The sequence below is a fragment of the Streptomyces sp. DH10 genome, from assembly GCF_029813805.1.
Lineage (GTDB): Bacteria > Actinomycetota > Actinomycetes > Streptomycetales > Streptomycetaceae > Streptomyces > Streptomyces coeruleofuscus.
Genome location: NZ_JARVKU010000002.1, coordinates 218772 through 449457 on the forward strand (window position 1 = coordinate 218772; position 230686 = coordinate 449457).

Genomic DNA, 230686 nt, shown 5'->3' on the forward strand with positions numbered 1-230686 from the left:
GGAGGACCGTTTCCAGCGGTACCTCCGTGGTGATCTTTCGGGCCAGTTGGGAGGGCGTCATGTCCAGGCGCAGAAACTCGATGACCGGTTCGGTCACGCGGGGGCTGGTGACCACTTCCGCGTAGGAGCGGACGCGAGCCTGGGCGAAGGTGTTGCCCTGATTGAGCTTGACCGTGTCGTCCCAGTCCTGAAGAGACACGAAGAGCGTCGAGGTGGCCTGGTACTGCGGTGTGGTGGTGTGGGTGACGAACGCGCCGACCGCTGTTCCCAGCAGGCCCAGTGCCACGATGGCGCGCCAGCGCCTGACCAGGAATCGAAGGTAGTCGGACAGATCCAAGGTACCCATCCCAAAGTGTGCAGGGAGCGACAATAACGACATTCGTTAGCTGAGTGATCGTATCCGTGATATGCGGTGAAAACCTGCATGAGTGACCGTCTTCCGCCGAGTCGGCCGGACCGGATCAGCCCCCGCACGGACCGTTCGGGAGCACCCTGGCGTGCAGGGGATGCACCAGCGGCTGACGCAGCACGAAGGGAGAACGGTCCTTCGGGGGCTCCAGCAAGTGGAGTACGAGGGTGCGTGTGGCGCCAGCGGGCAGCTCGACGCCGAGGGTGAAGACCGGGTGGCCCCGCTCGGCGCCGTGACTCAGCTGAGCGGGGCGGCCGTCCAGGGTGGCACCGGACAGGGTGGCCTCCGCACTGGCGTAGTAGGACACCAGCAGGCGGTTGTCACCAGGCCGGGTGTCGTAGGGCGGGTCGTCCACCCGCTGGACGACGTACGGCGGGAGTCCCGACACAGGGGCCCGGTTGGTCAGGCGCACGGTCACGGTGACCTCGCGCCGGCCATCGACGCACCGGCCCGGTGCCCACACGAGTCGGCGGTCGAGGTAGTAGTCGAGCTTCGTACCCGCCGCGTTGTTGACGACGAGTCCGGCCAGTGGAGCGGATCTTCCGGGCAGTGCTCCGCCGAACGACCGCGCCAGGAGCTCGCGCTGCTCCGCCGAGTGCCCACTCCACACCTTGATCCGTCCCTCTTCCAACTGCCGGTGCAGTGCCGAGAAGAGGGCGGTCCGGCGTGCGGGTTCGGCCGCGGCGCCGAGCAGCCGGATGGCCACCGCACGCGCCACGTCGAGGAAGTACGCCTTGCGCTGCCTGAAGTTCGGGTGGCGCGCGTAGCTGGCGCGCTCGCTGACATCCACGACGTTGTGGGCGGTGATGGCGCTCCCGTCGCGCATCCGGGCAGGGCCGGAGGCGGCGAGCAGCCCGGAGACCGCACCTGGGTCCAGGCCGAAGGCGCCGTCCACACGCTGGCCGCTGTGCCGCTGCCACGCCGCGGCCCAGATCCGCGCCGCGTACGGGAAGTGCGGGCTCATGTTGGAGTTCACCCAGGTCCGGGTCGGGGCGCTGGGGCCGTAGAGCCCGTGGAACTCCGCTCCCAGGTCCACGTCCGCGTACGCCTCGCTCAGTTCGGTGTCGTTCCCGAAGTGCTCGAAGTCGAGCCGGCCCCGGTCCGCTCTGAGCACCGCGAAGGCTCCGGGCAGCCCGCCCGTGCCACGAGCCTCGGCGGTGTTCTCGAACACCGCCAGATACCGCCGCGGTCCGTCCGCTCCGAGCATCGAGGGCATCAACCGGGCCGCCGCGGCGGCATCGTGGGTGAGAGGGGCGATCCGATCGAGCTGTCGGGCGAGTCGGGTGCGCGCCCGGTCGGTGGCCGGCAGCCAGGTGCCGTGCGGGAGGGCGTCGACCTCGGTGCGCACCCCCGATGCGCTGCGCGAGGCCTGTCCGAGAAGGGGAGCCACACGGCGCAGCGCGGAGAGGTTCAGGTGCCGGCCGTCGTCCGTCCCGGTGGATTCCAGCTCCGCGACGGCGCGCGCCAGGGGAGAGAGCACGTCGTGGGTCAGCCGGTCGGAAGCCTCCGCGATACCGCGTACGGTACGGACAGGGCCGCCGAGAAGGGGCAGATGGGCCGCCGGGAACCAGGCGGGGCCGGTCGTGAGCCGATGCGCCCGGGCGGTGTGGCCGGCGGCGTCGCGTACCGCGTCCCGCGCTGTCGCGGTCAGCGTCGCCGACGGGGCGGCCGCGGTGGCCGGGCCCGCTGCCGGCTGCGCGAGGTGCTGTCGGCGCAGTGTCTCCAGACTTCGCTGTGCTGCCAGCAGCTCATCGCGGGCGAGCACTCCGGTGACCGCGATCCAGACGGCACCGGCCAGGAGCAGTCCGGCCGCGGTGTACAGCGGCATCCTGACGCGACGGTCGCGCAGTCGGCGGACGATGACGGCGGGCAGGGTCCACTCCTTGCACCGGCGTGGAATCCACCGGGCCCGCTCCGTACCGAGCGGGGGTTCCTGTCCCCGCGACGCACCCCGGCGAGTCTTGGACATCTGATGTCACTCCCTGGCTGATCTCGTTCGCTGGGGCCCATGGCCCCCCGCAACGTCCTGCGGGGACGCCGGGTGTGGAGGTGAGTCCCTCCGCGTGACGCGTGGGCGCCGGCTCAGTAGGCGCCGTCACCGCGCAGCACGGCGGGGAGGGTCCGGCAGAGGATCGCCAGGTCCAGCCTGATCGACCAGGTGTCGACGTACTCGAGATCCAGACGCAGGGCGTCCTCCCAGGAGAGGTCGGACCGTCCGCTCACCTGCCAGAGTCCGGTGATCCCGGGCCGGACCAGCAGACGGCGGCGGGCCTCCCCGGTGAACGCCGAGTCCACGACCGGGAGCGGACGCGGCCCCACCAGCGACATCTGCCCCCGCAGCACATTGACCAGCTGCGGCAGCTCGTCCAAGGAGTAACGGCGCAACCAGCGCCCGGCCGCGGTCACCCGCGGGTCCTCACGGATCTTGAAGAGGTGCCCGTCCGCCTCGTTGCGTCCCTCCATGGCGGCGCGCAACCGCTCCGAACCGACGTGCATCGTCCTCAGCTTGAGGACATCGAACTGCTTGCCCCGCCAGCCGGTGCGGCGCTGGCGGAACAGCAGCGGGCCCGGACTGTCGAGCTTCACCGCGACGGCGGCGGCGAGCAGCACCGGCGCCACGCACAGGAGCAGGACGGCGGCCCCCACGCAGTCGATGAACCGCTTGGCCGCCCGGACTGCTCCGTGCGCCCGCCCACGCGCAACAGGCCGGTGGTGAGCCGTCTTCGCAGCCGATACCGGCATCGCGCATCCCTTCGTCTTCTGCGGCAGAACGGGTGAAACGCGCCCTGGCTGGGGGCATTACGACTCGCCTGACGTATCAAACGGTCTATTTCTGACTAATGAATAGAAACACGACATCGATCTGAGCTTCGGCAATGACACCGGAGCTCGCCCTCGTCCACCTGCTTGGACGGGGCGGCCGAGAGGACCTGCATGCGTGCAGTAGTGACGGGTGGGGCTGGGTTCCTCGGTTCCCATCTGTGTGAGCGGCTGCTTCAGGAGGACCACGAAGTCGTCTGCGTGGACAACTTCCTGACGTCCAGCCCCGAGAACATCGAACACCTCATGGGCGACCGGCACTTTCAGTTCCGCCACCGCGACATCACCCAGGGCGTGGACGAGCCCGGGCCGGTGGACGCCGTCTTCCACATGGCGTCACCAGCCTCGCCCGCCGACTACCTGAGACTGCCCCTGGAGACTCTCCGGGTGGGCTCGGCCGGCACCTGGCACGCCCTGGACCTGGCCGCGGCCAAGGGCGCCCGCTTCCTGCTGGCCTCCACCTCCGAGTCGTACGGCGACCCCCTGGTTCATCCCCAACCGGAGAGCTACTGGGGACATGTGAACCCCGTGGGCCCGCGTTCGGTGTACGACGAGGCGAAGCGCTTCGGTGAGGCACTGACGATGGCGTACCGCAGGAGCCACGGCGTGGACGCCAAGATCGTGCGCATCTTCAACACCTTCGGGCCGAGGATGCGCCCGGACGACGGACGGGCGATCCCCACCTTCATGCGCCAGGCGCTGAGCGGGGAGCCGATCACGGTCACCGGTGACGGCAGCCAGACCAGGTCCCTGTGCTACGTGGACGACGTGGTCGAAGGCCTGTTGCTCATGATGGCCGGCGACCACGGCGGACCGGTCAACCTGGGCAATCCCCACGAAGTCACCATGCTGGAGCTGGCGCAGTGGATCGGCAAGCTCACCCGGTCCCGCTCCGAGATCACCCTCATCCCCCGTCCTCAGGACGACCCCGAGCGACGGCGTCCGGACATCACCCTGGCCCGCGAGCTGCTGAACTGGGAGCCCACGACTCCCCTGGAGCGTGGCCTGGGCGACACCGTCACGTACTTCCGCCGACGTCTGTCCCTCGGGGAGTGCGCCGGGAGCGGCCCGCGGCCCGCCGGATCCACGCCGAGCCCCGCCGCCTCATGACCGCCCCTCCGAGCAGTCGAACGATGCCGGTGACCGCTCCCGTGGTCGAGTGCCTCGGTGTGCCCATCACCGCGCACACCCGCGACAGTGCGGCCCGCCATGTCGTGCACCTGGCCGGCCGGATGCGCGAGGCACGGCAGGGACTCACCGACGGACCCGGCGCCTCCGGCAGCCGGCCTGGCAGTGACGTTCACCTGTCCAACGCCTACACGCTCGCCCTCGCCGACCGGGACCCCGAACTGCGCGGCATCCTCCGATCAGCCTCCCTCAACCTCCCCGACGGGCAGCCGGTCGTGTGGGCCAACCGGCTGCTCTATCCCAGCACCGCCCTGCCGGGCACACGGGTCTACGGCCCCGACCTCCTCACGGACGTCTTCGCCCTGACCGAGCACACGGACCTGAACCACTACCTCCTCGGCTCCACGCCCCAGGTGCTCGACGCACTGGAGCGGGAGCTGCGGCGGCGCTACCCCGGGGCGCGGATCGTCGGCACCTGCTCCCCGCCCTTCCGGCCCCTGACCGTCCACGAACGGCGGCAGCAGGTGGAGCAGATCCGCTCCGCCGCGGCCGACATCGTCTGGGTCGGACTCGGCACGCCCAAGCAGGACCGCTGGGCCGCCGAACTGTGCGACGCACTGCCCGTGGTGGCCGTGGCCGTGGGCGCGGCCTTCGACTTCGTCGCCGGCAACAAGCCGCAGGCACCGCACTGGATGCGGCACAACGGCCTGGAATGGCTGTTCCGGCTCGGCTGCGAACCCCGCCGCCTGTGGCGCCGGTACCTGTTCGGCAACGCGCGCTTCGTCCACGGGGTGGTGCGCCAGGCGACACAGCCGGTGCGAGCGGACAGCGGTGCGGTGATCGGGGCACCCGATCGCCTGAATTCGGGCCGCCTCGCCCGCCGCGGCCGCAAGACTCCCGCCAGGGTTCCCGAGGTGCGGTCATGACGATCACTGCGGTGAGCCCTCGAGACACCCGGCGGCGCGTCGTCGTGGTGCAGCCCTACGTCCCCGGTTATCGGACATCGTTCTTCAATCACCTGCAGGAACGGCTGGACTCCGAGGGTGTTGCCCTGGAAGTGCTGTACGGGCTCGTACCGCCGCAGCAGGCGGCCCGGCGCGACGCCGCTCCCTGCGCCTGCGCGGTACAGGTACCTTCGCGACGGCTGCCCGCTCCCGGCGGACGGTCCCTTCTCTGGCGTCAGGTGACGGACCGGGCCGCTTCCGCCGATGTGGTGGTACTGGAGCAGGCGCTGCGGAATCTGGAGGCCTACCCGCTGCTGTTGCGCCAGATGGTCCGACGGGCCGGGGGGCACCCTCCGAGGATCGCGTTCTGGGGCCACGGCCGCACCTACACCAAGAAGACGAGCCGGCTCCAGGAGGTTGCCAAGGACACCCTCACGAGGCAGGCCGCCTGGTTCTTCGCCTACACGGAAGGGGGAGCCTCGTACGTCAGCTCGCGGGGCTTTCCCCGCGAAAGGATCACCGTCCTGCGCAACTCCGTGGACACCACGGAGCTGACCGTCACGCGTGACCGGGCGGACATCCAGGGCACGCCCGAACATGCCGCAGTCGCCGCGCTGCGCGAGCGCCACCGTCTCGAACCGGGACGAACCGCACTGTACGTAGGGGGACTTGACGCCCCCAAGCGAATCCCCTTCCTGCTCCAGTGCGCGCGGCGGGTCGCGGCCGGGCTGCCGGGCTTCAAGCTGCTGGTGGCGGGAGACGGTGTCGACCGGCCCCTGGTGGAAGCCGTCGCCTGCGCACCGGACAGCCCGGTGGTGGCTCTGGGTCACCGTGCCGGCCAGGACGTCGCACTGCTCGGAGCGGTATCGGACGTCATGCTGATGCCCGGGCGGGTGGGACTGTGCGCGGTGGACTCGTTTGCCCTCCGGACACCCATCGTCACCACCGACTGGCCATGGCACGCGCCCGAGTTCGAATACCTGGAGCACGGACGGAACGCCGTGGTCAGCCGAGACGATCCGCAGGCCTACGCGGTGGCAGTGCAGCGGGTGCTGAACGACCGTTCCCACCTGGAATCCCTGCGTGAAGCGTGCCGCAAGGACGCCGCCGACTACACGGCAGACGGCATGGCGGAGCGCTTCTGTGGCGGGTTGCTGCATATTCTCGGGAGAACTGTGTGAGCCGACCCGACGAATTTCACAGGCCGGCGAGCGAATCCATGAAGGGTGTCAGTGAAATGACGGTTCCGAGGTCGCCGGACAGACGGACGAATCCGCGCGCATACGGTGTCCTGCCCGTTCGGCTCCGGCGCTCGATCACCAAGCCCGTCCGCACCATGCGGCCATGGCTCTACGGGCCATGGCCCGCCGCCCTCAACGGGCAGCGATTCCGCCAGAACCTGTTCCGCTCCCTGGTACGCGAACTCCAGCCCCGGGCGGTCTTCGAATCCGGCACCTACTGCGGAGGGTCGACGCAGTTCCTGTGGCACCTGTCCGGTGCTCCCGTGTTCACCGTCGAAAAGAATCGCGGATTCGCGCGCTGCGCCGCGATGCGTTTCCGTGGAAATCCAGAGGTCCGGGTGCTCAACGAGGATTCCCGGGATGCTCTGCGCACGCTGCGTGACTCCGCCCGGTTTCCCCGGTCGCGCGTCCTGTTCTACCTGGACGCCCACTGGGAAAAGGATCTCCCCCTCCGGGAGGAAGTCGACATCATCACCAAGACGTGGACGGACTCGGTCATCGTCATCGACGACTTCAAGGTCCCCGACGACGACGGGTACGAATTCGACACCTACGGCGACCTGCAGCTGTCGATGGAGTATCTCGGGGACACCGTCGCGCCCTACGACACGTTCTGGCCGAACTGCCCGTCCGGCATGGAGAGCGGGCGTCGGCGCGGCTGTGTGGTGCTGGCCGCCCCGGGCGTCGCGCAGCAGGTGTCCGAACTCCCTGAAGTGCGTCGCGCCGATGCTCTCGCAGTACCCGAGCGGTGAGGCGTGGACCAGGAGGGAAGGCCATGGGGTGGACGGCGGCACCCGTGACGCGGGTGGTCGTGCTGATCGCCTGTCACAACCGTCGCGAGACCACGGTCCGGTGCCTGCGGTCGCTGATCGGGCAGGGCGGACCCGAGGTCTCGGTGCGTGTCGTGCTCACCGACGACGGCAGCACCGACGGCACCGCACGCGCTGCCCGCGAGGTATGGCCCGGCATCCATGTGCTCCAGGGCAGCGGCAGGCTGTACTGGGCAAAGGCGATGGCACTCGCGGCGTCGGCCGCGGGCGACTACGACTTCCTCCTCTGGCTCAACGACGACGTGACCTTGGACCCCGGAGCGCTGTCCGGCTTGCTCCGGACCCACGAGTCGCTTTCCGGTGCGGGCAAGGGCGACGTGATCGTCGTGGGGGCCCTGCGTGATCCGCACACCGGCGCGGTGACGTATTCGGGTGCCCACCGGCTCAGCCGGCTGCGCCCGGTGCACTTCACCACGGTCGCTCCGGCCGAAAGGCCGGTTCGAGCTGAGACCATGAACGGGAACCTGGTACTGATCCCCCGCTCCGTGGCCGAACGTGTCGGGCAGATCGACGCGGGCTTCAGCCATGGGCTGGCCGACTTCGACTACGGCCTGCGCGCCGGGCGCCTCGGATGTGCCGTCTGGGTCGCCCCCGGAACGCTGGGCACCTGTGCGCGCAACCCCACAGCGGGGAGCTGGACCGACCCCGCTCTGACCGTCCGGCAGCGGATGCGTCTGGCCTGCGCCCCGAAGGGCCTTCCACCGGGCAGCTGGTTGCGGTTCACGCGGCGGCACGCCGGCCCCGTATGGCCGCTGTACTGGCTCTCACCGTACGCGCGGCTCCTCGCCGGTGCGGCTCTCCTCCGAATGCGCGGTGGAGCGCGGGTCCTTGGCAGGTAGTTCCGATACAGCCCGGGAAAAACCGATCGCCATAAGGCCGGAAATCCCGACTTCATGTCCATGCGGCTCTGCGGCGCGTGCGACGGGTTCGTTCCATTGGCAAACTGATCCGGCGTGGGCTGCCACGCGCGGCGGAGGAGGAACCGTGACAAGCGGAGTGGATATGCAGCGCGCCGCGACTGCGGAGATCTGCAGCAACCGGGATGACTGGTCCTTCCATGTCACCAGCGATCCGCTGACTCGTTTCCTGCGCGATCGGCGCTTGCGGGTCGCTCTGCGCATGCTGCGCGTGCGGGGACTGCTCGATCCAGCAGGGCAGAGTGTTCTTGTCGTCTGCGGCGGTGTGGGCGGAGAAGGCGTCTTCCTCAGCCGTTGCGGCTTCACCGACGTCACTGTCAGCGATCTGTCCGAAGAGGCACTTGGAGTCTGCCGCACCCTGGATCCGAAGATCCGGACCATGCCTCTGAACGCGGAGAACATGGCCGAGATTCCCGACTCCAGTTACGACCTGGTATTGGTCCAGGACGGTCTGCACCATTTGCCGCGGCCGGTCCTGGGTTTCACGGAGATGCTACGGGTGGCACGGAAGGCCGTCATCGTGATCGAGCCGCACGACGGTCTGGTGGGAAGGCTCATCGGCACCGAGTGGGAGCGGCAAGGGGAATTCGTCAACTACGTCTTCCGGTGGAATCGCTCGCTGTTGAACCAGGCCACCCGAAGCTATCTGCTCTGCCCGCAGGCCGTCGTGCTGCTCCGCAGGCTGTGGGACCACAACCTCGCCGTCGGCAAGGTGGCCGGCCGCTTCCCGGAGCGTTGGCGCCTGACGGCGGCCAAGGCCGTCTACCAGGCGCTGCGGCCGGTGAACCGGCTCGGCAACATGATGGTCGCGGTGGTCGTGAAGTCGGACGGCGACCCGGCACACCGGAGCGGACGGTGAACCTCGCACACGAACCTCGCCCGGAACTGATTGCGATGTACGAGCCGGCCTGCCGGTCAGTTGTACCGCGATGATCCGAGGTGCGCCGCCCGAGAGGCCCACATCGAGAGCGACCAAAGGGCTGCGATGGACGCTTTTCGGGACGTTCGCAACGTTCGTAGCCCAGTTGGCGTACACCGCGGTGATGAGCCGGCTGCTCACACCGGGAGACTTCGGGTTGCTCGCGCTCGCCCTGTTCGTGCTCCGCTTCGTGAGCCACTTCGCGCAGGGAGGTCTGAGCTCGGCCATCGTGCAGCGTCCCGTACTGGAAGCACGTGACCTCCGGGCGACTTTCACCCTCAGTATCACAACCGGACTCGTCGCCTATGCGGTGCTCTGGCTGCTGGCGCCGTACGCCGTCGCGATCCTGGGCGCTCCCCCGGGGCTGACATCCGTGTGCCGAGCACTGGGGCTCACCTTGGTGATCTCCGCCGTGGGCTCGACCGCCACCGGGCTCCTCCGCAGATCCATGCGCTACCGGACCATCGCCCTGATCGAGCTCGGCTCCTATGTGGCCGGGTACTGCGGTATCGGCCTCCTGTCCGCGCTGACGGGGAGTGGGATCTGGAGCCTGGTGTACGCGGTCATCGGCCAGTCCGCACTGATGACGCTCGGGAGTTACACGTTCGCGAGGCACGACCTTCGACTGCTGGTCGCCGGCGTTCCGATGAGGAAGATGTCATCGTTCGGCGCGAAAGTGTCACTCGTGGGATTTCTTGAGTTCCTGACGATCGGCATCGACAACCTCCTTGTCGGCAGGTATGCGGGCATTGAGGCGCTGGGGCAGTACAACCGGGCCATGCTGATCGCAGTGCTGCCGCTGCAACAAATCGGCACGGCGGTCGGGAAGGTGCTCTTCCCGATCTACAGCCGTATGCAACTCGACCATGAGCGGCTCAGGAACGCGTACCTCGACAGTATGGCGATGTCCACTCTTCTCTTTCTGCCGATGGCGGCCGCCATCGGTGCCGGCGCCAGCAATTTCGTGCTCGTTCTGCTGGGTGGAGGCTGGCAGTTGGCCGCCCAGCTCGTTCCCGTTCTGGCGGCGGCGGCGGCGCTGCATGTCGTCGTGTATTTCCCGGCATCGATGGCGGAGGCGATCGGAAAAGTACCGATGAAGGCGTTGATCGAATGTCTGCATCTGGCAACCCTGTTGCTGGGTGCCGGTCTGGTGGTGGTTTGCGATGGCGGACTCCTCGGCTTGGTCACCGCCGTGCTGGCGGGCCGCCTTCTCCAACACACCCTGTACCTGTTGTGGATGGACCGGGTGATTCCGAGATCTCTGCGGCAGGTACTGAAGGTCTATGCGCAGTCCGTCGCTGTCGCGGTGGCCGTCGGGCTGGCCGTTGCCGGTGTCGGCCGTGCGATCGGGGAGTTCGCGCCCGCGCCGGTGACGCTGATCGCCCAGGCCGCCACGATGGGACTCGCGGGCGTCTCGGTTGTCCTCTGGGGCGGTTGTCTCGACGGTATCCGGGTCGCACGAGAGCGTGCACTGATCCCGACATCACTCGTGACAAGGACCAGGAAGGCTGCCGCATGCGAGTAGCGATCGCCGCACCCATCGACCTCCGGCACTTGTCGCGGATGCTCGACCCAGCCCTCGAAAGCACCGTTCCCGAGGGGATGGTGGCGCCGGTGGCCACTTCATTGGCTGTGGAGCTGTGCCGCAGCGACCACGAGATCACGGTCGTCACACTCAGCCCTGACGTGACGGTCCCGGTGCAGCGGCGTATCGGGGCCGCGCGTGTTCTGGTCGGTCCTTATCGTGCGCGGCACCGCGCCAGGGACGCGTTCCGGCACGAGCGGAACACGGTGCGGGAGCTGCTGGATTCAGTGGACACCGATGTGGTCCACGCCCACTGGACGTACGAGTTCGGACTGGGTGCGCTCGCGAGCAGGCACCCCTGCCTCATCAGCGTGCACGACTGGGCCCCGGCGATTCTGCGTCATCAGCCCGACCCCTATCGGTTGGTCAGGCTACTGATGCAGGTTCGTTGCTTGGGAAAGACACGGGAACTCGCCGCGGTCTCGCCCTATATTCAGGACCGGCTCCGGGGCATCGGCCGACGTTCTGCATATCTCCTGCCCAACGGGCTTCCCGCCACGTTCTTCGCGAACAGTCCGCCGATGCGCGACGTACCGGTACGTCGAATCCTCTCGGTGAACTCATACTTTTCTCCGCTGAAGAACGTGGGCGTCTTGCTTCGATCCTTTCAGACGGTTCGCGAACAGCTTGGTGATGTCGAACTGATTCTGGTGGGCCCGGATTTTCAGGCAGGCGGCCCGGCAGAGACCTGGGCACGCGCGCGTGGTCTTGCCGTCGGAACCGTATTCGCTGGGCCCTTGCGGACCGAGGACGTCCGCAGGGCCATGGACCGTGCTGACATCTTCGTGGCTCCCACGCTGGAGGAATCATTCGGCATGGCGGTCCTCGAAGCCATGGCGCGAGGGCTGCCGATCGTGGCGGGCCGCACCTCAGGCGCGGTCCCGTGGCTGCTCGGCTTCGGCACCGCGGGAGATCTGGTCGACGTCCGAAAACCGCATCAGGTCGCTGCCGCCATTGTCCGCATGGCTCGCGACCCCGAGCGCAGAATGCTGCTGAGCGGCCAAGCGCTGCGTCGTGCCCGACGGTTCGCGTGGCCCAGCCTGGTGCGCTCCTACGAAGCCCGGTACCGCCGTGTCGCCACGGCCGGCGGCGGGCACCGCTGATTCATGGACGCGGCCAGGTACCGGCCCTCACCGCTGGACAAGCCGATCGACGCCCTGGACCGCCTCGGCAGACACCACGTTCGGCCTACCGTCGTACCAGGGCGCAGAAGTGGCCCGCGCTCTCAGGGCCGACAACCAATTCGTAGCGATCGTCCTCGGCGAGAAAGTCTCGGACGGCCTGTTCCGGGCCGGAGGAGAAGTATCGGTAGTCGTCGACCATCAGGACGGAACCAGGCCGCGTCTTCGGCCCGAGCAGCCGCAGGCCCGTCAGGATGGGCTTGTACAGGTCGAAGTCGAGATATCCGAACGCCACGACGTCCGGCAGTTCTTGAACGTCTGGGGTGATGAAGCCGGCGACGATGTGGGTGCGCTCGGTGGGGAAACCCACCGAGGCGAGATGCTGCCGGACAAGCTGCTGTGGGAACGACATCGCGGACTCGTAGCTGTCCATCGATCCCCGGTTTTCGATGTCGTCGATGAGTCTGTCTTCTGCGGTGGGACGCGACAGGCCCTGAAACGAGTCATACAGCCACAAGTGCCTCACGTCATCCAGGATTTCGTTTGCCAGCAGCGCCGAGGTGGCGCCCTGAGCGACGCCCATCTCGACGACATCGCCTTCACCACTGTCCCGCGCCGACTGCAGCCAGTGCAGAAGGAACATCGCCTCACCGATCTCCGTCCCGACAAGCTTCGTGAGCAGTGGGAGCCGGCCTTCCCGGTCCCGCAGGTCAGGAAAGACGCGCTCGACGTAGACGTCATACAGGCTCTGCACCGCGCGGGCGTATCGCCTTCGGCCGGCCTCTTCCTCCCCCATCGTGATCACGCGAGCCCCGGCAACGCCGAGGAAGCGGTCGAGAGTGGATCGTGTCACTGTCCTTACATTGGGCATGGTAACGACTCTATACATCAAGAATCGGGTGACCCAGTCCCCTGCTTGGCGAGTTGTGGGCCGAATTCGACCCCTCCGCTGCATCCGCGCGACCTGATTCCGACTGAAGAGAATCATGAATCCTGTCGCGGAAGAGCATGACATCGCATTGGAGCATCTGACCTGTTCTTCGATCTGCAAAGCCAGGCACCACACCCATCAGTGTCAGGCCATATCGGCGTTGGGCAAGGTCAAGTGCCTCGGCCAACTGCAGGCCACCTTCGTACAGAGGAACACAGGAGACCTCCATCTGGAGTCCGACGCAATCGTGGATACGGTCTCCGGCCCCGCGCAGGACTGCCTCCTCGTATCCCTGCACATCGAGCTTGAGGAAGACACGGTCTCCCGGGCGCGTCACCTCGGGCCACAGTGCCTCCAGACGACGCTGCGTGATCTCCTGCCGGTCCACATAGCCAGATTCCGGACAGGCATCGAGGTGTTTCGGGAGCATCGGCAGGATGGAACTGCTCGCCGCGTCATTTCCGGACACGTTGATGACGACAGTTGCATCCTCGTGGCCCAGCGCGTAGGGGAACACTGTCCACAGCGCATCCGTGGCCGCACGGCGGTGCAGGGTCTCCAGCGGTCTGCTCAGTGGTTCGAAAGAGACGATGCGCCCCCGGTACCCGAATCGACGGAGCATGGCCCCGTACTGTCCGCGGTTGGCCCCCACATCGATGACCACATCGATGTCGAAGTGGGACAGCAATTGCACAAGGCGGTTCTCAAGAGAACCCGCGGGGAACCGACTCACATCGATACCGAAGTGCTGAGCAATCGTACGGGCTCGTCGAAGCAGGGTCACCCCGACATTGTGGCTCTTATCTCCGTAAGTCCGTGGAACGCGGGCTCGCGCGTCGCCATGGCAGCCGGAGGCACGGTGGAACGTGAACACTCCGTTGTGGCCGGCCCTCTCAGGCGGGCGCGTGACTGACGGGAGCACGACACGCAGCTGCGCTCATTCGCCGGGCAGAGCCGTCGGTCCCGGAGGTGGCCGGTGCGGACGACAAGGATGCCTCATCACCTGGCGGTCGATGTTCCTGGGCCGAGAGCAGGAGGGCCCAGTTGAGAGCCAGGAGCATCAAGTTGCACGAGAGGCCGCCCAATCTCTCCATCGGAGACTCGGTAAGGCAGCGGATCAGAATCATCACCTGGAGAGCGAGCAGCAACCCCCCAGTTTCTCGGGAGAGTCGCTTACTGTGCACCAGCATGACCGAAAGAAATGAAATGAGTCCGATGAAGCCAATGATTCCATAGGCTCCCAGTGTCTGGAGCGCTTGATTGTGCGCTTGCCCTACCCAGAAGAGAGACGGGTCGCGCATGACCTCCATGCGGTAATCAATGGAGAAGAGAGTTGGGCCGTACCCGGTCAGCGGATTCTGCCGAAGCTCCGCCATGGCGTAGTTCCAAGCCAGCGTGCGCCCGTTCAGCGTGCCGATCTCACCGTCAATCATCGGGCCGGCGAGGAGCATCTGCGTCTTGTTGTCCATGAGAAGCGCCGCAGCGAGCAAGGAAACGCAGCTCATGAACAACGCGAACTTGGGAATGCCGTGTCGTTGACGTGCATGAACTCGCTGGAAGTACAGCAACGCAATGAGGCAGATCCAGGCTGTGCGCGACTGGGTCAGGAGAAGAACGGCACCAGCAGCAAGTGCGTGAAAAACCCACCCGCGCAGCCGGAACAGGGGGTGCACCTCCAGGGCCAGGGAAATTGCAGCCACCGGCCCCAGGAGGTTCGGGTGCGTCGTAAATCCAATAAGCCTCCCGACGCCGAGTCCCAGATAATCTCTGTAGATCCCCAAGTGCGCCGCGCTGGTGAGTTGCTCAAAAGCCCAATCGGGGGCAACGATGATCGACAGTAGACTTCCCCATGCGTAGATTCGGGCGATTCGCCGGACGTCGGAAATTGTGCGCTTTAGTGGCAGCGGCCGCCCCAGGCAGAATGCCGCGAGCACGAGGGGAGCTGTCAGGAGTTCTTGCCAGGAGCTGCTGAATGCATCAAGAGCTGCCGAGATGATCGGCCCTGCGAAAAACAGAAGCCCGCCGACCAGCAGAACTCCGCGATTTCGATTCAGGAAACCGTTCCGCCATGATGTGAGAATCGTGATGATCGAAAGTGCGACGAGTGTTGCTGTGAGCGATTGCGCCGCAGTCAATCGCCATCCGATATACGGATTCATCTCTGCGGTGATGTCCCGTGAGGCGTCACGCCGCACAAGGAGGGAATTTACCGCCGGTCCAATTCCTGCCAGATACAGCAGCATACGCTTGGAAATCCCGCCGACGCCGTCCAAAATTCCCTCCGCATGGTAGGAGCAGGTCAATGATGTGCGGCGCGGAATAATGAAACGCATAACCCCGCATGCTGCTGGAACCGGACCGATGAGTGATCCGCAGAGTGTCCTACTGCTTGGCCAGCTCTCGGAACGAATGGCTCCGGCCCGACGCGTTTGGCAGCGGAAGGGCACTCAGCTCGGCGTCGACCATGACGCGGGCCAGTTCCGGGGCTCGCACCGTCGGGCGCCACCCCAGCACCCGCTCGGCCTTCGATGCGTCTCCGACAAGGTCGTCCACCTCGGTCGGCCGCAGGTATCGCTCGTCGAACCGCACATGGTCGCGCCAGTCGAGGCCGACATGGGAGAAGCACTGCTCGACGAAGTCGCGCACGCTGTAGCTGACGCCGGTGGCGACCACGTAGTCGTCCGGTTCGTCCTGTTGCAGCATCCGCCACATGGCCTCGACGTATTCCGCCGCGTACCCCCAGTCCCGCCGGGCGTCGAGGTTGCCCAGGTAGACGACGTCCTCCAGGCCGGCCTTGATGCGTGCGGCGGCCGTGGCCACCTTGCGGGTGACGAAGGTCGGGCCGCGGCGAGGGGACTCGTGGTTGAACAGGATGCCGTTGACCGCGTACATCCCGTACGCCTCCCGGTAGTTGCGCGTCGCCCAGTACGCGTACACCTTGGCGACACCGTACGGGGAGCGGGGGTGGAAGGGGGTGCCCTCGTGCTGGGGCGGCGGGGATGCACCGAACATCTCGGAGCTGGACGCCTGGTAGAACCGGCAGGGCAGGCCCGTCGTCCTGATCGCCTCCAGCAACCGCGTGGTGCCCAGCCCGGTGGCGTCCCCGGTGAACTCGGGCTCGTCGAACGAGACCCGCACATGGGACTGGGCGGCCAGATGGTAGACCTCGTCGGGGCGCAGCCGCTCCAACAGCCCCGCGATCCGGGTTCCGTCGGTCAGGTCGCCGTAGTGCAGGAAGAGACGCGCCCCCGGGTCGTGCGGATCCCGGTAGAGATGGTCGATGCGCTGGGTGTTGAAGGTCGAGGCGCGGCGGACGATTCCGTGCACCACGTACCCCTTCTCCAGCAGCAGTTCTGCGAGGTAGGAGCCGTCCTGGCCGGTGATGCCGGTGATGAGCGCGGTCTTGTCCGTCACGCGGATTCCTTTGCTGGGCTGTGGGGGCGGGGCAACGCACCTGAGCGAGGGAGGGAGGCGGCGGGCACGGATCACTTTCTGGCGACCAGTGACTTGGGAAGTCCGGCGAAGCGTTCGAACCAGATGGTGGAAGCGGGGAAGTAGGACCGCATCTCGGCCGCGGACAGCAGCTCGACCTCCTGGACGTCCCGGGTGGCCTGCGCACGCCCCGCGCGGGGGACGTGTCCGTGCCCCCAGCGCCGGGAGACGGCGACGCGGGCTGGGAACGGGAGCCATTGCAGCCCTGGGAACAGCCAGTGGGGTTCGACCGGGAAGTAGCGGTAGGGGGTCTGGACCCAGTGGTGGTCCGCGTGGCTGTGCACCGTGTCGGCGAACTGCTTCCGCCGGTGGTGCCCTCCCACGTGCTCCAGGACGGAGTTCGAGTACACCAGGTCGAATCGCCGGGTGACCATGTGCACCGGCAGCGAGAGGCCGCACGCGTCCGCGACGACCGGCGTGATTCCGGACTCGGCATGCCGGGCCGTGCGCGGGTCGAGATTGACGGTCACCACGTGGGCCGGCCGAACGGGTGCCACACGCCAGGCGGCCGGGGTGCCGCCGAGGTCCAGAACGTGCATCTCGGCCAGGTCGGGAAAGCACCGCAGCAGTTCGTCCCAGCGCTTGGCCCGAGCCGAGTGGGCAAGGGTCCCGGGCCTCGTGGGGTCGGCGATCTTCGTCTTCAGCATGCTGCTCCCTCTCGGCCCGAACTCCGGCACCGGCAAGAATACGGAAATCGGCGCTATCATCCGCCTCATCACGTTGTGTCGTGTTTTCAGGGGTTGTGGACAGTTTCCATTTGGCTCATAGGCGTTCCGTCCCCAGGGCTGCGCGGAGTCGGCGGCTCCTGACACACCGCCCGCGAAGGAGGGCATCGAGGCCCATGACCGCCTGTACTGATACCGGTGCCACGGTTCCGGCCGCCTCCGGGGCGAACGCCCCTGCCCCGGTGCCGGACGACAGGGTGCACCGCCCCCTCGACCGCTCGGCGCGCGTGTTCGTGGCCGGGGGCTCCGGGCTGGTCGGTTCGGCGGTGCGAAGGGAACTGCGCCATGAGGGGTTCACCGATGTGGTCGCACCCGGCTCGGCGGAACTGGACCTGAGGGAGCGGAGGGCGGTGTTCGACTGGTTCGCGGCCAGGCGCCCGGACGTGGTGGTACTGGCCGCGGCTCGGGTGGGCGGGATCAAGGCGAACGCCACCCGGCCCGCCGAGTTCCTCTCCGACAACCTGCGCATCCAGGTGAACACGCTGGACGCGGCTTTGGAGCACGGCGTGGAGCGGCTGCTGTTCCTGGGGTCCAGTTGCATCTACCCGAAGTTCGCCGAGCAGCCGATCCGCGAGGAAGCGCTGCTGACGGGACCTCTGGAGCCGACCAACGACGCCTACGCCATCGCCAAGATCGCCGGCATCCTGCACGTGCGGGCGGTACGACGCCAGTACGGGCTGCCCTGGATCTCCGCCATGCCGACCAACCTGTACGGGCCGGGGGACAACTTCCACCCCGAGCATTCCCACGTGCTGCCGTCCCTGATCCGGCGCTTCCACGAGGCGAAGAAGTCGGGTGCGCGACGGGTGGTGAACTGGGGCAGCGGCACGCCTCGTCGGGAGTTCCTCCATGTGGACGATCTGGCACGGGCGTGTCTGCACCTGATCGAGCACTACGACGCGGACAGTCCGGTCAACGTCGGCACCGGCACGGACCTGACCATCCGGGAGCTGGCGGAGCTCGTCGCGGACATCGCAGGGTATCGGGGGAGCGTCGAGTGGGACTCGAAGCAGCCGGACGGCACTCCCCGCAAACTCCTTGACGTGTCCCGTCTCACCGGGCTCGGCTGGGCTCCTCGCGTCGGCCTGCGGGAAGGCATTGCCCGGACCTACGCCTGGTACGTGGAAAACCTCCAGTCCGGCACGCTGCGGAACTGACGGTCTGCGGCGGCCGGACCCGGAGCCGAGGGCGAATCGCCGGCGGCGCCGGTCCTCCTGCGGCGCACGGGTCGTCCTGGCCGGCGTGTGGTGAGGGGCAGCGGCCCCGTCCAGCCTCGGGAGGGTGAGAACGAGCGCCTTCCCGCAGAGCCCTGCTTCGGGCGGTCAAAGACCGCGGCGGCCGACAGCGGGACTCCGACGGCGACCTGAGTGGCAGCGCCGGAAGACCCGCTGTCGGCCGCCGGTGTCGCACGGGCTTCGCAACGGTCGGATCGAGAGGGGTGGTCAGTTGTGCTGGCGTCTCCGCACGGCCACCATCGTGCCGGCCCCGAGCGTCAGCAGCGCCGCCGTTCCGCCCAGCATGACGAGCGAGCGGTCCTCACCGGTGTCGGCAAGGTGAGGCTTGTGCGGGCGTACGAAGATCTTTGCCTTCAAGGACAGTTTCGACTCCACGCCCTTGAGGCGGAAGATGTGCTTGCCCGGGTCCGTCCACTTGGGGATGGTGACGGTGCCCTCCACCGTGCCGTTCGCGTCGGCGGTGAAGCGGCCCAGCTTGACCGGCTTCGAGAACAGGACTGCGGTTACACCCTCGTTCGGATCGAACCCGGTCCCTGTGAAGCCGAGGTCGTCTCCTGCGACGACGGTGGTGGCGGTGAGGGTCAGGCCCGGAGGGTCGGGCGGATAGGGCTGGGCGTGGGCAGGTTGGGCCCCGATGACTGGAACTGCGGCCAGGACAGCGGAGGCTGCCGCGGTCGCGAAAGCGGCACGACACTTCGATGACGCCGTCATCGCAATCACGCTCCTCAAGTGGATATAGGCGACGGCATGGTCCGACCCCGAGTACGGTATGTGCATAATTAGCCCTGAACATGGCTTGTTAAGCGGCTTGGGGGGAGGTGGCGCCTTTTGGCGTATGCGGATCACCGGATTGGCCGCCGGTCACCCGGATTCGAGGACTCTAGTTGCCCGATATGTGCTATTCGGTTGGTCGGCCCCTGGCGGCCGCCCCGACCGGCGAGGCCGTGATCCGACACGTGTCGCTCTCTCGGGGGCGCTGATGTCGCGCGGCGGAGACGTCGAGGACGGACCCGCGCCACACGTTCTGATCTCCTCTTCCTCTCTTCCTGGAGGGTGCGTGCCCCCGTTTCGCGTACTTGTGGTGTGCACCGGCAACGTCTTCCGCTCTCCGCTTGCCGAGTCCCTGCTCAGGCACCGGCTGCTCGAACATCGGCAAGTGATCCGAGTGAGCAGTGCCGGCACCCGGGCCGTGGTGGGTATGCCGATGGCGGCCGCTGTCGCCTCCTTCCTCGCCGCACGCGGCGTGGAGCCCTGTGAGGTGGGCGCCCGCCGGCTGACCCAGGACATGGTCGAGAACGCGGACTTGGTGCTGGGTGCTGCGCGGGAGCATCGTGAGGCCGCTGTGCGGCTCTCTCCTGTGCGTGCGCTGTCCCGTGCGTTCACCTTCCTCGAGTTCGCCCGGCTGGTGCGGTCGGAGGACGCCGCAGGCGCTGCGGATCCCGCCGCACGGTTTGCTGCCCTCGTACAGGGCGCGGCCGCTCGCCGTGGTGCCGTATCGGCGCGTAGAGGTGGCGTGGACGTGAAAGACCCTCTTGGGGCGCCCCCGCCGCAAGTGCACGAGTGTCTGGTTCAGATCGAGGAGACCGTGGAGCGGATCGCCGCACCCATGCGGACCGGATGGCATTCGTATTCGTCGGCTGCGGGCCGGGCCGAGTCCGAGATGTGAACGCCCACCTCCTTGACGTGCTCATGGCCTATCAGTTTGCTAGGGGGTGCGCGGCGTGCATGGGAGCGCTCCCAGCCGTTCCGGGGCCGCGCCTCCCCGAGAGGAAGCAGCCATGTTCCGCACTCTGCGAAGAGCGCTGTGCGTCGCCGCGGCGCTCCTGTTACCCCTGGCCGGTACGCAGTCCTCCGCACACGCCGACGTCGGCGCGCAGGCCGGCGCCGGCTACTGGCACACCAGCGGCCGGCAGATCCTGGACGCGGCCGGGCAGCCGGTCCGTATCGCCGGCGTCAACTGGTTCGGCTTCGAGACCGACATCCACGTCGTCCACGGCCTGTGGGCCCGCGACTACAAGAGCATGATCGACCAGATGAAGTCGCTGGGCTACAACACGATCCGGATGCCCTACAGCGACGACATCCTCAAGCCCGGCACCATGCCCGGCAGCATCAACCACGACGGCAAGAACACCGACCTGCGCGGGCTGACGTCCTTGCAGGTCCTGGACCGGATCGTGGCGTACGCCGGGCAGGCCGGCCTCAAGATCGTCCTCGACCGGCACCGCCCGGACGCGGCGGGCCAGTCGGCGCTCTGGTACACGGCGGCGGTCCCCGAGTCGACCTGGATCGCCAACCTCAAGTCCCTGGCGGCCCGTTACAAGGGCAACTCCACCGTGATCGGCATCGACCTGCACAACGAGCCCCGTGACCCCGCCTGCTGGGGCTGCGGTGACACGGCCCGGGACTGGCGCCTGGCCGCCCAGCGCGCGGGCAACGCGGTGCTGTCGGTCAACCCCGAGCTGCTGATCATGGTCGAGGGCGTGCAGTCGTACAACGGCGCCAACGGCTGGTGGGGCGGCAACCTCATGGGCGTCGCCCAGCACCCGGTCCAGCTGGACGTCGCGAACCGGCTGGTCTACTCGGCCCACGACTACGCCACGTCCGTGGCCCAGCAGCCGTGGTTCAGCGATCCGTCGTTCCCGGCCAACATGCCCGAGGTCTGGGACCGGTACTGGGGTTACGTCTTCAAGCAGAACATCGCGCCGGTGTGGCTCGGCGAGTTCGGCACGACGCTCCAGTCGGCGGTGGACCAGAAGTGGCTGTCCGAGCTGGTGAAGTACCTGCGGTCGACGTCGGCCCACGGCGCCGACGGCTTCCACTGGACGTTCTGGTCCTGGAACCCCAACTCCGGTGACACGGGAGGGATCCTGAAGGACGACTGGCAGACCGTGGACACGGTGAAGGACGGATACCTGGCGGCCGTCAAGGCGCCGGGCTTCGAGGGCGGCGGGCCCGGGCCCGACCCCGGCGGCCCGGGCGAGCCGGGCGGTGGCACGGCCACCTGCTCCGCCGCCTACACCGTCAGCAGCGACTGGGGCGGCGGTTTCAACGCCGAGGTGAAGGTGACCAACACGGGCGGTGTGCCGCTCAAGTCCTGGAAGGTGAGCTGGACATGGACCGGCTCCCAGAAGATCACCAGCATGTGGAACGCGTCGCACACCCAGAGCGGCGCGACCGTCACGGCGGTGAACGCCACGCACAACGGGAGCGTGCCGGCGGGAGGTTCGGCGAGCTTCGGCCTGGGTGGTGCGCCAGGGGGCGGGGGTGTGCCGGGCGTGAGCTGTACGGCGACCTGACCGCGGAGTGAGGTGAGGGGGAGACGTGCCGGAAATTGCCCGAACACCCCTGTTTCTGAAGGAACATCAGCCCGTGCGATGACTCGATTCGGTCAAGTCTTGGTCGAAAACGTACGTGCGGGGCGTGCTCTTCCGAAACGATGCGGCACGGACCGTGTGACACGCGGTCCTGACCCCCCTCACCGTTCTGAGAGAACTCCATGAGAAGAAGCGCAGCCGTCCTGTGCGGCGCGACTGTCGTCCTGGCCGGGACACTCACCGCCGTCCCCGCCAACGCCAGCGCGTCGCACTCCGCGAACACCGCAGCCGCGAAGGTCACTTGGAAGAAGTGCGGCACGGAGGACTACCCGACGCTCCAGTGCGCGTCGGTGAAGGTGCCGCTCGACTACGCGAAGCCGCAGGGGAAGAAGATCACGCTGGCGCTGTCCCGCGTGCCGCACACCGCGAAGAAGTACCAGGGTCCGCTGCTGGTCAACCCCGGCGGCCCCGGCGGCAGCGGCCTGACGCTGGCCGGTTTCGTCGCGTCCTCCCTGCCCAAGGAGGTCGCCGCCCAGTACGACGTCATCGGTTTTGACCCGCGTGGCGTGGGCAAGAGCCAGCCCGCGCTGGACTGCAAGCCGGGCCACTTCAACCCGGTGCGCCCCGACTCCGTGCCCAGCACCCCGGCGATCGAGAAGGCCAACCTCGACCGCGCCAAGGCCTTCGCCCAGGCCTGCGGCAAGAAGTACGCCGACGTCCTGCCGTACATCAACACGGTCAGCGCCGTGAAGGACATGGACTCGATCCGCAAGGCCCTCGGCGCCAAGAAGATCAACTACTTCGGCTACTCGTACGGCACCTACCTCGGCGCCGTCTACGGCAAGCTGTTCCCCGAGCGGGTGCGGCGCCTGGTGCTGGACTCGATCGTCGACCCGACCGGGGTCTGGTACGACGCCAACATCACGCAGGACTACGCCTTCGACAAGCGCCACAAGGCGCTGATGGCGTGGATCGCGAAGTACAACTCCACGTACAAGCTCGGCACCGACCCGGCGAAGATCGAGGCCAAGTGGTACGCCATGCGGGCGGCCCTGGCCAAGAAGCCGGCGGGCGGCAAGGTGGGCGCCTCCGAGTTGGAGGACATCTTCATACCCGGCGGCTACAACAACGCCTACTGGCCCACCCTCGCCCAGACGTTCGCGGCGTACGTCAACAAGAACGACACCGCCGCGCTGGTCACGGCGTACGACAACATCGCCGCCATCGACGCCTCCGGCGACAACGGCTACAGCGTCTACGCCTCGGTGCAGTGCCGTGACGCCTCCTGGCCGCGCGACTGGAAGCAGTGGCGCAAGGACAACTGGGCGGTGTACGAGAAGGCGCCGTTCATGGCCTGGAACAACGCCTGGTACAACGCCCCGTGCGCGTTCTGGCCGACGAAGTCGCTGAAGCCGGTGAACGTCTCCAACGCCAAGCTCCCGCCGGTGCTGCTGTTCCAGGCGACGGACGACGCGGCCACCCCGTACCAGGGCGGTGTCACCATGCACCGGCTGCTGAAGGGCTCCAGCCTGGTGGTGGAGCAGGGCGGCGGCAACCACGGCATCTCGCTGAGCGGCAACGCCTGCCTGGACAAGCACCTGGCGACGTACCTCACCAGCGGCAAGGTGCCGCAGGCCGGCGGCGTGGCGGACGCGGTCTGCAAGAAGCTGCCCGACCCGAAGCCGCAGGCCTCGGCGCAGAAGTCGCCGAGCACGCCCCAGTCGGCCGTCGCGACGGTCGGCGACACCCTGCGCGGGATCCTGGGGTCCGCGGTCTGAGCGTGTCTGCTTGAGCACCGCCTGACGTGACATGAGGGGCGCCCGGTACCTGCCGGGCGCCCCTTGCGTGTCACGTGCGGACGCTGCCTCCGTACGTCGCGATCAAACGCGCCAGCTGCCGTCCCGCCGCCTCCAGCGGGGTCTCGCTGCGGGCGACCTGGGACGCCAGTTCGGCCCCCTCCAGCGTGGCGATCACCGTGTGGGCCAGATCCTCCGCATCCGCTTCGGCGAACCCCGCGGCGACCAGCTTCCCGGCGACCACGGCCCGCCAGCGGGCGAACGCCTCGGCCGCCGCCTGCTGGATGCCGGGCGCGCCGACCGCCGTGCCGACGACGGTCGAGGTGACCGGGCAGCCGTCGAGCCAGTCGGACTCGCGCAGGCCCTGGGCGAGGGAGGCGGTGAGCGTGATGAGGGCCTTCGCCGGGTCCGGCTCCGCGTCGAGCGACTCGCGCAGGAACTCGGTGAACTCCTCGTCGCCGAGCCGCACCGCGGCCGTGCCGAGCTCCTGCTTGCCGCCGGGGAAGAAGTGGTAGACCGAACCGAGCGTCGCCCCGGCCTCGCGGGAGATCTGCTTGATGCCGGTGCCCTCGTAGCCCTGGCGCTGCATCAGCCGTGAGGCCGTACGGACGATCCGCTCGCGGGTGCCGGCGGTCTCGAGGTCGTGCGGGGCCTTGGTCTTCACGCCGCCACTCTACCGAACTAGAGCGTTCGTTCTAGTCGTCGTGCTAGGTTCCCCTCTGGGTAGAGCGTTCGTTCTAGTCGTCGTTCCAGTGATCCCCGGGGAGATTTCTGTGAGTTCATCCGCTGTGAGCCCGTCCGCTGTGAGTCCCTCTGCCGTGCAGCCCTCGTCCGGCGTCTCGTCCGTCACCGTCATCGGTCTCGGCCCCATGGGCCGCGCGATGGCCGGTGCCTATCTGGACGCCGGCTACGACGTCACCGTCTGGAACCGCACCGCGAGCCGCGCCGACGAACTGGTGGCCAGGGGCGCCGTGCGCGCCGCCACCGCCCAGGAGGCGCTGGCGGCGGGCGAGGTGGTGGTGCTCAGCCTCACCGACTACGCCGCGATGTACGCGATCCTGGAGCCCGCCACCGCGGCACTGGCGGGCCGCGTCCTGGTCAACCTCAGCTCGGACACCCCGGAGAGGGCCCGCGAGGGGGCGGCCTGGGCGGTCGGGCACGGGGCGCGTCACCTCACCGGCGGAGTCCAGACACCGCCCTCCGGCATCGGCTCGCCGGAGTTCGACACCTTCTACAGCGGCCCCCGGGACCTCTTCGAGCGGTACGAGGACGTTCTGAAGGTCATCACGGGCACCGACTACCGCGGGGAGGACCCGGGCCTGGCCGCGCTCTACTACCAGCTCCAGATGGACCTCTTCTGGACCACCCTGACCGCCTGGCTGCACACGCTGGCGCTGGCGGACGCGAACGGCATCAGCGCCTCGCAGATCACGCCGTACGCGGCGCAGACGCTGGGCGGGATGGGCCAGTTCCTCGACTTCTACACGCCGCGGATCGAGGCGGGGCGGCACTCCGGCGACGTCGAGCGGATCTCGATGGCCGTGGCGAGCTTGGAGCACGTCGTGCACACGGCGCGGGACGCGGGCGTGGACCCGGCGCTGCCCGCCGCGGTGCTGGAGGCGTTCCGGCGGGCGTCGGCGGAAGGCTGCGCGGAGGACAGCCTGACCCGGCTGGTCGAGGTGTTCGGGAGGGGCGTGGCCGCCTGAGGACGAGCGAGGGCGCCCCGCACCGGCGGGGCGCCCTCGGTCTCTTACGCGAGAGGGATCAGAGCTTCTCGATCACGTAGTCGACGCACTTCGTCAGGGCCTCGACGTCCGCCGGGTCGATCGCCGGGAACATCGCGACGCGCAGCTGGTTGCGGCCGAGCTTGCGGTAGGGCTCGGTGTCGACGATGCCGTTGGCGCGCAGGACCTTGGCGACGGCGGCGGCGTCGACCTCGTCCGTGAAGTCGATCGTGCCGATGACCTGGGAGCGCTTGGCCGGGTCGGTGACGAACGGGTTCGCGAACTTGACGTCCTCGGCCCAGCCGTACAGCGTCCGCGCGGACGTGGCCGTGCGGCGGACCGACCAGTCCAGGCCGCCCTGGCCGTTGATCCACTCCAGCTGCTCGTTGAGGAGGAACAGCGTGGCGAGGGCCGGGGTGTTGTACGTCTGGTTCTTGCGGGAGTTGTCGATCGCCGTCGGGAGTGAGAAGAACTCGGGGACGTGGCGGCCGCTCGCGTGGATCCGCTCGGCGCGCTCGATCGCGGCCGGGGAGAAGACACCGATCCACAGGCCGCCGTCGGAGGCGAAGGACTTCTGCGGGGCGAAGTAGTAGACGTCCGTCTCGGCGATGTCGACGGGGAGGCCGCCGGCGCCCGAGGTTGCGTCCACGAGGACCAGGGCGCCCTCGTCGGCGCCGGCCACGCGCTTGATCGGCATGGCGACACCGGTCGAGGTCTCGTTGTGGGTGAAGGCGTAGACGTCGACGCCCGCCTCGGCGACCGGCTCGGGGTGCGTGCCGGGGTCGGAGGAGATGACGTCCGGCTCGGCCAGCCAGGGGGCGAGCTTCGCGGCCTTGGCGAACTTGGAGGAGAACTCGCCGAAGCTGAGGTGCTGCGACCTGTTCTCGATCAGCCCGTGCGTCGCGACGTCCCAGAACGCGGTGGAGCCGCCGTTGCCGAGGATCACCTCGTAACCGTCGGGGAGCTGGAACAGCTCGCGGATGCCCTCACGCACCTTGCCGACCAGGTTCTTGACGGGAGCCTGGCGGTGGGAGGTGCCCATGAGGGAGGTGCCACTGGCGGCGAGGGCGTCCAGCGCCTCCGTCCGCACCTTGGAGGGACCCGCGCCGAAACGACCGTCCGCGGGCTTGATGTCAGAGGGAATCCGGATCTCAGCCACGAAGGGGAGCGTAGCCGTTCACAGAAACACGGGCGAAACGTCGTCCGTCGGGTGAGACGGTGTTGAGTAGGGGCCATGGCGAATCTTGAGGCGGAGCTTCGCGGGGCCGTCCGGGGCGAGGTCGGGTTCGACGTCACCTCCCGGGCGCTGGTCACCATGGACGCGTCCAACTACCGGAGGGTCCCGCACGGGGTCGTCGCCCCCGTGGACGCCGACGACGTGGCCGCCGTGCTGGCCGTCTGCCGGGAGCACGGCGTGCCCGTCGTCGCCCGCGGCGGGGGTACGTCCATCGCGGGGCAGGCCACCGGCACGGGTGTCGTCCTGGACTTCACCCGGCACATGAACCGGCTGGTCACCCTGGATCCCGAGGCGCGCACGGCCGTCGTGCAGCCGGGGCTGGTGCTCGACCGGCTCCAGGAGGCGGCGGCTCCGTACGGGCTGCGGTTCGGGCCGGATCCGTCCACGCACAGCCGGTGCACGCTCGGCGGCATGATCGGCAACAACTCCTGCGGCTCGCACTCCGTGGCGTGGGGGACGACCGCGGACAGCGTGCGCGAGCTGGACGTGGTCACCGCGCGCGGGCGGCGGCTGCGGCTCGGGCAGGACTGGGCCGGCGCCCCGGACGGTCTGCGGGAGCTGGTGGACGGCGAACTGGCCCGGCTGCGCACGGGCTTCCCGGAGCTGCCCCGCCGCATCTCCGGGTACGCGCTGGACGCCCTGCTGCCCGAGCGGGGCGCCGACGTGGCCCGCTCCTTCTGCGGTTCGGAGGGCACCCTGGGCGTGCTCACGGAGGCGGTCGTACGACTGGTCGAGGCACCACGCGCGCGTGCGCTGGCCGTGCTGGGCTACGCGGACGAGAGCGGGGCGGCGGAGGCGGCCGCCGGGCTGCTGCCGTTCGGCCCGCTGACGGTGGAGGGCATGGCGGCGGACCTGGTGCCGTCCGCGGCCGCGCTGCCGCGGGGCAGGGCCTGGCTGTTCGTGGAGACCGGCGGGGAGTCGGATGAGGAGGCACGCGCGCGTGCGGAGGCGATCGTGCGGGCGGCCGATGTCGTGGACGCCCTGGTGGTCACCGACCCGGCGGGGCAGCGCGCGCTGTGGCGGATCCGGGAGGACGCGAGCGGTACGGCGACCCGGATGCCCGACGGGAGTGAAGCCTGGCCGGGATGGGAGGACTGCGCGGTGCCGCCCGCCCGGCTCGGGGCGTATCTGCGGGACTTCCGCGCGCTGCTCGGCGCGCACGGGCTGCGCGGCACGCCGTACGGGCACTTCGGGGACGGCTGTATCCACGTCCGCATCGACTTCGACCTGCTGACGCAGCCCGGCATCGCCCGTTTCCGGCGCTTCTCGGAGGAGCTCGCGGAACTGGTGGTGGCGCACGGCGGGTCGCTGTCCGGGGAGCACGGGGACGGGCAGGCGCGGGCGGAGCTGCTGCCGAAGATGTACGGGCGGGAGATGGTGGGCCTGTTCGAGCGGGTGAAAGGGGTGTGGGACCCCGACGACCTCCTCAACCCCGGCATGCTGGTCCGCCCCGCGCCCCTGGACGCCGACCTGCGTTTCTCGGTCCTCCCCCGCGAGCCCGTCGACGTCGCCTTCGGCTATCCCTCCGATGGCGGTGACTTCTCGGCGGCGGTACGACGCTGCGTGGGCGTCGCCAAGTGCCGTACGACGTCGGTGTCCGGCTCCGCCGTCATGTGCCCGTCCTTCCGGGCGACCGGCGCGGAGGAGCACTCCACGCGCGGGCGGGCCCGGCTGCTGCACGAGATGCTCGCGGGTGAGGTGGTGACCGACGGCTGGCGCTCCACGGAGGTGCGGGACGCGCTGGACCTGTGCCTGTCCTGCAAGGGCTGCCGGTCGGACTGCCCGGTGGAGGTCGACATGGCCACGTACAAGGCGGAGTTCCTCCACCACCACTACGAGGGACGGCGCCGCCCGGCCGCGCACCACAGCATGGGCCGGCTCCCCGAGTGGCTGCGCGTGGTGGCACGCACGCGTACGGCGGCGCTGGTCAACGCCCTGACCGCCCTACGGCCGCTCGCCCGGGCGGCGAAACGGCTCGGCGGGATCGCACCGGAGCGGGAGATCCCGCGGCTGGCGACACGGACGTTCAGCTGGTGGTGGGAGCGGCGGCGGGGGGAGAGGGCCCCCACCGGGCGCGGGGATCTGGTCGTGCTGTGGCCCGACACCTTCACCGAGCACCTCTCACCGGCCGTCGGGCAGGCCGCCGTCCGCGTGCTGGAGGCGGCCGGGCTGCGGGTGGCGCTGCCGCCGACCGTGCGTCTGGCGAAGCCGCCGGTGGGCGACGGCAGGACGGTCGCGCTCGACCCGCTGTCCCTGCTGCGGGGCCGGGGCCGTGTCTGCTGCGGGCTGACGTACGTGTCGACGGGGCAACTGGACCGCGCCCGAGCGGTCATGCGCCGCACGCTCGACCTGATGGAGCCGGTGCTGGAGACCGACGCCCCGGTCGTGGTCCTGGAGCCGAGCTGCGCCGCGGCGCTGCGCGCGGACGTCCCCGAGGTGCTGCACGACGACCCGCGCGCGGCCCGCCTCGCCTCCAAGGTCCTCACCTTCGCGGAGACACTGGAACGCCACGCCCCCGACTGGACACCGCCGCGCGTGGACCGCCCGGTGGCCGGCCAGACCCACTGCCACCAGCACGCGGTACTGGGCGACGCCGCCGACCGCCGGCTGCGCCAAGCCGCTCTGCTCTCCGGCGAACTGAGCGGCGGCTGCTGCGGTCTGGCGGGAAACTTCGGTTTCGAGAAGGGCCACTACGAGGTGTCCACCGCGTGCGCGGAGGAACACCTCCTGCCGTCGGTACGGGACGCCCCCGACGGCACGGTGATCCTGGCGGACGGCTTCTCCTGCCGCACACAGCTCGAGCAGCTGGCGGGCGTGCGGGGAAGGCACCTGGCGGAGGTGCTGGCGGCGGCGCTGGAGGAGGACGGCTGATCCTGATGGCCGGACGGCTGATACTGACTGCCGCGTTCACGCCCGCACGACCGGCAGGGACGCGCTTGAGGCGTTCGGGCCACGGGACGGGCGGACCCGAGTGTCTGAGCCGGGGGAGGGGCGGGGCCGCTCCTAGGCTCTCGGCACCAGCCACTCGAAGGAGCCCGCGCATGAGCGTCCGCGTCCAGCCGATCACCCGTGACGAGCATCTCGCGTTCGTCGCGGCCCGGCCCTCCGCCAGTCACACGCAGATCCCGTCCTGGGGCGAGGTGAAGCCCGACTGGCGGGCGGAGAGCCTCGGCTGGTTCGACGGGGCCGGGCAGCTCGTCGGCGCCGGACTGGTGCTGCTGCGCCCGCTGCCCGGGCCGAAGCTGCCCGGGCTGCCCCGGTACCTGGCGTACCTGCCCGAGGGGCCGCTCATCGACTGGCACGCGCCCGGCCTCGAACGTCTGCTGGAGCCGATGGTCGCCCACCTGGGGAGACGGGGCGCCTTCGCGGTGCGGATGGGCCCGCCGGTCGTGGTGCGCCGCTGGAGCGCCGAGGCGGTCAAGGCGGCGATCGCGGACCCGGCCGCCCGGCGGCTGCGCGACGTGCGGGCGACGTCGTTCGAACCGCGGGCCGGCCAGGTCGCGGACACCCTGCGCCGCATGGGCTGGCGGCAGACCGAACCCGGCGGCGAGGACGGCTTCGCCGCGGGACAGCCCCGGTACGTCTTCCAGGTGCCCTTCGCCGGACGGTCGCTGGACGACATCCGCGGCGGCCTGAACCAGCAGTGGCGGCGCAACATCGCCAAGGCGGAGAAGGCCGGCGTGAAGGTCGTACGCGGCGGCTACGAGGATCTGCCGGCCTTCCACGAGCTGTACTCCGAGACCGCCGAGCGGGACCGCTTCCTCCCGCGCCCGCTGCCATACTTCCAGCGCATGTGGAGCGCGCTCACGGCCGAGCACCCGGACCGGATGCGGCTCTACCTCGCCTACCACGACGGAGAGGTGCTGGCCGCCGCGACGATGCTGACCGTCGGCGACCACGTCTGGTACTCGTACGGCGCCTCCACCAGCCGACGGCGCGAGGTCCAGCCGAGCAGCGCCGTGCAGTGGCGCATGATGACGGACGCCCATGAACTCGGCGCCGCCGTCTACGACCTGCGCGGCATCACCGACACCCTGGAGGAATCCAGCCACCTGCTGGGCCTGCTCCGGTTCAAGGTGGGCACCGGCGGCGAGGCCGTCGAGTACCTCGGCGAGTGGGACTTCCCGCTCAACCGGCTGCTGTACAAGGCGCTGAACCTGTACCTCGCCCGCCGCTGAGAGCCCGCATTCCGAGACAGTGGCATAAGCGGTTTACGCGCCTGACCGAGTCCATTACTCTGGACTGGACAGTACAGCGTGTTGCATATGAGTGTGCAAGACGGCGTACGTAAGCAGCCCGAGTACGCAGCCGAGCCGAGCACAGGACCGCCCGTGACCACCCCCGACAGCGTCACCACACCCCAGCCCGCGACAACCGCCGCCGCTGCCGCACCGGCCACCGGGCCGGGCCGGCTGGGCTCCCTCGGGCCGGTGGGCCTGGTGCTCGCGGGCGGGATCTCCGTGCAGTTCGGCGGCGCGCTGGCCGTGATGCTGATGCCGAGGGCGGGGGCCCTCGGGGTGGTGGCGCTGCGGCTGCTGGTGGCGGCGGTCGTCCTGCTGCTGGTCTGCCGCCCGCGGCTGCGCGGACACTCGCGCACCGACTGGGGCACGGTCGTCGTCTTCGGCATCACCATGGCCGCCATGAACGGCCTCTTCTACCAGGCCGTCGCCCGCATCCCGCTGGGCCCCGCGGTCACCCTGGAGGTCCTCGGCCCGCTTGCCCTCTCGGTCCTGGCGTCCCGCCGCGCGATCAACGTCGTCTGGGCGGCACTCGCCCTCGCCGGCGTCTTCCTCCTCGGCGGGGGAGGCTTCAGCGGCCTCGACCCCACAGGAGTGGCCTTCGCCCTGGGTGCCGGCGCCATGTGGGCGTCCTACATCATCTTCAGCGCCCGTACGGGCCGCCGCTTCCCGCAGGCGGACGGCCTGGCCCTGGCGATGGCCGTGGGGGCGGTGCTGTTCCTGCCGCTGGGCATCGCCGAGTCGGGCACGAAGCTGCTCGACCCGGTGACGCTGGGCCTGGGCGCGGCGGTGGCCCTGCTCTCCTCGGTCCTGCCCTACACCCTCGAACTGCTCGCCCTGCGCCGCCTGCCCGCCTCCTCCTTCGCGATCCTCATGAGCCTGGAACCGGCCATCGCCGCGACGGCCGGCTTCCTCCTCCTCGACCAGGCCCTCACCGCCATGCAGGCCGCCGCGATCGCCCTCGTCATCGCGGCGAGCATGGGGGCCGTACGGACCCAGGTCGGCCGGGGCCGCGGCCGCCGGAAGACGGCGGCGCTGGAGGGTACGGGGCTGGAGGGCTAGAGCGACCGGGACGCGTTCACCGCGGCTGGTTCCCCCGCGCCACGCGGAACCCCACGTCGTCGATCCGGAACGTCGGATGACTGCGGCGCCGGACCGAAGCACGGCAACTCCAGTGCTCGTCCGCCCAGCCGCCGCCCCGCAGCACCCGGTAGGTGCCGTAGACCTCGGCGTCGTAGACGTCCCAGCACCACTCCCAGACATTGCCCAGCATGTCGTAGAGACCCCACGCGTTGGGCTGTCTGCCGCCCACGGGGCGGATCCGCTCCTGCGAGTTGCCGCGGTACCAGGCGATCTCGTCGAGCCGCCCGTACCGCGGCCCGCCGCTCCCGGCCCGGCAGGCGTGCTCCCACTCGGCCTCGCTCGGCAGCCGGTACCCGTCGCCGGAGGCGTCCCGGTCGACGACCGTCTCGGACTCACCGCCCAGGCGATACACGGGCGTCAGCCCCTCCGCCCGGGACAGCGCGTTGCAGAACCGGACCGCGTCCCACCACGACACGCCCTCGACGGGCAGCCGCTCACCGCGGGTGGTACTCGGCCGCTCACCGGTGACCTGGGCGTACCAGGCCTGAGTGACCGGGAACGCCGACACCTGGAAGGGCGCGACCTCGACGGCCCAACTCCGCTGCGTCCGCCGGTCGGACAACGTCACCCGCCCTGGCGGGACGGCCACCATCCCGTTGCTCATGTCCCCGCCAGGCCCCATGCCGAGCCACACTAACGCCGGTGCGCTCGGCGTCGTGAAATTTCCACGCGGGTACCGGAGTTGACCTGGTCATGACTCAAAGCCCCGCACCCCGCCCGCTGTCCGACGAAGCCCTCTCCGACCTGCTCGGCAAGCAGCAGTTCGGCACGCTCGCCACCGTCAAGCGCAACGGCCGGCCCCATCTGACCACCATGGTCTACGGCTGGGACCCCCAGGCCCGGATCGTGCGGTTCTCGACGACGGCCGACCGCGTCAAGGTCAGACAGCTGCGGCACAATCCGCGCGCCGCGCTGCATGTGCAGGGCGGTGACGTGTGGTCGTTCGCCGTCGCGGAGGGCGAGGCGGAGGTTTCCGACGTCACGACGGTTCCCGGCGACGAGGTCGGGCGTGAGCTGCTCGGGATCATCCCGGAGGAGGCCAGGCCGCAGGACGAAGACGCGTTCCTGGAGCAGTTGGTGGCCGAGCGGCGCGTGGTCGTCCGGTTGCACGTGGACCGGTTGTACGGGACGGCGCTCGACGTCGAAGGCTGAGGTCCGCTCCGGCCCCCCGACTTCCGCTCAGCCCTGCGCCGCATGGCCGAGTACCAGGCAGCCGAGCGCGCCCAGGGCGACCTCACCGGCCTGCACCACGACCTCACCGAGACCGTCCGCGACAGCGTCGGGCGCGCACTCGATGCCGGCATCGCCCCGGCCTCGGCCGCGGCCGCACCCGTCGTCGACGCCCTCACCGCCCGTTACGCGCACACCTTCAGCCGCCCCGACGACGCCGACTCGCGCCACTGGCTGCTGACCCGCCTGGAGATCGCCGGCGACCCCCGCGCGGAGCGCTACCGGCACCTGCCGGCCGTCATCAACGGATGGCCCGTCCCGCCCAGCCTGGCACCGGTGTTCACGTGGCTCACGGAAGCCCTGCGCGCTCACACTCAGCGGCAGTCCCGCGTGCGGTAGTCAGGCAGGCGGCCAGCCCCGCAGGGCCATGTCGGCCACCCGCTGGAGGTCCTCGCGGGTGGCGCCGCCGGCGGCTTGGACGGCGATGCCGTTGGCCACGGTCATGAGGTAGCGGGCGAGCAGTTCGGGGTCGGTGCCGGCGGGCAGGTCGCCCTCGTCGACGGCTCGCCGGAACCGGTCGCCCAGGAGGGAGGTGTGCTCTTCGCGCCAGGCGGCGAGGGCGTCGCGGGCGTGACTTCCCTGGGCACCGGCGGCGAGGGAGCCCTGTACGCCGAGGCATCCGGTGGGGCAGCCGGGGCGGGTGGTCGCCCGGACGGAGCCGTTGAGGAAGGCGACGGCCACTTGCCGGGCGGTCGGTTCCCGCATGGCCCGGGCCCCGTACGAGGCGGGGCCTTCGGTGTAGCGCTCCAGGGCCTTGCGGAACAGCTCCTCCTTGTTGCCGAAGGCCGCGTACATGCTGGTGCGGGTGATGCCCATGGCGTCGGTCAGGTCGGTGAGGCTGGCGCCTTCGTAGCCCTGTTCCCAGAAGACCCGCATGGCCTGTTCGAGGGCCTCGCCGGCGTCGAAACCCCTCGGCCGGCCGATCGATGCCTTCCGCCGCGTCTCCATGCGGTCGATCATACCTCTTCCGTACTGATCGGTGCAGATGTGTTACGGTCCCCTTCGGTATCGATCGGTACCGAAATTTGAGGAGGTCAACGGCATGGGGCAGCTCGAAGGAAAGACCGCCGTCGTCACCGGCGGCGGCACCGGGATCGGCCTGGCCGCCGCTGCCCGGCTGGCGGCCGAGGGCGCGCACGTGTTCATCACCGGCCGGCGCGAGGACGTGCTGGACACGGCCGTCGAGGCCATCGGCCCGGCGAGCGCCACCGCGGTGGTGGGTGATGTCTCCGACCCGGCCGATCTGGACCGGCTCTACGGCACGGTCCGCGCCCGGGGCCGGGGCCTGGACGTGCTGTTCGCCAACGCCGGCACCGCGTCGTTCGCGACGCTGGAGCAGGTCACCGAGGAGCACGTCGAGGAGACGTTCGGCGTCAACGTCCGCGGCACCCTGTTCACCGTGCAGAAGGCGCTGCCGCTGCTCAACGACGGCGCGTCGGTGATCCTGAACTCCTCGGTGCGCGCCGATGACGGTGTCGCGGCGTTCGGCACGTACGCGGCCTCCAAGGCGGCGATCCGGTCCTTCGCCCGGACCTGGGCCAACGAGCTGAAGGACCGCGGCATCCGGGTCAACGCGGTCTCCCCGGGCACCATCGACACGCCCGGACTCGACGCCCTGGCCGCGGGGGACGTGCCCGTCACCAAGGCGCAGTTCGCCGCAGGCGTCCCGCTGGGCCGGATCGGACACCCGGACGACGTCGCCGACGTGGTGGCGTTCCTCGCTTCCGGGCAGAGCGGCTTCATGACCGGAGCGAACCTGTACGTCGACGGCGGCGAGAACCAGATCTGAGCCCGAACAGGCCTGAGGGGTGCTCGCCCTGGTGCACCGGCACCCCCGGGCACATTTTCATGCAAGCACGCTTGATTGTTTCTTGCCCCGCTGCCATGCTCCTCACCACGCCACACCACCCGGCATCACCCCGCACACCGCCGTGCCCCGAGGGGAGCGCCCGTGTCCGACCCGACGGCGTCCGTGATCGACGACCTGCGCGAGGAGAGCGAGGAACTCGACCGCCTCGTCGCCGGGTTGAGTGCACCGAGCTGGGCGCTGCCCACTCCCGCGCCCGGCTGGACCGTCGCCCACCAGATCGCCCACCTCGCCTGGACGGACCGTTCGGCCCTGCTCGCCGTCACGGACGCCGACGGCTTCCGCGCCCTGGTCGAGAAAGCCCTCGCCGCACCGGACTCCTTCGTCGACGAGGGCGCCGAGGAGGACGCCGGGCTCCCGCCCGCCGACCTGCTCGCGCGGTGGCGCGACGGCCGTACGGCGCTGGACGAGGCGCTGCGGGCCGCCCCGCCCAAGGCGCGCTTCCCCTGGTACGGACCGCCCATGTCGGCCGCCTCCATGGCGACGGCCCGCCTCATGGAGACCTGGGCCCACGGACAGGATGTGGCCGACGCCCTCGGTGTGGTGCGCCCACCCACCGACCGGCTGCGGCACGTGGCCTGGCTCGGGGTGCGGACCCGGGACTTCGCCTACGGCGTGCACGGACTGACTCCGCCCGCCGATCCCTTCCGCGTCGAACTCCGGGCCCCCTCCGGCGACTCCTGGACGTACGGCCCCGAGGACGCCCCGCAACGCGTCACCGGGCCCGCCCTCGACTTCTGCCTCCTGGTCACCCAGCGCGCTCACCGCGCCGACCTCGCCCTGCGCGCCGACGGCCCCGACGCCGACCGCTGGCTGGACATCGCCCAGGCCTTCGCGGGCCCGCCCGGCACCGGCCGCCCCCAGAAAGGGGAGGCGCGGTGACCCTCCGCATCGGCAACGCCTCCGGTTTCTACGGCGACCGTTTCGACGCGATGCGGGAGATGCTCACCGGCGGTGACCTGGACGTCCTCACCGGCGACTACCTCGCCGAGCTGACGATGCTCATCCTGGGGCGCGACCGGCTGAAGGACCCGGCCGCCGGGTACGCCCGTACCTTTCTGCGGCAGTTGGAGGACTGCCTCGGGCTCGCCCACGAGCGGGGCGTGAAGATCGTCACCAATGCGGGCGGGCTCAACCCGGCCGGACTCGCCGACGCCGTACGGGCGTTGGCCGACCGGCTCGGCATCCCCGTGCGGGTCGCACATGTGGAGGGCGACGACCTCACCGCCGCCCACCCCCACAGCCTCGCCGCCCACGCCTACCTCGGCGGCTTCGGGATCGCGGCCTGTCTGCGGGCGGGCGCCGACGTCGTCGTCACCGGGCGGGTGACGGACGCGGCACTCGTGACCGGCCCGGCCGCCGCCCACTTCGGGTGGAAGGAAACGGAGTACGACCGGCTCGCGGGGGCCGTCGTCGCCGGGCACGTGCTGGAGTGCGGTGCGCAGGCCACCGGCGGCAACTACGCCTTCTTCCGCGACGGCGACGTCCGCCGGCCCGGCTTCCCGCTCGCCGAGCTCCACGACGACGGCAGCTGCGTCATCACCAAGCACCCCGGCACCGGCGGCTTCGTCGACGTCGGCACGGTCACCGCCCAGCTGCTGTACGAGACGGCCGGCGCCCGGTATGTGGGGCCGGACGTCACCGCCCGGCTGGACACCGTGCGGCTCGCCCAGGACGGGCCCGACCGCGTGCGGATCGAGGGCGTGCGAGGGGAGGCGCCGCCGCCCACCCTCAAGGTCGGGCTCAACAAGCTGGGCGGCTTCCGCAACGAGGTCGTCTTCGTGCTCACCGGACTCGACATCGAGGCGAAGGCCACGTTGGTGCGGGAGCAGCTGGAACCGGCCCTCGGCAAGGCCGCCGACGTGCGCTGGGAGCTGGTCCGCACCGACCGGCCCGACGCCCCGAGCGAGGAGACGGCGAGCGCGCTGCTGCGGCTCGTCGTACGGGACCCCGACCAGGAGGTCGTCGGGCGGGCCCTGAGCGGGGCGGCCGTGGAGCTGGCGCTCGCCAGTTACCCCGGCTTCCATGTGCTGGCACCACCCGAAAAGGGCTCGCCCTATGGGGCCTTCGAGAATGTGTACGTGCCCCATGGTGCCGTCGACCATGTGGCCGTCCTCCATGACGGGCGCCGGGTCTCCGTGCCGCCTGCCCACGACACCGCCGTACTCGACGAGGTCCCACAGCCTCACCTGCCCGAGCCGCTGCCGCCCGGGTCCGCCCGGCGCGCCCCGCTCGGCCTCGTCGCGGGCGCACGCAGCGGCGACAAGGGCGGCAACGCCAACGTCGGTGTGTGGGCCCGCACGGACGACGCCTGGCGGTGGCTCGCGCACGAGCTGACAACCGACCGGTTCCGGGAGCTGATCCCCGAGAGCCGGCCGCTGAAGGTCACCCGGCACGTCCTGCCCGACCTCCGAGCCCTCAACTTCGTCGTCGAAGGGATCCTCGGCGCGGGCGTCGCCGACCGGCACCGCTTCGACCCGCAGGCCAAGGCCCTCGGCGAATGGCTGCGCTCCCGCCACCTGGACATACCGGAGGCCCTCCTGTGACCGTCCTGACCTCCGCGCTCGACCCGAGCGGCCCCGAGTACCGGGCCAACCGCGAGACCATGCTCGCCAAGCTCGCCGAACTCGACGCCGAGCACGCCAAGGCCCTCGCGGGCGGCGGCGAGAAGTACGTCGAGCGGCACCGGCGGCGCGGCAAACTCCTCGCCCGCGAACGCATCGAGCTGCTCCTCGACCCCGACACGCCCTTCCTGGAGCTGTCCCCGCTGGCCGCCTGGGGCAGCGACCACACCGTCGGCGCCTCCCTCGTCACCGGCATCGGTGTCGTCGAGGGAGTGGAGTGCCTGATCACGGCCAACGACCCGACCGTGCGCGGGGGCGCGAGCAACCCGTGGTCGCTGAAGAAGGCCCTGCGCGCGAACGACATCGTGCTCACCAACCGGCTGCCCTGCATCAGCCTGGTGGAGTCCGGCGGCGCCGATTTGCCCTCCCAGAAGGAGATCTTCATCCCCGGGGGTGCCATCTTCCGGGACCTGACCCGGCTGTCCGCCGCCGGCATCCCCACCGTCGCGGTCGTCTTCGGCAACTCCACCGCCGGAGGCGCCTACATCCCCGGCATGTCCGACCACGTGATCATGGTCAAGGAGCGGGCCAAGGTGTTCCTCGGCGGTCCGCCGCTGGTGAAGATGGCCACGGGTGAGGAGAGCGACGACGAGTCCCTGGGCGGCGCCGAGATGCACGCGCGCGTGTCGGGCCTCGCCGACCACTTCGCCGTCGACGAGCACGACGCGCTCCGGCAGGCCCGCCGCGTCGTCGCCCGCCTCAACCACCGCAAGGCCTACGGTGATCCGGGCCCGGCCGAGCCCCCCAAGTACGACGCCGACGAACTCCTCGGCATCGTCCCCGGCGACCTGAAGAGCCCCTTCGACCCGCGCGAGGTCATCGCCCGCATCGTCGACGCCTCCGACTTCGACGAGTTCAAGCCGCTGTACGGGACGAGCCTGACCACCGGCTGGGCCGCGCTCCACGGCTATCCCGTCGGCATCCTGGCCAACGCCCGAGGGGTCCTCTTCAGCGAGGAGTCCCAGAAGGCCGCCCAGTTCATCCAGCTCGCCAACCAGCGCGACATCCCGCTGCTCTTCCTGCACAACACCACCGGCTACATGGTGGGCAGGGAGTACGAGCAGGGCGGCATCATCAAACACGGCGCCATGATGATCAACGCGGTCAGCAACAGCCGCGTCCCGCACCTCTCCGTCCTCATGGGCGCCTCCTACGGCGCCGGCCACTACGGCATGTGCGGCCGGGCCTACGACCCGCGCTTCCTCTTCGCCTGGCCCAGCGCCAAGTCGGCCGTGATGGGCCCGCAGCAGCTCGCGGGCGTGCTGTCGATCGTCGCCCGCCAGTCGGCCGCCGCGAAGGGACAGCCGTACGACGAGGAGGCGGACGCCGCCCTGCGCGCCATGGTGGAGCAGCAGATCGAGTCCGAGTCGCTGCCGATGTTCCTGTCCGGGCGGCTGTACGACGACGGCGTCATCGACCCGCGCGACACCCGCACCGTCCTCGGCCTGTGCCTCTCCGCCATCCACACCGCCCCCTACGAGGGCGCGCGCGGCGGCTTCGGCGTCTTCCGGATGTGAGGAACCTTCAGTGATCACTTCTGTGCTCGTCGCCAACCGGGGCGAAATAGCGTGCCGTGTCTTCCGCACCTGCCGCGAGCTCGGCATCCGCACGGTCGCCGTGCACTCGGAAGCCGACGAGAACGCCCTCCACGCGCGCGTGGCCGACACGGCCGTACGACTGCCGGGGGCCGCGCCCGCCGACACCTACCTGCGCGGCGACCTGATCGTGAAGGCGGCCCTCGCGGCCGGAGCGGACGCCGTGCACCCCGGCTACGGCTTCCTCTCCGAGAACGCCGGCTTCGCCCGGGCCGTCCTGGACGCGGGCCTGGTCTGGATCGGCCCGCCCCCGGACGCCATCGAGGCGATGGCGTCCAAGACCCGAGCCAAGCGGCTCATGGGACTGAAGCCCCTCACCGACGTCACCGAGGCCGACCTCCCGGTCCTGGTGAAGGCGGCGGCGGGCGGCGGCGGCCGCGGCATGCGCGTCGTACGGCACCTGGCGGACCTGGACGCCGAGTTGGCCGCCGCACGCGCCGAGGCGGCGAGCGCCTTCGGCGACGGCGAGGTCTTCGTCGAGCCGTACGTGGAGAACGGCCGGCATGTCGAGGTGCAGATCCTCGCCGACACCCACGGCACCGTCTGGCCGCTCGGCACCCGCGACTGCTCCCTCCAGCGCCGCCACCAGAAGGTCGTCGAGGAGGCCCCGGCACCCGGACTCTCCGAGGAGCTCCAGGAGGAGGTGAGCGCCCTCGCCGTACGGGCCGCCCGAGCCGTCGCCTACGCGGGCGCAGGCACGGTCGAGTTCCTCGTCGCCGACGGCAGGGCCCACTTCCTGGAGATGAACACCCGCCTCCAGGTCGAACACCCCGTGACGGAAGCCGTGTTCGGCCTCGACCTGGTCGCCGAACAGATCCGCATCGCCGAGGGCCACCCCCTCGACACCACCCCGCCACGCGCGCGTGGCCACGCCGTGGAGGCCCGCCTCTACGCCGAGGACCCGTCCCGCGACTGGTCCCCCCAAACCGGCCGCCTGCACCTCCTCGCCCTGCCCGAGGGCATCCGCCTCGACACCGGCTACTCCGACGGCGACGACATCGGCGTCCACTACGACCCCATGATCGCCAAGGTCGTGGCCCACGCCCCCACGCGCACGGAGGCCGTCCGCAAGCTCGCCTCCGCCCTGGAACGGGCCGTGATCCACGGCCCCGTCACCAACCGCGACCTCCTGGTCCGCTCCCTTCGCCACCCGGAGTTCACCGATGCCCGCATGGACACCGGCTTCTACGACCGCCACCTGCCGCACCTGACCGAGCCGTCCCCCGACCCGCACGCCCCCCTGGCCGCCGCCCTCGCCGACGCCCACGGCCGCTCCCGCTTCGGCGGCTGGCGCAACGTCCCCTCACAGCCGCAGACCAAGCGCTACGCCATGGCCGGGCAGGAACACGAGGCCCACTACCGGCATACGCGCACGGGCCTGGAGGCGGACGGCGTACGGGTGGTGCACGCCGACGCGCACCTCGTCGTCCTCGAAGTGGACGGAGTCCGGCGCAAGTTCGAGGTGACGCGCTACGGCGACCACGTCTACGTCAACTCCACCGCGCTGACGATCCTGCCCCGCTTCCCCGACCCGACGACCCAGCACGCCCCCGGCTCCCTCCTGGCCCCCATGCCGGGCACGGTCGTCCGAGTGGCCGACGGCCTCACCGCGGGGAGCGCCGTAAAGGCCGGAGATCCCCTCCTCTGGCTGGAGGCGATGAAGATGCAACACAAGATCACAGCGCCGGTCACAGGAACGCTGAGTGAGCTGTGCGTCGTACCCGGACAACAGGTGGAGCCGGGGGAGCTGCTGGCGGTGGTGACAGAAACCTCTTAGGGGCGCGGGGAACTGCGCGACCAGCCACATACGGCTCGCACCTGAAAGGACTCCCCATGGACACCGAAGACCACAAAGCCCTACGCCAAGCAGTCTCCGCACTCGGCAACCGCCACGGCCGCCCCCACGACCCCGCACAACTCTGGTCCGAAGCAGGAAAACTCGGCTACCTAGGCGTCAACCTCCCCGAGGAATACGGAGGAGGCGGCGGCGGCATCTCCGAACTCTCCATCGTCCTCGAAGAACTCGGCGCCGCAGGCTGCCCCCTCCTGATGCTGGTCGTCTCACCAGCCATCTGCGGCACGGTAATAGCCCGCTTCGGCACAGACGCCCAGAAACAACACTGGCTCCCCGCCCTGGCGGACGGCACCCGCCTCATGGCCTTCGGCATCACCGAACCCGACGCCGGCTCCAACTCACACCGCATCACGACCACAGCTCACTGCGATGGAGACAACTGGATCCTCAACGGCCGCAAGGTCTTCATCTCCGGCGTCGACATCGCGGACGCGACCCTCATCGTCGGCCGCACGGAGGACGCCCGCACCGGCCGCCTCAAGCCCTGCCTCTTCATCGTCCCGCGCGACGCACCGGGCTTCACCCGCCGCCCCATCGACATGGAACTCAACGCCGCCGAGAAGCAGTTCGAGCTGACGCTGGACGACGTACGGCTGCCCGCCGACGCACTCGTCGGCGACGAGGACGCGGGGCTCCTCCAGCTCTTCGCCGGTCTCAACCCCGAACGCATCATGACGGCCGCCTTCGCGATCGGCATGGGCCGCTACGCCCTCGCGAAAGCCGTCGAGTACGCCCGCGACCGGCAGGTCTGGGACACCCCCATCGGCGCCCACCAGGCCATCGCCCACCCCCTGGCCCAGGCGCACATCGACCTCGAACTCGCGCGCCTGATGATGCAGAAGGCGGCCCGGCTGTACGACGCCGGCGACGACACGGGCGCGGGCGAGGCCGCCAACATGGCGAAGTACGCGGCGGGGGAGGCCTGCGTGAGGGCCGTGGACCAGGCCGTGCACACCCTCGGCGGCAACGGACTCACCCGGGAGTTCGGTCTCGCCTCGCTGATAACGGCCGCACGCGTGGCTCGTATTGCCCCGGTGAGCCGGGAGATGATTCTCAACTACGTCTCCCACCAGACCCTGGGCCTGCCCAAGTCGTACTGAGACGGCCCGCGCGCGAGGAGGAACCATGTTCCGCAGCGAGTACGCAGACGTCCCGCCCGTCGAACTGCCCATCCACGAAGCCGTCCTTGCCCGGGCCGCGGAGTTCGGCGACATCCCTGCGCTGATCGACGGCACCGACGGCACCACCCTCTCGTACGAGCAGCTGGACCGCTTCCACCGGCGCGTCGCCGCCGCCCTCGCCGAGGCCGGAGTGCGCAAGGGCGACGTCCTCGCCCTGCACAGCCCCAACACCATCGCCTTCCCGACCGCCTTCTACGCCGCCACGCGCGCGGGCGCCACCGTCACGACCGTGCACCCGCTCGCCACCGCCCAGGAGTTCGCCAAGCAGCTGACGGACTGCGCGGCCCGCTGGATCATCACCGTCTCGCCCCTGCTGGACATCGCGCGCCGGGCCGCCGAACTCGCGGGCGGCGTACACGAGATCTTCGTCTGCGACAGCGCGACCGGACACCGCTCCCTGATCGACATGCTGGCGTCCGCCGCCCCCGAGCCGCAGGTCCCCATCGACCCCGTGGAGGACGTGGCGGCCCTGCCGTACTCCTCCGGGACCACCGGCACGCCCAAGGGCGTGATGCTCACCCACCGGCAGATCGCCACCAACCTCGCCCAGCTCCATCCGGCGATACCCGCCGGCCCCGGAGACCGTGTTCTGGCGGTACTGCCCTTCTTCCACATCTACGGCCTCACGGCCCTGATGAACGCGCCCCTCAGGCAGGGCGCCACCGTCGTCGTCCTGCCCCGCTTCGACCTGGAACAGTTCCTCGCCGCCATCCAGAACCACAGCATCACCGCCCTGTACGTGGCCCCGCCGATCGTGCTCGCCCTCGCCAAACACCCGGCCGTCGCGCAGTACGACCTGTCGTCCCTGAAATACATCGTCAGCGCCGCCGCACCCCTGGACGCGCGCCTGGCCGTCGCCTGCTCCCAGCGGCTCGGGCTGCCGCCCGTCGGCCAGGCCTACGGCATGACGGAACTGTCGCCCGGCACGCACGTCGTCCCGCTGGACGCGATGAGCGACGCGCCGCCCGGAACCGTCGGCAGGCTCATCGCCGGCACCGAGATGCGCATCGTCTCCCTCGACGACCCCGGCAAGGACCTCCCCGCCGGCGAGTCCGGCGAGATCCTCATCCGCGGCCCCCAGGTCATGAAGGGCTACCTCGGCCGCCCCGACGCCACCACCGCGATGATCGACACCGACGGCTGGCTGCACACCGGCGACGTGGGGCACGTGGACGAGGACGGCTGGCTGTTCGTCGTCGACCGCGTCAAGGAACTCATCAAGTACAAGGGCTTCCAGGTGGCCCCCGCCGAGCTGGAGGCGTTGCTGCTCACCCACCCGGGCATCGCCGACGCCGCCGTCATCGGCACGTACGACGACGACGGCAACGAGATCCCGCACGCGTACGTGGTCCGCCAGCCCGCCCGCACCGACCTCTCCGAGGCGGAGATCATGATGTACGTCGCCGAACGCGTGGCCCCCTACAAACGGATCCGGCACGTCACCTTCATCGACGGCGTCCCCCGCGCGGCCTCCGGCAAGATCCTGCGCCGCCAGCTCAGGGAGCGCGCATGACCCTGATCGGCCGGGCACGCGCGCGTGCCGTCGAGACCCTCACCCTCGACTCACCCCACAACCGCAACGCCCTGTCGGCGGCCCTCGTCGGCGAACTGGCCGAGGCGCTCGCCGACGCCGGCCAGGACACCGGCGTCCGCGCGGTCGTCCTCACCCACACCGGCACCACCTTCAGCGCGGGCGCCGACCTCCGCGACCCCCCGCCCCCGGAAGCCCTGGTCGGCCTGCTGCGGCAGATCGTCGAACTGCCCAAGCCGGTCGTCGCCCGGGTCACCGGCCACGTCCGCGCGGGCGGCCTCGGCCTGCTGGCCGCCTGCGACATCGCGGCCGCCTCCACCGAGGCCACCTTCGCCTTCACCGAGGTCCGCATCGGCGTCGCCCCCGCGGTCATCTCCCTGCCGCTGCTCCCGCGCACGGACCCGCGCGTGCTGGCCCGCTACTACCTCACCGGCGAACGGTTCGACGCGGCGGAGGCAGCCCGCACGGGCCTGCTCACCACCCACGCCGACGACGTCGACACCGCACTGGCCCCCATCCTCGACGGCCTGCGCAAATCAGCCCCCGACGCCCTGACCGAGACGAAACGGCTGCTCACGACTAGGGTGCTGGAAGCCTTCGACCGGGACGCGGACGGCCTGACCGCGCTCTCGGCCCGGCTGTTCTCCTCCCCGCAGGCCCGCGAGGGGATGACGGCCTTCCTCGAACGAAGGGATCCGGCATGGGTGGTGTGAGGACATGGGCGGTGTGAGCACGGTCGACCGCGCGGAGAGAGACCGCGCGGAGCGAGTCCCCAAGCAGGACCGCAGCCGGGCCACCCGGCAGCGGCTCCTGGAAGCCGCAGTGGCCTGCCTCGCCGAACACGGCTGGGCCGGTTCCACGGTCTCCGTCGTCGCCGAACGCGCCGGCGTCTCCCGAGGCGCCGCCCAGCACCACTTCCCGACCCGCGAGGACCTCTTCACCGCGGCCGTCGAGTACGTCGCCGAGGAACGCTCCACGGCCCTGCGCGCCCTCTTCCCGGAGGGCGCGGCCGGAGACCGCCACGCTGTCGTCGCGGCCCTGGTCGACCTCTACACCGGACCGCTGTTCCGCGCGGCCCTCCACCTGTGGGTGGCCGCCTCCAACGAGGACCAGCTCCGCCCCCGCGTCACCGAACTCGAATCCCGCGTGGGCCGCGAGACCCACCGCATAGCCGTCGACCTCCTGGCCGCCGACGAATCCGTCCCCGGCGTCCGCGAAACCGTCCAGGGCCTCCTCGACATGGCCCGGGGCCTGGGTCTGGCCAACCTCCTCACCGACGACGCGGTACGCCGGGAACGGGTGGTCGAGCAGTGGGCGGGGCTGCTGGAGCAGACGCTGGGCGGCGTCAGGGACTGAGCCGCTCCACGCGCCAGCTCCCGTCGGCCCGCTCCACGTACCGCAACCGGTCGTGCAGCCGGTTCTCGCGGCCCTGCCAGAACTCCACCGTCTGCGGAGCCACCCGGAAACCGCCCCAGTTCGGCGGCACGGGCACCTGCTCGCCCTCGGGATAGCGGGCGGCCAGCTCGGCGTACGCCCCGTCGACGTCCGCGCGGGTGGCGATCACCGAGGACTGCGCACTGGCCCAGGCACCCAGCTGAGAACCGTGCGGCCGGGTGCGGAAGTACGCCGCCGTCTCGTCCCGCCCGGTCCGCCGCGCGACCCCGGTCACGATGACTTGCCGGGCCATCGGGTGCCAGGGGAACAGCAGCGAGACGTACGGGTTCTCCGCCAGGTCGCGCGCCTTGCGGGAGTCGTAGTTCGTGTAGAAGACGAAGCCCTGCTCGTCGAAGTGCTTCAGCAGCACCGTGCGGGCGCTGGGCCGCCCCTCGGCGTCGGCCGTCGAGACGACCATGGCGTTCGGCTCGAACAGCCCGCCGTCCGTCGCGGCCTGCTTGAACCAGCGCGCGAACTGCTCGACGGGGGTGGCGGCCAGCTCGTTCTCGGAGAGGCCCTCGGCCCGGTACTGCTTGCGCATCGAGGCCAGGTCGAAGGGGACGTCGTCGCGGTCGGTCACCCGGTCATCTTGCCGTACGGACGGTGTCCTTCGTCACTGACTGGCACTGAGTGCCGTGAACCCTCCCCAACGGTGGCACTCGGGGATATCGTTTCCGTGCCGTTCCGGTTGGGTGACCGCCAGCCGCACGGGGCATCACAGGGGGGACCGTCCGGGACCGCGAGTCGCCGCACACGACCGTGGATCCACCGGGCGGCCACCCGCTTCGCAAGCTGACTGACACATGGTTCGTTCGTCCCACCCCACATCACACCATCTGTCGCTTACATCACGAGGAGCCGCCTGATGTCCGACTTCGTACCCGGGCTCGAGGGAGTCGTCGCGTTCGAGACGGAGATCGCCGAACCGGACAAGGAGGGCGGCGCCCTGCGTTATCGGGGCGTCGACATCGAGGACCTGGTCGGGCACGTCTCCTTCGGCAACGTCTGGGGCCTGCTCGTCGACGGCGCCTTCAACCCGGGCCTGCCGCCCGCCGAGCCGTTCCCCATCCCCGTCCACTCCGGCGACATCCGCGTCGACGTCCAGTCGGCCCTGGCCATGCTCGCGCCCGTCTGGGGCCTGAAACCCCTCCTGGACATCGACGCCGAAGAGGCCCGCGAGGACCTGGCCCGGGCGGCCGTCATGGCCCTGTCCTACGTCGCCCAGTCGGCCCGCGGCCAGGGCCTGCCGATGGTCCCGCAGCGCGAGATCGACAAGGCCCACTCCGTCGTCGAACGCTTCATGATCCGCTGGCGCGGCGAGCCGGACCCCAAGCACGTGGCGGCGGTGGACGCGTACTGGACGAGCGCCGCGGAGCACGGCATGAACGCGTCCACGTTCACGGCGAGGGTCATCGCGTCGACCGGCGCGGACGTCGCGGCCGCGCTCTCCGGCGCGGTGGGCGCGATGTCCGGCCCGCTCCACGGTGGCGCCCCCTCCCGCGTCCTGCACATGATCGAGGAGATCGAGCGCACGGGCGACGCCGAGGCCTACGTCAAGCAGACCCTCGACAAGGGCGAACGCCTCATGGGCTTCGGCCACCGCGTCTACCGCGCCGAGGACCCCAGGGCCAGGGTGCTGCGCCGCACGGCCCGCGAACTGGGCGCCCCCCGCTTCGAGGTCGCCGAGGCTCTGGAAAAGGCGGCCCTCGCGGAACTCCACGCCCGCCGCCCCGACCGGGTCCTGGCCACCAACGTCGAGTTCTGGGCGGCCATCGTCCTGGACTTCGCCGAGGTCCCGGCCCACATGTTCACATCCATGTTCACCTGCGCCCGCACGGCCGGCTGGTCCGCCCACATCCTCGAACAGAAGCGCACGGGCCGCCTGGTCCGCCCCTCGGCGCGCTACACCGGCCCCGGCTCCCGCAACCCACGCGAGATCGAGGGCTACGAGGACATCGCCCACTGACCCGTCTCACACACGGCCTCACCCCGCTCCGGGTGAGGCCGTCCGCACGTCTGCCCCCGTGAGCCGGTCCAGCTCCTCACCGATCGCCTCCCGTATCGGTGCGTGCCGGGCCCCGAGCGCGTACCGCTCCTCGCCCCACATCTCCCGCGGATACAGCCAAACGGGCAGCCGCACGAGATCCTCGGGCTCCCAGTCGTACCGCGGCCACACATGCGCGTGCAGGAACGCGTCGGCGTTCCCGAGAATCTCCAGATTGACCCGCCGGAACCCCGGCTCCACCCGCCGGCAGGCCCGCTCGACGGCTTCCCCCAGCCGCTCCATGTCCCCCAGGAACGCCAGCCGCCTGCTCCGCGGCAGTTCCGACAGCCGCTCCACCGAGGGATCATCGGTCAGCAGCACCGAGTAGCCGGGCAGGAACTGCACATCGCCGATCACCGCGAACCCGGCGTCCAGCCTCCGCAGCACGGCCGGATTCTCGCCCCGCAGAGCGCTGCCGATCCGGTCGTCGCGCCACTCACCCACCACCGCCGCCCCCCCCCCCCCGAAACGCAGACGACCCGCGAGCCTGGTCCTCCACAGGAGGGCCGGCCGGACGTACCGGCGGCTCGCGGGTCGGGTGACTGCTGGAGATTGGGCCGGCTGCACGCTTCACTCACGCGCTGGTCCGGCACCGCACTGTGTGTGGTGACGGGCCGCTAGCCCGCAGCCACCTCACGCGTCCGGTATTCATACATCTGCCGAACCACCTCCTCTCTCGTGTACCTGGAACCCTAGGAAACGGTCCGGCCTCGGATCAACCTATTTTCTGAGACCTTGACCCCATGAAGCAGCGACGGGCGATTCTCAGCGGTTCGGTGTTCGAGGAGCGGATCGGGTACGCCCGGGCCGTGGTGGACGGGGACTGGGTGCATGTGTCGGGCACGACCGGGTTCGACTACTCGGACATGACGATCTCCGACGACGTCGTGGAGCAGGCCGAGCAGTGTCTGCAGAACATAGGGGACGCACTGGAGAAGGCGGGGTGCTCGTTCGCGGACGTCGTGCGGGTGCGGTACCTGCTGCCGGAGCGGGAGGACTTCGAACCGTGCTGGCCGGTGCTGCGCGAGTGCTTCGGTGAGGTGCGGCCGGCCGCGACGATGCTCGTGTGCGGTCTCGCGGATCCCCGGATGAAGATCGAGATCGAGGTGTACGCGCGGCGCGGGAGTGGTACTGGGGCCTTGTCGTTGATCGACTGAGTCCGCGGCGGGCCGTTCTCCGGGCGTTGACGTGGAGATCGCCGCCGTACAACGATTCCTTCAATGTTGTGGGAACTCGGTGTGCGCTGGGTCACGTTCCAGTTGAATGATTGCAAGGAGCGAACCGGCGTGCCGTACGTGCGGACGCAGCCTGCAGGGGGTCCAGGTGAGTGCTTCCCGGCGTAGTGGGACCACCGACGAGCTGGGGCCGGACGAGCCCGAGCGGGAGAATTCGGATGGTTCGGATCTGCTTGCCGCGCTGCTGGACGGCATGGACGCGGCGCTGTGCGCCTTCGACGCCGACGGGGTCGTGACGCACTGGAACCGCGAGGCCGAGCGGATCCTGGGTTGGAGCGCGGACGAGGCCGTGGGGCGGCGGGGCTTCGCCGGGTGGGCCGTGCGCAGCGCGGACGCCGAGGAGGTCGAGGGGCGGCTGCTGTCCGCCATGCACGCGCCGGGCCGCCAGGTCCACGAGTTCGCGCTGCTGACGAAGGACGGCGGGCGGGTGCTCGTGCGGACGCAGTCGGCGGCCGTGCGGGGTCCGGACGGAAAGCCCGCGGGTGTGTACTGCGCCTTCAGCGAGGTGCACGCGCAGATCGATCTGGAGCGGTCGATCGCGTTGAGCGAGGCGCTGTTCGAGGACGCCAGCTGGGGTGTCGTGCTGGTGGATGTCGACCTGCGGCCCGCCGTGGTGAACGCGCACGCGGCCAAGGCGCTGGGCACGGGCCGTACGTCCGTGCTCGGGCGGCCCCTCGGGGAGCTGCTCGCGCAGGGCGTGGAGGAGCTGGAGAGCGCGCTTCAGCATGTGCTGGCCGAGGGTGCGCCGCCCGCGCCCGCCGAGGTGTGGGTGACGGTGCGTACGTCCGGGGGGGAGCGGCGGCGCTGCTGGCGCAGCGGTTTCCTGCGGCTGGCCTCGCCGCTGGCCGAGGAGCCGGTTCCGCTGGGTGTGGGCTGGCTGTTCCAGGACGTGACGGAGGCCAAGCAGGCCGAGCAGGAGGCGTCGCTGCTGCGGTTCCGTACGCAGCAGCTGCACCGGGCGTCGCGGGCCGCCGCCGAGTGCGAGGACCCGGCGGAGGCCGCGACCGTCCACCTGGACTTCGCCCTGGCCGGTTTCGCCGACCACGCGCTGATCGACCGGGTGGCCGGCGGCACGTTCACCGACGCGGACACCGAGGGGCCGGTGCGGCTGGTGCGGGTCGCCGCGACACCCTCCGGCGCGCCGGGGCCGAGCAAGCTCGCCGACCGCGCGGGCCTGCCCGTGCGGTACGCCGAGGGGCATCCGGCCGTGCAGTGCGTGGAGCGGGTCGGCGCGCTGCGGACGAGCGCGGGCGCCGCCTCGCCCGAGCAGGCCCGGGAGTGGGCCCTGGCCCGCCAGTGGCCGCCGGACGCCGTGCACGCCCTGTGCGCGGTGCTGCGCAGCCGGGGGCGGACGCTGGGTGTCGTGACGTTCCTGCGGGGCGCGGGGCGCAGTGCCTTCGAGCGGTCCGACGCGATGTACGCGGAGGACGTGGCGGTGCGGATCGCCGCGTCGCTGGATCTCGCGGGGCTGTCGGACGAGGAGTGAGCGACAGGGCGACCGAGCCGCGTCGCCGCAGTGCCGACAGCAAGTGTCAGTGCCGGTAGAAGATGCGGTCCCGGTACCGCTCCATCACCCGTCCGTTCCAGTCATGGCCCCCGTCGACGTTCCCGGAGCGCAGGAGCGGGGGCTCGACGCCGCGGTCGGCGAGCGTGGCGGCCGTCGTCGCCATGACGGCCTGGAGGAGGGCCGAGGTGACGACCGTGGAGGCGGGGGCGAAGGGGGCGGGCACGTTGTGGAGGGTGAGTTCCGCGTCGCCGACCGCGATCTTCGAGTCGAGGACGAGGTCGCAGTGGTCCTTGAGGTACGTCCCCGAGGCGTGCCGGGACTTCGTCTCCGAGGCGTACGCCACCGATGTCACGCCGATGACCTTGACGCCCAGGGCGCGCGCGCTCATGGCCATCTCCACGGGGAGGGCGTTGCGCCCCGACAGGGAGATGATCAGCAGGGCGTCTCCCTCGCGCAGCGGGGAGCTGTCCAGGACGGCGCTCGCGAGGCCGTCGACGCGTTCCAGGGCGGAGCCGAGCGGTGCGGGCATGACGTCGACGCCGACGACACCCGGCACGGCGAGCAGGTTCATCAGGGCCAGACCGCCGGCGCGGTAGACGAGGTCCTGCGCGGCGAGGGAGGAGTGCCCGGCGCCGAAGGCGAAGAGGCGGCCGCCGTTCTCGACGGTGTCGGCGAGGAGCGTCCCGGCCGCCGTGATGCTGTCGGCCTCCTCGTCGCGGACCCGCCGCAGCAGGCCGATCGCGGCGTCGAGGAACTGGCCGGCCGGCGCGCGGTCGCTCATACGGGGTCCCTTCGGGCTCAGGGCCGAGTGTCGCGCATCACGGTGCGGTCTGGACCAGTGCGGTGTCAATACGGCCGTGAAAAGCTCGGCAGGGCCGTGGGAGCGCTCCATACGGCTGTGAAAGGCTCCGTGGTACCCCCCGCGGGCCCCGGGTAACCCCCGCTTTTCCTCCCGCGGCACGGTTGTCGGTGGTATCCGGCAGAATTGGGTGCAGGGCCAGCGCACACGCCGGTGAGCCGTCCAGCCTCCGGCAGATCTCATTCGAGGGGCACGTATGTCCGGACTGATCGACACCACGGAGATGTATCTCCGCACCATCCTCGAGCTGGAGGAAGAGGGTGTGGTCCCCATGCGCGCCCGTATCGCCGAGCGGCTGGACCAGAGCGGGCCGACGGTGAGCCAGACGGTGGCGCGGATGGAGCGCGACGGCCTGGTGTCCGTCGCCAGCGACCGGCACCTGGAGCTCACCGACGAGGGCCGCCGGCTCGCCACGCGCGTGATGCGCAAGCACCGCCTCGCCGAGTGTCTGCTCGTCGACGTGATCGGCCTGGAGTGGGAGCAGGTCCACGCCGAGGCGTGCCGCTGGGAGCACGTGATGAGCGAGGCCGTGGAGCGCCGCGTCCTGGAGCTGCTGCGGCACCCGACGGAGTCGCCGTACGGCAACCCCATCCCTGGTCTGGAGGAGCTCGGCGAGAAGGACGGCGCCGACCCGTTCCTGGACGAGGGCATGGTGTCGCTGGCCAGCCTCGACCCGGGCGCGGAGGGCAAGACGGTCGTGGTGCGCCGTATCGGCGAGCCGATCCAGACGGACGCGCAGCTGATGTACACGCTGCGGCGGGCGGGCGTGCAGCCCGGCTCGGTGGTGAGCGTGACGGAGTCGGCGGGCGGTGTGCTGGTCGGCAGCGGTGGCGAGGCGGCCGAGCTGGAGTCGGACGTCGCTTCCCACGTGTTCGTCGCCAAGCCCTGAGCCCGGCGGGCCGGCCGCGGGCCCGGTCCCGGGATGGTCGCCAACTTGCGTTGTGCATGGGGCCGTTGTGGTGTTGGCGTGATCCCGTCGAATCCTATATTCAGTCCGCCGAATGGCAGCGCTCGCCCGTTTCCCGTGCGACGCTGTCGCGTGAGGCATATGACCTGAGGGCTCTTGGCCGTGGCCTGACAGCGATGTCGCCCGGCCGGGGAGGGGGCGGAAGGATGTGCCGTGCGGACGCAGAGGGCCCCGGCGCCGTGTGGCGCCGGGGCCTGTCCTCCCCTGTGCTGACCCGGAGCCCCGAGCTCTCAGGGTCATCCCCCGCGGACCGGTTTCCCCGAGCGGTCCGCCTCCCGTTGAAGATCTCCCCTCGGTCGAGGCGATCAATCCTTGAGGGTGGTCACTCGAACGAGGGGTGTTGGCCGCGAGAACGGCATCCTCGAATGCTTATTCGATAACCTGCGGGTGACGAACGAACCGGAACGTGCGCTACAGGGATGTGCACTCCGGCAGGAACCACGAGGAACGGCGACAGGCACGGCAGGCAGAACACGGCTCACAGGACCGACCGGCCCATGACGGCCACGGTCCGCGCGAAGCTTGGGGGGTGCCAGGGCATGGCGCGACGCATCGACGTGACCGGGACGGGCGGCGTACGCCTCGCGGCCTGGGAGTTCGGCGACCCGCCCAAGACCGATCCGGCAGGATCCGATCCGGCGCGGGACGTGCCGGACGGCTCCCCGGGCGTGCTGTTACTCCACGGCCTGATGGGCCGCGCCTCGCACTGGGCGTCCACCGCCCGCTGGCTCTCCGGCCGGTACCGGGCTGTCGCCCTCGACCAGCGCGGCCACGGCCGCAGCGACAAGCCCCCGCAGGCCTCCTTCACGCGTGACGCCTACGTCGACGACGCCGAGGCCGCCCTCGAACAGCTCGGCCTCGCCCCGGTCGTCCTGATCGGCCACGCCATGGGCGCGCTGACCGCCTGGCAGCTCGCCGCCAAGCGCCCCGATCTGGTCCGGGGCCTGATCATCTGCGACATGCGGGCCTCCGCGCTCGGCGCCGCCTCGCAGCGCGAGTGGGACCAGTGGTTCCAGTCCTGGCCGCTGCCGTTCGCCACGCTCGCAGACGTCCGCAAGTGGTTCGGCGAGGACGACCCCTGGGTGGAGCGGCCCAACCCGGCCCGCGGCGAGTTCTACGCCGAGGTCATGGCCGAGTCCCCCGACGGCTGGCGCCCGGTCTTCGACCCGGCGCAGATGCTCCGCTCCCGCGAGACGTGGGTGTTCGACGCGCACTGGGAGGAGCTGGCCCAGGTCCGGTGCCCGGCCCTGGTCGTGCGCGGCCTCGACGGCGAGCTGGGCCGGGCCGAGGCCCAGGAGATGGTCCGCGTCCTGCCCCGCGGCCAGTACGCGGAGGTCGCCGACGCCGGCCACCTGGTCCACTACGACCAGCCGGAGGCCTGGTGCGCGGCGATCGAGCCGTTCCTGGACGCCCTCGGCGGCGACTGACACCCCCTGGTCACCCCTTGCTGACCGCCGTGAGGATCTCCGGCAACCGCCGGGCCGTCTGCGGAGCGGCGAGCCGCAGCCCCACCGCCGTGAGCGCCGCCGCGTACGCCGTGCCCACCGGAAGCAGCAGCCACGTCCAGGCGTCGCCGTCGGCGGTCACGTTCAGCCAGATCGCGAGCGCGATGACGGGCGCGCACAGCAGGGCGGCGGCGATCATCCCGCCGAAGATGGAGATCCAGGCGAGCCCGGTCTGCCCGGGGGCGACGTTCTTGTAGCCCTCCTGCGGGATGGAGTAGGGGAAGCGGGCGGACGTCCACGCCCCGGTCGCGAGCATCGCGCCGAGCAGCGCGAAGGACAGCCCCAGCGCCTCGGGCAGCCGCCGCCAGTCGCCGAGCATGGCGGTCGTCACCACGGTGACGAGCGTGGCGTACGGCAGGGTGATCAGCAGCAGGGCCAGCGCGCGGGCGCGCAGTTCGACGTAGGCGTCACGGGTCGACGAGATCGTCATCGCGACCATCCAGAACGCCGAGGTGTCCTGCCCGAACTGGTTGTACATCTGGATGCCGAGCATCCCGGCGGCGAAGCAGGCGAAGTACACGGACCCGGTGCCCTGCCAGGCGTTGAACACCGGCACGATCAGCCCGATGGCCAGCGAGGTCACCCAGGCCGCCTTGGTCTTGGGGTCGCGCCACACGTACCGCAGGCTGCGCTCCATGACCGTTCCCGTGCGGCCCGCGGGCAGCAGCCGCCCGAGTCCGGTCGACGTCCGCTCGCGGGCGGCCGACTCGGCGGCCGGCAGCGTCGATCCGTCGGGCGAGGTCATGAGCCGGGTCAGATGCCGCGACCACACCGCGAGCAGCGCGGCCAGCGCGCCCGCGGTCAGCGCCAGTTGCACGGCGGCGAGACCGTACGACCCCTCGCCCACCGCGTGTACGGCCGCGATCGCCGACGCGGGCGGCACCCACTGGAGCACGTCCGCGGCCGGATCGAGCTCGCCCAGCCCGGACGCCCCGAGCCGCTGCGCGCCGAAGTTGACGACCTGCGCCCCGATCGCGATGACCAGTCCGCTCAGCACCGCGAGGTCCCGCCCCTTGCGGCTGGTCAGCAGCCGGACGTTGGCGGCGGCCACGGCCCGCGCGAGGGCCACGCACACCAGCAGCGCCAGGGCGACGGCGACGACACCGACGGCGACCGCCGCCCCGCCGTCGGCCACCGCCACCACGGACCCGATCAGCAGGCACAGCGTGAACAGCGGCCCGATGCCGACCAGCGACGCCGTGAGCAGGGCCCGCACCAGCGGCCGGGGCCGCAGCGGCAGCATCACCAAGCGGGTGGGATCCAGGGTCTCGTCACCGCTGGGGAAGAACAGCGGCATCACCGCCCAGCCGAGTCCCAGCACCGCCGCCGCCAGCACGACCAGCGACTCGACGTGCGCGTGCCCGCGCAGCGCGATCAGGCCGATCAGTTGTAGCGCGGCGAACAGCAGGGCGAAGACGGCCGACGCGATGTAGGCGGCCTTCCGCCCGCCGGACTGCCGCAGCCCGTTGCGCAGCAGCGACAGCTTCAGCCGTACGAAGACCGGTGTGATCGTGGAGTCGCTCACCGGGACCCGCCGCCCAGCCAGTCGAGATCGGACCCGGCGTCCCGGCTCTGCGCCCCGACGAGCTCCAGGAACGCCCGTTGCAACGAGGGCGCGTCACCCCGCACCTGAGCCAGCGTCCCGTGCGCGCGGATCCGCCCGGCGGCCATGACGGCCACCCAGTCGCACAGCGACTCGACGAGCTCCATGACGTGGGAAGAGAACACGACCGTGGCGCCCGAGGCGGTGTACCGCTCCAGGACGCCCCGGATGGTCTGGGCGGAGACGGGATCGACGCCCTCGAACGGCTCGTCCAGGAACAGCACTTCGGGATTGTGGAGGAGGGCCGTGGCGAGCCCGATCTTCTTGCGCATACCGGTCGAGTAGTCGACGACGAGCTTGTGCTGGGCGCCCGCCAGATCGAGGACGTCGAGGAGCTGCGTGGCCCGCTTGTCGACCTCGGCACCGGGCAGCCCGCGCAACCGCCCGCTGTACGCCAGCAGTTCCCGCCCCGACAGCCGCTCGAACAGCCGCAGCCCCTCCGGCAGCACCCCGATCCGCGCCTTCACCTCGACGGGGTCCCGCCACACGTCGTGCCCCACCACCTCGACGGTCCCCTGATCGGGCCTGAGCAGCCCGGTCACCATCGACAACGTGGTGGTCTTCCCGGCCCCGTTCGGCCCGACGAGCCCGATGAACTTGCCCGCGGGCAACTCCAGATCGACCCCGGCAACAGCGACCTGCTGCCCGAACCGCTTCCAGAGCCCCTGCACACGCACAGCGCTGGATCCCACCGCATCTCCCTCCGTCAAGCTGAACCCTACGGTGGGGCAGCGTGCCCAAAGGGGCGCGGGGAACTGCGCGATCAACCACGAACGACCCGCACCCGCCGACGAACACGGACCAGGCAGACGAACAGGCGCTTACCGATCCCTGCCGCACGCATAGGCCAAGGGCGAGATCAACTCCTCCGCGTCCGGCAGCCACCGGTTCGCAGGCGTAGGCCGGCAGGCCCACTGCACAGCCCCCCGAGACCCGAACCGCGTGGGCGGCGCAGCCACATACGCGCCCTCGCCCAGCACCGTCAGATCCAGCGACGACAACGACCACCCCAGCTTCCGCACCAGATCAGGCACCTTCACAGCCGCCCCCGGCAGCACGAAGAACTCCATCCGCCGATCCGGCGTGAGCGTCACCGGCCCGAGCGTCAGCTCCATCCGCTCCATCCGCGCCAGCGCGAGGAACCCGGCGGTCTCCGGCACGGAGATCGCATCGAAGGTACGCCCCGTCGGCAGCAGGATCGACGCCGTCGGCTGCTTCTGCCACATCCGCCGCGCGACGGTCGCGCTGCCCGTCGCCTGCGACTCCCAGTCCGGACGCGCCGGGTGCGACCCGGGCGCCGGGCACGCGGCGTCACCGCAGGAGCAGCGCTGAGCGCCGTCGGCGGCTTCCAGCCAGGTGCCGGGGAACACGTCCCAGTGGCGCTCCTCGGCGTAGCGAACAGCGGTCTCCAGCAGCGATTCCCCGCGCTGCTTCGGGATCTGAGCGGCTTCGGTGCCGGCGATCGTCTCTTCCACGATGAACACAACTCTGGTCGTCACCAGGGGTTACGCCCACCCGCGTGCGCGGGGAGGAGCACCGTCCCTGTGGTCGGGGCGCATGGGTGCATGTGCGGGGGCGCGCAGGAGGAACCGCGGCCGGAGCTGGGTAGCCACGAGGGGGGCCGGCAACAGCCGTTACCCCGGCAATCCTCACATGCCTCGCATTTTCGCCTGGTCGGCGGGGCATTGATCTTCACGGCCGGATCTCTTCGCCGGGACGTGAAAGGGCTCGGCCGCGGAAGGCACGTCAACTCGGTGCGTGGGCAGGCACCGTAGCCACAGGGGGTACGCCATGGCCGCAAGGCCGCTCGTCGCCCGGCAGCCGAACGAACGGCTCCAGGCGCTCATCCAGGAGGCCGGATGTTCCAACGCCGGCCTCGCCCGCCGGGTCAACATGTGCGGGGCCGAGCACGGCCTCGACCTGCGCTACGACAAGACGTCGGTGGCGCGCTGGCTGCGCGGGCAGCAGCCACGGGGCCGGGCACCGGCGATCATCGCCGAGGCGCTGGGCCGCAAGCTCGGCCGTACGGTCACGATCGACGAGATCGGCATGGCCAACGGCAAGAACCTCGCCTCGGGCGTCGGTCTCCAGTTCTCGCCGACGGTGCTGGGGGCCATCGAGCAGGTCTGCGAGTTGTGGCGCAGTGACGTGGGGCGGCGGGACTTCCTTTCCGGCTCCTCCGTCGCCGCGTCCGCGCTGGTCGAGCCCAGCCGTGACTGGCTGATCTCCGTGCCGGACGCGCAGGTGTCGCGCTCGGCCGGGCCGCGGGTGGGGCAGTCCGACGTGGAGGCCGTGCGGGCCATGACACAGGCGCTGGTGGATCTCGACCACCAGTACGGCAGCGGGCATGTGCGGCCGGTCGTCGTGCACTACCTCAACAGCGTCGTCTCGGGGCTGCTGGCGGGGTCGTACCGGGAGGCGGTGGGGCGGGAGCTGTTCGCCGCCGTGGCCCGGCTGACGGAGCTCGCCGGGTACATGGCCGTGGACACGGGGCAGCCCGGTCTGGCCCAGCGCTACTACATCCAGGCGCTGCGGCTCGCCCAGGCGGCCGGGGACCGGGGTTACGGCGGGTACGTGCTCGCCGCCTCCATGAGCCACCTCGCCGCGCAGCTCGGAAACCCGCGGGAGATCGCGCAGTTGGCGCGGGCGGCGCAGGAGGGGGCGCGGGGGCGCGTGACACCGCGTGCGGAGTCGATGTTCCACGCGGCGGAGGCGCGCGGCCACGCCCTGATGGGCGACGCGCGCGCCGCCCAGACCGCCGCCGGGCGCGCGGTGAGCGCCCTGGAGGCGGCCGACCCGGCCGCCGGGGACGACCCGGCGTGGATCGCGCACTTCGACGAGGCCTATCTCGCCGACGAGTTGGCCCACTGCCACCGGGATCTGGGACAGGCCGAGGCGGCGGCGCGGTGTGCGCAGGAGTCGCTGGCCGGGCACCCCGAGACGCGGGCGCGCCGCCGGGCCATCGGTTATGTGCTGTTGGCCACTGCGCAGGTGCAGCAGCGTGAGATCGAAGAGGCGTGCACCACGGGCATGAAGGCCGTCGAACTGCTGGAGGGGCTGCGCTCCAACCGGGGCGCCGAGTATCTGGAGGACTTCCAGCAGCGGCTGGAGCCGTACCGGGACGAGGCGGTGGTCAGGGAGTTCGGGGCGCGGCTGGACCTCCAGGCGGCGGCGTGAACACAAGGTCAGCGAAAGCGTGAACGTGGGGAAACGGCCGCTTGACGCGCGGGAGGTGACATGAGCGGCGTGCCGTGACCCGGTTTTGTTACCGCGCTCACAGGGCAGGAGGTCTCGCCCTGTGCTGCGTGGCACCGGGCTCCGGGGACCCGGTAGCGTGACCCGACGATTCACAAGGTCCCCCATTAGTAGGAGTCCCGGTGACGCAGAGTGGACAGGGCGAGGAGCCCTCGGCGCGCCCCGCGCGCGAAGGCATCGTGCTGCCCTCCGACGGTGGCGAGCCCCTGCTGCCGGGCATGACGGGCGGACCCGGTGACGCGCCCTCCGGCCGCCGGTCCGGCCCGCCCCCGACCGGCCAGGCCCCGGCCTCCGCCCCCGCCGAGGGCCAGACCTGGGGCCAGCCGTGGGGCCCCGACCAGCAGGCCCCGTCCGTGCAGCCGGGCGAGGGCTGGCAGTCCCCGCCGCCCCAGGCACCGTCATGGGACGCCCAGCACTCCACTCCCGGCACACCGGGCCAGGGCGCCCTGCCCCCGGAGGGCACCCAGCCCCCGAACCCGTACGCCGGCCCGTACGGGCCGCCCACGGGTGGCGCCCCGCTGCCTCCGGAGGGCGGGCAGCCGCCGCAGCAGACCGGCCCGTACGGCTCTCCCGCCGGAGGCGTCCTGCCTCCGGCCTCCGGGGGCGCCTATGGGCCCGCCGGCGGGGGTGGTTCGCTGCCGCAGGGCGCTGACGCGTACAACTCCTCCGCCGGGGCGCCGGGCCCTCAGGGAGCCGGTGGGTACGGGGCCGGTCCGGCAGGTGGACAGCCGCCCCAGCAGGCCGACGCGTACAACTCCTCTGCCGGGGCGCCGGGCCCTCAGGGAGTCGGTGGGTACGGGGCCGGGCCTGCCGGCGGGCAGTCGCCGCAGCAGCCTGACGCGTACAACTCCTCCGCCGGGGCGCCGGGCCCTCAGGGCAGCGGCGGGTACGGGACCGGCCCGGCAGGCGGACAGCCGCCCCAGCAGCCTGACGCGTACAACCCCGCCGCCGGGGCAGTGGGCTCCCAGGGAGCCGGCGGGTACGGGACCGGTCCTGCCGGCGGGCAGTCGCCTCAGCAGGCCGACGCGTACGGGGCCCGTCCTGCGGGCGGGCAGTCGCCGCAGCAAGCTGACGCGTACGGGCCCGGCCCCGCCGGCGGGCAGACGCCCCGGCAATCCGACGCGTACGGATCCCTCGACGGGGGCGGTCAGCCTCCGGCCTCCGGTGCGTACGGGTCCGCCGGCGGCCAGCCGCCCCGGCAGAGCGATGCGTACGGGTCCGCTGCCGCGGGCGGTCCGCAGCCGCCGGTCTCCGACGGGCCCGGGTCCGCCGCCGGACGTGTGCCGCTGCCCCCGGCCGCCGACGAGGGGGCGACCCAGTATCTGCCGCCCGTCGCCGCCACCCCCGCCGACGAGGGGGCGACGCAGTACATACCCCCGGTGGGCCCTGGCGCGCTGCCGCCCGAGATGCCCGCCGAGCAGGACTCCGAGGCGACGCGGTTCCTGGGGACCGGGCCGTTGCCGCCCGCCTCGAACCCGGACGCCGAGGCGACGCAGTACATCGCGCCGGTGGCCGCCGGGGACCAGCAGCCGCCCGCCGGGTTCGAGAACCTCTTCCGCAGCGAGCCCGGCGCCGAGAGCCCGGCCGCGGCCACCCAGCAGATGCCCCGCTTCGAGCAGCCCCAGCCGCAGTCCCAGCCCTCCTACGCCCCGCCCGGCGGCGGCCACTCCGGCGGCGACCACTCCGGCGGCGGCCGGTCCGGTCGGGCTGGCCGTTCCGGCTCTCGCGTGCCGGTCATCGCGGCCGTCGGCATCGGCATCGCCGTCCTCGGCGTCGGTGCGGGCGCGCTGCTCGCGGGCGGCGGAGGCGGTGACGACGAAGGCGGCGACAACAAGACCGTGGCCGCCTCGGCTCCCGCGACGGAGGGTTCCGCCTCTCCGTCCGCCGACCCGGCCCGCGCGCAGGCGGTCGAGCTGGACAAGCTGCTCGCCGACAGCGGCGACAGCCGCAGCACCGTGATCAACGCGGTGGCCGACGTGAAGGGCTGCGACAACCTCGCCCAGGCCGCCAAGGACCTGCGCGACGCTGCCAAGCAGCGCAACCAGCTGGTCACCCGGCTCTCCGGCGTCACGGTCGACAAGCTGCCCGACCACGCCGCGCTGACCACCGCCCTCACCAAGGCGTGGCAGGCCTCGGCCTCGGCCGACAACCACTACGCGGCCTGGGCCGACCAGACCGCGGGCAAGAAGGGCTGCAAGAAGGGCCAGGCCCGCGTCACCGGCCAGACGCAGGCCGGCAACCGGGCCAGCGGTGTCGCGAGTGCCGAGAAGGCCAAGGCGGCCCGGCTGTGGAACGGCATCGCCAAGACCTACGGCCTGACCGAGCGGCAGCCGACGCAGCTGTGAGGAGATCCGGTGCGGGCGTGAACCGCCGAGCCGGGGCTCAGTAGTTCACGTCGGCGTTCTCCAGCGTCCGCGTCGTGTCGACGAAGCCCCTCCGCGCCGACACCAGCCGTCCCTCCCGCACCACCTGAAGGGTCACGTCGGCGTTGACCAGGCGCGGGAAGCCGACGGAGGCGAGCTTGCCCTGGAACTGCCACCGAAGCGTCGGCGTGAGCCCGCCCGTGCTGATCCCGAGGCCGTCGTCGAGGGCCTCCGTGACCGTGTCGGCGGTCACCTCCCCGTCGCCGAGCGACTCCACGACCTTGTGGAACACGCTGTAGGCGATCCACGTCGTCTGCACTCCGGCGTCCGCGGGGTCGATGCGGTTGTCGCCGAAGGCCTCCTCCTTGATCACCCGCTTCATCGCGTCCCAGCGGGGATCGCTCGCCACCGGGTACCAGCCGGTGATGTACGAGCCCTCGTAGGGACCCGACGCCCCGCCGGTCGCGTCGATCACCGTCTGGTCGACGCTGCCGAGCACGGTGGCCGTCCGTACGTCGGGGTACTCCTCGCGGGCCCGCCGGAAGGAGTCCATGAAGGTGCTGTTGCGGTCCCCGAGCGCCGGCACCACGCACCCCTCGTTCTCCGAGCCCGTGGTCGTCGTCCGCAGCGCCAGGTCGGCGTGGCCGTCGTACTCGGTGGCGTCCTCCGCCGCCCGCTGGTCCCTGGCGGGCGGGTGCCCGCCCGTCTTCAGGCCGGAGTCGAGCAGCGGGGGCAGCTGGTCGCCCGCGATGGTGTCGGGCCGGATCAGCGAGACCGGCCCGCAGTCGGCGAGGGCGCTGCCGAGACCGGCGAGCAGCGCGGGCTGGCCACCGTTGACGGGGTAGGACAGGGGGCTGGTGAACTCGGCGTTGGTGATGCCGTAGCCGCCGATGTACGGGATGCCCGCGCCCTCCAGGGACGGGAAGAAGGAGTCGGCGTACTGGCTGTAGGATCCTACGACCGCGACGACGTTCTCCTTGGCCGCCCGTCGGGCGCACTTGGCGGCGGCCACGCTGTCGTTGTGGTCGTTGCAGGTCAGCACGTTGAGCTTGCGGCCGTTGATCCCGCCCTTGGAGTTGACCCAGCGGGCGTAGGCGCGGGCGAAGGCGGGCATTCCGGGCTTGTTGGTGGCCTTGGTGTCCTGTGGCGCCCAGGTCATGACGGTGATCGGGGCGGCCCCGGCATCCCCCGTGGTGCCGGGGACGACCCCACAGCCGGCGACGAGAGCCGCGCACGCGACCGCCGTGCCCGCGGAGAGGACGCCGTTTCTGGCGTGATGGGTGAGGAGGCCGGGGAGGAATGTGCTGCGGTTGCGTCGCCTGCCGGTCATGGCTACGCACGATTCCGCCACATGACTAACCGGTGAGTGATGTCTGGTCAACAATTGGTGACGCACAGGTGAATTGCAGGGGTCTGTGTGACCGATGTGGAGGGGAACGTACGATCGATGACCGTGCAAGCTTCGGAGAACTCTTCCCGTCGTGGCCGTCGCTCATCCACCATGGGCGGCATGCCCGTCAATGACATGCCGTGGTGGCGCTGGCGCAGCAACGTGCGCTCGGCGCTGCACATGCTCTCCGACCCCGTGTTCCAGCGGGATGTCTGGCTGGCCGGCGTGGACGGCTACGGCGACGTGACCGACGCGGTGTACCGGCTGGTCGAGGACACCTGGCTGGACCACTGGTCCGCCGAGAAGTACGTCGGCACGATCTTCCGCGACTCTCAGGAGGCGGCCCTCGTCGACACGGCCGTGCTGCGGGTGCTGCGGATCATGCACCAGGTCGGGCCGGACGCTCCGGTCGCCACGTACCTCGAGCACCAGTCGTGGCCCGAGGCGGTCCGGGCGGCCCGCGACGCGCATGTGCGGCTGGCCGCGAGCGACGGCGAGGACCCGGACACGCCACCGCGCAGCCTCGACGTACTGCGGATCATGACGAGGTCCGCCTAGGGCCTGTCGTTTGGATCAGGTCGCAGACGCGGGGCCTGGCACGCGCGTCTGCGGCGTTGTCGTCAGTCGCCAACTCCCCCACGCTCGGCTTCGCTCGCGCGGGCGGTGCCCCCATCGCGTTGACTCCCTCCTCCGCCTTGCAGCTGCACGCACCAGGCCCCGCTCACCGGCGCTGACGAGATGCCGTCGATTCCCCGCGACCTGATCCAAACGACAGGCCCTAGCGGGACGATTGCCGGTCGTGTCGGTGCTTGTGGGAACCTGTCCTGCATGAACGAGCAGTCCACCCGCGCCGAGACCCCGGCCGACCAGTACGTCCTCACCCTCTCCTGTCCGGACAGGAAGGGCATCGTGCACGCCGTGTCGAGCTATCTGTTCATGACCGGCTGCAACATCGAGGACAGCCAGCAGTTCGGCGACCACGACACGGGACTGTTCTTCATGCGCGTCCACTTCTCGGCGGACGCGCCGGTGACCCTGGACAAGCTGCGGGCCAGCTTCGCGGCGATCGGTGACTCCTTCCAGATGGACTGGCAGATCAACCGGGCCGACGAGAAGATGCGCATCCTGCTGATGGTCAGCAAGTTCGGGCACTGCCTGAACGATCTGCTGTTCCGGGCGCGGACCGGGGCGCTGCCGGTGGAGATCGCGGGCGTGGTGTCCAACCACACGGACTTCGCGGAGCTGGTGGACTCTTACAACATCCCCTTCCACCACATTCCGGTGACGAAGGACACGAAGTCCGAGGGTGAGGCCCGGCTGCTCGACATCGTGCGTGAGGAGGGTGTCGAGCTGGTCGTCCTCGCCCGGTACATGCAGGTGCTGTCGGACGACCTGTGCAAGGCGCTGGCCGGGCGGATCATCAACATCCACCACTCGTTCCTGCCGAGCTTCAAGGGGGCGAAGCCGTATCACCAGGCTCACGCCCGGGGCGTGAAGCTGATCGGGGCGACCGCTCACTACGTGACGGCCGATCTCGACGAGGGGCCGATCATCGAGCAGGAGGTCGAGCGCGTGGGGCACGACGTGACGCCGGAGGGGCTGGTCGCGATCGGGCGCGATGTGGAGTGCCAGGCGCTGGCCCGGGCCGTGAAGTGGCACGCCGAGCGGAGGATTCTGCTCAACGGGCGACGCACGGTGATCTTCGCCTAGGGCGTGTCGGCCTGGGGACCCGGTTCCTACATCCTGCTCAGTGACGCGGCTGCGAACAGGACGTCCCTGATCGCGTCCTTGTCTCCCATCTGGCCCGCTGCCGCCTCCTGCGGCGGCACGTGGCCCGCTGCGAGGCGGCAGAACTCGACGCCGTCCAGCGCCACGTGGGCCACCTCGTGGTCGGCGGAGCCTTTGGCCGCGGGGGAGTCGAGGGGGATCAGCCACTCGCCGCCGCCCGAGCCCTCGATCTCCAGGCGGAGGCTGCGGCCCGGTTCGCCCGCCGTCACGAGGTGACGGTGGTGGGCGGGTGCCGCCAGGCCGTTGCGGCGGCGGTGGGCCAGGACGTCCGGCAGCATGCGGGCGGCCAGGTCGATCATGCGGTGCAGATGGCGCGGCGAGGGCGGGTCGTACGGGTAGTCGACCGCGTCCGCGATGTCCTCCGCGTGCACCCAGCACTCGAAGGCCCGGTCGAGCATCGCGTCGTGCAGGGGCAGCTCGAAGTCGCCGTACGGCACCGGCAGGCCGCCGACGCCGCTGCCCGTGAAGGACGCCGTGCGGACGATGCCGTGGCTCTGCTCCCGCCAGGGCGCCCGCACGGCACGGGTGGGCGGGAAGTGGGAGGCGCTCCAGTACGCCTCGGTGCGGGCCGCCGGCGTCGGGCGCCGGGACGTGACGTCGCCGAGCGGGTCGTCGAGGCCCAGCGCGACCGCCACCAGCCCGTCCACGCTGAGCAGATGCGCGATGACACCGGCGACGGTGGTACGGCGGCTCGTGGCCTCGTCGGCCCGGAACCAGCGCAGCCGTACCGGCGCGTGCCACTCGGCGTCGCCGAAGTCCTGGAGCAGGGCGTCCAGGCGCGCGGTCTCGGCGTCGTACGCGGCGGCCCAGTCCGGCACCGGGATACGCGGCGGGCGGCGCTCCAGGCAGGCCCCCAGGACCCGCGTGCGCAGGCCCGGGTCCAGGTCGAGGCTGTCGGGGCGTTGCAGCAGCCCGACCGCCTCGCGCAGCCGCCGCGCCTCGTCGGCACACGCGCCGCACTCGCCGAGGTGCTCCTCGACGGCCGTGGCCTCCTCCGCCGAGCACGCGGCCAGCGCCCAGGCGCCGAGCAGGGCCTTCAGCACGGGGTGCTCGAACACGGGCCGCAGGGGCGGCGCCGGCGCGTCGCCGGACTCCTCCAGCACGGGCAACGGCAGCCCGCTGTCCTCGACGGAGGTCCGCGGGGTGGGGATCCGAGGCGGACGCCCGGGCTCCTGCCCGTCACCCTCCCCGTGCCCGTCACCGCCCGCTCCGTCGCAGGCCTCGAACCGGTCCGGCCCGTTCACACCGCACCCCCGTGTCCGGGCGGTGCGCCGGGTGCCCCGGAGTCGTGGGCGGTGGACAGGAGTTGCAGGCCCAGGCGGAGACGGCGGCGGGCCTCGTCTTCGGTGATGCCGAGGTCGGTGGCGGTCTGGCGGTAGTCGCGGCGCTGGAAGTAGGCCCGCTCCAGGGCCGAGCGCAGCGGGACCGGCATGGACTGGACGATGTAGTCGGCGCGGGCGGCGACCGAGGCCCGGCGCACCTTGTGCTCCAGTTCCTCAAGGGTGCCCGAGCCCTCGAGGGCGAGGGCGGCGGTCTCGGTGGTGCGCAGGCGCTGGACCGCCAGGCGGTGGGTCAGCGTGGCCACCCAGGTGCGCAAAGGGCCTTGTTTGGGGTCGTAGGCGTCCGGATGCTCCCAGACGTGGATGAAGACCTCGCGTGTGATGCCGTCGGCGGCGCGCTCGTCGCCGAGGACGCGGTGGGCGAGGCCGTGCACGAGGGAGGCGAACCGGTCGTAGAGCTCACCGAGGGCGGCGGCCTCCCCGCGGGCGAGCCGCTGTTGCATCTTGCGGTCCCAGCGAGGCGGTACGTCCTTTTTCGCCATGCGGCTCCCTCACCCCCTGCTCATGTGCCGCGCCCGTGCCCTGTCCAGCCTGTGGCCGACGTCTCCCCGAATGTAGTCCGCACGTCCGGTAACGCACGCCCCTTTGTGGCAATGTGCGCCCCCTGACCGGCCGCAGGTGGTAGGGGGACCACCGGCGCTCGTGCCGGGTGCCGTCAGGCCGCGACTACCCATCCGTCCTCCGATCAGACCTGACTGAAGACGATCGAACAGGAACGAAGTCGACTAAAACAAGCCTCTTCTGCGGGGGATCCGTTTTTCGGGTTGTGTTTCAGGGAACGGCCGCTGGGCAGCCGCGCTCAAGGAAGCGTAGGGACTGCTTCCGTTTTGGCGATCGAAGGGCGTGGTGGTGACCTTCAAAGTGACCGGCGGCGAGCAGGGCGAATGGGCCGTGCTCCAGGTGTCGGGCGAGCTGGATCTGGTGACGTCGCCGGTGCTGCGGCAGCGCGTGCACGACGCGGTGGCCGAGGGGCACCACTGTCTCGTCCTCGACCTGTCCGAGGTGTTCTTCTGCGATTCCAGCGGCGTCGGCGTCCTCATCGCCGCCCGCCGTCTGATCCGCTCCTGCCAGGGCCGGCTGCGGCTGGTGCTGCCCGCCCGGGGCGCGGCCGACGGGTCGCATGTCAACCGGGTCCTCGGCGCGCTGGGCGTCCGCAGGCTGTTCGACGTGTACGGCGATGTGGACGCGGCCCTGGCCGACGAGGGCGAACCCCTGTCCGCGTGAGGGGCCGGTGACGCACGGTAGGACGAGGGTTGCCGTTCCGACACGCCGTTGTCCCGGAATTCCCCCGGTCTTGGCACAAGTGACGTTTTCCCGAGCCCGAACGGCCCCCTCCGTCGTACGCTCCCAGCGAGACGCACCCCACCTGACGTAAGGCGGCCCGAAAGAGACATGGTCAGCAGCGAGTACGAGCGCAGGATCGCCGCCCGGTTCGCCACCTTCGACCAGGACGGCAACGGCTACATCGACCGCGAGGACTTCTACGGCGCGGCCAAGGCCCTGCTCACGGAGTTCGCCGTGGCGGCCCGGTCCGACAAGGGGCAGGCGCTCTACGGCGGCGCCGAGGGCTTCTGGCAGGGCATGGCCGGGATAGCGGACCGCGACGGCGACCAGCGCATCACGCGCGAGGAGTTCGTCAACGGCGCGGTCAAGCGACTGCGCGACAACCCCGACCGCTTCGCCGAGATCGCCCGCCCCTTCCTGCACGCGTCCCTGGACGTCGCCGACACCGACGGTGACGGCGCGGCGACGGTCGAGGAGGCCGCCCGCGTCCTGAAGTGCCTCGGCGTCCCCGAGGACGTCGCCGGCCCGGCCGCCGCCACGCTCGACGCGGACGGTGACGGGAAGGTCGGCGAGGCCGAGGTCGTGTCCGCCTTCGCCCGCTACTTCACCGTGCCCGAATAGGGTCACCCGCGCGGATACGGCCACGTGCGCGAAGAGCGTCACGTGCCCGAATAGCGCTCGCGCAGCTTGTACTTCAGCACCTTCCGCAGGGTCTCGCCCCGCGGAAGGGCGTCCACCACCTCCAGCCGCTCCGGCAGCTTGTGCACGGACAGTCCCTCCGCGCGCAGGAAGGCGGTCACGTCCGCGAGCGTCAGGGTCCCGGCTCCCGGGGGCCGTTCCACCACCGCGCACACCAGCTCCCCGCGCGCCGCGTCCGGCAGCCCGACCACCGCCACGTCCCCGACCGCCGGATGCCGGTGCAGCAGGTCCTCGATCTCCTGGGCCGAGATGTTCTCGCCCTTGCGGATGATCACGTCCTTCAGCCGGCCGGTGAGGACCAGGTGCCCGGTCTCCGTGAGACGCCCGAGGTCGCCGGTGCGCAGGAACCCGTCCTCGTCGAAGGCCTCCGCCGTCTGCCCCGGATCCAGATATCCCCGGCACACGGCCTCCCCGCGCAGCCGCACCTCCCCGTCCACGATCCGTATCTCCATCCCCTCCGGTGGGCGCCCCTCGGTCGTCGCCAGCAGCTCGGGGGTGTCGTCCGGCGCGCCCATGGTGATCATCGGCACCTCGGTCATGCCGTAGCCGTGGGTGAGCTGCACGCCCATCTCGCGTACGACGGCGTGGTAGAGCTCCGGCGGCTTGGGCGCCCCGCCCCCCGCCAGCAGCCGCAGTGAGGGTACGACCGGAACGCCCGGCTGCTTCCGCTGCTCCGCCAGGAACATCGAGTAGAACGCCGTCGAGCCGCCCGCCACCGTCACCCCGTGCCGCCGGTAGCCCTCCAGCGCGTCGGGCAGCGCGAACTGCTCGAACAGCACCGCCGGGAAGCCGTACAGCAGCAGCATCACCGTGTAGTCGGGCCCGCCTATGTGGGCGTAGGGGAAGGCGATCGACCCCACGTCGTCCGCCGAGGGCCGCAGGGCGTGGGCGAGGCAGGAGCCGCCCGCGAGCAGCGAACGGTCCGTGTGCAGCACGCCCTTGGGGGCGGAGGTCGTGCCGGACGTCCAGTAGATCCAGCGGACGGCGGTGCCGTCGGAGGGCGGGGGAGGCAGTACGGACGGATCGCCGTCGGGCAGGTCGTCGTAGGCCTCGAAGACGCCCTTCGCGCCCAGCCGACGGGCCATCGCCGTGTGGTCGAAGCCCCGCCACTCGCCCGGCACCGCGAGGAACTCCGCCTTCGACTCGCGCAGCGCGAAGCCGGCCTCGCGGTCCCGGTAGAAGGGGATCACCGGGGTCTGCACGGCGCCGAGGCGGGCCAGCGCGAAGGAGAGCAGGGCCGTCTCGATGCGGGTGGGCAGCTGCCAGGCGACCACCGTGCCGGGGCGTACGCCCATGCCGTACAGGCCGGCCGCGACCCGCTCGGCACGCGCGCGCAGGCCGCCGAAGGTGAGCGTGCGCCCTTCGGGCCGGTCGTCCTGGAAGAAGAGCGGACGGTCGGGGGTGAGGGCGGCGCGCCGGGTGACCAGCTCCCACAGGGTGCGGGACGAACTCAGGGCGTGCGGGGTGTCGTTCACGTCTGCCCCCTGGCTCCTTGGCTGACGGGTCGTCAGGTGGGATGCTATCTGACGCTGCATCAGATAAGTACCGTCCGGCGGAGGGGACCCATGGCGACCGAACTGCCCCGCATCATCAGCGTCGACGACCACGTGATCGAGCCGGCCCACCTCTTCGAGACGTGGCTGCCGGCCAAGTACCGCGACCGCGGCCCCAAGGCGCTGACCGCCGGGATCGGTGAACTCGCCTACATCGGCGGCAAGTACCGGATCACGATGGATCCGGACGGCCAGCCCACCGACTGGTGGATCTACGAGGACCTGAAGTTCCCGTACAAGCGCAACATCGCCGCCGTCGGCTTCGACCGGGACCAGATGACCCTGGAGGGCATCACCCGGGACGAGATGCGGCGCGGCTGCTGGGACCCCAAGGCACGGCTGGAGGACATGGACCTCAACCATGTCGAGGCCAGTCTCTGCTTCCCCTCCTTCCCCCGTTTCTGCGGCCAGACCTTCGCCGAGGCGCACGACAAGGAGGTCGCCCTGGCCTGCGTGCGCGCCTACAACGACTGGATGGTTCAGGAGTGGTGCGGGGACAGCGGCGGGCGGCTCATCCCGCTGTGCCTGATCCCGCTGTGGGACGTCGGACTGGCGGTCGCCGAGATCCGGCGCAACGCCGCGCGCGGGGTGAAGGCGGTGACCTTCTCCGAGATCCCCACGCACCTCGGGCTGCCGTCCATCCACTCCGGCTACTGGGACCCGTTCTTCGCGGTCTGCCAGGAGACCGGGACGGTCGTCAACATGCACATCGGGTCCTCGTCCCAGATGCCGGCCGCATCCCCGGACGCCCCGCCCGCCGTCCAGGCCTCGCTCAGCTTCAACAACGCGATGGCCTCGATGATGGACTTCCTCTTCAGCGGGGTCCTGGTGAAGTTCCCGCGCCTCAAACTCGCCTACAGCGAGGGGCAGATGGGGTGGGTCCCCTACGCCTTGGAGCGCGCCGACGACGTCTGGGAGGAGCACCGCGCCTGGGGCGGCGTCCGCGACACGATCCCCGAGCCGCCGTCCACGTACTACTACCGGCAGATCTTCTGCTGCTTCTTCCGCGACAAGCACGGAGTGGCGTCGATCGATGCCGTCGGCCGCGACAACGCCACCTTCGAGACCGACTACCCGCACGTCGACTCGACCTTCCCGCACACCAAGGAGGTCGCCCTCGACCACGTCAAGGGCCTCGACGACGAGACGGTCTACAAGCTGATGCGGGGCAACGCCATCCGGATGCTGGACCTGGACCTCGACCGCTGATGGACCTGTCGGACACCCCAGAAGAGGAGGAGTTCCGGGCCCGGCTGCGGGAGTGGCTCGCGAAGACGCTCCCCGGCCTCCCGGCCGAGCCGTCCCCCGACGACTGGCCCGGGCGGCGGGCCTACGATCTCGGCTGGCAGCGCAGGCTCCACGACGCCGGGTACGCCGACGTCCACTGGGACGCCTCCCCGGCCATCCGGCTGATCTTCCTGGAGGAGACGGAGAAGGCGGGCGCGCCCTACGTGGGAGCCAACTTCGTGGGGCTGCTGCACGCCGGGCCGACGATCGCCGCCGAGGGCACGGACGGACAACGGGCACGCTGGCTGCCGCCGATCCTGCGCGGCGACGAGGTCTGGTGCCAGGGCTTCAGCGAGCCGGACGCCGGCTCCGACCTCGCGGCCCTGCGCACGCGCGCGTGGCGCGACGGCGACGACTACGTGGTGACCGGCTCCAAGATCTGGACGTCCCACGCGGAAGTCGCCGACTGGTGCGAACTGCTGGTCCGCACCGAACCGGAGGCCCCCAGGCACCGGGGCATCACCTGGCTGGCCATGCCCATGGACGCGCCCGGCATCACCGTACGGCCGCTGCGCACGCTCGCCGGGTCGGCCGAGTTCGCCGAGGTCTTCCTCGACGAGGTGCGGGTGCCGGCGGAGAACCGGGTCGGGGACGAGAACGACGGCTGGCGCGTGACCATGGTGACGCTGTCCTTCGAACGCGGCACGGCCTTCGCCGGCGAGGTCGTCGCCTGCCGCCGCGTCCTGGGCGAACTGGCTGCCGAGGCCCGCGGGAACGGCCGCTGGGACGACCCGGCGCTCCGGCGCCGCCTGGGCAGGCTCAACGCCGAGTTCCGGGCGCTGTGGCGGCTGACCCAGTGGAACGTGAGCGCGGCTCAGGCTTCGGGCGGGGTGCCGGGCGTCGGAGGCTCGGTCTTCAAGCTGCGGTACTCGCACGCCCGCCAGCAGCTCTACGACGCCGCCGCCGAGGTGCTGGGCGCCGACTGCCTCGACCTGGACCGCCCCTGGACGCTCGACCGCCTCTCCTCCCTGTCGTACACCATCGCGGCCGGCACCTCGCAGATCCAGCACAGCATCATCGCCGAGCGGATCCTCGGCCTGCCGAAGGGACGGTGACCGTGCGCTTCCGGTTGACGGACGAGCAGCGGGCGCTGCGGGACGGGACGCGGCAGCTGCTCGCGCGGCGCTTCGACGGGGAGGCGCTGCGGAGGGCTGTGGAGGGCCCCGAGCGCCTCGACCGGGGGGTGTGGCGGGCGCTGGGGGAGGCCGGGTTCTTCGCGTTGCGGTTGCCTGAGTCGGAGGGCGGGGTGGGACTCGGGCTGCCGGAGGCGGTGTTGGTGTTCGAGGAGGCGGGGCGGGCCCTGCTGCCCGGGCCGTTGGTCGCCACCCATCTCGCGGCCGGTGCGGTGCCGGGAGCCGCCACCGGGGAGACGGTCGTCTCGGCCGTGTACGGCGGGCTCGTGGAGTGGCCGGCGCAGGCCGACGTCGTACGCGGCGACGCCGCCGGAGCCGTGCCGATGCGCTCCCTCGACCCCCTGACGCCGCTGCGCCGCGTGCCCGGCGGTGCGGCGGCGGACCCGGATCCCGACGCCGTCCTCCTCACCGCCGCCGAGCAGCTCGGCACGGCCGCCCGCGTCTGCGAACTGGCGGTGCAACACGCCCGGGCGCGCGAGCAGTTCGGCCGGCCCGTCGGGGCCTTCCAGGCGGTGGCACATCTGTGCGCCGGGATGCTGGTCCGGTCGGAGACGGCCCGCGCGGCGGTGTACGCGGCGGCCGTCACCGCCGACCCGGTCGACATCGCAGCCGCCCGCCTGCTCGCCGACGAGGCCGCCGTGCACGGCGCCCGCGACTGTCTCCAGGTGCACGGCGGCATGGGCTTCACCTGGGAGTCCGAGGTCCATCTGCATCTGAAACGCGCATGGGTTCGAACCCAACGTGCGGGCGGAATCACGGAGAGTGAGGAGACTCTGGCGGCCGCCCTGGTGGCCGGAACGGCCTGACGGGCCGCCTGGCTGCGGTGTCGCCGAATATGCCCGTGGGGATGTCGCGGATCGTGGCATCCCGTGATCACGGAGCGTTGATATCCGCTCGTGTCCTCCGTGTGGCCCGTTACGGCCCGGAGTCGACGGCCCGCTCCGGTACCTTGTGTGAGATGCGAGTGGCTCAGAGCGCAGTGCGACCCGGTGGCGCCGCCTGTTCGACTCCCCGAAGCGAGCGTCGCACAGTATGCCGCACGGGTACTCCTTCGCGCTGGAATATGCCCGAAGCGCTTGTTGGGGTGACTGTACGTCAACCATGCTGTCCCACAAGGGATTCACGTTCCGTGATCCTTGTCCCGGCCGTTGTTCTGGCCATGCAGAAAATGGCTACGATCGTGGCCTTCGTGAGGCGCGAGCCTAAGTGTCCGCCGGTTCGGATGGTGTGAGCGGTGCAGGTGCTTCAAGTGCAGCTGGAGATCCGGCCCGACCCCGCAGAAGTGGGGCGGGCCCGGCGGTGGGCCCGCTCCCGCCTGGCCGGGTCGGGCATACAGGCCGATGAGCCGCTCGCCGAGACCCTGATCCTGCTCGTGTCCGAGCTGGTCACCAACGCCGTGGTGCACACCGGCCGGCCCGCCGTGCTGCGGCTGTCCCTGCCGCACGCGGTGGCGGAGGAGGTCACCGTCCGTCTCGAGGTCGCCGATCGCAGCGGCCGGGCCCCCGTGCCCCGGTGCGCGGAGGACGACGCGACCGGCGGGCGGGGTCTCGCCCTCGTCGACGGCCTCGCCGACCGCTGGGGCTGGAGCGTCGAGAGCACCGGCAAGCGCATCTGGTGCGAACTGGACCGGTGTGCGAAGTCCTCCGAGGTCACGACGGCGTGCGGGGGTGGCGCGGTGGTGTGCGGCGGCGGGGCGGCCTTCGAGGGGCTGGCGTACGAGGCCGTGTGAAGCGGCCCGGGGCCTCGGTCCTCGGGATGCCCCGCCCGTGAGCGCCGGGCGCGTGGCGCACGAGGTGTGATGTACGGCGGCACATGCCGCGCGGTGTTGCGGCGAAGCCGGGGCACGGTTGCATGGCAGCTCCGCCGTTTTCCTCATGTCGTGCGGCGATGCGCCGGGATGTGCTTCCGTGCGCGCCCGCGGCAAAAGCCGCATAAGCAATAAATCTCCGAATGGGTGTTGACGCCTCGTGGCCGTTTGCTCACGCTTGTGAGCAGCGATTCGCCGTGAGGGGACGGCGAGGGCTGCGACGACGGCGGCCCTCGGCGAGTGTGAGTCGTGATTCGGCGTCGGCTCCCTGTCAGGGCCACGGGAGCCGGGGCGGGAGCGCCGGAGTCGGGTGGCGGCGCGCGCTGCCGTGCTCGGGGCGAGCAGCGCGGCGCCGCCATCCAGCTTCAGGCGGTGGGGCGGTGGCCTGGCCGGCGGGTTGGGGGGCGGCCAGGCATGCCGTCCTGGTGTTGCCGGCCAGGCGGTGCCGGCCTAGAGGATGGCGACCGGGGCCACCGGAGAGCCGGTCGCTCCCGTGAACGGCTCGGGTGTCGCCGACAGCAGGAACGCGTAGCGGCCCGTTTCTCCACAGGCTGTGGACAACTTTTCGAGATCCCAGTTCTGGCCCTGCGGCATCCCCATCTCCACGAGGTGCAGGGCGTGCACCGGCAGCCACAGGTCCTCCACCTCGGGTGGGAACACCTCGAAGGTGAGGGTGTCGTTGGCGACCGCCGCGACGTCGCGCGCGTGGAACCACTCCGGCGTCCGGATCGACAGCCCCGGCGACGGATACGCGTACCCGTGCCGGTCCCCGGCCAGACAGAGCCGGACCTGCCCGGTCCGCACGAGGACGACGTCGCCGGACCGCACGCGCGTGCCGGCCAGTTCCTCGGCCGCGTCCAGGTCCTCGGGTGTGACGGCGTACCCGCCGTCGAGCCGGTCCGTGCCCCGCGCCCGGGCGACGTCGAGCAGCACTCCGCGTGTGACGACGTGCCGGACCTTGTCGATGCCGCTGAACTCCGCGCCGCTGTGCGGGGTGACGGAGTGCGCCGGACGGCCGTTGTAGAGCCTGCCCGAGTGCGAGACGTGCGGCAGCGCGTCCCAATGCGTGGCCGCCTGGAGCCCCATGGTCACGGCGTCGTCGCTGCATGCGACGGTGCCCGGGCCGAAGAGCTCCTGGTTGATCTGCACCATGACGTGCAGCGGGTCGATCCGCCCCGGGATCATGCCCGTCTGGACGCCGTCGCGCCGCAGGGGGAGGGCGAGCGGGATCCGGCGACCGGTGCGGACCGTCGCCGCGGCCTGACGGACGACCTCGTCGGTGATCAGGTTCAGCGTGCCGAGCTCGTCGGCGGCTCCCCAGCGCCCCCAGTTGTTCACGCGCTTGGCGATGTCGTGGAACGCGTCCGGCAGCGACATGAGTCCTCCCCGGGGCTTGTGTTCCCGTATCTGACGGGTCGTAGAATCTGGAGTCCGCGAAATCTAACGGTCCGTCAGAAACCGTGGGACGGGAAGGGGCCGGGCGTGGGGAACTTCTTGGCAGGCAAGGTCGTCGCCGTCACGGGCGCCGGGCGGGGCATCGGCCGGGCGGTCGCGCTCGCGGCGGCGGCCGAGGGGGCGAAGGTGGTCGTCAACGACTACGGCGTGGCGGTCGACGGCGCCTCCCCGACCAGCGAGGTCGCCGAGGCCGTGGTCAAGGAGATCGAGGCGGCAGGCGGGGACGCGGTCGCCGTGGCCGACGACATCTCCACGATGGCGGGCGGGCAGCGGGTCGTCGACGTGGCGCTGTCGTCGTACGGGCGGCTCGACGGGGTGGTCTGCGTGGCCGGGATCCTCCGGGAACGGATGCTGTTCAACATGACCGAGGAGGAGTGGGACCCGGTCGTCGCCACGCACCTGAAGGGCACGTTCACGGTGTTCCGGGCCGCCTCGGCGGTGATGCGCGAGCAGCGTGCCGGCACGCTGATCGGCTTCACCAGCGGCAACCACCAGGGGTCGGTGTCACAGGCCAACTACAGCGCGGCCAAGGGCGGGATCATCTCGCTCGTGCGGAGTGCCGCGCTGGGGCTGCACAAGTACGGGGTGACGGCGAACGCGGTGGCGCCGGTGGCGCGTACGCGGATGTCCGCGGGGGTGCCGATGGAACTGGCGGAGATCGGGGAGCCGGAGGATGTCGCCGCGCTGGTGGTGTATCTGCTGTCCGACGAGGCGCGGGAGCAGCGGATCACCGGGCAGGTGTACACGGTCGCCGGGGCGAAGATCGCGGTGTGGGCGCAGCCGCGGGAGCTGCGGGCCGCGTATGCCTCCGGCGGATGGACCGTGGAGAGGATCGCGGAGTTTCTGCCCAGGTCGGTGGGGGTGGATCCGATGCCGATGCTGGAGCGGGTGCGGGAGATGGAGAGGGCTGCTCGGGAGGGGGAGCGGCCGAACGCCCAGTAGCTCGGGGGGTGTGGTGTTGTGTGGCGGCTGCGGGTGCGTTGTGGTTTCTCGCGCAGTTCCCCGCGCCCCTTAGGTGCCTCATCTCAAGCCCAGTCATCGAAACGAGGCGGCAATCGTGGATTTCGGGTTCGCGCGAGAAGACGAGGACTTTCGGGGCGAGGTCAGGGACTGGCTCGCGGCGCACGCCAAGGGCGCGAGCGACCGTCGCTCCTGGGAGCGCACCCTCGGCGCAGCCGGGTGGATCGGGATCGGGTGGGGTGCGGACGGGTACGGCAACCGCACCGCCACGCTCACCCAACAGGTCGCCTGGGCCGAGGAGTACGCCCGGTCGGGCGCGCCCCCGCGCTCCGGCCACATCGGTGAGAACCTCCTGGCCCCCACGCTCATCGCCCACGGCACCGAGGAGCAGAAGTCCCGCTTCCTGCCTCCGATCGCCGCCGGCGAGGAACTCTGGTGCCAGGGCTACAGCGAACCCGGCGCCGGCTCGGACCTGGCCGGTGTCCGTACCGCGGCCGTGCGCGAGGCGGACGGCCGTACCTACCGGGTCACCGGGCAGAAGATCTGGACGTCACTCGCGCACGAGGCCGACTGGTGCTTCGTCCTCGCCCGCACCGAGCCCGGGTCGCGGCGGCACCGCGGACTGTCCTTCCTCCTCGTCCCCATGGACCAGCGGGGCCGGATCGAGGTGCGCCCCATCCGGCAGCTGACGGGCACCAGCGACTTCAACGAGGTCTTCTTCGACGGCGCGCACGCGGAGCACGTCGTCGGTGGCGAGGGCAACGGCTGGCGCGTCGCCATGAGCCTCCTCGGTTTCGAGCGGGGCGTGTCCACGCTGGCGCAGCAGATCGGGTTCGCCGAGGAGCTGGACCGGGTGGTGCGGGCGGCCGTGGAGTCGGGTGCGGTGGGGGATCCCGTCGTACGGGAACGGCTCGTGCGGCAGTGGGCCGAGCTGCGCACCATGCGCTGGAACGCCCTGCGCACCCTGGGCGGTTCGGGCGACGCGGGGGCCCCGAGCGTGGCGAAGCTGCTGTGGGCCGGCTGGCACCAGCGGCTCGGGGAGCTGGCGGTGCTGGTGCGGGGCGCGGCGTCGAGCGTCGGTCCGGCGGACTGGTCGCCCTCGTCGCCGTACGAACTGGACGCGGCACAGCACCTCTTCCTCTTCTCGCGGGCCGACACCATCTACGGCGGCTCGGACCAGATCCAGCGCACGATCATCGCCGAGCGGGTGCTCGGCCTGCCCAGGGAGCCCAAGGGAGCCGCGTGATGCGAGGCGTGATCTTCGACGGGAAGCAGGTCCGGGTCGTCACGGACCTGGAGGTGCGGGAGCCGGGGCCGGGTGAGGTGCGCGTCGCGATCTCGGCGGCGGGGCTGTGTCACAGCGATCTGTCGGTGGTGGACGGGACCATACCCTTCCCGGTTCCCGTGGTGCTGGGCCATGAGGGAGCGGGTGTGGTGGAGGCGGTGGGGGAGGGTGTCACCCATGTCGTGCCCGGGGATCACGTGGCTCTGTCCACGCTCGCGAACTGCGGTACGTGCGCGGAGTGCGACCGGGGGCGTCCGACCATGTGCCGGCAGGCGATCGGGCGTCCCGGCCGGCCGTTCCGTCACGCCGGCCTGCCGGTCCACCAGTTCGCCGCGAACTCGGCGTTCGCGGAGCGCACGGTCGTGAAGGCCGTACAGGCGGTCCGGATCCCCGGGGACATCCCCCTGGCGTCGGCGGCACTCATCGGGTGCGGGGTGCTGACGGGGGTGGGCGCCGTGCTGAACCGGGCGCGGGTGGACCGCGGCGACAGCGTCCTGGTGATCGGGACCGGCGGCATCGGCCTGAACGTGTTGCAGGGGGCGCGGCTCGCGGGTGCCCTGCGGATCGTGGCCGTCGACGCCAACCCGGCGAAGGAGGAGGTGGCACGCCGCTTCGGCGCGACCCACTTCCTCACCTCGACGGAGGGCGTGCGGGACATCCTGCCCACGGGCGCGGACCACGCCTTCGAGTGCGTCGGCCGTGTGGAGCTGATCCGCCAGGCGATCGACGCACTGGACCGGCACGGCCAGGCGATCCTCCTCGGGGTGCCGCCGGCCGCTGCCGAGGCGTCCTTCCGCGTCTCGTCGATGTACCTCGACAAGTCCATCCTGGGCTGCCGCTACGGCTCCTCCCGTCCCCAGCGGGACATCGCCCTCTACGCGGACCTGTACCGCCAGGGCCGGCTGCTGCTCGACGAACTCATCACCCGGACCTACCCGGTCGAGGACTTCGAGAAGGCGGCGGCGGACGCGGAGGCGGGGCGGGTGGCGCGCGGGGTGCTCACGTTCTGACGGCCCGCCGTGTCTCTGGCGGTCCGGAAGGTCCGCCGGTAGGCGGTGGGCGTGACACCGAGCGCCGCCTGGAGGTGCTGGCGCATCGACTGGGCCGTGCCGAAGCCCGCGTCCCGGGCCACCTGGTCGACGGAGCGGTCGGTGGTCTCCAGCAGGTGCCGGGCCCGTTCCACGCGCTGCTGGGTGAGCCACTGGCCCGGGCTGACGCCGGTCTCCTCGCGGAAGCGGCGGGTGAACGTGCGGACCGACATGGACTCCTGGGCGGCCATGTCGCGCAACTGGATCGGCTCGTGGAGACGGCCCAGGGCCCAGGCGCGGGCGGTGGTGGTGGAGGCCTGCTGCGGATCGGGCACCGGCCGCTCGATGTACTGCGCCTGGCCGCCGTCGCGGTGCGGCGGTACGACCGTACGGCGGGCCACGTCGTTGGCGACGGCGGCGCCGTGGTCCCGGCGCACCATGTGCAGGCACAGGTCGATGCCGGCGGCGACGCCCGCGGAGGTCAGTACGTCGCCGTCGTCGATGAACAGCACGTCCGGGTCGACCCGGACCTTGGGGAAGAGCCGCTGGAGGCGCGCGGCGTCGGCCCAGTGGGTGGTGGCGGGGCGGCCGTCGAGGAGGCCCGCGGCGGCGAGGACGTAGACGCCGGTGCAGATGGAGGCCAGCCGGGTGCCGGGCCGGAGGCGGGCGAGGGCCGCGGCCAGCTCCTCCGTCAGCACGCCCTCGGCGTGGACCGGGCCGAGTTCGTACGACGCCGGGATGATCACCGTGTCGGCGTCGGCCAGGGCCTCGGGGCCGTGCGCGACGTGGATGGCGAAGTCGGCGTCCGTCTCGACCGGGCCCGGCGGGCGGACGGAGCAGGTCACGACCTCGTACAGGTGCCGTCCCAGGGCGTCCTTGGGGCGGCCGAAGATGCGGTGCGGGATGCCCAGTTCGAAGGGGAGCAACCCGTCGAGGGCGAGGACGACGACGCGGTGGGGGCGGAAGCCGGCGTCCGGATCCGGGGCCGGGTTCGGACCGGAGTGGCTGGCCGATGTCATGGCCCGATCCTAGCGAATGCTGTCCTCCGGGCCACTCGATGGACGGTGCCGCAGGCCGGAAGCTCTATGTCGTGACCCAGACAAGCGAAGCCGCAGCAGTCGTGCCGCAGCCGCCGAAGCCGGGCCGCGGCGGCCGTATACGTGTGCACCGGGCCTGGTTCGTCGCCGCCGTCACCTTCGTGACGATCATCGGCGCGGCCGCCTTCCGTTCCGTACCCGGCCTGCTCATCGACCCGTTGCACGACGAGTTCGACTGGTCGCGCGGCACGATCAGCGCCGCGGTCTCGGTCAATCTCGCCCTGTACGGTCTGACGGCCCCGTTCGCGGCGGCCCTGATGGACCGCTTCGGCATCCGCCGGGTCGTCGCGGTCGCCCTGACGGTCATCGCGCTCGGCTCGGGCCTCACGGTGTGGATGACGGCGGCCTGGCAACTGATGCTGTGCTGGGGCCTGCTGGTCGGGCTCGGCTCCGGTTCCATGGCGCTGGCGTTCGCGGCGACCGTCACCAACCGCTGGTTCACCGAGCGGCGCGGCCTGGTCAGCGGCATCCTCACCGCCGCGTCCGCCTCCGGCCAGCTGATCTTCCTGCCACTGCTGTCCTGGATCGTCGAGCGGCACGACTGGCGCCCGGCGGCCGTGACGGTCGCGCTCGCCGCCCTCGCGGTCGTCCCGTTCGTCTGGCTCCTGCTGCGCGACCACCCCGCGGACGTGGGCCTGAAGCCGTACGGCGCGGCCGAGTTCGTACCGAAGCCGGCACCGGTCCCCGGCGCCGCCCGCCGGGCCGTGACCGTCCTGTTCTCGGCCGCGCGCACCGGCCCGTTCTGGCTGCTCGCCGGCACCTTCGCGATCTGCGGCGCCTCGACCAACGGCCTGATCCAGACCCACTTCGTGCCCGCCGCGCACGACCACGGCATGCCCCTGACGACCGCCGCCTCGCTGCTCGCGGTCATCGGCGTCTTCGACGTCGTCGGCACGATCGCCTCCGGCTGGTTCACCGACCGCTTCGAAGCCCGGCGCCTGCTCGCCGTCTACTACTCCCTGCGGGGCGTCTCCCTCCTCTTCCTCCCCCTGCTGCTGGTCACGCCCAGCGTCCAGCCCCCGATGATCTTCTTCATCGTCTTCTACGGCCTCGACTGGGTCGCCACCGTCCCGCCCACCCTCGCCCTGTGCCGCGAGCAGTACGGCGAGGACAGCGCGATCGTCTTCGGCTGGGTCCTCGCCTCCCACCAGGTCGGCGCCGCCCTGGTCGCCTTCCTCGGCGGCGTCGCCCGCGACGCCTTCGGCTCGTACGACGTGGTCTGGTACGCGTCGGGAGCGCTGTGCGCGGTGGCGGCGCTGATGGCACTGGTGATCCGGCGACGGCCGGCGGGGGTGGCGACCGCGGCCTGAGACCGGGCTCTCGGTTTCCGGGGGGTGTCTGTCTCCGGGTGGTGTCGGTTTCCGAGTGGCGGTAGCAGTCGGTCCGGTTTGGTTGCGGCGCGCGTTTTGCGCGGCGGCGAAAGGTTCCGGGCAAATGTGCCGCAAGATCTGGATCTGGTGATCGGCGGGCGGTTAGGTTCTGATCCGCCCCGGACAGGGGGGCGGGATTCGGAAGGGCGCTGGCTTCGGAGGTATCCCAGTGATCGAAACCAGCAGCTCTGAGAGGCTTCGGGAGTTCGGCCCGGCCCAGTACATCGCCCCCTATCTGCTGCTCGTCATCGGCAACGCCGGAGTGCAGAAGGCACCGGCGAGTGATCGGCCCGTGCTGTTCTGGCTGTTCACGGCCATCGCCGTGCTCGGCGCCGTTTCCGCCGTCGTACGTCTGCGGCGCATGTGGAACGCACACCAGCGCCGTGCCCTGCCCGCGTGGACACGACTCCTCGGCGTACTCCTCGCCTTGTACGGGCTGTACGTCACCTCCTGCGTTGCCGACGGCATCGCCGGATAGGGCGCGGGAGCCCAGGGCTCAAGCGAATCACCGACCGAGGCCAGTACCTGCGAAAACGGGAGTGCGTAGTGCGTGTGTTGTTGTCGACGTATGGGTCGCGCGGGGATGTCGAACCGCTGGTGGCGCTCGCGGTGCGGTTACGGGAGCTGGGCGCGCAGGTGAGGGTCTGTGCGCCGCCGGACGAGGTCTTCGCCCGGCTGCTGGACGGGGCCGGCGTGGAACGCGTGGCGATGGGCAGGCCGATGGGCACGATGGCGGCGCCGTCGACGGAATCGGCGGCCTCCCGGCGTGTGACCGAGCTGGCCGCGCAGTTCGGCACGGTCATCGCGGCCGCCGAGGGATGCGACGTCCTCCTGGCGACCGGGCTCGCGCACTTCTCCTCACGGTCGGCGGCCGAGAAACTCGGTATCCCCTACGTGTACGCGACCTTCTGCCCGTTCCTGCTGCGGTCGCCGCACCAGGCACCCCCCGCGCTGCTGCCGGGCCAGTCGTTCCCGCCGGAGGTGACCGACAACCTGGCGCTGTGGGATCTGAACGCCCGGACCTTCAACGCGCTGCACGGCGAGGCGCTCAACGCCCACCGGGCCTCGGTCGGTCTGCCGCCGGTGGACGACGTCCTCGGATTTATCTTCACCGACCGGCCGTGGCTGGCGTCGGACCCGGTCCTGGGCCCGTGGCGGGAGACCCCGGAGCTCGACGTCATGCACACCGGTGCGTGGATCCTGCCGGACGAACGCCCGCTGTCGGACGACCTGCTGGCGTTCCTGGACGCGGGCACACCCCCGGTGTTCGTCGGCTACGGCAGCATGCGGGGCGTCCCGGCGGACATGGCCCGGGTGTCCATCGAGGCGATCCGCGCACACGGCCGCCGCGCACTCGTCGGCCGCGGCTGGGCGGAACTGGCCCTGATCGACGACCAGGACGACTGCTTCGTCGTCGGCGAGGTCAATCAGCAGGCACTGTTCGGCAGGGTGGCCGCCGTCGTGCACCACGGCGGCGCGGGCACGACGACGACGGCCGCCCAGGCCGGAACGCCGCAGGTGGTAGTGCCCCAGGCGGCGGACCAGCCCTACTGGGCCGGCCGGGTGGCCGCCCTGGGCATCGGCGCGGCACACGACGGTCCGGCTCCCACCACCGAGTCCCTGTCAGCCGCACTCGGGACGGCCCTCGCCCCCGAGACCTTGGCACGGGCGAGGGCCGTGGCCGACGGCATCCGCACCGACGGGGCGGCAGTGGCCGCGAAACTGCTGCTCGACACCGTCAGCCGGGAAAGGCCGTCGGTGCCGCTCACTCGGACCGTTCAGGAGTTCTGAGCGGGGTCGGGGTCGGTGAACGCCTGTCGGCTGTGCCTGAGCAACTCACGCAAGGCGGGGCTGTGCGGGCTCTTCCAGACCAGCGCGAGCAACGCCGGGGTATCGACGTCGTCGATGGTGCGGGCGGTGAGCCGGTCGCGGTAGTTCACGGCCATCGAGTCGCTGAGGACGGCGACGCCGAGCCCGCGGGCGGCGAGGCCGGCAATGGCATCCGCGGAGCCGGCTTGCAGGGTGATCGCGGGGTGGAGGCTCTGTGCGGCGCAGGCGCGGTCGAGCACTGTGCGTAGGCCGGTGCCGGGTGGCATACACACGATGGGGTGGGCGGCCAGGTCGCGCAGAGTGACCCGCCGCTGCCCTGCCAGGGGGTGCCCGGCCGGAACCGCCGCGACGATCCGCTCGCTGATGATGGTCAGCGCGTCCAGCCCCTGGGGGGTGGCGGTTGCGGTCCCGATGAGAGCCAGGTCGAGGGTGCCGGCGCGTACGCCCTCGACGAGCCGGTCGGAGTTGTCCTCCAACAGGGAGATCTCCACGCCCGGGTGTGCCCGGTGGAATGCGGCGAGGGCGTCGAACAGCGGCGTGACGGTGCAGCCGATGACCATCCCGACGGTGAGCCGGCCGCGGATCAGGTCGGTGACCTCACCCACCGCCTGGCCGACCGCGTCGGCCGCGGCGAGCGCGGCGCGGGCGTGTTCGAGCGCGGCCTTGCCCGCGACGGTGAGGGTGGCGGTGCGTGCCGACCGGTGGAACAGCTCGGCGCCGAGTTCGCGTTCGAGCTGGCGGATCTGGGCGCTGACGCCGGACTGGCTGATGTGGACCCGCTCCGCCGCCCGCGTGAAGTTCTGTTCTTCCGCGACCGCGACGAAGTACTCCAGCTGCCTCATTTCCATGACTGGCGATTCTAGTTTCCAGAAGAACCATCTGTTGGACTTCTGGTCGGTGGGTGACCAGGCTGGAAGGCACTGAAGCCCGACGTCAGGAGGTACCCGTGCCGGAGTACGAGAAGGCCATGCGGCCCGAAGACATCACCCGCTTGTTCGTCGAACGCTCCAACGCCGGTGACGCGGCCGGGGTCGCCGCGCTGTACGAGGAGGACGCGGTGCTGGCGTACCCGCCCGGAGAGCGGACGGTGGGCCGGGAGGCGATTCGTGCGCTGTGGGAGAAGGTGCTGGCCGACCGTCCCCGCTTCGAGCCGGAACAACCGCTGCCGACTCTGGTCAGCGGCGACATCGCCCTCACCTCGACCCCGCCGAAGGACGGTGCCGGCGCCCGGGCGCAGGTGGTCCGGCGCCAGCCCGACGGCAGCTGGCTGCGCCTGCTCGACCAGCCCGAGTTCGTCCAGCCCACCCGCTGAGTCTCTTGCAGCTCCGAGGGGCTGAAGCCGCCCGCCCCCGGTCTATCCTGGGACCGGGAGTTGCCTCCCAGCTCTGGCACGCATCGCATCAGAAAAGCAGTAGATGACACTCGGCATGGTCCTCGGTGACGTGGTCGTCGTGACGTCGCAGGTTCGTTCGCGTTCGGCCTTCCGAGGAGTTTGCCGTGTCCACGATTCACTGGATCGATGCTCAGCCCCGTTCCGCCCGCTGGCATTCTGAGTCCGGGCTGCCCCTGCCCCGACGGGTCGTCGTCGCCGACGACCGGACGAAGGCCGCCGTTGCCTACCGGCTGGCCTGCGAGGGCACCGCGTTGTTGTGGCGCGGGGATTTTCAGAACGCGCGCCAGTTGTTGCGCGCGATGGACCGCCGTGTCGGCCGGACCTCGCCGGGCGCGGCGGACACGCCGGCCGAGACCTTCCGTCTGTACCGCCGGTTCCGTGCTCACCGTGCCCGCGTGCTCGGCAAGCTGCTCGTGCTGTTGGAGGAGGGCCACGTACTGGATCTGCGCCGGGCGCCTGACGTGCGCCTGGCGTGCACCGAGGCGTACGGGCCGTCCGGCGGGCCCATGGCCGTCGCCCTCACCGAACTGCTGGGTGTGATCAGTGCCCGGCAGTGGCGGGAGAAGGGTGTGCACGTTCCGGCGCTGGACGCGCGGGTCCATCCGCACTACGGGGTGTTCGCGCCGACGAGGGGCGAGTACGTCGATCTTGTCGCGCGGGCGCCGCTGCCGCGCGGTGGCGATGTGCGTACGGCGTTCGACCTGGGCACGGGCACCGGTGTGCTCGCCGCCGTGCTCGCCCGGCGCGGTGTCGGGCAGGTGGTGGCCACGGACGTCAGCGCGCGGGCGCGGGAGTGTGCGGGGGACAACGTACGGCGGTTGGGGGTCGAGCGGGCGGTCCGCGTCACCGGGCCCGAGCTGTATCCCGAGGGGCGCGCCGATCTCGTGGTGTGCAACCCGCCCTGGCTCCCCGCCCGTCCCGCCTCCGATCTGGACCTCGGCGTCTATGACGCGGGCGGCGGCATGCTCCACGGGTTCCTCGACGGGCTCGCCGGCCGGCTGGAGCCGGGCGGTGAGGGCTGGCTCGTGCTGTCCGACCTGGCCGAGCGCCTCGGGATGCGCAGCCGGGAGGAGCTGATGGCCGCCGTGGAGGGGGCCGGGCTGCGGGTGGCCGACCGTCTGGACAACCGGCCGCGTCACCCGCGCGTGCGGGACACGGACGATCCGCTGCACGCCGTACGGGCCGCCGAGGTCACGTCGCTGTGGCGGCTGGCCGTCGCCTGATCCGTACCGGCTCGATCAGTCCGACAGCCGCGCGAAGCGCCCCCGGTGGAAGAGCAGCGGCCCCTCCGGAGCCGAATCGTCGGCGGCCGTGCCGAGGGCGTCCACCCGGCCGACCACGATGAGGTGGTCGCCGCCGGTGTGGACGGCGTGGATCGCGCAGTCGATCCAGGCGACGGCACCCGACAGGCGCGGCGAGCCGGACACCGGCGCCGCGTCGTACGCCACACCCGCGAACTTGTCCGCGCCGCTCACCGCGAAGGCGCGGCACAGCTCGGTCTGGTGGGCGGCCAGGACGTTCACGCAGAACACTCCCGCCCTGGCGATCCGTGGCCACGTCGTCGACGTACGGCCGACCATGAAGGCGACCAGCGGCGGGTCGAGGGAGAGGGACATGAAGGACTGGCAGGCGAAGCCGGCGGGGGAGTCGCCGGTGGTGGCGGGTGCCGTGATCACGGCCACGCCCGTCGCGAAGTTTCCGAGGACGCGGCGGAACTCCGCCGGGTCCAGGGGCGCGCGCTCGTCCGCGCCGACGCACCGCAACTCGGGGCGCGGCAGCGCCTCGACGGGCTCCGGGGCGGGTGTGCGGACCGACCTGAGGTAGCGGACGGCGGCTTCTGCCATTCCTGCTTGTCCCATCACACCTCTCATTGAAACTGACGGAGTGTCAGATAGGAAGGGTCCACGGCCTCTTGTGCAGGGTCAGCGCCCCTTGTAGACCGCGGTGCGCCGCTCCACGAAGCTCCGTACGCCCTCCTGGGCGTCCGCCGTCGTCATGTTGATCTCCTGCGCGGCGGCCTCCGCGGCGAAGGCGGTGGCGCGGTCGGCGTCGAGGGAGGCGTTGACGAGCTGCTTGGTCAGGGCGAGGGCGCGGGTCGGGCCGGTGGCGAGGCGTTCGGCCCACGCGCGGGCCGTCTTGTCCAGGTCCCCGTCCGGGACGACCCGGTTGACCAGCCCCATCCGCTCCGCGTCGGTCGCCGTGAGCGCGTCGCCGAAGAACATCAGCTCCTTCGCGCGCTGCGGGCCGATGAGGCGGGGGAGGAGGTAGGCGCCGCCGCCGTCGGGGACCAGGCCGCGGCGTACGAACACCTCGATGAAGTGGGCCGATCCGGCCGCCAGGACCAGGTCACAGGCGAACGCCAGATGCGCGCCGAGGCCCGCCGCCGTGCCGTTGACCGCCGCGATCATCGGCTTCTCGCAGTCCAGGACGGCGGCGATCAGGCGCTGGGCGCCGGTGCGGAGGGTGCGGGCGACGTCTCCGGGGACGCGCTCGCCGGTCGTGGCCGCGGTGCCTCGGAGGTCCGCGCCTGCGCAGAAGCCGCGGCCCGTTCCCGTGAGGACGACCGCTCGTACCTCCGGCGACGCGGACGCCTCCGACAGCAACCGCACGACCTCGTCCCGGTCGTCGGGTGTGAGGGCGTTGAGGGTCTCGGGCCGGTTGAGGGTGACGGACAGGACGTGGTCGGCCGTCGCGTGCCGAACGGCGGGTTCCGTCATGGGCTGCACACCGCCAGCGCGTCGAGTGCCACCGCGCCCTGCCCCTGGGGCAGGACCATGAGCGGGTTGATGTCCAACTCGGCCAGCTCGTCCCCGAGTTCCAGAGCCATGCGCTGTGCGCGCAGGACGACCTCGACGAGTGCGTCCAGGTCCGCAGGCGGCCGGCCCCGGACCCCGTCGAGCAGCGCCCGCCCGCGCAGCCCGGCGAGCATGTCCCGCGCCTGGTCCTCACCGAACGGCGGCACCCCTACGGCGGTGTCGCGCAGCACCTCCACGAGCACGCCGCCGAGCCCGATGGTCACGGTCGGCCCGAACAGGTCGTCGTGCGTGACTCCGACGACCATCTCCACGCCCTGCTCGACCATCTGGCAGACCAGTACGCCGTCCAGCGGGACATCCTCGTAGCGGGCGATGTCGGTCAGCTCCCGGTAGGCGTCGCGGACCTGGCTCGCCGAGGTGAGCCCGACCTTCACGAGGCCCAGTTCGGTCTTGTGGGCGATCCGGGCGCCGGAGGCCTTCATCACCACCGGGTAGCCCACCAGCCCCGCCGCCCGGACGGCCGCCGCCGCGCTGGTCACCAACTGCTCGCGCGGCACGCGGATGCCGTACGCCCGCAGCAGCTGCTTCGCCGCGTGCTCGCTGAGCTGCTCGCCGGGCCGCATGAGCGCCTGGGCCTTGCGGTAGGACGGCGAGGGGGTGCGCGGGGCGTCGTCGAAGGGGGAGCGGTAGCCGGTCGTGAAGCGGTGGTGGCCGAGGTAGGCGCGGACGGCGGTGAGGCAGTTGCCGACCGTGCGGAAGGTGGCCACGCGGGAGGAGCCGAGCAGGACCTCGCGGTAGGCCGGCTCGGTGCCCACCGGTGAGCCCCAGATCACGCACACCAGCTTGTCCGTCTGCTCGGCCGCGTCCACCAGGTCCCGTACGAGCCGGTCGCTGAGCGGGGGGAACGGCCCGGTGACCGGGCAGACGAGCACGCCCACCTCGGGGTCGTCGAGGATCGCGTCGATGATCTTCCGGCCGCGCCGGTCGCCGACCGGGTGACCGCCGTTGTCGACGGGGTTGGCGACGCTCAGGTACTCGGGTATCCACTGGTGCAGCTCGGCCTGTTTCGCCTCCGACAGGACCGGCAGCCGCAGGCCCGCCTCCGTCGCCAGGTCGGCGACGTGCGCGCCCGTGCCGCCGGAGATCGAGTAGACGACGACCCCGTCGGCGCGCGGCGGGCGGGCCCGGGCCAGCAGGGTCGCCGTGTCCTGGAGTTCGTCGAGCCCGTCGACCCTGATCACGCCGTACTGCCGTAGCGCCGCGTCCACCACCGCGTCCGCGCCGGTCAGCTTGCCGGTGTGGGAGGCGGCCGTGCGGGCGCCGGTCTCGGTGCGGCCCACCTTGACCGCGACGACCGGCACGCCGCGCCGGGCGGCCCGGTCGGCGGCGAGCAGGAACGAGCGGCCGTCCTTCAGCCCCTCCAGGTAGCAGGCGATGGCGCCGACCTCGGGCTGGTCGGCGAAGTAGGAGAGGAAGTCGGCGGTCTCCAGGTCGGCCTCGTTGCCGGTGGGCGCCCAGTGGGAGAGCCGGATGCCGAGTTCCTGGAGGGCGAAGAGGGGGCGGCCCTGGTGACCGGACTGGGTGATCAGCGCGATCGCCGGTCCCTGAAGGTCGTCGCGGAACCGCTCGAAGGCGTTGAGGTTGGTGTTGGGCCCGAGCAGCCGCATCCCGGACCGCTCGACGGCGGCGGCCAGTCGCCGCTGGGCGGCCTCGCCCTCCGGCCCGGTCTCCGCGAACCCGGACGCGAAGACGACCGCGAACCGTGCCTTGGCCTCGGCCAGTTCCTCGATCACCGGGAAGGGGTCGCCGACCAGCACCACGGCCAGGTCGACCTGCTCGGGCAGGTCGGCGACGGAAGGGCGGCAGGGCACGCCGAAGACGGACTGCCTGCTCGGATGCACCGGATACAGCCGGGCCCCGACCCGCTCGGCCCAGTCGGCCAGTTGCCGCGTGACACCGGTGTTCGGTCGCCCCTCGGCATCGGACGCGCCGATCACGGCGACGGACCGGGGGCGGAAGAAGCGGTCCAGGTCGGGTACGTCCGCGTGCAGCGGACGCCCGCTGACATCGAGGTCTCCCGTCTGGGCCGGCCTGCCGTGCACGACGGGCCCGGACCCCTCGCCACAGGCGAGAGCCCGGGTCCGGCGGGAGTCGGTGGTGAGGGTGCCGTGGGTCGATCCAAGCATCGTTTCCGCCCGCTCCTGTGAGACAGCCGCTAACTGACGCTCTGTCAGATTATCCGAACTGACGTGATGTCAGGAACGGTTGAGCGCGGGTGAAGTTCCCGCCGGGCGTACGTCCGTACGCCGTGTGCCACGCTGAACCCATGAGTGAGGCCGCCTCCGGTATCCGGCTGATGACCATGAACGTGCTGGCACCGCAGTACGCCGACGGCGCGCGCCGCCGGGCGGTCCTGGCCCGTGAGATCGAGCGCCAGGACCCGGACGTGCTCGCGCTTCAGGAAGTCACCCCCGAGGACGTGGCGGCGCTCGTCGATGCCGGCTGGCACGTCGCCGCGCACCCTCGCCGGTCTCCCGACGGTGTGGGAGCCGTCCTGGCCGCCCGCCACCCCTTCGGGCACACCGTGACGGACCCCCTCCAGGTGACCGAGCGCACGGCGTACACCGGCTGGTGCGGAGTCGTCGCCGCCGAGCTCCGGCTCCCCGAACCCTTCGGCACGATCCTCGTCGTGCATCACAAGCCGAGCTGGCCCTACGGCTACGAGCGCGAACGGGAGTTGCAGGCACTCGCCACGGCCCGGCTCGTGGACGGCGTCACCGCCGAACGCCCAGTGCGCCACACCGTCCTGCTCGGCGACTTCGACGCCACCCCCGAGGCCGCCAGCCTGCGCTTCTTCCAGGGGCTGCAGTCGCTCGACGGCATGAGCGTCTGCTTCCAGGACACCTGGTCGGCCGTGCACCCCAATGAACCGGGCCCCACGTTCAGCCCTGCCAACCCGCTCGTGCGGCAGGGGGACATGCCCGAGGCGTCGGGTCGCCGTATCGACTACATCCTGCTCCGGTGCGGCCCGCACGGCCCCACCCTGCGGGTCTCCTCATGCCGACGGGTCCTGGTGCGACCGGTGGACGGCGTGTACGCAAGCGACCATTACGGCCTGGTCGCCGACCTCACACTGCCCGATCACCCTCCGGGCCGGTGGGCCTAGGGGTGTCCGCAAAGTCCCGTCGTCCGCCCGGAGGGCGGGCCTCGCGGCGTCCGGTGCGTGCTCTGGGGGTCCCCCCGGCCGAAGGCTGGGGGAGTGCCGGGCGGACGCCCGCGTACTGGTTGTACGTGGGTGTTCGCCCGGTGCGGCGAGAGGGCGTGCCGGGCGTCGCGGGGCAGGCGGGACTTTGCGGACACGCCCTAGGCGCTGTCCCCCTGGCCCGGCAACCGCGACACCCTCCCCGAACCGTCCCGCGCGACGGCCTTCGCGATCCTCACCGCGTCGATCGCCATCTCGCGGAGCATGCCGCTGATCGGGTTGGTGAAGCCGGTGAAGTACAGGCCGGGCGCGGTCCGCGGGCTGCGGGGGCCCTGGACGACGGGCCTCCCACGGGCGTCGAGCACGTCGAGGTGGCCGACGAGGCCCTCCAGGGCCCGGGTGTAGCCGGTGGCCGCGACGACGGCGTCCGGGGAGAGGCGGGTGCCGTCGGCGAGCACGACCTTGCCGTCCTCGAAGCCCTCCACGGCCGCCACCACCTCCACCCTGCCCTTGCGCACGGCGTCGATCAGACCGACGTCCTGGACGGGGACGGCGCCCTCGGTGACCCGGGTGTAGAGGCCGGTGTCGGGGCGCGGCAGGCCGTGGGCGGACAGATCGGGCACGCTCAGCCTGCCCAGCTGCCGGGCCATCCGGTCGACGAGACCGACCGGCAGGTGACGTGCCATGACGCCGGAGTACTGCGCGGCCCAGCCCGCGGTCGAACGGCGCACGATGTGCGGGACGGTGCGGATGGACAGCCGTACCCGGGCGCCGCCGTCCGCCAGGTCCACGGCGATCTCGGCGCCGGTGTTGCCGGCGCCCACGACGAGGACCTCGCGGCCGGCGAAGGGCTCGGCGTTGCGGTAGGCGGAGGCGTGCAGGAACTCGCCGGTGTACGTGTCGCGGCCGGGCCAGTCCGGCACCCGGGGCGTGTGGTTGTAGCCGGTGGCGACGACGACGGCCGCGCCGGTCAGCTCACGGCCGCCGGTGGCGTGCAGCAGCCAGCCCGTGCCGTCGGGCGCGTGCTCGATACGGGACACCTCGACGCCGGTGACGATTTCGAGCCGGTGGTGCTCGGCGTACTTCTCCAGGTACCGCACCACGTCGTCCCGGGACACCCACCGTCCGAACCGGCGCGGCATCGGCAGCCCGGGCAGGGCCGACAGGCGGCGGGTGGTGTGCAGGTGCAGCCGGTCGTAGTGGCCGCGCCAGGACGACCCGACGTGGTCGGACTTCTCCAGGACGACGGCGCGTATGCCACGGGCCCGCAGCGCGTACGCGGCGGAGAGTCCGCCGGGGCCGCCGCCGATGACGTAGACGGGGCGGTCGGGTGGGGGATGCGCGGAGGAGTGTGTGGGGGGAGTGGAGTCGGCCATGAGCGGGAGCGTAGCCACGGGTCCGCTTGATGGGTCTCGGTCAAGACCGGAATTGGTTTCGGATTGATCACGGCTGTGGGAGGACAGGGTGGAGCCGGTGGCGTGGAGAGCCTGGTTGTGGCGAGCCGGTGATCATTCTTGACCTGTGCGGGCTACAGGGCGCGGTGGCCGGTCACCTTGGCGATCCACCGGACACACGGTTTCACGGGGCGACTGGAAGATGGCTGCCCCCACGGGAACACCCGCTCGTGGAGCCGGTGTTGAGAGGACGCCGATGGACACCGGAACGCCCCGCGAAGGAGACCGGAATGGCCCTGACCCGTGAAGAGCGCGAAGAGTTCCTGGCCGAGCCGCACATCGCCGCGCTGGCGGTCGACGCGGGGCCGGGCCGCGCGCCGCTGACCGTGCCGATCTGGTACCAGTACGAGCCCGGCGGCGACATCTGGATCATGACCGGCCTCGACTCCCGCAAGAACGAGCTGATCAGCGCGGCGGGCCGGTTCTCGCTGATGGTGGACCGGCTCGAGCCGACCATCCGGTACGTGTCGGTCGAGGGCCCGGTCGTCGACACGGCCCCCGCCACCCTCGACCAGCTCCGCGAGCTCTCGGCGCGCTACCTGCCTGCCGACAAGGTCGACGGCTACGTCGACTTCGCCTGGAAGAACCACGGGGAACAACTGGTGCTGCGAATGCGGCCGGAGCGATGGGTGTCGTCGGACCTCGGGCAGGTGTGAGGAGCGTGCCGGGGTGACAATCGGGGGATGGCAACGGATCTTCACGAGCTGCTGAGGTCCCTGCGGGTCTGGGACCCGCAGGTCACGCGACTCCCCTCCTTCGACCCGACGAGCGCCCCCGCCGCCCCGCTGCCCCTCTTCGCCGAGTGGTTCGCGGCGGCGGTGGCGGCCGGGCAGACCGAGCCGCACACCGTGTCGCTGGCGACCTCCGACGAGGCCGGGCTGCCCGACGTACGGATCGTCATGCTGCACGGCGCCGACGAGACCGGCTGGTCCTTCGCGTCCCACGCCGGCAGCCGCAAGGGCCGCCACCTCACCGCCCGCCCGTACGCCGCCCTCTGCTTCTACTGGCCGGCCCTGGGCCGGCAGGTACGGGTCCGCGGCCCGGTGTCGGCGGCCCCGTCCGAGGAGGCCCAGGGCGACCTGCACGCCCGCTCGACGGGCGCGCTGGCCGCGGCACTGACCGGCCGCCAGAGCGAGATCCTGGGCTCGGTTGAGGAGATGGCGCGGGCCTCGGAGTCGGCGTGGGAACGGGCCCGGAGCGAACCGGAGGCTCCCGTACCGTCCTGGACCCTGTACCGGCTGCGGCCGGAAGAGGTGGAGTTCTTCCAGGGGGACGAGGCGCGGCGGCACGTACGGCTCCGCTATCGGAGCACGGAGGAAGGGTGGACACGGGAACTGCTGTGGCCGTAGGGGGCTTCTGCCGGGCCTGGGGTTACCGGGCGTCGCGTATCCCGAGGATGTAGGCCGCGGTGAGCGCGACGGCACGGTCTTCGTCGCGCGACAGCTCCGCGAGGGCACGTGACGCCGTGCTTCCCGGGATGTCCGCGAGCGCCTGTGTCAGCCGTCGACGCGCGGACGATCCGACGGTGCCGTCGGCGAGGCGGTCGACGAGCCCGGCGGCGATCCGATCCGCCGCCGCGGGACGACTCGCCAGCGCGCTCAGTGCGTCCGCCGCGTCGACGTCGTTCGTCTCCTCGACGATCATGCCGATGAGCGTCGGGACCGCGTCGGCCACTCCCCGTGCCCCGAGCGCCACCGCCGCATACCTGCGGACCACGATGTCGGGGTGCGCGAGGGCGTCCCGCAGCAGTGCGGTCGCCTTGTCGTTCGCAATCTCGGCGATGGACTGGACGGCACGCTTGCGCACCTCGGCCGCCGGCGAGTCCAGACCCTCCGCCAGCAGCGCCAGTCCGCCCCCGCCCGACTGCGCCAAGGCCCATCGCAGGGCCCCGGCGACGTTCGGGTCCGTCTCGCTCAGCGCTGCCTCGGCCAGAGCTTCCACCGGCACCGGAACCTCTTCGACCGAGGACAGGGCCGCGCGCTGGCGCGTCCCGGCGCTCTTCGAGCCCAGCGCCTGGAGCAGGGTGACGGTCTGGAGGACGTCCTCCCAGCCGGCGGGCTCCGCCGCACCGATCCGGCGGAGTCGCGTGAGCAGCTCCGTCTCGGCCGCGATGCGTTCTCGCGTCCGGCGGGCGAGGTCGTCGACGAGTTCCGAGGGCGTGAAGCCGGGGTCGTCGAGCGCGCGCCCGACTTCACGCAGCGACAGCCCCAGCGACCGCAGGCTCTCGATGTGGAAGATCCGCCGGATGTCCTCGCCGGAGTACTCGCGATAGCCGGCGCCGGTACGGCCCGTCGGCCGCACCAGCCCGAGCGAGTCGTAGTGCCTGAGCATGCGGGCGCTGACCCCGGACCGCCGGGCCACCTCACCGATCAACACTGCCTGTCACTCCTCCTGGCCGGCCGGACCGAGCGCCACGACGCGCTTCGCCTCCTCGATCGCGAACTCGAACCCGGCATCCGGGTCGCGCGACAGCCGTTCCGTGGCGATCGCGTGGGCACGCACGCCCGGGTCGGGATCCGTCATCGCGGCGCGCAGGATCGGAGCGATCCCCTCACCGAGCGCGATCAGCGCCCGGCTGAGACTCAACCGCGTCTCCCGCTCGCCGCGCCCGAGCTGTGTCACCAGCACTCTGGCCAGTTCCGCCTCTTCACCGCCGGGCACGAGAACGACCGCCGCCCGCCAGGCGCTCCGCGCCACCTCGTCGTCGGCGTCGGTCAGCAGCGCCCGCGTGATCGCCGGCCACGCCCGCCGGTCTCCGATCTTGGACAGCGTGTGCAAGGCCTGACTCCGTGCCTGCGCACGCTCCGAGCGGAGTTCGTCGACGAGCCCGGGGACCGTCATCGATGCCGGGTGGCGGGTGAGCGCCCATGTGAGCATTTCACGGACGTAGAACTCCGGCTCGATCGCGCATCGTTCGATGAGCTTGCCGATCAACCGTGGGTCGGGCGCCGTGCCGACCGCCAGCGCCGCCCGCAGCCGCACCGACGAGCTGCTGTCCTCCAGCCCCCGAAGACCTCGGACCGTATCCGTGTCCTGTTCCGGCATGCTCATCGGGACCACCTCCTCGGCACAGTGAAGGCCTTGTCACGGTGTCAAGGTCAAGCGGTCGCGGACGGCCCGGTGAAGTCGTACACCGCGAAGTCCGCCACGGGCCGGTACCCGATCCGCTGGTACAGGCCGTTGCTGGTCGGGTTGGACAGGTCCGTGAAGAGGAGCACCTCCCGCGCTCCGGCGGCCAGGGCGGCGCGGCTGACCTCGGCCGTGACGGCGCCCGCGTAGCCGCGGCCGCGGAGGTGGGGCGGGGTGTAGACCGGGGCGACGCGGATCTGGCCGGCGACCCGGGGGGTCGCTCCGGCCATGGCGGCGGGGGTGCCGTCGGGCGTCTCCCAGAACGTGATGCCGCCCTGCTCGATGCGGGTGTCCGCCCACTCGGCGGCGTCCCGGAAGACGCCCGAGCCGACGGCTGCGACGAACTCGTCGTGCCAGCGGATGAGTTGCTCCCGGTCCGTTTCACCGGCGACGCGGGGACCGCCGGGCGGAACGGGGCGGGGCACGGTCAGGGTGTCGAGCCGGTAGAGCCGGTTGCGCTCCCGGAGGGTGGCCGTGGCGCCCGTGTGCCGCTGCCAGGCCTCGGCGAACGCGGTGGCGGTGTCGCGCTCGGCCTGCACGCCGGGCAGGCGTTGCCCGAGGGCGGCCAGCCGTGCGGCCAGCACATCGGCCTCCTCGGCCGTCAGGAGGGTGAGGTTCAGCCGGTGCGGTGGTGTGCGGAAGAACGTCGCCCGGACCGCGCCGTCCCGTTCCAGCATGCCGAACTCCGGCACTCCGTCGCCGTAGAGGTGCGGGCCACGTCTGCGCAGGTTCTCCGTGACGGTCAACGGGACGGTGTGCAGGCCGGGTCGGGAGTGGAGAAAGGCGCCGGCTCGGGTCAGGAAGGTGCCGAGGTCCTGAGTGAGATGCCAGTCGTCGGTGCGCATGCTCCATGGTGCCGCCCGGGGCCCGGCCCTCACCTCCGAATTACGCCCCGGGCCCTCGGCCGGCATCCGGCTTCGGTTCCGCACCCGGTTCCGCGTCAGGTTCCGGATCCGTCGCCAGCCGGGCGTGCAGGTGGGCGTCCCGGAACGCGTCGTGCCGGCCCTCCTCGAAGATCGCCCCGCGCAGGGTTCCCTCGTACGCGAATCCGCACCGCTCGGCGATGCGGCAGGAGGCGTCGTGGCCGACGGCGTGGTCCAGTTCCAGCCGGTGCAGGCGGAGTTCGGTGAAGGCCCAATGGGCGGCGAGCAGGAGGGCCCGGGTGGCGACGCCCTGGCCGCGGGCCTCGGGGAGCACCCAGTAGCCGACGCGGGCGACCTTCAGGTGGTACTTGATCTCGTTGACGCCGATGTGGCCCAGTGCCGTGTCGCTGCGGGCGTCCGCGACCCGGAACGACACGGACGTGCCCTCCGCCGCGCTCTGTGCCCGCGCGCGCAGCGACTCCCGGGCGCTCGTCCGGTCCGTGACCAGCCTCAGCGGAGTGTTCCAGCGCATGAACTCCGGGTCCCGCATGCCGCGCAGCCATGTCTCGACATCGGAGCCGGAGGTGGCGTCCCAGGGGCGCAGACGGAGGCCGCGGCCGTGGATTTCCGGGAGGGGGCCGGTCAGGGACCGGTCGCGTATGGGGGCCATGGGGCCATTCAAGCGTGTGGGGCGGTGCCGTTCACCCGCCGAACGCGCCCGGCACGACGCGGAACACCGGGATCCCCTCCCGGAACGCGACCACCAGTTCCGCCCCGGCGGACAGTTCCCCCGCCGAACCCGTTCCCACGACCTCGGTCATCATCCGCGGCCCCTCGGCGAGGTCGACCACGGCGGCGACGTACGGCGTGCGATCCGTGAAGGGCGGCAGGTCGTTGCGGTGGACGACGGACCAGGTGTAGAGGGTGGCGCGGCCGCTCGCGGGCTCCCAGGCGACGTCCTCGCTCCAGCAGTGGGGGCAGAACTCGCGCGGGTAGTGGTGGGCCCGGCCGCAGGCCCGGCAGCGGCGGATCAGCAGCCGGCCCTCGGCTGCCGCCTCCCAGTACGTCCGGGTGAAGGCGTCCGGTTCGGGCAGGTCGAAACGCCCTGTCATCAGAACAGCCCCAGCGCGCTGTCCAGCGACCAGGTCTGCCAGGACATCCCGAACAGCCCGACCACCGACATCAGGGCCATCATCGAGTTCTGCCCCTGCTCGGCTACCTCGTGGATCATGAGGGTGAAGTAGAGGGCGTTGAGGAGGAACCCGCCGGCCAGGGCGATCGGGGTGAGGAAGCCGGTGATCAGGCCCAGTCCGAGCGCGAGTTCCGCGTAGACGACGACGTGCGCCATCGCGCGCGGGTGGGGCGCGACGACCCTGTCGAAGCCCGAACGCACGGCGCTCCAGCGGTGCTCGGCGGCTATCCCGGCCGCCCACGCGATGCCGGTGCCCCTCTGGAACCAGGCCTTGCGGTCCTTGTGCCGCCAGCTCTCCAGCCACCACAGCCCGAGCCCGATCCGCAGCACGGCCAGCCATTGCGCTCCGGTGAGCCAGATCGTGTCCATGCCCATGCTCCCGCGTCGCCGTCGTCGAGACCGGGATCTGACGGTACGTCAGGTAAGCGGCGGCAACAAGCCCTGGAGCGGTCTCCCCCTCGCGGCGCCCGAACGCCGTGGGCTCCCCCCGGTCATCCGGTCAGGGCCCGGGGATCACGACGCCCGGGCCAGCCGCACGATCGCCGCGATCGACCGGTCGACGTCGGCCTCCGTCGTGCTGTGGCCGGACACCGAGACGCGCATCAGCCGTCGGCCGCGCCAGGTGGTGGCTCCCATCCAGCAGGTGCCGTCATGCTGCACCGCCTGTACGACCTGGTCGGTGCGGGCGTCGTCGCCGAAGCCGACGAGGACTTGGTTGAGCACCACGTCGTTCACGACCTCGTAGCCCGCCGCGGACAGGCCGTCGGCGAAGCGGCGGGCGAGCAGGCAGCAGCGGTCCACGAGCGCGGCGACGCCGTCACGGCCGAGTTCGCGCAGCGCCGCCCAGGTGGCGAAACCGCGGGCGCGGCGGGAGGACTCGGCGGTGAAGTCGGCCCCGCCGGCCGGAGCGCCGTCGGCGCGGGTGAGGTAGGAGGCGGTGTACGACAGGGCGCCGGCGTGGACGGCGGGGCGGGAGCAGAAGGCGTAGCCGCAGTCGTAGGGCACGTTCAGCCACTTGTGGCCGTCGCAGGCCCAGGAGTCGGCCAGCTCCACGCCGTCGACCAGGTGGCGCGTCGCCGGGCTCGCGGCCGCCCACAGGCCGAAGGCGCCGTCGACGTGCACCCAGCCGCCGTGGGCGTGGGTGAGATCGCAGGCGGTACGGAGGTCGTCACAGGCGCCGGTGTTCACGTTGCCGGCCTGGGCGCACACGATCGCCGGCGTGCCCGGGTCGGACGCCAGCACCCGGCGCAGGTCGTCGGTGTCGAGGGCGCCGCGTCCATCGGTGCGGACCGTCTTCAGGCAGTCGGTGCCCAGGCCGAGCAGCCGCAGCGAGCGGTCGACGGTGGCGTGGCGCTCCTCGCCCGTGACCACCCGCAGGCGCGGGGCACCGCCCAGCCCCTTGCGCCCGACGTCCCAGCCCGCCTCGGTGAGCAGATGCTGCCGGGCCGCCGCGAGCCCCGCGGTGTTGGCCGCCTGTCCGCCGGTGACGAACCCGGTGGACGCCGTGGCGGGGATGCCGAGCAGGTCCTTCAGCCAGCCGCCCGCCGCCTCCTCCGCGGCGAGGGCGGCGGGCGAGAGCGCGGCGTTGAAGGCGTTCTGGTCCCACCCGGCGGCCAGGATCTCCGCGGCGGTGGCCGCGGGCAGCGCCCCGCCGACGACGAACCCGAAGAACCGCGGCCCGGCGGTGGCGACGAGTCCGTCCTCGGCGGCGGCCACCAGCTCGTCGACCACCGTGAGCGGGTCGGCGGGCGAGCGGTTCAGGGGGCGGGAGAACGCGGCGCGCAGGGCCGCGTGGTCGACGGGCCGCGCCACCGGCCGCTCGGGCAGCGAGCGGCGGTAGGCGGCGGCGTGCTCGGCGGCGCGACGGAAGATCTCGGTCAGCTCGTCCATGGCCGGACGGTAACCACCACTCCGAGCGGTTGGGAACGGCCAATGGAGGGAGATCGGACCGCTCTGTGGGCCGCAGACGCGGCGATCGCCGAGTGCCGGGATCGTCACACCCCGAGCACCACCGTCCCCGACGAGCAGAACCACCCACCCGTCCCCGACGCCACCCCCAGCCGAGGCAGCCCCCCGTCGCCACGCCGCCGCACCTGTCGTACCCCGCCCTCCCCCCGCAACTGCCGCACCGCCTCCACCAGCAGGAACAGCCCCCGCATGCCAGGATGCTGAGCCGACAGCCCACCCCCGTCGGTGTTCACCGGAAGCTCCCCGCCCTCGACCCGCAGCCGGCCCTTCTCCACGAACGCCCCGCCCTCGCCCTTCCCGCAGAAGCCCAGGTCCTCCAGCGTCACCAGGGTCATGTAGGTGAAGGCGTCGTAGATCTCGGCGAAGTCCATCTCGTCCGGCCGTACGCCCGCCCGCTCGAAGGCCAGCCGTCCGCTCACCGCCGCCGGGGACACCGTGAAGTCCGCCCACTCGGACATCGCGGCGTGCGAGACGTGCTCCCCGCTCCCCAGCACCCACACCGGGGACGTGCGGCAGTCCCGTACGTACTCCTCCGCCGCCAGCAGCACCGCCGCCCCGCCGTCGGAACGGACGCAGCAGTGCAGCTTGGTGAAGGGGTCGGCGATCATGGGGCCGGCCAGGACCTCGTCCACCGTGACGGGGGTACGGAACATCGCCTCCGGGTTCAGGGCCGCGTTGGCCCGGGCCTGGACCGCCACCTGAGCCAACTGCTCGATCGTCGTGCCGTACTCGATCATGTGGCGGCGGGCCGCCATGGCGTACTTGGCGATCAGGGTGTGGCCGTAGGGGACTTCGAACTGGAGGGGGCCGCGGGTGCCGAAGGACAGCGTCCCCGTGCGGCGGCCCGCTCTGACGTCCGCGCGGGCCGTCGAGCCGTAGGCGAGCAGCACCACGCGCGCGTGCCCGGCCGCGATCGCGTCCGCCGCGTGGGCCGCCATGACCTCCCAGGTGGAGCCGCCGACGGAGGTGGAGTCGACCCAGGTGGGGCGCAGGCCCAGGTACTCGGCGACCTCCACCGGGGCCAGGGTGCCCAGGCCCGCCGAGGCGAAGCCGTCGACCAGCGAGCGGTCCAGGCCCGCGTCGGCGAGGGCGCGGCGGGCCGCCTGGGCGTGCAGCGCGTACGGGGTCGCGTCGTCCACGCGGCCGCAGTCCGAGAGGGCCACGCCGACGACGGCCACTTTCCTCCGGGCAACCATGAATCTGACGGTACATCAGATAACGCCCGGCACAACCACGGCAGGACTCTGGGCATCCCCGGCCCCCCGCCCTAATATGACGCACCGTCAGATGCGGAGGTGGTACCCCCATGGACGCCCGCTTCACCGCCGAACAGGACGAGATCCGCCGCACCCTGCGCGAACTGCTCCACAAGCGGTGCGGCCCCGAGGAGCTGCGGGCCGCCGTCGACACACCGGCCGGGCACGACCCGGCCCTGTGGACCGCCCTCGCCGAACAGCTCGGCCTGCCCGGACTGGCCCTCCCCGAGGGTTACGGCGGTGCCGGCTGCTCGGTCACCGAGCTGGCCCTCGCCTGCGAGGAGACGGGCCGGACCCTCGCCCCCTCCCCGCTGCTCGCGACGGCCGTACTCACCGCCCCGCTGCTGCTCGCCCTCGGTACCGACGCCCAGCGGGCCGACCTGCTCCCGCGGATCGCCTCCGGGGCACTCACCGCGGCCCTCGCGGTTCCGGGTCCCGCCCTCGCCACCGCGCTCGGACTCACCGGCCACGACCCGCGCGGGGAGTGGGCCGGCGGCGGGCGGGCCGGGGGCGTGCAGGCCCGGCGGGCCGACGGCGGCTGGCAGCTGTACGGGCAGGTCGACCAGGTCCTCGACGGGCACAGCGCCCGGCTGCTCGTGGTCGCCGCGCACACCGGCGGGTTCGCCCGCTCCCGCGTCCTGCTCTTCCTCGTGCGCGGTGACGCGGCCGGCCTCACCCGCGTACGGCAGACCGCGCTGGACGCCACCCGTCCACAAGCCCGTATCCAACTCCGCCATACACCCGCCGAATTGCTGGGCGGCGCGGACGCCGATGTCCTCCCCGCCCTCGCCCGGCTCGGTGACACCGCGGCCGCCTGTCTCGCCGCCGAGGCCGTCGGCGCCGCCGGCCGGGTGCTGGAGCGGACCGTCGAGTACGTCGGGCAGCGCGAGCAGTTCGGGCGGCCGATCGGCTCCTTCCAGGCGGTGAAGCACCGGCTGGCCGACGTGTACGTCCAGGTGCAGGCGGCCCGCTCGGCGGCGTACTACGCGGCCTGGGCCACCGCCCAGGGGGAGCGGGTGGGCGGCCTCGCCCTCGCGCAGTCGCTTCAGGCCCTGCGCGCTGCCGCCGCCGAGGGGATCCAGTCGCACGGTGGTATCGGTTTCACCTGGGAGCACGACGTGCACCTGTACTTCAAGCGCGCCGCGGGCGACGAGCTGCTGTTCGGGCCGGTCCACCGGCTGCGGGCGCACGCCGCCGACCTGGCGCACGTCCTCGAGGAGGCCGGCTGATGGCGATCGGTGTGCGATGGGTGCAGAAGGTGTCCTCGACGCGGGGCTTCGCGCGGGTGGCGCCCTACGTCCTCCCCGCCCTGGACCGGGGCGTCCACCGGCTCACGCGCGGAAAGGTGCTGCTCAGCGCGCGGTTGCTCCCGGGCCTGGTGCTGACCTCGACCGGGGCCAGGAGCGGGCTGCCGCGTCGTACGCCGCTGGCCTGCATGCCGGAGGAGGGCGGGAACAGCTGGATACTCATGGGGTCCAACTTCGGCCGGCCCGGCCATCCCGCCTGGAGCCACAACCTGCTCGCCCATCCCGATGCCGAGATCAACTGGCAGGGCGAGGACATCGCGGTCACGGCCGCGCTGCTGCGGGGCGAGGAGCGGGCGGCGGTGTGGAAGGCGGTCGTGGAGTTCTGGCCGCCGTACGCCGCGTACCAGGGCCGGGTGGAGCGGGAGATCCGGCTCTTCCGGATCGTACGGAAGCGCGCGGAGCGGTAGAGCGCAACAGGCGGCGGTCCACTCGGGTGGACCGCCGCCTGCCAGACAGGACTTGGGGTGCGGGAAAAGACCCGGGGGCGCCGGGCCGGGTTACTTCGTCGGCTTCCTGCCCGTGACGCCCAGGTGGACCAACAGCGCGAGGTTCGGCTTCAGTTCGGCCTGCTTCACGCCCCAGGAGGAGAAACCCTTCTGGTGGGAGGCGACGGCCGCGAGCATCGCGACCAGCGAACCGGCGACGGCCGCCGGGTTCACGTCCTTGTCGACCCTGCCCTTGGCCTGGAGCTCGGCGACGGAGTCCGCGAGGGAGTTGTTCACCGAGTTGAGGATCTTCATCCGGAGCTTGTAGAAGCGCTTGTCGCCCTCGGCGGCGCCGAGATCGACGACCCGGAGGATGGCGTCGTTCTTGCGCCAGAACTCCAGGAACCCGTCGACGAGTTCCTGCGCCGTCTGCCAGCCGGCCCTGCCGGCCCAGGAGCGGCCCTCAAGGAGCTCGGTCAACGTGGCGCCCTCGGCCGCCATTTGCTCGGCGATCTCCAGGACCGCGCCCTCGACGTCCGGGAAGTACTGGTAGAAGGTCGCGGGTGAAGTGCCCGCCTTCCGGGCGACATCGATGACTTTGACGTCCCGGTAAGGGGAGGAGCTGAGCATCTCGCTGAGGCAGTCGAGCAGTTTCTGCCGGGTCGCCTGCCCACGCCGGCCGGCCACGCGGCCGTCGACGGTACGCACTTGTCCTGTCATGCCGTCAGCTTACCGAGGCGTGATCGGGGCGCGATTCGGCCGACTGCAAATGGGGTGTAAGGGAGTGCGGGGGCTGGTGTGCCTGGTCTGCGGGTTGCGGCAGTCCCGGTTACGTTGTCGGCATGGCCGAAAACAGGGCATCGGTGTACGCAGAGGGCGTTCCCTGCTGGGTGGACGCGCAGCTTGCCGACGTCGAGGCGGGCAAGCGGTTCTACGGTGAACTTTTCGGGTGGACCTTCGAGGACTGGTTCGGCCCCTTCGCGCAGGCGCTGAAGGACGGTGAACCCGTGGCCGCGCTGGTCCGCAAGGTGGACGGCCGGCTGCCCACCGTCTGGACGGTGTACTTCGCGACCCCGGACGCCACGGCCCTGGCCCGGCGCGTCCTGGCGGCCGGCGGGCAGGTCGTCTCGTCGCCGGTGCCGGCCGGCGAGCTGGGTGTCACCGCCCTCGTCACCGACCCGGAGGGCGCCGTCTTCGCCCTGTGGCAGCCGGACCGGCACCCCGGCTTCGGCAGGCGGCGCGAGCCGGGCACCTTCGCCTGGGCGGAGCTGTACGCGCGGGACACCGAGGCGGCCAACGCCTTCTACGGCGACCTCTTCCAGGAGGCCCTGTTCGGGCCCGACGCCGAGCCCGACTTCGGCCGCGCCCCCGTCTCCGACGTGTTCCCGGCCGAGATGCCGCCCCACTTCCTCGTCCACTTCGCCGTCGAGGACGTACCGGCCGCGCTGGAGGACGTCACCCGCCTCGGCGGCCGGATCCAGGCCCCGCCTTTCGACACCTCGTACGGCACGGTCGCCGTCGTCACGGACAATCAGGGGGCGTCCTTCGCGCTGCTGCACCGCTGAGCAGGGCAGATCAGGCAGTGTTTGGTCATTGTTTGATCGCCTGTGTACCGAGACATCCCAATTGTCACCGGGTTCGCAACCACGGCTCCGGCCAGGAAGAATCGGGGTGCGTGCCGCCATGGCGGTGCGGTGGTGAGACGCTGCACGGGGTCGCGTGGAACATGTGGCTTGGCGCGGCTCGTACGGGGAGGTGGCAGGCAGAGTGGTGGATCAGCTGACGCAGCACGATCCGCGGCGGATCGGGCCGTTCGAGGTGCTGGGACGGCTGGGTGCCGGCGGCATGGGGCTGGTCTATCTCGCGCGCTCGGCGTCCGGCCGGCGCGTGGCGATCAAGACCGTCCGCACGGAGCTCGCCGAGGACCAGCTGTTCCGGGTCCGCTTCACGCGTGAGGTGGAGGCGGCCCGCGCCGTCTCCGGCTTCTACACGGCCGCGGTCGTGGACGCCGACCCGCGCGCCGCCGTGCCGTGGCTGGCCACCGCGTACGTTCCCGCGCCCTCCCTCGAGGAGATAGTGAACGACTGCGGGCCGCTCCCGGCCCAGGCGGTGCGCTGGCTGGCGGCGGGCGTGGCCGAGGCGCTCCAGTCCATCCACGGTGCCGGGCTGGTGCACCGGGACCTCAAGCCGTCGAACGTCCTCGTCGTCGAGGACGGCCCCCGGGTGATCGACTTCGGTATCGCGTCGGGTGTTTCGAACACACGTTTGACGATGACGAACGTCGCCGTCGGCACGCCCGCCTACATGTCCCCCGAGCAGGCCAAGGACTCCCGCAGCGTCACCGGCGCGAGCGACGTCTTCTCCCTCGGCTCCATGCTGGTCTTCGCCGCCACCGGACATCCGCCCTTCCACGGCGCCAACCCGGTCGAGACCGTCTTCATGCTGCTGCGCGAGGGCCCGGACCTGGAGGGCCTCCCGGACGAGCTGCGTCCGCTCATCGAGTCCTGTATGCAGATGGACCCGACGGCCCGCCCCAACCCGGCCGACCTCCAGGCCCAGCTGGCCCCCCACCTCTTCGGCTCCGGCTCCGACGACAGCGGCACGGCCTCCGCGTGGCTGCCCGAGCGGGCGGTGAGCCTGATCGAGACCCGCCGCAACGGCCGCCCGGCCGGCAAGCCCGCCCCTGTCGGCGGCGGCAGCGGCGGCGGACGCCCCGCCCCGGGCCCGGCCCCCATTCCGCCCCCGCCCTCGCACGACCCTGTCGTACCGGTGCCCGCGCCCGTCGGCGGCCCCGACACCGGCCCGGTCCGGCTGGCCGGCGCCCAGGTGCCCATCGGTCCGGGCCCGCGCGTCGCCGACGTCCGTGCCGCCGCCGTCAAGGCACCCCCTCCGGAGGCCGCCCTCGCCGCCTCCTGGTCCAAGCCCCGCCCCGGCGTCAACGGCGCCGACCCCGCCGTAGGCCCCGCCGTCGCCGCGCCCCCGGCCCCGGCCGCGCCGCCCGACCAGGCGAGCGGCTGGCGGCCCTGGCGCTTCCGTATGTCGAACGACGTCTGGGGCACCCCGTCCGTCGACGGCGACCTCGTCTACGTCACCTCCTTCGAGGTACACGCGCTGGACGTGGCCACCGGCCGCCGCCGCTTCAAGACCCGGGACGTCGCCTGGTCCATGGCGGTCGCGGACGGCCGTATCCACGCCTCCGACGGGCCCACGCTGTTCGCCCTCGACGCCCGCGAGGGCGCCGACCTGTGGCGCCTCCAGACGGACGCCTGGGTCTACTCGCTCAAGGCCGGCCGCGGCACGGTCGTCACCGGCACCCGGGGCGGCGGCGTCCAGGGCTGGGAGGCCTCGAACGGCCAGAAGCTCTGGGAGGTCACCGGCTGCCAGAGCGACTTCGAGTCCCCCGAGGCCGGGCCCGCCCTGCACGACGGCACGGTCTACGTGTGGCAGGACGCCCGGCTGCGCGCCCTGGACGCCCGCACGGGCGACGAGCGCTGGTCGTACCCCATCGGCGACGCGGCCTCCTGCGGCGGCGTCCCGGTCCGGATCGCCCAGGCGACCGACGGCTACGTCTACGTCTGCGCCGGCACCCGCGTCCTCGCCCTCGACGTGGCCGCCGGGCACGTCAAGTGGCACTTCGAGGCCCCGGCCGCGTTCCTCTCCCCGCCCACCTTCGTCCCCGGCCCGGCCGTCACCGGCGGGGGCATCTACCTGGCCGACTACCTCGGCACGGTCTACGCCCTCGACGCCACCGACGGCCGCGACCGCTGGCGCATCGCCACCGAGTCCCGGGCCTCCGTCGACCCCGTCCTGGTCGCCGCCGGCCACGTCCACGTGGGCAGCGGCAAGGGCCTCTACACCCTCGACGCGGTCACCGGCACGCCCAAGTGGCGCTTCCAGGCGGGCGGCGACATCGTGGGCGCCCCCTCGGTGGCCGAGGGCCGGATCCACTTCGGCTCCACCGACCACCTGCTCTACACCCTGAAGGCCGACGACGGCCGGCTCCGCTGGAAGCTCGCCACCGGCGGCGAGATCACCGGCTCCCCGGTCGTCCGGGACGGAGTGGTGTACGCGTGCAGCAAGGACCGCTGCGTGTACGCCCTGGACGCGGAGAAGGGCACGGGCACGGCACGCACGAGCTAGGGGGTGTCCGCAAAGTCCCGTCGTCCGCCCGGAGGGCGGGCCTCGCGGCGTCCGGTGCGTGCTCTGGGGGTCCCCCCGGCCGAAGGCTGGGGGAGTGCCGGGCGGACACCCGCGTACTGGTTGTACGTGGGTGTTCGCCCGGTGCGGCGAGAGGGCGTGCCGGGCGTCGCGGGGCAGGCGGGACTTTGCGGACACGCCCTAGAGGGCGGACACCCCGGGGGTTGTCCGCAACAGGGCGTCAGTCCCGCAGCTCCGTGAGGAAGTCGAGCAGCGCCTCGTTCACCTCGGCCGGCCGCTCCTGCTGCGTCCAGTGGCCGCAGCCCGGCAGCACGAGCGGCTTGCGGCGCAGGCCGGGCATCATCTCGGGCAGCTTCTCGATCAGTTCGGGCGTGCCGGGGAAGGCCGGGACCAGGTCCCGGTCCCCGTACACGTACAGCGAGGGCGGGGAGACGACCGCTCCCTGCCAGGGGGCGGTCAGCTCCCAGTTGCGGTCCAGGTTGCGGTACCAGTTGAGCGCGCCGGTGAAGCCCCGCGCGTAGCTGTCGGTGAGGGCGTCGAGGTCCTCCTCGGTCAGCCATTCGGGCAGCACCTCGGGGTCGGGCGCGTCCGCCAGCCAGCCGCGTTCCGGGTCGACCAGGGCCTGCTCGGGGCGTCCGGCGCCCGGGGCGTCACCCGAGGCGGAGTACAGCAGCTTGCGCAGGGTGGTGCGGGTGTCGGCGGTGAACTCGGCCTCGGCGACCCCGGGCTGCTCGAAGTAGTTCCAGTAGAAGCGCCCCTCGAACCGCTCCCGCATGGTTGTGAGCGGCGGCTGCCCGCCACGGAACGGCGGCGGCACGCTCAGCCCCGCCACCCCGCGCACCACGTCCGGCCGCAGCAGCGCGGTGTGCCAGGCCACCGGCGCTCCCCAGTCGTGCCCGACGACGAACGCCCGCTCCTCGCCCAGCGCGTGGACCAGCCCGACCACGTCTCCCACCAGGTGGAGGATGCTGTACGCCTCGACGTCCTCGGGGTGATCGCTGCGCCCGTATCCGCGCTGTTCGGGCGCGACCACGCGGAAACCGGCCTCGGCCAGCGGCCCGAACTGGTGCCGCCAGGAGTGCCAGGACTCCGGGAACCCGTGCAGCAGTACCACGAGCGGGCCCTCGCCCTGCTCCGCGATGTGCAGCCGTATGCCGTTCACGTCGATCATCCGATGCTCAACCACCCGTCGAGCATACGCGTGTACGGGTAAACGATTTTCTGCCGCAACGGGTACGTCCGTGCAACCGGCGTCAACGCCACCGGTACTCCCGCCGCCGCCCCGCGAACAGCCGGGCCTGCTCCTCACCCGCCGCGTTCCCGAGCGCGATCAGATGCGGCGCCTGTGCGAAGCCCCGGGACCGCCCCGCCTCACTCGCGGCCCACAGCGCCCGCACGGTCCCCTGCACGGCCTCGGTCGGATACCCGGCGATCACGGCGGCGCACGCCCGCGCGGCTTCCAGCGCCTCGCCCTCGGCCGCGAGTTCCGACACCAGCCCGACCTCGTAGGCCCGTCGCGCCGAGATCCGCTCGGCCGTCCCCATCAGCGCCATCCGCGCGACCTCCCCGTAGGGCATGTGCTGCGCCATCAGGACGGACTCGTAGGCGCTGACCATGCCGTAGGTGGTGTGCGGGTCGAAGAAGGCGGCGGTGGTGTCGGCGACCACGAACTCCGCCTCCCCGAGCAGGTAGAAGGCACCCCCGCAGGCCATTCCGCGCACGGCGGCGACGACCGGCTTCCACAGGTCGTTCGCCTTGGGCCCGATGCCGAGCAGCGGATCGTCCTGCGCGTACGGCGAACTCGGCTGCGGCACGACGGCGTCCCGGTCGATGCCCGTACAGAAGGCACGCTCACCGGCGCCGGTGAGGACGACGGCCCGCACCGAGTCGTCGAACCGCAACCTCCGCCAGGTCCGCGCGAGTTCTCCGGCCATCTCCAGATCGACGGCGTTGAGCCGGTCCGGCCGGTTCAGGGTGACGACCGCGACCCCGCTCTCCTCGTCGGCGCTCACCAGCACACTGCTCATGACCGCTCCGGAACCCACCGGGGAAGCCCGTCGTCGAAGACGGCCCGCACCCGGGCGCCGATCCGGAGGCGGTCCGCGGAAAGGGAGTTGATCGGCTCACCGGGCCCGGAGACGAGGTTGCCGACGAGCCGGATGCGCGGCGCCTCGTCGAGCTCGACGACGACCACGTTGTACGGCGCCAGCTCGGCATAGCCGGGCAGCAGCGGCGGATGCGGAACGACGTACGACCAGACGCGGCCCCGGCCGGAGACCCGGCGCCACTCGGCCTCGAAGGACTGGCAGTGCGGGCAGCAGGGCCGGGGCGGGAAGCGGAGCTCACCGCAGCCGGAGCAGGCCTGGACGCGGAGCTCGCCCCGGGCGGCGTACTCCCAGAACGGCGCGCCGTCGGTGTCGGTGACGGGACGCAGCATCTCAACTCCTCAGCAGAAGGGCGGAGGTGGGCACTCCTTCACCCGCCGTGACCAGGCAGGCCGACGCGTCCGGCACCTGCGCGGTGCTGGTCCCGCGCAACTGCTTCACCCCTTCGTTGACGAGGTTGAAGCCGTGCACATAGGCCTCGGACAGCCCGCCCCCGCCGGTGTTCAGGGGCAGCGTCCCGCCGATCTCCAGCGCCCCGCCCTCGGTGAACGCCCCGCCTTCGCCCCGCCCGCAGAAGCCGTAGCCCTCCAGGGACAGCAGGACCAGGGGTGTGAAGGCGTCGTAGATCTGCGCGACGTCCACGTCCTGGGGCGTCAGGTCGGAGTGCTTCCACAGGTGCCGGGCGGCGGTCCAGGCCGGTCCGGTGAGGGGGTCGTCGTTCCAGTAGTTGACCATGCCGTGGTGCTGGGCGGGGAGCGACTGGGCGGCGGAATGGACGTAGACGGGTTTCCGGCGGCAGTCGCGGGCGCGCTCGGCGGAGACGACGACACAGGCCAGCGCCCCGTCCGTCTCCAGGCAGTTGTCGAAGAGGCACAGGGGCTCGCTGATCCAGCGGGACGTCATGTACATCTCGCGGGTGAGGGGCCGGTCGTACATGATCGCGGCGGGGTTCTGGTTGGCGCGGTTCCGGCAGGCCAGGGCGACGTTGAACAGGTGATCGCGGGTGGCCCCGTACTCGCGCAGGTAGCGACGGGCGAGCATGGCGATCTCGTCGACCGGCCTGAGCAGCCCGAACGGCCGGGTCCACTGGGCCGGGGTCGGCAGCTGGACGGCGGTGCTGGTCCATGGCCGGGGGCCGCTGCCCCGCTTGCGCGACCGCCAGGCGACGCCGACGTTCGCCTGTCCGGTGGCGACGGCGGCGGCGAGGTGGGCGACGGTGGCACACGAACCGCCGCCTCCGTAGCCGACCTTGCTGAAGAAGGTGAGGTCCCCGAAGCCGCAGGTCTTCGCCAGCTCGACCTCGTCCGTCTCCTCCATCGTGTAGGAGGCGAGGGCGTCGACCTCGCCGGGCGCGATCCCGGCGTCGTCGAGGGCGGCCAGGACGGCACGGCAGGCGAGGGTGCGCTCGTCTTCGGGGAGCCGTTTGGCGAAGGGCGTCTGGCCTATGCCGACGATGGCGGTGGCGTCCTTGAGGCCGCCCGATCCTGCTGCCATGCTGCCGCACCTCCGGGGCCGAACGTCGCTGACAGGTCGTCAGGTTACCGATAATCTGACGGACAGTCAGCTCCTATGCCTTCGGGAGGCGCGCTGTGCGAGCGGATACGGAGTGGGGAAGCATCCCGGGCCTGGTGCGGACGGCGGCCGAGCGGTACGCGGACGCCGAGGCGGTCGTCGAGGGCCGCACCCGGATCACCTACGCGGAGCTGGACGCCCGCGTGGAGCGCGCGGCGGCGGCCTGCCTGGCGCACGGCATCCGGCCGGGCGACCGGGTCGGCATCTGGGCGCCGAACACCCTCGACTGGATCGTCAGCGCCCTGGGCGCGGTCTCCGCGGGTGCGGTGCTCGTGCCGTTGAACACCCGGTTCAAGGGCGCGGAGGCGGCGGACGTCCTGCGCCGCAGCGGGGCGCGGCTGCTGTTCGTGACGGGCACGTTCCTCGGCACGTCCTACGTGGCGTCGCTGCGCAGAGCGGCGGGGCAGGGCCCGGGGGACGCCCGCGGAGTCGCCGGCCCGCTGCCCGGCCTGCCGGCCCTGGAGCAGGTGGTGGTGCTCTCGGAGGACGCCCCGGCGGACTTCCTCACCTGGAAGGACTTCCTCGCGAGCGGAGAGGCGGTCGGGACGGCACAGGTGCGGGCGAGGGCGGACGCGGTCGACGGCTCCGGGCCCTCGGACATCGTCTTCACCTCGGGCACGACGGGCCGCCCCAAGGGCGCGGTCATCACCCATGTGCAGACGCTGCGGGCGTACGACATCTGGAGCGACCTGGCGGGCCTGGCCCGGGGCGACCGCTACCTCATCGTCAACCCGTTCTTCCACACCTTCGGCTACAAGGCCGGGGTGATCGCCTGCCTGACCCGGGGCGCGACGATGATCCCCCAGCCGGTGTTCAACGTGAACACGGTCCTGGCCAACATCGCGGCGGAACGCGTCTCCGTGCTTCCCGGCCCGCCGACCCTCCTCCAGTCCCTCCTGGACCACCCGGCACGGGACGCGCACGACCTGTCGGCACTGCGCCTCGTGGTGACGGGAGCGGCGGTGGTGCCGCTGAGACTCGTCGAGCGGCTGCGCGGGGAACTCGGCGTCGGCACGGTCCTGACGGCCTACGGCCTCTCCGAGGCTTCCGGCGTCGTCACGATGTGCCGGCGCGGCGACGACCCGACGGTGATCGCCTCGACGTCGGGCCGCGCGATCTCCGGCACGGAGGTACGGGTCGTGAACCCCCGGGGCGAACCCCTGGAGCCCGGCGCCCCGGGCGAGGTCCTGGTCCGCGGCTTCAACGTCATGACCGGCTACTACGAGGACGAGGCGGCCACCGCCGAGGTGCTGTCGGAGGACGGCTGGCTGCGCACGGGCGACGTCGGCGTCCTGGACGCCGCGGGCAACCTGCGCATCACCGACCGCCTCAAGGACATGTTCATCGTCGGCGGCTTCAACGCCTACCCCGCGGAGATAGAGCAACTCCTGGGCCTGCACCCGGACGTGGCGGACGTGGCGGTGATCGGCGTCCCCGACGCCCGGCTGGGGGAGGTCGGCAGGGCGTACGTCGTCCGGCGGCCGGGCGCACTGCTGACCGCCGACGACCTGATCGCCTGGTCCCGCAGGGAGATGGCCAACTACAAGGTCCCGAGAACGGTGGAGTTCGTGGCGGACCTGCCCCGCAACGCGAGCGGAAAGGTCGTCAAGGGGGCGCTGCGGGACGGCCTCCTCAGCGGCTGACCGACGGCAGCGGCGGGGTCCCGGTGACGGACATGACGAGGGAGTAGAGGGTGGTGTCGGCGGCGATGAACATCCGGTTGCGCCGGGCGCCGCCGAACCGGATGTTGGCGACGGTGCCGGGCACCAGGACGCGGCCGAGGAGCGTGCCGTCGGGGTCGTAGCAGTGCACACCGCCGTGCAGGGCGGCGGCCCAGAGCCGTCCCGCGTCGTCGAACCGGATGTTGTCGAAAGTGCCGTCGTGGCACTCGGCGAAGACGTCGCCGCCGGTCAGGGTGCCGTTCGGCCGGACGTCGAAGACGCGGATGTGATTGGCCAGGCTGTCCGACACGTACAGCTTGCGCTCGTCGGGGGAGAACACCAGCCCGTTGGGGCCCTGGAAGCCCTCGGCGGCCACGCGCACCTCGCCGCTGCCGGGGTCCACCCGGTAGACGTTCCGGGCCCCGATCTCGCTCTCGGCGCGGTGCCCCTCGTAGTCGGTCGCGATCCCGAACTCGGGGTCGGAGAACCACACCGACCCGTCGGACCTGACGACGGCGTCGTTCGGGCTGTTGAGCCGCTTCCCCCGGAACCGCTCGGCGATCACGGTGACCGAGCCGTCGTGCTCGGTCCGGGTCACCCGCCGGTTGCCCTGCTCGCAGGTGATGAGCCGGCCCTGGCCGTCCAGGGTGTTGCCGTTGGGATACCCGGCGGGCGTGCGGAACACCCCGACGGAACCGGTGGTCTCGTCCCACCGCAGCAGCCGGTCGTTCGGGATGTCGCTCCACAGCAGATACCGCCCGGCCGGCACGTACACCGGCCCCTCGGCCCACCGGCACCCCTCGAACAACGTCTCCAGCCCGGAGTCTCCCGCCTGACACCGGCCGGTGCGGAACCGCTCGTCGAGGGTCTCGTACGTCTGCGGTTGCTCGCCGGGCATGGGGGCCGCCTTCGGGGTCGGGCCGGTCGTGATCGTTCCGGACCTACTATCGCGCGCCCGGAGCGGCAGCGCACGCCACCGGGCCGAGCCCTTCCGACGGCCCCGTCACCGACGACGTGGCGGCGTCGGCCGGACACCGGCCTGCACGGCCACAAGTACGCCATCGACGCGGCCCTGGCCGTCATCGCGGGCCGGCAGCCCGGAGGCGTGGTGCTCTTCACGTCCGACGAGGACGACCTGACAAAGCTCTGCGGCCGGGCGTCAAGGTCGCTCCGTCGCAGCGACCCCGCTTCCGGACACACTTCGGCCGCGACGGCTCCCCCTCCGCGCCGCCGCGGCCGATCCCCCCGCAGTCCCCCGTCGGACCCGGTCTGTCAGGCCTTCTCGTCCGAGATGTGCGTGTCCAGCGGCTTGGCGGTGCCACTGGAGATGTGCGTGTCGAGAGGCTTGACGTCGCCCGGGTCCGCCTCCTCGCTGGAGATGTGGGTGTCCAGGGGCTTGATGTCCCCGTCCTTCCCCCCGGAGATGTGCGTGTCCTCGGGCTTGACCGTGTCGCTCATGATCTGCACCTCTCTCTGTGACATGGCCGGTTCGATGGACGCCCGTCCGGCAACTCCCCCGTGGGTTGCCGAACGAGCGTCCATAGGCCGGTACACTGTATGTGTACGGCCGTGGACCAAACCGTCTGCCCCCCGACGCGACGGGCTGGTAACAAGAGAGTGCCGGGCGGCGATAAACGAACGATGAACGTCCGCTCATAATCCGCGCTCAGGTCGCCACCGGACTGAGAAGTGCGCGGACCTCGGAGGCCTCGGCGGAGCCCAGCTTCTCGTAGATCGTCAGGGCTTCGTTCCAGCAGGCACGGGCGCGGTCGGGCTGCCCCAGCTCGGACAGGGCCTTGCCCAGCACGGTGAGGACCGTTCCTCGACGCCACTCCCCGCCGATGCCGCGCAGGGCGATGGCCTGCTCGGCGTGGGCGGCGGCGAGCGGCGGACGGCCGGCCGCCAGGTGAACCTCCGCGATACGGAAGTGCGTCACGCCTTCCCAGAGCGGCTGACGGTTCTCCCGGAAGACGGCCAGCGCTGCCGTGAGTTGCGCCAGCGCTTCGTCGTAACGGCCGGCGACGGTCAGCGCGAGTCCGAGGGCGTACCTGCCGTTGGCCAGACGCAGTGCCGCACCGAGATTGTCGTATATCTCGATGCCCTGCTCCGCCAGGGAGATGGCGGTGCTCGTCTTGCCCAGGGCCAGATGCACACGGGAGAGGTTGCACAGCGCGCTGGCCTCCCCCGGAACGTTCGTGTCCTCGCGGAAGTTGTCCAGTGCGATGCTCAGGTAGGTCTCGGCGTCTTCGAGCCGGTTCTTGTAGAAGGCGATGACGCCGAGTTCGAGGGGCGCGTTGCACTTCGACCACGGATCCCCGGAGGACGCCAGCGACATCGCACTCCTCGCCTCGACGGCCGCTTCGTCGAAGCGCCCCGCGCGCACGTGCACCTGCGCCAGGGTGGTTCGCGCCTGAGCCTCGGCGTGGGCGTCGCCCAGTTCCTCGGCCGCACGGCACAACGCGGTGGCGGCCCGCTCGTAGGAGAGCGAACTGGCGCCGGATTCCGAGAGGTCCTTCGCCACCAAGAGGAGACTGGCGGCCCGCCGGAGTGTGGGGGCGGGCAACGACTGCCGGACGCAGGCCAGCAGGCACTCGGCCTCGCCGAAGAGCCAGTCCAGGGCGGATTCCCTCGTGTCGAAGGACAGCCCCTCGTGCGTGGTCGCGGCCAGATGGTCCACCAGCCGGTCACCGGGCCGCTCGATCGCGTACACCCCCGCCGCGGACGCCAGATAGAAGTCCAGCATCCGCGACAGCGCCCCCGCCCGCTCGCTCGGCGGCTGCTCGTCCCTTTCCGCACAGGCACGCGCGTAGAGCCGTACCAGATCGTGGAAGCGGTAGCGGCCGGGAGCGGCCGACTCCAGCAGTGAGGTGTCCACCAGGGATTCCAGGAGGTCCTCGGTGTCCTCCACGGGCAGGTCGAGGATCGCCGCCGCGGCCGGGAGGGAGATGTCCGGGCCGTCGGCCAGGCCCAGCAGGCGGAAGGCGCGGGCCTGGGCGGGCTCCAGCTGTCCGTAGCCCAGCTCGAAGGTGGCCTTCACCGCCAGGTCGCCGGCCTGGAGTTCGTCCAGGCGGCGGCGCTCGTCGGCGAGCTTCGCCGCGAGGACCGACACCGTCCAGGTACGGCGGGCCGCCAGGCGGGAGGCCGCGATGCGGATCGCCAGCGGCAGGAAGCCGCAGGCCGCGACCACGTCCAGGGCGGCCTTCCGCTCGGACGCCACGCGCTCCTCGCCCACGATCTTCGTGAACAGCGCCAGGGCCTCGTCCGGCGCCATCACGTCCAGGTCGATCAGGTGGGCGCCCGCCAGGTCCACCATGCGCACCCGGGAGGTGACCAGTGCGGCGCAGCCGTCCGTGCCGGGCAGCAGGGGGCGTACCTGGGCGGCGTCGCGGGCGTTGTCCAGCAGGACCAGGACGCGGCGGCCGGCCAGGACCGAGCGGTACAGCGCCGCGCGTTCCTCCAGGGAGTCGGGGATCGCCGTGTCGGCCGTGCCGAGGGCGCGCAGGAACGAGCCCAGGACCGTCTCCGGCTCCGCCGCCCGGGCGCCCGCGCCCTGGAGGTCGACGTACAGCTGCCCGTCCGGGAACGCCCCGCGCGCCTGGTGGGCCACGTGCACCGCGAGGGTCGTCTTGCCCACGCCGCCGATGCCGGCCAGGGCCGAGACCGCCATGACCCGGTTCTCGGCCGCGGCCAGGATGTCGCCGAGCTCGCGGACGAAGCCGGAGCGGCCGGTGAAGTCCGGAACCGTCGCGGGCAGTTGTGCCGGGCGGACCGGGACCGAGGCGGGCTCGGGGGCCGGGGAGGAGGGCTCCGCGAGCCCCGGGTCGGCCTGGAGGATCCGCTGTTGCAGCTCGCTGAGGCCGGGGCGTGGGTCCACGCCCAGTTCGTCGGCGAGCAGGCGCCGGGTGTCGGCGTACACCGCGAGGGCCTCGGCCTGGCGGCCGCTGCGGTACAGCGCCAGCATCAGCAGCTCGCGCAGCCGTTCGCGCAGCGGATGGGCCGCGGTGAGGGCGGTGAGCTCCGAGACCGCCTCCGCGTGGCAGCCCTGCTCCAGGTCCATGTCCAGCCGGGACTCGACGAGCTGGAGCCGCCACTCCTCCAGGCGGACGCGCTGCGCCTCCGCGTACGGGCCCGGCACGCCGGCCAGCGTCTCCCCGTCCCACAGGGCGAGGGCGCGCCGCAGCACCTCACGGGCGTGGCAGAGGTCGCCGGCCGACCGCGCCTTCTCCGCCTCGGTCGCCAGGTCCTGGGCGACGGCGAGGTCCAGGGCGCCGTCGCCCAGTCCCCGTACCGCGTAGCCGCCGGATTCACTGACCAGGACGCCGGGATCCAGCACCTTGCGCAGACGGGACGCGTACGTCCGCAGCGCCGCCAGGGCCTGTGAGGGCGGTTCCTCGCCCCACAGGGCGTCGATCAGCTCCGCGGCCGTGGCCGTACGGCCCTCGCGCAGCAGCAGGGCGGCCAGCAGGGCGCGCTGCTGGGGGGAACCGGTGGTGAGGGGCTCTTCGCCACGCCAGGCGCGCACCGGTCCGAGCACGCCGAAGCGCAGCGCCGCCCGCACGCCCGGTCCCCCCGACTCCGGCGACTTCGGCGGCTCCACCAAGGAGTCGGAACGCCGCTGCTCCGGTACGCGCGGTACACCGTCCGGTACACCGTCCATGCAGTCCCCCTAGACATCCTGAGCAACCACGCCAGTTTGCCTTGTACACGGCGGATACGTCAGCCGTGGGAGACACCGATCACAGGGCGACGCACGGGAGTCCACAAGGTCCGCACACTCTCTCCGCACCCACCCGTCCCTGCCCGGCCATCGCGGCCGGAACCCGCCCCCGTCCGCATAGCTGACGCCCCGTCAGATCAGCGCTACCGTGAGCGCCATGGACACCCACGAGAGCACGTTTCCGCTGATCATCTCCGTGGACGACCACACCGTGGAGCCCGCGACCGTCTGGCAGGACCGGCTCCCGGAGAAGTACCGGGGCACCGGACCCCGGATCGTCCGTGCGCCCGTCAAGGAGATGACGTTCCTCGGCGGGCGCTTCAAGCCGGTCATGGGCGCGCCCGGCGACGACGGTCCCGTCGGTGACTGGTGGGTCTACGAGGACCTCCGCAGGCCCCTGACCCGCCTCGACACCGCCGTCGGGTACGACAGGGACGAGATACGCCTGGAGGTCATCACCTACGAGCAGATGAGGCCCGGTTCCTACGACGTCCCGGCCCGGCTCGCCGACATGGACGTCAACCACGTCCAGTCCGCCCTCTGCTTCCCGACGTTCCCGCGTTTCTGCGGCCAGACCTTCACCGAGGCGAAGGACCACGAGCTGGGGCTGCTCTGCGTCCGTGCCTACAACGACTGGATGGTGGAGGAGTGGTGCGGCCCCGAGGCGCACGGGCGGCTCATCCCGCTCACCCTGATCCCTCTCTGGGACCCCGAACTGGCCGCCGAGGAGGTCCGGCGCAACGCCGCACGCGGTGTCCGTGCCGTCGCCTTCTCCGAGATCCCGCCCTACCTCGGGCTCCCCTCCATCCACACCGACGACTGGGACCCCTTCCTCGCCGCGTGCGACGAGACGGGCACGGTCGTCGCCATGCACATCGGCAGCAGCAGCCGGATGCCCTCCACCTCCGCCGACGCCCCGCCCGCCGTCGGCTCCACCATCACCTTCGCCAACTGCTGCTTCTCGATGGTCGACTGGCTGATGAGCGGCAAGTTCGAGCAGTTCCCGAACCTCAAGGTCATGTACGCCGAGGGGCAGATCGGCTGGATCCCCTACATCCTGGAGCGCGCCGACGTCGTGTGGGAGGAGAACCGCGGCTGGGGCGGCGTCGCCGACAAGGTGCACCGGCCGCCGTCCGAGCTGTTCGCCGAGCACGTCCACGGCTGCTTCTTCGACGACGCGTTCGGGCTGCGCAACCTGGACGCGATCGGACTGGACAACGTGCTCTACGAGACCGACTACCCCCACTCCGACAGCACCTGGCCCAAGTCCCGCGAGGTCGGCGAGGCGCAGATGGGGCACCTGGACCCCGGGGTCGTGGAGCGGATCGTGCGGCGGAACGCGATCGAGCTGCTGGGCCTGACCGACGACGGGCTCTGGGACGGGACGCGGTGAGCCTGGCCTACGGGATCCAGCTCCCGGTCCAGTCCCAGAGCACGATCTACGCCGAACCCTGGGAAGCCGCCGCCGGACCCGAGGACCTCCTCGCCGTCGCCCGCGCCGCCGACCGCGCCGGCTTCGCCTACCTGGCGTGCTGCGACCACGTCGCCATTCCGCGCCGCCTCGCGGCCGCGATGAGCACGGTCTGGTACGACCCGGTCGCCACCCTCGCCTTCCTCGCGGCGGCCACCGAGCGGACCCGGCTGCTCAGTCACGTCGCCGTGGTGGGGTTACGGCATCCGCTGCTCAGCGCCAAGCAGTACGCCACCCTCGACCACCTGTCGGGCGGCCGGCTGGTCCTCGGGGTCGGGGCCGGGCACGTCCGGGAGGAGTTCGAGGCGCTGGGGGCCGATTTCGAGCGGCGCGGGGCCGTGCTGGACGAGTCGATCGACGCCCTGCGCGGCGCCCTCGGGCCGGACGAGTTCCCCGAACACCACGGCAGGCTGTACGACTTCGAAGGGCTCGGACAGCGGCCGCGTCCGGCGCAGGACCGGGTCCCCTTCTGGGTCGGCGGGTCCTCGCCCGCCGCCCTGCGACGGGCCGCGCTCAAGGGCGACGGCTGGCTGCCCCAGGGAGATCCCAGGGACGTGCTGCCGGACCGCATCGCGCGGATACGGCGGCTCAGGGAAGAGGCCGGGATCGAGGGGCCGTTCACCCTGGGCGCCATCGCCGAGCCCCTGTACGTCGGGACGGCGGGCTGGGACGTCGGGCGGCGGACGGTCAGCGGGCCCGCCGACGCCGTCGCCGAGTCGCTGCGGGCCTTTTCCGCGATGGGGGTGGACCAGGTCCAGGTGCGGTTCCGCAGCCGGGACCGCACCGAACTCACCGAGCAGATCGCGGCGTTCGGCGCCGAGGTCGCCCCACAGCTGTGAGGAGGGCCATGGGCAGGCTCGACGGACGGGTCGTCATCATCACCGGTGCCGCGCGCGGGCAGGGCGAGCAGGAGGCCAGGCTGTTCGCCGCCGAGGGTGCCCGGGTGGTCGTCGCGGACGTCCTCGACGGCCAGGGCGAGGCCCTCGCGAAGGAGATCGGCGCCCGGTACGTCCATCTCGACGTCGGCCGGGAGGACGACTGGGAGGCGGCCGTCGCCGCGGCCAAGGACGCGTACGGCCGGATCGACGGGCTCGTCAACAACGCCGGCATCCTCCGCTTCGGCTCCCTCCTCGACACACCCCTCGACGAGTTCATGCGGGTCGTCCAGGTCAACCAGGTGGGCTGCTTCCTCGGCATCAGGGCCGTCGCCCCCGAGCTGGCGGACGGGGGCACGATCGTCAACACCGCCTCGTACACCGGTGTGACCGGGATGGCGGGGGTGGGTGCCTACGCGGCGAGCAAGCACGCCGTGGTCGGTCTGACCCGGGTGGCCGCGCTGGAGCTGGCCGGGCGGGGGATACGCGTCAACGCCGTCTGCCCGGGCGCCATCGACACCGCGATGTCCAACCCGGCCCGGCTGGACCCGGACGCCGACCCGGAGGAGAGCGCCAGGGGGCTCGACCGGCTGTACCGCAAGCTGGTGCCGCTGGGGCGGGTCGGACAGCCGGAGGAGGTGGCGCGGCTCGCCCTGTTCCTGTCGTGCGACGACTCCTCCTACATCACCGGGCAGCCCTTCGTGATCGACGGCGGGTGGCTGGCGGGTGTGAGCGTCATCTGACTCTCCGGCCGAGCAAGGTCTGACGGGCCGTCAGCTATTGACGCTCCCGAAGAGCGGTGGAACAGTCGGAGCCATCGATCTGACGGCCCGTCAGAAATGACCGTGGGGCGGTGAATCTCCTTGGAATTCGGGGTCTTCGTACAGGGATACGTGGGCAAACGGGCTGAAACCGACCCGCTCGCCGAGCACAAGGCGCTGATGGAGGAGACCGAGTACGTCATCCAGGCGGACAGGTCCGGCTTCAAGTACGCCTGGGCCTCCGAGCACCACTTCCTGGATGAGTACTCGCACCTCTCCGCCAACGACGTCTTCCTCGGGTACCTGGCACACGCCACGGAGCGGATCCACCTCGGCTCGGGCATCTTCAACCCGCTCGCCCCGGTCAACCACCCCGTGAAGGTCGCCGAGAAGGTCGCCATGCTCGACCATCTCAGCGAGGGGCGGTTCGAGTTCGGCAGCGGGCGGGGTGCCGGTTCGCACGAGATCCTGGGCTTCATGCCGGGGGTGACCGACATGAACCACACCAAGGAGATCTGGGAAGAGACCATCGCCGAGTTCCCCAAGATGTGGCTCCAGGACGAGTACGCCGGCTTCCAGGGCAAGCACTGGTCGCTGCCGCCGAGGAAGGTCCTGCCGAAGCCGTACGGCGGCTCGCACCCGGCGATGTGGTACGCGGCCGGGTCGCCGCCGTCGTACGCCATGGCCGCGAAGAAGGGGCTCGGCGTGCTCGGCTTCAGCGTGCAGAAGGTCTCCGACATGGAGTGGGTGCTGGAGCAGTACAAGACGGCGATCGTGGACGCCGAGCCGGTCGGTGACTTCGTCAACGACAACGTGATGGTGACGACCACGGCGATCTGTGCGCCCACGCACGAGGAGGCGGTGCGGATCGCGGCGAACGGGCAACTGCACTATCTGCCGTCGCTGGTGTTCCGGTACCACGACACGTTTCCGCGGCCCGAGGGGTTTCCGGTATGGCCGGAGACGCTGCCCGAGTACACCGAGGAGCTCGTGGAGGTCCTCATCGAGGAGGAGCTGCTGATCTGCGGGGATCCGGACGAGGTGCTCACGCAGTGCAAGCGGTGGGAGCAGGCGGGGGCGGACCAGTTGAGTTTCGGGCTGCCGGTGGGGGTGCCGAAGGACGAGACCCTGCAGACGATTCGGCTGGTCGGGGAGCACGTGATTCCCAAGATCGATACGGATCCTGTGCATCGGACTTCGCGGTTCCGGAGGGGTGTTTGAGCGTCGTTGGCGGGTGCGGGTGCGTTGTGGCTGGTCGCGCAGTTCCCCGCGCCCCTTGACAGGGCAACGGTCGCAAGGGAGTTGAAGGCTCATGCTCGATCACGTCATCAAGGGTGTGACCGTCGTGGACGGGACGGGCGCCCCCGCTTACACCGCCGACGTCGGCATCCAGGACGGGCGTGTCGCCGTCATCGGTGCGGTCACACAAGAAGCGCGCACAAGCGAGGACGCGCACGGCCTCGTCCTCACCCCCGGCTTCGTCGACCCCCACACCCACTACGACGCCCAGCTCTTCTGGGATCCCTACGCCACGCCCTCCCTCAACCACGGGGTCACCACCGTCGCCGGGGGGAACTGCGGGTTCACTCTCGCGCCGCTGCACCCGGACCGGCCCGAGGACGCCGACTACACGCGGCGGATGATGTCGAAGGTCGAGGGCATGGCGCTGGTGGCGCTGGAGGAGGGGGCGCCCTGGACCTGGCATTCCTTCGGGGAGTACCTGGACGCCCTGGAGGGGCGGATCGCCGTCAACGCCGGGTTCATGGTGGGGCACTGTGCGCTGCGGCGGTACGTGTTGGGGCCGCAGGCCATCGGCGGGCAGCCGACCGGGGAGCAACTGGCTGCGATGGTGAGGCTGTTGCGGGAGTCCATGGACGCCGGGGCCTGGGGGCTGTCCACCACCCAGTCGACCAGCCACTCCGACGGCGACGGGAAACCGGTCGCCTCCCGGCACGCCGGGCCGGCCGAGCTGCTGGCGCTGTCGCGGGCCGTCGGGGAGCACGAGGGCACGCAGATCGAGGCGATCGTCGCGGGCTGTCTGGATCAGTTCAGCGACGCGGAGATCGACCTGTTCGTCGAGATGAGCGCGGCGGCGGGGCGGCCGCTGAACTGGAACGTCCTGACGATCGACGCGGCCGTGCCCGAGCGGGTGCCCCGGCAGCTCCTGGCGAGCGAGCAGGCGCGGAAGGCGGGCGGCCGGGTCGTGGCGCTGACCATGCCGATCCTCACGCCGATGAACATGTCGCTGGGGACCTTCTGCGCGCTGAACCTCATCCCCGGGTGGGGGCCCATTCTCGGGCTGCCCGTGCCCGAGCGGATCGAGAAGCTGCGCGACCCGGACGTACGGGACGGGATGCTGCGGCGCGCCCATTCCAAGGAGGCGGGCGTCTTCCGGCGGCTGGCGAACTTCGGGCGGTACGTCATCGGCGACACCTACAGCGAGGCGAACGCCGGGCTGACCGGGCGGGTGGTCGAGGACATCGCCGAGGAGCGCGGCCAGGAGCCCTTCGCGTGCCTGGTGGAGATCTGCGCCAACGACCAGCTGCGCACGGTGCTGTGGCCGATGCCGCCCGACAACGACCCGGCGTCCTGGGCGCTGCGGGCGGAGACCTGGCAGCACGAGGACGTGCTGCTCGGCGGGTCCGACGCGGGCGCGCATCTGGACCGGATGTGCGGGGCGCCGTACACGACCCGGTTCCTCGGGGACTGTCTGCGGGGCCGGAAGCTGGTCGGTCTGGAGCAGGCCGTGAAAATGCTCACCGACGACCCGGCCCGGCTCTTCGGCCTGCGCGAGCGGGGGCGGGTGCGGGAGGGCTGGCACGCCGACCTCGTCCTGTTCGACCCGGAGCGGATCGACGCGGGCCCGGCCACCCTGGTGCACGACCTGCCGGGTGACAGCCCGCGGCTGGACTCCCGGGCGCTGGGCGTGCGGGCCGTGTGGGTCAACGGGGTCGAGGCGATCCGGGACGACGTGGTGACCGGCGCCGTGCCGGGCCGGGTGCTGCGCTCCGGCCGGGACACGGAGACGGTGAGCACGAGGTGACGGCACGGCAGCCGCTGTTCGTCGGCGGTTCCTGGGTGGAGCCGGACGGCGGCCACTACGAGGTGATCGACCCGGCGACCGGGCAGACCGTCGGGTGGGCGCCGGAGGCCTCGCGGGATCAGGTGCACGCGGCCTGCGCCGCGGCCCGCGAGGCCTTCGGGCCGTGGTCGGCCACCCCTCCGCAGGAGCGGGCCGCGGTCCTCGCCCGCGCCGCGGACATCATCCGGGAGCGTCTCGTGCCGTACGCCGAGCTGGCCCGGGCGGAGACCGGCGCGACCACCGGTACCGCACGCGGCATGCAGGTCGGGGTCGCCGCCGCCCGCTTCCGGCGCTACGCGCGCGTGGAGCCCGCCGAGTGGGCGATCCCGCCGCAGATCAACGAGGCGGGGCCGATGGGCAGGGCGGGCGTCATGGGCGCACTCGCCGTCCGCCAGCCCGTCGGGGTCGTCACGTGCATCACCTCGTACAACAACCCCTGGGCCAACCCGGCCGGCAAGATCGCCCCCGCGCTGGCGATGGGCAACACGGTGGTGGTGAAGCCGGCACCCCAGGACCCCCTGTCCGTCTACCGGATGGCTCAGGCGCTGGAGGCCGCAGGTGTGCCGCCGGGCGTGGTGAACGTGGTCAGCGGTGCACGGACCGAGGTCGGTGAGGCGGCCGTGGCGTCGCCGGACGTCGACATGGTCAGCTTCACCGGCTCCACGGCGGTCGGGCAGCGCATCGCCGAGGTGTGCGGGCGGGACATGAAACGGCAGTTGATGGAGCTGGGCGGCAAAGGCGCGGCGGTCGTCCTCGACGACGCCGACCTCGGCTCGGCCGTGTCCGGCATCGGCACCACGTTCTCCTTCTACAGCGGGCAGATCTGCACGGCACCGACACGGGTGCTGGCGCAGCGAGGGATCTACGACCGCCTGGTGGGGCAACTGGCCGAGTACGCGGCGCGTTTGAAGGTGGGGGATCCCCGGGAGCCGGACACGGTGGTCGGGCCGGTGATCTCGGCCGCTCACCGGGACCGGGTCGAGTCGTACGTCGAACTGGGCCGCAAGGAAGGCGCGGTGGTCGTCACCGGCGGCGAACGCCCCTCCCTGCCGGCCGGCTTCTACGTCGCCCCGACCCTCCTCGCCGGCTGCACCAACGACATGCGCGTGGCCCGCGAGGAGATCTTCGGCCCGGTGGTGGTCGTCCTCCCCTTCGACGACGAGGAGGAGGGCGTGGCCCTGGCCAACGACACCGACTACGGCCTCATCGACTACGTCTGGTCCTCCGACGTGGCCAGGGCCTTCCGGGTGGCGCGGCGCCTGCGGGCGGGAGGTGTCGGGATCAACACCGTGGGCCGCAACATGGAGGCCCCCTTCGGCGGCTTCAAGAAGAGCGGCGTCGGCCGGGACGTCGGCTCGTACGCCCTGCACGCGTACAGCGAGGTGCAGGCGATCGTCTGGCCGGGGTGAGGGCCGCGCGCCGGGGGAGCAGTCAGTCCGTCAGATCCACCCGCACCGTCAGCAGCTCCGTCCCGAACGCCCGCACCCCCAGCCCGTTGACCTTGGGCAGCCGCCGCAGCCGCGCCACCGGGTCGTCGTCCGGCAGCAGGTGCGCGGTTCCCGTGTGCCACCGCCCCCGGATCCGCACCCGAACCCGCGGATCGGCCTTGATGTTGCGCACGTACTGCGACCGTTCGCCGAACTCCGACACCAGCCAGAAGGAGTCGCCGACGCGGCGGCCGCCCACCGGTGTGCGGCGGGGCAGGCCCGAGACGCGGCCCTTGGTCTCCAGGACGGTCTGGAGGGGGAGGCGGCGCACGATCGGGTTGACGCGGCGCTGGAAGGACGTGGCGGCACGGAACCTCAGGTCGGCGAGGCGGGACATCGTCGGGGTCTCCTTCGCACGAGCTCTCACGGATTCCGCAACGGTTCCTGCTCCCACAGCGGTCCTGCTTCAATGATCCCTCACGCGGCGGGACGAGAGCGGGTGGCTGCGGATGCGGATCGTGACGTGGAACCTGTGGTGGCGCTTCGGGCCCTGGCAGGCACGGCAGAAGGCGATTCTCACGGCCCTGAGGGAGCTGCGACCCGACGTCGTCGGCCTCCAGGAGGTGTGGGCCGCCGACGGCGAGAACCTCGCCGAATGGCTGGCCGGTGAGCTGGGCCTGCACTGCGCCTGGGCCGCCTCGCCCGCACCGGAGCGCTGGCGGCGGCGGATCGGGGATCAAACGGTGGACATAGGCAACGCCGTGCTCAGCAGATGGCCGGTCGTGGACCGGGGCATGCTGCCGCTGCCCGCCCCGGCCGACACGGACGACGGCCGGCTGGCCCTCTACGCCCGCCTGGCCGGCCCCGGCCACGAGATCCCCTTCTTCACCACCCACTTCACCTCCGCCGTGCACGCCTCGGCCGTCCGCTGCCGACAGGTCGCCGCGCTCGCCGAGTTCGTCGACCGGCACCGCGGCGGCACCCCGTTCCCGCCCGTCGTCACCGGAGACCTCAACGCCTGGCCCGACTCCGACGAGGTCCGTCTCCTCGGCGGCTACAAGACCGCCCCGGCCGTGCCACGCCAGGTCCTCCTCGACGCCTGGGAGTACGCCGACCCGGCCGCCCCCTCCGCCACCTGGGACGCGGCCAACCCGTACGTGGCGCCGACCCACGAGCCGAGCGTGCGCATCGACTACATCCACGTGGGCCCGCCCGGCCCCGGCGGACTCGGCCACGTACGGGACGTCCGGCGGGCGTGCGACGGCCCGGTGGACGGGGTGTGGCCCTCCGACCACGCGGCGGTCGTGGCCGACCTGGCGGAGGGACCGGAATCCGACCGGGGCTGAAGCCACCTCATCCCGTGGCGCGCCCCAGGAAGATCGGGTTCGTGAACGCCGCCAGCACACCCGGTACCGGCCCCGCCGCCGCCTCGTGCCGCAGCTCCGCCCGTACGTACGCCGCGTACGACGGGGTCGTCCGCCACTCGACGGCACCCGAGCCGGACACCGGCAGCGGGGCGCTGGTGTGCAGCACGCCCTGGTCGGTGACGAAGCGGACCGTGCAGCGCGGAGCGCCCGTGACCTCCAGGCGGACGGTGACCGGGGTGTCGCGGTCCACCCGCAACCGCTCGCCGATGCCCGCGTGTTCGCCGCGTGCACCGGACGCCCGGAACGACAGCTCGACCTTGGCGGACTCGGCGACGTACGACCGTCCCGCCCGGATGCCCTCCTGGATCGCCCGGCGGGTCAGGTCGTCGGCCAGGACGACCGTCTGGGGGCGCCCGACGGCGTCCGGGTCGCGGTGGGCGTCGCTGCTGCCCATCGCCGGGATCCAGTCGCGCCCGTCCCGAACGGATGCCACCAGCATGCTGTCCCAGTCGGCGAGGGTCACCTCGTCGTCGGGCGTGTAGGGGCCGTTCCACACCTCGACCGCGTCCGCCTCGCCGAAGCCGAACTTCCAGTTGCAGCCGACGCACGTGGCGTGCGGGTGGGCCGGGACGACCAGTCCTCCGGCGCGGCGGATTTGGCGGGCGAACCGGCCGAAGCGGTTGTCGCGGGCCCGGTAGCGCCAGTCGACGAAGGTGCCCGGGTCGGTGCCCAGCGCGACGACGTGACCGTTGCGCGTGGTGACCTCCTCGCCCAGCATGACCAGCAGGTCGTCCCCGGCCACGTCCGACCAGTGGGCGTGTGCCGAGTGCGTGTTGTGCTCGGAGGAGTTGATGAAGTCCAGCCCCGCCGCCCGCGCCAGCGCCCCGATCTCGGCGGGGGTGCGACGGCCGTCGGAGTACCAGGAGTGCAGATGGCAGTCGCCCCGGTACCAGGCACGGCCCCGGCCCCTGGCCCGCTCCGGCGGGTACACCGGCCGGGCGGTCTCGCCCGGCTCGCCGTAGGTCAGCGTGATCGTGATCTCGTACGACAGGCCCTGCGGGGCGACCGTGTACGGGCCGAGCGCGATGTGCCAGGTGCCCTCGCGCACCGGGCCCGGGATGTAGCCGGGCGTCGCCTCGTCCGCGCGGATGAAGAACTCCGTGCGCGCCCCGCCCGACCAGCCCCGGAAGCCCCGGCCGCCCAGCTCGGTGCCGCGGTCGTCGAAGATGCCGATGTCGAGGGCGTTGCCGGTCGTGCCGGCCGGGACGGACGGGCGGTCGTAGCTGTAGGCGACCTTGATCTCCCTGACCCCGGCCGGGACCTCGACCGGCACGTACACGAAGTCGGGGGAGCCGGGCGGCAGGGTGCCGCGCACCGTTCTGCTCTCCTGGTCCCCGTCGCCCTGGTCCGCGTCGGCCGCTGAAGCGAAGCTCACGCTTCCCAACGTAAGCGCGGCGGCCGCTCCCGTCACGAACAGAGCGCGCCGGCCGAGCCCACCGTGGTTGTCCTCGCACATGCTGCTGCTCCCAGGTGTCGTCTGCTGACAAGGCATGGGTGGTGCAGTGGTGGTGCGTGCAACCTTTGTATTCAGCCGTGAACCGGCGTGTAAGGGAAGGGAATCCGGCGGCGGGAAGCAGCCGAACAGGTCGGGTGGGCGGGGGCCGGGCCGGGAACGACAGGAAATGCCGACCGGTCGGTAGGGACAGCCGGCTCCCCCGCGGGTAGAAGTAGCCCATGCGCATCGCCGTAACGATCTTCCTCACCGATGAGACGATCACCCCGACCCGGCTCGCACGCGAGCTGGAGGACCGTGGTTTCGCCGGGCTGTATCTGCCCGAGCACACGCACATCCCCGTCGAGCGGACCACCCCGTACCCGGCGGGCGGCGAGCTGCCGCGCGAGTACGGCCGTACTCTCGACCCGTTCGTGGCGCTCGGCCAGGCCGCCGCCGTCACCGAGCGGCTCGGCCTCGGTACGGGCATCACGCTCGTCGCCCAGCACGATCCGATCGCCCTGGCCAAGCAGGTCGCGACCCTGGACCATCTGTCGGGCGGCCGGTTCACGCTCGGGCTCGGCTTCGGCTGGAACGTCGAGGAGGCCGCCGACCACGGCGTACGGTGGCGCACCCGGCGCGAGCTGGTGCGGGACCGGATGGCGCTGATGCGGGCGCTGTGGTCGGAGGAACCCGTCGCGTACGAGGGGGAGTTCGGCGGCGTCCGGGCCAGTCACGCGCACCCCAAGCCCGTGCGGAAGCCGCGCGGCCCGGTCGTCGGCCCGCGCACGCTCGTCGGCGGTGCCGCCGGGCCCAAGCTGTTCTCCCACATGTGCGAGTACGCCGACGGCTGGCTCCCCATCGGCGGCCGCGGCCTCTCCGAGTCCCTGCCGCTGCTGCGCACCGCCTGGTCCGAAGCGGGCCGCGACCCCCGGGCCCTCCAGGTCGTCCCGTACGCCGTCCACCCGACCCCGGGCAAGCTCGCGCACTACGCCGACCTGGGTATCGAGGAGGTCGTGGCGCAACTGCCGCCGGCGGGGGAGGCGGAGATTTTGAAGGCGCTGGACGGGCTGACGGGATATCTTCCAGGTACCTGACAACTCGACGGGACAAAGGGAGAGAACGCAGCGTCATGAGGATCGCCTGGTTAGCGTGGCTCTGGCGGCATTTCACCGAATACGGCTACAGCCAAGGGCTGCTGCCCGCCGCGATCGGCACGTCGGCCGTGCTGGTGACCGCCGCGCTGGTCTGGTTCTCCCTGCACCGCCACAGGCCCCTCGCCGTGGCCCTCAGCGGTCTCGTGGCCGCCCTGGGCGTCGGGTGGCTGGCGTTCCACTGACGGGGCCCGGCCCAGTTGATCAGCGCGATCGTATGCTCGAAGGATGACGACTTCCGCGACCCCCGGAACCGGCCCCACCGAGAACTCCATGCGTCGCGCCCTGAAACGGGCCAGGGACGGCGTCTCGCTCGACGTCGCCGAGGCGGCCGTCCTGCTCCAGGCCCGGGGCGCGCACCTGGAGGACCTGGCGGCCTCGGCCGCCCGGGTGCGGGACGCGGGGCTCGAGGCGGCCGGCCGACCCGGCGTCATCACGTACTCCAAGAGCGTCTTCATCCCGCTGACCCGGCTGTGCCGGGACAAGTGCCACTACTGCACGTTCGTCACCGTCCCCGGCAAGCTGCGCCGGGAGGGCCACGGGATGTTCATGTCCCCCGACGAGGTGTTGGACATCGCCCGCAAGGGCGCCGCCCTGGGCTGCAAGGAAGCCCTCATCACCCTCGGCGACAAGCCCGAGGACCGCTGGCCTGAGGCGCGCGAGTGGCTCGACGCGCACGGCTACGACGACACCATCGCCTACGTCCGCGCCATCTCCATCCGCATCCTGGAGGAGACGGGCCTGCTGCCCCATCTGAACCCGGGCGTCATGTCCTGGACCGACTTCCAGCGGCTGAAGCCCGTCGCGCCCAGCATGGGCATGATGCTGGAGACGACCGCGACCCGGCTCTGGTCCGAGCCGGGCGGTCCGCATCACGGTTCCCCCGACAAGGAGCCCGCCGTGCGGCTGCGGGTGCTGGAGGACGCCGGGCGTTCCTCCGTGCCCTTCACCTCGGGCATCCTCATAGGCATCGGCGAGAACCACGAGGAGCGGGCCGAGTCCCTGTTCGCGCTGCGGAAGGTCTCCCGGGCCTACCACGGCGTCCAGGAGCTGATCATCCAGAACTTCCGCGCCAAGCCGGACACCGCGATGCGCGGCATGCCCGACGCGGAACTGGACGAACTGGTCGCCACGGTGGCCGTCGCCCGTCTCCTCATGGGCCCCTCCGGCTGTATCCAGGCTCCGCCCAACCTCGTCGACGACGAGTACGAGCGGTTGATCGGCGCGGGTATCGACGACTGGGGCGGGGTCTCCCCGCTGACCATCGACCACGTCAACCCCGAGCGCCCCTGGCCGCAGATCGACCAGCTCGCCGAGAAGTCGCGTGCGGCCGGTTTCGAACTGCGGGAACGGCTGTGCGTGTACCCGGAGTTCGTCCGGCGCGGCGAGCCGTGGCTGGACCCGCGGCTGCGTCCGCACGTGGCGGCGCTGGCCGACCCGGAGACCGGGCTCGCGCGCCCCGAGGCCCTGCCCGAGGGCCTGCCGTGGCAGGAGCCGGAGGAGGTCTTCGTCGCGTCCGGCCGCACGGACCTGCACTCCTCGATCGACAGCGAGGGCCGCAGCTCGGACCGTCGGGACGACTTCGACGAGGTGTACGGCGACTGGGGCGCCCTGCGCGAGGCGGCAGTGCCGGGCATGGCACCGGAGCGCATCGACACCGACGTACGGCAGGCGCTGCGCACGGCGGCCGACGACCCCACGAAGCTCACCGACGACGAGGCACTGGCGCTGCTGCACGCGGACGGCCCGGCCCTGGACGCCCTCGCGCAGGTCGCCGACGACGTCCGCAGGTCGGCCGTCGGCGACGACGTCACCTACATCGTCACCCGCAACATCAACTTCACCAACGTCTGCTACACGGGCTGCCGCTTCTGCGCCTTCGCCCAGCGCCGCACGGACGCCGACGCCTACACCCTGTCCCTGGACCAGGTCGCCGACCGGGCCCAGCAGGCCTGGGACGTCGGCGCGGTGGAGGTCTGCATGCAGGGCGGCATCCACCCGGACCTGCCCGGCACGGCGTACTTCGACATCGCGCGGGCGGTGAAGGAACGCGTCCCCGGCATGCACGTGCACGCCTTCTCGCCGATGGAGGTCGTCAACGGCGCGACCCGCACCGGCATGTCGATCCGCGAGTGGCTGACCGCCGCCAAGGAGGCCGGCCTGGACACCATCCCGGGCACGGCCGCCGAAATCCTCGACGACGAGGTCCGCTGGATCCTGACCAAGGGCAAGCTGCCCGCGGCCGACTGGATCGACGTCGTGACGACGGCCCACGAGCTGGGCATCCGCTCTTCCTCGACGATGATGTACGGCCATGTCGACCAGCCTCGCCACTGGCTGGGCCACCTGCGCACCCTCGCCGGCATCCAGCAGCGCACCGGCGGCTTCACCGAGTTCGTGACGCTGCCGTTCGTGCACACCAACGCGCCCGTGTACCTCGCGGGCATCGCCCGCCCCGGCCCGACCATGCGGGACAACCGCGCGGTCACGGCCATGGCCCGGCTCCTGCTGCACCCGTACATCCCCAACATCCAGACCAGCTGGGTGAAGCTGGGCACCGAGGGCGCGGCCGAGATGCTCCGCTCGGGCGCCAACGACCTCGGCGGGACGCTCATGGAGGAGACCATCTCCCGCATGGCGGGCTCCTCCTACGGCTCGTACAAGTCGGTCAAGGACCTCATCGCGGTGGCCGACGCCGCGGGCCGCCCGGCGAAACCCCGGAACACCCTGTACGGGGAGGTCCCGCAGGAGCGGCAGCGGGCGGCGCAGGCGTCGGACGGGCATCTGCCGGAGTTGCTGCCGGTGCTGGACTGAGCGGCTGGACGGCTGGGCGAGGCCGTCTACTCGCCCTGGTGTCCGACGGCTGATGCGCCGTCACCGTGCGACCGGCTCTGGTGCTGGAGGCCGGTGACGGCAGACCGCCGTGTCCCGGTTCAGCCGATAGCGCGGGCACGTCGGGTGAAGCCGTCGGAACGCCCCGTGGTTGGGGTCCCGCAGGAACGGCAGCGGGCGGCGCAGGCGTCGGACGGGCATCTGCCGGAGTTGCTGCCGGTGCTGGACTGAGCGGGCCGGGCGGCTGAGCGGCTGGACGGCTGGGCGAGGCCGTCTACTGGCCCCCGGCGTCCGCCGGCTGCTGTGCCGTCACGGCACGGTCGGGTGCGGCGCCGGGGCTGTTCGGCGGTGGGAGAGCCGTGCCCCGGCCCAGCCAGAGCAGGAGCAGGCCGAGCGTGCAGGCGATCGCCGGCCAGTAGACGTAGCGGAAGTCCGTCGCGGGCATGATCGGCAGATAGCCGAGGATGTAGGCCGCCGAGCTGATGCCCAGCGCCCGGACCGGCATCGAGAACCGGCCCTTGCCCGGGCGGATGGCCAGCACCAGCGCCACGGCGAGCCAGAACCACCCGCGGAACAGCCACCGCACGTCCGTCACCATGCCGTTGACGTACGTGCCGAGCATGTCCTCCAGCCGGGGGTGCGCCACCTCGATGCCCAGGTCGTTGCGGCTGACCCCCGCTTTGTACGGGTCATCGGTCTCGAACAGCAGAGTCGTGAAGAGCCGCAGCCGGTACTGGAGATAGTCCGGCACATGCCCGCTCATCTCGTGCAGCCACAGGGACGTGATCTCCGCCGAGTCCCCGCGCAGCCCGTCCGCCGGGCGTTCGTAGCAAGCCCAGTAGGCGTCCGACAGGGCTCCGACGCGCTCGCACTCCTGCGCGGAGGCCACGAGCCGGTCCCTGAGATCGGGTGGCACGTCTGCCGTCCGGAGCTCGTCCGCCTTCAGTACGTGGACCAGGTCGTCGAGCATGATCTGTGCTTCCTGTTTCGTCCCCAGAGGCCGCGCGAACAGGGAGATGGCGGCGGTCGGTACGACCAGGGCGGCCACGAGCGCCGCCGTGCACGTCACCCACGTACGGCGCCCGGGAGCGCGCCACAGGGCGAGGACCAGCATGACGAAGACGGGGAGCGCGGCGAAGAAGGCGTTCTTGCGCACCAGCATGGCGTACGCCAGGAACAGCACGCCCAGCCCGAGCAGCCCCCACCGTACGGCGGGACGAGGAGGCCGGTGGTCCCGCAGCCGCAGCCCGGTGAGCGCGACCGCGCACGCGCCGAGCAGTGCGACCGCCACGTGGACGTCCTTCCACACCACCCCGACGAACGTCAGCACGAACGGAGCCAGACCGAGGCCGAGTACGGCGAGCGAGCCGCCGCGGCTCGCGGTCAGCTCCCAGATGCACCAGGCGAGCACCCAGAGCGCTCCCCAGAAGAGAACGGCCTGGAGGACGAGCATGGACGCGATCGAGCCGGTCACCGCGATGAGCGCACGCCACACCAGGCTCAGCACGGGCGGGTGCCAGTCGGTCAGGGGCGTCTTCCCCTCGGCCTGCCGGAGCTGGTCGAGGCTGTCGGGACTCAGGTAGCCGGGGGCGAACACGAGGATCGTGCCCAGGCAGCAGACCGCGGCGACGGCGGCCAGCCCCAAGACCCAGCGCTGCGCACGCGACACCCATGTCATTTGTCCCATATGTCGGATGCTAGCGGCTCGCCGGATGCCGACGGCTCAGGGTGCGACGAAGACGTAGCGCCGGTAGGCGTAGAAGCGGAACACCGTCGCGAGCACCCAGCCGAAGATGCGGGCGGTGTTGTCGCTCAGCGCCGAGTCGAGCCCGAGCAACTGCCGGGAGACGAAGACCGTGCCCGCCGTGATGGCGAGACCGACGCCGTTCGCGACGAGGAACAGGCCCAGCTCGCGGGCCACCTTCTCGCGGTGCTGCTGGCGGTAGGTCCAGTAGCGGTTCCCGGCCCAGCTGAAGAGCGCGGCGGCACCCGTCGCGACGACGGAGGCCTGGACGGGAGCGGCCTCCATCGGCCCGCCCTCCGCGGCGCCGGGCAGCCCGAAGACCAGCAGGTTGTAGCCGCCGTTGTCCACGACGAAGGCCAGGGCCCCCACGACTCCGAACTTCGCGACCTCGCGCCAGACGCCGCGTACGGCATCACGGACGGAACGTGTCACAGAGGCGAGAACCGGCACAGAGCGAGAGTAGCCACCCGGCGCGCCCCCGCCTCATGGACGCGCTCATACCGCATGATTTCCCCATATGTGACTATTCAACACCGGCTCGGATGAGGAGTGGGGAGTGGTCGTGGAACCGACGATCGCGTGTGTCGTGCCGTGCCACAACGAGGAGGCGGCCGTCGGCAAGGTGGTCCGCGACCTGCGCGCGGCCCTCCCCGAGGCCGTCGTCTACGTCTACGACAACGCCTCCACCGACCGCACCGTGGACGTCGCCCGCGCGGCGGGCGCGATCGTCCGGCAGGAGCCCCGCAAGGGCAAGGGCAACGTCATCCGCCGCGCCTTCGCCGACGTCGACGCCGACGCCCTGCTCATCATCGACGGCGACGACACCTACGACGCCTCGCGGGCCCGAGACATGGTGGACCTGCTCTTCGAGGGACCGTACGACCAGGTCGTCGGCGCCCGCAGAGTGGCGGACGACGGCGCCTACCGGACCGGACACGCGGTCGGCAACAAGGTGCTCACCGGGGCGGTGCGGTCGCTGTTCGGCAACGACGTGACCGACATGCTCAGCGGCTACCGGGTCTTCTCGCGCCGCTTCGTGAAGTCCTTCCCGGCGCTGGCCCGGGAGTTCGAGACCGAGACCGAGATGACGATCCACGCCCTCCACCTGCGCCTGCCCACGGCGGAGTTGGTCGTGGACTACCGGGTCCGGCCCGCCGGCGGCGAGAGCAAGCTGCGCACCTACCGGGACGGCTGGCGCATCCTGCGGGTCATCCTCGACCTGGCGCGGCGCGAGCGCCCCTCCCTCGTGCACACCGTGATCGCCGGCGTCCTGGCCCTGATCTCGGTCGTCCTCGGCATCCCGGTCATCGCCGAATTCGTCCGCACGGGCACGGTGCCCCGCGTGCCCACGGCGATCCTCGCCGCCGCGATCATGACCATCGCCGCGCTCGTCCTGCTCGTGGGCTACATCCTCGAGTCGCTCACCCACATGCGGCAGGAGCAGACCCGGCTCGTGCACCTCTCCTACCCGGCCCCCGTCCGCGCCCCGCGCTACACCGCCCACGGAGCCGGCACCGGCCCCGTACCGGTCCGCAAAACCGTCGACGGCCCCTAGGGCGTGTCCGCAAAGTCCCGCCTGCCCCGCGACGCCCGGCACGCCCTCTCGCCGCACCGGGCGAACACCCACGTACAACCAGTACGCGGGTGTCCGCCCGGCACGCCGAGAGCACGCACCGGACGCCGCGAGGCCCGCCCTCCGGGCGGACGACGGGACTTTGCGGACACCCCCTAGGGCGTGCCCGGGCTCGCAGTACGATGATCGGAACCCCCGTTCCGCGGGGTCCCGTGACTGAGGAGATGCGTGCCCGTGCCTGCCCGACTTCCTTCGTGGGCCTGGGTGACCGGGCTGACCGTGGGAGCGATAGCCGCGGTGACGGTCCTGGCCGTGCAGGCGGACCGGGGCCCGCAGCCCACCGCCACCTCGGCCAAGCCGAGCACCTCGGTGTCGGCGGAGCCCACGCCCTCGGCTTCGGTCCCGGCGAGGGTGCCCGACGGCTCCGGCACCGGCCGGCGCATCGTCTACTCCCTCGACGACAAGCGGGTGTGGCTGGTCGACGCGAGCGAGGCGACCCGCCGTACGTTCACCGTGTGGCCGGGCACGGTCAGCCCCGACCCCGGCACGTACACGGTGTCGTCCCGCAACGAGGCCACGACCGGCTCGGACGGCGTCCAGATCGAGCACATCATCTACTTCGCCGCGAAGTCCGGCGTCTCCGTCGCCTTCTCCAACGCGGTCGACGGCGCCTCGCCGCCCCCCGCCGACTCCGGTGCCAGGACGGGCGGAGTCAGGATGCGGAAGGCGGACGGCTCGGCACTGTGGGCGTTCGGCACGGTCGGCACGACGGTGACCGTGGTCAAGTAGGGGCCGAGGTCAGGCAGCCGGGTCCGACTGCTTGGACGGCAAGTGGTTGACGATCAGCACGAGCCCGCTGAACAGGAACACCCGGGTCGCGGCGTCCAGCCCGTTCCAGCTCTTCGACTGCCACATCGAGAACCACTCACCGCCGATCGCGATGAACCCGGCCCCGAACAGCAGCAGCACCATCAGCAGGCCGTAGGTGGACATCCGCCGGGCCTGCTGCTGGTCGCGTCTGGCCCACAGCCAGGTCCCGTATATGAGGACCAGCGCGGCGACGGTCTCCCAGACGATGATCAGGACGTAGGCGGTGTCCTGAAGTGCCGTACTGGTGACGGCCCGCCACATCAGGTCCTCGTCCTTGAACGTGGTGTCCATGGCGAGAACATGGCGGACGAACTGCTGGTTGGTGCCGAAGTCGGTGATGTTCCCGAACGCGACCAGCGCCATGTAGAGCGCGACCGAGGCGGTGAGCAGGGCGGCGGCCAGAGGCAGCGCGCCGCGGCGTGAAGTTGGGGAGGTGGCCATGGCGATCATTCTTCCCGAGCGGCGACGGCCGACGCGACACAATGACGGCGGAAGCGGGACGGGTGAGGCGAGGGGACGTACGGATGGCGCAGGCCAGGCCTTCGATGCAGGACCTGATACGGCAGCGGACCCGGACCGGTTTCGTCGGCCGGGCCGCCGAACGGGCCTTGTTCCGCGCGAACTTCGGCACTCCTCCGCAGGACGAACGCCACCGCTTCCGCTTCCACGTCCACGGCAACGCGGGCGTCGGAAAGACCTTCCTCCTACGGGAGTTGGAGCAGATCGCCCGGGAACAGGGCGCGCTGACCGCGTACGTGGACGACAGCGCCGGCAGCGTGCCGGAGGTGATGGCGGAGATCAGCCGCCAGTTCACCGCGCAGGGCCGCCGGTTGAAAGAACTCAACCGCATGCTCGCCGCCCACGACGAACGACGGCACGAGGCCGAACTGGCCGCGCTCGCCGCCCTGGACGCGCAGGCGGAGGACGCGGGCCCCTCGGCGGGCGGCAGGATCGTGGCCCGGGCCGGGACGGTCGCGCTGGGTATGGTCCCGGTGGTCGGCCCCCTTGCGGGCCTGCTCGACGCCGAGGAACTCGCGGGCGGAGTGGACCGGTTCCGGGAGAGCGTGCTGGCCCGCTTCCGCGACCACGAGGACGTGCGGCTGGTCCTCGCCCCGGAGCAGGTGCTCACACCGGTGCTCCTGCGCGAGCTCACGGAGGCCGCCGCCTCGGCTCCCTGGATCGCCCTCTTCCTCGACACGTACGAGCGGACGGCCCCCTACCTGGACCACTGGCTGCACCAGGCGATGATCACCGACCGCTACGGCGCCATGCCGGCCACGGCCGTCGTGGTCACGGCGGGCCAGCGCCCCCTGGACACGGCCCTGTGGGGCGGTCTGACGGACTTCGTGACGGACGTCGCGCTGTCCCCCTTCACCGAGACGGAGGCCCGCGGCCTGCTCGCCGGCAAGGGCGTGACCGCCGAACCGGTCGTCGAAGAGGTGCTGCGCCTCAGCGGCGGGCTCCCCGTCCTGGTCTCCACCCTCGCCGAATCTCGCCCCACCGATCCGGACGACGTGGGCGATCCGAGCGCCACGGCGGTGGAACGCTTCCTGAGGTGGGAGCGGGACCCGGCACGCCGAGCGGCCGCACTGGCCTGCGCGCTGCCGAGATGGCTGGACGCGGACGTGTTCCGGGCCGTCACCGACTGCCCCCAGGACCAACTGGAGCCCCTCTACGCGTGGTTGCGGGGCATGCCGTTCGTCGTCGAGCGCGGTGGGGGACGCCTGCGCTACCACGACGTCGTACGGGCACCGATGCTGCGCGCGCAGCGCAGCCGGTCGCCGCGCGGGTGGGCCGAACGACAGCGGCACCTGGCGCGGACGTTCGGCGGCTGGCGGGAGGAGGCCGAGGCCGGCGGGGCCGAGCCGTGGTCCGACGAGACGTGGCGGAACCTGCGCCTGGCCGAGGTGTACCACCTCCTCTGCGCCGGTGAACGGGACGCGCTGCCGCAGACGCTGCGGGACTTCGTCCACGCCTGCGACGCCGGTGCGGGCGTGGCCGCGCAGTGGGCGCGTGCGCTGGTGGACGCCGGACACGACGCGGACACGGCGGCGTTGGCCGAGTGGGGCACCGAACTGGCGGCGGCCCTCGACGCGGAGGGCGTCCTCACCGCACTCGGCCTGCTCCTGCGCCGCGCGGTGCTCGACGCGCCCACTCAGGCCCGGGCCCGGGCCGTACGGGGTGACGAGCTGCGCGGACAGGCCGCGTACCCGCAGGCCCTCGCCGAGTACGACCGGGCCGTCGCCCTGGATCCGGAACTGGCCGTCGCCTACCGTCACCGGGCCGGAATCCGCAGGGAGCTGGGCGACGACGACGCCGCGATCGCCGACCTGGACCGGGCCGTCGCGCTGGAGCCGCACAACTCCTGGTACGTCGCCCTGCGCGGCGAACACCACCGGCTCGCCCGGCACGACGCCGAGGCCGTCCAGGACCTGAGCGAAGCGATCCGCCTCGATGCGGCCAACGAGTTCGCCTGGGCGTCCCGGGGAGCCACGCACGAACGCCGCGGAGACCTGGACGCCGCCCTCTTCGACCTGGGCCGGGCACTGGACCTCAAGCCGGACTACGCCTGGGCGCTCGCCCGCCGCGCCCGGGTCTGGCGCGCGCTGCGCGACCCCCGACGCCAACTGGCCGACCTCGACCAGGCCCTCACCCTGAGCCCCGACTGGCCCTGGGCCCGCTGCGAACGCGGCGACGCGCTGCGCGCCGCGGGCCGCGACGAGGAGGCGGTCGCCGACTTCGACCGCGCGCTGTCCCTGGACCCCGCCTACGCCTCGGCCTACGCCAGCCGGGGCGCGTCCCACACCGTCCTCGGCCACCACACGGAGGCCCTCGCCGACCTGAACCGGGCGGTGGAACTCCGGCCGGGATACGTCTGGGCGTTGTGCCGCCGGGCGGTGGTGCACGCGCTCATGGGGCGGTCCGAGGAGGCCCGGACCGATGTGGAGACGGTCCGTGAACTGGACTCCGGTGCGCTGGAACGCCTTTCGGATACCGACCGTGCGGTACTCGGGTCCATCCTCGCCGAGTGAACGGCGTACGAATTACCTGTGTGCGAATGTAATTCGATGGTGACCTATTGGGTGGCGGCGGGGTAGCCTTTTGAGTCAAGAGGCTTGTGGTCTGGTCGAATTTTTTTGGGAGCCTCAACACCCCTGCATGCAAAGGAGGCATCGGTGTTCGACGAGCGCAAAGAGGCGGAAATGAGGCTCTACTCGGAGGCCCTGGCCCGGGAACTCGCTCTGAAGAAGGAGCGAGCGGAGGCCGAAGAGAACGACAGCGTCGCTGAGGAAGCGGCCCCCGCCCAGGACTGAGACTCAGCGCCTCACCGCGAACTCCAGGAATTCGGACCAGGCGCCGTCGGTAAATGCCAGGCGGGCGGCGTCCTTGTTCTTGGAGTCGCGGATGTGGACCGTGGAGTGGGGGGTGGGGGATATGGCGACCTCGACGCAATCGGGGCCGTCGTTTCCGCTGTAGCTGCTCTTGATCCACGTCAGTGGGGTGGGCGTCATGTCTCTTCTCCCAGCACTTTTTTGATGAAGGCCAGTGACTCGCGAGGCGAGAGGGCCTGCGCCCGGATCATGCCATAGCGCATATCGAGGACCTGTACGTCTTTTGGGTCGCTGATCACGCGGTCGTACAGCTGGCTCTCCGTGTGACCGAGCGCCTTGCCGTCCTGGAGCTTCAGCAGCCTGAACGAGCCCATTACAGCCGCGTGGTCCTCCCGGTCCGTGGGTACTACTTGAATCTCGACGTGCCGCAACTCCGCTACCTCCAACAGGTGTTCGAGCTGTCGGCGCAGAACCATCTTGCTCCCGAAGGGGCGCCGCAGTGTCATCTCTTCCTGGACAAAGGTGACCAGCGGGCGGGGACCGATCGAAGACGACCTTCCGTGCCATGCGCGCGGCCACGTGACGCTCGATCGCGTCCTCGGTGTAGGCGGGCCTCCGCATCGCGTACAACGCCTGGGCGTACTCCGGTGTCTGCAACAGCCCGTGGATGTGCAGAGCCGCGTAGGCCCCTAGTTCGGCTGCCTGGTCCTCCAGCTTCGTCAGGTCCCGCACGGTCTTCGGATACCGAGCCTCCTCCACATCCTTCTTCATCGCCGAGATCTTGCCCCCGGCCCCGAGCACCTCGTCGGCCTTGTCCAAGAAGTCCGGCTTGGGAATCCGTCTCGCCCGCTCCACGGACGAAACCATCTCCTCGCCGTACCCGATGGCCGAACCCAGCTCCGGCTGCGTCAACCTCGCGGCCTCGCGCCACATCTTGATCTGCCGCCCGACCGTCCTGAGCACGGCCGCCGCTTCCTCGTCCTCCACGCCTTCCCCTCCTGACGTACGAGCCGTACGACCCCGCCACGCGTCCGGACAGTCACTCTCCGTACCGGGGTCGTTGCTGTTCAGGGTAGGGAGGTGCGGCCACGCTGGGTGACATGAGCCGGAAATCCCCCGCCCAAATCACCGCCCCCACCCATCACTTCGCGGTGCAGCTGTCCGCTACTCGAAGAGGTGCTCGACTGGCCCGGCTGCTCACCGAACGCCAACTCGACGACTGGGGCGAGCCGTACGAGGCTGCCGCGCAGGTCGTGGCGGAGCTGGCGTCCAACGCCGTACTGCATGGCCGGGTCCTGGGCAGGGACTTCCGGCTGCGACTGACGCTACGCCGAGCCGATCGCACGCTCCGTATCGAGGTGACCGACGCCCGTGGCGACCGGGTTCCGCGCCTCCCGGCCCCGGCGGAGCAGTTCGCGGAGGGCGGACACGGCTTGCGCATCGTCCAGGCGTACGCGAACCGCTGGGGCGTGGTGGAGGCCCCGGCCCACGGCAAGACGGTGTGGGCAGAACTGCCCATGACACACAGGGACTTGTGCGATGCCGCCGATCTAGGGTGATCCCATGGATGTTGGGGCGGTCTTGATAGCCGTGGCCGGTGTGGCGGGCACGCTCGGGGGCGCGTTGCTCACCCAGCAGGGTGCCGAGAGGGCCAAGAGGCGTGAGCTGGAGATGACCCAGGCCGTCCAGGAGGCCCGCGAGAATCGGGAGCTGCGGCGGCGCTGCTATTCGGAACTGCACCGCGAGGCACGGCAGTTCTGCACGGCGCTGAGCCGCCATCTGTACGTCCTGCGCGACCGTGCGCCCGGCGACGAGGACATACAGGTGCTGGAAGCCGCCAAGGACGCCCACCGGGACCGCTGGTCAGAGGCGCTGATGATCGCGCCTGACACGGTGATCGCCCCGGCCGGCGAGGTGAACGGCGCTCTTACCAGGGTCTACGGACAGGTCAAACGCCTGGAGCAGGGCAACCCACGCCCTGGCGAGAGCACGCGGTCGGCCGCCGAGGCGCAGCATGACATCTGGGCACTGATAGCTGCGATGAGGGAAGCGATGCGCCGCGATCTGGGCGTGACGGGAGACCCCGGAGTGCGGCTGCGTTCTTCCCAGGATGCCGACGCCCTGCTGCGGGACTTCGCGGATCCGAGCGAGGACCCCGGTACGTGACACGTCCCGCGCGAGGCACTGGGGACCCTGCGCGGGACGGACGCGGTCGATCCGGACGGCGATGATGATCAGTGCTCCCCGTTGTGGAGGTCGGCGACCTCGCGGGTGGCATCGGCGATGGCCCGGAAGTCCTTCTTGAGGATCGCGCCGTGATTGCTGGCGACCTTCGCGGCGATCCGGACGTTGGGGTTCTGGGCCGTCACCGCGTCGAGGCCGGAGCGGATCCGTTCCTGCTCGTCACCGCGGCTGCCGAAGGACGTACCCGAAGCGACCACGTACCGCACCGGGACCGTGATGCCGCCCAGCACGGGCCCCAGCTCCCGCTCCCGCGACAGCCTGCCGAGCTCGATGTTGCTCTCGGCCTGCTGTGCGGCGGTCATCCGCGGGGTCAGGCCCGTCGGGCGCAGCAGCGGCATGAACCAGCCCAGGCGCCGGAACAGCTTCCGGATGCGCTGCTCCGTGGCCTCGTCCAGCCAGTCGTACGGGAACGCGCCGTCGACCAGGACCGCCCCCATGGCACGCTCCGGGTTCCGGTGGGCCCAGTGCGCCGCGACGACCGCTCCGTAGGACCAGCTGACCACCAGCGCCCGGTCCACACCCCGGGCCGCGAGAACGGCGTCGACATCCCGGACGGCGGCCTCGAAGGAGTAGTCCGCCGAACGCTTCGACTTGCCGCGGGCCCGCTCGTCGTAGGTGATGTGCCGCCACCCCGGCCCCAGTTCGGCGATGACCCGCCGCCAGTACCCCTGGGTGGCGAACTGGCCGTTGAGGTAGATCACCGGGATCCCGGGCCCGCCGGTGTCGGTGACGGCCAGGGCCGTGTCGTCGACCGGCACCATGCCGGTCCATGTCGAACCGGTCGCGGGCGTGCTGTTCTTCGTCATGGTTCCCCCTGGTGATGGGCTCGGTCGGACAGTTCTGGCGCTGTTCGTTCAGAGGCTGCGGGCGGTGATGTCGCCGTGCGAGGTGGTGGCGCGGATGTCGAGTGCGGTCGTGCCGTCGTTCTTGAGGGAGTTGCTGACACGGCCGTAGCCGGTGTCCGCGTCCAGGGCGGCCGAGACGCCGGCGGCGGCGACGACCGAGATGTCGCCGGACTGCGTGCGCAGCACGACCGTGCCGCCCAGGGCCTCGGCGATCCGGATGTCGCCCCTCTCGGTGCTGATCTCCGCCGGGCCGCCCAGCCGGCCGACCTCGACGTCACCGTCGCTCGCGGTGAGCCGGACGCTCGCGGCCTCGTCGATCTTGATCCTGCGGTACGCGCCCTCGAAGACGATGTCGCCGAGCCGCCCGACGCCACGCAGCTCGGCGCTGTCGGACCTGGCCTCGACGCGGGAGCCTGCGGGCAGCCGGACGGTGACCTCCACCGCCCCGGAGGGGCCGAGGAGCCGGCCGGCGGCGGCCGAGGCCCTGATCCGCAGGACACCGTCGGCGTAGGTGACGGCGGTCTGCTCGGCGGCCTTGGTGTCGCGGCTCTTGGAAGCGTCGGCGGGCAGCACCTCGACGGTGGTGTCGGCACGGTCCGCGGCGATGAACTGGACACGTCCAGCGGGGATGTCAAGGACGGCGGTGACCGGGGCGGGGGTGTCGAACTTCTGCATCGTGCTCTCCTCTGGCTCGTTGTTTCGAACAATGGAAAAGCTACGTTGCGTTCGAAGATTAGGCAATGACTTCGTTGCGCGAAGACGTGATAGCTGCAGGTCATAGCCTCATAATCGTTGCAACGGATTGGAAATCAAAGCAACGACCCGAGAGAGGTCGTTGCAATAGATGGAAAGTGAACGCACTGCGGGCGGCCCGCCGTCCCCGTTCGATTACAGTGCAGAGCTGTCGTACATATGGACGGTCCCTGGGAGGTCAAGGTGGGTGCGACTGCCGGTGCCGTCTGGGGGCGTACGGAGCAGCAGGACTTTCGCAGCCGGGTGCGGGGGACGCTGCTCGGCTTGGCCCTCGGGGACGCGCTGGGTGCACCCGTGGACGGGCTGGGGATCGACGGGATCAGGGAGGCGTACGGGGCGGAGGGGCTGGTCGACCTGGCTCCCGCCTACGGCAGACGGGGTGCCGTCACCCATCTCACCCAGCTCACCCTGTTCTCCGTGGACGGGCTGATACGGGCCCAGGTGCGGCGGGACACCGGCGCCTGGCATCCGCCCACCGACCTGCACCGGGCGTATCTGCGCTGGGCCGCCACCCAGCGGGACTGGGGGCCCGACGAGCGGCGCAAGGACGACGGGTGGCTCGCGCGCGAGGAGTGGCTGTACGCGCGCAGGGATCCGAGCAGTGCGCTGCTCCTCGGACTCGGTGACGCGACCATGGGGACCCCCGAGACGCCCAAGAACCCCGGCGAGCTCGGACCCGAGGCCGCCGCCCGGTCCGCCCCGTTCGGGCTGCTCGTGGGGTGGGAGCCGCAGCTCGTCGCCCAGCTCGCGGTGGAGTGCGCGGCCCAGACCCACGGTCACCCCACGGCATATCTCGCGGCGGGCGCGTACGCCGTGATCGTGCATGCCCTCGCCCTCGGGGAGAGCATCGACGGTGCCGTGCAGCGGGGCTTCGCGCTGCTGGCCGCCCGGCCCGGGCACCAGCCCGTGTCGGACGCCCTCCAGCACGCGCTGGGTGCCGTACGGCAGGGGCTGCCCGGGCCGGAGCGCGTGGCGGAGCTGTGCGGGGCCGGTACGGCGGAGAGCCTCGTCGCCGCCGCCGTGTACTGCGCCCTCGTCGCCTCCGATGTCCGGCACGGACTGACTCTCGCCGTCAACCACGACGGCCCCTCCGCGGCCACCGCCGCGCTGACGGGCGCGCTGCTCGGCGCCCTGCACGGCGAGACGGCCCTCCCCCCGGCCTGGCTGGCCGAGCTGGAGGGCCGCCCCACGATCCTGGAACTGGCCGACGACTTCGCCATGGAGATGACCCAGGGGCCCGCCCTGCACGGGCCCGGTGGGTCGTCGCCGGGGTGGCTCGCCCGCTATCCGAGGGCCTGAGCCCACCCAGCGGTCCCTGCGCCTCAGCCCCTGACCGTTGCGCCTCAGCCCTTGATCGTTGCGCCTCAGCCCTTGACCGTCGTGCCTCAGTCCTTGACCGTCGTCCGCACCACGTCGTCCGCCGGCCCGGCCGGTACCGGAACCGCGGCCGACGCCGCCCCGTCCCCGTCCGTGTTGATCTTCTCGATGAGCGCCAGCCGCTCCGGGGTGTCCTCCGGCTTGATGTAGCCGACGAGGATGTAGAGGACCAGCGACACCGCCAGCGGGATCGACACCTGGTACTGGAGCGGCACGCCGCCCTCGACGTTCCAGTGGATCGGGTAGTTCACCAGCCAGAAGGCGAGCAGGCCCATCGACCAGCTGACGAGGGCCGCCGTCGGTCCGGAGCGGCGGAACGTCCGCAGCAGGCCCAGCATCATCGGGATCGCCATCGGGCCCATCAGACCGGCCACCCACTTGATGACGACCGTGATGATGTCCTTGAACGCGGGGGAGTTGACCTGCGTCGCCGCCGCCATGGACAGGCCGAGGAAGACGACCGTCGCGACCCGGGCGACCCGCAGGCCCTGGCGCTGGTTCCAGGCCCGTGCCCGTGCCCAGATCACCGGCGCGCAGTCCCGGGTGAACACGGCCGCGATGGCGTTGGCGTCCGAGGAGCACATGGCCATGGTGTGCGAGAAGAAGCCGACGATGACCAGACCCAGCAGGCCGTGGGGGAGGAGCTGTTCGGTCATCAGGGCGTAGGAGTCGGAGCCGTCGGCCTTCTGCGACTCGACCAGCAGCGGGGACATCCACATGGGGAAGAACAGCACCAGCGGCCAGACCAGCCAGAGGATCGCCGACAGCCGGGCCGACCGCTCGGCCTCCTTGGCGTTCGGGGTGGCCATGTAGCGCTGGGCCTGGTTGAGCATGCCGCCGTTGTACTCGAAGAGCTTGATGAAGAGGAACGCCAGCAGGAAGACCGTGCCGTACGGGCCGACCAGCGGTTTCTCGTGGCCCTGGAGCTCGGGCGAGTCCCAGACGCCGAAGAAGCCGCCGTGGTCGTCGAGGCGTACGAACACCGCCACGAACATCGCGATGCCGGCCAGCAACTGGATGATGAACTGGCCGAGTTCGGTCAGCGCGTCCGCCCACAGGCCGCCGATCGTGCAGTAGATCGCCGTGATGCCGCCGGTGATGAGGATGCCCTGGTTGAGGGAGATCCCCGTGAAGACGGACAGCAGCGTCGCGATCGCCGCCCACTTCGCGCCCACGTCCACGATCTTCAGCAGCATGCCGGACCAGGCCAGCGCCTGCTGGGTCTTCAGGTCGTACCGGTTCTTCAGGTACTCCAGCGGGGAGGCCACATGGAGCCGCGAGCGGAGCCGGTTGATGCGCGGCGCGAACAGCTTCGAGCCGATGGCGATGCCGAGGGCGATCGGGAAGGACCAGGTGACGAAGGACGTGACGCCGTAGGTGTAGGCGATGCCCGCGTACCCGGTGAACATCACGGCGCTGTAGCCCGACATGTGGTGCGAGATGCCGGAGAGCCACCACGGCATCTTGCCGCCTGCGGTGAAGAAGTCGCTGACGTTGTCCACGCGTTTGTGCGACCAGACGCCGATCGCGACCATCACGGCGAAGTAGCCGATGAGCACGGCCCAGTCGAGACCGTTCATGAGTCCCCTTCCACGGGTGCGCCGCCAGGGTCAGGCATGTGAACTCTGGGTTCGGTGACGTGCGCACGGCAAGGAAGAGGAAGGTCAAGAGACCGTAAAAAAGTTCGGTGAGATGACTTGCGTTTATGTACGTGAACCGAGTCGCGTGGCCGGAAATCGCCCTCAGCGCATCAGCTCACCCGCGTTCACCAGCAGCGACTGGCCCGTGATCGCCCGCGCCCGGTCCGAGGCCAGGAACACCGCCGCGTCCGCCACGTCCGCATCCGTCGCCAGCTCCGGCAGTGCCGTACGACCCGTCAGCCTGCCCAGCACCTCCGCCTCCGACACGCCCTCCCGGCCGGCGGTGAACCGCACGTACGCCTGGACCGGCGGGCCCCACATCCAGCCCGGCAGCACGGTGTTGACCCGGATCCGGTACGGCCCCAGCTCCCGCGCCAGCGAGTACATCGCGCTCGTCAGCGCCCCCTTCGACGCCGCGTACGCCGCCTGCCGCACCTGCGAGGGAGCCGCCACCGCCGACTGCGTCCCGATGAACACGACGGACCCGCCGCCTTGTCTGAGTGACGGCAGGCAGGCCCGGGTCATCCGCAGCGTGCCCAGCAGATTCACGTCCAGGACGGAGCGCCAGGCCTCGAAGTCCGCGTCCTCCAGACCACCGAAGTGGCCGTCCAGCGCGGCCACGTGCACCACCGCGTCGATCCGCCCGAACCGCTCCCGCGCCAGCCCCGCCAGCGCCTCGCACTGCGCCTCGTCGGCGATGTCGGTCGCCCGGTACGCCGTGCGCGACCCGTCCGGGTCCAGCTCGGCGGCCGTCTTCGCCAGGTTCGCCTCCGTGCGGGCCCCGAGCACGGCACAGCCGCCGTCCCGTACGACGGCCGCCGCCACCTGCCGCCCCAGCCCGGCCCCGACCCCCGACACGACGACCGTCTTCCCCGCGAGCAGCGGCATCGAAGCCTCCCCGGAACCCTGGCGCATTATCTGACGGAGCGTCAGAGTATGAGCCAGCCGCCAACAGAGGGGAAGGGCATGAGCGACGACACCCGCAGCGAGCTGTACGCCGAACTGGCCGCCGTCGGCCCCTACGGCACCCGCCCCGGCCACGCCCTGATCACCATGGTCGAACCGCACCCGGGCCACGAGTACGCCTACAACCGCTGGTACGAGGACGACCACTACTACGCCGGCGCGATGGCCATGCCCTGGATGTACGCCGGCCGCCGCTGGGTGGCGACCCGGGACCTGCAACTCCTGCGCTACCCCGAGAAGTCGGCTGTCGCCCAGCCCGTCACCACGGGCTGCTACCTCTCCACGTACTGGATCACCGCCGGCCGCTACGACGACCACATGCGCTGGACGGTCGCCATCAACAAGCGCCTCAACCGCGACGGCCGCGTCTACCACGACCGCACCCACGTCCTCACGGCGTTCCAGGACCACGAGGCGACGGTCTACCGGGACGGGGCGGCGGGCCCGCGCGACGTCCACGCCCTCGACCACCCCTACGCGGGTCTGGTCCTCCAGGTCGTCGAGGCCGGCGCGCCCGAGCAGCGCCCGCAGCTGCTGGAGTGGCTGCGCTCCCGCCACCTGCCCAAGCGGCTCGCGGGCTCCCCGGCGGCGATGGTGACCGTCTTCCGCCCGACCCCGCTGCCCGGCGACCGCATGACCTACGTCAAGCAGGTCGAGGGCGTCGACACCCGGCTGACCCTGCTGTGGTTCCTCCAGGCGGACCCGCGCGAGTGCTGGGACCCCCATTTCAGGGGCCTGGACGCGGCGGTGGCCGAGTCGGGGCTGGGGAGAGTGGAACTGGTGGCGCCGTTCATCCCGACCGTGCCGGGCACCGACACCCACGTGGACCGGCTCCGCTGAGGGTCAGCGCAGTTCCTCCGGGCAGGGCGTTCCCCTGGGCAGCTGGTACGGGGCCGCCAGACGGTACGTGCCCGCCTTGGGGGCCAGCAGCTCCGTCCACTTGTCGCCGTGGGCGTCCTCCTCGGTCTCCGTCAGGCAGCCGTTGACGTTGACGTACGTCTTCGGCTCGTCCTCGGGACGGTCCTTGGACGCCTCCGTCTCCTGCGGCGGCTTCAGGCTCTTGCCCTCGGCGTCGACGATGCTCAGCCACGGCGAGTACGGGATGCGGACCAGGATCCGGCCCGCCTTCTTCACCTGGAGGATCATCTCGCCCTGCTCGGCCCGGTCGACGACCGCGTTCGGCTCGGCCAGCGGGGTGGGGTCGGTCACCTTGAACAACTGCCAGTTGGCGTCGCCCCAGACCTGGGTCAGATAGGGCAGCCCGCGCTGCACCAGCGCCCGCTCCCGCTGCCCCCCGTCGCCGTCCGGCTCGTCCTTCGGCAGCACGACGTAGTGCACCGCCCAGCGCTTCAGCCACTCGTGGTAGTTCGCCGAGTTGAGCGTGTCGTCGTAGAAGAGGGGGTTGCGCTCCATGTCGGCCTGCCGGTTCCAGCCGCGGGCCAGGTTGACGTAGGGCGCGAGGGCGGAGGCCTCGCGGTGGGAGCGGGCGGGGACGACCTCCACGCGGCCCTTCTCGGCGCGGACCTCCTGCAACTCGTTCACCAGCGGCGCCAGCGTGCGCGACCAGGACGCCGCCGGGGCCGTGTGCACGATGTCGTCGACCGTCTTGAAGCCGATCCACCCGGCGAAACCGACGAGCGCGACGACGGCCGCGTACCACTTGCGGCTCCGCGGCACCGTGAACGGCAGCGCGGCGACCAGCGCCACCCCGGCGAACAGCATCGCCAGCCGCGTGATGTTCGAACCGATCTGGGAGCTGACCAGCCACACCAGCACGACGCCCAGCCCGTACACCGCGGCCGTCAGCCGGACCGTCTTCCAGTCCTCCGGCACCAGGACGAAGACGAGGACCGAGAACGCGAGCGGCAGCAGCACCGAGCCGATCATCATCGGCTGCGTCCCCGAGAACGGGAACAGCCACGCCGACACCGCCACCACCGCACTCGGCGCCAGCCCCAGCGCCCACGCGCCCGGCCGCCGCTTCTGGAGGAACAGCGCCACCGCGACCAGGCCCACGAACAGACCCGCGACCGGCGAGGCCATGGTGGCCAGCGCGGCCAGCGGCGCCGCGGACAGCGCCTTCGCCCAGCGCTTGTAACGCCACCGGTACGGCCAGCAGAACACGACCGCGACCGCGCCGAGCGCGAACATCATGCCCAGACCGAACGTCACCCGCCCGGACACCGCGTTGCAGAACAGCCCGAACACGCCGGCCAGCGACGCCCACAGCGGGTTGCGGACGGACCGGCTGCGCAGGAGCAGCAGGGTCAGCAGCCCCGCCGAGACCGTCCCCGCGATCATCATCGTCGTCCGCACGCCGAGCACCGACATCAGATACGGCGACACCACGCTGTACGACACCGGGTGCATCCCGCCGTACCAGGCGAGGTTGTACGCCGAGTCCGGGTGCCGGCCGACGAACTCGGCCCAGGCGTCCTGCGCGGCCAGATCGCCGCCGCTGTTCGCGAACGTGAAGAACCAGACGACGTGGAGCACTCCGGCCAGGCCCGTGATGGACAGCACCGGGTGGCGCAGCATGCGCTCACGCAGCGTCAGTACGACGGCCGGCAACCTGGATTGCGGGAGGTCGGGGGAGTCGCCGTCACGGCCGTCGCGGCTGCTGCCTTCCCCGGCTGCGGGCAGGCGTATTCGCGGGCCGGCTACCGGGCCCGGTTCGGCGTCGTCGGCGCGTGTCGGCTCCGCAGTGGCCACTCGAAGGCACTCCCCGTGTCCCGTCTTCTGTTCTCGTCTTCTCGTCCCGGCCGTGCCCCGTTGGTCAGCGGTTCACGGCCGCGCCGCCGCGGACGGCGGCCTGCCCGGTTCGCGACGCTAGCACGCACCCCGCCGGGCGGCGCCCGGACGGGCCGTTACCGGCGGGGTGCGGTCGTGCGGGCCGGCGAGCCGGCTCAGCCGATGCGCGTGAGCTTGTCCGCGAAGCCCGGCTCCACGAGGTCCTTCTGGAGGGCGACCGGGACCTTGACCGCGTTGGTGCTGCCGTCACCGACGGTGAGCGTGCCCACCTTCTTGCCGGCCTTCGCCGTGTGCGGCAGCTCGTCAGCGGCGAACGTCAGCTTGACGGACAGGCCCGCCCAGCCGACCGCCGTGACGTCCTCGGTGACGGCGACCGGCGTACGGCCGCCGAGGCCGTCGTCCGCGTACCCGACGACGGTGCCCTTCTTCAGGATCGTCGCCGACTCCAGCGCGCCCTGCGCGGCCTTGATCAGCTTGTCGCCCTCGTGCAGCGCGGCGCCCAGGATGGTGTTGTCCGGGCCGCCGGCGGGCTGGCGCACGACGGCGCCGACGATCCTGCGGGTCTCGCCGTTGACCTCTTTCCTCGCCGAGAAGACGAGGTTGCCGAGCGCCGAGGTGGTGGTGCCGGTCTTGATGCCGGTGACGTCGTTGTAGCCGACCAGGCGGTTCCAGTTGTCGTGCTTGGTGCCCTTGTAGTCGACGTACGACATCATCGCCGCGACCTCACGGAAGGCGGGCTGCTCCATGGCCGCCTTGGCGAGCTTCACCTGGTCCACGGCCGTGGAGACGGTGGTGTTGTTCAGACCCGACGGGTCGGTGTACGTCGTGTTCTTCATGCCGAGGTCCTTGGCGGCGTCGTTCATCTTGCCCACGAACGCCTTCTCGGACCCCGCGTCCCAGCGGGCGAGCAGCCGCGCCACGTTGTTCGCGGAAGCGATCAGGATGCTCTCCAGAGCCTCCCTCTGACTGATCTTGTCGCCCTTGGTGACGTCGACGGTGGACTCCTGGCCGGCGTCGGACTGGTCCTCGGCGGCCTGGTCGATGTCGATCTTCGGCCCGTCCGCACCGCTCTTGAGCGGGTGATCGCGGAGGATCACATAGGCGGTCATGACCTTGGCGACACTCGCGATCGGCACGGGCTTCTGCTCGCCGGAGGACCCGAACGTGCCGATGCCCTGCACGTCGAGCGCGGCCTGGCCCTTGGCCGGCCAGGGGATGTCGACCTTGCCGCCCTCGAAGGTGTAGCTGTCCTCGGCGGTGAGTTCCAGCGTGGGCGCCGGCAGCGGGCGAACGCTCTGCACGACGCCGAAGACGATCACCAGCAGCAGCACCAGCGGCGTCCAGATCTTCACCCGCCGCACGGCCGTCCGCAGCGGGGTGTCCGGCGGCGGCGGGGTGTTCGTCAGCTCGGCCAGCAGGTCCAGCGGCGGCCGCGGCGGCAGGGGCTGCTGGGTGGTCCGCTCGGGGCCGACGGTGGGGACGGGGGCGGTGGCGTCGGCCGGGGCGGGGGCGGTCGCCGGCTTACGGGCCGCCGGGTCGTCCAGCGGCTTGAGCGCGACGAACTTGCTGGTCCGCTCGGCGTCCTTCTCGGGCGCGGCCTTGGCGTCCTTGGTGTCCTTGGCGTCCTTGGTGGCACCGCCGAGCTTCAGCATGGTCGTCGGCTGATCGACCGGCGGCCGTACGGCTTTGAAGACGGCGGTGGGCTGGTCGACGGGGGGTTTCGCTTCGCCCTTGTCGGTGTCGGTGCCGTCCGACTCGGAAGCCTCGTCCGCGCCGTCGGCCTCGGCCGTCTCGGGCTTCTCGGGAGTGTCGTCGGTGTCGTCGGAGGTGGTCGTGTCCGCCGAGGCGTCCCCGGAAGCGCCGGTGGCGGAACGGTCCGCCTCGGGCTCGCCGGCCTCGTCCGAGTCTTCGGCCTTCGGCCGGTCCTGGACGCCGGTGGCAGCGTTGTCCGTGCCGTCGGCCTTCGGCCGGTCCTGGACGCCGGTGGCAGCGTTGTCCGTGCCGTCGGCCTTCGGCCGGTCCTCGACGTCGGTGGCGGCCTCGTCCGCGCCTTCGGCGTCTTGGCCGTCCCGGGCGTCCACGTCGGCCTCAGCGGCCTTCTCAGGCTTCTTGCCGTCCGTGTCGGCCTCCGTGGCCTCTTCCGCCCTCTCAGCCGCCTCCTGGCCGTCCTCAGCGCCCTTCCCGGCGCTTTCGGCCCGCTCTTCGGTTGCGGCAGGTTCCTCGTCCTGATCGGCCGAGGCGACCCACGCGGCCACGGCGTCCCGCAGCCGCCCGTCACTGGCGGTGGCGTCGTCCCCGCGCTCACCGGAGCCGGAGGACTCGCCGGAGTCCTTCACGACCTCCTCCGCAGACCGCTGGGACGCGCCGGCCGCCGTGCCTTCGGCACCGGTGTCGTCGGCGTCCTGCTCGGCGTCAGCGGCCGAGTCGGTCTCGCGGGGGTCGCGCTTGGTGTCGGCTGCCGTGCGCTCGGCGCCGGTGTCGCTCTCGTCCTGCTCGGCGTCAGCGGCCGAGTCGGCCTCGCCCGCGTCCTGCTCGGCGTCAGCCGCCGTACCCGCGTCGTCGGCGTCCTGCTCGGCGTCAGCCGCCGTACCCGCGTCGTCGGCGTCCTGGTCGGTGTCGGCGGCCGAGTCGGTCTTGCGGGGGTCGCGCTTGGCGTTGGCTGCCGTGCGCTCGGCGCCGGCGTCGCTCGCGTCCTGCTCGGCGTCAGCCGCCGCGCCCTCGGTGCCCGCGTCGCTCTCGTCCTGCTCGGCGTCAGCCGCCGCGCCCTGGGTGCCCGCGTCGCTGTCGCCCTGCTTGGCCTCAGTCACCGAGACCTCGGCACTGGTGTCGTCGGCGTCGTGCTCGGCCTCAGCCGCCGAGTCCGCCTCGCCCGAGCCCCGCTCGGCATCGGCGTCGGCCACCGTGCCTTCGGTGCTCGCCTGGCCCTCGCCCCGCTCGGCGTCAGCCTCTCGCTCGGCGTCAGCCGTCGAATCGGTCTCGCCCGTGTCCCGCTCGGCGTCGGCCGCCTCGCCCGGCTTCTCCGCCGTCCGGGCGGACAGCACACGGGTCGCCGTATCGGCGCCGCCCCGCTTCGCGGACCTCTCCGTGTCCCGGGCCACCGCGAGGCGCGGGTCGCGCTTGGGTGCGGCCTCGCTCCTGGCCTCGGGAACCGGACTCGCGCTCCCCGACGTCGGTTCTGCCGACGACTCGCGCTGCTTCGACCTGTCGGGGGACTCGCCCGCCACCGATGCCTCCTCCTCGCGCCGCACCACCCGCGTGCGCGTACCGAACCGTGAACCGCCGCCCGTGACACCGCTCCCCGGCGCTGTCCGAACCATGTACCAGTGTCCTGTGTGCGGACTGGACCCATCCGGTAGACGAGAACGACATACCTACTGGTTCCACTACGAACCGGTCACGCACCCTCGACAGACCAATGTGAGAGGGGTCACCCTGTCATTCATCCACGCGGGGAGGCATGGATGGGCAGGAGCCGCAGAACACTTCCGGAAGAGCTTCTGCTGCTGGCACTGGACCCGGCCACGGGTACCACTGCGCAGCCGCAGTCGCTCGACCTCGGTCTGGCCGGTGCACAGCTAGTGGAGCTGGCACTGGCCGGACGGATAGCCCCAGACGGGGATCGTATCGCCGTGGTTGTACCACGGCCGACTGGAGATCCAACTCTGGACTGCGCGTTGGAGTTGCTGCGAAGGCGCGGCGCTCCCGTACGGGCCGTTCACTGGATCGGCGGGCCACGATTGGGGCTCCGCCAGACCTACCTCAGCCATCTGGAGCGGTGCGGCATGGTGCATGCCGTGGCGGGCCAGATGTGCGGAGTGCTGCCGACGACTCGCTACCAGGCGACGGACAACGACATCAGCCGGGAGATCAGGGCCCGGCTGGACTCGGCGATCCGCACCGGCGTACCGCCGGACCCGCGGACCGCCGCGCTCGCCGCCCTGGCACACGCGGTCGGCCTCGGCAAGCACCTGTATCCGGGCAACGAGGGGCGCTCCTCTCGGTCCCGGCTGCGGGACCTGATCAGGCACGACCCCATGGGCGGACTCGTCGCGCACGCGGTGATGGACGTCCAGAACGGCGTGGCGGCCCAGCCGCGCCGCAGCCCGGCCCCGTCCGGCCGCCAGGCCGCCGGCGGAGCCAGGCCCGCACCGGAACCCGCCCGTGGTGTTCCGATGCAACCGCGCCACGGGACCATGGCGCGCGCCGTGGCCCACTGAGCCGCGCGGCGACCCGAGCACGACGCCGCGCCCACGAACCCGGTCACGGGAGCCGCTGTCCGAGCGGGGCGGGGAGAGCACACACTCTCCCCGCCCCGCTCGGCGTGTCTGTCCGAACTGGCGTGTACCCGTCGCATATCCACCGTTTCCCAGCGGTAGGAAGCACCTTGGTGGCAGTCTGCTCAGCAGCAGATACGCAAAGTAGAGGCACGCAGCCGGAGGTGCACGTCCCGTGGCGTCCAATGTCAATCCCACCGTCAGGCGGCGCCGGCTGGGCCAGGAGCTGCGTCGGCTCCGTGAGCTCAAGGGCATGACGGCCGAAGAGGTCGCCGAGCGGCTGCTGGTGTCCCAGTCGAAGATCAGCCGGCTGGAGAACGGGCGGCGCAGCATCAGCCAGCGCGACGTCAGGGACCTGTGCGGGGTCTACGAGGTCGAGGACCAGCGGATCGTCGACTCGCTGATGCAGATGGCCAAGGACTCCCGGCAGCAGGGCTGGTGGCACGCCTTCGGGGACATTCCGTACAGCGTCTACATCGGCCTGGAGACGGACGCCGAGTCGCTCAGGGTCTACGAACCCCAGATCATCACCGGCCTGTTGCAGACGCGTGCGTACGCCGAGGCCATCATCCGGGGCGGCTCGCCCGAGGCCTCGGAGGCGGACAACGACAAGCGCGTCGAGGTCCGGCTGCGCCGGCAGGGCCGAATCACCGCCGAGACGGACCCGCTGCGGCTGTGGGTGGTCCTGGACGAGGCGTCCCTGCACCGGGTCGTCGGGAGCCGGCAGGTGATGCGCGAGCAGTTGGAGCACCTCATCGAGATGTCGCAGCTGCCCCACATCACCGTGCAGGTGCTGCCGTTCGAGGTCGGAGCGCACGCCGGCATCAACGGGCAGTACTCGATCCTGGAGTTCGCCGACGCGGCCGACTCCAGCGTGGTGTACATCGAGGGCGTGACCAGCGACCTGTACCTGGAGAAGCCGCTCGACGTGCAGAAGTACACGGTGATGTACGAGCACCTGCGCGCCCAGTCGCTGAACGTGGACCAGTCGCGGCAGCTCATCGAGCGCCTCGCGAAGGATTACGCGCGCTGACCGTCCGTGGTCCGGGAACCTGCCTGGTCCGGGACCTTCCGTCCGGCAAAGCGCGGGATGCTACCCCCTGACACGCCTGACTGGAAGTCTCCCCTGGAATATGCCATCCGGTCGAGTGAATGACTGCTCCGAACGAGGATGTTGGCGAGTAGCGTCGATCACGCCAACCACCAGCACGGGTTGGCGTAAACGCAACTGCTACGGAGCGAACATGGCAATTCGTCTGGGCGCCACGGAAACGTGGACGACGTCGTCCTACACCAACAACAACGGCGCCTGTGTGATGGTCAGGTCGACCGTCGAAGAGGCCCTGGAACTCGGGGACACCAAGGTCCCCGAGGGCCCCAAGCTGGCGTTCCCCGCCGACGCGTGGAACGCCTTCGTGGCCTCGGTCAAGGCCTGAGCCACCGCTCGACAACAGCACAAGCACCACCGACAGAGCCCTCTCGACCAGCCTCGCCGTCCTTGCCGAGAGGGCTCCGCTTGTGCCCGCGTTGCCCCTGAGGGCGATCAGCTCACCGGGAACGCCACATCACACACCGGGTCGTCGGCTCCCGCCGCCTCCCAGTCCGCGAAGTACAGCTCCCGGCACGGACCGGCCGGGGCCAGTCCCCGAGCCGCCATCCACTCCTCCACCGCCTCGAACGCGGCCAGGATCTGCGGGTGCGCCACCTGCGCCTTGGTGATCCGGGTGCAGGCCAGCCGCCGGGCCGGCTCCACCCGTACCGCCGTCTCCCACGCCCGCCCGTGCCGTTCCGCCCAGGCCCGTGCCGCCGCCTCGTCGGCGACCGGCACGCACGCCTCCGCGGGGCCGTCGCTCTCCATCGACACCTCGGCGTGATAGGCGACGTACGGCACCCCGGTCATGCCCCCGCACTCCCGGGCCGCCTCCTCCAGCCGGCCCAGCGCCGCCCCGATCCACGTCGGCAGCTCGTCCGCCAGCGTGTGCCGCTTCTCGGTGATCACCACCTGCTCGGGCACGTCCACCGTCTCGACCGTGAACTTCCGGTACATCTCGGAGCTCCTCCCCGACAGTCGTCCACGGAGGTACTCGGCGAGCGTCCGCTGCCCCGCCACCCGCGCCTCGACGTCCGCCCAGTACGCGCCGAGCAGCTCCGCCGCCGTCGGCCCGTCGGCCGCCGCGACCACCTCGGCGATCCGGGCCAGCGGCATGTCCAGCTGCCGCAGCATCGCCACGAGCCGGGCCCGTTCGACCTGGCCTGCGCGGTAGTAGCGGTAGCCGGTGGCCTCGTCGACGTACGCCGGGGACAGCAGCCCCAGCCGGTCGTACAGCCGCAAAGCCTTGGCCGACAGCCGGGCGCGCGCGGCGAACGACCCGATGGTGAGCAGGTCACGGTCCGGTACGTCCACCACGGCATCCTCCGTCACCGGGCGGCTCTTCCGCCCGGTGACGAAGACGCTCGGCCCTGCCCCAGGGGCAAGGTCAACCGGGGCGGGAGTCAGGCCAGCTGCGCCTCGATCGCCGCCACGACCTCGTCCGACTCGGGCTCGGTCTGCGGGGAGAAGCGGGCGACGACCGTGCCGTCCCGGCCGATCAGGAACTTCTCGAAGTTCCAGCGGATGTCCCCGCTGTGCCCCTCGGCGTCGGCGAAGCCGGTCAGGCGGTCGTACAGCGGATGCCGGTTCTCGCCGTTGACCTCCACCTTCTCGGTCATCGGGAAGGTCACGCCGTAGGTCGCCGAACAGAAGTCGGCGATCTCCTCGGCGCTGCCGGGCTCCTGCCCGAGGAACTGGTTGCAGGGCACGCCGAGGACGGTGAAGCCGCGCTCGGCGTACCGCTCGTGGAGCTTCTCCAGTCCGTTGTACTGCGGGGTCAGGCCGCACTTGGAGGCCACGTTCACCACGAGCACCACCTTGCCCGCGTACTGGGACAGGTCGGCGGAACCGCCCTGGAGGGCGGCGATCTCGACGTCGAGGGGAGAGGAACCGTTGTCAGTCGTCATGAGCGGATGCTAACTCCGGCGGGTGTCGGGCCGACCCGTCCCGGCCTCCACCAGGACCTGCCCCGCCGCGGTGCGCGAGTACAGCACCGACCGGCCCGCCCGCCGCCGCTCGACCAGCCCGGCGTCCAGCAGCACCCTCAGATGCCGGCCGACCGAGCCGAGCCCCTGCCCGGTCACGGCGACCAACTGGCTGGTGCTCAGCGGGGAGTCGAGAAGGACGAGCACACCGGCCCGTGCGGCCCCGAGCAGCGCGCCGAGGCTCGCGGGCACGGTCCGGCCCCCGGAGTCGGCGAGCACGCCCGCGCACGCGTAGATCACCGCGTACCGGTCGGGCTCCTCCCAGGACACCCAGCCGGTCTTCGGGGTGACCGGCACGAACAGGAGCTCGGCGCCGGAGATCTCGCGGGGCGGGTACTCGTGCAGATTCACCTGGAGCCGGTTGTCGCCCAGCCACCGGGTCCGGCCCGGTCGCAGCGCGTCCAGCGCCGCAGCCCAGCCGCCCCGGCTCACCTGCGCGGTGCGGGCGACCACGTCCGCCTCCAGCACCCGCCGGCGCCGGTCCCAGTCCGGCCGTACGGTCTCGGTCCAGACGTACGTCAGCAGGCCGGCCGCGCGCTCGGGGAGGTCGTCCCGGTCCAGGGCGGGGGGAAGCGGGCCGGCGAGGGAGATCCGCAGATGGGCGTGGGCCTCGTCGGGGTGGGCCGCGCGCACCCGTGCCACCTCTTCCTCGAAGGTCTCCCGGTCTCTCGGGGCGGGCGTGAGGAAGTCGGCGATCCAGGACCGGCCCAGCCCGGCGCGGACGAGCAGCGCGGTCACGGGGTCGGCGGCCAGCCGGGCCCGGTAGCCGGGCCGGTGGTCGCGGAGCCAGGCCCGTTCGCCCGGGTGCGCGGGTGTGCCCCGGTGCAGCAGCTGGAGGCAGGCGAAGGTCTCCGCCAGCGGGGAGATCACGAACCGGCTCCCGGCCAGGGTGTCGGCGTTGATCTGCCACCAGCCCATGCGCACCCCCCGATGTTTCGCACCCGCGCGAAACAATAACCACGCGATCCGGGCCGCCGGAGACTCCCCGCATGCGCAGCTACCGCGAACTGTTCCGCACACCCGAGTTCACCCCGTTCTTCCTGGCCGCGTCGGCGCAGACGGTCGCCCAGACGATGGGCGGACTGGCGCTGGGCACCCTGGTGTACCGGGCGACCGAGTCGCCGCTGCTCTCGGCGCTGAGCATGTCCGGCTCGTCGCTGGTGCAGATGGTGGGCGCGATGTTCCTGCTCTCGGCGGCCGACCGGCTGCCCCCGCGCGCGGCCCTGACGGCCCTGCCCCTGCTCTTCGCGGCGGGCACGGCGGCCCTGGCCCTGCCCGGCCTGCCGATCTGGTCCCTCTTCGCGATCGTCCTGGCCATGGGGCTGGCGAAGTCGGTGGGCGGAGGCGTGCGCTGGGGCCTGCTGAACGAGATCCTCTCCAAGGACGGCTACCTGCTGGGCCGCTCGGTCTTCAACATGATGAGCGGCCTCATGCAGATCGCCGGATACGCGACCGGCGGCGCCCTCGTGGCCCTGCTCTCCCCACGGATCTCCCTGCTGGTGGCCGCCGCCCTCTACGTCCTCGCGGCCGCGGTCGTCCGTCTCGGCCTGACCAGCCGCCAACCCCGCGCGACGGGCCGCCCCTCGGTGTCGGCGACCTGGCGCGCCAACGCCCTGCTCTGGTCGTCCGCACCCCGCCGCCGGGTCTATCTGGCCCTGTGGATCCCCAACGGCCTGGTCGTGGGCTGCGAGTCGCTCTACGTCTCCTACGCCCCCGACTCCGCCGGCACCCTGTTCGCCTTCGCGGCACTCGGCATGCTGGCCGGGGACGTGCTGGTGGGCCGCCTGGTCCCACCGCGGCTGCGCCCCCGCCTGGGCTTCCCGCTCCTGCTGCTCCTGGCCGTCCCGTACGTGCCCTTCCTGCTCCGCCCGCCCCTCCCGCTCGCCGTGGCCGCGGTCACGCTGGCCTCGGTCGGCTTCGGCGCGAGCCTCGTCCAGCAGGAGCGCCTGGTGGTCCTGACGCCCGACGCGCTCACGGGCCACGCCCTGGGGCTCCACTCGGCCGGCATGCTCACGATGCAGGGCGTGGCCGCGGCACTGGCGGGTTCGGTGGCCCAACTGACGTCTCCGGCCGGTGCGATGACGGTCATGGCGACGCTGTCGGCCGGGGTGACGCTGGCACTGATGGCGGCGGGGAGGCGGGAGCGGCGGACGGCGGCACCGGTGCCGGGAGAGTGAGCTTCTGAGGGAAGGTCCGCGGGAAGGTCCGCGGGGAGGTCACGAAGGGTGTCACTCCTCGTCCTGGGCGCTCTCGTCCTGGGCGCTCTCGTCCGGGGCCCCGCCCTCGATGAGCCGTTCCGCGATGTCGTCGGCCCACTCCTGGGCCCAGCGGCGGAGTCCGGCGACGCCCGGGACGTCGAGGCCGTGGGCGGTGAACGCGCTGTCGTCGAGCCAGTCCATGCCGGTCAGCCGGGCCTGGAGGTCGGTGAGGTCGAAGGGCTCGGAGGCGTGGCGGCGGCCCAGTTCCTCCAGTTCGGGGTGGCTCCAGCGGGCCGAGGCGGCGTATACGTCGACCAGGTCGCGGGCGAGGCCACGGTCGGCCAGGTCCCGCACGCGGGTGCCGACGAGGTCGTCGAGGGAGAGGGCCGGTCCGAGCCCGGTCAGTACGGGCGGGCGCCACAGCACCTCCTTGTGGAGGCCGACCTCGTACTCCTCACCCGTCGCCGCGTCGGTGACGAGGAACTGGGCGGACAGCGGATCGCTCTCCAGCGTCCGCACGAGCCAGCCGCGCGCCACGAGCCCCGTCCGGACGGTGTCGGCGATGCCGTCCATCCCGGCGGGGTGCTCGGTGGCGACGTCCACGTCCGGTCCGGCCCGCTGCACCAGCCCGTGGGCCAGCACCGCGTGCCCGCCCGCGAGGACGAGGGCGTACGCCTCACCCACCGCGAGCAGATCACCGATGAGCCGCCGGACCGGCTCGGGGGCGGGGGCTGGTGCGGACATGTCCTGATTATCGCGTGGGGGCTTCACGGGGGCGCGACCTGCCACGACGGCGCGGCACCGACCACGGGCCCGGTTACGCCTTGCGGCCCACTCCGCAGTACGCGTCTACACCGGCGGCGTCCTCACCGGCCGCTCCCTCGGCAGGCTCCGGCCGCCACTCGGGCACCCGTACGACTCCTGGCTCCACCAGCTCCAGCCCGTCGAAGAACCCGGCGATCTCGGCGACCTCACGGACGTAATACGGCACGGCCCCGCTCGCGTTGTAGGCCTCCGACGCGGCGATCATGCCCTCGCTCGTCGCGGTGCTGTCGCTGATCACCAGGTGGCTGCCGGCCGGCAACCCCGCCATCAGCCGCCGCACCAGCTCACGCGCCCGCTCGTAGTCGGCGACGTGCCCCAGCGTGTTGAGGATCATCAGGCCGACCGGCCGGGACAGGTCGAGCGTGCCCGCGGCGGCCTCCAGGACCGCCTCCGGGTCGTACAGGTCGGCGTCCAGATAGGCGGTCCTGCCCTCGGGTGTGCTGGTGAGCAGGGCGTTGGCGTGCGCCAGCACGATGGGGTCGTTGTCGACGTACACGATCCGGGAGTCCGGTGCTACGCGCTGGGCGACCTCGTGCGTGTTGTCGGCGGTCGGCAGCCCGGTACCGACGTCCAGGAACTGCCGCACCCCCTGCTCGACGGCCAGATACCGCACGGCCCGTCCCAGGAACCGACGGCTCGTGACCGCCACGTCGACCAGGCCCGGGAAGATCGACTTGATCTGGTCGCCGATCTCGCGGTCGACCTCGTAGTTGTCCTTGCCGCCGACGAAGTAGTTCCAGAAGCGGGCCGAGTGCGGCTTGGACGTGTCGATGCGGTCACGCAGGCTGTCGTCGAGCACGGCAGGGCCTCCTGGGGGTGGGGGAAGGGGGACCGGTCCACCAACCTAGGTGAACTCCACACTCCCCTACGGACGTTGTCCGACCCCGTCCCCGGACCACCGTGGGGTTTCGGCCACGCGGAAGCGAGCCGCCGCCCGTCACGCCCCGCCGGAGGCCAAACCGCCCAGGCGCCGGCCCCCGGTCCCGCCGTCGTCCCCGTGCCGCCGCGTCGCCAGCCACACGCCGCGCCCCAGGGCCCACAGAACCAGCCCGGCGGCGACCGGCGTACCGAAGATGATCAGCAGCCCGGCACCGATGTTGGCCCCGACGCCCCCCGCGGTCAGGATCCGCCAGCCCACACCGGCCATGAGCCCGACGACCATCAGCGGCCCGAGCACCCCCCACCAGCGCCGGTCTATCGCCCCACGCCGCGCACCCCGCACGAGCACCCCGGCACCGACCCCCGCCAGCACCAGCGCGAACCCACCGGCACCGGCGGCCACACCGTCCCCGATGTCCCACGGCTGATAGGCGTAGTCCAGCTCACTCGCCGGCAACCCGTCGTAGTTCTGCTGCCCCATCAGCCCCCAGGCGGCGACAGGCACCCCGAGGACGAGCGCGGCCCCGGCCGAAAGCATTCCCCGATTCCTCATACCGCCATGGTCACTCGGGCCTGGCGGGCCGTCATGAGCACGCGTACTCGAGTACGACGGCCTACTCGCGTCCCCGCCCCGTGCCCCAGAACACGGACCGGCGCGACGGCACTTGTCGCCGCCGCGCCGGAAGTGCGCGCTGCCGTGCGGGTGTTCCCTGGGGCGTCCCCGTGCTCCCTTGCTCAGCCGGGAGCCACCGCACGCCCCGTCTGGGGGGAGATCATCCCCGCGCACAGGCCCCGGGCCGCCAGCCCCTGGGCGATGCGGGGGATCGCTGCGCGGGTGTTGGCGGACCAGTCGTGCATGAGGATGACCTGGCCGTTGGTGAGGCGGCCGGCGGCCTGGACGATCGCGTCGGTGCTCGCGCCGTTCCAGTCCTGTGAGTCGACGTGCCAGATGATCTCGGCGAGGCCGTGGCGGGCCGCGACCGACCTGACCGTCGCGTTGGTCTCGCCGTACGGCGGGCGGAACAGTTTCGGTGTGCCGCCTCCCGCGTTCACGATGGCCTGCTGGGTCCGGGAGATCTCGGAGTCGATCTGTGCCTGGTTCAGGCGGGTCAGGTGCGGGTGGGTGTAGCTGTGGTTGCCGATCCACATGCCGGCGGCCACCTGGGCCCGTACCAGGGACGGGTTGGCGGCTGCGTTCTGGCCCTGGTTGAACATCGTGGCCCGTAGCCCGTTCTGGCGCAGTGCGTTGAGCAGTCCGGTCGTGCTGCCGGACGGGCCGTCGTCGAAGGTGAGTCCGACGTATCCGTTGCATGCGGCGGCCTGGGACGGGGTGGCGGTGGTGAGGGTGGCGGTCGCGGCCGTCGCGAGGACGGCCAGCGTCGTGAGCAGTGCGCGTGCCCTGGTCCTCATCGTCACGGTCCCGTGTGCACGGTGATGTTGGAGTTGCCGCTGCTCTGGTAACCCTCGGTCGCCATGATCATGTAGTACTTGAAGTTGCCCATGCGCATGCCGGCCCGGGCCCAGGCGTCGAAGTGGTTGCCGGTCGTGATGGTGCCGCCCGTCCTCTTGGTCTGCCGGACGCTCCAGTACTGGTCGAAGGTCCGTACGCCCTCGACGGACGGGGCGTTGTACCGCGTGGTCTTGTAGATGTCGTACGTACCGCCGTCGCTGGTGACGGTGCCCTTGTACTGACCCGTGGGCCGGTACGTGCCCCAGTTGTCGACGATGTAGTACTCGACCAGCGGGTTCGCCGTCCAGCCGTAGAGCGTCAGGTAGGCGTTGCCGGACGGGTTGAACGTGCCGGAGTAGGACACGCTGCGGCGGGCTCCGGTGCTCCAGCCCTTGCCCGCGACGAAGTTGCCGGTGTTCCGCCATGAGGTGCTGTAACGGCCGCCCGCGGACAGGGTCATGGAGACCGTGCCCGGTGCGTCGGTCCAGAACGAGTAGAAGTAGCCGTTGTCGGTGCCGGTCCGGTTCGAGGTGACGACCGTGTCGGCGTGGGCGGTGCCCGGCAGGGCGATGGTCGCCGCCGCCAGCAGGAACAGGGTGCAGGCACTCCTGACGAGCAGCCGTAAGCGGCCTGATGACTTCTTCATGGGGGTGCTTCCTCCTCGTCCTCGTGGGGTTGGTCGATGGGGAGGTCGTGCCATCGGAGTGTTGGCCTGCCCCTGTCAACTGTCAATGCTTTCGGTGAGAGTTTCGAATGATTCGCGGACGGGAGTGGTTCGCCGGCGGTCGAATTTCGCAGTTCAGGCGGTAGTTGTAGGGAGGTTGAGTCGCGTCGGTCCGGGTCTCGCTGCCCGTGCCGTGCGGAGGCACATCTTCCGATACTCGAATGTTTCGAATCGTTTCCGGATCGCATCCTCGCGCCGGGACCGACATCACACTGCGTCAGGTCTCCTGGGGAGCGGGTGCATAGGATCACCGGCATGGCATTGCGACCAGTTCAGGTGAACATAAAGGCCCTTGACGACTCGGCGGTGGGCCGGTTCTGGGCGGAGGCGCTCGGCTGGGGTGTCTCCAGCGAGGGACCCGGGGTGACCAACGTCGAACCCGGTGGCGGCTTCGTCTGGCCGGACCCGGTCGCCGTCTGCGTCGACGTCGTCGCCGTCCCCGAACCCAAGACGGCGACGAAGAACCGCGTGCACGTCGATCTCGCCACGACCTCTGCGGCCCATCACGCGGAGTTGGTCGCGCGCCTCCAGGCCCTCGGTGCCACGCCCGCCCAGGTGGGCCAGGGCGATGTGCCGTGGACGGTCCTCGCCGACCCGGAGGGCAACGAGTTCTGCGTGCTGGAGCCCCGCGAGATCTACCGGGACACCGGGCCGATCGCCCGGGTCGTGGTCGACTGCACGGACCCGCGGGCGATGGCCCGGTTCTGGGGCGAGGCGACGGACTGGAACCTGCACGAGGTGACTGACGAGCGCGCGGTGCTGCGCTCCGCCAAGGACGTCGGCCCGTATCTCGAGTTCTTCCGCGCGCCCGGCGGGAAGACCGTGCCGGACCGCGTTCACATCGACCTGCTGCCGTACCCCGGTGACGATCAGGACGCGGAGGTGGCACGGCTGCGGGCCCTCGGCGCCACCGACCTCGACCTCGGCCAGGGCGACGTCCCGTGGAGGTGCCTGGCCGACCCGGAGGGCCACGAGTTCTGCGTCCTCGGCTCGTCCTGACGCGGAGCCTCGACGACATCCCGAGGGACCTGACCTGCTCCGCCCCGCAGACCCGGATGCGGGCGGAGCGGCGCGTCAGGGGCGGACGGCGAGCGCCTCGACCTCGAACAGCACGTCGGGCGTTGCCAGGCTCGCGACACCGATGAGGGTCTGCGTGGGCGGCTTGTCGCCCCAACTCTCCCGCACGGCCCCGGCGATGGGCCCCAGTTTGCCGACGTCATGGTTCACCACATACGTCCTCAGCTGGACGACATGGCTGAGGTCGAGCCCATGGGCGGCAAGAGCGACGCCGATGTTGCGGAACGTCTGCGCCACCTGCTCGGAGAAGTCGGAGGAGACGACCGTGCCGTCCGGGCCCGATCCGTACTGCCCCGAGATGAGCACCAGTTCCGTACCCGCGGGGACGGTGGCGGTGTGGCTGTAGCCGAACGGGACCGGGTCGTGTAAGCCGTCCGGATTGACAAGGGAGTGGGGCACGCGGATCACCTCTCGTGTGCGGCGGGTGTTCGTGGCGCTGGTAAGCCTCCCAACGAATTACGACATCGCGTGTCATGTATTCCAGTAGTGTTTTCGTATGCGCGCCGACCGGTTGGTCTCGCTGGTGCTGCTGCTCCGGCAGCACGGTCGGCTGTCCGCGGCCGCGCTGGCCCGCGAGCTGGAGGTGTCCACCCGCACCGTGCTGCGCGACATCGAGGCACTGTCCGCGGCCGGCGTCCCGGTCTACGCCGAACGCGGTCGGCACGGCGGTTTCGAGTTGCTGCCCGGCTTCCGGACCGAGCTCACCGGACTGAACCACGACGAGGCACTCGCCCTGCTGGTCGCCGGATCACGGCGCGGCGCGCAGGCGTTCGGCCTCGGCCCGGCGCTCGCCTCGGCCATGCTCAAGGTGGTCGACGCGCTCCCCGAGAGCCATCGGGCCACCGCGGCCGGCGCGGCGCAGCGAGTGCTCATCGACCCGGAGACCGACCTCCTCGCGCGACGGGTGGTCGCCGAGGAGGTGCCCGACGCGGTAGTGACCGAGGTCCGGCGCGCGGTGTTCGCCGGACACAAGCTGCGCATCCACTACGCGGCCGCGGACCAGACCCCGAAGTGGCGCACGGTGGACCCGATCGGCCTGGTCACCGTGCGCGACCAGGGCTACTTGCTGGCCACCAGGTCCGGCGCGGACCGCACGTACCGGCTGTCCCGCATCCTGGCCGCCGAGGAACTCGCCGAACCGGCACAGCGGCCGGACCGGGTCGATCTGGGCCGGGCCTGGCAGGAACGCAGCACGCGGTTCCGGACCGGCGGCGACCAAGTCACCGTGCTGGTACGGGTGGACCCGGCGAGGCGGCACGATCTGGTGGGCACCGCGGCCGTCCGCTCCGAGGAAACCGACGCGGACGGCCGGCTGCGGCTGGAAGTGACCTTCCAAGATCCGAGACACGCCGAATGGGCACTGTGGCACCTCGCCACGAACGCGGAGGCCCTCGCGCCGCAGTGGTTGCGCGACTCCCTGCGCGAGCGCGCCGCCGCGATCGCCACCTGCTACGGAGGGTCATCGCGAGAGTAGTGGGCCGAACTCGCCCACTCCGGGCGGCGGGAGGCTTTGGGCCCCGGCTCGGCTGCGGCCCTCAGGCCCTAAGAGCAGCAGCCCGAACTGCCCGCGCCGGCCTGCCCGTCGACGAGGCCGCCGACGAGTCCGTCGTCGTGCCCGGCGGCGATCCGTGCCCATTGCGCGGTCGGCCGCCCGTTCTCGCGGAACTGCTCACCGCGGGTCCCGTACGGCTGCGGCCAGCCCGGCGGACAGTCCTCCCAGGTCTCCTGCCGCCCGTGGACGGTCATGTCCAGGATGCCGTACGACGGCGCCATGGGTTCGACGCCGCGGCCGGTGGTCCAGTACGTCTCGTAGACACGGTCCCCGTCGCGGAGGTAGCACGCCTTCATCCCGAAGTGGCGGCCAGCGACGAGCCGTTCGTGGGACTCGGGGGGTACGGAGTACCAGGGCAGCTCCCAGCCCATGAATCGGCGGTAGCGGTCCGACTCCTCGTAGGGCCCCTGGCAGAAGACAGCGAAAGTGACGTCACGCTGGTGCAGGTAGGACAGTTCGCGGACCTGGCCGGTGAAGAAGGTGCAGCCCTCACACTGCTCGGCGGCGGGGCGGCCGTCGTGCCACATGTGATACGACACGAACAGCTGGGTGCGGCCCTCGAAAACGTCGGCCAAGGGGACGGGTCCCTCGCCTCCGACGAGCGGGGTCGAGGGATCCACCTCGGTCATGGGAAGGCGGCGCCGGGCGGCGGCGATCGCGTCGCCCTCCCGGGTGTGCGCCTTCTCCCGGGTGCGCAGGGTGTCGATCGCGGCCAGCCACTCCTGGCGGGAGACGACGGGCGGTGTGTTCGTTGCGGTCATGTCAGTACTGACCCGGCAGCCCGCAAGAACTCATCGCCGGCCGCTCCTGCCACTTCAGGCGACTCGGACCTCGTCGCCGGCGGAATCTTCCGAGACCCAGCCGGGGGGAGGGGGGTCCCGCGGCCCGCGCCTCCCGATGGTTCACCGTGCCACGGTTGCCAGGACATCGTGGCCCAGCCGCTGGATGACGTCCGTGGCGAGCCGGTGCCGCACCAGTTTGCCGTCCCGGGTGGAGCGCACCAGGCCCGCGTCGCGCAGGGTCCGCAGGGCGCGGGAGACCTGTGGCTCGCTGGAGCCGAGTCGGGCGGCGAGCTCCGAGGTGGTGATGGGCTCGCCCAGCAGATGGCGGCACAGTTCCATCCGGGCGGGCGAGGTCAGCGCCATCAGCCGGTGGTGCAGGTCCCGCAGGGTCAGCTGTTCGGCCGGGGTGGTGCCGCGCACCGCGTACTGCACCACCACGCACGACGGGTACTCGTGCTTGACCGTCAGATGCGGCCACACCCGGGCGGACGGGACGAGAACGAGGGGGCGCGGTGCCACCTTCACCTCGTCGGTCTGGAGCTTGTCCAGCCGGACCCGTTCCCCCGGCCCGACCCGGGCCGCGGTCGGCAGCAGCTCGGTGAGCACATCAGCGGGCGAGCGGACCATCAGCCGGCGACGTATCTCCCGAGCGTGGTCCTCCAGGGGCGCACGCAGGGTGCGCCAGTCCTCGGCGAAGAACGCGGTGTCGGCGGCCCGCAGCACCGCCAGCAGCCGGTCCCGCAGCTCCAGCGGTGCCGCCACCAGCTGTCGCGCCAGCTCACCGCGGGCGTAGGAGCGGCGCAGGCAGCGGCGGGCGTAGTCCTCCGCGGCTGCGGTGCCCGCGCGCAACTCGCGGACCGGCGGCACGGACTGCGCGGTGGTGCCGAGGACCCCGGGCGCCACCAGCTCGAGGAAGTCCTCGGCCGGCAGAGCCGCGACCGCCGCCAGCTCCTCGTCCAGGCTCGCCGCGAGCGGCAGCGCACGGGGAAAGAACAGGCGGCAGCGGAAGCGGGCCCACAGCGGAGCGAACACGGACAACTCGTCGCGCAGTCCGGGGCCCGCCGCGGCGGCGCGGGCCGCCCAGCCGGCGGCTTCGGGATGGTGCTCGGGTTCGGCGAGCACATGCAGGCTCGCCATCAGTTCCGACAGCGCGGAGGGCCCGGCCGCGAGGTCCGCGGGGCCAAGCCCTCCGAGGTCGAGGACGATGCTCACGCTGTCAGCGTACGGCCGGGGCTCACCGCACGGGTGCGCCCGGACCGAGCGGGATGCCCAGCAGGTACCAGGCGAAGAACAGCAGCACCCAGACCACCAACATGGTCATGGCGAGGGGCAGGGTGAAGGAGACCAGGGTGCCGATGCCGGCCTTGCGGCGCAGGGTCTGGAGGTAGCCGACACAGAGCATGAACGAGGTGCTCATCGGGGTGACGGAGTTCGTGCAGGAGTCGGCGATGCGGTAGAGCGCCATGGTGGTGGCCGGGTTGGTGCCGAGCAGCATCAGCATCGGCACCAGGGCCGGGGCCACCAGGGTCCACAGGGCGGAGCCGGAGGTGATGAGGAGGTTCATCAGCGCGACCGCGACGATCAACAGGGTGAACAGCACCAGCGTGGGCGCGCCCAGGCCCTGGAGGAAGTCCGCGCCTTCGACCGCGACGACCGTGGCGATGTTGGTCCACTTGAACAGGGCGAGGAACTGCGACACGGCGAAGAAGAGCACCAGCAGCGGCGCGATGGAGCGCACTCCGTCCGCCATGAACTCCGGTATCGCGCGGCTCCCCCTGATCCGCCCGGTGAGCCGCCCGTACACGGCGCCGACGAGCAGGAAGAAGACGGTGAGGAAGACGGCGATGGCGTTCATGAAGGTCGACTCCACGATCGCGCCTCCCTCGCCGCGCAGCGGTGACGAGTCGGGCAGCATCGCGAGCACGATCAGCGTGGCGTAGCCGAGCACGGCGAGGCCGGTCAGCTTCAGGGCCCGCAGCTCGGTGGCGTCGTCGACCCCGGCGGCCGCCACCTGCCCTGCCGCGGCGGCTTCCAGGTCCGCGTCGGGGACCAGGTGGTGCTCGCGCTTGGCGAGGATCTTGTCCACGACCAGGGCGATGGTCCCGGCCAGCACGAACGCCGAGACGGTGGTGAAGTACATGTTGTCCGTCGCGCGCACCACCACGCCCTTGTCGACGAGCTGCGCGGCCTCGGTGGCCACGGAGGCGAACAGCGCGTCACCGGGCGCGATCAGCGGGTTGGCGTCGCCCGCGGCGTTGATGGACACGAACGCGACGATCATGCCGAGCATGGGAGAGCGGCCCACGGCGCGAAAGGCCACGGCCCCGAGCGGGATGAGGACCACGTACGCGGAGTCGGACAGGAACTTGCCCAGCACGCCGCCCAGGGCCACGCCCAGGACGACCGTGCGCGGGGACAGCCCCGACAGCATGCGGCGGGCGAGCGCTTCGAAGAGTCCCGACCGCTCGGCGACCGCGACGCCGAGCATCACCATCAGTACGACGCCGAGGGGGCCGAAGGTCACGAAGGACTCCTCGGCGCCGGTGATCAGGTCCCGTACGGCGTCCGCCGACAGGGCGCTGCGTACGCCGACCAGGTCCCCCGAGGAGGGGTCCTCGACCTGCACGCCGGAGGCGTTCAGCGCCCAGCTGAAGAGGGCGACGACCCCGCACAGGAGCCAGAACAGCCAGAACGGATGCGGCAGTGCGTTGCCCGCGCGCTCGACCAGGTCGAGGAGCCGGGAGCCACGGCCCCCCTCGCCGGGCTCGGTGGCCTGCACCTCCTCGGTGCGGCTGTCGGGTGTGCTCATGGCGGCCTCCTGTGAGGGCGGGGAGAGGGCGGGGGAGGGGGATGGGGTGGGGATGGGAGAACGAGGGCATGGCGCGGCTGCGCCGCGAGCGGTGCGAAACGGGGCCCAGAGCCGGGCGGGATCACGATCCGTCGTGATGGCACGCGGGGTGCTCTCGGGTTGCGCCGACAGTAGGTCCCGTTTCCGGCCCCGTCACCGTCCGGCGGAACAGTTGACCTGATGACGTCAAGTGATCGCCATGATCCTGGCTGTTGCTTAGCGTCACGGGAGTGACCTCGTACGACACCTCCCACGCCCGGCCCGAACCCCTCCAGGGGCCCGAACCCCTCCAGGGCGGTGCCCTGTGGCGCCGTACCCTGCGCATCCCCATGCGGGACGGAATCCGTCTCGCCGCCGACCTGTACTCCGCGTCACCCGAGCCGGAGGCGACCGCGCTTCCCGTGCTCCTCGAACGCACCCCGTACGGTCGGCGCGCGCAGCGCGGTTCGGACCAGGACCGCAGCGACGCGCCGGTCCCGCGGCCCGAGGACATCGCCCGGCACTTCACCGAAGCCCGCTACCACGTCGTACGGCAGGACTGCCGGGGACGCGGCGACTCCGAGGGGACGTTCGTGAAGTACCTCGGCGAAGGCCCGGACGGGGCGGACACGATCGCCTGGCTCAGGAACCAGCCGTGGTGTGACGGCCGGGTCGTGATGACGGGGGTGTCGTACTCCGCCCACGTCCAGGCAGCCGCAGCCGCCGAAGGGACGACGGGGCCGGCGGCCATGTTCCAGGACTCGGGCGGCTTCTCCTCCGCGTACGACGCGGGGATGCGGATGGGCGGCGCCTTCGAGCTGAAGCAGGTGACCTGGGCACTGCGGCATGCGGTGCAGAGCCCGGAGGCCGCGGCGGATCCGGTCCTGGCCGAGGAACTGCGGCGCGTGGACCTGACGGGCTGGTTCGGCGCGATGCCGTGGCGGCCGGGCTGCACGCCGCTGCGGCACCTGTCGGCGTACGAGGACTTCCTGCTGGAGCAGTGGCGGCAGGACACCTTCGGGGACTACTACCGCAACCCGGCGATCTACGGGCGAGGCTTCTACGAGCGCTTCCCGGACGCGCCGAGCCTGCACATGGGCAGCTGGTACGACCCCTACGTCCGCTCCACCATCGAGAACTTCACCGCCCTGCGGAAGCTGAAGTCGGCACCCTCCTACCTGGTCATGGGCCCGTGGACGCACGGGCACCGCTGCGAGACGTACGCCGGAGACGTGGACTTCGGTCCGCGGGCGACCCTGGACGGCAACCTCGCCCCGTCGTACCTGGAGTTCCGCCGCCGCTGGTTCGACCGTGCGCTGGGCCGGGAGGACGAGGGCGACGGGGCGAATCCGGAGCACGGGCATGCCAGGGACGGACATGCGGGGAGCGGGCACGCGGGGAACGGGCACGCGGGGAACGGGCACGCGGGGAAAGGAGATCTCCCAGCCGTCCAGTACTTCCTGATGGGGGGCGGCGACGGCCGGCGGGACGCGGCAGGGCGGATGCGGCACGGCGGCGCATGGCGCACCGACACCCAGTGGCCGCCGGCGTCGACGACCCCCGTCGCCTTGTACCTCACCTCCGACGGCGCCCTCACCACCGCCCCGCCCACCGTGGCCGCCGCGTCGGTGACCTACGACTTCGACCCGCGCCGGCCGGTCCCCACCATGGGCGGCCAAGTCACCTCGGGCGAACCGGTGATGACGGGCGGGGCGTACGACCAGAACGCCCCGGACGCCCGGGTGTACGGGGCGCGCGAGCCCTACCTTCCGCTGTACTCCCGCCCGGACGTGATCAGCCTGAGCACCCCGCCGCTCGAGCGGGACGTGGTGCTGGCCGGCCCGGTGTCGGCAACGCTCTACATCTCGACGACGGCCCCGGACACCGACTTCACGGTCAAGCTGATCGACGTCCATCCGCCCAACGCCGACTATCCGCACGGCTTCGCCATGAACCTCACCGACGGCATCGTCCGCTGCCGCTTCCACCGCTCCTATGAGAGGCCCGAGTTGCTCACTCCGGGCGAGGTGTACGAGATCGAGGTCACCGCCCCCGACACGGCGAACAGGTTCGCCGCCGGCCACCGCATCCGGCTCGACGTCTCCTCCAGCAACTTCCCCCGCTTCGACGTCAACACCAACACCGGCGAACCGGAGGCAGCGGCCCGCCGCACCGCCATGGCCACGAACACCGTGCACATGGACGCAGGGCGTCCCTCACACCTGCGAGTGCGACTGGAGGGAGGAACGGCCGCGCTCGCCTAGCGTGGAAGTCAGCTCAACCCGTCGGCAAGCGGGTTCTGGTCGCGGTCAGTGACGGTGAACTCCATCCACTCGACGCCGGCGACACGGAAACGGGCTCCGACGCTGGACGAGGCGACACCCTCGAACTCATGATGGGCCCCCGCTTCCAGGTTGCTGACGCTCCACGGTGTCGCGACCCTCCATGCCCCCTGAAGGGTGACCAGGAGCGCGTCCTGCGGGGCAGAACACCCCAGAGGGGAGACGAACCGCAGCTCGGCCAGCTCCGGGATCTTCCAGTACCGCTCGTAACCTTCGAGCTCGACGGTGTGCGCCAACAGCTCTCCGATGCGGCCGACCACTCGCTCGGCACTGCGGCGGCTGGCCACACGCGCGTAACAGCGCCAACGAATCGTCTCGAACATGCCGACACTGTAAGGAAGTTGATACCGCCCGTGATGAACCGCTGGATGAGCCCGTTGCGGCTCAGGCCGCTGTTGACGGTGGCCCGACCCCGAGGATGTCGAGCATCGCTCGGGTGGCGGGGCTGGGGTTGAAGCGGCTCCACGCCAGGTACTCGACGCGATGCGGTCCGTCGACCACAGGGACCAGCGCCAGTTCGGGGTCGTCCGTGGCCCGCGGCCGGATGAACGCCGACGGCAGCAGCGCGATGCCGAGGCCGCGGGCGATCAGCCGGGTGATCAGCTCCACGACGCCGGCTTCGTACGCCACATCGCGGACCAGGCCCGCGGCGGCGAACGCCTGATCGGACTGAGCCCGGGCGGGCGTACCGCTGACGAAGTCCACGAACGTCTCTTCGGCGATCTCCCGCAGCGTGACCCGGGAAACCCCCGCCAGCCGGTGCCCGGCGGGCACCACCAGCACGTGCTCGTCGTGAGCGAGATCAACGCACTCCACACCGGAAGGCCGTTCGCTCTCCGGCATGCCGAGGAAGGCGATGTCCAGGTCGCCGTTCCGGACCGCCGCCGCCAGTTCATCGCTGCGTCCGGAACGGAGGGCGACGCGGACGGCCGGGTGCTGGGCCCGGTACCGCTGCAACAGCTCCGGAACGTCGACGGCAGCTGTCGTCACGATCACGCCGACGGCGAGTCGGCCGCGTACCACGCCGGCAGCGGCGGCGGCGTCGGCAGCCGCGCGGTCGGCGGCGGCCAGGCACTCGCGCGCGCCGGCGACAAAGGCCGCTCCCGCCGGGGTCAGCTCGACGCGGCGGCTGGACCGGGCGAACAGCTTGACCCCGAGTTCCCGTTCCAGGCCGGCGATCCGGTGACTGAGCGAGGACTGCACCACGAAGCAGCGCTCGGCGGCGCGGGTGAAGTTACGGGTTTCGGCCACGGCGACGACGTAGCGCATCTGCTGGAGATCCACGCGGCAATCGTTCTGGTTCATGACTGCGATGACAAGCATGTGTTGGACTCATGACGAGCTGGTTCTGAGACTTCATCACATGCATACCTCGACCGAGCGGGCGCCGGACTCGCCGCGCATCCCGCACGCGCAGCAGGTGGCCACCGTCGCACTGACCGCACTCGCCCCCGCGTCCTGGGGCACCACGTACGTCGTCACCACGGAACTGCTCCCGCCCGGGCATCCGCTGTTCGCCGGGATGCTGCGCGCCCTGCCCGGCGGGCTGCTCGCGCTGGCCATCACCCGTCTGCTCCCGCGCGGGGACTGGTGGTGGAAGGCCACCGTCCTCGGCGCGCTCAACATCGGTGCCTTGTACCCCCTCTTGTTCGTGGCGGCCGAGCGACTCCCCGGCGGTGTCGCCGCCACTCTCGGTGCCACCCAGCCGCTTCTGGTCGCCGGGTTGGCCGTCGTGCTGCTCCACGACCGGCCGACGGCCTGGCGACTGGCCTGGGGTGTGCTCGGCGCGGTCGGTGTCGGACTCGTCGTACTGGGACCGCAGGCCCGGCTGGACGCCGTCGGGGTCGTCGCCGGCCTCGGCGGTACGGCCGCCATGGCCGCCGGGATCGTCCTCACCAAGCGGTGGCGCCTTCCCCCGGGTGTCGGTCCACTGACCCTGACCGGTTGGCAGCTGTCCGCGGGCGGCCTGCTCTTGCTCCCGCTCGCCCTCGCGATCGAGGGGGCGCCGCCGCGCATCGACACCGGGGCCGCCGGCGGATACCTGTGGCTCGGCAGCGTGGGTGGGCTGATCGCGTCCACGCTGTGGTTCCGCGGTATCGGAAAGCTGCCGGTCGGCGCGTCCGCACCGCTGGTGCTGCTGTCCCCGCTGGTCGCGGCCGCCATCGGCATCGCGCTGGGCGAGTCACTGACCCTGTTGCAGACCTCTGGCTTCGTCCTCGCCCTGGCCGCGCTGCTCGCGGCGCAGCTCAAGGCCCCGAACCTGTCGGCCCGCGTGGCGCGCCACAGGCTGGCAGAAGCCCGACTCCGAGCAGCCCGACTCCGAGCAGCCCGAACCCGAGCAGCCCAAACCCGAGAAGACCAAACCCGAGAAGACCAGATGCGCGACGATCACATACGAGAAGGACGGATCCGATGAAGACAGGCATGACGATCGCCGTACTGGGCGCCACCGGGATGGTCGGCAGCCGGGTGATCAACGAGGCCGGTGCGCGCGGACACCAAGTGGTCGCCCTGTCCCGGAACCCCGCGAGTGAGAACCCGAGGAAGCCGAACGTGACTCCGGTCGCGGTCGACGCGAACGACCCACACGCCATACGCGAGGCGCTGGCAGGCTCCGCCTCCCACCGCGCTGCGGACGCCGTCGTACTGACCGTGCGGACCACGCCGGTCGACGAGGAGTTCCTGGTCGGCGCCACCCGCACGCTGCTGGACATCGCCGCACGACTCGGGATCCGCGTCCTTGTGGTCGGCGGCGCCGGCGCATTGCGCAGCCCCGGTGACCGCGATCTGCTGGTCGCCGACAACCCGGAGTACGTGCCCGCCGAGATCAAGGCCGTCGCCGCCGCCGGAATCGCTCAGCTGCGAACCTGCCAGTCCCATGCCGATGCCGATTGCGTCTACCTGAGTCCACCGGCTCTGCTCGAACCCGGCGAACGGACCGGCCGCTATCGGCGCGGCAGCGACACCTTGCTCATCAGCGCCGACGGCCGATCCTGGATCAGCGCCGAGGACCTGGCCGTCGCCGTGGTCGACGAACTCGAGACGCCTGGCCCCGACCCTCTCATCACGCTCGTCCACCGCGGCGAACACCTGTCAGCGTGAGCTGGTCAGGACCGCCCGACGGCAGGCCGTCGAGCGGGGGGACCGGATGATGCGGAGGGCTCAGCCACGCGTTCCTGGGGCTTCCAGGCCTCATGTGTGCTGAATCCGTTTCGCGAGGGCAGCCGGCGGCGGAGACCGTCGATGTGTCCGTCCGCCGAGCCATGCGTGCCGTGGTCCGGGCGCGAGGCGCCCGCCGTTCGGGATTCCGTCCCATGGGTGGGTAGCAGGGAGGGACGGGCCGCACGGACCGCGGTGCTGTCTGGCCTGTCGCCGTCATAACGGTGCCCTCATTTCGCGGCTCCGACCCGGACCGGGGTGCGAGGAGGGACCGTCGGGTGGTCGGCCGTCCGGGATGCCGCACGGGGTTCGATACTTCGTGCAGCGATCGAAAGGTATGGCTATGCCTGCCGAGCGTCAATATCTCTGCCGAAGAAGACGCTCTCGCGTCGGGTGACCGGAAGGCCGTCAGCCTCGCCCGCTGCACCGCGTTACCCAAACGTGATGGCCTGCTTCTCGCGTAACCCCTTGACCAGGGGGGACGGTGGGCGCTCATATGACCTCCGCATCACCGACCACTTGAGGGAGGTACGGCCGTGGCACATCCGGCGCACAGCAGCACCTCCCTGGCAGGTTGCGGCCCACGATTAGCCGGCACTCGCTGTTGCGGATGCCGGGTGAGGTGAGCGCCCGTACTTCCTGCGACGCCGCCGAGTTCGGGCTCGCGTACCGGAGCCGGAGCTCACGGCACCTCCGCTGAGACTCATCGCCCGCGTCGGCCGGGCGACGCGGGCACCACGACCACTTCGCCGGCCCCTCCCGATCCCGCCCTGCCCGCCGATCCGCCCCCCGGCGCCGCGCACATCGCCGGCTCCCGACTCTGCACCCGGCCGTTCCCGGCCTCACCCAGCCCTGACCACCCTCTGACGGCACGCGCCACGCATGTTCAAAATTTCGAACGTTGGTCGGTCCTCAGAACGTCATCACTTCCACGGATTCCGACGGAATGTCAGAAGCCGCAGCGACCGAGTCCAATCCCCGGGCCGGCTCAACGAAGGAGATCAAGCATGCTCAGCAGAAGGAACTTCCTCACCGCGGCGGTCGGTGTCGCGGCTGCGACCGGACTCACGGCCTGCGCCAAGGAGGACGGCACCTCTGCCGCCGCCGCCGGCAGCGGCAGCGGCAGCAAGGCGATCACCCTCGGCTTCTCCCAGGTCGGCTCGGAGAGCGGCTGGCGCACCGCCAACAGCGACTCGGTGAAGTCGGCCGCGAAGGAGGCGGGTTACACCCTCAAGTTCTCCGACGCCCAGCAGAAGCAGGAGAACCAGATCTCCGCGATCCGCAACTACATCGCGCAGAAGGTCGACGTCATCGCCTTCTCGCCCGTGGTCGTCACCGGCTGGGACGCGGTGCTCAAGGAGGCCAAGGCCGCGAAGATCCCGGTGGTCCTCACCGACCGCTCCGTCGAGACCTCCGACGACTCCCTGTACGTGACCCTGGTGGGCTCCGACTTCACGGACGAGGGCCGGCGCGCCGCCAAGATCCTCGAGAAGGTCCTGGAGAAGGCGGGCCACAAGGGCGCCGTGAAGATCGCCCAGCTGGAGGGCACCACCGGCGCCGCCCCCGCGATCGAGCGCGCCAAGGGCTTCAAGGAGGTCATGGAGGCGGACCACGCGGACGACTGGAAGGTCGTCGTCAGCCAGACCGGTGACTTCACCCGTGCCGGCGGCAAGCAGGTCATGGCGGCCTTCCTCCAGTCCAACCCGGACATCAACGTGCTCTTCGCGCACAACGACGACATGGCCATCGGCGCCATCCAGTCCATCGAGGCGGCCGGCAAGAAGCCCGGCAAGGACATCCTCATCGTCTCCATCGACGGCGTGAAGGACGGCTTCGTCGCCATGTCCGAAGGCAAGATCAACGCCATCGTCGAGTGCAACCCGCTGCTCGGCCCGCAGCTGATGGAGGTCGTGAAGAAGGTCAAGGACGGCGAGACGGTCGAACGCTGGATCAAGACCAAGGAGAGCGACTTCATGCAGGACCAGGCCAAGGACGCGCTCCCCACCCGCAAGTACTGACCGACCGTCCCCACCGGCGGGAGCCTCCGGCCGGGCCGACATCCCTCGGCCGGGAGGCTCCCCGCGGACCTGGACCATTCACGAGGAGCGCTGCCATGGCAGAGCCGCAGCCCGTCCTGGAGATGACGGGCATAGTCAAAGAGTTTCCGGGGGTACGGGCTCTGTCGGGCGTCGACTTCCGGCTCTTCCCCGGCGAGATCCACGCCTTGATGGGCGAGAACGGTGCGGGGAAGTCCACCCTCATCAAGGTGCTGACGGGCGTCTACTCCCTGGACGGCGGCACCATCACCCTGGACGGCGAGTCCGTACGGTTCGGCAGTCCGCTCCAGGCGCAGCAGGCCGGCATCAGCACGGTCTACCAGGAGGTCAACCTCTGCCCCAACCTGTCGGTGGCGGAGAACATCTTCATCGGACGCGAACCCACCCGCGCCGGCCGCATCCAGTGGAAGCGGATGCGCAAGGAGGCGGCGGAGCTGGTCGACCGGCTCGGACTCGACATCGACGTCGCCGCGCCGCTGTCCTCGTACCCCCTGGCCGTGCAGCAACTGGTCGCGATCGTACGGTCGGTGGGCACCGGAGCCCGGGACGGCGCGGGACTCGGCACCAAGGTGCTGGTCCTCGACGAGCCGACCTCCAGCCTCGACCGCGACGAGGTCCTCGAACTGTTCCGCCTGATGCGGCAGTTGAGGGACGAGGGCGTCGCGATCCTGTTCGTGTCGCACTTCCTCGACCAGATCTACGAGGTCTGCGACCGGATGACCGTCCTGCGCAACGGCACCCTGGTCGGCGAACACATGGTCCGCGACCTCGACCAGGTCGGGCTGATCGAGCTGATGATCGGCAAGGCCCTGGACCAGCTCGAGGAACTGCACGAGCACCAGCTGCGCTCCGACGTCGGCGAGGCACTGGTCAAGGCCGAGGGGCTCGGCCGCACCGGCGGGATCGCCCCCTTCGACCTGCAGATCAACAAGGGCGAGGTGCTCGGCCTGGCCGGCCTGCTGGGATCGGGCCGCACCGAACTCGCCCGGCTGCTGTTCGGAGCCGACCAGCCCGACAGCGGCAAGGTGACCATCGGCGGCAAGCAGGTCTCGATGAGCGCCCCGAACGACGCCATCGCGGCCGGTGTGGCGTTCTGCTCGGAGAACCGCAAGAGCGAGGGCCTGGTCCCCGACCTGACGGTGCGCGAGAACATCATCCTCGCTCTTCAGGCGGCCCGCGGCTGGACCCGGCCCATCCCTGCCGCCCAGCGCGACGAACTCGTCGCCAAGTACATCAGGGCGCTGGACATCCGCCCCGCAGACCCGGAGGCCCGCGTGGGCCGGCTCAGCGGCGGCAACCAGCAGAAGGTACTGCTCGCCCGCTGGCTGATCACCCAGCCCAAGCTGCTGATCCTGGACGAACCGACGCGCGGCATCGACATCGGCGCCAAGACGGAGATCCAGAAACTGGTGGTGTCCCTCTCCGAGGACGGCATGTCGGTGCTCTACATCGCGGCCGAACTGGAGGAGGTGCTCCGGCTCAGCCACACCATCGGAGTGCTGCGCGACCGCCGGCTGGTGGCGCGGCTGACCAACGGGCCGGAGATCACCACCAGCAAGATCCTCGAGACCATCGCGAGCGGAGAACACCAGTGACCACCACCTCCCGCTGGCGAGCACTGACGCATCACCACCTGTTCTGGCCGGTCGCAGTCCTGATCGCCCTGCTGCTCGTCAACGTCCCCTTCACGCCCGACTTCTTCTCGATCAACATGACGGACGGCCACCTCTACGGCAGCCTCGTCTCCATCGTGCTGTTCGGCTCACCGCTGATCCTGGTCGCGGTCGGCATGACCCTGGTCATCGCCACCGGCGGCATCGATCTCTCCGTCGGTGCCGTGGTCGCCATCACCGGCGCCCTGACCTGTTCGTACATCAGCGACCAGGCCGACCAGAACACCTTGTCCGCGGTGTTCCTGGCGATGGGCATCGGGCTGGTGGCCGCGGTCGTCTGCGGGCTGTGGAACGGCTTCCTGGTGGCCAGGATGGGGATCCAGCCCATCATCGCGACCCTCATCATCATGGTCGCGGGCCGAGGTGTCGCCCAGCTGGTCACCGACGGCCAGATCATCACCGTCAACAGCGAGCCGTACAAGCTGATCGGCGGCGGCTACTGGCTGACCCTGCCCTTCTCCGTCTTCGTCGTGGCCGCGGTGGTGGCCGTCACCGTGGCGTTGACCCGCCGCACGGCGCTCGGCCTGCTCGTCGAATCGGTCGGCGGCAACGCCGAGGCCAGCCGCCTGGTCGGCATCAGGTCCACCCGCATCAAGATCATGGTCTACATGTTCTGCGCGCTGTGCGCGGGCATCGCGGGCCTGATGATCAGCTCCAACACCTCGGCCGCCGACGGCAACAACGCCGGCCTGTGGATCGAACTCGACGCCATCCTCGCCGTGGTGATCGGCGGTACCTCGCTGCTCGGCGGCCGGTTCTCCATCGGCGGCACGGTGGTCGGCGCCCTCGTCATCCAGACCCTGACCACCACGATCTACACCATCGGCGTGCCGACCCAGACCAACCTGGTCTTCAAGGCCGCCGTCGTCATCGTCGTCTGCCTGCTGCAATCCCCGAAGTTCAGGGCCAAGGTCTTCGGCGCGAAGGGCCCCAAGGGCCCGCGCCAGGACGCCGCCCCGGTGGAGCCCGCTCCGGCGCCCGACGCCGCCCCGAAGATGGAGGTGTCGCGATGAGCGCGACCACCCAGACCCCCAAGGCGCCTCCGCGCGGCAGCACCGCCTCCCGTGCCCGTGCCGCGCGACTGCTCGGCGACCGGCGTCTGCCCGTCCTGGTCACGGCCGCCCTGTTCATCGCCATGTACGTCGGTGGCCTCAGCCGGTACCAGAACTACGGGTTCGGCGAACCCCAGGTGTTCCTCAACCTGTTCATCGACAACGGCTATCTGCTGGTCGCCGCCATCGGTGCCACCTTCGTCATCATGTCGGGCGGCATCGACCTGTCCGTGGGCTCGGTGATCGGCTTCACCACCATGTTCACGGCGTGGCTGGTGGAACGTCAGGGACTGCCGCTGCTCCTGGTCGTCCCCCTCGCACTGGCCGTCGGCGCCTTCGGCGGCTTCCTGATGGGCTACGTCATCCACAACTTCGAGATCCAGCCCTTCATCGTCACCCTCGCCGGGCTCTTCCTCTTCCGCGGGCTGTGCCTGGTCATCAGCAAGGAGTCCATCTCCATCAACGACGCTTCGGTGGGCACCCTGGCCCAGACGCGAGTGTCACTGGGCGTGGGGGACCTGTCGATCGGCGCCGTCGTGGCCCTGGTCGTCCTCGCCGTCGCCGCCTACGTGCTCCACTACACCCGCTTCGGACGCCGTGTGTACGCCATCGGCGGCAACGAGCAGTCGGCCCTGCTCATGGGCCTTCCGCTGGGCGGCACGAAGATCGCCGTGTACACGGTGAGCGGCTTCTGCTCGGCCCTGGCGGGCCTGCTGTTCATGCTCTACATCCAGTCGGGCGACCCGCTGCACGCCGTAGGCATGGAACTCGACGCCATCGCCGCCGTGGTCATCGGCGGCACCCTGCTGACCGGCGGTTCCGGCTATGTGGTGGGCACGCTCTTCGGTGTCCTGGTGCTGGGCCTGATCAAGAGCGTCATCACGTTCGAGGGCACGCTCAGCTCCTGGTGGACGAAGATCGCCACGGGTGTGCTGCTGTGCGCCTTCATCCTGATCCAGCGGACCATGACGTCACGCCGGAAGACCTGACGGGCCCGGCTGAGAGCCGCGACAGCGGCAAGTGATCCGACGCGCTCGGCGCAGCGCCCACGGGGGGCACCGGAAAGTCAGACAAAGACAGTCAGAGAAAGACAGGGGACATGCACATGCGCGCGCTTCTCTCCAGGCTGTCGGCGATAGCGCTCGCCGCCTGCCTCCTCTTCACGGGCCAGGCCCTGACCACACCTGACCGGGCCGCCGCCGCCGACCCGGGCTACCTGATGACGCACTTCATCGGGGAGGGGTCGACCGGTCAGCAGATCTACTTCTCGCACAGCACGGACGGCCTGAACTGGAGCGACCTCAACGGCGGCGGGATGACCCTGCGTTCCACGGTGGGAACCCGTGGGGTGCGTGACCCCTCACTGGTCAGAGCCCCCGGCGGTGACAAGTACTGGATCATCGCGACCGACCTGTGCATCGACTGCGGGCAGTCGTGGGACGACTCCATGAACAACGGAAGCCGCAACCTCGTGGTGTGGGAGTCGACGGACCTGGTCACCTGGTCGCAGCCGCGGCTGCTCAACGTCGCCGGCGCGATCCCCGACGGGCGCAACGCCTGGGCGCCGGAAGCGATCTGGAACCCCGAGACCAACGACTACGTCCTGTACTGGGCGACGAACGCGACCCGGGGCGGCGTGCTCAAGCACCGCATCTACTACGCCCGCACCACCGACTTCCGCACCATCACCACCCCGCAGCTCTACATCGACCGCCCCGGCACCCAGAACATCATCGACACCCAGATCGTCGAAGTGCCGTCGGGCGTCGGCGACTTCCGCTACGTACGGGCCTCCGGCGACGGCCAGATCACACTCGAAGGCAGCAATTCGATCCTCGGCACATGGACGAACCTCGGCAACCTCTCCGGCATCGGCCTGACCGGCTCCCAGGTCGAAGGCCCGATGTGGATGAAGTTCAGGGACCGCAACGAGTGGACCCTCTACCTCGACCAGTACGCCTCCGGACGCGGCTACATGCCGGTCACGACGACCAACCCCTCCGTCCCCAGCACCTACCGGCTCCCGGCGTCCGGAAGCTACAACCTGGGCGGGACGAAGAAGCGCCACGGCGCGATCCTCAACCTGACGGCCGCCGAGGAGAGCCGGGTGCTCGCACGCTGGGCCAACACCCCGGCCAAGCGGCTCCAGTCGTTCAACTTCCAGGACCGCTACGTGCGTCACGCCAACTTCGACGTGCGCATCGACCAGAACGTCACCAACGCGGACGCCCAGTTCCGGCCGCGCCCCGGCCTGGCGGGCTCGGGCACCGTCTCCTTCGAGTCGGTCAACTTCCCCGGCCACTTCCTGCGGCACGCCGGATACGACTTCCAGCTGGCCTACAACGACGGCACCGCCCGGTTCGCCGCGGACGCCACCTTCCGCCAGGTCGCCGGCCTCGCCGACTCATCCTGGTCCTCGTTCCAGTCGTACAACTTCCCCGACCGGTACATCCGCCACTACGCCTACGAACTCCGCCTCGACCCGATCACCACGGCGACGGCCCGCAGCGACGCCACGTTCCGCGTAACGAACTGACATACGTCGACAGGCGATTTTCTGAAGTGACGCCCCCGCCTGCGGGAGGCCGCCCCTCGGCCATGGCGGGGCCGCAGACGGCGGCGCCTTCGGCCCCGCTCGGGTGCTGGGGCCACGACGGGATGCCGTGCTGAGTGCCGTGCTGCCGGCCGTGTCCGTGACGCGGCTTGAAGGTCATACAGGCTGCCAGGAGGCCCATGAGGGGCTGCGTGGAGCGCTGCCGGTTGGGGCAGGGCATCCCCAGGTCTGGCGGATGAGTCCCCGGATCGCCGCAAGGACATCGGACATTGCCGACAGATGGGTACTGCTTTTCCTCTGCTTCGCTGTGATGCTTATCGACTTCGCTGGCTGAGGTACTCACCTTGAGTGATTGAGGGACGGGAAAGAGCGCGGGCAAGGCCCGGATCCGGTACGACGAAGATGCCGTCCGTTTTCACCAGGAGGGTGGCGGTCGTCTCTTCTGGGCGATGGAGCCCGTCACCAAGATCTTGCGGTCGTCGGTTCCCGTGAAGAGGCGCGGCACGTGGTCCACCCACGCCATGTCGGCCGTCGTGACGAGCGACTGGCCGGCCAGGATCGCGGGGGTCACACCGGTGAACGCCACGACGTCCCGGTGCAGATGCGACTGGTCGGCGTAGCCGCAGTCGGCCGCGACCCTGGCCGCCTCCTGGCCCCCGGCCAGGCGGGTGGCGGCCCAGTCGAAGCGGACGAGCTTCACGGCGCGCTTGGGCGGCAGGCCGAGCTGCGCGTGGAAGCGGGACCACAGGCGCTTGCGGCTCCAGCCCAGCTCGTCGGCCAGCTCCTCGACCCGCACCTGGCCGTGCTCGGCGACGATACGGTCCCAGGCCCAGGCCAGCTCCGGCTCGATGGCGGGCCCCGCGGCGGTCAGCCGGGCGAGGAACGCCTCGACGAGAGCGAAGCGTTCCTCCCACGAGGCGGCCTGGGCCAGCCGCTCGCGCAGCCGGGCTGCCCGCCGCTCTCCCCACAGATCGTCCAGGGCCACCACGGAGCTCTCCAGCTCAGCAGGGCCCACGCCCAGCACGGCGCGCGCGATGGCGGGGGACAGGCGCACCTGCACCCACTCGACGTTCGCGGCCCGCACCCGCGCCGCACCGCCGACGCCGAACCCGAGCCCGGTGACGAGGCTGCCGCGGTGCTGCCGCCCCGTCGACTCGTCGATGCCGAGCGCAGCCTCGCCGCAGGCCAGCGCCAGCGTCAGCACGGGGTGCGGGTCGAGCCGGTGGTCGACCGGAGCCGGGCCGCGGTCGCGCAGCCCCGCCAGGACGACGCCGGGTACGCGGCCGGGCCGGGCCGGGCGCGTGACCTGCCACACGGGGGCAGCGACGCGCTGGCGCACGGCAGTTGACATGCGTCCATGCTACGGACCCGCCCGGGCGGAACATTTCTTCAATCCAACGGGCCGCAGCCGCGGCGAAGGTGAGCGCATGACTTCCACCGGAACCACCGCGCCGCCACCACCGGGCGTGGCCAGTCTGTTGCGCCCGCACGCGGGCGGCTTCGCCGTCGTCGTCGTCCTCCAGGTCATCGGCGCCGTCGCCGGCCTGGCGCCGCTGCTCGCGGTCGTCGAGCTCGGTCGTACGCTGCTGGCGCCGGGGCCGGCCGACGACGGGCACGTGCGCAACGTCGTGATCGCGGGCGCGGCAGGGCTGCTCGTACGGCTGCTGTTCACGGCCGCCTCGTCCGGCGTCGGACACCTCCTCGACACCCGGGTGCAGCTGTCGCTGCGCCGGCAACTCGCCGCGCGGCTCGGGCGGGTGCCGATCGGCTGGCTGGCGCGGCGGCGCAACGGGGAGCTGGCGAAGCTGGTGGGTGAGGACGTCAGCGCCGTGCACCCGCTCATCGCGCACACGCCGGGCGAGCTGGTCTCCGCCTTCGTGGTGCCGCTGGTCTCGCTCGGCTACCTCCTCACCGTGGACTGGCGGCTGACGCTGATCACGCTGATCCCCGTGCTGCTGGCGGTCGCGCTGGTGCCGCTGATGATGACCCCTACGCGGCTGCGCGAGCAGAAGGAGTTCGACGCCGCGATGGGGCGGATCTCGGCGTCGGTGGTCGAGTTCGTGCAGGGCATCGCGGTGGTGAAGGCGTTCGGCGGGTCGGCGCGGGCGCACGGCAAGTTCCGTACCGCGGTGGGCGACTTCACCCGGAGCTTCTACCGGATGGTGCGCGGTCTTTCCGGGGTCGCCGCCGGGATGCAGGTGGCGCTGTCGCCGCCGTTCGTGCTGCTGGCGGTGCTGGTCGGCGGCGCGTACCGGATCACCGGGGCCGGGCTCGCCCCGGCGGACCTGCTGCCGTTCCTGCTTCTCGGCCTCGGGCTGACCGCGCCCGTGGCCGCGCTCGGGCACGGCTTCGACGACCTGCAGGCCGCGCGGCGCGCCGTCGGCCGCATCCGGGACGTACTCGTCGAGCCGTCGCTGCCCGAGCCCGTACGGCCGGTGGCGCCCGAGGGACACCGGGTGGAGCTGCGGGACGTCCGCTTCGGGTACGAGGGCGCCGCGGCCGGGCGCGAGGTGCTGCGCGGGATCGACCTGGTGCTGGAGCCGGGGACGATCACCGCCGTGGTCGGGCCTTCCGGCAGCGGCAAGTCCACGCTGGTGCAGCTGCTGCCGCGGTTCTACGACCCGACGCGCGGCTCCGTGCTCCTCGGCGGCGTCGACCTGCGTGAGGTGGGCAGCCAGGAGCTGTACCGGCGGGTGTCCTTCGTCTTCCAGGACGTCCGGCTGCTGCGCGCCTCGGTCGCGGACAACATCGCCCTCGCCGTCCCGCACGCCGACCGCGACGCCGTCGTCCGCGCCGCCCGCCGGGCGAGCATCCACGACCGCATTCTCGAACTGCCCCGCGGCTACGACTCGGTGATCGGCGAGGACGCCCGCCTCTCCGGCGGCGAGGCGCAGCGCGTCTCGATCGCCCGCGCCCTGCTCGCAGACGCCCCCGTCCTGGTCCTCGACGAGGCCACCGCCTTCGCCGACCCGCAGACCGAGCAGGCGGTGCGCGAGGCGCTGGCGCAGACCCGGGAGAAGCGGACGACGCTGGTCATCGCCCACCGCATGGAGACGATCGCCGACGCCGACACCGTCGTGATGCTGCGCGACGGCGAGATCGTGGAGCGGGGCACGACCGCGGAACTCCTCGCGCGGAGCGGCGCATTCGCCGAATTCTGGAAGATCCACGCCGGTGCCGTGGAAGTCGGTGCCGTGGAAGCCGGTGCCATGGAAGCCGGTGCCATGGAAGGGGAAGAGGCCCGATGATCAGCACACTGCTGCGTGTGCTCGGCCACGAGTACGCCGGACCGGTGCGCCGCACCATCGCCCTGATGACGGCGACCGCCCTCGCCGAGGGACTGTCGTACGCCTTGCTGGTGCCCGTGCTGCGCGCGCTCTTCGGCAGCACACCCGAGGACGCCCGGCCCTGGCTGGCCGCCTTCGGCGCGGCGGTCGCGGTCTATGCGGTGCTGCGGTACGTCAGCGACCGCTCCGGTTTCCGCGTGGGCACGACGATGCTGCACGGCATGTACGAGCGCCTCGGCGAACACCTCGCCCGGTTGCCCATCGGCTGGTATCAACCCGGCCGCACCGGCGAGGTGTCCGTCCTCGCCAGCCAGGGCGTGTTGCAGGCGATGAGCGTGATCGCGCACCTGCTGGCGCCGTTCATCTCCGCCTGTGTGACGCCGCTGACGATCGTCGCCGTGATGCTCGCCTACAACTGGCAGTTGGGGCTTGCCGGCCTGGCCGCTGTGCCGTTGGTGGCCGCGGTACAGCTGCGTACGGCCCGCGTGACGACGGCGACCGACGCGGAGCGCGTGGAACGCGAGCGCGCGGCCACCGGCCGCGTCATCGAGTACCTCCAGGCCCAGCCGGTGCTGCGCGCCGGGGGCCGCACCGGCGAGCGATTCGGTTTGCTGGACGACTCCCTGGAGGAACTGCGCCGCGCCTCGCGTCGCTCCACCCTTTCGGCGCTGCCAGGTGTGCTGGGTCTTGCGGTCACCGTGCAGGCGGTGTTCACCGCGTTGCTCGCACTCGGTGCGTACCTCGCCCTCGGCGGGGACATCGGCGCGGCCGAGGTGCTTGCAGTCCTGGTGCTCGCCGCCCGCTGCGCCGACCCGCTGCTGTCCCTCGCCGAGATGAGTGGCGGCATCCGCGCCGCCCGCGCCGAACTCACCCGCCTCGACGACGTCCTCAACACCGAGCCGTTGCCGGAGCCTCGCGCGCCGCGCGAACCGGCCGGACACGACATCGCGTTCGACGCGGTCACCTTCCGGCACGGCGACCGCGCGGTCGCCGACGGGGTGACGCTGTCCGTACCCGAGGGCCGGCGGCTCGCCGTCGTCGGGCCGTCGGGCGCGGGCAAGACGACGCTGCTGCAGCTGCTCGCCCGCTTCCACGACGTCGACGCGGGCGCGGTGCGGATCGGCGGGGTGGACGTACGGGAGATGGACACCGCGGCGCTGATGGCGCGGATCGCCATCGTCTTCCAGGACGTCTACCTCTTCGACGGCACGATCGAGGAGAACGTGCGCCTCGGCCGCCCGGACGCCACCGACGCCGAGGTACGGGCCGCGGCCGCCGCGGCCCGTCTCGACGAGGTGATCGAGCGGCTGCCCGGCGGCTGGTCGACGGACGTGGGCGAGGGCGGGGCGCTGCTGTCGGGCGGCGAGCGGCAGCGCGTCTCCATCGCCCGCGCGCTGCTGAAGGACGCGCCGATCGTGCTGCTCGACGAGGTCACTTCGGCCCTGGACCCGGTGAACGAGGCGGCCGTGCACGCCGGCATCGAGGAGCTGATGGCGGGCCGGACCGTCGTGATGGTGGCGCACCGCATGGGGACCGTGCGCCGGGCCGACCGCGTCGCCTTCCTGGACGCCGGGCGGGTGGTCGAACAGGGCAGCCACGAGGAGTTGCTGCGACGCGCCGGCCGGTACGCCGCGTACTGGGACCTGTCCCGGGCCGGGGCGGCGCGGGACTGAGACGGCCGTGCGGGTTGTCGCCCCGGCCGCGCAGGGCCTCGGTGGAGAAGACGACGGAACGGCCGACGAGGAAGTCCTCGGGACTCTTCAGCGGAGATCGGACCACGGAGATCACCGGGCAGCGGCGTTTGTCGTGGTCGGCGTAGCGGTGGTGGCCGCTCTCACTGGACGTGCGCGGTCTGGCCGCGCCGGGCGAGCGCCCACTGGTCATACGTGGCCTCGTGATCGACCGGGCCCACCCGGGCGACGACTCGGCCGTCAGGTCCCGCTTACGGCCCGCCCATGACTCGGTGGAGTACTCCAGGCCGTCGGCACAACGCGCATCGATCCATGAGCGGCCGGTCCAGGGCGCATCGGCGCACTCTGTCGGCGCATGGCAGCCTAGGAATTCGGTGGCTTGGAGGGCCTGGTCGACCTGAGTCGCGAGTTGTTGCCGGGCCGCGCCGCCATGCGCGGCCTTGGACCACGCATCGCTCACGCAAAGCCGCCCGCCGCCCGCCGCCGTGCCCAGCTAGAGCGCGCTGCTGTTCAACGACACCAGGAGGGGGCGTTCGCCGGGTCCAGGGAGGCGAGCCGGGCGATCAGGGCGAAGGAGAGGGCCCAGCCGATCAGCATGGCGATCGGGTAGGCGGCCAGGGCGGTGGGAAAGGAGCGGGCCACCGGGGCCCGTCAGCTGTGCAAGTGGCGGGCTCTGATCGCGTGCGATCACCCGCCCCGCCTTCGGGGTGGGGCGGTCGGCATCCATGTGGCGCTGCGGCCCGGGTGAAGTTCGAGGATCGGGGACCGAGTTTTTTTCAGAGTGATCCCCGGGGTCGCTGAAAAACGCATCCGGCCTCGATGATCGTCCCCTCGGTGACATTCGGTAAGCCGCTGCTCAGGTTCTGGCCCCATGCTCAGCCACACCCCGATCTGCTCGCTTCTTCCTCTCCTGGGTCCCCCGCAGCTGAGTGGTCGCGTAGCCCGGAGCGGCCCGTGAACGGGGCCGGTCCGCCGTGGCCACAGCCGTCCGCCCGTGCGAGCCGCACCGCCCACCGCCGCCCGTCCACCGGGCACCGGTGGCCGCCGAGGGCCCGGGAGCAATGCTGTCCAGCTCCGTCCGGCATGCAATCCGACCGCACATCCGACGACAAGGAGAAACGAGACGTGAAACGTATCCCGCGCATGGCGGCCACCATGACGGCCGCCATGACGGCCGCCGTGACGGCGGCCTTCGCGATGGCGTGCGCATGGCCGGGCGCGGTGCAAGCCGCACCCGACCCGGAGCCCCAGAGGCAGTCCGCCGACGCCTCACCGCGCCTTCCCGACGGCTGGAGGATCACCGGCTCGGGCGGGACGGAGAAGCTGGAGTGGCGCTCACCCGGCCGGGTGCCGATGGGCGGTGCCCGGATCGAGTTCCGCAGTGGGGGCCGGCTGCTGGGGCATCCCGCGGCTGCCGCGGACGGGCGCACCCTCCGGTTTCCGCTGGACGGGGTACGTCTCGGGCAGGCGCGGGATCTGCGGGTCGAGGCCGCAGGACGGCGGCTGGACGCGGAGGGAACGGACGCCGGGCGCGCACGCGACCTCGAAGGCCCTTCGGCCGCGTCACCTCTGACGGGAACCCCGCCCGCGAACCCTGTGCACAAGATCGATCCCGGTGTCGCCGGAAAGTTCCGTACCGTCCAGGGCGAGTACTCCCTGCCGTCGGTGCACCTGCCGGGGCTGGACACACGGGTGGAGATGAAGGCCGTGGTCGTGGCGCCGGCCGGTGCCACGGGCCGCCGGCCGTTGGCGCTCTTCCTGCACGGACGCCATGACACCTGCTTCGACGCGGAAGGAACGCTGACCGCGGAGTGGCCGTGCGGCACCGGCAAGAAGCCGGTGCCGAGTTACCGCGGTCACCTGCACGACCAGAAGCTGCTGGCTTCCCAGGGCTACGTGACGGTGTCGGTCTCGGCCAACGGCATCAACGCCCAGGACGTGGTGAGGGCGGACGGCAGCGCAGGGTTCCGGTCGTCCCTGATACGGCTGCATCTGGGGCACTGGGCGGACTGGGCCGCCGACCCGTCCAAGGCACCGGCGGCCGTGCGCAAGGCGCCCCGAGCAGACCTGGCACGTGTGCTGCTGGTGGGGCACTCGCGAGGCGGTGAGGCCGTCAACCGGGCCGCTCTGGACAGCCTGTACCCGCCGCCCGCCGCGCTGGACGGCTACCGGGGCCGCGTCCGCTGGACGATTCGCGGCACCGTTCTGATAGCCCCCTCCGCCCTGGCCCAGAACCCCGTCCCCGACGTGCCGTCCATGACGATCCTGCCGGGCTGCGACGGCGACATGCCCAATCTGCAGGGCGAGACGTACGTCGACGGCACGCGTGGTGTCAGCCGCGGCACGGCCCTGCACAGCGCGGTCTACATGGTCGGCGCGAACCACAACTACTTCAACACCGAGTGGACTCCCGGCCAGGCCGCGGCCTTCGCAGAGGACGACTTCACCTACTCCGGCGACCACGACGACCGGTTGTGCTCGGAGGGTGCCAAGACCCGTCTGACCGCCAAGCAGCAGCAGAAGGCGGGATCCACCTACATCGCCGCCGCGGCCCGGCTGTTCATCGCCCGGGACGACCGGGCCCGCCCGTTGATCGACGGCTCCGGCGTGCGCGCCGCCTCCGCCGGGCCCGCCCAGGTCTACACCCATGCCCTCGGCGCCGGGCGCGGCGGAGCCTTCCTGCCGGCCCCCTCCGCCACGGTCGGCGGCGGCAGGCTGTGCGCCCAGGTGGACACGGACCCGGCCACCTCCTGCCTGCCGTCCCGCCTCCAAGATGCCTCGCCGCACTTCGCCCTTTGGGAGACGCAGAAGGAGCCCGGCCGCTACGCGCTGGCCATGAGCTGGACCAAGTCCGGCGCCGCCACCCGGCTCAGCCCCGCTCGCCCGGTCTCCCTGTCCGGCGCCAAGGCGCTGACCCTGCGGGTGATCGTGCCGCCCAACACCACCGGCACCCGGCTGGACGTGTCACTCACCGACGCATCCGGCAAGCGGGCCACTCTCGGCCGCGTCCGCGTCGACGGCCTGCCCGGCACCAGCCTGACGTCCTCGTACTGGGCGCGCGAAGTCCGCGTACCGCTGTCCGCCGCGGCCAGGGCCGGACTCGACCTGGCACACGTCAAGACCCTCCACCTCACCCCCCGCACCTCGTCCGGAAAGGCGTGGCTGCTGGACGCCTGGGGCTGGCGCCCCGGCACCCCCGCGGTCGAGCCGGCTCAACTCGTCCGCGTGGACGTCGGCCGTACGACCGTCAAGGAGGGCGGCCCCGGCACGCGCACCTATCAGGTGCCGGTGACGGTCTCCGGCAAGGGCAGCGGCCAGGTCCGGGTGTTCGTGGACGAGCCGGGACACAAGTACCCGGTCGTGCGCACGGTGACGGTTCGCCCGGGCGCGCCCGTCAACGTACGGATGACGGTGAAGGGCGACGACCGCTACGAGGACGAGGTCGACCGTCCGGTGTTCGTCAAGTCGGTCCATGGCGCGGTGGTCGGATCCCATCGCGGCAAGATCATCGTGGAGAACGACGACCCCAGGCCCACCATGCGAGTGACACCGGTCGCCGACCGCGTCACCGAGGGCAAACAACTGGTCTGGCGGATCAGCCTGTCCGCGGCAGCCGACGAACCCCTGTACGGAGACCTGTGGATCCGGCCCGTCCGCCGTGGCGCCGAGCTGTCCACCAAGGATGTCACTCCCTCGTGGCTGAAGGAGAACTTCGACGTCTCACCCGGTCCGCAGCGGGCGCTGTCGCGGCTGCCGGACGAACCTCGCCTGTCGTTCGAGATTCCCGCGGGCAGCCGGAGCGTCGACGTGAAGGTGCCCACCATCGCCGACCGGGTGACCGAGCCGGTCGAGTCCCTTCTGCTGCGGCTGAGCACGGCCGACGGCGACAAGGACGTCAAGGGGCCGGAGGCCACCGGCACGGTACGGGACGCGACATGACGCGGCTCAAGGCCACCGGCAAGGTACGGAACGCGACATGACGCGGCTCAACGGTCCCTCGGCGTCGTACGGCTGACCCCACAGGCAGCTGCACGCCGCAGGCATGGCGCCCCCACCTTCCACACGGGGGCCGGAGTCGCCTCCGGCGCAGGCCCCGGACCATGATCGGTCCGGGGCCTTTTGGCTGGTGCCCCGGCAGGATTCGAACCTGCGACATCCGCTTTAGGGGAGCGGCTGGGGTTTCCGGCTGGTGACCTGCGGCTTCATCGTTCGGGATAGGGGCACGGGGTGTGTCCGCGCCTCCCCGTGTTGACCGTGGCTGACCCCTGCATCTGGCACGACTGTGGCACGCGTCGACTCGCGTCAGTCCACTGGCTCAGACGCCTTCCAACTCACCGGCTCAGTGGCTTCTTGGCTTTGCAGCAGTTGCATGCAGCCGGGCATGAGCCGCTGGCGTTCTACCTCAAGGGTGGGGCCGACACCCCTACGCCATCCTTTGGTCGCATGTTCCCTCGTCTTGACGGCGGAACCGACTTCGACCCACGGATCGATCCTCGGCGGCCCCTGTGCCTGCGACTCTCGTAATCGAAACCGGCCGACCACCAGTCACCGAACCGAGGACCGCGCATGCAGCCGTTCCCACACGTCGAGGACACCGCAGCCGCTCGCCCCGGGCGGCTTTGCGCCGCATGGCAGGCGGCCCACAAGCCCGCTGCCGGAGTATCTCGGCGGATGCAACTAGTAGCCTACGCCGTGCCGTTAGCCGTCCTGCCATCCAGCATCTGGCGCCTGCCGGCCGTGTTCGACGATGGAATCGGGCTCGGCGAGAAGGCCTACATCGTCCTACTGTCGATCCTCTCCGAAGCCCTTGCGTTCACGGCGATCGGGCTGATCGCCGGTTGGGGCGAGGTGTTCCCGCGCTGGATGCCTTTCCTGCAGGGCCGCAGTGTCCCAACGAAGGCAACGGTGATCCCGGCAGCCATCGGTGCCACGATCCTCACGCTCATTACCGTCCTGTCCCTCGTCACCCAGGTCATGGGCACCACGATCCGAGGTGACGACCTGCCCGCCAACTCCCCCAGCGAGGTGGGCGGATGGGAGACCGCGTGGTTCTACGTCTGCTACGCGCCGCTGATTCTGTGGGGACCGCTGCTGGCCGTACTGACCGTCGCGTACTGGAAGCGCCGCGCGCCCCAGAACGTGCATGCGCGGGCCTGAGTGGCGTGGCGGAGAAGGAGTTCAGGTGGATCGGTGGGATCGGGTCGGGAGCGTCGCGGCGTATGGGGCAGCACTGGCACTGACGCCGTACTTGCTGATCAAGGTGTCGTGGGTGGTCGGTTCGCTCCTGGGGCTGCTGCCGGCCGGGACCGGGTTCGGCAAGGTGGAGTGGGCGGTGCTCAACAGCGCAACGATCGGTATGGCAGCGACCGGTATCGCGGTGGCGCTCGCGCTGGTACGGCCGTGGGGGATGCGCCTACCGGGAGCTCCGTTGGCTTTCTGCGCTTGGGTGGGCACGGGGTTCCTCGTCCCGGTGTTGCCGTACGCCGTCCTCAGTCCGCTGCTGGGCTCGGCGGATGGCAATCCGAAGAGTGAGGGTGACGCGGGCCCGTCGATGCCGGGCTGGGAGGCCGCGCTGGTTCAGATCGGCTTTGTAGGCATGGGGCTGGGTCTGGCCATCGCACTACCCACGTACTTGCGGCGACGCTGGCCGGACGCGTTCACGGGTCGGCTCGGCGACGGTGGAGTGGGTACGCCAAGGGTGCCGCCATGGATGGCCGTGGTCGGCGCCACCGTCGGTCTCATCTGGCTGTACTGGGCGGCGGGCGGCACCGCAGGTGTAATCCACCGCGGCGAGCGGGACCTCGCTTGGCACGTGCTGTCCGGAGTCTTCGGGCTCTGGGCGTTCGTGGCGTCCGCCGCCACCTGGGCTGCCGTCCGTGGCCGGCCCGCACGAGTACCTCGGTGGGGCCCCATGGTGCTCGGCTGGCTCGGCTCGGGCTCGTTGTTCGCCTGGAGCGGCTGGAAGCTTCCGTTCACCCTGTACCTGGCGGTCGCGCAACCGGCCGATGCGGCCCTGCCGGAAAGCCTCGCGCTCGCGGCACTCCTGCACTTTGCCGCGGTATGGACGGGCGCCGCGATGCTGCGAGCGCTCGTTCGTACGCGGCTGGTGTCATCGAACTCATAGCCGAACCTGTCCTCCGTGCGTCACTCGACAGGCTGAGCGCTTCAATGAACGAGGTCGAGCGACCGATCCCGACTGGATCACCCCAGGTCGAACGCGTTCGGCAGGCCGGCCTTGAAGCGGAAGTGGTCGTGGCGCTTGAGGCTCTCGAGCTCCGGCGGCCGGAACAGCGGGGTGACCGTGCAGCGCGGCGCACTCGAACCTGCTCGATCCAGAAGGGCATTGACCGCCTGACGGGCCGAGGCGTTCGCGCCCTCCATGGTGGCGAGGTCGATGTCCACGGCGACGTAATCCCCGGACAGGAAGAAGTTCGGGACCGTGGTCCTGGCCGATGGGCGGTTGTGCAGCGTGCCCACGGGGTGGATCAGCAGCTCGTCCTGGTTGGTCGGGTGCGGGGTGCCGATCCCGTCCACTCCGGGGTCCAGGAACCACGAGTGCAGCGTGCCGTCGCGCAGCACTGTCTTGCCGGTGTCGTTGAGTGCGTCCTTGAGCTGTGCCCACACCTCGCGTGCGACCTCCTCGCGGGTGCACTGTTTGGCCGTTTTGCCGTACAGGACGCCAGGCTTGTCCCACTCGGAGATATCCACCGACAGACACTCCTTGGCCACGCCGTCGCCGTAGTCGGCGGCGAAGTCACGCCCTGGCCAGTGCCGGGCCTGGGCGATCGCGGTCAGCGACCATGGCGAGTCGATGCAGTTGAAGTGGCCCTGTACCACGGGCGGCGTCTCGGTCAGATAGAACTGAAGGCCCGTCATCCAGTCCGTCTGCAGCTTGTCGCAGCGCGCCAACTGTGGGTCGGCAGCGCGTAATCCGGCACTCCAGGTGCGCCGCGCGTGCTCCACCGGCATGGCGGAGACATAGTGATCGGCGGTAATGGAGCGACGGACGCCGTCCGCATCCTCGATGACGGCCTCGGAGACCCGCCCGTCTCCGCCCAGCCTCACCTCGTGCACGGTCCAGCCGATGCGGAACTCCACGCCCAGGGAAGTGAGATGAGCCACCCAGGGGTCGATCCAGGCCTCATTGGTGGGTGCGTTGAGGATCCGGTCGGGTGGGCCGTCCGCACCCCGTCCGAGTGCGTTGAAAACGAAGGCCTCGCCGAGGGTGCCGACCGTGCGGGTGCTGGCCTCCTCAGCCTTGGTGGCGACGATGTTGCGGGTGACGCCGACCGCGAGGATGCGCTGGTACTCCTTCGACATCTGCCCGGCGCGTACGAAAGTCCACCAAGGGGTGGCTTCCCAGGTGGAGTTGCGGCGCGCGTCGCAACTGGTCAGGAAAACGACGGCGCGGTTCACGAAGTACGCGATCTCATGGAGAGGAAGATGGAATCCCGTCTCCAGGAGACCGGTGAGGGCGCGTCTGATGTCGTCGAGGGTGAGCTCGGCGGGCTCCTTCTCCCCGGGGATGGGTATCCGCAGATCCTCGCGGCCGTTGTTCCGCGCGAACATCATCTCCTTGGGTGCGATCAGGTTGTCCCAGACGCCGCCTGCGTTCCCGGGAAAGGGGATGCGCCGCATCGTGTCGGGGAGGTTGTGGTAAATCCCCGGGATGAAGCGGAACCCGTGCTCCGCGGGCAGTGGCTTGCGGCTTCCCTTCGCGCTGTCCGGTACGTCCATGGAGCGGGCCTTGCCGCCGAGCGCCCGACGCTCGTAGACGGTCACCGCGAAGCCCCGCTCGGCGAGTTCATGCGCCGCCGTCAGCCCGGCGACGCCACCGCCGAGCACGGCGACGGCCTGCTGCCGTCCCTGCGCCGGTGCCGCTGAAGCCGCCGTGCCGGTGCCCAGCGCCACCGCCCCGCTTGCGGCCGCGGCCCCCACGACAAAGGTGCGTCGCGTGCTGCCCGTTCGCCTCATGACCGGTCTCCCCTACCGTCGGTAACGCCTGCGGTCCGGCGGAGGAGCCTAAGGGAGCACCCCTCGACGCGGAAGGCATGGACATGACTGACGTGGGCATGCGCTCGAATGTGGCGCGTTTGCGTTGCCGGAGAGCCGGTCGCATCACCGCCAGGGGTGATCGAAGTGGCGTAGACGGCATGCCGCATCGCACGCCGCACAGGAACCGAGAAGCGTCGTCGACGGTGACGGAGCCGGGTGGCCAAGAGCCGGGTAGCGCAGGGTGGGGGATCGCACTCGGGTTCGTCCGGGCGCGGGGCGATTACACCGAGGCTGTGTAGGGCGCGGTTCACCTCGGGGTACTGGCCGCGCGACTCTTCCAGACGCCGTTGGAGTCCGCGATGCTGTCGCGGGCCTTGTCGAGGGATTCGTAGATCGCCGTGGTCCGCTGTTCGAACCTGGGAGGGCGCCGCCGGTGTCGGCGGTGCCCTGCTGAGCACGTGGACAGACGTCCGGCAAGGTGCGGCACCGGAGGATTCCGGCGCCGCACCTTCCGTTGGCGCGGTGGTGGCAGGCAGCGTTTCGATCAACGTTCTTCAACAATGAACCCCAGGTCGCTGACCTGGGGTTTTCATTGGAGCGGGTGACGAGAATCGAACTCGCGCTCTCAGCTTGGGAAGCTCAGGTGATCTAGGAGCCGCTGCTGGGCTGACCTGCGGCGGAGCCCCGACCCCGCGTGGGCTAGCGCTGAAGCGTTGCCCGGTGTTCACCGTAGTTCCCCGCCGGATCTGGCACGGTTCTGGCACGACACGTAACTCTGTGGCCGCAGTGCGGCGTCATGCCCGATGATTGGGCCCATGGATGCTGTCGTGCAGCGGGTGCACACGTCGTGGACGAAAAAGTCGCGCGGCGGTTCTGAAGCTGCTCGCAGAAACGCCGTCCCAACGGCCTTCTTGCTGCCCCCGGGCTTGAGTTCTGCCCTCCACGAGGTTGCCATGCGGGAGTCCGATTCCTTCGAGCCTCGTATACAGGTACGGGATCTATCGGCATCCGGGACGATCCTCCGCGAGGTCGATGGGTTGCTGCGCGTGGATCCGCCAGAGGTGAGCATGTTTGCCATGCCACGACGCAATCGGCGTCCACCTGCCGTTCGTCTGACTCCCGGCCAATGGCTGCAATGGCAGATCAACTACCGGTTCGTCGGCAGTTGTGACGGGGCTTGGTCCTATCGACTGGAAACGTTCAACGTCCTTTATGGCCCTGCGATGCCTGACGTGTTCCTGAGTGTGCCGACACGCCGTGTAGACGAGCGGCGGTCCCTGCGCTGAACTCCGCGGCACCAAACCGCAACGGCTCCGGAGGCCCCTTGACAGCGCGGCAGGTCACGGCCCTGTACGTGGCGGATCAGGCGGGACGAGTCCACGGATAGTCCACGGCTGGCTGAGCACCGCTTTAGCAGTTCGATCTATCCCTCACCCAGGTGGGGCCTGCCTTGTACATCGGTGCCACACGTGGCTGCTGCGTGTCGCCGCCGTCCGGGGTCGTTGATGTCAGCGGACAGCTCCGGCACCGGCAGGACTCCAAGCGCAAACACACGACTAGCGTCTCAGGCTTGTCATCCCTGCCGGGACCTGCCATGAGTTGGCGCGGCTGCCCTTCACCCACCGTCCGGTTCCTAGGAGAACTGCGGCCCGGCAAGTCAGAGGCTCACCGGGACGGGAGGCGCGGATCGTGTCGATGATCTGCCACATTGGCAGGAGCCATGTCTTCGCCTCGCCAGGCTCCAGACGGCAGACGCTCCCCTGCATCGTGAAGTCGACCGTTCGAACGCGAGATGGCGCACCGCCCCAGTAGGAGCGACGTCTGTCGGATATGCATGGCACGCGTACGCTCACGGGTCCACGCCCAGTGTTGCGTACGACCACACTGAATGCGTCGTGCACGTACGATTCGAACTCTGCGCCCTGGATGCGTTGAAGGTTCGTTGTCGTGCGATCGACAACCTCCGAGACGATGGACGGGACAGGATCCCTATCGTCATGGATCGCGATCGACAGTTCGCAGCGCACCCGGGCGCCGCTCAAGAAGTGGCTAGCGACTTGCCAACTGAGTGACACCGTAGACACGGCCAAGCTGAGAGCGGCGACAGCGAATGCCCCGGACGCGTCGGTCATTCCAGGATGATATGGGCGTCGGGGTCGAGACGGGCGACGTTTTTCCCGCTTCGTGTCACCTCGCTGGCATGGCGGTAGCACCAGGCACCACAGTGCGGAACGCCTTGTCACCCGTATCCATCAGCTACCCGTTCGGGCTCTCTCCGCGACAGGCGCGAGTCGTGGGCGTGTTGGGGGTGACGACTTGGTGGCCAACACGCTTTCCAACTGTGTTGGGGCCTGCTGGGGTGTGTGCGGGGCGTTCACCTGGGTTCATGGGCGACTGACTGCCAGGACGTGTGCGCGGGCGGGTCTCCCTTGAACGAGCGTGAACGTTGCGGAACGAGACGGAAACTGGGACGGACGCGCATAACTGGGGTGACGATTGGCTGCGGCCGGCGCTAACGTGCGGCGGTGATCAGCAATGAGGGAGTACGACTGGGTGCGGAGGCCGCACGCCGCCTGGCACAGACAGGCCTCTGTGAGTTCGAGCCGGGGCTGACGGACGCCGAGTTCACGCGCATCGAGGGCGACTACGGCTTCGAGTTCGCGGACGATCACCGAGCATTCCTTGCGGCCGGGCTCCCGGTCAACGTCCCTCCCGAGGACGGGCAGACCTGGTCCAGGCCCTGGCCGGAGTGGCGCGGCGGCGATTTGGACAGCTTGCGTCGACAGCTCGACTGGCCGGTCGAGGGTGTTCTGCTCGACGTTGAGCACAACGGGTTCTGGTACGAGGGCTGGGGTGAGCGTCCAGTCGACGGGACGGCGGCACTGGCTACGGCCCGGCATCATCTGGCGGAGGCGCCGGTGCTGGTGCCCGTGTATGCCCACCGATACCTGCCTGCCGGCCGGGGAGGCTTCGGGCATCCGGTGCTCTCGATGTGGCAGACCGACATCATCTACTACGGCCTGGACCTGGCCGACTACATGCATCAGGAGTTCGACGAGGCGCGGAGCGGGGTCGACGATGGCTGGAGCCCGCGAGCGACGGCCCCCTTCTGGCGGGACCTTCTCTAACCCGGGCATGCTGCGGGCGCCCTGAGATTGGGAAGCTGCGGGCATGTGCGGTTCGTCTGGGCTCTGACCTGTGCGTACGGCTACGGTGAGGCCCCGCGGGGATGGGTCGCTTTCACCGTGGTTCCCCGCTGTTCCCCGTCGTTTCTGGTGCGGTAGTGGTGCACGTCGTGACGTCGCTGGCACCTACTCGTTATCGGTGTCAGAGGCGGGAAGGATGGCCGCCGTGACCGCCCGCGTTGATGTCAGAGGTGGACGTCAAAGGCCCCGGACCATGATCGGTCCGGGGCCTTTTGGCTGGTGCCCCCGGCAGGATTCGAACCTGCGACACCCGCTTTAGGAGAGCGGTGCTCTATCCCCTGAGCTACGAAGGCAGTGGCATCGGACGCAAGCAGCGGCGTGCCTGTGGTCTGGGAGGACCACAGGCGTCAGCGTACCGGATACGGGTCGGGTGGGTGTGGGGGTCAGGCCAGGGGGACATGGGTGAAGCGGCCGGCGGTGTGGAGGTCCGACTCGATGCGGGTGGCCGTTGCGGTCAGTTCGGGGAGCAGGTCCGTTACGCACTCCCGCAGAGAGTGGCGGCTCGCGTGCATCGCTGTGTTCAGGGCGGCCACCACCCTTCCGGACCGGTCGCGGACCGGGACCGCGAGGGAGCGGAGGCCCTCCTCCAGTTCCTCGTCGACCAGGGCGTAGCCCTGGGAGCGGATCGAGGCCAGACCGGGTTGTGTGTCGTCGCGTGTGTCCGCCAGCAGGACGCGGCCCAGTGCCGTCGCGTGCGCGGGCAGGCGCGTGCCCACCGTGATGTTCACGCTCATCACCCGGCCCGTCGTCACCCGGGCCGTGCACTGGATCTCCTCGCCCGACTCCGAGAGCACCGCCAGCGACGTCGACTCGTGGATGCGGGACGTCAGGTCGGACAGGTGGGGCTGGGCGATCTCGGGCAGGGACGTGCGGGAGAGGGGTGGGAAGCCCAGGGAGAGGACCCGGGGGGTCAGGGTGAAGGTGCGGGGGCTGGGGGTGGTCACCAGGTCCAGGTGTTCGTAGGTGATGAGTGCGCGGCGGGCCGTCGCCCTGGCCAGGCCCGTCGCCTGGGCCACCTCCGTGAGGGTCAGCTCCGGCCTGCCCTCGCCGAAGGCCGTGAGGACCGTCAGGCCCCGGGCCAGGGATTCGATGAAGTCGCGGCCCAGCCGCTGCTTGGACGCGCCCGTCCAGAGAGCGAGGTTCGAGGGGGGCGGGCCGGGCTCCGGGGGTGGCGTGCGGTGCAGTTCGCGTTCCATCTCCGTCACCGCCGAGCGCAGTCTCGGAAGCAAGGTGGTGCGCAGGTCGCGTGCTGTGTGCCGGCTCGTGTGGCTGACCACGCTCGCCACGCAGGCGATCTTTCCGCGGTCGCCTGTGTGCGGGGACCGGACCGGTACCGAGACCGCCACCAGGCCCGGTTCGATCAGTTGGTCGTCCAGGGCCCAGCCGTTCGCTGCCGCTTCTTCCGTGCGGGCGACGAAGGCCTCGTCGTCTCGTTCGCCCGCTCCGTACTTGCGTGGCGGTACGGCCGTGAAGGACAGGTCCCTCGGGTCCGACGCCCTGCGGTCCCGCCAGTGCCGCCAGTCGGTGTCGGTCCACTCCGTCGCGAACAGCGGGCCCGGCGCGGTGCGTTCGGCGGGGAGCAGGTCGCCGATGCGGAAGCTCAGGGACATCGCGCGGCGGCGGGTCGCCTGGTGGATGAAGCGGATGCCGTCGCGGTCGGCGACCGCGAGGGAGACCGACTCGTCCAGTTCGTCGGCCAGGGCGTCCGCCCGGGCGGAGAGGAGGGCGGGGAGGCGCAGCGCCGAGAGGTAGGAGTTGCCCAGTTCCATCAGGCGCGGGGTCAGGTGCACGTCCCTGCCGTCCAAGCGGACGTAGTCCATGCGGGCGAGGGTGGCCGTGATGCGGTCGACCGTGGAACGGGCGAGACCGGTGGCCCGTTCCAGGGCGCTGAGGCTCAGCGTGCCGTCCGCCTCGGTCAGTTCCCGCAGGACCGCGATGCCGCGGATCAGCGGCGTGACCGCCTCGGCGGGTGCCCCCGTCCTCCCGCCGGCCGGCGCCTCCTTCGGGCTGGCCGGCGGGGTCGCCCCCTCCCCGTCGGCCGGTGGGGTCGCCTCCTTCCCGTCGGCCGGTGGGGTCGCCCCCTTCCCGTCGGCCGGTGGGGTCGCCCCCTTCCCGTCGGCCGGTGGGGTCGCCCCCTCCCCGTCAGCCGGTGGGGTCGCCCGCTCATCGTCATTCGTGGGCTTGGCTTGCATCGGCTCTCCGTTACGGCGGTCGCGGCAGGCCTACCGTAATCCTGAATCGGCGGTCTGCCTGTGTGCTGATCGCCCCGGTGCCTCCTCTACCTCCTCGCAGCCGCTGCCTACTCCCGCGTCACCCGCACCCGGTGGTCACCCGCCGGATCCGCCCCCGCCACCCTGATCGTGACCCCTCTCCGCGGATCCCTGAACGTCTCCCCGGGCCTGAACGGCGCGTCGGACAGCTCCGCGTGGACGTTCGGCGCGCGCGTGCAGCCGCCGCTGTCGCGGCGGGAGTCGAGGACGGTGACCGGGCCCATGCCCGTGTCCACCTCGGCGTCGACCTTGTAGATCAGGACGCCCGGGCGGCACACCGACTCGTCGTTGCCGCCGCGGGTGCGCAGTTCGACGGCGTAGCCGGATCTGCTGTCCAGGGGGACGAAGACCAGTTTGGAGCCGCCCGCGCGGGCCAGCGGCGTCAGGGTGTACTCCGTGGTGCCGGGGGCCGACACGCAGTGCACCTGCGCGGCGTCCAGCCAGCCCAGCTTCCACTTGTGCCAGCCGAGGAGGTCGTTGTTGGCGCCCCAGTCCTCGCTCATGATGTCCCAGTGGCCGACCGCGCCCCCGCCCTCCGCGGTGTACAGGTCGGGCAGGCCGAAGACGTGGCCGTTCTCGTGGGGGAGGACCCGGTAGCCGGTGCGGCCGTAGGAGCCGGAGCCGTCGTCCTGGCGGGAGTAGACGAAGGAGGCGTTGGCCACGGGTATGCCGTCGGCTCTCGGGGCCTCGGGGTTGCCGGCGAAGGTGACCGAGAGGACGGTGTCGAGGGCGGAGGGGCCCGCGTTCGGGGTGACCAGCACGTTCAGCAGGTCGTATGCGCGGAAGTCCACCTTCGGGTCGGCCGCGGCCACGAGGTCCTGGACCAGTGCGCGGTAGCCGGGGTCGAAGGGGGCGCCGCGCTCTATGCCGTACTCGTGGAAGGACTTCGGCATCCGCAGCCACTCCGGGATCGGGGTCTCGGGGCGGTAGTCGAGGCGGCCGTAGGAGCTGGTGCGGAACCAGTGCCGGGTCTGCGGGAAGAACTCCCGGTAGCGGTCCAGGGCCTTGCCCTCGCCGGGTGCGTCGGAGAAGTCGATCATCAGGGTGAGGGCGCGGACGGTGCCGGTGGAGCGGGCGTAGCCGGCGGTGGTGGGGATGCCCTCGGACATCTGGATCTCGCGGGCGCCGCGGATCATGCAGGGGGCGTGCGCGGAGGTGCGGGACAGCGAGATCGGGCCCGCTCCGGCCGTGCCGGCGCCCGGGGCGAGGTGGCCGGTGCCGGCCGAGGTGCTGACCGTGAAGGTCAGGGCGGTCACGCAGGCGACAGCGGCCAGACGCCGCCGGGGTATCCGGCGGCCGGGCGGCCCCGAGCCGTACGACCGGGGGCGCTGGGGCTGCGGCTGCATGCAAGGGACCTCCCGCGCCACGGCAGCCTCCGGTCTCCGGCTGCACCCATGCGATCACCCTGCGTCGGGGGGTGTGGGGGGCGCGCGTTGGAGGAGACCGATCGTGGGTTTCCAGTCAGTAGCGGCGGTCCTGCCGGAACCGTGACCCAGGTCACAGATAAAAAGCCCGGGTGCGGGAAATACCGGGGATCCAGTCCCCGTTTAGCCATGTGTCCGACTGAAGCGGGGAGCCTCTCCCCGGATCGCATCACCGCACACTCAGACCAACCAGGAGTACGCCGTGCAGACCGCCACCCCCGCACCGCGCAAGGCGCCCCGGCCCCGTGCCGACGCCCTGCGCAACCGGGAGCGGATCGTCACCGCCGCCCGGGAGATGTTCGTCGAGCACGGCCCAGAGGTGCCGCTCGACGACATCGCCCGCCGGGCCGGCGTGGGCAACGCCACGGTGTACCGCAACTTCCCGGACCGCGACGCGCTCGTACGCGAGGTCGTCTGCTCCGTGCTGGACCGTACGGTCGCGGCGGGCGAGCTCGCGCTCGCGGAGACCGGGGACGCCTTCGATGCCCTGGAGCGCTTCGTGCACACCTCCGCCGACGAGCGGATCAGCGCGCTGTGCCCGATGGTCTCGAGCACGTTCGACGAGAACCACCCCGACCTGGAAGCGGCGCGCGAGCGCGTGGAGCGGATTCTCCAGGAGGTCATGGACCGCGCCAAGGCGGCCGGCCAGCTCCGCCCCGATGTCGGCGTCGGTGACGTGATGGTCGCCGTGGCCCAGCTCAGCCGGCCCCCGGCCGGCACGGCGTGCTTCAGCGCCGACCCGTTCGTACACCGTCATCTTCAGCTGTTCCTGGACGGACTGCGGGCCCCGGCCCGTTCCGCCCTGCCGGGCACGGCAGTGACCATGGAGGACCTCCGCCAAGCCTGACCGATCAGTTCCGGGCGCCGCCCGACTCAGTCACCACACACAGATCACGGCCGTACAGCTCGCGGCCGCACACAGCACACGGCCACACAGCTCACGGCCACGCCGGTCGCCGAGTCGTCCTCAACAACACCCTTTTCATCACTTTCCGTCACTTTTTTCCGTCACCTTGTCCCGAAGTGGGTACCTCCATGTCTGAAACAGCCTCAAAGGCACTCGGCGCCCCGGCGGCCTCGCCGGACGCCGGCCGCTGGAAAGCGCTCGTCTTCATCGCGCTGGCCCAGCTGATGGTCGTGCTGGACGCCACCATCGTGAACATCGCCCTGCCCTCCGCCCAGCAGGACCTGGGCATCTCCGACGGCAACCGGCAGTGGGTCGTCACGGCCTACGCCCTCGCCTTCGGCGGTCTGCTCCTGTTCGGCGGCCGGATAGCCGACCTGTGGGGCCGCAAGAAGGCCTTCGTGGTGGGCCTGGGCGGCTTCGCCGTGGCCTCCGCGCTGGGCGGTGCGGCCACCAACGAGGCGATGATGTTCGGCGCCCGAGCGCTCCAGGGTGTCTTCGGAGCCCTGCTCGCCCCCGCCGCGCTCTCCCTGCTCGCCGTGATGTTCACCGATGCCAAGGAGCGCGCCAAGGCGTTCGGCATCTACGGCGCGATCGCCGGCGGCGGCGGTGCCGTCGGTCTGATCCTGGGCGGCTTCCTCACCGAGTACCTGGACTGGCGCTGGACGTTCTTCGTGAACATCCCGTTCGCCATCGTCGCCGCGGCCGGTGCGTACTTCGTCATCCGTGAGCCGGAGGGCGGCCGCAACCGCTCCCCGCTCGACATCCCGGGCGTGGTCCTGTCCACCCTCGGTCTGGTCGCCCTGGTCTACGGCTTCACCCGCGCCGAGTCCGAGGGCTGGAGCGACTCCGTGACGGTCGGCATGTTCGTGGCCTCCGCCGTCCTGCTCGCGACGTTCGTGATCGTCGAGTCCAGGGTGAAGGCCCCGCTGCTGCCGCTGCGCGTGATCACCGAGCGCAACCGCGGTGGTGTCTACCTCTCCCTCGGTCTCGCGATCATCGCGATGTTCGGTCTGTTCCTCTTCCTGACCTACTACCTCCAGATCGTGAAGGGGTACTCGCCGGTCAAGACCGGGTTCGCGTTCCTGCCGATGATCGTGGGCATGATCACGGGTTCCACCCAGATCGGCACCCGCCTGATGACCCGGGTCGCGCCGCGCCTGCTGATGGGCCCCGGCTTCCTGGTCGCCGCGCTCGGCATGCTGCTGCTGACCCGGCTGGAGATCGGCTCGTCGTACGCGGCCCTGCTGCTGCCGGCGATGCTCCTGCTCGGCCTGGGCATGGGTACGGCGTTCATGCCGGCCATGTCGCTGTCCACGCAGGGCGTGGAGCCGCGGGACGCCGGTGTCGCCTCCGCGATGGTCAACACCTCGCAGCAGGTGGGCGGCGCGATCGGTACGGCGCTGCTGAACACCATCGCCGCCTCGGCGACCACGGCGTACGTCGCCGACCACATCGCCGGGGCGACCAGCCGGTCCCAGCAGCAGCTGGTCCAGCTGGAGGCCATGGTGGAGGGCTACACGAGCGCCATCTGGTTCGCCGTCGGCATCCTCGTCGTGGCCGCCGCGATCGCCCTGACCTTCGTCAACGCCGGCCGCCCGGGCAGCACCGCCGTGACCGGCTCCGGTTCCGGCGAGGGCGCGGCGGACGAGGTGCCGGTCCCGGTCGTCGCCCACTGACGCCCTCCCGGTGACGGCCGTCCCCCACTGACGGCCGTACCCGGAAACACCCCCTTCGGGCCGCCCGTAACACCCCTTCGGGCCCTCCGCAGGTACGAGGAGGGGACGCCTCGTACCTACGGATTCCAGGACCTGCCCTGGCTCAGCGGAGCCAGGGCAGGTCCGCACCCGCTTCGGCGGGCTGGAGTCCCTCGGCGATGATCCGCATGATCTCGCCGAGGGACTTCTGCTGTTCCGGGGTGAGCCGGTCGAAGACCGCCTGGCGTACGGCCTCGACATGGCCCGGCGCGGTCTGCCGCAGCACCTCGTAGCCCTGGTCCGTGAGCACGGCGAACTGGCCCCGCTTGTCGTCGGGGCAGTCCTCGCGGTGCACCCAGCCGTTCTTCTCCAGGCGCGCGATGGCGTGCGAGAGGCGGGAGCGGGTGATCTTCGCCAGCATGGCGAGCTCCGTCATCCGCAGCCGCCGCCTCGGCGCCTCGGCGAGCTTGACCAGAAGGCCGTAGTAGACGTGCGGCATGCCCGCGTCGCGCTGGAGCTGACGGTCGAGATGGTCGTCGAGGAGGGTGACGCCCTCCATGAACGAGCGCCATACGCGCTGCTCATCCTGGGTGAGCCAGCGCGGTTCCGGAGGCTCTGCCGCGGAGCCTGGTGCCGATGCGGATGCGGGTGCCTTCATGTCTTCCACTCTACGTGGCCCCTCCTTGAACTTTAAACAAATGGCCCGTACAGTTTTGTTAGGGAACCATGTTTTGGAAGGAGCCGCAGCATGTCCGCCGCCACCCAGGAGCGCATGCCCGCTCTGTACCTGAGCCACGGCGCCCCGCCGCTGGCCGACGACCCGGTCTGGCCCGGTGAACTGGCCGCTTGGTCGGCCGGGCTGCCGCGCCCCCGGGCGATCCTGATGGTCTCCGCCCACTGGGAGGAGGCCCCGCTCGCCATCGGCGCCACCGAGACCGTCCCGCTCGTCTACGACTTCTGGGGCTTCCCGGAGCACTACTACCGGGTGACCTACGAGGCCCCCGGCGCACCGGAGCTCGCCGAGTCGGTACGGAAGCTGCTGCGCGCCCCCGGCGTGCCGGTCCAGGACGTCCCCGACCGGGGCCTCGACCACGGGGCGTACGTCCCGCTCGTCGAGATGTACCCGGAGGCCGACATCCCGGTCCTCCAGGTCTCCATGCCGACGCTCGACCCGGTCCGGCTCATGGAGATCGGCCGCAGGCTCGCCCCCTTGCGGGACGAGGGCGTGCTCATCGTCGGCTCCGGCTTCTTCACCCACAACCTGGCCGCGCTCCGGCAGGGCGGCATCCCCGCCTGGTCGGTGGAGTTCGACGACTGGGGCCGGCGGGCGCTTCAGGCGAGTGACGTGGACGCCCTGCTCGACTTCACCCGCAAGTCGCCCGCGGGGCAGCTCGCCCACCCGCGCACGGAGCACTTCGCCCCGCTGTTCGTGACCATGGGTGCGGCCGACGCCGCCGGCGAGCTGGACGCGCACGAGTCGGTGATCGACGGCTTCTGGATGGGGCTGGCGAAACGGTCGGTGCAGTTCGGCTGAGCAGCCGGCGGACGCGGCCCCGGATCACCCCGAGCGCCGCCCACGGAAGCCGGGCCTACAGGGGCTTCTCGTACCAGGCCACGTCCCAGTAGCGGCCGAACTTGCGGCCGACCTCCCGGTAGGTGCCGACGTACCGGAAGCCGAAGCGCTCGTGCAGCCGGGCCGACGCCTCGTTCGGCTGGGCGATGCCCGCGTAGGCGCGGTGCAGGTCCTCGCCGGACAGTGCCTCGAAGAGGGCCTTGTAGAGGAGGGTCCCGATGCCGCGGCGGCCGGTGTGCGGGGCGACGTACACCGTCGTCTCCACGGAGGTCGTGTAGGCGGGCTTCGCGCGGAAAGGGCTCGATGTGGCGTACCCCAGAATCCGCTGTGAGTCCAGGGTCGTGGCAACCATCAGGCGGTAAGGGCCGTCTTCAGGGTGGGAGAGCAGCCAAGGGCGGCGCTCTTCCGGAGTGAAGATCGCGGTATCGAATGTGATCGCCGTCTCACGAACATAGTGGTTGTAGAGAGCCGTGAGGGCCTCGAGGTCGTCCTCGACTCCCGGTCTGACCTGCACCTCTGTAGGTTCCGACGGCATCTCGCCTCCTCGAGCAGCCCGACAGGGTACTGCATGATCAGAAAATTCGGGGGGTGGGTTGGGAATTCTGTCCTGATTCCAGTCGTTGTTTCCATCGGATGCAGGGCACCCGAGGAGAGTCCGGAGAGTCCCGGAGACGGAGTCCAGCGTCCGAAGGACCACCCGCTGACCTCATCATCGCAAGGGAGCACGCATGGCAACCCGTGCCGTCGCCCGTCGTCAGTCCGCCACCGGCGAGACGGCCGACAGGGCAAGCAGTGTTCGCGCCCATGGCGGCGAGATCGCCGATCGCGACCTGGTCGGCATGTACCTCGACGAGATCGCGCGTACACCGCTGCTCGACGCCGCCAAGGAGGTCGAGCTGTCCCAGGTCATCGAAGCGGGTGTGTTCGCGCGGCAGGTCCTCGACGGGTACGAGGAGACCAAGGCGGACGCCACCCGTGAGGAGCTGGAAGCCCTGGTCGCAGACGCGGAGCGGGCCAAGGACGTCTTCATCCGCTCCAACCTGCGCCTGGTCGTCGCCGTCGCCCGCCGTTACCCCCGCAGCGGTCTGCCGCTGCTGGACCTGATCCAGGAGGGCAACGCCGGCCTGGTGCGCGCGGTCGAGAAGTTCGACTACCGCAAGGGCTTCAAGTTCTCCACGTACGCGACGTGGTGGATCCGCCAGGCCATCACCCGCTCCATAGCCGACCAGTCCCGTACGATCCGCCTGCCCGTCCACCTCGTGGAGGAGCTTGGCCGGATCCGGCGGGTGCAGCGCGAGTTCAACCGCGAGCACGGGCGGGACCCGGAGCCCGCGGAGATCGCCGCCGAGCTCGGTTCGACGCCGGAGCGCGTCACCGACGTGCTCGACTGGGCCCGCGACCCGGTCTCGCTGAACATGTCGGTGGACGACGAGGGCGAGACCCAGTTCGGCGACCTCCTGGAGGACACCTCGGCGGTGTCGCCCGAGCAGTCGGTGCTCACGCTGCTGCGAAGCGAGGAGCTCGACGACCTCATCGGCCGCCTCGACCAGCGCACGGCCTCGATCATCAAGATGCGCTACGGCATCGAGGACGGCCGGGAGCGCACGCTGACCGAGGTCGGCAAGGAACACGGCCTGACCCGCGAGCGCATCCGGCAGATCGAGAAGCACGCGCTGCTGGAGCTGAAGAAGCTGGCGCGCAGCACCGGGTTCGACGCGGCGGCGTGACGCCGGTGTCCGCCGGTGGGCGTCCGGGCGTACGACTCGTCCCACGGCCTGTGGGTTTCGGCCCACGGCCTGTGGACGAGGGACGGTGTGCGCCCGGGGGTCGCCGCGTACGCCGGGTGGCGAAAGACCGCGCAAACATGGCCATGTAACGCCGCTTCAACCCGCGGGGCACCGGGAACAAGACTTCCGGGCCCACCAGTTCGGGCCCGGGACCACGCCCCTGGCCCCCACCCCAGAGCCAAGTCCCGTCGCACTCCCCCCGGCGCCGGGACTCTCCAAAGCCGGGCTTCGGCGCCCCTCCCCCCGGGCGCCGGGGCCCGGCTCTCTGCATGACCGGGGGAGTGTGCGGGGAGGGCGAGGTGTTGAAGGGCGGGCCACCCCGTACCTGAACCACGGGGTGGCCCGCCAGATGGCAGATTGTGTCACATGGGCATAGCCTGCCGGGCGTGAGCAGCACCACCCCGCCCCCTCCTCAGGCCTCGCTGACCGAGCGGCGCAAGGCCGAGACGCGTATGGAGATCGCCCGGGCCGCGGCCGGCCTCTTCGTACGGCACGGCCTGCGCGCCACCCGCGCGGAGGACATCGCCCAGGCGGCCGGCATCGCACCGCGCACCTTCTACCGGTACTTCGCCACCAAGGAGGAGGCCGTCGCCCCGCTCTACGCGGCCGGCGCCCAGCGCTGGGTGGAGGCGGTACGCGCGGCTCCCGCCGGCGACTCCGTGCCCCGGGCCCTGGAGCACGGAGTGCGCCAGACCCTCACCCCGGGCGTCGGCGTCTCGGCGTCCTCCTGGGAGTGGGTCCGCACGCTCCTGCGCCTCGCCGAGGCCAACCCGTCCCTGCGCAGGGTGTGGGCGGAGGTGTGCCAGGCGTCGGAACGGACGCTGGGGGAGGTCCTGGCGGAACGGGGGAGCAGGAGGGGGAGTCCGGAGGGTGACGACAACGTTGCCGCCGTCACTGAGCCGCACGTCGGCGCCCCTGAGCCGCACGTCGGCGTCCCGCCTGAGCCGCACGTCGGCGTCCCGCCTGAGCCGCACGTCGGCGTCCCGCCCGAGCCGCGCCTCGCCGTCCCGCCCGAGCCGCGCTTCGCCGCCGCCGTCGCGAGCGCCGCCGTACGAACGGCCCTGGAGGGCTGGGCGGAAGGGGACGGGCCGGTGGAGGGCGCCGGAAGCCCGGCGGAACTGGCGTTGCGGAACCTGAGGGCGCTGCGGGACTTCCCGTGGGAGGCCTGACGGAGCCGAACGGCGGCCGGGCGCCGGGCACTTACTCCGCGCCTGCGGCCGCTCTGCTCAACCGCGCCCCCAACTCCCGCACCGCCCGCACGAGTTCATCCGGTTCGCGGACCACGAAGTCGCACTCCAGCAGCGCCAGCCGGAACGCCACCCACTGCACGGCGTCACCGACGGACCCGCGCAGCCGGCAGCTGCTGTCGTCCAACGGCTCGGGCGTGCCGAGCCACTTCGGCAGCCGGGCGGCGACGAAGTCGGCCGGTGCGGCGAACGTGACCTCGAAGTCGTACGTCTCCTGCTGCCGTTGCATCGACTGCCGCAGGTACTCCGCCGCGTTCCCCGTCGGCAGCTCACGCGGCACGAACCGGGCCCCCGTGGCGAACGGTTCGCTCACGCGGTCGACGCGGAACGTGCGCCAGTCGTCGCGGTCGATGTCGTACGCCACCAGGTACCAGCGGCGGCCCGTCGACACCAGCCGGTACGGCTCCGTCAGGCGCCGCGACTCGGTGCCGTCCGCCGCCCGGTAGGCGAACCGCAGCCGCTCGTGCCCGGCCGCAGTGGAGGCCATGACGGTGAGTGTCTCGGGTGCGATGCTGGGCCCGTCCCCGCTGGTCAGCGGTGTGGTCGCGGCCTGGAGCGTGGTCACGCGGTGACGCAGCCGGCCCGGCAGCACCTGCTCCAGTTTGGCCAGTGCCCGCACCGACGCCTCGTCCAGGCCCTCCACCGCGTGCCCGGCCCCGGCGCGCAGCCCGACCGCGATGGCCACGGCCTCCTCGTCGTCGAGCACGAGGGGCGGCATGGCCTTGCCGGCGACCAGCCGGTAGCCGCCGTCGGCGCCCTTGGTCGCCTGCACGGGATAGCCGAGCTCGCGCAGCCGGTCGATGTCCCGCCGGACCGTGCGGCGGGAGACCCCGAGCCGGCCGGCGAGCTCGCCGCCGGGCCATTCGCGGGGCGTCTGGAGGAGGGAGAGGAGCGTCAGGAGCCGGGCCGGAGTGTCCGTCGTCATACCGACGAGGATGCCGCACCACTAGGACGAGATCTGACCTATTGGCCCTCTAACTTCGTGGCATGACCTCCACCGAGACCACACCCAGCACCGCGGGCGGCGGGACCGGCCGCCGCCGTTGGTTCGCTCTGGCGATCGTGATGACCGCGGCCTTCATGGACCTCGTCGACGTGACGATCGTCAACATCGCCATACCGTCGATCCAGCGGGAGGCGGGCGCGTCCTTCAGCCAGATCCAGTGGATCACCGCCGGTTACGCCCTCGCCTTCGCCGCCGGTCTGATCACCGGCGGACGGCTCGGCGACATCTACGGCCGCAAGCGGATCTTCCTCATCGGCATCGGCGGCTTCACCGTCGCCTCCGCGCTGTGCGGCCTCGCCGTGAACCCGGAGATGCTGGTCGCCTCGCGGTTCCTCCAGGGCGCCATGGCGGCGCTGATGGTGCCGCAGGTGCTGTCGATCGTGCACGCGACCTTCCCGGCCCACGAGCGGGGCAAGGTGTTCGGGCTGTTCGGCGCGGTCGTCGGTCTCGGGGCCGTGTCCGGTCCGCTGCTGGGCGCGCTGCTGACCGAGTGGAACCTGTTCGGGTGGGAGTGGCGCTCGATCTTCCTGATCAACCTGCCCGTGGGCGTCGCGGGTCTGATCCTGGGCAGCCGTTTCATCACCGAGTCCAAGGCGCCGCGGGCCCTGAAGCTGGACCTGGTGGGTGTCGCGCTCGTGACGCTGGGCCTGCTGATGCTGCTCTACCCGCTCATCCGCGGCCGCGAGCTGGGCTGGCCGCTGTGGGGGTACGTCTCGATGGCCGGCTCGCTCGTCGTCCTCGCGGCGCTGGTGACGTACGAGCGGCGCAAGAGCGCACGGGACGGCTCCCCGCTGGTCGAGCTGTCGCTGTTCCGGGTCAAGAGCTTCGCGGCCGGGATCGCCGTGCAGACCGTCTTCGGGGTCGCGCTCGGCGTCTTCTTCCTGGTGTGGACGCTGTACATGCAGTTCGGGCTGGGCTGGAGCCCGCTGAAGGCCGGGCTGACCGGTGTGCCGTTCTCGATCGCCGTGTCCGTGGCCGCCGGGATGTCCGTGCAGCAGCTGGTCCCGCGCTTCGGGCGCAAGGTGCTCCAGGCGGGCGCGCTGGTGATGGCGGCCGGGGTGCTGCTCTACCTCTGGGAGTCCGGGCACTACGGCCTCGGCATCGCGCCCTGGCAGATGGCGCTGCCGCTGGTGGTGATGGGCGTGGGCATGGGCCTGATCGTCGCTCCGCTGACCGACGCGATCCTCTCCGAGGTGCCGCGCGAGCACTCCGGCTCGGCCTCCGGCCTGCTCAACACCGTGCAGCAGATGGGCAACGCGCTGGGTCTGGGGCTGGTGTCGGTCGTCTTCTTCGGCACGATCGGCGACCGGCTGCGCCCGGAACAGGTGGGCCCGGCCTTCGTGGACGCCTTCCGGAACTCGCTGGGGTGGGTGGCCGCGGTGATGGGTGTGATCTTCCTGCTGATGTTCGCCCTGCCGAAGCGGCCGGCGCAGCATGTCGAGGGGGAGCAGGCCGCGACGGAGATGAAGGAACCGGCCCTGGTTTCCTGACAGTCGCCCGGCAATCGTCGGAGAACGGGCTCGGCACATCGGTGCCGAGCCCGTTTCCGTTTCCGATCATGCCCGATTAAGCCCGAACCTGTTTACTTCACGGAAATCTCGGCGTAGCCTCCCGCTGAAACCACACGTTCGGGCACGAGGCGGAGGCGAACAGACATGTACGCACCGGAGCGGCAGCAGGAGATCCTCCGGCTCGCCCGTGACGGCGGCCGAGTGGATGTCGTGTCGCTGGCCGAGGAGTTCCAGGTGACGGCGGAGACGATCCGCCGGGACCTCAAGGCCCTCGACCGTGCCGGACTGGTCCGCCGGGTGCACGGCGGCGCCATCCCGGTCGGGCGGCTCGACTTCGAACCGGACCTCGCCGAGCGCGAGACGACGGCCGCCGACGAGAAGGACCGCATCGCCAAGGCGGCCCTCGCGGAACTGCCGAGCGAGGGCACGATGATCCTCGACGCCGGTACGACGGTGGCCAAGATGGCCGCCGCCCTCCCGCTGGAGGCCTCCCTCACCGTCGTCACGCACAGCCTGCCCATCGCGGCCCGCCTCGCCGACCACCCCGGCATCCAGCTCCACCTCATCGGGGGGCGCGTACGGCACCGTACGCGCGCCGCCGTGGACGCCTGGGCGCTGCGCGCGTACGGCGAGATCCGCGCGGACGTGCTGTTCGTGGCCGCCAACGGCTTCTCCGCCGAACACGGCCTGACCACCCCCGACCTCGCCGAGGCCGCCGTCAAGCGCGCGGCCTTGGCCGCCGCCCGCCGCGTGGTGCTGCTCGCCGACTCCTCCAAGCACGGCCAGGAGCACTTCGCCCGCTTCGGCGACCTGAGCGATGTGGACCTGCTGATCACCGACAGCGGGCTGAGCCCCGGAGACACCGTCGCCATCGAGCGCGGCGGCACGGAAGTAGTGCGCGCATGATCCTCACCGTGACCCCCAACCCGTCCCTCGACCGCACCTACGAGGTGCCGTCCCTCGACCGGGGCGAGGTCATCCGCGCCACCGGCGAGCGGATGGACCCGGGCGGCAAGGGCGTGAACGTCTCGCGCGCGGTCGCGGCGGCCGGCCGGCGCACGGTGGCGGTCCTGCCCCTGGGCGGTGCCCCGGGCGCGCTCGTCGCCGACCTGCTCGACGCGCAGGGCATCGAGGTAGCGCCGGTCCCGGTCGCCGGGGCCACCCGCTCCAACATCGCCCTCGCCGAAGCCGACGGCGTCCTGACGAAGATCAACGCGCCGGGCCCCGAACTGTCCGAGGCCGAGCGGGAACTGCTCCTGGAGACGGTACGGCAGCAGTCCCGCGACGCCGCCTGGATCGCCTGCTGCGGCAGCCTGCCGCGCGGCCTCGCCCCCTCCTGGTACGCCGAGTTGGTCGCCCGCACGCACGCCGCCGGTGCCCGGATCGCCCTGGACACCTCCGGGCCCGCGCTCCTCGCGGCCCTGCGCGAGCGGCCCGACGTGGTCAAGCCCAACGCCGAGGAGCTCGCGGAGGCCGTCGGCCGCCCCCTCGCCACCGTCGGCGACGCCGTGAAGGCGGCCGAGGAACTGCGCGAGATGGGCGCCCGGGCCGTCCTCGCGAGCCTCGGCGCCGACGGGCAGCTGCTCGTCTCCGACGAGGGCGCCTGGTTCGGCGGGGCCCGCGTGGACGCCGTGCGCAGCAACGTGGGCGCGGGTGACTCCTCCCTCGCCGGTTTCCTGATCGCCGGGGGCAGCGGACCCGAGGCCCTCGCCTCCGCGGTCGCCCACGGCGCGGCGGCCGTCCAGCTGCCCGGCAGCGTCATGCCGGAGCCCGGCGACCTGGACCCGGCCGCCGTGACGGTCACGGCGGAGATCCCGGCGGACCGTGCGCTGAAGGAGCCGGTGTCATGACGTACGAGGAGCAGCGCGGACCGACCCGCGAGCGGCCGACCCCCCCGTTACGGCCCGCCTCCCCCCTCGTCACCCCCCACGGCATCCCCGTCCCCTCCCCCGCCCATTCGACTGACCGGGCGATACGCGTGCTAAGGAGCCCGCGATGAGCGACATGATCACCGCGGACCTGGTCGATCTCGACCTGTCCGCCGATACCAAGGAAGCGGCGGCGCGTGCCCTCGCCGAGCGCATGGTGGCCCTGGGCCGGGTGACCGACCTGGACGGCTTCCTTGCCGACGTGGCCGCCCGCGAAGCCCAGATGCCGACCGGACTCGACGGCGGCATCGGCATCCCGCACTGCCGTAGCGAGCACGTCACCGAGCCGACGCTCGCCTTCGGGCGCAGCGCCGACGGCATCGACTTCGGCGCTGCGGACGGTCCCGCCGACCTGATCTTCCTGATCGCCGCGCCGGCCGGCGCCGACGACGCCCACCTGACGATCCTGTCGTCGCTGGCCCGGCAGCTGATGAACACGGAGTTCACCGACGCCCTGCGCGCGGTGGGCGACGCGGCGGCCGCTGCGGCGCTGATCCGCGGCGACGAGCCCGGCGAGCCCGCCGAGGCGGGCTCCGAAGACCCCGTGGCGTCGGCGGGAGCGGCCTCTCCCGCCGCCGCCACGGTCACCGACGACGCCGACGACACCGCTGATGCGGGGGAGCGCCCGTTCCGCATCGTCGCCGTCACCTCCTGCCCCACCGGCATCGCCCACACCTACATGGCGGCCGAGTCGCTGGAGAACGCCGGCCGTGAGGCGGGCGTCGAGGTCACCGTCGAGCCCCAGGGCTCGGCCGGCTTCACCCGGCTCGACCCGGCGGTCATCGCGGCGGCGGACGGCGTGATCTTCGCCCACGACGTGCCCGTACGGGAGAAGGAACGCTTCGCCGGGAAGCCGACGGTCGACGTCGGTGTGAAGGCGGGCATCAACCGCCCCGCGGAACTCATCACCGAGGTCCGCGACAAGGCCGCCCGCGGTGAGGTCACCTCCGGCTCCCCGGGCAGCACGCCCGTCGAGCGCACCGGCGACTCCGGCGAGGGCTACGGCACCAAGCTGCGCAAGTGGCTGATGTCCGGCGTCAGTTACATGGTGCCGTTCGTCGCGGCGGGCGGTCTGCTGATCGCCCTCGGCTTCGCGATCGGCGGCTGGGAGGTCGACAAGGCGCCGTCGGTGATGGAGCACTTCGCGTGGACCCAGACCGGCAGTTGGGCGGCCCTGCTCTTCCAGATCGGCGGCGTGGCCTTCGGCTTCCTCGTCCCGGTCCTGGCCGGCTACATCGCCTACGGCATGGCGGACAGGCCCGGCCTGGTCCCCGGTTTCGTGGGCGGCATGATCGCGTCCACCATCAACGCCGGCTTCCTCGGCGGTCTCGCGGCCGGCCTGATCGCCGGTGGCGTGGTGATGGCGATCCAGAAGGTGAACATCCCGGCTGCGCTGCGCGGCATCATGCCCGTGGTGGTGATCCCGCTGATCTCCTCGGCGATCGTCGGGTTCCTGATGTTCGTCGTCATCGGCAAGCCCATCGCCAAGGCGCAGAAGGGCATGACGGACTGGCTGGCAGGCCTGTCCGGCAGCAACGCCGTCCTGCTCGGCGCCCTTCTCGGCCTGATGATGTGCTTCGACCTCGGCGGTCCGGTCAACAAGGTCGCCTACACCTTCGCCACCGCCGGTATCGCGGTGTCCAGCCCCAGCGACTCCGCGATGAAGATCATGGCGGCGGTCATGGCGGCCGGCATGGTGCCGCCGCTGGCGATGGCCCTGGCCACGACCGTGCGCGGCAAGCTCTTCACGCAGACCGAGCGCGAGAACGGCAAGGCCGCCTGGGTGCTCGGAGCCTCCTTCATCTCCGAGGGCGCGATCCCGTTCGCGGCGGCCGACCCGCTGCGCGTCATCCCGGCCTCGATGGCGGGCGGCGCGATCACCGGTGCCCTGTCGATGGCCTTCGGCGCCACCCTGAGGGCCCCGCACGGCGGCATCTTCGTGGTCCCGCTGATCGGCAACCCGCTGCTCTACCTGGTCGCCATCGCCGCGGGTGTCTGCGTCACCACGGCCCTGGTGGTCGTCCTGAAGGGCCTGCGCAAGCCGGCTCCGGGCGCCACCGCGGCACCCGGTGAGGGCACCACCCCGGCGGCGGAGAAGAAGCAGCCCGTGGCGGCGTGAGTACGAGGTCGTTCGCCCCCTTTCAGGGTGTGTGAGCCGTTCATGCCACCTGCGAGATAGATCACGAAAATCACGGCCCGGGACCGAAGTCCCGGGCCGTGGTGTCTACTGGGTCGCATGCCTGAGCACGTCTCCCGGTGGCCCGAGGGCCACTCCCTCCCCGCTCTCCCGCAACAGCGGCAGACAGGTCACCGGTCGGAATCCGTGGAACTGACCCCGGAGGAGAGAGACGCCTTCGCCGAGCTGGTGCGCCACCTCGGCGACAGTCACTAGTGCTGCGGCATCAGGAGAGCGGCGCCGCCCGCCGCTCCATCGCCTCGCGTGCCTCGTCCTCACTGGCGTACACCTCGCACATGTGCCGCCCGTCCGGCGTCGCCGTGTGCTCCACCTCCCAGAGGGAGACCTCCGCGCCGTCGCGCAGCAGGAACGCGTGCTCGTAGAGCGAGTAGCCCAGCCCCGCCCGGCCCGCGCGGCACGGGCGGCCGAAGGCCTGGGTGATCTGGTGACCGGACGCCGTGGCCAGCAGGGCCGCCGTGTCGTCGCCCGGCCGGTCCGCGTTCTCCGCGCGGCGCAGTAAACGCCGCGCATGGTCCGCCGAGTCGTCCCCGGCGTACGCGTGCCGGGGCGCGGCGACCTGGGACAGCTGCACCGTCACCGGCAGTTCGAAGTCAGGCGTGTCCGGCGGCAGAGGCAGACGCGAGGTGGCGGCGCGCAGCTCCTCCTCGTCGACGTACACCTCGTGCTGCGGTTCGCTGCCCGGAGCCGTGTTGTGGACGAGCTCCCAGAGCGTGAGCGCCGAACCGTCGGCGAGCAGCCACGTGTGCCGGTACGTCTCCCGGTGCAGGCCCGCGCTGTGGTGTGCGGAGTGCAGCGAACCGTCGTGCGCCAGCGCGCAGTCCAGCCGCCTTATCGTCTCGTCCGGCAGCTCGAAGGAGTTCAGGGCGCGGCCGAGGAGTCGCGTGAGGTGCTCCTCCGGAGACTCGGGCGAGTCGTGGGGTTCGTACGCTGCCGTCTCGTACGGAACGCTCAAGGTTTCTCCCGGCGTTGCTGCATGTCACCTTGTGGGTGCATACGGTAGCCCCTCGGTCGGACATCATGTCCGGGAACCGAGAAAACGTACGTCCAGGAAAACGCGCGGGCCGCGCGAAAAGTTCCCGCGCGGCCCGGTCGGTCCGTCAAAAACCCCAGTTGGGGAGGTCGTTCATCCGCTTACGAGGCGCTGCCCGCGACCCACTGGCTCCAGTCCATGTTCCAGCCGTTGAGCCCGTTGTCCGGCGTCACCGTCTTGTCGGGGGAGTTCTTGACGACCACCACGTCCCCGATGAGCGAGTTGTCGTAGAACCACTTGGCGGGCGTGCTGCCCCCGGCGCCCCGGACGTCCGCGAGGCCGACGCAGCCGTGGCTGGTGCCCTGGCGGCCGAAGGGCGGGTTGCCCTTGTTGTACCAGTAGTTGCCGTGGATGAACGTGCCCGACGTCGTCAGGCGCATCGCGTGCGGCACGTCCGGGATGTCGTACTCGCCGCCGAGCCCGACCGTCCGGCTGTTCATCCGGGTCTGCACGAACTTCTCGGAGATCACCATCTGCCCGTTGTACGTGGTGTGCTCCGGGCTGCCCGCCGAGATCGGGACCTGCTTGACGGTCTTGCCGTCCCGCACGACCGTCATGGTCTGCGTGTTGACGTCGACCGTGGAGACCTGCGAGCGCCCGACGGTGAAGGTGACCGTCTTCTTCTGCACGCCGTAGACGCCGTTCGTACCCTCGACCCCGTCCAGGTCGATCTTCATCGTGACCTTGGAGCCGGCCTTCCAGTACTCCTCGGGCCGGAAGTCGAGCCGCTGCCCGTTGAACCAGTGCCCGACGACCTTCTGCCCGCTGCTGGACGTGACCGTGATGTGCGACTGCACGTCCTTGCGGTTCGTGATCGCCTTGTCGAAGTTGAACGACACCGGCATGCCCACACCGACCGTGGTGCCGTTGTCCGGCGTGTACGTCCCGATGAAGCTGTTCGCCGTGGTGACCGTCGTGAAGATGGAGTTCGCGGCGGCCGTACGGCCCTTCGTGTCCTTCGCGGTCGCCGATATCTGGTACTTGGTGCCGCGCTCCAGCTGCTCCTTCGGCTTCCAGGCCTTGCCGTCGGAGGAGATCGAGCCCGGTACGGCCTGATCGCTGCCCGCCACCGTCATCTTCACGTCGGTCAGCTTCCCGTCGCTGACCTTGACGCCGGTCGAGTTGATGGAGGCGTCGGTCGCACCGTCCTTCGCCGAGATGGCGATCTTCGCGACGGACGTCTTCGCCGAGTCGTCGCCACCCTTGGCGTCGTCCTCGGCGTTGGCGCTGCCACCGCAGGCGGTGAGCGTCAGGGCGCCGATCATCAGGGCGGCACATGCCCCCAGTTTGCGCCGCGCTGCAATGTCCGGCGTTGTCACGGGCTGCTCCCAGTTCGAGTGATGTGCGTGGTCCGCTCCAGTACGTGGGAGAAGAGGGGCCGGGCGGCCGGTCGGGTTGCGTCCGACCGCCATGAGCGACATCACCGTTACAAGGCGGGGACAATGTCCGGCACCGCTGGGGAGCCGCTGTGCGGTGCCCGCCCGCTCAGCGGCCCGCGTACAGCTCCCCGTACGACGGCCACGCCCCGCCCGGCCCGTCGACCGGTTCCGCGGCGCGCACGGCCCGCACGATCGCCCGCGTCACGACGTCCGCGCCCGCCGCGAGGATCTCGTTGAGGGCGAGCGGGTCCGCGGCGTCCAGGGCGCGGTCCCCGGTCGCCAGCGCGAACACCGTGTCCCCGTCGTTGAGGAGGTGCACCGGCCGCACCGCGCGGGCGATGCCGTCGTGCGCAGTGCCGGCCAGCTTCTGCGCCTGCGCCTTCGACAGGTCCGCGTCCGTGGCGACCACCGCGAGCGTGGTGTTGAGCGGCGGAGGCGAACTCCTCGCGGCCGTCTCGGCGAGGCGCCGCCGCGCGGCCTCGTGCACCCGCGCCTCCGGGTACTCCACCCGCCCCTGGAACAACTCCCCGTACAGCACCCCCGTCTCCGGATCCAGCACCGATCCCGCCGCATTGGCCACCACCAGCGCGGCCACGGTGATCCCCGAGGCGAGCACGGTGCTCGCGCCCCCGACGCCGCCCTTCACCACTCCGACCACCGCCCCCGTGCCGGCGCCCACGCATCCCTCGGGCACCGGTGCGCCGGGCTCGCTCGCCGCGGCCGCCTCGACCGCCGCACGGCCGGTGGCCGCGTCCGGCCGGGCCCGGAAGTCGCCGCCCCGCCCCAGATCGAAGACACAGGCGCCGGGCACCACCGGCACGACATGCGCCGGGTCCGCCCCGACCCGGATCCCGCGCCCCCGTTCCTCCAGCCAGGCCATCACCCCCGAAGCCGCGTCGAGCCCGTACGCGCTGCCGCCGGTCAGCACGATCGCCTCGACCTTCCGCACCACGTTGCGCGGGTCGAGCGCGTCCGTCTCCTTGGTGCCGGGACCACCGCCCCGCACGTCCACGGCGGCCACCGCCCCGCCCTCCGGGGCCAGCACCACCGTGGTGCCGGTGAGCCAGCCGTCGCCGGCGCGTGTCGCGTGCCCCACCCGCAGGCCGGAGACATCCGTCAGAGCGTCCACCAGAGCGTCAACTGTCATGCGCCCCAGTCTTGTCCAGACCCAGGCCGCCGCGGGCGTGCCCGGCCGGTCGGGTCCATGTGGGCGTGCCCAGCAGGCCGCTCCCCGTCGGCGTGGCCAGCTGATCGGCGCCGTCAGCCCGCCCGGCTCGCGGGGACCCGGGACCTGGCGGGCGCCGTCACCCGGCCGGCACCCCCTGCCCGTCGGCGCGGGCGGCGCGGGCGGCCCTGCGCGTGGCCAGGGTCTCTCCGGCCACCACCGACAGCGCGCAGACGACACCCGTCGCGAACACCGCCCAGTCGCCGAGGAACGTGCAGCAGATCACCAGCAGTGCCGTCGTCGGGAGCACCAGCTGCTGGGCGATGCCCGACTTGAAGTGGCGGGAGTGCAGGGCCCACAGAGTCAACAGGTACAGGGCCGTCGGCAGGGTCACGGCGGCCGAGGCCGCCAGCGTGGAGATGTGCGCCTTGCCGACCGTCTGCTCCACCGCCACCTCCAGCCCGGCCCCGATCGCTGCCGCCGACGCGAAGACCAGATAGTGGCCGTAGCCCCACAGGAACGCCTGCCGGTTGGACCGCAGATGGTCGTGGATGGGCACCACGAAGTACACCCACCACGCGGCGAAGATGATCAGCAGCCCGCCCGCCGCGATGGGGAGGAGCTCGCCCAGGGCGTCGTTCTCGTCGACTCCGGACTTCACGGCCACCGTTGCCGCGGCGATCGTCTCGCCGAGCACGATGATGGTGAACAGCCCGTACCGCTCCGCGATATGGCGCGGATGCCAGGACGTGGGGTGGTCCTTCTCCGCCCACGGCGGCACGCACATCTCCAGCAGCGCCATGACCAGGAACCACCAGGGCCGGGCACCCTCGGGCAGGAACAGCAGCCCCAGCCAGCCGACCTGGCACAGCAGCACGCCACCGGCGTAGCGCAGGGCCGTCGTCCGCTCCGGGCCCTCGCCCGAACGGGCCGCGCGCAGCCACTGCGCCGCCAGGGCGAGCCGCATGATCAGGTAGCCCAGCCAGACCACGAAGAACTCGTGCTCCTCGAACGCCCGGGAGACCCCCGCCGCGAGGACCAGCACACCGGCGATCTGCACCAGCGTGACAACCCGGTAGAGCACGTCGTCGTTGTCGTACGCCGACGCGAACCACGTGAAGTTCATCCACGCCCACCACAGGGCGAAGAACACCATCGCGTAGTCGAGGATCCCCTCGCCCGCATGCCCCTCGGCGACGGCGTGCACCAACTGGATGCCCGCCTGGGCCACCGCCACGACGAAGCACAGGTCGAAGAAGAGCTCCAGGGGCGTGGCCGCCCGATGCGCCTCGTCGCGTCCGCGGGCCCTGAACCTGCGCAGCGGTCCCCGGCCGCCGGGCGCGCCGGAAGGGACCGGCGTGCCGGACCGGGCCGGCGTACCGGAGGGGCCGGGCGGGGGAGACGGGCTGGAGGTCATGAGTCCCAGCACAACAGAAGGCGCGGGGATTTTCTCCGCGACCGTACCCTGGACGCATGAGCACCGCCCCCGATCCCGAGCCGCGCGCACCGAAGCCCGCGCTGGTCTTCGACGACCCGCTCGACCAGCAGTCCTCCGACGACACCGACCGAGGCTGGGGCGAGCGCTCCGACAGCGGGGGCGGCGGCGCGGCCGACCTCAAGCGCTTCCTCGACGAGAAGCCGCCCCACCACCTCTGAGCCGGCCGGGCGGCCGCCCGTAGCGCTGCTGCCGATCGTGCCCGCAACTGCGCTGCTACTGCCGATCGTGTCCGGAGCCGCGCTGTGCGACCAGCGCGTCCCGGATCTCCTTCAGCACCTCCAGCTCGGTCACCTCGATGACCTCCTGCGCGCCCTCCTTCGCCTTGCGGCGGGCCTCCAGCCGGGCCAGGTACTTGGCCATGGGCAGGACCATCAGGAAGTAGACCACCGCCGCGGTGATCACGAAGCTCAGCGCGGCACCGAGGACGGAACCCCACAGGATCTGAATGCCCTGCTCGCCCTCGCACGTCGAGCTCAGACATGAGCTGTAGTGGTCGAGGTTCTTGGTCCCGATGGCCCCGACGACGGGGTTGATGATCCCCTTCACCACGGCGTTGACGATGTTGGTGAAGGCGGCACCGATCACCACCGCCACCGCCAGATCGACGACGTTCCCGCGCATCAGGAAGGCCTTGAAGCCCTCCCAGAGGCTCGGTTCCTTCTTCTCGCTCACCTCGGGGTCTCTCCTCGCACGAGCAGCTTGCGGAACAAAACGCTCCGCAACCTACGTCAACGTTGCGCCGAACGGAGCACCTGGGTCCTTCGAACGAGCGACTTGACGCAATCAGGGAGGTCAGCACAGCGTCACCGCCAACCGCGCGGTGGCGCTCGCACCGGCGAGCCGGACGGCCGTGGCGCGCGGCACCGACAGCACCACCAGCGCACCGCCGTCGCCCGCGCCCTCCAGCGGTTCCGGCACCTCCGTCACCCTGGCCCCGTGCGCGACCACCCGGGCGTCACCGCCCCGCACCGTCTCCTCGGCGGCGATGACGTCCACCCGGTCGCCGGGCCGCAGCAGCCGTACGGTGGCCGCGTCAGCGATCCGGACAGGGGCCGTCACCGCCCGCGCGGCACGACGCGTCCGCACGGGCTGCTCCCCGTACACCGGGGCCGCGTGCGCGGGAGGCTGAGCTCGGGGATGCCCACGGGCCCCGTCGGAGCCGCGCGGTCCGGCCGCCACCAGGGCGGTCGCGGTCACTGCGAGCCCCACGGCCAGGGCCCGCCGCCGGTGCCGCACCAGCCGGCCGACTCGGCCGCCGCGTACCCGTACGGGGTCGAACTGCGGTACCTCACGCGCCGCCGGGACCTCGGGCCCGGGTGGGCATGCGGCAACAGACCAAGAAGGCAGGGTGAGGAAAGGGGAGGACGGAGCGCGGGACATGGGGAACCACCACCTGTGACGAGCGACCGGCTTGCGCTCCCCACGATGAGGCTTCCCACCACCGCCCGCTCAGGCCTGTGGACCCACCGCCGGCCTGTGGACAACTCCCTCACCCGAACGGCAACTTCCGCCCCCACAGCCAGCCCACAGCCCCAGACAGCCCACCACCTACGGCAGCGCAAACCCCGGATCCATCCCACCCAACGCGTTCACACAAAGACAGCCCCGCTCGTCCTCCCCCGGCAACCCCGCCACCGCGTCGAACAGCACTCCCCGCAGCCGGTCCACGTTCGCCGCGAACACCCGCAGCACCTCGTCGTGCGAGACGCCCTCCCCGGTCTCGGCACCGGCGTCGAGGTCGGTGACCAGGGTCAGGGACGTGTAGCAGAGCTCCAGCTCGCGGGCGAGCGCCGCCTCGGGGTGGCCGGTCATGCCCACCACCGACCAGCCCTGCGCCTGGTGCCACAACGATTCGGCACGGGTCGAGAAGCGCGGCCCCTCGACGACGACCAGCGTGCCCCCGTCCACCGGCTCCCAGTCCCGCCCGCGCGCCGCCTTCAGCGCGACGGCCCGCCCGGCGGGGCAGTAGGGGTCGGCCAGCGACACGTGCACCACGTTCGGCACCGTCCCGTCGGGCAGCGGCAGCCCGTCGAAGTAGGTGTTCGCGCGGGACTTGGTCCGGTCGACCAACTGGTCCGGAACCAGCAGCGTGCCGGGCCCGTACTCGGGACGCAGACCGCCGACGGCGCACGGGGCGAGCACCTGGCGCACGCCGACCGACCGCAGCGCCCACAGGTTGGCCCGGTAGTTGATCCGGTGCGGCGGCAGATGGTGGCCCCGTCCGTGCCGGGGCAGGAAGGCGACGCGCCGGCCGGCGACCTCGCCGAGGAAGAGGGAGTCGCTGGGCGACCCGTAGGGGGTGTCGACCTGGACCTCGGTCACGTCGTCGAGGAAGGAGTAGAACCCCGAGCCGCCGATGACGCCGATCCCGGCGCCCTCCACGTTCGCCCCGCCGCCCGTGTCCGCCACGTTCGCCTTGTTCACCATGCCCGCACCCTAACCGCACGCGGAAACGCCGAGGACCCCGCCGCCGAAAGGCGACAGGGTCCAGCAAGAAACAGGCCTTACGCGGCGGTGGTGCTGGTGGAGCTGCCCGTGCCGGACGACGAGCTCGAACCGGAACCGGAGCCGGAGTCCGAGGACGACGAGGAGGTGCTCGACGACTTCGACGCCGGGGTGCTGCTCGACGAGGAGCCGCGGCTGTCGTTCCGGTAGAAGCCGGAGCCCTTGAAGACAATGCCGACCGCAGAGAACACCTTCTTCAGGCGGCCCTTGCAGCTGGGGCACTCGGTGAGGGCGTCGTCGGTGAACTTCTGCACCGCCTCGAGGCCCTCGCCGCACTCGGTGCACTGGTACTGGTAGGTGGGCACTGTCTTCCTCCTGGCACTCTCACTCGATGAGTGCTAACGACGATCCATCTTGACGTATTCCGGCCGTTCAGTCCACTGCCACCGGCACGCGGTGACCCACGCCACGCGCGACGGTGCGGCCCTGGGCGCGTCCCGACAGCCGGGAACGCAGGGCCAGGAGGGTCGCCAGGGCGAGCACGGTGCCGCCCATCGGCACCAGGAAACCGGCGCCGTCCCGGAGGCGGTCCTCCAGCTGCCCGGCGACCGTGACGGCGGCAGCCTGGCCGAGCGCCACCGCGCCCGTCAGCCAGGTGAAGGCCTCGGTGCGGGCACCGGCCGGGACCAGGCTCTCGACCAGGGTGTAGCCGGTGATCAGGGCGGGCGCGATGCACATGCCGACCAGCAGGCCGAGTCCGGCGAGGACCGGCACCGAGTGGGCGGCCCACAGGCCCGACGCGGTGAGCGCGAGCGCCGTGTAGCCGACGACGAGGCGCCGCTGCGGGGCCACCTTCCAGGCGATCGCGCCGCAGACGACGCCGGAGAGCATGTTGCCCGCGGCGAAGATCCCGTAGAGGACGCCGTTGAGGCCCGGTTCGCCGATCGACTCGGTGAACGCGGCCAGCGAGACCTGCATACCGCCGAAGACGGACCCGATGCCCAGGAACGTCACGATGAGCACGCGCACCCCGGGAATCCGCAGCGCGGAAACGGGCTCCACGCGCGCGTGGCCGCTGCCGCCTGCGACCGACGGCTGGGTGCTCTTCTGCGCGGCGAACAGCAGACCGCCGATCAGGGTCAGCGAGGCCTCCGTGACCAGCCCGGCGGCCGGGTCGACGGCCGTGCACAGGGCGGTGGCCAGCAGCGGGCCGACGACGAAGGTCAGTTCGTCCGTGACGGACTCGAAGGCCGCCGCGGTGGTCATCAGCGGCGAGTCCTTGAGCTTCACGCCCCAGCGGGCCCGCACCATGGGCCCGACCTGCGGCACCGAGGCACCGGTCGGGACGGCCGCCACGAACAGCGCCCACAAGGGCGCGTCCATGAGCGCCAGCGCCGTCAGCGTCAGCCCGGACAGGGTGTGCAGCAGCACGCCGGGGACCAGTACGGCACGCTGCCCGTAGCGGTCGGCGAGGCGGCCGCTGTAGGGAGCGAAGAGCGCCATGGAGACACCGGTGACGGCCGCGGCGGCGCCCGCCGCTCCGTAGGAGCCGGTGGTGTGCTGCACCAGCAGCACGATGGAGATCGTCAGCATCGCGAACGGCTGGCGCGCCGCGAAGCCGGGGAGCAGGAACGTCCAGGCGCCGCGGGTGCGCAGCAGCCGGCCGTATCCCGGGCGGGCGGAAGCCGTCGAGTTCTTCGAGGTCATCGAGTTCTTCGACTTCTTCGAGGTGACCGTGGACGCCACGGCCCGTGCCTTTCTGCCGCCTGGTAGCGCGGGCCCGTCAGCGGGCGGCGCCGAGAGCTGTCCTCTTGCGCGGAACTGCGGTAGATGCCGGGGCCCGGTTGAGGAGGGGCGACCCGACCGCCATACGGTCGCGCCAGCTCTGCGTCAGGCAGAGGTGGTTCGATCTTGGGTAACGCCTTCATCGTACAGGCACATGGGAAGGCCGACCTGTGAAAAAGAGCACTGTGGATGCGCCCGCCTGCGAAATCGGGACCATGAACGACGAGAACCGCGCTTAACGACTCGCCCCGTCCGTCCCCAGCCATCCGGCCAGCTTGCCGCCGCGGCCCACCGCGCGCAGCCGGCGCTCGGTGGCGTCCCGCACGGGGTCCGTGGCCACGACGAGGAGCTCGTCCCCGCGTTGCAGCACCGTCGTAGGAAGCGGAACGAACGACTCCGACGCGCGTACGACGAGCGTCACGGCGGCCCCGGGCGGCAGTCGCAGTTCGTTGACCTCCACGCCGTGCATCTTCGACCCGTCGGGGATCGCCACGGACAGCAGATGCCCGCTCAGCCGCTCCAGCGGGGCCGACTCGATGCCGAGGTCGGCGGCCTCCGAGCCGTCGCCCAGGCGCAGCGTGCGGGCCAGCCACGGCAGCGTCGGGCCCTGGACCAGGGTGTAGACGACGACCAGGATGAAGACGATGTTGAAGATCCGGCGGCTCGCCTCCACGCCCTCCACCATGGGGATGGTCGCCAGGATGATGGGCACCGCGCCGCGCAGTCCGGCCCAGGACATGAGGGCCTGTTCCTGCCAGGGGACCCGGAAGGGCGACAGGGAGACCACCACGCTCAGCGGACGCGCCACCATGGTCAGCACCAGCCCGATGACGAGCGCGGGCACGATGTCGTCGCCCAGCTCGTGCGGGGTGACCAGCAGGCCGAGCAGGACGAACATGCCGATCTGGGCCATCCAGCCCAGCCCGTCGGCGAAGCCGCGCGTGGCCGGCCAGTGCGGCAGCCGCGCGTTGCCCATCACCATCGCGGCGAGATACACCGCGAGGAAGCCGCTGCCGTGGGCCAGTGCGCCCGCCGCGTACGCCACCACGGCGATGGCCATGACGGCGATCGGGTAGAGGCCGGAGGCCGGCAGCGCCACGTGCCTCAGCCCCCAGGAGCCGAGCCAGCCCACCGCGAGCCCGATGGCCGCCCCGATGGCCAGCTCCAGCAGGATCACGCCGAGCAGCACGTACCAGTGCTCGACCGGACCAGCCGTGGACAGCGAGACCACGAGGATGACCACCGGGGCGTCGTTGAAGCCGGACTCCGCCTCCAGCGTGCCCGTCACGCGCGCGGGGAGGGGGATCTTCCGCAGCACGGAGAACACGGCCGCCGCGTCGGTCGAGGAGACGACCGCCCCGATGATCAACGCCTGCCGCCACTCCAGGTCGATCAGGTAGTGCGCGGCCGTCGCCGTCACCCCGACGCTCACCGCGACACCGGCCAGCGCCAGTGCCGTGGCGGCCGGCAGGGCCGGCTTGATCTCCTTCCACTTCGTGCCCAGACCGCCCTCGGCCAGGATCACGACCAGGGCCGCGTATCCGATGACCTGGGTCAGTTCGGCGTTGTCGAAGTGGATGTCGCCGATGCCGTCCTGGCCCATGGCGACGCCTATCCCCAGATACACGAGCAGGCTGGGGAGCCCGCTGCGCGAGGAGATCCGTACCGCTGCGACGGCGACGAGCAGGACGAGCGAGCAGACGAGCAGGAGCTGGTTGAGGTGGTGAACAGTCAGCGGCCGAATCCTTCCCTGGCTCACGCGCACACGCGCGTGGGCTCACGTACATCGCACATGACGCGGTGGCGCATTGCGCCAACTACTTCGTTACCTTACCTAACTCTTGACGATTTCTTGACACTTCCGAGGGCGAGATCGAACGTTCGTCCGTGCTGGTTCCCGACTCCGCGTCAAGGGGCGCAAGGCCCTGCGCCTATCGTTGCTCCAGCGCTCAGTTAAAAGCACAGCCGAACCTGCCGCTCGACTTAGGACAGCAAGGACAGCGATGCCCACCGACACCACCGCCTCCACGGGTCAGCAGCCCGGCAAGTCCGGCAGGAGAAAGGGGCGCAAAGTACGTCTGATCGTGTTCGTCCTGGTGCTGGCACTGATCGGAGGCGTCGCCTTCGGGGCGTACTGGTCCATCAGCACCGTCCGGGCCTCGTTCCCGCAGACCAAGGGCACCCTCACGCTCAAGGGCCTCTCGGGACCCGTCGAGGTCAAACGCGACGACCACGGCATCCCGCAGATCTACGCCTCCTCCGACGCGGACCTGTTCATGGCGCAGGGCTTCGTCCAGGCGCAGGACCGGTTCTACGAGATGGACGTACGCCGTCACATGGCCGCCGGCCGGCTGTCGGAGATGTTCGGCAAGAGCCAGGTCGACAACGACGAGTTCCTGCGCACGCTCGGCTGGGAGCGGGTCGCCAAGCAGGAGTACGACACCAAGCTGTCGGCCGCCACGAAGAAGTACCTCCAGGCCTACGCCGAGGGGGTCAACGCCTACCTCCAGGGCAAGGACGGCAAGGACATCTCCCTGGAGTACGCGGCGCTCGGGTTCACCAACGACTACAAGCCGCAGAAGTGGACCCCGGTCGACTCGGTCTCCTGGCTGAAGGCGATGGCCTGGGACCTGCGCAGCAACATGCAGGACGAGATCGACCGCGCCCTGCTGACCAGCCGCCTCGGCCCGAAGCAGATCGCCGAGCTGTACCCGCGGTATCCGTACAGCCGGAACAAGGCGATCGTCCAGGACGGCCAGTACGACGAGCTGACGGGCGCGTTCGAACAGGGCGGCACGAGCGGCACCGGCACCGGTGGCGCGGGCGCGGGCACGGGCACAGGCGGAACCGGCGGCACCGCGGCCGGCACGGCGGGCACCGCGGGCACGGCTTCCGGCACCTCCGGCACGGCTTCCGGCGCCTCGGGCACCGCCTCCGGCACCTCGGGCCTGGACAGTCAGCTCACCGGCCTCAGCGATGCCCTGAGCGACCTCCCGCCGGCCGTCGGCGTGAACGGCGACGGCATCGGCTCCAACTCCTGGGTCGTCAGCGGGAAGCACACCATCACCGGCAAGCCACTGCTGGCCAACGACCCGCACCTGTCGCCCTCGCTGCCGTCCGTCTGGTACCAGATGGGCCTGCACTGCCGCAGCGTCTCCAGCGCGTGCCAGTACGACGTCAGCGGCTACACCTTCGCCGGCATGCCGGGCGTGATAATCGGTCACAACCAGGACATCGCCTGGGGCATGACCAACTCCGGCGTCGACGTCACGGACCTCTACCTGGAGAAGATCACCGGCGACGGCTACCTGTACGACGGCAAGGTCAAGCCCTTCGAGACGCGCGAGGAGACCATCAAGGTCGCCGGCGGCTCGCCCAGGGAGATCGTCGTCCGCGAGACCAACAACGGGCCCTTGCTGTCCGACCGGGCCAAGGAGCTCGTGAAGGTCGGCAAGAAGGCCGCCGTCGACACCGCAGCGCCCGACAGAGGCGACGGCTACGGTGTCGCCCTGCGCTGGACCGCGCTTCAGCCGGGCACCAGCATGGACGCCGTCTTCGCCATGGACCGGGCGAAGAACTGGACCGACTTCCGCAAGGCCGCCGCACTGTTCGACGTGCCCTCGCAGAACCTGATCTACGCGGACACCGAGGACCACATCGGCTACACCCTGCCGGGCAGGATCCCCACGCGCTCCCAGGACGACGACGGCTCCGTCCCGGCGCCCGGCTGGGACCCCAAGTACCGCTGGACGGGTTACATCGAGCAGGACGAGCTGCCGTACGAGTACAACCCGGACCGCGGCTACATCGTCACCGCGAACCAGGCCGTGGTCGACCCGGACAAGTACCCCTACACGCTCACCAAGGACTGGGGCTACGGCACGCGCAGCCAGCGGATCACCGACCTGATCCAGTCGAAGATCAAGGACGGCGGCAAGATCTCCACGGACGACATGCGCCAGATGCAGCTGGACAACAGCAGCGAGATCGCCCGGCTGCTGGTGCCCACGCTGCTCAAGATCGACACCAAGAACAAGGACGTCCGCGAGGCGCAGAAGCTGCTGGAGGGCTGGGACTACACCCAGGACACCGACTCGGCGGCCGCCGCCTACTTCAACGCGGTCTGGCGCAACATCCTCAAGCTCGCCTTCGGCAACAAGCTGCCCAAGGAGCTGCGGGTCAAGGGCCAGTGCCTGTGGGTGAAGCCGGTCAACACCACCGGGCCCGCCGACGAGGCGGAGGACGTGCGCGAGTGCGGCGAGCGCGACCCCGACCTGGCGCAGCCCGACGGCGGTGACCGCTGGTTCGAGGTGGTCCGCAAGCTGATGGACCAGCCGGACAGCGACTGGTGGAAGACGTCCAAGGCGGGCACCCGCCCCGCCGCCGTCAACCGCGACCAGCTGTTCCGGCGCGCGATGATCGACGCCCGCTGGGAGCTGACCGCCAAGCTCGGCAAGGACATCGACACCTGGACCTGGGGCCGGCTGCACCGCCTGTTCCTGAAGAACCAGACCCTCGGCACCGAGGGCCCCGGCTTTGTCCAGTACGCCCTCAACCGCGGCCCCTGGGAGCTCAGCGGCGGCGAGGCCACCGTCAACGCCACCGGCTGGAACGCGGCCGGCGGCTACGGCGTGGTGTGGGTGCCGTCCATGCGGATGGTCGTGAACCTCGGCGACCTCGACAAGTCCCGCTGGATCAACCTCAGCGGCGCCTCCGGGCACGCCTACAGCGCCCACTACGTCGACCAGACGGACAAGTGGGCCGAGGGGGAACTGCTCCCGTGGTCCTTCTCGGACAAGGCGGTCGAGGACGGCACGGCCGACAAGCTGGTGCTCAAGCCGTGAGCCGCTGACACCGGAAACCGAACGGCCCTCCACGCACGCGTGGAGGGCCGTTCCGCATCAGGTCTCCTGCCCGAACCGCCGCACCCCCGACGGCGTCACCACCGCGTGCACCGGCCGGTCGTGGGGCTCCTCCGGGACGTGCCCGACCACCTCCGAGTCGTACAACAGCACCACCAGCGAGGGACGCGAGCCCGCCCGCTCCAGCCGCGCCAGCACGCGGTCGTACGAGCCTCCGCCGCGCCCCAGCCGCATGCCGCGCGTGTCGACCGCCAGGCCCGGCAGCAGCACGGCGTCGGCGGCGGTCACGGCGTCCGGGCCGAGGCGCGCGCCCGCGGGCTCGAAGAGGGCCATCCGGCCGCCGTGTTGGACACGCGCCAGCGAGCCCTCGCCCTCGTAGACGCCCCAGTCCAGGTCGTTGTCGGGCAGCAGGGCCGGGAGCAGGACGCGCACGCCCCGGGCGCGCAGCGTGTCCAGGAGCGCGCGCGTGCCCGGTTCGCTCCCCACGGAGACGTACGCGGCCACCGTGCCGGCCCGCGCCAACTCGGGCAGCTCCAGCGCCCGCCGGGCCAGCGCGAGCGCGGTTTCCCGCAGGTCATCCGCCGTCAACCTGTTCCTCACCGCGAGGAGATCGCGCCGCAAACTCCGCTTGTCAGGCTCGCCCGGACGTCCGATGTGACTCAATGGTTGCTCCCGTACCGTTGCAATACGCTCATATGAGCGCCTATGAACCGGAGCCGCAGATTCCATGCAAAGGCACCGGATATGGTGGCGGGCATGACTCAGTCGCACCCTCGGATCAGCAAGGCTGTCATTCCAGCAGCAGGCCTCGGTACCCGGTTCCTGCCGGCCACGAAGGCCACTCCCAAGGAGATGCTGCCGGTCGTCGACAAGCCGGCGATCCAGTACGTGGTCGAGGAGGCCGTCGCCGCGGGTCTCGACGACGTCCTCATGGTGACGGGCCGCAACAAGCGCCCCCTCGAGGACCACTTCGACCGCAACTACGAGCTGGAATCGGCGCTTCAGAAGAAGGGTGACGCCGGCCGCCTCGCCAAGGTGCAGGAGTCCAGCGACCTCGCGACGATGCACTACGTCCGCCAGGGCGACCCCAAGGGCCTCGGTCACGCCGTCCTGTGCGCCGCCCCGCACGTGGGTGACGAGCCCTTCGCCGTCCTCCTCGGCGACGACCTGATCGACCCCCGCGACCCCCTGCTCCAGCGCATGGTCGAGGTCCAGGAGCAGCGCGGCGGCAGCGTCATCGCGCTCATGGAGGTCGCCCCGGAGCAGATCCACCTCTACGGCTGCGCCGCCGTCCAGACCACCGAGGACAGCGACGTCGTCCAGGTCAGCGGCCTCGTCGAGAAGCCCGACCCGGCCGACGCCCCGTCCAACTACGCGATCATCGGCCGCTACGTACTCGACCCGCACATCTTCGACATACTGCGCAAGACCCAGCCGGGCCGCGGCGGTGAGATCCAGCTCACCGACGCCCTCCAGCAGCTCGCCGAAGACGAGAACATCGGCGGCCCGGTGCACGGTGTCGTCTTCAAGGGCCGCCGCTATGACACCGGCGACCGCGGTGACTACCTGCGTGCCATTGTCCGACTCGCATGCGAACGTGAAGACCTGGGCCCGGACTTCCGGACCTGGCTTCGCAGTTACGTAGCCGAGGAGATGTAACACGTTGAGCAGCGCCGCGCCCCGCGTCACCGGCCAGGACCACTCGGGCCCCGACCACCTGTGGTCGGTGGAGGAGCACCTGGAGGACATCCTCGCCACCGTCCGGCCCCTGGAACCCATCGAGCTGCATCTGCTCGACGCCCAGGGCTGCGTCCTCGTCGAGGACCTCACGGTGCCGGTGTCCCTGCCGCCCTTCGACAACAGCTCGATGGACGGCTACGCGGTGCGGGTCGCGGACGTCGCGGGCGCGAGCGAGGAGTTCCCGGCGGCCCTGGAGGTCGTCGGGGACGTCGCCGCCGGCCAGGCCGAGCCGCTCCATGTGGGCCCCGGCCAGGCCGCCCGCATCATGACCGGCGCCCCGCTGCCGCCCGGCGCCGAGACGGTCGTGCCCGTCGAGTGGACCGACGGCGGGCTCGGCGAGGGCCCGGTGGCCGGGATGCGCGCCCGCAGCCTGGGCCCCGAGGGCGCCACGGGACACGTGCACGTGTACCGCCCGGCCGAGGCCCGCGCGCACGTGCGCGCGAAGGGCAGTGACGTGAAGGCCGGCGACCGCGCCCTGGAGGCCGGCACGATCATCGGCCCGCCCCAGATCGGCCTGCTCGCCGCGATCGGCCGCGGCACGGTCCGCGTCCGCCCGCGCCCCCGCGTGGTGGTGCTCTCCACCGGCAGCGAACTGGTCCCGCCCGACACGGAACTGGGCACCGGTCAGATCTACGACTCCAACAGCTTCGCCCTCACCGCCGCCGCCCGCGACGCCGGCGCCATCGCCTACCGCGTGGGCGCCGTCGCCGACGACGCCGAGACCCTGCGCTCCACCATCGAGGACCAGCTGGTCCGCGCCGACCTGGTGGTCACCACGGGCGGTGTGAGCGTCGGTGCGTATGACGTCGTCAAGGAGGCCCTGTCGCACGTCGCCGACGAGGACGAGGCGGGCAGCGGCATCGAGTTCCGCAAGCTCGCCATGCAGCCCGGCAAGCCCCAGGGCTTCGGCTCCATCGGCCCCGACCACACGCCGCTGCTGGCCCTGCCCGGCAACCCGGTGTCGTCGTACGTCTCCTTCGAACTGTTCGTCCGCCCCGCCATCCGCGCCCTCATGGGCCTTCAGGACGTCCACCGGCCGACGACCCGGGCGACGCTGACCGCGGACAAGGCGCTGACCTCCCCGAAGGGCCGCCGCCAGTTCCTGCGCGGCACGTACGCCGACGGACGGGTG

The 230686-nt window shown here is 71.2% G+C and carries 202 protein-coding genes, 2 tRNA genes and 3 pseudogenes (2 of these 207 only partly in view); 111 read left to right on the forward strand and 96 right to left on the reverse strand.

What is annotated here, in order from left to right:
* The 3 genes from QC385_RS04635 to QC385_RS04645 form a co-directional block, all read right to left on the reverse strand.
* Positions 1–346, reverse strand: partial view of a polysaccharide biosynthesis tyrosine autokinase gene (locus QC385_RS04635; RefSeq protein WP_279539968.1) — the beginning only. 1247 nt of this gene lie to the left of the window's left edge; only the first 346 of its 1593 coding nucleotides appear in the window; it begins with the start codon at positions 344–346; its stop codon lies off the left edge, out of view.
* Positions 347–461: 115 nt separating this feature from the next.
* Positions 462–2378 carry a DUF4012 domain-containing protein gene (locus QC385_RS04640; protein ID WP_279539969.1) on the reverse strand — a complete coding sequence of 639 codons (1917 nt, stop codon included), beginning with the start codon at positions 2376–2378 and terminating at the stop codon, positions 462–464.
* 113 nt (positions 2379–2491) lie between these two features.
* Positions 2492–3151 carry a sugar transferase gene (locus QC385_RS04645; protein ID WP_279539970.1) on the reverse strand — a complete coding sequence of 220 codons (660 nt, stop codon included), beginning with the start codon at positions 3149–3151 and terminating at the stop codon, positions 2492–2494.
* A 192-nt stretch (positions 3152–3343) separates the two neighbouring features.
* Between QC385_RS04645 and QC385_RS04650 the strand changes: the two genes are divergently transcribed.
* The 8 genes from QC385_RS04650 (at position 3344) to QC385_RS04685 (ending at position 11896) form a co-directional block, all read left to right on the forward strand.
* The gene (locus QC385_RS04650) at positions 3344–4339 is read left to right on the forward strand and encodes a UDP-glucuronic acid decarboxylase family protein (RefSeq protein ID WP_279539971.1); all 996 of its coding nucleotides are present in this window, start codon (positions 3344–3346) and stop codon (positions 4337–4339) included.
* 29 nt (positions 4340–4368) lie between these two features.
* Positions 4369–5283, forward strand: a complete 915-nt coding sequence (locus QC385_RS04655) for a WecB/TagA/CpsF family glycosyltransferase (protein WP_279539972.1) — start codon at positions 4369–4371, stop codon at positions 5281–5283.
* Positions 5284–5327: 44 nt separating this feature from the next.
* Positions 5328–6482 (forward strand): glycosyltransferase family 4 protein, encoded by a 1155-nt coding sequence (locus tag QC385_RS04660; protein WP_279539973.1) that lies wholly within the window; start codon positions 5328–5330, stop codon positions 6480–6482.
* Positions 6479–7294: a hypothetical protein gene (locus QC385_RS04665; RefSeq protein WP_279539974.1), complete on the forward strand. Its 816-nt coding sequence runs from the start codon at positions 6479–6481 to the stop codon at positions 7292–7294. Before QC385_RS04660 ends, QC385_RS04665 begins: the two co-directional genes overlap by 4 nt.
* A gap of 23 nt (positions 7295–7317) precedes the next feature.
* Positions 7318–8211, forward strand: coding sequence for a glycosyltransferase family 2 protein (locus QC385_RS04670; RefSeq protein WP_279539975.1), 894 nt, complete (start codon positions 7318–7320; stop codon positions 8209–8211).
* Positions 8212–8356: 145 nt separating this feature from the next.
* On the forward strand, positions 8357–9148 hold the full coding sequence (locus tag QC385_RS04675) for a class I SAM-dependent methyltransferase (protein ID WP_279539976.1): 792 nt from the start codon (positions 8357–8359) through the stop codon (positions 9146–9148).
* A gap of 70 nt (positions 9149–9218) precedes the next feature.
* Positions 9219–10733: a lipopolysaccharide biosynthesis protein gene (locus QC385_RS04680; protein WP_279539977.1), complete on the forward strand. Its 1515-nt coding sequence runs from the start codon at positions 9219–9221 to the stop codon at positions 10731–10733.
* On the forward strand, positions 10724–11896 hold the full coding sequence (locus QC385_RS04685; RefSeq protein WP_279539978.1) for a glycosyltransferase family 4 protein: 1173 nt from the start codon (positions 10724–10726) through the stop codon (positions 11894–11896). Before QC385_RS04680 ends, QC385_RS04685 begins: the two co-directional genes overlap by 10 nt.
* Positions 11897–11981: 85 nt before the next feature.
* On the opposite strand, the gene QC385_RS04690 is transcribed toward QC385_RS04685, so the two are convergent.
* The 5 genes from QC385_RS04690 to QC385_RS04710 form a co-directional block, all read right to left on the reverse strand.
* Positions 11982–12767, reverse strand: a complete 786-nt coding sequence (locus QC385_RS04690; RefSeq protein ID WP_279539979.1) for a TylF/MycF/NovP-related O-methyltransferase — start codon at positions 12765–12767, stop codon at positions 11982–11984.
* A 28-nt stretch (positions 12768–12795) separates the two neighbouring features.
* A complete protein-coding gene (locus QC385_RS04695) occupies positions 12796–13629 on the reverse strand; it encodes an FkbM family methyltransferase (protein WP_279539980.1) in 834 nt (277 codons plus the stop codon).
* A gap of 109 nt (positions 13630–13738) precedes the next feature.
* Positions 13739–15178: an O-antigen ligase family protein gene (locus tag QC385_RS04700; RefSeq protein WP_279539981.1), complete on the reverse strand. Its 1440-nt coding sequence runs from the start codon at positions 15176–15178 to the stop codon at positions 13739–13741.
* A gap of 49 nt (positions 15179–15227) precedes the next feature.
* Positions 15228–16259 carry a GDP-mannose 4,6-dehydratase gene (gmd, locus tag QC385_RS04705; RefSeq protein WP_279539982.1) on the reverse strand — a complete coding sequence of 344 codons (1032 nt, stop codon included), beginning with the start codon at positions 16257–16259 and terminating at the stop codon, positions 15228–15230.
* Between the two features lie 71 nt (positions 16260–16330).
* Complete coding sequence (locus QC385_RS04710; protein WP_279539983.1) at positions 16331–16984, reverse strand: SAM-dependent methyltransferase; 654 nt, start codon at positions 16982–16984, stop codon at positions 16331–16333.
* Between the two features lie 194 nt (positions 16985–17178).
* On the opposite strand from QC385_RS04710, the gene QC385_RS04715 reads away from it, so the two are divergent.
* A complete protein-coding gene (locus QC385_RS04715) occupies positions 17179–18219 on the forward strand; it encodes a GDP-L-fucose synthase family protein (RefSeq protein WP_279539984.1) in 1041 nt (346 codons plus the stop codon).
* 285 nt (positions 18220–18504) lie between these two features.
* Here the strand turns inward: QC385_RS04715 and QC385_RS04720 are convergent, their stop codons facing one another.
* The gene (locus QC385_RS04720; protein ID WP_279539985.1) at positions 18505–19008 is read right to left on the reverse strand and encodes a hypothetical protein; all 504 of its coding nucleotides are present in this window, start codon (positions 19006–19008) and stop codon (positions 18505–18507) included.
* Positions 19009–19354: 346 nt separating this feature from the next.
* Between QC385_RS04720 and QC385_RS04725 the strand changes: the two genes are divergently transcribed.
* From QC385_RS04725 to QC385_RS04735, 3 genes are all read left to right on the forward strand, one after another.
* Positions 19355–19963 carry an arsenate reductase/protein-tyrosine-phosphatase family protein gene (locus QC385_RS04725; RefSeq protein ID WP_279539986.1) on the forward strand — a complete coding sequence of 203 codons (609 nt, stop codon included), beginning with the start codon at positions 19355–19357 and terminating at the stop codon, positions 19961–19963.
* Positions 19964–20075: 112 nt separating this feature from the next.
* Positions 20076–21596 carry a cellulase family glycosylhydrolase gene (locus tag QC385_RS04730; protein ID WP_279539987.1) on the forward strand — a complete coding sequence of 507 codons (1521 nt, stop codon included), beginning with the start codon at positions 20076–20078 and terminating at the stop codon, positions 21594–21596.
* 200 nt (positions 21597–21796) lie between these two features.
* A complete protein-coding gene (locus QC385_RS04735) occupies positions 21797–23392 on the forward strand; it encodes an alpha/beta hydrolase (protein WP_279539988.1) in 1596 nt (531 codons plus the stop codon).
* Between the two features lie 70 nt (positions 23393–23462).
* Here QC385_RS04735 and QC385_RS04740 read toward each other — a convergent pair whose 3' ends face one another.
* The gene (locus QC385_RS04740; RefSeq protein WP_279539989.1) at positions 23463–24074 is read right to left on the reverse strand and encodes a TetR/AcrR family transcriptional regulator; all 612 of its coding nucleotides are present in this window, start codon (positions 24072–24074) and stop codon (positions 23463–23465) included.
* A 139-nt stretch (positions 24075–24213) separates the two neighbouring features.
* Between QC385_RS04740 and QC385_RS04745 the strand changes: the two genes are divergently transcribed.
* Positions 24214–25116: an NAD(P)-dependent oxidoreductase gene (locus QC385_RS04745; RefSeq protein WP_279539990.1), complete on the forward strand. Its 903-nt coding sequence runs from the start codon at positions 24214–24216 to the stop codon at positions 25114–25116.
* 58 nt (positions 25117–25174) lie between these two features.
* Here the strand turns inward: QC385_RS04745 and serC are convergent, their stop codons facing one another.
* Positions 25175–26293: a phosphoserine transaminase gene (gene serC, locus QC385_RS04750; protein WP_279539991.1), complete on the reverse strand. Its 1119-nt coding sequence runs from the start codon at positions 26291–26293 to the stop codon at positions 25175–25177.
* A 75-nt stretch (positions 26294–26368) separates the two neighbouring features.
* Between serC and QC385_RS04755 the strand changes: the two genes are divergently transcribed.
* From QC385_RS04755 to QC385_RS04765, 3 genes are all read left to right on the forward strand, one after another.
* A complete protein-coding gene (locus QC385_RS04755) occupies positions 26369–29242 on the forward strand; it encodes an FAD-binding and (Fe-S)-binding domain-containing protein (RefSeq protein WP_279539992.1) in 2874 nt (957 codons plus the stop codon).
* 170 nt (positions 29243–29412) lie between these two features.
* A complete protein-coding gene (locus tag QC385_RS04760; RefSeq protein ID WP_279539993.1) occupies positions 29413–30549 on the forward strand; it encodes a lipid II:glycine glycyltransferase FemX in 1137 nt (378 codons plus the stop codon).
* A 153-nt stretch (positions 30550–30702) separates the two neighbouring features.
* Complete coding sequence (locus QC385_RS04765; RefSeq protein WP_279539994.1) at positions 30703–31671, forward strand: EamA family transporter; 969 nt, start codon at positions 30703–30705, stop codon at positions 31669–31671.
* 16 nt (positions 31672–31687) lie between these two features.
* On the opposite strand, the gene QC385_RS04770 is transcribed toward QC385_RS04765, so the two are convergent.
* Complete coding sequence (locus tag QC385_RS04770) at positions 31688–32356, reverse strand: formylglycine-generating enzyme family protein (protein ID WP_279539995.1); 669 nt, start codon at positions 32354–32356, stop codon at positions 31688–31690.
* Positions 32357–32445: 89 nt separating this feature from the next.
* Here QC385_RS04770 and QC385_RS04775 point away from each other — a divergent pair, with 89 nt between their 5' ends.
* Both QC385_RS04775 and QC385_RS04780 read left to right on the forward strand, forming a co-directional pair.
* The gene (locus tag QC385_RS04775; protein WP_279539996.1) at positions 32446–32904 is read left to right on the forward strand and encodes a PPOX class F420-dependent oxidoreductase; all 459 of its coding nucleotides are present in this window, start codon (positions 32446–32448) and stop codon (positions 32902–32904) included.
* Positions 32905–32946: 42 nt separating this feature from the next.
* The gene (locus tag QC385_RS04780; RefSeq protein WP_279539997.1) at positions 32947–33321 is read left to right on the forward strand and encodes a hypothetical protein; all 375 of its coding nucleotides are present in this window, start codon (positions 32947–32949) and stop codon (positions 33319–33321) included.
* Here the strand turns inward: QC385_RS04780 and QC385_RS04785 are convergent, their stop codons facing one another.
* A complete protein-coding gene (locus tag QC385_RS04785; RefSeq protein WP_279539998.1) occupies positions 33322–33930 on the reverse strand; it encodes a TetR/AcrR family transcriptional regulator in 609 nt (202 codons plus the stop codon). It abuts the gene before it with no gap.
* 94 nt (positions 33931–34024) lie between these two features.
* On the opposite strand from QC385_RS04785, the gene QC385_RS04790 reads away from it, so the two are divergent.
* The 9 genes from QC385_RS04790 (at position 34025) to QC385_RS04830 (ending at position 44991) form a co-directional block, all read left to right on the forward strand.
* A complete protein-coding gene (locus QC385_RS04790) occupies positions 34025–34771 on the forward strand; it encodes an SDR family NAD(P)-dependent oxidoreductase (RefSeq protein ID WP_279539999.1) in 747 nt (248 codons plus the stop codon).
* A gap of 162 nt (positions 34772–34933) precedes the next feature.
* Complete coding sequence (locus QC385_RS04795; RefSeq protein WP_279540000.1) at positions 34934–35731, forward strand: TIGR03084 family metal-binding protein; 798 nt, start codon at positions 34934–34936, stop codon at positions 35729–35731.
* Positions 35728–37395, forward strand: coding sequence for an acyclic terpene utilization AtuA family protein (locus tag QC385_RS04800; RefSeq protein ID WP_279540001.1), 1668 nt, complete (start codon positions 35728–35730; stop codon positions 37393–37395). Before QC385_RS04795 ends, QC385_RS04800 begins: the two co-directional genes overlap by 4 nt.
* Entirely contained in the window at positions 37392–38990 is a 1599-nt protein-coding gene (locus QC385_RS04805) for an acyl-CoA carboxylase subunit beta (RefSeq protein ID WP_279540002.1), read from the forward strand. Before QC385_RS04800 ends, QC385_RS04805 begins: the two co-directional genes overlap by 4 nt.
* Before the next feature lie 10 nt (positions 38991–39000).
* On the forward strand, positions 39001–40845 hold the full coding sequence (locus tag QC385_RS04810) for an acetyl/propionyl/methylcrotonyl-CoA carboxylase subunit alpha (protein ID WP_279540003.1): 1845 nt from the start codon (positions 39001–39003) through the stop codon (positions 40843–40845).
* 56 nt (positions 40846–40901) lie between these two features.
* Entirely contained in the window at positions 40902–42023 is a 1122-nt protein-coding gene (locus tag QC385_RS04815; protein WP_279540004.1) for an acyl-CoA dehydrogenase family protein, read from the forward strand.
* A gap of 25 nt (positions 42024–42048) precedes the next feature.
* Positions 42049–43617, forward strand: a complete 1569-nt coding sequence (locus QC385_RS04820) for a 4-coumarate--CoA ligase family protein (protein WP_279540005.1) — start codon at positions 42049–42051, stop codon at positions 43615–43617.
* On the forward strand, positions 43614–44348 hold the full coding sequence (locus tag QC385_RS04825; RefSeq protein WP_279540006.1) for an enoyl-CoA hydratase family protein: 735 nt from the start codon (positions 43614–43616) through the stop codon (positions 44346–44348). Before QC385_RS04820 ends, QC385_RS04825 begins: the two co-directional genes overlap by 4 nt.
* Positions 44349–44352: 4 nt before the next feature.
* Positions 44353–44991, forward strand: coding sequence for a TetR/AcrR family transcriptional regulator (locus tag QC385_RS04830; RefSeq protein ID WP_279540007.1), 639 nt, complete (start codon positions 44353–44355; stop codon positions 44989–44991).
* Here the strand turns inward: QC385_RS04830 and pdxH are convergent.
* Entirely contained in the window at positions 44981–45649 is a 669-nt protein-coding gene (gene pdxH / locus QC385_RS04835) for a pyridoxamine 5'-phosphate oxidase (protein WP_279540008.1), read from the reverse strand. The two genes, QC385_RS04830 and pdxH, sit on opposite strands and share 11 nt — an antisense overlap.
* 285 nt (positions 45650–45934) lie before the next feature.
* Between pdxH and QC385_RS04840 the strand changes: the two genes are divergently transcribed.
* The gene (locus QC385_RS04840) at positions 45935–47035 is read left to right on the forward strand and encodes a citrate synthase 2 (RefSeq protein WP_279540009.1); all 1101 of its coding nucleotides are present in this window, start codon (positions 45935–45937) and stop codon (positions 47033–47035) included.
* A gap of 18 nt (positions 47036–47053) precedes the next feature.
* On the opposite strand, the gene QC385_RS04845 is transcribed toward QC385_RS04840, so the two are convergent.
* Complete coding sequence (locus QC385_RS04845; protein WP_279540010.1) at positions 47054–47560, reverse strand: HIT family protein; 507 nt, start codon at positions 47558–47560, stop codon at positions 47054–47056.
* 296 nt (positions 47561–47856) lie between these two features.
* Between QC385_RS04845 and QC385_RS04850 the strand changes: the two genes are divergently transcribed.
* On the forward strand, positions 47857–48270 hold the full coding sequence (locus QC385_RS04850) for a RidA family protein (RefSeq protein WP_279540011.1): 414 nt from the start codon (positions 47857–47859) through the stop codon (positions 48268–48270).
* Positions 48271–48376: 106 nt separating this feature from the next.
* Positions 48377–49834 (forward strand): PAS domain-containing protein, encoded by a 1458-nt coding sequence (locus tag QC385_RS04855; RefSeq protein ID WP_279540012.1) that lies wholly within the window; start codon positions 48377–48379, stop codon positions 49832–49834.
* 46 nt (positions 49835–49880) lie between these two features.
* On the opposite strand, the gene QC385_RS04860 is transcribed toward QC385_RS04855, so the two are convergent.
* Positions 49881–50636 carry an SIS domain-containing protein gene (locus tag QC385_RS04860; RefSeq protein ID WP_279540013.1) on the reverse strand — a complete coding sequence of 252 codons (756 nt, stop codon included), beginning with the start codon at positions 50634–50636 and terminating at the stop codon, positions 49881–49883.
* Positions 50637–50910: 274 nt separating this feature from the next.
* Here QC385_RS04860 and QC385_RS04865 point away from each other — a divergent pair, with 274 nt between their 5' ends.
* Both QC385_RS04865 and QC385_RS04870 read left to right on the forward strand, forming a co-directional pair.
* A complete protein-coding gene (locus tag QC385_RS04865) occupies positions 50911–51603 on the forward strand; it encodes a metal-dependent transcriptional regulator (protein ID WP_010035781.1) in 693 nt (230 codons plus the stop codon).
* Positions 51604–52220: 617 nt separating this feature from the next.
* Positions 52221–53108: an alpha/beta fold hydrolase gene (locus QC385_RS04870; protein WP_279540014.1), complete on the forward strand. Its 888-nt coding sequence runs from the start codon at positions 52221–52223 to the stop codon at positions 53106–53108.
* Positions 53109–53118: 10 nt separating this feature from the next.
* On the opposite strand, the gene QC385_RS04875 is transcribed toward QC385_RS04870, so the two are convergent.
* The 3 genes from QC385_RS04875 to QC385_RS04885 form a co-directional block, all read right to left on the reverse strand.
* Complete coding sequence (locus QC385_RS04875) at positions 53119–54711, reverse strand: transporter (RefSeq protein ID WP_279540015.1); 1593 nt, start codon at positions 54709–54711, stop codon at positions 53119–53121.
* Positions 54708–55499, reverse strand: coding sequence for an ABC transporter ATP-binding protein (locus tag QC385_RS04880; protein ID WP_279540016.1), 792 nt, complete (start codon positions 55497–55499; stop codon positions 54708–54710). Before QC385_RS04880 ends, QC385_RS04875 begins: the two co-directional genes overlap by 4 nt.
* A 111-nt stretch (positions 55500–55610) precedes the next feature.
* Positions 55611–56273: a bifunctional DNA primase/polymerase gene (locus QC385_RS04885; protein WP_086849510.1), complete on the reverse strand. Its 663-nt coding sequence runs from the start codon at positions 56271–56273 to the stop codon at positions 55611–55613.
* Positions 56274–56580: 307 nt separating this feature from the next.
* On the opposite strand from QC385_RS04885, the gene QC385_RS04890 reads away from it, so the two are divergent.
* Together QC385_RS04890 and QC385_RS04895 are read left to right on the forward strand one after the other, a co-directional pair.
* Positions 56581–57966: a transcriptional regulator gene (locus QC385_RS04890; RefSeq protein WP_279540017.1), complete on the forward strand. Its 1386-nt coding sequence runs from the start codon at positions 56581–56583 to the stop codon at positions 57964–57966.
* A gap of 662 nt (positions 57967–58628) precedes the next feature.
* A complete protein-coding gene (locus tag QC385_RS04895; protein ID WP_279540352.1) occupies positions 58629–60389 on the forward strand; it encodes a hypothetical protein in 1761 nt (586 codons plus the stop codon).
* A gap of 37 nt (positions 60390–60426) precedes the next feature.
* On the opposite strand, the gene QC385_RS04900 is transcribed toward QC385_RS04895, so the two are convergent.
* Positions 60427–61737 carry an ABC transporter substrate-binding protein gene (locus QC385_RS04900; RefSeq protein ID WP_279540018.1) on the reverse strand — a complete coding sequence of 437 codons (1311 nt, stop codon included), beginning with the start codon at positions 61735–61737 and terminating at the stop codon, positions 60427–60429.
* Positions 61738–61854: 117 nt separating this feature from the next.
* Here QC385_RS04900 and QC385_RS04905 point away from each other — a divergent pair, with 117 nt between their 5' ends.
* Together QC385_RS04905 and purU are read left to right on the forward strand one after the other, a co-directional pair.
* Positions 61855–62355: an SCO4402 family protein gene (locus QC385_RS04905; protein WP_279540019.1), complete on the forward strand. Its 501-nt coding sequence runs from the start codon at positions 61855–61857 to the stop codon at positions 62353–62355.
* Positions 62356–62625: 270 nt separating this feature from the next.
* A complete protein-coding gene (gene purU / locus QC385_RS04910; protein WP_279540020.1) occupies positions 62626–63507 on the forward strand; it encodes a formyltetrahydrofolate deformylase in 882 nt (293 codons plus the stop codon).
* Between the two features lie 26 nt (positions 63508–63533).
* Here purU and QC385_RS04915 read toward each other — a convergent pair whose 3' ends face one another.
* Both QC385_RS04915 and QC385_RS04920 read right to left on the reverse strand, forming a co-directional pair.
* Positions 63534–64829, reverse strand: a complete 1296-nt coding sequence (locus QC385_RS04915; protein WP_279540021.1) for a zf-HC2 domain-containing protein — start codon at positions 64827–64829, stop codon at positions 63534–63536.
* On the reverse strand, positions 64826–65407 hold the full coding sequence (locus QC385_RS04920; RefSeq protein WP_279540022.1) for a sigma-70 family RNA polymerase sigma factor: 582 nt from the start codon (positions 65405–65407) through the stop codon (positions 64826–64828). Before QC385_RS04920 ends, QC385_RS04915 begins: the two co-directional genes overlap by 4 nt.
* Positions 65408–65768: 361 nt before the next feature.
* Between QC385_RS04920 and QC385_RS04925 the strand changes: the two genes are divergently transcribed.
* On the forward strand, positions 65769–66149 hold the full coding sequence (locus QC385_RS04925; RefSeq protein ID WP_086604412.1) for an STAS domain-containing protein: 381 nt from the start codon (positions 65769–65771) through the stop codon (positions 66147–66149).
* 168 nt (positions 66150–66317) lie between these two features.
* Positions 66318–66830: an EF-hand domain-containing protein gene (locus QC385_RS04930; RefSeq protein ID WP_279540023.1), complete on the forward strand. Its 513-nt coding sequence runs from the start codon at positions 66318–66320 to the stop codon at positions 66828–66830.
* A 38-nt stretch (positions 66831–66868) separates the two neighbouring features.
* Here the strand turns inward: QC385_RS04930 and QC385_RS04935 are convergent, their stop codons facing one another.
* A complete protein-coding gene (locus QC385_RS04935; protein ID WP_279540024.1) occupies positions 66869–68383 on the reverse strand; it encodes a class I adenylate-forming enzyme family protein in 1515 nt (504 codons plus the stop codon).
* Between the two features lie 90 nt (positions 68384–68473).
* On the opposite strand from QC385_RS04935, the gene QC385_RS04940 reads away from it, so the two are divergent.
* The 4 genes from QC385_RS04940 (at position 68474) to QC385_RS04955 (ending at position 72610) form a co-directional block, all read left to right on the forward strand.
* Complete coding sequence (locus QC385_RS04940) at positions 68474–69670, forward strand: amidohydrolase family protein (RefSeq protein WP_279540025.1); 1197 nt, start codon at positions 68474–68476, stop codon at positions 69668–69670.
* A complete protein-coding gene (locus QC385_RS04945) occupies positions 69670–70803 on the forward strand; it encodes an acyl-CoA dehydrogenase family protein (protein WP_279540026.1) in 1134 nt (377 codons plus the stop codon). The genes QC385_RS04940 and QC385_RS04945 overlap by 1 nt, the downstream gene beginning before the upstream one ends.
* 2 nt (positions 70804–70805) lie before the next feature.
* Positions 70806–71687 carry an acyl-CoA/acyl-ACP dehydrogenase gene (locus QC385_RS04950; protein ID WP_279540027.1) on the forward strand — a complete coding sequence of 294 codons (882 nt, stop codon included), beginning with the start codon at positions 70806–70808 and terminating at the stop codon, positions 71685–71687.
* A 443-nt stretch (positions 71688–72130) separates the two neighbouring features.
* A complete protein-coding gene (locus QC385_RS04955; RefSeq protein ID WP_279540353.1) occupies positions 72131–72610 on the forward strand; it encodes an ATP-binding protein in 480 nt (159 codons plus the stop codon).
* Positions 72611–73138: 528 nt separating this feature from the next.
* On the opposite strand, the gene QC385_RS04960 is transcribed toward QC385_RS04955, so the two are convergent.
* On the reverse strand, positions 73139–74065 hold the full coding sequence (locus tag QC385_RS04960; protein ID WP_279540028.1) for a cyclase family protein: 927 nt from the start codon (positions 74063–74065) through the stop codon (positions 73139–73141).
* A 105-nt stretch (positions 74066–74170) separates the two neighbouring features.
* Between QC385_RS04960 and QC385_RS04965 the strand changes: the two genes are divergently transcribed.
* The 3 genes from QC385_RS04965 to QC385_RS04975 all read left to right on the forward strand — a co-directional run bounded on the left by QC385_RS04965 (position 74171) and on the right by QC385_RS04975 (position 77398).
* Entirely contained in the window at positions 74171–75085 is a 915-nt protein-coding gene (locus QC385_RS04965) for an SDR family oxidoreductase (RefSeq protein WP_279540029.1), read from the forward strand.
* 115 nt (positions 75086–75200) lie between these two features.
* Complete coding sequence (locus tag QC385_RS04970; protein ID WP_279540030.1) at positions 75201–76349, forward strand: acyl-CoA dehydrogenase family protein; 1149 nt, start codon at positions 75201–75203, stop codon at positions 76347–76349.
* On the forward strand, positions 76349–77398 hold the full coding sequence (locus QC385_RS04975) for a Zn-dependent alcohol dehydrogenase (RefSeq protein WP_279540031.1): 1050 nt from the start codon (positions 76349–76351) through the stop codon (positions 77396–77398). Before QC385_RS04970 ends, QC385_RS04975 begins: the two co-directional genes overlap by 1 nt.
* Here the strand turns inward: QC385_RS04975 and QC385_RS04980 are convergent.
* Entirely contained in the window at positions 77320–78435 is a 1116-nt protein-coding gene (locus QC385_RS04980; RefSeq protein ID WP_279540032.1) for a GlxA family transcriptional regulator, read from the reverse strand. The genes QC385_RS04975 and QC385_RS04980 overlap by 79 nt on opposite strands.
* Before the next feature lie 71 nt (positions 78436–78506).
* On the opposite strand from QC385_RS04980, the gene QC385_RS04985 reads away from it, so the two are divergent.
* The 3 genes from QC385_RS04985 (at position 78507) to QC385_RS04995 (ending at position 81674) form a co-directional block, all read left to right on the forward strand.
* Positions 78507–79823: an MFS transporter gene (locus tag QC385_RS04985; protein WP_279540033.1), complete on the forward strand. Its 1317-nt coding sequence runs from the start codon at positions 78507–78509 to the stop codon at positions 79821–79823.
* Positions 79824–80052: 229 nt separating this feature from the next.
* On the forward strand, positions 80053–80361 hold the full coding sequence (locus QC385_RS04990; RefSeq protein WP_279540034.1) for a hypothetical protein: 309 nt from the start codon (positions 80053–80055) through the stop codon (positions 80359–80361).
* A 68-nt stretch (positions 80362–80429) separates the two neighbouring features.
* The gene (locus tag QC385_RS04995) at positions 80430–81674 is read left to right on the forward strand and encodes a glycosyltransferase (protein WP_279540035.1); all 1245 of its coding nucleotides are present in this window, start codon (positions 80430–80432) and stop codon (positions 81672–81674) included.
* On the opposite strand, the gene QC385_RS05000 is transcribed toward QC385_RS04995, so the two are convergent.
* A complete protein-coding gene (locus tag QC385_RS05000) occupies positions 81662–82561 on the reverse strand; it encodes a LysR family transcriptional regulator (RefSeq protein WP_279540036.1) in 900 nt (299 codons plus the stop codon). The genes QC385_RS04995 and QC385_RS05000 overlap by 13 nt on opposite strands.
* A gap of 98 nt (positions 82562–82659) precedes the next feature.
* Between QC385_RS05000 and QC385_RS05005 the strand changes: the two genes are divergently transcribed.
* Positions 82660–83025, forward strand: coding sequence for a YybH family protein (locus QC385_RS05005; protein ID WP_279540037.1), 366 nt, complete (start codon positions 82660–82662; stop codon positions 83023–83025).
* Positions 83026–83210: 185 nt separating this feature from the next.
* Positions 83211–84329 (forward strand): class I SAM-dependent methyltransferase, encoded by a 1119-nt coding sequence (locus tag QC385_RS05010; protein WP_279540038.1) that lies wholly within the window; start codon positions 83211–83213, stop codon positions 84327–84329.
* A 15-nt stretch (positions 84330–84344) separates the two neighbouring features.
* Here the strand turns inward: QC385_RS05010 and QC385_RS05015 are convergent, their stop codons facing one another.
* The 3 genes from QC385_RS05015 to QC385_RS05025 form a co-directional block, all read right to left on the reverse strand.
* Positions 84345–84965, reverse strand: a complete 621-nt coding sequence (locus QC385_RS05015) for a flavin reductase family protein (protein WP_279540039.1) — start codon at positions 84963–84965, stop codon at positions 84345–84347.
* A gap of 63 nt (positions 84966–85028) precedes the next feature.
* Positions 85029–85823 (reverse strand): enoyl-CoA hydratase/isomerase family protein, encoded by a 795-nt coding sequence (locus tag QC385_RS05020; RefSeq protein ID WP_279540040.1) that lies wholly within the window; start codon positions 85821–85823, stop codon positions 85029–85031.
* Positions 85820–88048: an acetate--CoA ligase family protein gene (locus tag QC385_RS05025; protein WP_279540041.1), complete on the reverse strand. Its 2229-nt coding sequence runs from the start codon at positions 88046–88048 to the stop codon at positions 85820–85822. The genes QC385_RS05020 and QC385_RS05025 overlap by 4 nt, the downstream gene beginning before the upstream one ends.
* Before the next feature lie 140 nt (positions 88049–88188).
* Here QC385_RS05025 and QC385_RS05030 point away from each other — a divergent pair, with 140 nt between their 5' ends.
* On the forward strand, positions 88189–89028 hold the full coding sequence (locus QC385_RS05030; RefSeq protein WP_279540043.1) for an endonuclease/exonuclease/phosphatase family protein: 840 nt from the start codon (positions 88189–88191) through the stop codon (positions 89026–89028).
* Positions 89029–89225: 197 nt separating this feature from the next.
* Here the strand turns inward: QC385_RS05030 and QC385_RS05035 are convergent, their stop codons facing one another.
* On the reverse strand, positions 89226–90440 hold the full coding sequence (locus QC385_RS05035; protein ID WP_279540044.1) for a flavin-containing monooxygenase: 1215 nt from the start codon (positions 90438–90440) through the stop codon (positions 89226–89228).
* 308 nt (positions 90441–90748) lie between these two features.
* Here QC385_RS05035 and QC385_RS05040 point away from each other — a divergent pair, with 308 nt between their 5' ends.
* Positions 90749–91174 carry a pyridoxamine 5'-phosphate oxidase family protein gene (locus QC385_RS05040; RefSeq protein ID WP_279540045.1) on the forward strand — a complete coding sequence of 142 codons (426 nt, stop codon included), beginning with the start codon at positions 90749–90751 and terminating at the stop codon, positions 91172–91174.
* A gap of 27 nt (positions 91175–91201) precedes the next feature.
* Positions 91202–91867, forward strand: a complete 666-nt coding sequence (locus tag QC385_RS05045; protein ID WP_279540046.1) for a pyridoxine/pyridoxamine 5'-phosphate oxidase — start codon at positions 91202–91204, stop codon at positions 91865–91867.
* A 22-nt stretch (positions 91868–91889) separates the two neighbouring features.
* Here the strand turns inward: QC385_RS05045 and QC385_RS05050 are convergent, their stop codons facing one another.
* The 8 genes from QC385_RS05050 to QC385_RS05085 all read right to left on the reverse strand — a co-directional run bounded on the left by QC385_RS05050 (position 91890) and on the right by QC385_RS05085 (position 98866).
* Complete coding sequence (locus QC385_RS05050) at positions 91890–92894, reverse strand: HEAT repeat domain-containing protein (protein WP_279540047.1); 1005 nt, start codon at positions 92892–92894, stop codon at positions 91890–91892.
* 6 nt (positions 92895–92900) lie between these two features.
* Positions 92901–93569 carry a HEAT repeat domain-containing protein gene (locus QC385_RS05055; RefSeq protein WP_279540048.1) on the reverse strand — a complete coding sequence of 223 codons (669 nt, stop codon included), beginning with the start codon at positions 93567–93569 and terminating at the stop codon, positions 92901–92903.
* Positions 93570–93616: 47 nt separating this feature from the next.
* Complete coding sequence (locus tag QC385_RS05060; protein ID WP_279540049.1) at positions 93617–94492, reverse strand: GNAT family N-acetyltransferase; 876 nt, start codon at positions 94490–94492, stop codon at positions 93617–93619.
* A 40-nt stretch (positions 94493–94532) separates the two neighbouring features.
* Complete coding sequence (locus QC385_RS05065) at positions 94533–95180, reverse strand: GNAT family N-acetyltransferase (RefSeq protein WP_279540050.1); 648 nt, start codon at positions 95178–95180, stop codon at positions 94533–94535.
* Between the two features lie 31 nt (positions 95181–95211).
* Positions 95212–95622: a Zn-ribbon domain-containing OB-fold protein gene (locus QC385_RS05070; protein WP_279540051.1), complete on the reverse strand. Its 411-nt coding sequence runs from the start codon at positions 95620–95622 to the stop codon at positions 95212–95214.
* A complete protein-coding gene (locus QC385_RS05075; protein ID WP_279540052.1) occupies positions 95622–96071 on the reverse strand; it encodes a DoxX family protein in 450 nt (149 codons plus the stop codon). The genes QC385_RS05070 and QC385_RS05075 overlap by 1 nt, the downstream gene beginning before the upstream one ends.
* Before the next feature lie 144 nt (positions 96072–96215).
* Positions 96216–97592, reverse strand: a complete 1377-nt coding sequence (locus QC385_RS05080; protein WP_279540053.1) for a pyridoxal phosphate-dependent decarboxylase family protein — start codon at positions 97590–97592, stop codon at positions 96216–96218.
* 104 nt (positions 97593–97696) lie between these two features.
* Positions 97697–98866: a thiolase C-terminal domain-containing protein gene (locus QC385_RS05085; protein ID WP_279540054.1), complete on the reverse strand. Its 1170-nt coding sequence runs from the start codon at positions 98864–98866 to the stop codon at positions 97697–97699.
* A gap of 110 nt (positions 98867–98976) precedes the next feature.
* On the opposite strand from QC385_RS05085, the gene QC385_RS05090 reads away from it, so the two are divergent.
* Positions 98977–100155, forward strand: coding sequence for an acyl-CoA dehydrogenase family protein (locus QC385_RS05090; RefSeq protein ID WP_279540055.1), 1179 nt, complete (start codon positions 98977–98979; stop codon positions 100153–100155).
* Positions 100155–100640, forward strand: coding sequence for a nitroreductase/quinone reductase family protein (locus QC385_RS05095; protein WP_279540056.1), 486 nt, complete (start codon positions 100155–100157; stop codon positions 100638–100640). The genes QC385_RS05090 and QC385_RS05095 overlap by 1 nt, the downstream gene beginning before the upstream one ends.
* Before the next feature lie 90 nt (positions 100641–100730).
* On the opposite strand, the gene QC385_RS05100 is transcribed toward QC385_RS05095, so the two are convergent.
* Positions 100731–101366, reverse strand: a complete 636-nt coding sequence (locus tag QC385_RS05100; protein WP_279540354.1) for a TetR family transcriptional regulator — start codon at positions 101364–101366, stop codon at positions 100731–100733.
* A gap of 134 nt (positions 101367–101500) precedes the next feature.
* Between QC385_RS05100 and QC385_RS05105 the strand changes: the two genes are divergently transcribed.
* Both QC385_RS05105 and QC385_RS05110 read left to right on the forward strand, forming a co-directional pair.
* A complete protein-coding gene (locus tag QC385_RS05105; RefSeq protein WP_279540057.1) occupies positions 101501–102223 on the forward strand; it encodes a VOC family protein in 723 nt (240 codons plus the stop codon).
* A gap of 202 nt (positions 102224–102425) precedes the next feature.
* A complete protein-coding gene (locus QC385_RS05110) occupies positions 102426–104798 on the forward strand; it encodes a serine/threonine-protein kinase (protein ID WP_279540058.1) in 2373 nt (790 codons plus the stop codon).
* A gap of 238 nt (positions 104799–105036) precedes the next feature.
* Here QC385_RS05110 and QC385_RS05115 read toward each other — a convergent pair whose 3' ends face one another.
* The 4 genes from QC385_RS05115 to QC385_RS05130 form a co-directional block, all read right to left on the reverse strand.
* Positions 105037–105987: an alpha/beta fold hydrolase gene (locus QC385_RS05115; RefSeq protein WP_279540355.1), complete on the reverse strand. Its 951-nt coding sequence runs from the start codon at positions 105985–105987 to the stop codon at positions 105037–105039.
* An 82-nt stretch (positions 105988–106069) separates the two neighbouring features.
* Positions 106070–106843 carry an enoyl-CoA hydratase/isomerase family protein gene (locus QC385_RS05120; RefSeq protein ID WP_279540059.1) on the reverse strand — a complete coding sequence of 258 codons (774 nt, stop codon included), beginning with the start codon at positions 106841–106843 and terminating at the stop codon, positions 106070–106072.
* On the reverse strand, positions 106840–107253 hold the full coding sequence (locus tag QC385_RS05125) for a Zn-ribbon domain-containing OB-fold protein (RefSeq protein WP_279540060.1): 414 nt from the start codon (positions 107251–107253) through the stop codon (positions 106840–106842). Before QC385_RS05125 ends, QC385_RS05120 begins: the two co-directional genes overlap by 4 nt.
* A gap of 1 nt (position 107254) precedes the next feature.
* A complete protein-coding gene (locus tag QC385_RS05130) occupies positions 107255–108415 on the reverse strand; it encodes a lipid-transfer protein (protein WP_279540061.1) in 1161 nt (386 codons plus the stop codon).
* 95 nt (positions 108416–108510) lie between these two features.
* Between QC385_RS05130 and QC385_RS05135 the strand changes: the two genes are divergently transcribed.
* A complete protein-coding gene (locus tag QC385_RS05135; protein WP_279540062.1) occupies positions 108511–110136 on the forward strand; it encodes a FadD3 family acyl-CoA ligase in 1626 nt (541 codons plus the stop codon).
* On the opposite strand, the gene QC385_RS05140 is transcribed toward QC385_RS05135, so the two are convergent.
* The 3 genes from QC385_RS05140 to QC385_RS05150 form a co-directional block, all read right to left on the reverse strand.
* Entirely contained in the window at positions 110126–111052 is a 927-nt protein-coding gene (locus QC385_RS05140; RefSeq protein ID WP_279540063.1) for an SMP-30/gluconolactonase/LRE family protein, read from the reverse strand. The genes QC385_RS05135 and QC385_RS05140 overlap by 11 nt on opposite strands.
* Before the next feature lie 374 nt (positions 111053–111426).
* Positions 111427–111612 carry a hypothetical protein gene (locus QC385_RS05145; RefSeq protein WP_086605270.1) on the reverse strand — a complete coding sequence of 62 codons (186 nt, stop codon included), beginning with the start codon at positions 111610–111612 and terminating at the stop codon, positions 111427–111429.
* 208 nt (positions 111613–111820) lie between these two features.
* Positions 111821–114811, reverse strand: a complete 2991-nt coding sequence (locus QC385_RS05150) for an AfsR/SARP family transcriptional regulator (protein WP_279540064.1) — start codon at positions 114809–114811, stop codon at positions 111821–111823.
* A gap of 217 nt (positions 114812–115028) precedes the next feature.
* Between QC385_RS05150 and QC385_RS05155 the strand changes: the two genes are divergently transcribed.
* The 6 genes from QC385_RS05155 (at position 115029) to QC385_RS05180 (ending at position 122469) form a co-directional block, all read left to right on the forward strand.
* Positions 115029–116264 (forward strand): amidohydrolase family protein, encoded by a 1236-nt coding sequence (locus QC385_RS05155; RefSeq protein WP_279540065.1) that lies wholly within the window; start codon positions 115029–115031, stop codon positions 116262–116264.
* Positions 116265–116266: 2 nt separating this feature from the next.
* On the forward strand, positions 116267–117181 hold the full coding sequence (locus QC385_RS05160) for a TIGR03619 family F420-dependent LLM class oxidoreductase (protein WP_279540356.1): 915 nt from the start codon (positions 116267–116269) through the stop codon (positions 117179–117181).
* Positions 117182–117189: 8 nt separating this feature from the next.
* Complete coding sequence (locus QC385_RS05165; RefSeq protein WP_279540066.1) at positions 117190–117960, forward strand: SDR family NAD(P)-dependent oxidoreductase; 771 nt, start codon at positions 117190–117192, stop codon at positions 117958–117960.
* A 120-nt stretch (positions 117961–118080) separates the two neighbouring features.
* Positions 118081–119199, forward strand: coding sequence for an LLM class flavin-dependent oxidoreductase (locus QC385_RS05170; RefSeq protein ID WP_279540067.1), 1119 nt, complete (start codon positions 118081–118083; stop codon positions 119197–119199).
* A gap of 91 nt (positions 119200–119290) precedes the next feature.
* Positions 119291–121021, forward strand: coding sequence for an N-acyl-D-amino-acid deacylase family protein (locus QC385_RS05175; protein WP_279540068.1), 1731 nt, complete (start codon positions 119291–119293; stop codon positions 121019–121021).
* Entirely contained in the window at positions 121018–122469 is a 1452-nt protein-coding gene (locus QC385_RS05180; protein ID WP_279540069.1) for an aldehyde dehydrogenase family protein, read from the forward strand. The genes QC385_RS05175 and QC385_RS05180 overlap by 4 nt, the downstream gene beginning before the upstream one ends.
* Before the next feature lie 22 nt (positions 122470–122491).
* Here the strand turns inward: QC385_RS05180 and QC385_RS05185 are convergent, their stop codons facing one another.
* Positions 122492–122884 carry a nitroreductase/quinone reductase family protein gene (locus tag QC385_RS05185; protein ID WP_279540070.1) on the reverse strand — a complete coding sequence of 131 codons (393 nt, stop codon included), beginning with the start codon at positions 122882–122884 and terminating at the stop codon, positions 122492–122494.
* A 112-nt stretch (positions 122885–122996) separates the two neighbouring features.
* Here QC385_RS05185 and QC385_RS05190 point away from each other — a divergent pair, with 112 nt between their 5' ends.
* Positions 122997–123833 (forward strand): endonuclease/exonuclease/phosphatase family protein, encoded by an 837-nt coding sequence (locus tag QC385_RS05190; RefSeq protein WP_279540071.1) that lies wholly within the window; start codon positions 122997–122999, stop codon positions 123831–123833.
* A gap of 7 nt (positions 123834–123840) precedes the next feature.
* Here QC385_RS05190 and QC385_RS05195 read toward each other — a convergent pair whose 3' ends face one another.
* Positions 123841–125370 (reverse strand): CehA/McbA family metallohydrolase, encoded by a 1530-nt coding sequence (locus QC385_RS05195; RefSeq protein ID WP_279540072.1) that lies wholly within the window; start codon positions 125368–125370, stop codon positions 123841–123843.
* A 218-nt stretch (positions 125371–125588) separates the two neighbouring features.
* On the opposite strand from QC385_RS05195, the gene QC385_RS05200 reads away from it, so the two are divergent.
* From QC385_RS05200 to QC385_RS05210, 3 genes are read left to right on the forward strand one after another with little or no spacing between them, the layout of a single operon-like run.
* Positions 125589–126443: an LLM class F420-dependent oxidoreductase gene (locus QC385_RS05200; protein WP_279540073.1), complete on the forward strand. Its 855-nt coding sequence runs from the start codon at positions 125589–125591 to the stop codon at positions 126441–126443.
* Positions 126444–126478: 35 nt separating this feature from the next.
* Complete coding sequence (locus QC385_RS05205; protein ID WP_279540074.1) at positions 126479–126685, forward strand: hypothetical protein; 207 nt, start codon at positions 126479–126481, stop codon at positions 126683–126685.
* Positions 126686–126728: 43 nt separating this feature from the next.
* Positions 126729–129314 (forward strand): bifunctional FO biosynthesis protein CofGH, encoded by a 2586-nt coding sequence (locus QC385_RS05210; protein WP_279540075.1) that lies wholly within the window; start codon positions 126729–126731, stop codon positions 129312–129314.
* 292 nt (positions 129315–129606) lie between these two features.
* Here the strand turns inward: QC385_RS05210 and QC385_RS05215 are convergent, their stop codons facing one another.
* Both QC385_RS05215 and QC385_RS05220 read right to left on the reverse strand, forming a co-directional pair.
* Positions 129607–131019, reverse strand: coding sequence for a hypothetical protein (locus QC385_RS05215; protein WP_279540076.1), 1413 nt, complete (start codon positions 131017–131019; stop codon positions 129607–129609).
* Positions 131020–131055: 36 nt separating this feature from the next.
* A complete protein-coding gene (locus QC385_RS05220; protein ID WP_279540077.1) occupies positions 131056–131508 on the reverse strand; it encodes a GtrA family protein in 453 nt (150 codons plus the stop codon).
* A gap of 124 nt (positions 131509–131632) precedes the next feature.
* On the opposite strand from QC385_RS05220, the gene QC385_RS05225 reads away from it, so the two are divergent.
* A complete protein-coding gene (locus tag QC385_RS05225) occupies positions 131633–132631 on the forward strand; it encodes a glycosyltransferase family 2 protein (RefSeq protein ID WP_336621271.1) in 999 nt (332 codons plus the stop codon).
* Positions 132632–132883: 252 nt separating this feature from the next.
* Entirely contained in the window at positions 132884–133438 is a 555-nt protein-coding gene (locus tag QC385_RS05230; protein WP_279540079.1) for a hypothetical protein, read from the forward strand.
* A 9-nt stretch (positions 133439–133447) separates the two neighbouring features.
* Here the strand turns inward: QC385_RS05230 and QC385_RS05235 are convergent, their stop codons facing one another.
* Entirely contained in the window at positions 133448–133960 is a 513-nt protein-coding gene (locus QC385_RS05235; protein ID WP_279540080.1) for a DUF2165 domain-containing protein, read from the reverse strand.
* A gap of 83 nt (positions 133961–134043) precedes the next feature.
* Between QC385_RS05235 and QC385_RS05240 the strand changes: the two genes are divergently transcribed.
* Complete coding sequence (locus QC385_RS05240) at positions 134044–136551, forward strand: tetratricopeptide repeat protein (protein ID WP_279540081.1); 2508 nt, start codon at positions 134044–134046, stop codon at positions 136549–136551.
* Between the two features lie 144 nt (positions 136552–136695).
* Positions 136696–136833, forward strand: coding sequence for a hypothetical protein (locus QC385_RS05245; RefSeq protein WP_279540082.1), 138 nt, complete (start codon positions 136696–136698; stop codon positions 136831–136833).
* Positions 136834–136836: 3 nt separating this feature from the next.
* Here the strand turns inward: QC385_RS05245 and QC385_RS05250 are convergent, their stop codons facing one another.
* Both QC385_RS05250 and QC385_RS05255 read right to left on the reverse strand, forming a co-directional pair.
* A complete protein-coding gene (locus QC385_RS05250; RefSeq protein WP_279540083.1) occupies positions 136837–137031 on the reverse strand; it encodes a DUF397 domain-containing protein in 195 nt (64 codons plus the stop codon).
* Positions 137028–137838, reverse strand: a pseudogene (locus QC385_RS05255) (helix-turn-helix domain-containing protein). The gene QC385_RS05250 and the pseudogene QC385_RS05255 overlap by 4 nt, the downstream one beginning before the upstream one ends.
* Positions 137839–137951: 113 nt before the next feature.
* Here QC385_RS05255 and QC385_RS05260 point away from each other — a divergent pair.
* A complete protein-coding gene (locus tag QC385_RS05260) occupies positions 137952–138410 on the forward strand; it encodes an ATP-binding protein (RefSeq protein ID WP_279540084.1) in 459 nt (152 codons plus the stop codon).
* Between the two features lie 4 nt (positions 138411–138414).
* A complete protein-coding gene (locus QC385_RS05265) occupies positions 138415–139017 on the forward strand; it encodes a hypothetical protein (protein WP_279540085.1) in 603 nt (200 codons plus the stop codon).
* Positions 139018–139085: 68 nt separating this feature from the next.
* Here QC385_RS05265 and QC385_RS05270 read toward each other — a convergent pair whose 3' ends face one another.
* A complete protein-coding gene (locus QC385_RS05270; protein WP_279540086.1) occupies positions 139086–139901 on the reverse strand; it encodes an alpha/beta fold hydrolase in 816 nt (271 codons plus the stop codon).
* A 48-nt stretch (positions 139902–139949) separates the two neighbouring features.
* Positions 139950–140615, reverse strand: coding sequence for a DUF4097 family beta strand repeat-containing protein (locus QC385_RS05275; protein WP_279540087.1), 666 nt, complete (start codon positions 140613–140615; stop codon positions 139950–139952).
* A gap of 261 nt (positions 140616–140876) precedes the next feature.
* Between QC385_RS05275 and QC385_RS05280 the strand changes: the two genes are divergently transcribed.
* Positions 140877–141992 carry an ADP-ribosylglycohydrolase family protein gene (locus QC385_RS05280; RefSeq protein ID WP_279540088.1) on the forward strand — a complete coding sequence of 372 codons (1116 nt, stop codon included), beginning with the start codon at positions 140877–140879 and terminating at the stop codon, positions 141990–141992.
* Positions 141993–142078: 86 nt separating this feature from the next.
* Here QC385_RS05280 and QC385_RS05285 read toward each other — a convergent pair whose 3' ends face one another.
* Positions 142079–143650, reverse strand: coding sequence for a sodium:solute symporter family protein (locus tag QC385_RS05285; RefSeq protein WP_279540089.1), 1572 nt, complete (start codon positions 143648–143650; stop codon positions 142079–142081).
* 162 nt (positions 143651–143812) lie between these two features.
* Entirely contained in the window at positions 143813–144598 is a 786-nt protein-coding gene (locus tag QC385_RS05290) for an SDR family oxidoreductase (RefSeq protein ID WP_279540090.1), read from the reverse strand.
* A gap of 78 nt (positions 144599–144676) precedes the next feature.
* Between QC385_RS05290 and QC385_RS05295 the strand changes: the two genes are divergently transcribed.
* Positions 144677–145516: a hypothetical protein gene (locus QC385_RS05295; protein ID WP_279540091.1), complete on the forward strand. Its 840-nt coding sequence runs from the start codon at positions 144677–144679 to the stop codon at positions 145514–145516.
* A gap of 3 nt (positions 145517–145519) precedes the next feature.
* Here QC385_RS05295 and QC385_RS05300 read toward each other — a convergent pair whose 3' ends face one another.
* Both QC385_RS05300 and QC385_RS05305 read right to left on the reverse strand, forming a co-directional pair.
* Positions 145520–147388: an MFS transporter gene (locus QC385_RS05300; protein WP_279540092.1), complete on the reverse strand. Its 1869-nt coding sequence runs from the start codon at positions 147386–147388 to the stop codon at positions 145520–145522.
* A 194-nt stretch (positions 147389–147582) separates the two neighbouring features.
* A complete protein-coding gene (locus tag QC385_RS05305; protein ID WP_443032839.1) occupies positions 147583–150744 on the reverse strand; it encodes a D-alanyl-D-alanine carboxypeptidase in 3162 nt (1053 codons plus the stop codon).
* Positions 150745–150888: 144 nt separating this feature from the next.
* Between QC385_RS05305 and QC385_RS05310 the strand changes: the two genes are divergently transcribed.
* From QC385_RS05310 to QC385_RS05320, 3 genes are all read left to right on the forward strand, one after another.
* Positions 150889–151644, forward strand: coding sequence for a GOLPH3/VPS74 family protein (locus QC385_RS05310; RefSeq protein ID WP_059424097.1), 756 nt, complete (start codon positions 150889–150891; stop codon positions 151642–151644).
* A 232-nt stretch (positions 151645–151876) separates the two neighbouring features.
* Positions 151877–152734 carry a helix-turn-helix domain-containing protein gene (locus tag QC385_RS05315; RefSeq protein WP_059424099.1) on the forward strand — a complete coding sequence of 286 codons (858 nt, stop codon included), beginning with the start codon at positions 151877–151879 and terminating at the stop codon, positions 152732–152734.
* Between the two features lie 211 nt (positions 152735–152945).
* On the forward strand, positions 152946–153137 hold the full coding sequence (locus tag QC385_RS05320; protein ID WP_114253634.1) for a DUF397 domain-containing protein: 192 nt from the start codon (positions 152946–152948) through the stop codon (positions 153135–153137).
* A 107-nt stretch (positions 153138–153244) separates the two neighbouring features.
* On the opposite strand, the gene QC385_RS05325 is transcribed toward QC385_RS05320, so the two are convergent.
* The 3 genes from QC385_RS05325 to QC385_RS05335 form a co-directional block, all read right to left on the reverse strand.
* Positions 153245–154123, reverse strand: coding sequence for a MerR family transcriptional regulator (locus QC385_RS05325; protein WP_279540093.1), 879 nt, complete (start codon positions 154121–154123; stop codon positions 153245–153247).
* 71 nt (positions 154124–154194) lie between these two features.
* Positions 154195–154698 (reverse strand): glutathione peroxidase, encoded by a 504-nt coding sequence (locus tag QC385_RS05330; protein WP_279540094.1) that lies wholly within the window; start codon positions 154696–154698, stop codon positions 154195–154197.
* Positions 154699–154707: 9 nt separating this feature from the next.
* Positions 154708–155694 carry an ArsR/SmtB family transcription factor gene (locus QC385_RS05335; RefSeq protein WP_279540095.1) on the reverse strand — a complete coding sequence of 329 codons (987 nt, stop codon included), beginning with the start codon at positions 155692–155694 and terminating at the stop codon, positions 154708–154710.
* 71 nt (positions 155695–155765) lie between these two features.
* Here QC385_RS05335 and QC385_RS05340 point away from each other — a divergent pair, with 71 nt between their 5' ends.
* Positions 155766–156953 carry an MFS transporter gene (locus tag QC385_RS05340; RefSeq protein ID WP_279540096.1) on the forward strand — a complete coding sequence of 396 codons (1188 nt, stop codon included), beginning with the start codon at positions 155766–155768 and terminating at the stop codon, positions 156951–156953.
* A gap of 51 nt (positions 156954–157004) precedes the next feature.
* On the opposite strand, the gene QC385_RS05345 is transcribed toward QC385_RS05340, so the two are convergent.
* The 5 genes from QC385_RS05345 to QC385_RS05365 all read right to left on the reverse strand — a co-directional run bounded on the left by QC385_RS05345 (position 157005) and on the right by QC385_RS05365 (position 160774).
* The gene (locus QC385_RS05345) at positions 157005–157718 is read right to left on the reverse strand and encodes a hypothetical protein (protein ID WP_279540097.1); all 714 of its coding nucleotides are present in this window, start codon (positions 157716–157718) and stop codon (positions 157005–157007) included.
* A gap of 73 nt (positions 157719–157791) precedes the next feature.
* A complete protein-coding gene (locus tag QC385_RS05350) occupies positions 157792–158598 on the reverse strand; it encodes an SAM-dependent methyltransferase (protein WP_279540098.1) in 807 nt (268 codons plus the stop codon).
* A gap of 138 nt (positions 158599–158736) precedes the next feature.
* Positions 158737–159216 carry a hypothetical protein gene (locus QC385_RS05355; protein WP_279540099.1) on the reverse strand — a complete coding sequence of 160 codons (480 nt, stop codon included), beginning with the start codon at positions 159214–159216 and terminating at the stop codon, positions 158737–158739.
* A gap of 197 nt (positions 159217–159413) precedes the next feature.
* Positions 159414–160088 carry a polysaccharide deacetylase family protein gene (locus QC385_RS05360; RefSeq protein ID WP_279540100.1) on the reverse strand — a complete coding sequence of 225 codons (675 nt, stop codon included), beginning with the start codon at positions 160086–160088 and terminating at the stop codon, positions 159414–159416.
* A 2-nt stretch (positions 160089–160090) separates the two neighbouring features.
* Positions 160091–160774 (reverse strand): glycoside hydrolase family 11 protein, encoded by a 684-nt coding sequence (locus QC385_RS05365; protein ID WP_279540101.1) that lies wholly within the window; start codon positions 160772–160774, stop codon positions 160091–160093.
* Between the two features lie 333 nt (positions 160775–161107).
* On the opposite strand from QC385_RS05365, the gene QC385_RS05370 reads away from it, so the two are divergent.
* Entirely contained in the window at positions 161108–161851 is a 744-nt protein-coding gene (locus QC385_RS05370) for a VOC family protein (RefSeq protein WP_279540102.1), read from the forward strand.
* 75 nt (positions 161852–161926) lie between these two features.
* On the opposite strand, the gene QC385_RS05375 is transcribed toward QC385_RS05370, so the two are convergent.
* A complete protein-coding gene (locus tag QC385_RS05375) occupies positions 161927–162328 on the reverse strand; it encodes a RidA family protein (protein ID WP_279540103.1) in 402 nt (133 codons plus the stop codon).
* 97 nt (positions 162329–162425) lie between these two features.
* Between QC385_RS05375 and QC385_RS05380 the strand changes: the two genes are divergently transcribed.
* Positions 162426–163403, forward strand: a complete 978-nt coding sequence (locus QC385_RS05380; protein WP_279540104.1) for a helix-turn-helix transcriptional regulator — start codon at positions 162426–162428, stop codon at positions 163401–163403.
* Positions 163404–163471: 68 nt separating this feature from the next.
* Here QC385_RS05380 and QC385_RS05385 read toward each other — a convergent pair whose 3' ends face one another.
* From QC385_RS05385 to QC385_RS05395, 3 genes are all read right to left on the reverse strand, one after another.
* A complete protein-coding gene (locus QC385_RS05385) occupies positions 163472–164242 on the reverse strand; it encodes a DUF899 domain-containing protein (RefSeq protein WP_279540105.1) in 771 nt (256 codons plus the stop codon).
* 141 nt (positions 164243–164383) lie between these two features.
* Complete coding sequence (locus QC385_RS05390; RefSeq protein ID WP_279540106.1) at positions 164384–165475, reverse strand: ArsR/SmtB family transcription factor; 1092 nt, start codon at positions 165473–165475, stop codon at positions 164384–164386.
* A 22-nt stretch (positions 165476–165497) separates the two neighbouring features.
* On the reverse strand, positions 165498–167072 hold the full coding sequence (locus QC385_RS05395) for an AbgT family transporter (protein WP_279540107.1): 1575 nt from the start codon (positions 167070–167072) through the stop codon (positions 165498–165500).
* A 269-nt stretch (positions 167073–167341) separates the two neighbouring features.
* Here QC385_RS05395 and QC385_RS05400 point away from each other — a divergent pair, with 269 nt between their 5' ends.
* The gene (locus tag QC385_RS05400; protein WP_279540108.1) at positions 167342–169354 is read left to right on the forward strand and encodes a CocE/NonD family hydrolase; all 2013 of its coding nucleotides are present in this window, start codon (positions 167342–167344) and stop codon (positions 169352–169354) included.
* An 8-nt stretch (positions 169355–169362) separates the two neighbouring features.
* On the opposite strand, the gene QC385_RS05405 is transcribed toward QC385_RS05400, so the two are convergent.
* Positions 169363–169755, reverse strand: a complete 393-nt coding sequence (locus QC385_RS05405) for a hypothetical protein (protein ID WP_279540109.1) — start codon at positions 169753–169755, stop codon at positions 169363–169365.
* Between the two features lie 61 nt (positions 169756–169816).
* Complete coding sequence (locus QC385_RS05410; protein WP_279540358.1) at positions 169817–170716, reverse strand: LysR family transcriptional regulator; 900 nt, start codon at positions 170714–170716, stop codon at positions 169817–169819.
* Between the two features lie 79 nt (positions 170717–170795).
* Here QC385_RS05410 and QC385_RS05415 point away from each other — a divergent pair, with 79 nt between their 5' ends.
* From QC385_RS05415 to QC385_RS05445, 7 genes are all read left to right on the forward strand, one after another.
* Complete coding sequence (locus QC385_RS05415; protein WP_279540110.1) at positions 170796–171848, forward strand: EamA family transporter; 1053 nt, start codon at positions 170796–170798, stop codon at positions 171846–171848.
* Complete coding sequence (locus tag QC385_RS05420; protein WP_279540111.1) at positions 171845–172534, forward strand: NAD(P)-dependent oxidoreductase; 690 nt, start codon at positions 171845–171847, stop codon at positions 172532–172534. Before QC385_RS05415 ends, QC385_RS05420 begins: the two co-directional genes overlap by 4 nt.
* A 1064-nt stretch (positions 172535–173598) precedes the next feature.
* Positions 173599–174609 (forward strand): ABC transporter substrate-binding protein, encoded by a 1011-nt coding sequence (locus QC385_RS05425; protein WP_279540112.1) that lies wholly within the window; start codon positions 173599–173601, stop codon positions 174607–174609.
* Between the two features lie 95 nt (positions 174610–174704).
* The gene (locus QC385_RS05430) at positions 174705–176243 is read left to right on the forward strand and encodes a sugar ABC transporter ATP-binding protein (protein ID WP_279540113.1); all 1539 of its coding nucleotides are present in this window, start codon (positions 174705–174707) and stop codon (positions 176241–176243) included.
* Entirely contained in the window at positions 176240–177334 is a 1095-nt protein-coding gene (locus tag QC385_RS05435; protein ID WP_279540114.1) for an ABC transporter permease, read from the forward strand. The genes QC385_RS05430 and QC385_RS05435 overlap by 4 nt, the downstream gene beginning before the upstream one ends.
* Positions 177331–178362: a galactofuranose ABC transporter, permease protein YjfF gene (gene yjfF, locus QC385_RS05440; RefSeq protein WP_279540115.1), complete on the forward strand. Its 1032-nt coding sequence runs from the start codon at positions 177331–177333 to the stop codon at positions 178360–178362. The genes QC385_RS05435 and yjfF overlap by 4 nt, the downstream gene beginning before the upstream one ends.
* Positions 178363–178478: 116 nt before the next feature.
* The gene (locus QC385_RS05445) at positions 178479–179909 is read left to right on the forward strand and encodes a glycoside hydrolase family 43 protein (RefSeq protein WP_279540116.1); all 1431 of its coding nucleotides are present in this window, start codon (positions 178479–178481) and stop codon (positions 179907–179909) included.
* A 433-nt stretch (positions 179910–180342) separates the two neighbouring features.
* Here QC385_RS05445 and QC385_RS05450 read toward each other — a convergent pair whose 3' ends face one another.
* Positions 180343–181278 carry a helix-turn-helix domain-containing protein gene (locus QC385_RS05450; protein ID WP_279540117.1) on the reverse strand — a complete coding sequence of 312 codons (936 nt, stop codon included), beginning with the start codon at positions 181276–181278 and terminating at the stop codon, positions 180343–180345.
* Between the two features lie 76 nt (positions 181279–181354).
* On the opposite strand from QC385_RS05450, the gene QC385_RS05455 reads away from it, so the two are divergent.
* The gene (locus tag QC385_RS05455; RefSeq protein WP_443032840.1) at positions 181355–183175 is read left to right on the forward strand and encodes an ABC transporter ATP-binding protein; all 1821 of its coding nucleotides are present in this window, start codon (positions 181355–181357) and stop codon (positions 183173–183175) included.
* Complete coding sequence (locus tag QC385_RS05460; RefSeq protein WP_279540118.1) at positions 183172–184887, forward strand: ABC transporter ATP-binding protein; 1716 nt, start codon at positions 183172–183174, stop codon at positions 184885–184887. Before QC385_RS05455 ends, QC385_RS05460 begins: the two co-directional genes overlap by 4 nt.
* A 1-nt stretch (position 184888) precedes the next feature.
* Here QC385_RS05460 and QC385_RS05465 read toward each other — a convergent pair.
* The 3 genes and pseudogenes from QC385_RS05465 to QC385_RS05475 form a co-directional block, all read right to left on the reverse strand.
* Positions 184889–185053: pseudogene (locus QC385_RS05465) on the reverse strand (adenosylhomocysteinase); the annotation flags it as partial.
* Positions 185052–185215, reverse strand: a pseudogene (locus QC385_RS05470) (IS200/IS605 family accessory protein TnpB-related protein); the annotation flags it as partial. The pseudogenes QC385_RS05470 and QC385_RS05465, both read right to left, overlap by 2 nt.
* Before the next feature lie 200 nt (positions 185216–185415).
* Complete coding sequence (locus tag QC385_RS05475) at positions 185416–185547, reverse strand: hypothetical protein (protein ID WP_279540119.1); 132 nt, start codon at positions 185545–185547, stop codon at positions 185416–185418.
* Positions 185548–186060: 513 nt separating this feature from the next.
* Here QC385_RS05475 and QC385_RS05480 point away from each other — a divergent pair.
* Positions 186061–188844, forward strand: a complete 2784-nt coding sequence (locus QC385_RS05480; RefSeq protein WP_443032846.1) for a hypothetical protein — start codon at positions 186061–186063, stop codon at positions 188842–188844.
* A 185-nt stretch (positions 188845–189029) separates the two neighbouring features.
* Here the strand turns inward: QC385_RS05480 and QC385_RS05485 are convergent.
* Positions 189030–189106, reverse strand: a tRNA-Arg gene (locus QC385_RS05485).
* Between the two features lie 365 nt (positions 189107–189471).
* Here QC385_RS05485 and QC385_RS05490 point away from each other — a divergent pair.
* Entirely contained in the window at positions 189472–190062 is a 591-nt protein-coding gene (locus QC385_RS05490; protein WP_279540120.1) for a hypothetical protein, read from the forward strand.
* Between the two features lie 25 nt (positions 190063–190087).
* Positions 190088–191029 (forward strand): hypothetical protein, encoded by a 942-nt coding sequence (locus tag QC385_RS05495; protein ID WP_279540121.1) that lies wholly within the window; start codon positions 190088–190090, stop codon positions 191027–191029.
* A gap of 77 nt (positions 191030–191106) precedes the next feature.
* Here the strand turns inward: QC385_RS05495 and QC385_RS05500 are convergent, their stop codons facing one another.
* Positions 191107–192879 carry a hydroxysqualene dehydroxylase gene (locus QC385_RS05500; protein WP_279540122.1) on the reverse strand — a complete coding sequence of 591 codons (1773 nt, stop codon included), beginning with the start codon at positions 192877–192879 and terminating at the stop codon, positions 191107–191109.
* An 836-nt stretch (positions 192880–193715) separates the two neighbouring features.
* On the opposite strand from QC385_RS05500, the gene QC385_RS05505 reads away from it, so the two are divergent.
* Both QC385_RS05505 and QC385_RS05510 read left to right on the forward strand, forming a co-directional pair.
* A complete protein-coding gene (locus QC385_RS05505) occupies positions 193716–194186 on the forward strand; it encodes a hypothetical protein (protein ID WP_279540123.1) in 471 nt (156 codons plus the stop codon).
* A gap of 1239 nt (positions 194187–195425) precedes the next feature.
* Entirely contained in the window at positions 195426–196028 is a 603-nt protein-coding gene (locus tag QC385_RS05510; RefSeq protein ID WP_279540124.1) for a hypothetical protein, read from the forward strand.
* 295 nt (positions 196029–196323) lie between these two features.
* On the opposite strand, the gene QC385_RS05515 is transcribed toward QC385_RS05510, so the two are convergent.
* The 3 genes from QC385_RS05515 to QC385_RS05525 all read right to left on the reverse strand — a co-directional run bounded on the left by QC385_RS05515 (position 196324) and on the right by QC385_RS05525 (position 199722).
* Positions 196324–196399 (reverse strand) — tRNA-Arg (locus QC385_RS05515).
* Between the two features lie 90 nt (positions 196400–196489).
* Positions 196490–198298 carry an IclR family transcriptional regulator domain-containing protein gene (locus tag QC385_RS05520; protein ID WP_279540125.1) on the reverse strand — a complete coding sequence of 603 codons (1809 nt, stop codon included), beginning with the start codon at positions 198296–198298 and terminating at the stop codon, positions 196490–196492.
* Between the two features lie 107 nt (positions 198299–198405).
* Complete coding sequence (locus QC385_RS05525; RefSeq protein WP_279540126.1) at positions 198406–199722, reverse strand: M6 family metalloprotease domain-containing protein; 1317 nt, start codon at positions 199720–199722, stop codon at positions 198406–198408.
* Positions 199723–200002: 280 nt separating this feature from the next.
* Between QC385_RS05525 and QC385_RS05530 the strand changes: the two genes are divergently transcribed.
* Both QC385_RS05530 and QC385_RS05535 read left to right on the forward strand, forming a co-directional pair.
* On the forward strand, positions 200003–200647 hold the full coding sequence (locus QC385_RS05530; protein ID WP_279540127.1) for a TetR/AcrR family transcriptional regulator: 645 nt from the start codon (positions 200003–200005) through the stop codon (positions 200645–200647).
* A gap of 188 nt (positions 200648–200835) precedes the next feature.
* On the forward strand, positions 200836–202383 hold the full coding sequence (locus QC385_RS05535) for an MFS transporter (protein ID WP_279540128.1): 1548 nt from the start codon (positions 200836–200838) through the stop codon (positions 202381–202383).
* A 142-nt stretch (positions 202384–202525) separates the two neighbouring features.
* Here QC385_RS05535 and QC385_RS05540 read toward each other — a convergent pair whose 3' ends face one another.
* On the reverse strand, positions 202526–203059 hold the full coding sequence (locus QC385_RS05540; RefSeq protein WP_193504794.1) for a MarR family winged helix-turn-helix transcriptional regulator: 534 nt from the start codon (positions 203057–203059) through the stop codon (positions 202526–202528).
* A 90-nt stretch (positions 203060–203149) separates the two neighbouring features.
* Between QC385_RS05540 and QC385_RS05545 the strand changes: the two genes are divergently transcribed.
* The gene (locus QC385_RS05545; RefSeq protein ID WP_279540129.1) at positions 203150–203935 is read left to right on the forward strand and encodes a dioxygenase family protein; all 786 of its coding nucleotides are present in this window, start codon (positions 203150–203152) and stop codon (positions 203933–203935) included.
* Positions 203936–203990: 55 nt separating this feature from the next.
* Here the strand turns inward: QC385_RS05545 and QC385_RS05550 are convergent, their stop codons facing one another.
* Complete coding sequence (locus tag QC385_RS05550) at positions 203991–204509, reverse strand: GNAT family N-acetyltransferase (RefSeq protein ID WP_279540130.1); 519 nt, start codon at positions 204507–204509, stop codon at positions 203991–203993.
* A gap of 193 nt (positions 204510–204702) precedes the next feature.
* Between QC385_RS05550 and QC385_RS05555 the strand changes: the two genes are divergently transcribed.
* Together QC385_RS05555 and QC385_RS05560 are read left to right on the forward strand one after the other, a co-directional pair.
* Positions 204703–205701: a sigma-70 family RNA polymerase sigma factor gene (locus QC385_RS05555; protein ID WP_150481418.1), complete on the forward strand. Its 999-nt coding sequence runs from the start codon at positions 204703–204705 to the stop codon at positions 205699–205701.
* A gap of 446 nt (positions 205702–206147) precedes the next feature.
* On the forward strand, positions 206148–206930 hold the full coding sequence (locus tag QC385_RS05560; RefSeq protein ID WP_279540131.1) for a TetR/AcrR family transcriptional regulator: 783 nt from the start codon (positions 206148–206150) through the stop codon (positions 206928–206930).
* A gap of 31 nt (positions 206931–206961) precedes the next feature.
* Here QC385_RS05560 and QC385_RS05565 read toward each other — a convergent pair whose 3' ends face one another.
* Positions 206962–207933, reverse strand: a complete 972-nt coding sequence (locus tag QC385_RS05565) for a helix-turn-helix transcriptional regulator (protein ID WP_279540132.1) — start codon at positions 207931–207933, stop codon at positions 206962–206964.
* Positions 207934–207995: 62 nt separating this feature from the next.
* Here QC385_RS05565 and QC385_RS05570 point away from each other — a divergent pair, with 62 nt between their 5' ends.
* The 5 genes from QC385_RS05570 to QC385_RS05590 all read left to right on the forward strand — a co-directional run bounded on the left by QC385_RS05570 (position 207996) and on the right by QC385_RS05590 (position 213845).
* On the forward strand, positions 207996–209504 hold the full coding sequence (locus tag QC385_RS05570; protein ID WP_279540133.1) for an MFS transporter: 1509 nt from the start codon (positions 207996–207998) through the stop codon (positions 209502–209504).
* A gap of 165 nt (positions 209505–209669) precedes the next feature.
* Positions 209670–210431 (forward strand): DeoR/GlpR family DNA-binding transcription regulator, encoded by a 762-nt coding sequence (locus QC385_RS05575; RefSeq protein WP_279540134.1) that lies wholly within the window; start codon positions 209670–209672, stop codon positions 210429–210431.
* Complete coding sequence (gene pfkB, locus QC385_RS05580) at positions 210428–211375, forward strand: 1-phosphofructokinase (protein ID WP_279540135.1); 948 nt, start codon at positions 210428–210430, stop codon at positions 211373–211375. Before QC385_RS05575 ends, pfkB begins: the two co-directional genes overlap by 4 nt.
* 145 nt (positions 211376–211520) lie before the next feature.
* A complete protein-coding gene (locus tag QC385_RS05585; protein ID WP_279540136.1) occupies positions 211521–213572 on the forward strand; it encodes a PTS fructose transporter subunit IIABC in 2052 nt (683 codons plus the stop codon).
* Between the two features lie 117 nt (positions 213573–213689).
* A complete protein-coding gene (locus tag QC385_RS05590) occupies positions 213690–213845 on the forward strand; it encodes a hypothetical protein (RefSeq protein WP_279540370.1) in 156 nt (51 codons plus the stop codon).
* Positions 213846–213855: 10 nt separating this feature from the next.
* On the opposite strand, the gene QC385_RS05595 is transcribed toward QC385_RS05590, so the two are convergent.
* The 4 genes from QC385_RS05595 to QC385_RS05610 all read right to left on the reverse strand — a co-directional run bounded on the left by QC385_RS05595 (position 213856) and on the right by QC385_RS05610 (position 218641).
* Positions 213856–214602, reverse strand: a complete 747-nt coding sequence (locus QC385_RS05595) for a DUF6227 family protein (protein ID WP_279540137.1) — start codon at positions 214600–214602, stop codon at positions 213856–213858.
* Between the two features lie 179 nt (positions 214603–214781).
* The gene (locus tag QC385_RS05600) at positions 214782–215999 is read right to left on the reverse strand and encodes a L,D-transpeptidase (protein ID WP_279540138.1); all 1218 of its coding nucleotides are present in this window, start codon (positions 215997–215999) and stop codon (positions 214782–214784) included.
* A 166-nt stretch (positions 216000–216165) separates the two neighbouring features.
* A complete protein-coding gene (locus tag QC385_RS05605; RefSeq protein ID WP_279540139.1) occupies positions 216166–217206 on the reverse strand; it encodes a P1 family peptidase in 1041 nt (346 codons plus the stop codon).
* A 157-nt stretch (positions 217207–217363) separates the two neighbouring features.
* On the reverse strand, positions 217364–218641 hold the full coding sequence (locus QC385_RS05610) for a low temperature requirement protein A (protein WP_279540140.1): 1278 nt from the start codon (positions 218639–218641) through the stop codon (positions 217364–217366).
* A 56-nt stretch (positions 218642–218697) separates the two neighbouring features.
* Between QC385_RS05610 and QC385_RS05615 the strand changes: the two genes are divergently transcribed.
* The gene (locus QC385_RS05615; RefSeq protein ID WP_279540141.1) at positions 218698–218880 is read left to right on the forward strand and encodes a hypothetical protein; all 183 of its coding nucleotides are present in this window, start codon (positions 218698–218700) and stop codon (positions 218878–218880) included.
* 55 nt (positions 218881–218935) lie between these two features.
* On the opposite strand, the gene mscL is transcribed toward QC385_RS05615, so the two are convergent.
* From mscL to QC385_RS05645, 6 genes are all read right to left on the reverse strand, one after another.
* Complete coding sequence (gene mscL / locus QC385_RS05620; protein WP_086845575.1) at positions 218936–219394, reverse strand: large conductance mechanosensitive channel protein MscL; 459 nt, start codon at positions 219392–219394, stop codon at positions 218936–218938.
* 120 nt (positions 219395–219514) lie between these two features.
* Positions 219515–220102 carry a hypothetical protein gene (locus tag QC385_RS05625; RefSeq protein WP_279540142.1) on the reverse strand — a complete coding sequence of 196 codons (588 nt, stop codon included), beginning with the start codon at positions 220100–220102 and terminating at the stop codon, positions 219515–219517.
* A gap of 168 nt (positions 220103–220270) precedes the next feature.
* The gene (locus QC385_RS05630; protein WP_279540143.1) at positions 220271–221149 is read right to left on the reverse strand and encodes an S-methyl-5'-thioadenosine phosphorylase; all 879 of its coding nucleotides are present in this window, start codon (positions 221147–221149) and stop codon (positions 220271–220273) included.
* A 77-nt stretch (positions 221150–221226) separates the two neighbouring features.
* Positions 221227–221532, reverse strand: a complete 306-nt coding sequence (locus QC385_RS05635; protein WP_279540144.1) for an FmdB family zinc ribbon protein — start codon at positions 221530–221532, stop codon at positions 221227–221229.
* 67 nt (positions 221533–221599) lie between these two features.
* Complete coding sequence (locus tag QC385_RS05640) at positions 221600–222913, reverse strand: MFS transporter (protein WP_279540145.1); 1314 nt, start codon at positions 222911–222913, stop codon at positions 221600–221602.
* A 274-nt stretch (positions 222914–223187) separates the two neighbouring features.
* Positions 223188–224717, reverse strand: coding sequence for a potassium/proton antiporter (locus tag QC385_RS05645; RefSeq protein WP_279540146.1), 1530 nt, complete (start codon positions 224715–224717; stop codon positions 223188–223190).
* Between the two features lie 238 nt (positions 224718–224955).
* On the opposite strand from QC385_RS05645, the gene QC385_RS05650 reads away from it, so the two are divergent.
* Positions 224956–227796, forward strand: coding sequence for a penicillin acylase family protein (locus QC385_RS05650; RefSeq protein ID WP_279540147.1), 2841 nt, complete (start codon positions 224956–224958; stop codon positions 227794–227796).
* Positions 227797–227853: 57 nt separating this feature from the next.
* On the opposite strand, the gene QC385_RS05655 is transcribed toward QC385_RS05650, so the two are convergent.
* Positions 227854–228477 carry a 5-formyltetrahydrofolate cyclo-ligase gene (locus tag QC385_RS05655; protein ID WP_279540148.1) on the reverse strand — a complete coding sequence of 208 codons (624 nt, stop codon included), beginning with the start codon at positions 228475–228477 and terminating at the stop codon, positions 227854–227856.
* A 93-nt stretch (positions 228478–228570) separates the two neighbouring features.
* Between QC385_RS05655 and galU the strand changes: the two genes are divergently transcribed.
* Together galU and glp are read left to right on the forward strand one after the other, a co-directional pair.
* On the forward strand, positions 228571–229473 hold the full coding sequence (gene galU, locus QC385_RS05660; protein WP_279540149.1) for a UTP--glucose-1-phosphate uridylyltransferase GalU: 903 nt from the start codon (positions 228571–228573) through the stop codon (positions 229471–229473).
* 4 nt (positions 229474–229477) lie between these two features.
* Positions 229478–230686 carry the 5' portion of a molybdotransferase-like divisome protein Glp gene (gene glp, locus QC385_RS05665; protein ID WP_279540150.1) on the forward strand. The gene runs 129 nt beyond the window's last position, so the window shows 1209 of its 1338 coding nt (coding positions 1–1209); it begins with the start codon at positions 229478–229480; the stop codon falls past the right edge of the window.

Coding starts and splice junctions, on each gene's coding strand:
- QC385_RS04900 (WP_279540018.1), bottom strand. CDS start 61,737: ATGACCGGCAGGCGACGCAACCGCAGCACATTCCTCCCCGGCCTCCTC.
- QC385_RS05605 (WP_279540139.1), bottom strand. CDS start 217,206: ATGACAGTTGACGCTCTGGTGGACGCTCTGACGGATGTCTCCGGCCTG.
- QC385_RS05030 (WP_279540043.1), top strand. CDS start 88,189: ATGAGTGAGGCCGCCTCCGGTATCCGGCTGATGACCATGAACGTGCTG.
- QC385_RS05455 (WP_443032840.1), top strand. CDS start 181,355: ATGACTTCCACCGGAACCACCGCGCCGCCACCACCGGGCGTGGCCAGT.
- QC385_RS04700 (WP_279539981.1), bottom strand. CDS start 15,178: ATGCGTTTCATTATTCCGCGCCGCACATCATTGACCTGCTCCTACCAT.
- QC385_RS05000 (WP_279540036.1), bottom strand. CDS start 82,561: ATGGAAATGAGGCAGCTGGAGTACTTCGTCGCGGTCGCGGAAGAACAG.
- QC385_RS05330 (WP_279540094.1), bottom strand. CDS start 154,698: ATGACGACTGACAACGGTTCCTCTCCCCTCGACGTCGAGATCGCCGCC.
- QC385_RS05585 (WP_279540136.1), top strand. CDS start 211,521: ATGAGCGACATGATCACCGCGGACCTGGTCGATCTCGACCTGTCCGCC.
- QC385_RS05370 (WP_279540102.1), top strand. CDS start 161,108: ATGGCATTGCGACCAGTTCAGGTGAACATAAAGGCCCTTGACGACTCG.
- QC385_RS04720 (WP_279539985.1), bottom strand. CDS start 19,008: ATGACGGCGTCATCGAAGTGTCGTGCCGCTTTCGCGACCGCGGCAGCC.
- QC385_RS05380 (WP_279540104.1), top strand. CDS start 162,426: ATGCGCGCCGACCGGTTGGTCTCGCTGGTGCTGCTGCTCCGGCAGCAC.
- QC385_RS04865 (WP_010035781.1), top strand. CDS start 50,911: ATGTCCGGACTGATCGACACCACGGAGATGTATCTCCGCACCATCCTC.
- QC385_RS05420 (WP_279540111.1), top strand. CDS start 171,845: ATGAAGACAGGCATGACGATCGCCGTACTGGGCGCCACCGGGATGGTC.
- QC385_RS05570 (WP_279540133.1), top strand. CDS start 207,996: ATGACCTCCACCGAGACCACACCCAGCACCGCGGGCGGCGGGACCGGC.
- QC385_RS05020 (WP_279540040.1), bottom strand. CDS start 85,823: ATGACGGAACCCGCCGTTCGGCACGCGACGGCCGACCACGTCCTGTCC.
- QC385_RS04980 (WP_279540032.1), bottom strand. CDS start 78,435: ATGACATCGGCCAGCCACTCCGGTCCGAACCCGGCCCCGGATCCGGAC.
- QC385_RS05140 (WP_279540063.1), bottom strand. CDS start 111,052: ATGCCCGGCGAGCAACCGCAGACGTACGAGACCCTCGACGAGCGGTTC.
- QC385_RS04860 (WP_279540013.1), bottom strand. CDS start 50,636: ATGAGCGACCGCGCGCCGGCCGGCCAGTTCCTCGACGCCGCGATCGGC.
- QC385_RS04710 (WP_279539983.1), bottom strand. CDS start 16,984: ATGCTGAAGACGAAGATCGCCGACCCCACGAGGCCCGGGACCCTTGCC.
- QC385_RS04735 (WP_279539988.1), top strand. CDS start 21,797: ATGAGAAGAAGCGCAGCCGTCCTGTGCGGCGCGACTGTCGTCCTGGCC.
- QC385_RS05120 (WP_279540059.1), bottom strand. CDS start 106,843: ATGAGCAGTGTGCTGGTGAGCGCCGACGAGGAGAGCGGGGTCGCGGTC.
- QC385_RS04715 (WP_279539984.1), top strand. CDS start 17,179: ATGACCGCCTGTACTGATACCGGTGCCACGGTTCCGGCCGCCTCCGGG.
- QC385_RS05290 (WP_279540090.1), bottom strand. CDS start 144,598: ATGCCGCTGCTCGCGGGGAAGACGGTCGTCGTGTCGGGGGTCGGGGCC.
- QC385_RS05210 (WP_279540075.1), top strand. CDS start 126,729: ATGACGACTTCCGCGACCCCCGGAACCGGCCCCACCGAGAACTCCATG.
- QC385_RS05445 (WP_279540116.1), top strand. CDS start 178,479: ATGCGCGCGCTTCTCTCCAGGCTGTCGGCGATAGCGCTCGCCGCCTGC.
- QC385_RS04870 (WP_279540014.1), top strand. CDS start 52,221: ATGGCGCGACGCATCGACGTGACCGGGACGGGCGGCGTACGCCTCGCG.
- QC385_RS05500 (WP_279540122.1), bottom strand. CDS start 192,879: ATGAGGCGAACGGGCAGCACGCGACGCACCTTTGTCGTGGGGGCCGCG.
- QC385_RS04755 (WP_279539992.1), top strand. CDS start 26,369: ATGGCGAATCTTGAGGCGGAGCTTCGCGGGGCCGTCCGGGGCGAGGTC.
- QC385_RS05305 (WP_443032839.1), bottom strand. CDS start 150,744: ATGGTTCGGACAGCGCCGGGGAGCGGTGTCACGGGCGGCGGTTCACGG.
- QC385_RS05130 (WP_279540061.1), bottom strand. CDS start 108,415: ATGGCAGCAGGATCGGGCGGCCTCAAGGACGCCACCGCCATCGTCGGC.
- QC385_RS05630 (WP_279540143.1), bottom strand. CDS start 221,149: ATGGTGAACAAGGCGAACGTGGCGGACACGGGCGGCGGGGCGAACGTG.
- QC385_RS05550 (WP_279540130.1), bottom strand. CDS start 204,509: ATGCCGTCGGAACCTACAGAGGTGCAGGTCAGACCGGGAGTCGAGGAC.
- QC385_RS05590 (WP_279540370.1), top strand. CDS start 213,690: ATGCCTGAGCACGTCTCCCGGTGGCCCGAGGGCCACTCCCTCCCCGCT.
- QC385_RS05060 (WP_279540049.1), bottom strand. CDS start 94,492: ATGCGCACCGACGACTGGCATCTCACTCAGGACCTCGGCACCTTCCTG.
- QC385_RS05415 (WP_279540110.1), top strand. CDS start 170,796: ATGCATACCTCGACCGAGCGGGCGCCGGACTCGCCGCGCATCCCGCAC.
- QC385_RS05355 (WP_279540099.1), bottom strand. CDS start 159,216: ATGCTTTCGGCCGGGGCCGCGCTCGTCCTCGGGGTGCCTGTCGCCGCC.
- QC385_RS05360 (WP_279540100.1), bottom strand. CDS start 160,088: ATGAGGACCAGGGCACGCGCACTGCTCACGACGCTGGCCGTCCTCGCG.
- QC385_RS05165 (WP_279540066.1), top strand. CDS start 117,190: ATGGGCAGGCTCGACGGACGGGTCGTCATCATCACCGGTGCCGCGCGC.
- QC385_RS05555 (WP_150481418.1), top strand. CDS start 204,703: ATGGCAACCCGTGCCGTCGCCCGTCGTCAGTCCGCCACCGGCGAGACG.
- QC385_RS05080 (WP_279540053.1), bottom strand. CDS start 97,592: ATGGACGAGCTGACCGAGATCTTCCGTCGCGCCGCCGAGCACGCCGCC.
- QC385_RS05065 (WP_279540050.1), bottom strand. CDS start 95,180: ATGGCCCCCATACGCGACCGGTCCCTGACCGGCCCCCTCCCGGAAATC.
- QC385_RS05015 (WP_279540039.1), bottom strand. CDS start 84,965: ATGGGACAAGCAGGAATGGCAGAAGCCGCCGTCCGCTACCTCAGGTCG.
- QC385_RS05285 (WP_279540089.1), bottom strand. CDS start 143,650: ATGAACGGTCTCGACTGGGCCGTGCTCATCGGCTACTTCGCCGTGATG.
- QC385_RS04685 (WP_279539978.1), top strand. CDS start 10,724: ATGCGAGTAGCGATCGCCGCACCCATCGACCTCCGGCACTTGTCGCGG.
- QC385_RS04975 (WP_279540031.1), top strand. CDS start 76,349: ATGCGAGGCGTGATCTTCGACGGGAAGCAGGTCCGGGTCGTCACGGAC.
- QC385_RS05260 (WP_279540084.1), top strand. CDS start 137,952: ATGAGCCGGAAATCCCCCGCCCAAATCACCGCCCCCACCCATCACTTC.
- QC385_RS05040 (WP_279540045.1), top strand. CDS start 90,749: ATGGCCCTGACCCGTGAAGAGCGCGAAGAGTTCCTGGCCGAGCCGCAC.
- QC385_RS04785 (WP_279539998.1), bottom strand. CDS start 33,930: ATGGAGACGCGGCGGAAGGCATCGATCGGCCGGCCGAGGGGTTTCGAC.
- QC385_RS04930 (WP_279540023.1), top strand. CDS start 66,318: ATGGTCAGCAGCGAGTACGAGCGCAGGATCGCCGCCCGGTTCGCCACC.
- QC385_RS05035 (WP_279540044.1), bottom strand. CDS start 90,440: ATGGCCGACTCCACTCCCCCCACACACTCCTCCGCGCATCCCCCACCC.
- QC385_RS05025 (WP_279540041.1), bottom strand. CDS start 88,048: ATGCTTGGATCGACCCACGGCACCCTCACCACCGACTCCCGCCGGACC.
- QC385_RS05340 (WP_279540096.1), top strand. CDS start 155,766: ATGCGCAGCTACCGCGAACTGTTCCGCACACCCGAGTTCACCCCGTTC.
- QC385_RS05565 (WP_279540132.1), bottom strand. CDS start 207,933: ATGACGACGGACACTCCGGCCCGGCTCCTGACGCTCCTCTCCCTCCTC.
- QC385_RS05185 (WP_279540070.1), bottom strand. CDS start 122,884: ATGTCCCGCCTCGCCGACCTGAGGTTCCGTGCCGCCACGTCCTTCCAG.
- QC385_RS04920 (WP_279540022.1), bottom strand. CDS start 65,407: ATGGCGAAAAAGGACGTACCGCCTCGCTGGGACCGCAAGATGCAACAG.
- QC385_RS04760 (WP_279539993.1), top strand. CDS start 29,413: ATGAGCGTCCGCGTCCAGCCGATCACCCGTGACGAGCATCTCGCGTTC.
- QC385_RS05055 (WP_279540048.1), bottom strand. CDS start 93,569: ATGAGCATGCCGGAACAGGACACGGATACGGTCCGAGGTCTTCGGGGG.
- QC385_RS05235 (WP_279540080.1), bottom strand. CDS start 133,960: ATGGCCACCTCCCCAACTTCACGCCGCGGCGCGCTGCCTCTGGCCGCC.
- QC385_RS05450 (WP_279540117.1), bottom strand. CDS start 181,278: ATGTCAACTGCCGTGCGCCAGCGCGTCGCTGCCCCCGTGTGGCAGGTC.
- QC385_RS05615 (WP_279540141.1), top strand. CDS start 218,698: ATGAGCACCGCCCCCGATCCCGAGCCGCGCGCACCGAAGCCCGCGCTG.
- QC385_RS04825 (WP_279540006.1), top strand. CDS start 43,614: ATGACCCTGATCGGCCGGGCACGCGCGCGTGCCGTCGAGACCCTCACC.
- QC385_RS05155 (WP_279540065.1), top strand. CDS start 115,029: ATGGACACCCACGAGAGCACGTTTCCGCTGATCATCTCCGTGGACGAC.
- QC385_RS05460 (WP_279540118.1), top strand. CDS start 183,172: ATGATCAGCACACTGCTGCGTGTGCTCGGCCACGAGTACGCCGGACCG.
- QC385_RS05250 (WP_279540083.1), bottom strand. CDS start 137,031: ATGACGCCCACCCCACTGACGTGGATCAAGAGCAGCTACAGCGGAAAC.
- QC385_RS05535 (WP_279540128.1), top strand. CDS start 200,836: ATGTCTGAAACAGCCTCAAAGGCACTCGGCGCCCCGGCGGCCTCGCCG.
- QC385_RS05395 (WP_279540107.1), bottom strand. CDS start 167,072: ATGAGCACACCCGACAGCCGCACCGAGGAGGTGCAGGCCACCGAGCCC.
- yjfF (WP_279540115.1), top strand. CDS start 177,331: ATGAGCGCGACCACCCAGACCCCCAAGGCGCCTCCGCGCGGCAGCACC.
- QC385_RS05490 (WP_279540120.1), top strand. CDS start 189,472: ATGCAGCCGTTCCCACACGTCGAGGACACCGCAGCCGCTCGCCCCGGG.
- QC385_RS05075 (WP_279540052.1), bottom strand. CDS start 96,071: ATGGACACGATCTGGCTCACCGGAGCGCAATGGCTGGCCGTGCTGCGG.
- QC385_RS05175 (WP_279540068.1), top strand. CDS start 119,291: ATGCTCGATCACGTCATCAAGGGTGTGACCGTCGTGGACGGGACGGGC.
- QC385_RS05650 (WP_279540147.1), top strand. CDS start 224,956: ATGCCCACCGACACCACCGCCTCCACGGGTCAGCAGCCCGGCAAGTCC.
- QC385_RS05575 (WP_279540134.1), top strand. CDS start 209,670: ATGTACGCACCGGAGCGGCAGCAGGAGATCCTCCGGCTCGCCCGTGAC.
- QC385_RS05095 (WP_279540056.1), top strand. CDS start 100,155: ATGGCGATCGGTGTGCGATGGGTGCAGAAGGTGTCCTCGACGCGGGGC.
- QC385_RS05265 (WP_279540085.1), top strand. CDS start 138,415: ATGGATGTTGGGGCGGTCTTGATAGCCGTGGCCGGTGTGGCGGGCACG.
- QC385_RS05425 (WP_279540112.1), top strand. CDS start 173,599: ATGCTCAGCAGAAGGAACTTCCTCACCGCGGCGGTCGGTGTCGCGGCT.
- QC385_RS05115 (WP_279540355.1), bottom strand. CDS start 105,987: ATGATCGACGTGAACGGCATACGGCTGCACATCGCGGAGCAGGGCGAG.
- QC385_RS05505 (WP_279540123.1), top strand. CDS start 193,716: ATGGATGCTGTCGTGCAGCGGGTGCACACGTCGTGGACGAAAAAGTCG.
- purU (WP_279540020.1), top strand. CDS start 62,626: ATGAACGAGCAGTCCACCCGCGCCGAGACCCCGGCCGACCAGTACGTC.
- QC385_RS04815 (WP_279540004.1), top strand. CDS start 40,902: ATGGACACCGAAGACCACAAAGCCCTACGCCAAGCAGTCTCCGCACTC.
- QC385_RS04790 (WP_279539999.1), top strand. CDS start 34,025: ATGGGGCAGCTCGAAGGAAAGACCGCCGTCGTCACCGGCGGCGGCACC.
- QC385_RS05295 (WP_279540091.1), top strand. CDS start 144,677: ATGAGCGACGACACCCGCAGCGAGCTGTACGCCGAACTGGCCGCCGTC.
- QC385_RS05525 (WP_279540126.1), bottom strand. CDS start 199,722: ATGCAGCCGCAGCCCCAGCGCCCCCGGTCGTACGGCTCGGGGCCGCCC.
- QC385_RS05195 (WP_279540072.1), bottom strand. CDS start 125,370: ATGTGCGAGGACAACCACGGTGGGCTCGGCCGGCGCGCTCTGTTCGTG.
- QC385_RS05215 (WP_279540076.1), bottom strand. CDS start 131,019: ATGGGACAAATGACATGGGTGTCGCGTGCGCAGCGCTGGGTCTTGGGG.
- QC385_RS05545 (WP_279540129.1), top strand. CDS start 203,150: ATGTCCGCCGCCACCCAGGAGCGCATGCCCGCTCTGTACCTGAGCCAC.
- QC385_RS05310 (WP_059424097.1), top strand. CDS start 150,889: ATGGGCAGGAGCCGCAGAACACTTCCGGAAGAGCTTCTGCTGCTGGCA.
- QC385_RS04780 (WP_279539997.1), top strand. CDS start 32,947: ATGGCCGAGTACCAGGCAGCCGAGCGCGCCCAGGGCGACCTCACCGGC.
- QC385_RS04855 (WP_279540012.1), top strand. CDS start 48,377: ATGATTGCAAGGAGCGAACCGGCGTGCCGTACGTGCGGACGCAGCCTG.
- QC385_RS05240 (WP_279540081.1), top strand. CDS start 134,044: ATGGCGCAGGCCAGGCCTTCGATGCAGGACCTGATACGGCAGCGGACC.
- QC385_RS05275 (WP_279540087.1), bottom strand. CDS start 140,615: ATGCAGAAGTTCGACACCCCCGCCCCGGTCACCGCCGTCCTTGACATC.
- QC385_RS05385 (WP_279540105.1), bottom strand. CDS start 164,242: ATGACCGCAACGAACACACCGCCCGTCGTCTCCCGCCAGGAGTGGCTG.
- QC385_RS05540 (WP_193504794.1), bottom strand. CDS start 203,059: ATGAAGGCACCCGCATCCGCATCGGCACCAGGCTCCGCGGCAGAGCCT.
- QC385_RS04940 (WP_279540025.1), top strand. CDS start 68,474: ATGGCGACCGAACTGCCCCGCATCATCAGCGTCGACGACCACGTGATC.
- QC385_RS05150 (WP_279540064.1), bottom strand. CDS start 114,811: ATGGACGGTGTACCGGACGGTGTACCGCGCGTACCGGAGCAGCGGCGT.
- QC385_RS04840 (WP_279540009.1), top strand. CDS start 45,935: ATGTCCGACTTCGTACCCGGGCTCGAGGGAGTCGTCGCGTTCGAGACG.
- QC385_RS05625 (WP_279540142.1), bottom strand. CDS start 220,102: ATGTCCCGCGCTCCGTCCTCCCCTTTCCTCACCCTGCCTTCTTGGTCT.
- QC385_RS05090 (WP_279540055.1), top strand. CDS start 98,977: ATGGACGCCCGCTTCACCGCCGAACAGGACGAGATCCGCCGCACCCTG.
- galU (WP_279540149.1), top strand. CDS start 228,571: ATGACTCAGTCGCACCCTCGGATCAGCAAGGCTGTCATTCCAGCAGCA.
- QC385_RS04730 (WP_279539987.1), top strand. CDS start 20,076: ATGTTCCGCACTCTGCGAAGAGCGCTGTGCGTCGCCGCGGCGCTCCTG.
- QC385_RS05070 (WP_279540051.1), bottom strand. CDS start 95,622: ATGACAGGGCGTTTCGACCTGCCCGAACCGGACGCCTTCACCCGGACG.
- QC385_RS04670 (WP_279539975.1), top strand. CDS start 7,318: ATGGGGTGGACGGCGGCACCCGTGACGCGGGTGGTCGTGCTGATCGCC.
- QC385_RS05430 (WP_279540113.1), top strand. CDS start 174,705: ATGGCAGAGCCGCAGCCCGTCCTGGAGATGACGGGCATAGTCAAAGAG.
- QC385_RS05480 (WP_443032846.1), top strand. CDS start 186,061: ATGACGGCCGCCATGACGGCCGCCGTGACGGCGGCCTTCGCGATGGCG.
- QC385_RS05345 (WP_279540097.1), bottom strand. CDS start 157,718: ATGTCCGCACCAGCCCCCGCCCCCGAGCCGGTCCGGCGGCTCATCGGT.
- QC385_RS04640 (WP_279539969.1), bottom strand. CDS start 2,378: ATGTCCAAGACTCGCCGGGGTGCGTCGCGGGGACAGGAACCCCCGCTC.
- QC385_RS05125 (WP_279540060.1), bottom strand. CDS start 107,253: ATGCTGCGTCCCGTCACCGACACCGACGGCGCGCCGTTCTGGGAGTAC.
- QC385_RS05045 (WP_279540046.1), top strand. CDS start 91,202: ATGGCAACGGATCTTCACGAGCTGCTGAGGTCCCTGCGGGTCTGGGAC.
- QC385_RS05405 (WP_279540109.1), bottom strand. CDS start 169,755: ATGTTCGAGACGATTCGTTGGCGCTGTTACGCGCGTGTGGCCAGCCGC.
- QC385_RS04770 (WP_279539995.1), bottom strand. CDS start 32,356: ATGAGCAACGGGATGGTGGCCGTCCCGCCAGGGCGGGTGACGTTGTCC.
- QC385_RS04775 (WP_279539996.1), top strand. CDS start 32,446: ATGACTCAAAGCCCCGCACCCCGCCCGCTGTCCGACGAAGCCCTCTCC.
- QC385_RS04650 (WP_279539971.1), top strand. CDS start 3,344: ATGCGTGCAGTAGTGACGGGTGGGGCTGGGTTCCTCGGTTCCCATCTG.
- QC385_RS04820 (WP_279540005.1), top strand. CDS start 42,049: ATGTTCCGCAGCGAGTACGCAGACGTCCCGCCCGTCGAACTGCCCATC.
- QC385_RS05320 (WP_114253634.1), top strand. CDS start 152,946: ATGGCAATTCGTCTGGGCGCCACGGAAACGTGGACGACGTCGTCCTAC.
- QC385_RS04945 (WP_279540026.1), top strand. CDS start 69,670: ATGGACCTGTCGGACACCCCAGAAGAGGAGGAGTTCCGGGCCCGGCTG.
- pfkB (WP_279540135.1), top strand. CDS start 210,428: ATGATCCTCACCGTGACCCCCAACCCGTCCCTCGACCGCACCTACGAG.
- QC385_RS05190 (WP_279540071.1), top strand. CDS start 122,997: ATGCGGATCGTGACGTGGAACCTGTGGTGGCGCTTCGGGCCCTGGCAG.
- QC385_RS05610 (WP_279540140.1), bottom strand. CDS start 218,641: ATGACCTCCAGCCCGTCTCCCCCGCCCGGCCCCTCCGGTACGCCGGCC.
- QC385_RS05365 (WP_279540101.1), bottom strand. CDS start 160,774: ATGAAGAAGTCATCAGGCCGCTTACGGCTGCTCGTCAGGAGTGCCTGC.
- QC385_RS05085 (WP_279540054.1), bottom strand. CDS start 98,866: ATGGTTGCCCGGAGGAAAGTGGCCGTCGTCGGCGTGGCCCTCTCGGAC.
- QC385_RS04830 (WP_279540007.1), top strand. CDS start 44,353: ATGGGCGGTGTGAGCACGGTCGACCGCGCGGAGAGAGACCGCGCGGAG.
- QC385_RS05520 (WP_279540125.1), bottom strand. CDS start 198,298: ATGCAAGCCAAGCCCACGAATGACGATGAGCGGGCGACCCCACCGGCT.
- QC385_RS05335 (WP_279540095.1), bottom strand. CDS start 155,694: ATGGGCTGGTGGCAGATCAACGCCGACACCCTGGCCGGGAGCCGGTTC.
- QC385_RS04890 (WP_279540017.1), top strand. CDS start 56,581: ATGGCCGCAAGGCCGCTCGTCGCCCGGCAGCCGAACGAACGGCTCCAG.
- QC385_RS05200 (WP_279540073.1), top strand. CDS start 125,589: ATGCGCATCGCCGTAACGATCTTCCTCACCGATGAGACGATCACCCCG.
- QC385_RS05105 (WP_279540057.1), top strand. CDS start 101,501: ATGGCCGAAAACAGGGCATCGGTGTACGCAGAGGGCGTTCCCTGCTGG.
- QC385_RS05270 (WP_279540086.1), bottom strand. CDS start 139,901: ATGACGAAGAACAGCACGCCCGCGACCGGTTCGACATGGACCGGCATG.
- QC385_RS05205 (WP_279540074.1), top strand. CDS start 126,479: ATGAGGATCGCCTGGTTAGCGTGGCTCTGGCGGCATTTCACCGAATAC.
- QC385_RS04905 (WP_279540019.1), top strand. CDS start 61,855: ATGACCGTGCAAGCTTCGGAGAACTCTTCCCGTCGTGGCCGTCGCTCA.
- QC385_RS04645 (WP_279539970.1), bottom strand. CDS start 3,151: ATGCCGGTATCGGCTGCGAAGACGGCTCACCACCGGCCTGTTGCGCGT.
- QC385_RS04680 (WP_279539977.1), top strand. CDS start 9,219: ATGATCCGAGGTGCGCCGCCCGAGAGGCCCACATCGAGAGCGACCAAA.
- QC385_RS04960 (WP_279540028.1), bottom strand. CDS start 74,065: ATGTCGCTGCCGGACGCGTTCCACGACATCGCCAAGCGCGTGAACAAC.
- QC385_RS05145 (WP_086605270.1), bottom strand. CDS start 111,612: ATGAGCGACACGGTCAAGCCCGAGGACACGCACATCTCCGGGGGGAAG.
- QC385_RS04850 (WP_279540011.1), top strand. CDS start 47,857: ATGAAGCAGCGACGGGCGATTCTCAGCGGTTCGGTGTTCGAGGAGCGG.